This is a genomic window from Mycetocola sp. Y791 (assembly GCF_059445325.1).
Genome location: NZ_JCAIUC010000003.1, coordinates 1 through 229738, shown reverse-complemented (window position 1 = coordinate 229738; position 229738 = coordinate 1). Strand labels below are relative to the sequence as shown.

209 protein-coding genes, 1 tRNA gene, 1 rRNA gene and 1 pseudogene (1 of these 212 cut by a window edge) are annotated in these 229738 nt (G+C 65.2%); 93 read left to right on the top strand and 119 right to left on the bottom strand.

Translation table 11 applies throughout. From position 1 onward, the window contains the following. The 6 genes from AC1C2N_RS10140 to AC1C2N_RS10115 all read right to left on the bottom strand — a co-directional run. Positions 1-792 carry the 5' portion of a UDP-N-acetylmuramoyl-tripeptide--D-alanyl-D-alanine ligase gene (locus AC1C2N_RS10140; protein WP_495433902.1) on the bottom strand. Its footprint begins 624 nt before the window's first position, so the window shows 792 of its 1416 coding nt (coding positions 1-792); its start codon is at positions 790-792; the stop codon falls past the left edge of the window. A gap of 79 nt (positions 793-871) precedes the next feature. Further along, on the bottom strand, positions 872-2656 hold the full coding sequence (locus tag AC1C2N_RS10135) for a peptidoglycan D,D-transpeptidase FtsI family protein (RefSeq protein WP_495433901.1): 1785 nt from the start codon (positions 2654-2656) through the stop codon (positions 872-874). 31 nt (positions 2657-2687) lie between these two features. After that, the gene (ftsL, locus tag AC1C2N_RS10130; RefSeq protein WP_483404008.1) at positions 2688-3275 is read right to left on the bottom strand and encodes a cell division protein FtsL; all 588 of its coding nucleotides are present in this window, start codon (positions 3273-3275) and stop codon (positions 2688-2690) included. After that, on the bottom strand, positions 3272-4228 hold the full coding sequence (rsmH, locus tag AC1C2N_RS10125; RefSeq protein ID WP_495433900.1) for a 16S rRNA (cytosine(1402)-N(4))-methyltransferase RsmH: 957 nt from the start codon (positions 4226-4228) through the stop codon (positions 3272-3274). The genes ftsL and rsmH overlap by 4 nt, the downstream gene beginning before the upstream one ends. Before the next feature lie 103 nt (positions 4229-4331). After that, complete coding sequence (mraZ, locus tag AC1C2N_RS10120) at positions 4332-4763, bottom strand: division/cell wall cluster transcriptional repressor MraZ (RefSeq protein ID WP_108393140.1); 432 nt, start codon at positions 4761-4763, stop codon at positions 4332-4334. 402 nt (positions 4764-5165) lie between these two features. Next, positions 5166-5549: an SCO2097 family morphological protein gene (locus tag AC1C2N_RS10115; protein ID WP_495433899.1), complete on the bottom strand. Its 384-nt coding sequence runs from the start codon at positions 5547-5549 to the stop codon at positions 5166-5168. Positions 5550-5629: 80 nt separating this feature from the next. On the opposite strand from AC1C2N_RS10115, the gene AC1C2N_RS10110 reads away from it, so the two are divergent. After that, entirely contained in the window at positions 5630-6736 is a 1107-nt protein-coding gene (locus AC1C2N_RS10110; protein WP_495433898.1) for a polyprenyl synthetase family protein, read from the top strand. Positions 6737-6761: 25 nt separating this feature from the next. Here AC1C2N_RS10110 and AC1C2N_RS10105 read toward each other — a convergent pair whose 3' ends face one another. Further along, positions 6762-7094: an Rv2175c family DNA-binding protein gene (locus tag AC1C2N_RS10105; RefSeq protein WP_495434220.1), complete on the bottom strand. Its 333-nt coding sequence runs from the start codon at positions 7092-7094 to the stop codon at positions 6762-6764. A 158-nt stretch (positions 7095-7252) separates the two neighbouring features. Here AC1C2N_RS10105 and AC1C2N_RS10100 point away from each other — a divergent pair, with 158 nt between their 5' ends. After that, complete coding sequence (locus AC1C2N_RS10100; RefSeq protein ID WP_495433897.1) at positions 7253-8377, top strand: LysM peptidoglycan-binding domain-containing protein; 1125 nt, start codon at positions 7253-7255, stop codon at positions 8375-8377. Positions 8378-8486: 109 nt separating this feature from the next. Then, positions 8487-10421: a Stk1 family PASTA domain-containing Ser/Thr kinase gene (gene pknB, locus AC1C2N_RS10095; RefSeq protein ID WP_495433896.1), complete on the top strand. Its 1935-nt coding sequence runs from the start codon at positions 8487-8489 to the stop codon at positions 10419-10421. A 100-nt stretch (positions 10422-10521) separates the two neighbouring features. Here pknB and AC1C2N_RS10090 read toward each other — a convergent pair whose 3' ends face one another. The 3 genes from AC1C2N_RS10090 to AC1C2N_RS10080 are packed head-to-tail and all read right to left on the bottom strand — an operon-like array spanning position 10522 to position 13616. Then, positions 10522-11889, bottom strand: a complete 1368-nt coding sequence (locus tag AC1C2N_RS10090; RefSeq protein ID WP_495433895.1) for a class II 3-deoxy-7-phosphoheptulonate synthase — start codon at positions 11887-11889, stop codon at positions 10522-10524. Positions 11890-11949: 60 nt separating this feature from the next. Continuing rightward, entirely contained in the window at positions 11950-12639 is a 690-nt protein-coding gene (locus tag AC1C2N_RS10085) for a lysophospholipid acyltransferase family protein (protein ID WP_108390864.1), read from the bottom strand. 17 nt (positions 12640-12656) lie between these two features. After that, positions 12657-13616, bottom strand: coding sequence for an ROK family glucokinase (locus AC1C2N_RS10080; RefSeq protein ID WP_495433894.1), 960 nt, complete (start codon positions 13614-13616; stop codon positions 12657-12659). A 173-nt stretch (positions 13617-13789) separates the two neighbouring features. Here AC1C2N_RS10080 and AC1C2N_RS10075 point away from each other — a divergent pair, with 173 nt between their 5' ends. Next, positions 13790-15613 carry an AMP-dependent synthetase/ligase gene (locus AC1C2N_RS10075; protein ID WP_495433893.1) on the top strand — a complete coding sequence of 608 codons (1824 nt, stop codon included), beginning with the start codon at positions 13790-13792 and terminating at the stop codon, positions 15611-15613. A 125-nt stretch (positions 15614-15738) separates the two neighbouring features. Here AC1C2N_RS10075 and def read toward each other — a convergent pair whose 3' ends face one another. From def to AC1C2N_RS10060, 3 genes are all read right to left on the bottom strand, one after another. Next, positions 15739-16230 carry a peptide deformylase gene (gene def / locus AC1C2N_RS10070; RefSeq protein ID WP_495433892.1) on the bottom strand — a complete coding sequence of 164 codons (492 nt, stop codon included), beginning with the start codon at positions 16228-16230 and terminating at the stop codon, positions 15739-15741. Beyond that, a complete protein-coding gene (locus AC1C2N_RS10065) occupies positions 16227-17615 on the bottom strand; it encodes a MinD/ParA family ATP-binding protein (RefSeq protein WP_495433891.1) in 1389 nt (462 codons plus the stop codon). The genes def and AC1C2N_RS10065 overlap by 4 nt, the downstream gene beginning before the upstream one ends. A 73-nt stretch (positions 17616-17688) precedes the next feature. After that, complete coding sequence (locus tag AC1C2N_RS10060) at positions 17689-21096, bottom strand: pyruvate carboxylase (protein WP_495433890.1); 3408 nt, start codon at positions 21094-21096, stop codon at positions 17689-17691. A 75-nt stretch (positions 21097-21171) separates the two neighbouring features. On the opposite strand from AC1C2N_RS10060, the gene AC1C2N_RS10055 reads away from it, so the two are divergent. Continuing rightward, the gene (locus tag AC1C2N_RS10055; RefSeq protein WP_108390858.1) at positions 21172-21990 is read left to right on the top strand and encodes a ParA family protein; all 819 of its coding nucleotides are present in this window, start codon (positions 21172-21174) and stop codon (positions 21988-21990) included. A gap of 464 nt (positions 21991-22454) precedes the next feature. Here AC1C2N_RS10055 and AC1C2N_RS10050 read toward each other — a convergent pair whose 3' ends face one another. The 4 genes from AC1C2N_RS10050 to AC1C2N_RS10035 form a co-directional block, all read right to left on the bottom strand. Further along, on the bottom strand, positions 22455-23000 hold the full coding sequence (locus AC1C2N_RS10050; RefSeq protein WP_108390857.1) for a MerR family transcriptional regulator: 546 nt from the start codon (positions 22998-23000) through the stop codon (positions 22455-22457). 148 nt (positions 23001-23148) lie between these two features. Then, on the bottom strand, positions 23149-23889 hold the full coding sequence (ftsR, locus tag AC1C2N_RS10045; protein WP_483403997.1) for a transcriptional regulator FtsR: 741 nt from the start codon (positions 23887-23889) through the stop codon (positions 23149-23151). A 3-nt stretch (positions 23890-23892) separates the two neighbouring features. Continuing rightward, complete coding sequence (locus AC1C2N_RS10040) at positions 23893-24306, bottom strand: FHA domain-containing protein (protein WP_483403996.1); 414 nt, start codon at positions 24304-24306, stop codon at positions 23893-23895. A 106-nt stretch (positions 24307-24412) separates the two neighbouring features. Further along, complete coding sequence (locus AC1C2N_RS10035) at positions 24413-25045, bottom strand: CDP-alcohol phosphatidyltransferase family protein (protein ID WP_483403995.1); 633 nt, start codon at positions 25043-25045, stop codon at positions 24413-24415. A 128-nt stretch (positions 25046-25173) separates the two neighbouring features. On the opposite strand from AC1C2N_RS10035, the gene AC1C2N_RS10030 reads away from it, so the two are divergent. Then, positions 25174-26037 (top strand): SGNH/GDSL hydrolase family protein, encoded by an 864-nt coding sequence (locus AC1C2N_RS10030; protein WP_495433889.1) that lies wholly within the window; start codon positions 25174-25176, stop codon positions 26035-26037. An 11-nt stretch (positions 26038-26048) separates the two neighbouring features. Here AC1C2N_RS10030 and AC1C2N_RS10025 read toward each other — a convergent pair whose 3' ends face one another. Further along, positions 26049-26774 carry a methyltransferase domain-containing protein gene (locus AC1C2N_RS10025; protein ID WP_495433888.1) on the bottom strand — a complete coding sequence of 242 codons (726 nt, stop codon included), beginning with the start codon at positions 26772-26774 and terminating at the stop codon, positions 26049-26051. Beyond that, entirely contained in the window at positions 26771-27964 is a 1194-nt protein-coding gene (locus AC1C2N_RS10020; protein ID WP_495433887.1) for a type III polyketide synthase, read from the bottom strand. Before AC1C2N_RS10020 ends, AC1C2N_RS10025 begins: the two co-directional genes overlap by 4 nt. 200 nt (positions 27965-28164) lie before the next feature. On the opposite strand from AC1C2N_RS10020, the gene AC1C2N_RS10015 reads away from it, so the two are divergent. Then, complete coding sequence (locus tag AC1C2N_RS10015) at positions 28165-28704, top strand: Dps family protein (protein ID WP_483403991.1); 540 nt, start codon at positions 28165-28167, stop codon at positions 28702-28704. Between the two features lie 2 nt (positions 28705-28706). Here AC1C2N_RS10015 and AC1C2N_RS10010 read toward each other — a convergent pair whose 3' ends face one another. Next, positions 28707-28937, bottom strand: a complete 231-nt coding sequence (locus AC1C2N_RS10010; RefSeq protein WP_108390852.1) for a hypothetical protein — start codon at positions 28935-28937, stop codon at positions 28707-28709. Further along, positions 28934-29266, bottom strand: coding sequence for a DUF7882 family protein (locus tag AC1C2N_RS10005; RefSeq protein ID WP_483403990.1), 333 nt, complete (start codon positions 29264-29266; stop codon positions 28934-28936). The genes AC1C2N_RS10010 and AC1C2N_RS10005 overlap by 4 nt, the downstream gene beginning before the upstream one ends. A gap of 231 nt (positions 29267-29497) precedes the next feature. On the opposite strand from AC1C2N_RS10005, the gene AC1C2N_RS10000 reads away from it, so the two are divergent. Genes AC1C2N_RS10000 through AC1C2N_RS09990 form a run of 3 tightly spaced genes read left to right on the top strand, consistent with a single transcriptional unit; the run spans position 29498 to position 31858 of the window. Further along, positions 29498-30334 carry an MBL fold metallo-hydrolase gene (locus AC1C2N_RS10000; RefSeq protein WP_495433886.1) on the top strand — a complete coding sequence of 279 codons (837 nt, stop codon included), beginning with the start codon at positions 29498-29500 and terminating at the stop codon, positions 30332-30334. Then, entirely contained in the window at positions 30331-30711 is a 381-nt protein-coding gene (locus AC1C2N_RS09995; RefSeq protein ID WP_483403988.1) for an RNA-binding S4 domain-containing protein, read from the top strand. Before AC1C2N_RS10000 ends, AC1C2N_RS09995 begins: the two co-directional genes overlap by 4 nt. 28 nt (positions 30712-30739) lie before the next feature. Then, positions 30740-31858, top strand: a complete 1119-nt coding sequence (locus AC1C2N_RS09990) for an acyl-CoA dehydrogenase family protein (protein WP_495434219.1) — start codon at positions 30740-30742, stop codon at positions 31856-31858. A 27-nt stretch (positions 31859-31885) separates the two neighbouring features. Here the strand turns inward: AC1C2N_RS09990 and AC1C2N_RS09985 are convergent, their stop codons facing one another. Both AC1C2N_RS09985 and AC1C2N_RS09980 read right to left on the bottom strand, forming a co-directional pair. Then, on the bottom strand, positions 31886-33388 hold the full coding sequence (locus AC1C2N_RS09985) for an SDR family oxidoreductase (protein WP_495433885.1): 1503 nt from the start codon (positions 33386-33388) through the stop codon (positions 31886-31888). A gap of 51 nt (positions 33389-33439) precedes the next feature. Next, a complete protein-coding gene (locus AC1C2N_RS09980; protein WP_495433884.1) occupies positions 33440-33817 on the bottom strand; it encodes a VOC family protein in 378 nt (125 codons plus the stop codon). Positions 33818-34026: 209 nt separating this feature from the next. Between AC1C2N_RS09980 and AC1C2N_RS09975 the strand changes: the two genes are divergently transcribed. Genes AC1C2N_RS09975 through AC1C2N_RS09965 form a run of 3 tightly spaced genes read left to right on the top strand, consistent with a single transcriptional unit; the run spans position 34027 to position 36310 of the window. Further along, complete coding sequence (locus AC1C2N_RS09975; protein WP_495433883.1) at positions 34027-35001, top strand: TIGR03557 family F420-dependent LLM class oxidoreductase; 975 nt, start codon at positions 34027-34029, stop codon at positions 34999-35001. A 26-nt stretch (positions 35002-35027) separates the two neighbouring features. Beyond that, a complete protein-coding gene (locus tag AC1C2N_RS09970) occupies positions 35028-35804 on the top strand; it encodes an MBL fold metallo-hydrolase (protein ID WP_495433882.1) in 777 nt (258 codons plus the stop codon). Positions 35805-35812: 8 nt separating this feature from the next. Beyond that, a complete protein-coding gene (locus tag AC1C2N_RS09965; RefSeq protein ID WP_495433881.1) occupies positions 35813-36310 on the top strand; it encodes an O-acetyl-ADP-ribose deacetylase in 498 nt (165 codons plus the stop codon). A gap of 9 nt (positions 36311-36319) precedes the next feature. On the opposite strand, the gene treZ is transcribed toward AC1C2N_RS09965, so the two are convergent. The 3 genes from treZ to glgX are packed head-to-tail and all read right to left on the bottom strand — an operon-like array spanning position 36320 to position 42617. Further along, a complete protein-coding gene (gene treZ, locus AC1C2N_RS09960) occupies positions 36320-38083 on the bottom strand; it encodes a malto-oligosyltrehalose trehalohydrolase (RefSeq protein WP_495433880.1) in 1764 nt (587 codons plus the stop codon). Beyond that, complete coding sequence (treY, locus tag AC1C2N_RS09955; RefSeq protein ID WP_495433879.1) at positions 38080-40413, bottom strand: malto-oligosyltrehalose synthase; 2334 nt, start codon at positions 40411-40413, stop codon at positions 38080-38082. The genes treZ and treY overlap by 4 nt, the downstream gene beginning before the upstream one ends. Beyond that, positions 40410-42617: a glycogen debranching protein GlgX gene (gene glgX / locus AC1C2N_RS09950; protein ID WP_483403980.1), complete on the bottom strand. Its 2208-nt coding sequence runs from the start codon at positions 42615-42617 to the stop codon at positions 40410-40412. The genes treY and glgX overlap by 4 nt, the downstream gene beginning before the upstream one ends. A 297-nt stretch (positions 42618-42914) precedes the next feature. Here glgX and AC1C2N_RS09945 point away from each other — a divergent pair, with 297 nt between their 5' ends. From AC1C2N_RS09945 to AC1C2N_RS09925, 5 genes are all read left to right on the top strand, one after another. Further along, entirely contained in the window at positions 42915-44084 is a 1170-nt protein-coding gene (locus tag AC1C2N_RS09945) for a baeRF2 domain-containing protein (protein WP_495433878.1), read from the top strand. Positions 44085-44165: 81 nt separating this feature from the next. After that, positions 44166-44414, top strand: a complete 249-nt coding sequence (locus tag AC1C2N_RS09940) for a hypothetical protein (protein WP_495433877.1) — start codon at positions 44166-44168, stop codon at positions 44412-44414. A gap of 50 nt (positions 44415-44464) precedes the next feature. After that, entirely contained in the window at positions 44465-44869 is a 405-nt protein-coding gene (locus AC1C2N_RS09935) for a DoxX family protein (RefSeq protein WP_495433876.1), read from the top strand. Further along, complete coding sequence (locus AC1C2N_RS09930; RefSeq protein ID WP_495433875.1) at positions 44866-45561, top strand: hypothetical protein; 696 nt, start codon at positions 44866-44868, stop codon at positions 45559-45561. Before AC1C2N_RS09935 ends, AC1C2N_RS09930 begins: the two co-directional genes overlap by 4 nt. A gap of 39 nt (positions 45562-45600) precedes the next feature. Continuing rightward, the gene (locus tag AC1C2N_RS09925; RefSeq protein WP_495433874.1) at positions 45601-46116 is read left to right on the top strand and encodes a mycothiol transferase; all 516 of its coding nucleotides are present in this window, start codon (positions 45601-45603) and stop codon (positions 46114-46116) included. Between the two features lie 12 nt (positions 46117-46128). On the opposite strand, the gene AC1C2N_RS09920 is transcribed toward AC1C2N_RS09925, so the two are convergent. From AC1C2N_RS09920 to AC1C2N_RS09910, 3 genes are all read right to left on the bottom strand, one after another. Further along, entirely contained in the window at positions 46129-47511 is a 1383-nt protein-coding gene (locus tag AC1C2N_RS09920; protein WP_483403974.1) for a maltokinase N-terminal cap-like domain-containing protein, read from the bottom strand. 66 nt (positions 47512-47577) lie between these two features. Beyond that, on the bottom strand, positions 47578-48444 hold the full coding sequence (locus tag AC1C2N_RS09915) for a hypothetical protein (protein ID WP_495433873.1): 867 nt from the start codon (positions 48442-48444) through the stop codon (positions 47578-47580). Next, positions 48441-51080: an ATP-binding protein gene (locus tag AC1C2N_RS09910; RefSeq protein ID WP_495433872.1), complete on the bottom strand. Its 2640-nt coding sequence runs from the start codon at positions 51078-51080 to the stop codon at positions 48441-48443. The genes AC1C2N_RS09915 and AC1C2N_RS09910 overlap by 4 nt, the downstream gene beginning before the upstream one ends. Positions 51081-51209: 129 nt before the next feature. Here AC1C2N_RS09910 and AC1C2N_RS09905 point away from each other — a divergent pair, with 129 nt between their 5' ends. Then, complete coding sequence (locus AC1C2N_RS09905; protein ID WP_495433871.1) at positions 51210-52901, top strand: NAD(P)/FAD-dependent oxidoreductase; 1692 nt, start codon at positions 51210-51212, stop codon at positions 52899-52901. A gap of 46 nt (positions 52902-52947) precedes the next feature. On the opposite strand, the gene AC1C2N_RS09900 is transcribed toward AC1C2N_RS09905, so the two are convergent. Further along, positions 52948-53838: a DUF72 domain-containing protein gene (locus AC1C2N_RS09900; protein WP_495433870.1), complete on the bottom strand. Its 891-nt coding sequence runs from the start codon at positions 53836-53838 to the stop codon at positions 52948-52950. Beyond that, the gene (locus tag AC1C2N_RS09895) at positions 53828-54277 is read right to left on the bottom strand and encodes an MSMEG_6728 family protein (RefSeq protein ID WP_495433869.1); all 450 of its coding nucleotides are present in this window, start codon (positions 54275-54277) and stop codon (positions 53828-53830) included. The genes AC1C2N_RS09900 and AC1C2N_RS09895 overlap by 11 nt, the downstream gene beginning before the upstream one ends. A 129-nt stretch (positions 54278-54406) precedes the next feature. Here AC1C2N_RS09895 and AC1C2N_RS09890 point away from each other — a divergent pair, with 129 nt between their 5' ends. Then, positions 54407-55459, top strand: coding sequence for an ATP-dependent DNA ligase (locus tag AC1C2N_RS09890; protein ID WP_483403968.1), 1053 nt, complete (start codon positions 54407-54409; stop codon positions 55457-55459). Here the strand turns inward: AC1C2N_RS09890 and ligD are convergent. Beyond that, the gene (ligD, locus tag AC1C2N_RS09885; protein ID WP_483403967.1) at positions 55456-56499 is read right to left on the bottom strand and encodes a non-homologous end-joining DNA ligase; all 1044 of its coding nucleotides are present in this window, start codon (positions 56497-56499) and stop codon (positions 55456-55458) included. The genes AC1C2N_RS09890 and ligD overlap by 4 nt on opposite strands. 203 nt (positions 56500-56702) lie before the next feature. Between ligD and AC1C2N_RS09880 the strand changes: the two genes are divergently transcribed. After that, the gene (locus AC1C2N_RS09880) at positions 56703-57497 is read left to right on the top strand and encodes a ribonuclease H family protein (RefSeq protein WP_483403966.1); all 795 of its coding nucleotides are present in this window, start codon (positions 56703-56705) and stop codon (positions 57495-57497) included. Positions 57498-57514: 17 nt separating this feature from the next. Next, entirely contained in the window at positions 57515-58090 is a 576-nt protein-coding gene (locus AC1C2N_RS09875) for a TetR/AcrR family transcriptional regulator (protein WP_483403965.1), read from the top strand. Positions 58091-58294: 204 nt separating this feature from the next. On the opposite strand, the gene AC1C2N_RS09870 is transcribed toward AC1C2N_RS09875, so the two are convergent. Then, positions 58295-60358, bottom strand: a complete 2064-nt coding sequence (locus AC1C2N_RS09870) for a DUF222 domain-containing protein (RefSeq protein WP_495433868.1) — start codon at positions 60356-60358, stop codon at positions 58295-58297. 363 nt (positions 60359-60721) lie between these two features. Between AC1C2N_RS09870 and AC1C2N_RS09865 the strand changes: the two genes are divergently transcribed. From AC1C2N_RS09865 to AC1C2N_RS09855, 3 genes are all read left to right on the top strand, one after another. Further along, positions 60722-61072 (top strand): ArsR/SmtB family transcription factor, encoded by a 351-nt coding sequence (locus AC1C2N_RS09865; protein WP_483403963.1) that lies wholly within the window; start codon positions 60722-60724, stop codon positions 61070-61072. After that, positions 61069-61569 carry an SRPBCC family protein gene (locus tag AC1C2N_RS09860; protein ID WP_495433867.1) on the top strand — a complete coding sequence of 167 codons (501 nt, stop codon included), beginning with the start codon at positions 61069-61071 and terminating at the stop codon, positions 61567-61569. The genes AC1C2N_RS09865 and AC1C2N_RS09860 overlap by 4 nt, the downstream gene beginning before the upstream one ends. A gap of 140 nt (positions 61570-61709) precedes the next feature. Further along, complete coding sequence (locus AC1C2N_RS09855) at positions 61710-62435, top strand: DUF72 domain-containing protein (protein ID WP_495433866.1); 726 nt, start codon at positions 61710-61712, stop codon at positions 62433-62435. Between the two features lie 64 nt (positions 62436-62499). On the opposite strand, the gene msrA is transcribed toward AC1C2N_RS09855, so the two are convergent. Further along, positions 62500-63021 carry a peptide-methionine (S)-S-oxide reductase MsrA gene (gene msrA, locus AC1C2N_RS09850; RefSeq protein WP_495433865.1) on the bottom strand — a complete coding sequence of 174 codons (522 nt, stop codon included), beginning with the start codon at positions 63019-63021 and terminating at the stop codon, positions 62500-62502. A 228-nt stretch (positions 63022-63249) separates the two neighbouring features. Here msrA and AC1C2N_RS09845 point away from each other — a divergent pair, with 228 nt between their 5' ends. Beyond that, positions 63250-63678, top strand: a complete 429-nt coding sequence (locus AC1C2N_RS09845) for a YybH family protein (RefSeq protein ID WP_495433864.1) — start codon at positions 63250-63252, stop codon at positions 63676-63678. Here the strand turns inward: AC1C2N_RS09845 and AC1C2N_RS09840 are convergent. Further along, positions 63675-64238, bottom strand: a complete 564-nt coding sequence (locus AC1C2N_RS09840; protein ID WP_495433863.1) for a nitroreductase/quinone reductase family protein — start codon at positions 64236-64238, stop codon at positions 63675-63677. The two genes, AC1C2N_RS09845 and AC1C2N_RS09840, sit on opposite strands and share 4 nt — an antisense overlap. A gap of 201 nt (positions 64239-64439) precedes the next feature. Between AC1C2N_RS09840 and AC1C2N_RS09835 the strand changes: the two genes are divergently transcribed. From AC1C2N_RS09835 to AC1C2N_RS09810, 6 genes are all read left to right on the top strand, one after another. Beyond that, positions 64440-66239 (top strand): DEAD/DEAH box helicase, encoded by a 1800-nt coding sequence (locus AC1C2N_RS09835; RefSeq protein WP_483403957.1) that lies wholly within the window; start codon positions 64440-64442, stop codon positions 66237-66239. A 144-nt stretch (positions 66240-66383) separates the two neighbouring features. Next, positions 66384-67214 carry a VOC family protein gene (locus AC1C2N_RS09830; protein WP_495433862.1) on the top strand — a complete coding sequence of 277 codons (831 nt, stop codon included), beginning with the start codon at positions 66384-66386 and terminating at the stop codon, positions 67212-67214. Between the two features lie 28 nt (positions 67215-67242). Beyond that, a complete protein-coding gene (locus tag AC1C2N_RS09825; RefSeq protein ID WP_483403955.1) occupies positions 67243-68001 on the top strand; it encodes a GH25 family lysozyme in 759 nt (252 codons plus the stop codon). 125 nt (positions 68002-68126) lie between these two features. Next, on the top strand, positions 68127-69197 hold the full coding sequence (locus tag AC1C2N_RS09820; protein ID WP_483403954.1) for an NYN domain-containing protein: 1071 nt from the start codon (positions 68127-68129) through the stop codon (positions 69195-69197). A 74-nt stretch (positions 69198-69271) separates the two neighbouring features. After that, on the top strand, positions 69272-69826 hold the full coding sequence (locus AC1C2N_RS09815) for a hypothetical protein (protein WP_483403953.1): 555 nt from the start codon (positions 69272-69274) through the stop codon (positions 69824-69826). Positions 69827-69882: 56 nt separating this feature from the next. Continuing rightward, positions 69883-70716 carry a class II glutamine amidotransferase gene (locus tag AC1C2N_RS09810; RefSeq protein WP_483403952.1) on the top strand — a complete coding sequence of 278 codons (834 nt, stop codon included), beginning with the start codon at positions 69883-69885 and terminating at the stop codon, positions 70714-70716. A gap of 2 nt (positions 70717-70718) precedes the next feature. Here the strand turns inward: AC1C2N_RS09810 and AC1C2N_RS09805 are convergent, their stop codons facing one another. Beyond that, positions 70719-71183 (bottom strand): MarR family winged helix-turn-helix transcriptional regulator, encoded by a 465-nt coding sequence (locus tag AC1C2N_RS09805; RefSeq protein ID WP_483403951.1) that lies wholly within the window; start codon positions 71181-71183, stop codon positions 70719-70721. A gap of 165 nt (positions 71184-71348) precedes the next feature. Here AC1C2N_RS09805 and AC1C2N_RS09800 point away from each other — a divergent pair, with 165 nt between their 5' ends. Beyond that, on the top strand, positions 71349-72380 hold the full coding sequence (locus tag AC1C2N_RS09800; protein ID WP_495433861.1) for a S66 family peptidase: 1032 nt from the start codon (positions 71349-71351) through the stop codon (positions 72378-72380). Positions 72381-72390: 10 nt separating this feature from the next. Here the strand turns inward: AC1C2N_RS09800 and AC1C2N_RS09795 are convergent, their stop codons facing one another. Beyond that, entirely contained in the window at positions 72391-73104 is a 714-nt protein-coding gene (locus tag AC1C2N_RS09795; RefSeq protein WP_495433860.1) for a M23 family metallopeptidase, read from the bottom strand. A gap of 315 nt (positions 73105-73419) precedes the next feature. On the opposite strand from AC1C2N_RS09795, the gene AC1C2N_RS09790 reads away from it, so the two are divergent. After that, on the top strand, positions 73420-74184 hold the full coding sequence (locus AC1C2N_RS09790; RefSeq protein WP_495433859.1) for an SDR family oxidoreductase: 765 nt from the start codon (positions 73420-73422) through the stop codon (positions 74182-74184). Between the two features lie 2 nt (positions 74185-74186). On the opposite strand, the gene AC1C2N_RS09785 is transcribed toward AC1C2N_RS09790, so the two are convergent. Beyond that, positions 74187-75122, bottom strand: coding sequence for a pseudouridine synthase (locus AC1C2N_RS09785; protein WP_495433858.1), 936 nt, complete (start codon positions 75120-75122; stop codon positions 74187-74189). Positions 75123-75289: 167 nt separating this feature from the next. On the opposite strand from AC1C2N_RS09785, the gene AC1C2N_RS09780 reads away from it, so the two are divergent. The 4 genes from AC1C2N_RS09780 to AC1C2N_RS09765 all read left to right on the top strand — a co-directional run bounded on the left by AC1C2N_RS09780 (position 75290) and on the right by AC1C2N_RS09765 (position 79543). After that, positions 75290-75889 carry a M23 family metallopeptidase gene (locus AC1C2N_RS09780; RefSeq protein WP_483403946.1) on the top strand — a complete coding sequence of 200 codons (600 nt, stop codon included), beginning with the start codon at positions 75290-75292 and terminating at the stop codon, positions 75887-75889. A 193-nt stretch (positions 75890-76082) separates the two neighbouring features. After that, positions 76083-77078: a helix-turn-helix transcriptional regulator gene (locus AC1C2N_RS09775; RefSeq protein ID WP_495433857.1), complete on the top strand. Its 996-nt coding sequence runs from the start codon at positions 76083-76085 to the stop codon at positions 77076-77078. Between the two features lie 128 nt (positions 77079-77206). Next, entirely contained in the window at positions 77207-78061 is an 855-nt protein-coding gene (locus AC1C2N_RS09770; RefSeq protein WP_483403944.1) for an alpha/beta hydrolase, read from the top strand. Between the two features lie 48 nt (positions 78062-78109). Beyond that, positions 78110-79543, top strand: coding sequence for a serine hydrolase domain-containing protein (locus tag AC1C2N_RS09765; protein WP_495433856.1), 1434 nt, complete (start codon positions 78110-78112; stop codon positions 79541-79543). Between the two features lie 8 nt (positions 79544-79551). Here AC1C2N_RS09765 and AC1C2N_RS09760 read toward each other — a convergent pair whose 3' ends face one another. Next, entirely contained in the window at positions 79552-80823 is a 1272-nt protein-coding gene (locus tag AC1C2N_RS09760) for a glycosyltransferase (protein WP_495433855.1), read from the bottom strand. Positions 80824-81050: 227 nt separating this feature from the next. Between AC1C2N_RS09760 and AC1C2N_RS09755 the strand changes: the two genes are divergently transcribed. The 9 genes from AC1C2N_RS09755 (at position 81051) to AC1C2N_RS09715 (ending at position 89351) form a co-directional block, all read left to right on the top strand. After that, on the top strand, positions 81051-81788 hold the full coding sequence (locus AC1C2N_RS09755; RefSeq protein ID WP_495433854.1) for an SDR family oxidoreductase: 738 nt from the start codon (positions 81051-81053) through the stop codon (positions 81786-81788). Between the two features lie 32 nt (positions 81789-81820). Continuing rightward, on the top strand, positions 81821-82405 hold the full coding sequence (locus AC1C2N_RS09750) for a TetR/AcrR family transcriptional regulator (RefSeq protein ID WP_483403940.1): 585 nt from the start codon (positions 81821-81823) through the stop codon (positions 82403-82405). Next, a complete protein-coding gene (locus AC1C2N_RS09745; RefSeq protein WP_483403939.1) occupies positions 82398-83408 on the top strand; it encodes an NADPH:quinone oxidoreductase family protein in 1011 nt (336 codons plus the stop codon). Before AC1C2N_RS09750 ends, AC1C2N_RS09745 begins: the two co-directional genes overlap by 8 nt. A 41-nt stretch (positions 83409-83449) precedes the next feature. Then, positions 83450-84184, top strand: coding sequence for a glucose 1-dehydrogenase (locus AC1C2N_RS09740; RefSeq protein ID WP_495433853.1), 735 nt, complete (start codon positions 83450-83452; stop codon positions 84182-84184). 121 nt (positions 84185-84305) lie between these two features. Beyond that, positions 84306-85097 carry an ABC transporter ATP-binding protein gene (locus tag AC1C2N_RS09735; RefSeq protein WP_495433852.1) on the top strand — a complete coding sequence of 264 codons (792 nt, stop codon included), beginning with the start codon at positions 84306-84308 and terminating at the stop codon, positions 85095-85097. Continuing rightward, positions 85094-85810: an ABC transporter ATP-binding protein gene (locus AC1C2N_RS09730; RefSeq protein ID WP_495433851.1), complete on the top strand. Its 717-nt coding sequence runs from the start codon at positions 85094-85096 to the stop codon at positions 85808-85810. The genes AC1C2N_RS09735 and AC1C2N_RS09730 overlap by 4 nt, the downstream gene beginning before the upstream one ends. Further along, positions 85810-86688: a branched-chain amino acid ABC transporter permease gene (locus AC1C2N_RS09725; RefSeq protein ID WP_495433850.1), complete on the top strand. Its 879-nt coding sequence runs from the start codon at positions 85810-85812 to the stop codon at positions 86686-86688. Before AC1C2N_RS09730 ends, AC1C2N_RS09725 begins: the two co-directional genes overlap by 1 nt. After that, the gene (locus tag AC1C2N_RS09720) at positions 86685-88049 is read left to right on the top strand and encodes a branched-chain amino acid ABC transporter permease (RefSeq protein ID WP_495433849.1); all 1365 of its coding nucleotides are present in this window, start codon (positions 86685-86687) and stop codon (positions 88047-88049) included. The genes AC1C2N_RS09725 and AC1C2N_RS09720 overlap by 4 nt, the downstream gene beginning before the upstream one ends. A gap of 3 nt (positions 88050-88052) precedes the next feature. Further along, positions 88053-89351 carry an ABC transporter substrate-binding protein gene (locus tag AC1C2N_RS09715; protein WP_495433848.1) on the top strand — a complete coding sequence of 433 codons (1299 nt, stop codon included), beginning with the start codon at positions 88053-88055 and terminating at the stop codon, positions 89349-89351. A gap of 823 nt (positions 89352-90174) precedes the next feature. Here the strand turns inward: AC1C2N_RS09715 and AC1C2N_RS09710 are convergent. The 5 genes from AC1C2N_RS09710 to AC1C2N_RS09690 form a co-directional block, all read right to left on the bottom strand. Further along, positions 90175-91761, bottom strand: coding sequence for an AMP-binding protein (locus AC1C2N_RS09710; RefSeq protein ID WP_495433847.1), 1587 nt, complete (start codon positions 91759-91761; stop codon positions 90175-90177). A 44-nt stretch (positions 91762-91805) separates the two neighbouring features. Continuing rightward, positions 91806-93008, bottom strand: a complete 1203-nt coding sequence (locus AC1C2N_RS09705; protein WP_495433846.1) for an acyl-CoA dehydrogenase family protein — start codon at positions 93006-93008, stop codon at positions 91806-91808. A gap of 5 nt (positions 93009-93013) precedes the next feature. Continuing rightward, positions 93014-94072, bottom strand: a complete 1059-nt coding sequence (locus tag AC1C2N_RS09700) for a phosphotransferase family protein (RefSeq protein WP_483403930.1) — start codon at positions 94070-94072, stop codon at positions 93014-93016. Between the two features lie 105 nt (positions 94073-94177). After that, positions 94178-94585, bottom strand: coding sequence for an acyl-CoA thioesterase (locus AC1C2N_RS09695; RefSeq protein ID WP_483403929.1), 408 nt, complete (start codon positions 94583-94585; stop codon positions 94178-94180). Next, positions 94585-95259: a QsdR family transcriptional regulator gene (locus AC1C2N_RS09690; RefSeq protein WP_495433845.1), complete on the bottom strand. Its 675-nt coding sequence runs from the start codon at positions 95257-95259 to the stop codon at positions 94585-94587. The genes AC1C2N_RS09695 and AC1C2N_RS09690 overlap by 1 nt, the downstream gene beginning before the upstream one ends. Positions 95260-95375: 116 nt before the next feature. Between AC1C2N_RS09690 and AC1C2N_RS09685 the strand changes: the two genes are divergently transcribed. Next, positions 95376-96578: an acyl-CoA dehydrogenase family protein gene (locus tag AC1C2N_RS09685; RefSeq protein WP_495434218.1), complete on the top strand. Its 1203-nt coding sequence runs from the start codon at positions 95376-95378 to the stop codon at positions 96576-96578. Positions 96579-96589: 11 nt separating this feature from the next. Next, positions 96590-97813: an acetyl-CoA C-acetyltransferase gene (locus AC1C2N_RS09680; protein ID WP_495433844.1), complete on the top strand. Its 1224-nt coding sequence runs from the start codon at positions 96590-96592 to the stop codon at positions 97811-97813. Positions 97814-97933: 120 nt separating this feature from the next. On the opposite strand, the gene AC1C2N_RS09675 is transcribed toward AC1C2N_RS09680, so the two are convergent. The 5 genes from AC1C2N_RS09675 to AC1C2N_RS09655 all read right to left on the bottom strand — a co-directional run bounded on the left by AC1C2N_RS09675 (position 97934) and on the right by AC1C2N_RS09655 (position 101897). After that, positions 97934-98392 (bottom strand): MaoC family dehydratase, encoded by a 459-nt coding sequence (locus AC1C2N_RS09675; protein WP_495433843.1) that lies wholly within the window; start codon positions 98390-98392, stop codon positions 97934-97936. Next, positions 98389-99138: a 3-oxoacyl-ACP reductase FabG gene (fabG, locus tag AC1C2N_RS09670; protein ID WP_495433842.1), complete on the bottom strand. Its 750-nt coding sequence runs from the start codon at positions 99136-99138 to the stop codon at positions 98389-98391. Before fabG ends, AC1C2N_RS09675 begins: the two co-directional genes overlap by 4 nt. Further along, entirely contained in the window at positions 99135-100262 is a 1128-nt protein-coding gene (locus AC1C2N_RS09665) for an alcohol dehydrogenase catalytic domain-containing protein (RefSeq protein WP_495433841.1), read from the bottom strand. The genes fabG and AC1C2N_RS09665 overlap by 4 nt, the downstream gene beginning before the upstream one ends. A gap of 131 nt (positions 100263-100393) precedes the next feature. Beyond that, the gene (locus tag AC1C2N_RS09660; RefSeq protein ID WP_495433840.1) at positions 100394-101086 is read right to left on the bottom strand and encodes a glutamine amidotransferase; all 693 of its coding nucleotides are present in this window, start codon (positions 101084-101086) and stop codon (positions 100394-100396) included. A gap of 22 nt (positions 101087-101108) precedes the next feature. Beyond that, a complete protein-coding gene (locus tag AC1C2N_RS09655) occupies positions 101109-101897 on the bottom strand; it encodes an SDR family NAD(P)-dependent oxidoreductase (RefSeq protein WP_495433839.1) in 789 nt (262 codons plus the stop codon). A gap of 147 nt (positions 101898-102044) precedes the next feature. Here AC1C2N_RS09655 and AC1C2N_RS09650 point away from each other — a divergent pair, with 147 nt between their 5' ends. Beyond that, on the top strand, positions 102045-102713 hold the full coding sequence (locus tag AC1C2N_RS09650) for an ion channel (protein WP_495433838.1): 669 nt from the start codon (positions 102045-102047) through the stop codon (positions 102711-102713). 83 nt (positions 102714-102796) lie between these two features. Next, a complete protein-coding gene (locus tag AC1C2N_RS09645; RefSeq protein WP_495433837.1) occupies positions 102797-103687 on the top strand; it encodes an SDR family oxidoreductase in 891 nt (296 codons plus the stop codon). On the opposite strand, the gene AC1C2N_RS09640 is transcribed toward AC1C2N_RS09645, so the two are convergent. Beyond that, complete coding sequence (locus AC1C2N_RS09640; protein WP_495433836.1) at positions 103576-104475, bottom strand: LysR family transcriptional regulator ArgP; 900 nt, start codon at positions 104473-104475, stop codon at positions 103576-103578. The genes AC1C2N_RS09645 and AC1C2N_RS09640 overlap by 112 nt on opposite strands. Positions 104476-104546: 71 nt before the next feature. Here AC1C2N_RS09640 and AC1C2N_RS09635 point away from each other — a divergent pair, with 71 nt between their 5' ends. Both AC1C2N_RS09635 and AC1C2N_RS09630 read left to right on the top strand, forming a co-directional pair. Next, positions 104547-105164, top strand: coding sequence for a LysE/ArgO family amino acid transporter (locus AC1C2N_RS09635; protein WP_495433835.1), 618 nt, complete (start codon positions 104547-104549; stop codon positions 105162-105164). Then, positions 105161-106756 carry an alpha-amylase family glycosyl hydrolase gene (locus tag AC1C2N_RS09630; RefSeq protein WP_495433834.1) on the top strand — a complete coding sequence of 532 codons (1596 nt, stop codon included), beginning with the start codon at positions 105161-105163 and terminating at the stop codon, positions 106754-106756. The genes AC1C2N_RS09635 and AC1C2N_RS09630 overlap by 4 nt, the downstream gene beginning before the upstream one ends. Before the next feature lie 27 nt (positions 106757-106783). On the opposite strand, the gene arfB is transcribed toward AC1C2N_RS09630, so the two are convergent. The 3 genes from arfB to AC1C2N_RS09615 form a co-directional block, all read right to left on the bottom strand. Continuing rightward, positions 106784-107206: an alternative ribosome rescue aminoacyl-tRNA hydrolase ArfB gene (gene arfB / locus AC1C2N_RS09625; protein WP_483403916.1), complete on the bottom strand. Its 423-nt coding sequence runs from the start codon at positions 107204-107206 to the stop codon at positions 106784-106786. A 23-nt stretch (positions 107207-107229) separates the two neighbouring features. Next, positions 107230-107511, bottom strand: a complete 282-nt coding sequence (locus tag AC1C2N_RS09620) for a hypothetical protein (RefSeq protein WP_483403915.1) — start codon at positions 107509-107511, stop codon at positions 107230-107232. A gap of 100 nt (positions 107512-107611) precedes the next feature. After that, positions 107612-108004 carry a hypothetical protein gene (locus AC1C2N_RS09615; RefSeq protein ID WP_495433833.1) on the bottom strand — a complete coding sequence of 131 codons (393 nt, stop codon included), beginning with the start codon at positions 108002-108004 and terminating at the stop codon, positions 107612-107614. Positions 108005-108175: 171 nt separating this feature from the next. Between AC1C2N_RS09615 and AC1C2N_RS09610 the strand changes: the two genes are divergently transcribed. Then, entirely contained in the window at positions 108176-108961 is a 786-nt protein-coding gene (locus AC1C2N_RS09610; RefSeq protein WP_495433832.1) for an alpha/beta fold hydrolase, read from the top strand. A 13-nt stretch (positions 108962-108974) separates the two neighbouring features. On the opposite strand, the gene AC1C2N_RS09605 is transcribed toward AC1C2N_RS09610, so the two are convergent. The 3 genes from AC1C2N_RS09605 to AC1C2N_RS09595 all read right to left on the bottom strand — a co-directional run bounded on the left by AC1C2N_RS09605 (position 108975) and on the right by AC1C2N_RS09595 (position 111138). Further along, positions 108975-110225: an amidohydrolase gene (locus tag AC1C2N_RS09605; protein WP_483403912.1), complete on the bottom strand. Its 1251-nt coding sequence runs from the start codon at positions 110223-110225 to the stop codon at positions 108975-108977. A gap of 116 nt (positions 110226-110341) precedes the next feature. Beyond that, positions 110342-110902 (bottom strand): hypothetical protein, encoded by a 561-nt coding sequence (locus AC1C2N_RS09600; RefSeq protein WP_495433831.1) that lies wholly within the window; start codon positions 110900-110902, stop codon positions 110342-110344. Continuing rightward, entirely contained in the window at positions 110899-111138 is a 240-nt protein-coding gene (locus tag AC1C2N_RS09595; protein ID WP_495433830.1) for a PLD nuclease N-terminal domain-containing protein, read from the bottom strand. The genes AC1C2N_RS09600 and AC1C2N_RS09595 overlap by 4 nt, the downstream gene beginning before the upstream one ends. A gap of 229 nt (positions 111139-111367) precedes the next feature. Between AC1C2N_RS09595 and AC1C2N_RS09590 the strand changes: the two genes are divergently transcribed. After that, a complete protein-coding gene (locus tag AC1C2N_RS09590) occupies positions 111368-111850 on the top strand; it encodes a DUF1269 domain-containing protein (protein ID WP_483403909.1) in 483 nt (160 codons plus the stop codon). 67 nt (positions 111851-111917) lie between these two features. On the opposite strand, the gene AC1C2N_RS09585 is transcribed toward AC1C2N_RS09590, so the two are convergent. Next, positions 111918-112661 carry an SDR family NAD(P)-dependent oxidoreductase gene (locus AC1C2N_RS09585; RefSeq protein WP_495433829.1) on the bottom strand — a complete coding sequence of 248 codons (744 nt, stop codon included), beginning with the start codon at positions 112659-112661 and terminating at the stop codon, positions 111918-111920. 286 nt (positions 112662-112947) lie between these two features. On the opposite strand from AC1C2N_RS09585, the gene AC1C2N_RS09580 reads away from it, so the two are divergent. After that, on the top strand, positions 112948-113457 hold the full coding sequence (locus tag AC1C2N_RS09580; protein WP_483403907.1) for a DUF1269 domain-containing protein: 510 nt from the start codon (positions 112948-112950) through the stop codon (positions 113455-113457). Positions 113458-113572: 115 nt separating this feature from the next. Here the strand turns inward: AC1C2N_RS09580 and AC1C2N_RS09575 are convergent, their stop codons facing one another. From AC1C2N_RS09575 to arsB, 3 genes are read right to left on the bottom strand one after another with little or no spacing between them, the layout of a single operon-like run. Further along, positions 113573-114955 carry an FAD-dependent oxidoreductase gene (locus tag AC1C2N_RS09575; protein ID WP_495433828.1) on the bottom strand — a complete coding sequence of 461 codons (1383 nt, stop codon included), beginning with the start codon at positions 114953-114955 and terminating at the stop codon, positions 113573-113575. Between the two features lie 45 nt (positions 114956-115000). Continuing rightward, the gene (locus AC1C2N_RS09570; protein ID WP_495433827.1) at positions 115001-115411 is read right to left on the bottom strand and encodes an arsenate reductase ArsC; all 411 of its coding nucleotides are present in this window, start codon (positions 115409-115411) and stop codon (positions 115001-115003) included. A gap of 27 nt (positions 115412-115438) precedes the next feature. Further along, positions 115439-116539: an ACR3 family arsenite efflux transporter gene (gene arsB, locus AC1C2N_RS09565; protein ID WP_495433826.1), complete on the bottom strand. Its 1101-nt coding sequence runs from the start codon at positions 116537-116539 to the stop codon at positions 115439-115441. 88 nt (positions 116540-116627) lie between these two features. On the opposite strand from arsB, the gene AC1C2N_RS09560 reads away from it, so the two are divergent. Next, positions 116628-116978, top strand: a complete 351-nt coding sequence (locus tag AC1C2N_RS09560; protein ID WP_495433825.1) for an ArsR/SmtB family transcription factor — start codon at positions 116628-116630, stop codon at positions 116976-116978. Positions 116979-116980: 2 nt separating this feature from the next. Beyond that, on the top strand, positions 116981-117649 hold the full coding sequence (locus AC1C2N_RS09555) for a cation efflux transmembrane domain-containing protein (protein ID WP_495433824.1): 669 nt from the start codon (positions 116981-116983) through the stop codon (positions 117647-117649). Positions 117650-117665: 16 nt separating this feature from the next. Here AC1C2N_RS09555 and AC1C2N_RS09550 read toward each other — a convergent pair whose 3' ends face one another. Then, entirely contained in the window at positions 117666-118187 is a 522-nt protein-coding gene (locus AC1C2N_RS09550) for an SRPBCC family protein (RefSeq protein ID WP_495433823.1), read from the bottom strand. Between the two features lie 74 nt (positions 118188-118261). Here AC1C2N_RS09550 and AC1C2N_RS09545 point away from each other — a divergent pair, with 74 nt between their 5' ends. Continuing rightward, positions 118262-118732: a winged helix-turn-helix transcriptional regulator gene (locus tag AC1C2N_RS09545; RefSeq protein WP_495433822.1), complete on the top strand. Its 471-nt coding sequence runs from the start codon at positions 118262-118264 to the stop codon at positions 118730-118732. Between the two features lie 31 nt (positions 118733-118763). On the opposite strand, the gene AC1C2N_RS09540 is transcribed toward AC1C2N_RS09545, so the two are convergent. After that, positions 118764-119579 (bottom strand): hypothetical protein, encoded by an 816-nt coding sequence (locus AC1C2N_RS09540; protein ID WP_495433821.1) that lies wholly within the window; start codon positions 119577-119579, stop codon positions 118764-118766. Positions 119580-119845: 266 nt separating this feature from the next. Here AC1C2N_RS09540 and AC1C2N_RS09535 point away from each other — a divergent pair, with 266 nt between their 5' ends. Continuing rightward, positions 119846-122533 (top strand): outer membrane protein assembly factor BamB family protein, encoded by a 2688-nt coding sequence (locus AC1C2N_RS09535; RefSeq protein WP_495433820.1) that lies wholly within the window; start codon positions 119846-119848, stop codon positions 122531-122533. 105 nt (positions 122534-122638) lie between these two features. On the opposite strand, the gene AC1C2N_RS09530 is transcribed toward AC1C2N_RS09535, so the two are convergent. From AC1C2N_RS09530 to AC1C2N_RS09520, 3 genes are all read right to left on the bottom strand, one after another. Next, positions 122639-123304 (bottom strand): IclR family transcriptional regulator, encoded by a 666-nt coding sequence (locus AC1C2N_RS09530; RefSeq protein ID WP_495433819.1) that lies wholly within the window; start codon positions 123302-123304, stop codon positions 122639-122641. Between the two features lie 4 nt (positions 123305-123308). Further along, complete coding sequence (locus AC1C2N_RS09525; protein WP_483403896.1) at positions 123309-124040, bottom strand: IclR family transcriptional regulator; 732 nt, start codon at positions 124038-124040, stop codon at positions 123309-123311. 152 nt (positions 124041-124192) lie between these two features. Then, complete coding sequence (locus AC1C2N_RS09520) at positions 124193-125194, bottom strand: ThuA domain-containing protein (RefSeq protein ID WP_495433818.1); 1002 nt, start codon at positions 125192-125194, stop codon at positions 124193-124195. A gap of 359 nt (positions 125195-125553) precedes the next feature. Between AC1C2N_RS09520 and AC1C2N_RS09515 the strand changes: the two genes are divergently transcribed. Then, on the top strand, positions 125554-126954 hold the full coding sequence (locus AC1C2N_RS09515; RefSeq protein ID WP_495433817.1) for a glucose-6-phosphate dehydrogenase: 1401 nt from the start codon (positions 125554-125556) through the stop codon (positions 126952-126954). A gap of 1768 nt (positions 126955-128722) precedes the next feature. On the opposite strand, the gene AC1C2N_RS09510 is transcribed toward AC1C2N_RS09515, so the two are convergent. The 7 genes from AC1C2N_RS09510 to AC1C2N_RS09480 all read right to left on the bottom strand — a co-directional run bounded on the left by AC1C2N_RS09510 (position 128723) and on the right by AC1C2N_RS09480 (position 138631). Next, positions 128723-129901 (bottom strand): ROK family protein, encoded by a 1179-nt coding sequence (locus AC1C2N_RS09510; RefSeq protein WP_495433816.1) that lies wholly within the window; start codon positions 129899-129901, stop codon positions 128723-128725. A 36-nt stretch (positions 129902-129937) separates the two neighbouring features. Beyond that, the gene (locus AC1C2N_RS09505) at positions 129938-131581 is read right to left on the bottom strand and encodes a beta-N-acetylhexosaminidase (protein WP_495433815.1); all 1644 of its coding nucleotides are present in this window, start codon (positions 131579-131581) and stop codon (positions 129938-129940) included. Continuing rightward, entirely contained in the window at positions 131581-132423 is an 843-nt protein-coding gene (locus tag AC1C2N_RS09500; RefSeq protein ID WP_495433814.1) for a carbohydrate ABC transporter permease, read from the bottom strand. The genes AC1C2N_RS09505 and AC1C2N_RS09500 overlap by 1 nt, the downstream gene beginning before the upstream one ends. After that, the gene (locus AC1C2N_RS09495; RefSeq protein ID WP_495433813.1) at positions 132420-133343 is read right to left on the bottom strand and encodes a carbohydrate ABC transporter permease; all 924 of its coding nucleotides are present in this window, start codon (positions 133341-133343) and stop codon (positions 132420-132422) included. The genes AC1C2N_RS09500 and AC1C2N_RS09495 overlap by 4 nt, the downstream gene beginning before the upstream one ends. Positions 133344-133402: 59 nt before the next feature. Continuing rightward, a complete protein-coding gene (locus AC1C2N_RS09490) occupies positions 133403-134719 on the bottom strand; it encodes an extracellular solute-binding protein (RefSeq protein ID WP_495433812.1) in 1317 nt (438 codons plus the stop codon). A 167-nt stretch (positions 134720-134886) separates the two neighbouring features. Beyond that, positions 134887-137556, bottom strand: coding sequence for a family 78 glycoside hydrolase catalytic domain (locus tag AC1C2N_RS09485; RefSeq protein ID WP_495433811.1), 2670 nt, complete (start codon positions 137554-137556; stop codon positions 134887-134889). A 40-nt stretch (positions 137557-137596) separates the two neighbouring features. After that, a complete protein-coding gene (locus AC1C2N_RS09480) occupies positions 137597-138631 on the bottom strand; it encodes a LacI family DNA-binding transcriptional regulator (RefSeq protein WP_483403889.1) in 1035 nt (344 codons plus the stop codon). Between the two features lie 203 nt (positions 138632-138834). On the opposite strand from AC1C2N_RS09480, the gene AC1C2N_RS09475 reads away from it, so the two are divergent. The 4 genes from AC1C2N_RS09475 (at position 138835) to AC1C2N_RS09460 (ending at position 144113) form a co-directional block, all read left to right on the top strand. Continuing rightward, complete coding sequence (locus tag AC1C2N_RS09475; RefSeq protein WP_495433810.1) at positions 138835-140151, top strand: ABC transporter substrate-binding protein; 1317 nt, start codon at positions 138835-138837, stop codon at positions 140149-140151. Between the two features lie 136 nt (positions 140152-140287). Then, entirely contained in the window at positions 140288-141142 is an 855-nt protein-coding gene (locus tag AC1C2N_RS09470; protein ID WP_495433809.1) for a carbohydrate ABC transporter permease, read from the top strand. After that, positions 141139-141969, top strand: a complete 831-nt coding sequence (locus tag AC1C2N_RS09465) for a carbohydrate ABC transporter permease (protein ID WP_483403886.1) — start codon at positions 141139-141141, stop codon at positions 141967-141969. Before AC1C2N_RS09470 ends, AC1C2N_RS09465 begins: the two co-directional genes overlap by 4 nt. Beyond that, on the top strand, positions 141966-144113 hold the full coding sequence (locus tag AC1C2N_RS09460; RefSeq protein WP_495433808.1) for an alpha-L-rhamnosidase-related protein: 2148 nt from the start codon (positions 141966-141968) through the stop codon (positions 144111-144113). The genes AC1C2N_RS09465 and AC1C2N_RS09460 overlap by 4 nt, the downstream gene beginning before the upstream one ends. On the opposite strand, the pseudogene AC1C2N_RS09455 reads toward AC1C2N_RS09460, so the two are convergent. The 4 genes and pseudogenes from AC1C2N_RS09455 to pdxR all read right to left on the bottom strand — a co-directional run bounded on the left by AC1C2N_RS09455 (position 144110) and on the right by pdxR (position 149711). Then, a pseudogene (locus tag AC1C2N_RS09455) lies at positions 144110-145815 on the bottom strand (ABC1 kinase family protein). The gene AC1C2N_RS09460 and the pseudogene AC1C2N_RS09455 overlap by 4 nt on opposite strands. Positions 145816-145820: 5 nt before the next feature. Then, a complete protein-coding gene (locus tag AC1C2N_RS09450) occupies positions 145821-146366 on the bottom strand; it encodes a PadR family transcriptional regulator (protein WP_483403883.1) in 546 nt (181 codons plus the stop codon). Between the two features lie 110 nt (positions 146367-146476). After that, the gene (locus AC1C2N_RS09445; protein WP_495433807.1) at positions 146477-148105 is read right to left on the bottom strand and encodes an FAD-dependent oxidoreductase; all 1629 of its coding nucleotides are present in this window, start codon (positions 148103-148105) and stop codon (positions 146477-146479) included. Positions 148106-148262: 157 nt separating this feature from the next. Next, positions 148263-149711 carry a MocR-like pyridoxine biosynthesis transcription factor PdxR gene (pdxR, locus tag AC1C2N_RS09440; protein WP_495433806.1) on the bottom strand — a complete coding sequence of 483 codons (1449 nt, stop codon included), beginning with the start codon at positions 149709-149711 and terminating at the stop codon, positions 148263-148265. A 77-nt stretch (positions 149712-149788) separates the two neighbouring features. Between pdxR and AC1C2N_RS09435 the strand changes: the two genes are divergently transcribed. Both AC1C2N_RS09435 and AC1C2N_RS09430 read left to right on the top strand, forming a co-directional pair. Then, on the top strand, positions 149789-150628 hold the full coding sequence (locus AC1C2N_RS09435) for an EamA family transporter (protein WP_495433805.1): 840 nt from the start codon (positions 149789-149791) through the stop codon (positions 150626-150628). A 38-nt stretch (positions 150629-150666) separates the two neighbouring features. Further along, the gene (locus tag AC1C2N_RS09430; protein ID WP_495433804.1) at positions 150667-151491 is read left to right on the top strand and encodes an MBL fold metallo-hydrolase; all 825 of its coding nucleotides are present in this window, start codon (positions 150667-150669) and stop codon (positions 151489-151491) included. Here AC1C2N_RS09430 and AC1C2N_RS09425 read toward each other — a convergent pair. Further along, on the bottom strand, positions 151464-153047 hold the full coding sequence (locus tag AC1C2N_RS09425; protein ID WP_495433803.1) for an SLC13 family permease: 1584 nt from the start codon (positions 153045-153047) through the stop codon (positions 151464-151466). The two genes, AC1C2N_RS09430 and AC1C2N_RS09425, sit on opposite strands and share 28 nt — an antisense overlap. A gap of 177 nt (positions 153048-153224) precedes the next feature. On the opposite strand from AC1C2N_RS09425, the gene AC1C2N_RS09420 reads away from it, so the two are divergent. The 3 genes from AC1C2N_RS09420 (at position 153225) to AC1C2N_RS09410 (ending at position 154577) form a co-directional block, all read left to right on the top strand. Beyond that, the gene (locus AC1C2N_RS09420) at positions 153225-153869 is read left to right on the top strand and encodes a hypothetical protein (RefSeq protein ID WP_495433802.1); all 645 of its coding nucleotides are present in this window, start codon (positions 153225-153227) and stop codon (positions 153867-153869) included. Positions 153870-154035: 166 nt separating this feature from the next. Continuing rightward, entirely contained in the window at positions 154036-154332 is a 297-nt protein-coding gene (locus tag AC1C2N_RS09415; RefSeq protein ID WP_495433801.1) for a nucleotidyltransferase domain-containing protein, read from the top strand. After that, complete coding sequence (locus AC1C2N_RS09410; RefSeq protein ID WP_495433800.1) at positions 154329-154577, top strand: nucleotidyltransferase domain-containing protein; 249 nt, start codon at positions 154329-154331, stop codon at positions 154575-154577. The genes AC1C2N_RS09415 and AC1C2N_RS09410 overlap by 4 nt, the downstream gene beginning before the upstream one ends. Positions 154578-154606: 29 nt before the next feature. On the opposite strand, the gene AC1C2N_RS09405 is transcribed toward AC1C2N_RS09410, so the two are convergent. Next, on the bottom strand, positions 154607-154834 hold the full coding sequence (locus tag AC1C2N_RS09405; RefSeq protein WP_495433799.1) for an RNA-binding S4 domain-containing protein: 228 nt from the start codon (positions 154832-154834) through the stop codon (positions 154607-154609). Positions 154835-155177: 343 nt separating this feature from the next. On the opposite strand from AC1C2N_RS09405, the gene AC1C2N_RS09400 reads away from it, so the two are divergent. Next, entirely contained in the window at positions 155178-156461 is a 1284-nt protein-coding gene (locus AC1C2N_RS09400; protein ID WP_495433798.1) for a vanadium-dependent haloperoxidase, read from the top strand. A gap of 105 nt (positions 156462-156566) precedes the next feature. Here the strand turns inward: AC1C2N_RS09400 and AC1C2N_RS09395 are convergent, their stop codons facing one another. Continuing rightward, positions 156567-157559 (bottom strand): aldo/keto reductase, encoded by a 993-nt coding sequence (locus AC1C2N_RS09395; RefSeq protein ID WP_495433797.1) that lies wholly within the window; start codon positions 157557-157559, stop codon positions 156567-156569. Between the two features lie 116 nt (positions 157560-157675). Here AC1C2N_RS09395 and AC1C2N_RS09390 point away from each other — a divergent pair, with 116 nt between their 5' ends. Both AC1C2N_RS09390 and pdxY read left to right on the top strand, forming a co-directional pair. Further along, a complete protein-coding gene (locus AC1C2N_RS09390; RefSeq protein ID WP_495433796.1) occupies positions 157676-158410 on the top strand; it encodes an SDR family NAD(P)-dependent oxidoreductase in 735 nt (244 codons plus the stop codon). Between the two features lie 95 nt (positions 158411-158505). Continuing rightward, a complete protein-coding gene (gene pdxY, locus AC1C2N_RS09385) occupies positions 158506-159357 on the top strand; it encodes a pyridoxal kinase PdxY (RefSeq protein WP_495433795.1) in 852 nt (283 codons plus the stop codon). Positions 159358-159406: 49 nt separating this feature from the next. Here the strand turns inward: pdxY and AC1C2N_RS09380 are convergent, their stop codons facing one another. The 10 genes from AC1C2N_RS09380 to AC1C2N_RS09335 form a co-directional block, all read right to left on the bottom strand. Beyond that, positions 159407-160558, bottom strand: coding sequence for a Gfo/Idh/MocA family protein (locus AC1C2N_RS09380; RefSeq protein ID WP_495433794.1), 1152 nt, complete (start codon positions 160556-160558; stop codon positions 159407-159409). Continuing rightward, positions 160555-161343, bottom strand: coding sequence for a ThuA domain-containing protein (locus AC1C2N_RS09375; RefSeq protein ID WP_495433793.1), 789 nt, complete (start codon positions 161341-161343; stop codon positions 160555-160557). Before AC1C2N_RS09375 ends, AC1C2N_RS09380 begins: the two co-directional genes overlap by 4 nt. A gap of 2 nt (positions 161344-161345) precedes the next feature. After that, the gene (locus AC1C2N_RS09370; protein WP_495433792.1) at positions 161346-163304 is read right to left on the bottom strand and encodes a glycoside hydrolase family 127 protein; all 1959 of its coding nucleotides are present in this window, start codon (positions 163302-163304) and stop codon (positions 161346-161348) included. Positions 163305-163306: 2 nt separating this feature from the next. Next, positions 163307-164137 carry a carbohydrate ABC transporter permease gene (locus tag AC1C2N_RS09365; protein ID WP_495433791.1) on the bottom strand — a complete coding sequence of 277 codons (831 nt, stop codon included), beginning with the start codon at positions 164135-164137 and terminating at the stop codon, positions 163307-163309. Then, the gene (locus AC1C2N_RS09360) at positions 164134-165081 is read right to left on the bottom strand and encodes a carbohydrate ABC transporter permease (RefSeq protein ID WP_495433790.1); all 948 of its coding nucleotides are present in this window, start codon (positions 165079-165081) and stop codon (positions 164134-164136) included. The genes AC1C2N_RS09365 and AC1C2N_RS09360 overlap by 4 nt, the downstream gene beginning before the upstream one ends. Before the next feature lies 1 nt (position 165082). Further along, complete coding sequence (locus tag AC1C2N_RS09355) at positions 165083-166267, bottom strand: sugar ABC transporter substrate-binding protein (RefSeq protein WP_495433789.1); 1185 nt, start codon at positions 166265-166267, stop codon at positions 165083-165085. A gap of 203 nt (positions 166268-166470) precedes the next feature. Next, complete coding sequence (locus tag AC1C2N_RS09350) at positions 166471-167505, bottom strand: LacI family DNA-binding transcriptional regulator (protein ID WP_495433788.1); 1035 nt, start codon at positions 167503-167505, stop codon at positions 166471-166473. A 1208-nt stretch (positions 167506-168713) separates the two neighbouring features. Continuing rightward, positions 168714-169157: a hypothetical protein gene (locus tag AC1C2N_RS09345; RefSeq protein ID WP_495433787.1), complete on the bottom strand. Its 444-nt coding sequence runs from the start codon at positions 169155-169157 to the stop codon at positions 168714-168716. A gap of 3 nt (positions 169158-169160) precedes the next feature. Further along, the gene (locus AC1C2N_RS09340; RefSeq protein ID WP_495433786.1) at positions 169161-169655 is read right to left on the bottom strand and encodes a hypothetical protein; all 495 of its coding nucleotides are present in this window, start codon (positions 169653-169655) and stop codon (positions 169161-169163) included. A 300-nt stretch (positions 169656-169955) separates the two neighbouring features. Next, positions 169956-171401 (bottom strand): LuxR C-terminal-related transcriptional regulator, encoded by a 1446-nt coding sequence (locus AC1C2N_RS09335; protein WP_495433785.1) that lies wholly within the window; start codon positions 171399-171401, stop codon positions 169956-169958. A gap of 922 nt (positions 171402-172323) precedes the next feature. Between AC1C2N_RS09335 and AC1C2N_RS09330 the strand changes: the two genes are divergently transcribed. After that, positions 172324-173031 (top strand): alpha/beta hydrolase, encoded by a 708-nt coding sequence (locus AC1C2N_RS09330; RefSeq protein WP_495433784.1) that lies wholly within the window; start codon positions 172324-172326, stop codon positions 173029-173031. A gap of 716 nt (positions 173032-173747) precedes the next feature. Here the strand turns inward: AC1C2N_RS09330 and AC1C2N_RS09325 are convergent. Continuing rightward, complete coding sequence (locus AC1C2N_RS09325) at positions 173748-176324, bottom strand: CaiB/BaiF CoA transferase family protein (RefSeq protein WP_495433783.1); 2577 nt, start codon at positions 176322-176324, stop codon at positions 173748-173750. Positions 176325-176592: 268 nt separating this feature from the next. Between AC1C2N_RS09325 and AC1C2N_RS09320 the strand changes: the two genes are divergently transcribed. The 6 genes from AC1C2N_RS09320 (at position 176593) to AC1C2N_RS09295 (ending at position 184210) form a co-directional block, all read left to right on the top strand. Continuing rightward, positions 176593-177735: a thiolase family protein gene (locus AC1C2N_RS09320; RefSeq protein WP_495433782.1), complete on the top strand. Its 1143-nt coding sequence runs from the start codon at positions 176593-176595 to the stop codon at positions 177733-177735. Further along, the gene (locus tag AC1C2N_RS09315) at positions 177732-178136 is read left to right on the top strand and encodes a Zn-ribbon domain-containing OB-fold protein (RefSeq protein ID WP_495433781.1); all 405 of its coding nucleotides are present in this window, start codon (positions 177732-177734) and stop codon (positions 178134-178136) included. The genes AC1C2N_RS09320 and AC1C2N_RS09315 overlap by 4 nt, the downstream gene beginning before the upstream one ends. A gap of 31 nt (positions 178137-178167) precedes the next feature. Continuing rightward, on the top strand, positions 178168-179472 hold the full coding sequence (locus tag AC1C2N_RS09310; protein WP_495433780.1) for an MFS transporter: 1305 nt from the start codon (positions 178168-178170) through the stop codon (positions 179470-179472). Positions 179473-179553: 81 nt separating this feature from the next. Further along, positions 179554-181305, top strand: a complete 1752-nt coding sequence (locus AC1C2N_RS09305; protein WP_495433779.1) for a GAF domain-containing protein — start codon at positions 179554-179556, stop codon at positions 181303-181305. A gap of 1097 nt (positions 181306-182402) precedes the next feature. Then, a complete protein-coding gene (locus AC1C2N_RS09300; protein ID WP_495433778.1) occupies positions 182403-183383 on the top strand; it encodes a restriction endonuclease in 981 nt (326 codons plus the stop codon). 149 nt (positions 183384-183532) lie between these two features. Further along, the gene (locus tag AC1C2N_RS09295; RefSeq protein WP_495433777.1) at positions 183533-184210 is read left to right on the top strand and encodes a hypothetical protein; all 678 of its coding nucleotides are present in this window, start codon (positions 183533-183535) and stop codon (positions 184208-184210) included. Positions 184211-184608: 398 nt separating this feature from the next. Here AC1C2N_RS09295 and AC1C2N_RS09290 read toward each other — a convergent pair whose 3' ends face one another. Then, positions 184609-184992, bottom strand: coding sequence for a hypothetical protein (locus AC1C2N_RS09290; RefSeq protein WP_495433776.1), 384 nt, complete (start codon positions 184990-184992; stop codon positions 184609-184611). A 1377-nt stretch (positions 184993-186369) separates the two neighbouring features. Between AC1C2N_RS09290 and AC1C2N_RS09285 the strand changes: the two genes are divergently transcribed. Then, entirely contained in the window at positions 186370-187794 is a 1425-nt protein-coding gene (locus AC1C2N_RS09285) for a hypothetical protein (protein WP_495433775.1), read from the top strand. A 420-nt stretch (positions 187795-188214) separates the two neighbouring features. Further along, entirely contained in the window at positions 188215-188670 is a 456-nt protein-coding gene (locus tag AC1C2N_RS09280; protein ID WP_495433774.1) for a hypothetical protein, read from the top strand. Positions 188671-189326: 656 nt separating this feature from the next. On the opposite strand, the gene AC1C2N_RS09275 is transcribed toward AC1C2N_RS09280, so the two are convergent. The 3 genes from AC1C2N_RS09275 to AC1C2N_RS09265 all read right to left on the bottom strand — a co-directional run bounded on the left by AC1C2N_RS09275 (position 189327) and on the right by AC1C2N_RS09265 (position 191029). Continuing rightward, positions 189327-190178: a tyrosine-type recombinase/integrase gene (locus AC1C2N_RS09275; protein ID WP_495433773.1), complete on the bottom strand. Its 852-nt coding sequence runs from the start codon at positions 190176-190178 to the stop codon at positions 189327-189329. 341 nt (positions 190179-190519) lie between these two features. Continuing rightward, a complete protein-coding gene (locus AC1C2N_RS09270; protein ID WP_495433772.1) occupies positions 190520-190774 on the bottom strand; it encodes a helix-turn-helix transcriptional regulator in 255 nt (84 codons plus the stop codon). A 181-nt stretch (positions 190775-190955) separates the two neighbouring features. Then, a tRNA-Pro gene (locus tag AC1C2N_RS09265) sits at positions 190956-191029 on the bottom strand. Positions 191030-191295: 266 nt separating this feature from the next. Here AC1C2N_RS09265 and AC1C2N_RS09260 point away from each other — a divergent pair. After that, complete coding sequence (locus AC1C2N_RS09260) at positions 191296-191760, top strand: fluoride efflux transporter FluC (protein ID WP_495433771.1); 465 nt, start codon at positions 191296-191298, stop codon at positions 191758-191760. Then, positions 191757-192134, top strand: a complete 378-nt coding sequence (locus tag AC1C2N_RS09255) for a fluoride efflux transporter FluC (protein ID WP_495433770.1) — start codon at positions 191757-191759, stop codon at positions 192132-192134. Before AC1C2N_RS09260 ends, AC1C2N_RS09255 begins: the two co-directional genes overlap by 4 nt. Positions 192135-192181: 47 nt before the next feature. Here AC1C2N_RS09255 and AC1C2N_RS09250 read toward each other — a convergent pair whose 3' ends face one another. Genes AC1C2N_RS09250 through AC1C2N_RS09240 form a run of 3 tightly spaced genes read right to left on the bottom strand, consistent with a single transcriptional unit; the run spans position 192182 to position 198115 of the window. Continuing rightward, on the bottom strand, positions 192182-195679 hold the full coding sequence (locus AC1C2N_RS09250; protein ID WP_495433769.1) for an FUSC family protein: 3498 nt from the start codon (positions 195677-195679) through the stop codon (positions 192182-192184). 46 nt (positions 195680-195725) lie between these two features. Continuing rightward, positions 195726-196424, bottom strand: a complete 699-nt coding sequence (locus AC1C2N_RS09245; RefSeq protein WP_495433768.1) for a response regulator — start codon at positions 196422-196424, stop codon at positions 195726-195728. Beyond that, complete coding sequence (locus AC1C2N_RS09240; RefSeq protein ID WP_495433767.1) at positions 196421-198115, bottom strand: ATP-binding protein; 1695 nt, start codon at positions 198113-198115, stop codon at positions 196421-196423. The genes AC1C2N_RS09245 and AC1C2N_RS09240 overlap by 4 nt, the downstream gene beginning before the upstream one ends. A gap of 185 nt (positions 198116-198300) precedes the next feature. On the opposite strand from AC1C2N_RS09240, the gene AC1C2N_RS09235 reads away from it, so the two are divergent. From AC1C2N_RS09235 to AC1C2N_RS09225, 3 genes are read left to right on the top strand one after another with little or no spacing between them, the layout of a single operon-like run. Next, positions 198301-199311: a Bug family tripartite tricarboxylate transporter substrate binding protein gene (locus AC1C2N_RS09235; protein ID WP_483403825.1), complete on the top strand. Its 1011-nt coding sequence runs from the start codon at positions 198301-198303 to the stop codon at positions 199309-199311. A 2-nt stretch (positions 199312-199313) separates the two neighbouring features. Next, positions 199314-199904, top strand: coding sequence for a tripartite tricarboxylate transporter TctB family protein (locus AC1C2N_RS09230; protein ID WP_495433766.1), 591 nt, complete (start codon positions 199314-199316; stop codon positions 199902-199904). 1 nt (position 199905) lies between these two features. Beyond that, complete coding sequence (locus AC1C2N_RS09225) at positions 199906-201579, top strand: tripartite tricarboxylate transporter permease (RefSeq protein ID WP_495433765.1); 1674 nt, start codon at positions 199906-199908, stop codon at positions 201577-201579. Positions 201580-201626: 47 nt separating this feature from the next. Here the strand turns inward: AC1C2N_RS09225 and AC1C2N_RS09220 are convergent, their stop codons facing one another. Continuing rightward, the gene (locus AC1C2N_RS09220; protein WP_495433764.1) at positions 201627-202886 is read right to left on the bottom strand and encodes an ROK family protein; all 1260 of its coding nucleotides are present in this window, start codon (positions 202884-202886) and stop codon (positions 201627-201629) included. Positions 202887-203024: 138 nt separating this feature from the next. Between AC1C2N_RS09220 and AC1C2N_RS09215 the strand changes: the two genes are divergently transcribed. From AC1C2N_RS09215 to glsA, 5 genes are all read left to right on the top strand, one after another. Next, positions 203025-204290, top strand: a complete 1266-nt coding sequence (locus AC1C2N_RS09215; protein WP_495433763.1) for an ABC transporter substrate-binding protein — start codon at positions 203025-203027, stop codon at positions 204288-204290. Between the two features lie 17 nt (positions 204291-204307). Continuing rightward, the gene (locus AC1C2N_RS09210) at positions 204308-205273 is read left to right on the top strand and encodes a carbohydrate ABC transporter permease (RefSeq protein ID WP_495433762.1); all 966 of its coding nucleotides are present in this window, start codon (positions 204308-204310) and stop codon (positions 205271-205273) included. Beyond that, positions 205270-206178 carry a carbohydrate ABC transporter permease gene (locus AC1C2N_RS09205; RefSeq protein WP_495433761.1) on the top strand — a complete coding sequence of 303 codons (909 nt, stop codon included), beginning with the start codon at positions 205270-205272 and terminating at the stop codon, positions 206176-206178. Before AC1C2N_RS09210 ends, AC1C2N_RS09205 begins: the two co-directional genes overlap by 4 nt. Next, the gene (locus tag AC1C2N_RS09200; RefSeq protein WP_495433760.1) at positions 206162-207817 is read left to right on the top strand and encodes a glycoside hydrolase family 13 protein; all 1656 of its coding nucleotides are present in this window, start codon (positions 206162-206164) and stop codon (positions 207815-207817) included. Before AC1C2N_RS09205 ends, AC1C2N_RS09200 begins: the two co-directional genes overlap by 17 nt. Positions 207818-207904: 87 nt before the next feature. Further along, the gene (glsA, locus tag AC1C2N_RS09195) at positions 207905-208918 is read left to right on the top strand and encodes a glutaminase A (RefSeq protein WP_495433759.1); all 1014 of its coding nucleotides are present in this window, start codon (positions 207905-207907) and stop codon (positions 208916-208918) included. 53 nt (positions 208919-208971) lie between these two features. On the opposite strand, the gene AC1C2N_RS09190 is transcribed toward glsA, so the two are convergent. After that, on the bottom strand, positions 208972-209415 hold the full coding sequence (locus tag AC1C2N_RS09190) for a sigma-70 family RNA polymerase sigma factor family protein (RefSeq protein WP_495433758.1): 444 nt from the start codon (positions 209413-209415) through the stop codon (positions 208972-208974). A 182-nt stretch (positions 209416-209597) separates the two neighbouring features. Between AC1C2N_RS09190 and AC1C2N_RS09185 the strand changes: the two genes are divergently transcribed. Next, a complete protein-coding gene (locus AC1C2N_RS09185; protein ID WP_495433757.1) occupies positions 209598-210194 on the top strand; it encodes a GNAT family N-acetyltransferase in 597 nt (198 codons plus the stop codon). A 5-nt stretch (positions 210195-210199) separates the two neighbouring features. Here AC1C2N_RS09185 and AC1C2N_RS09180 read toward each other — a convergent pair whose 3' ends face one another. From AC1C2N_RS09180 to rrf, 20 genes are all read right to left on the bottom strand, one after another. Next, a complete protein-coding gene (locus tag AC1C2N_RS09180; protein WP_495433756.1) occupies positions 210200-211159 on the bottom strand; it encodes a nucleoside hydrolase in 960 nt (319 codons plus the stop codon). A 629-nt stretch (positions 211160-211788) separates the two neighbouring features. Continuing rightward, positions 211789-212688, bottom strand: coding sequence for an NUDIX domain-containing protein (locus AC1C2N_RS09175; protein ID WP_495433755.1), 900 nt, complete (start codon positions 212686-212688; stop codon positions 211789-211791). Positions 212689-212725: 37 nt separating this feature from the next. Next, positions 212726-214240 carry a ribosome biogenesis GTPase Der gene (gene der, locus AC1C2N_RS09170; RefSeq protein ID WP_483403812.1) on the bottom strand — a complete coding sequence of 505 codons (1515 nt, stop codon included), beginning with the start codon at positions 214238-214240 and terminating at the stop codon, positions 212726-212728. Between the two features lie 45 nt (positions 214241-214285). Then, positions 214286-214954: a (d)CMP kinase gene (gene cmk / locus AC1C2N_RS09165; protein WP_495433754.1), complete on the bottom strand. Its 669-nt coding sequence runs from the start codon at positions 214952-214954 to the stop codon at positions 214286-214288. A 2-nt stretch (positions 214955-214956) separates the two neighbouring features. Further along, the gene (locus tag AC1C2N_RS09160; RefSeq protein ID WP_483403810.1) at positions 214957-216042 is read right to left on the bottom strand and encodes a prephenate dehydrogenase; all 1086 of its coding nucleotides are present in this window, start codon (positions 216040-216042) and stop codon (positions 214957-214959) included. Positions 216043-216056: 14 nt separating this feature from the next. Then, entirely contained in the window at positions 216057-216851 is a 795-nt protein-coding gene (locus AC1C2N_RS09155) for a pseudouridine synthase (protein WP_483404951.1), read from the bottom strand. 88 nt (positions 216852-216939) lie between these two features. Next, complete coding sequence (gene scpB / locus AC1C2N_RS09150; RefSeq protein ID WP_495434217.1) at positions 216940-217581, bottom strand: SMC-Scp complex subunit ScpB; 642 nt, start codon at positions 217579-217581, stop codon at positions 216940-216942. 10 nt (positions 217582-217591) lie between these two features. Further along, positions 217592-218434 carry a segregation and condensation protein A gene (locus AC1C2N_RS09145; protein WP_495433753.1) on the bottom strand — a complete coding sequence of 281 codons (843 nt, stop codon included), beginning with the start codon at positions 218432-218434 and terminating at the stop codon, positions 217592-217594. Beyond that, entirely contained in the window at positions 218418-219302 is an 885-nt protein-coding gene (locus tag AC1C2N_RS09140; protein ID WP_495433752.1) for a ParA family protein, read from the bottom strand. Before AC1C2N_RS09140 ends, AC1C2N_RS09145 begins: the two co-directional genes overlap by 17 nt. 234 nt (positions 219303-219536) lie before the next feature. Beyond that, a complete protein-coding gene (xerD, locus tag AC1C2N_RS09135) occupies positions 219537-220442 on the bottom strand; it encodes a site-specific tyrosine recombinase XerD (RefSeq protein ID WP_483403806.1) in 906 nt (301 codons plus the stop codon). Position 220443: 1 nt separating this feature from the next. Then, positions 220444-221013: an NUDIX domain-containing protein gene (locus AC1C2N_RS09130; RefSeq protein WP_495434216.1), complete on the bottom strand. Its 570-nt coding sequence runs from the start codon at positions 221011-221013 to the stop codon at positions 220444-220446. A gap of 133 nt (positions 221014-221146) precedes the next feature. After that, positions 221147-222832, bottom strand: coding sequence for a CTP synthase (pyrG, locus tag AC1C2N_RS09125; protein ID WP_483404949.1), 1686 nt, complete (start codon positions 222830-222832; stop codon positions 221147-221149). 9 nt (positions 222833-222841) lie between these two features. Next, positions 222842-224560: a DNA repair protein RecN gene (recN, locus tag AC1C2N_RS09120; protein ID WP_495433751.1), complete on the bottom strand. Its 1719-nt coding sequence runs from the start codon at positions 224558-224560 to the stop codon at positions 222842-222844. Next, positions 224553-225470: an NAD kinase gene (locus AC1C2N_RS09115; RefSeq protein WP_483403804.1), complete on the bottom strand. Its 918-nt coding sequence runs from the start codon at positions 225468-225470 to the stop codon at positions 224553-224555. Before AC1C2N_RS09115 ends, recN begins: the two co-directional genes overlap by 8 nt. 5 nt (positions 225471-225475) lie before the next feature. After that, a complete protein-coding gene (locus AC1C2N_RS09110) occupies positions 225476-226324 on the bottom strand; it encodes a TlyA family RNA methyltransferase (RefSeq protein ID WP_495433750.1) in 849 nt (282 codons plus the stop codon). Further along, positions 226321-226485, bottom strand: coding sequence for a hypothetical protein (locus AC1C2N_RS09105; RefSeq protein WP_162924917.1), 165 nt, complete (start codon positions 226483-226485; stop codon positions 226321-226323). The genes AC1C2N_RS09110 and AC1C2N_RS09105 overlap by 4 nt, the downstream gene beginning before the upstream one ends. Before the next feature lie 22 nt (positions 226486-226507). Next, complete coding sequence (locus AC1C2N_RS09100; protein WP_495433749.1) at positions 226508-227536, bottom strand: HAD-IIA family hydrolase; 1029 nt, start codon at positions 227534-227536, stop codon at positions 226508-226510. Next, positions 227508-228557, bottom strand: a complete 1050-nt coding sequence (locus AC1C2N_RS09095) for a hypothetical protein (RefSeq protein ID WP_495433748.1) — start codon at positions 228555-228557, stop codon at positions 227508-227510. The genes AC1C2N_RS09100 and AC1C2N_RS09095 overlap by 29 nt, the downstream gene beginning before the upstream one ends. Next, a complete protein-coding gene (locus tag AC1C2N_RS09090) occupies positions 228554-229207 on the bottom strand; it encodes a hypothetical protein (RefSeq protein ID WP_495433747.1) in 654 nt (217 codons plus the stop codon). The genes AC1C2N_RS09095 and AC1C2N_RS09090 overlap by 4 nt, the downstream gene beginning before the upstream one ends. A 417-nt stretch (positions 229208-229624) precedes the next feature. Beyond that, positions 229625-229738, bottom strand: a 5S ribosomal RNA gene (rrf, locus tag AC1C2N_RS09085); the annotation flags it as partial.

The window sequence follows — 229738 nt, the reverse complement described above, 5'->3', positions numbered from 1 at the left end:
TCCGGCAACGTCGGTGGCCCGGATGGATGCGGTGTCCTCCTGCCCGAACCACACAACGCGAGCCCTGGTCTTTTCCGCCATTGACGCGACGCGGGAATCGTCGGCATTGAGGATCGCTACCGCGTTTTCGTCGAGGTCACTGACCATCTCGGTCTTCGCCCGAAGCGTCGACTCGATTCCGCCGAACCCGCCGGCGTGGGCAAGGCCGACCTTGAGAACCACCCCGATGTCGGGCTTTGCCATGGCGACGAGTTTCGCGATGTGCCCGATCCCGCTCGCCCCCATTTCGACGATGAGGTATCTCGTGGACTCACTGATCCTGAGCATCGTGGTCGGTGCTCCAACGGCGTTGTTGAAGGAGCGGATCGGCGCAACCGTCTCGCCCTCGGCCGAGAGGATGCGTTCGAGCATGTTCTTTGTGGTCGTCTTGCCGTTTGACCCCGTGATCCCGATCACCGTGAGTTCGCCAGCCGCGCGAACGCGCTCAACAACGAACCGAGCGAGTTCACCGAGCGCGACAACCGCATCCGAGACAACGATCTGGGCGATCGCGTCGGACACCGGGTGCTCGACAATGGCCAGGGCAGCACCGCGCTCGACGGCCGCACCCACGAAGAGGTGGCCGTCTGTGTCGTCACCGCGCTTGGCGACGAAGATCCCGCCTGGCACGATCTCGCGGGAGTCGGTTTCGACGGGCCCGTCGACTGTTGTGTCCGGGGCGGCGGGCGTCCCATCGAGGTGAAGGACGCCGGACAGCCGATCGGCGATCTCGGACAGGGTCAATCGAATCATAGGGAATTATCTTTCAGGCACACGAGAGCATTTGCTGGTGCCACAGGCGCGAGACTGGCTGTGGCCTCGCGCACGGGGGTTAGTAGTAGCCCGGGTAGTCGGCGCCGGGTGTTGTGGAGGGTGGGAGTCCGTACTTCTTGATCACCTGGAGGACGGCTTCCTTGAAAACGGGTGCTGCTGCCGCGGAAGAACGCTTGAAGAGCGGGTCTTTCAGGGTCACAGTAACGACGTATTCAGGGTCGTCGGCCGGTACGACGCCGGCCATGGATGAGTAGAACGTATCTTGAAGTATACCGCCGATGATTTGCTCGCCCGTTCCGGACTTCGCCGCAACGCGGTACCCGGGAATCTCAAGCTCCTCAGACCAGAACCCCTCGGTGACGACGGTCTCCATCATTCCGAGGGTTTGCAGGGCGGCCTCCTCGGAGATCACCCGTTCCGGCTTGGCTGGTTCCGGCACGTCGGTAACGGTGCCGTCGGGGTAGCTGCATCCTTCGACGAGCTGCAGCGGGAGCTTTTCGCCGAGGTTGCCGAGCGCCTGGTACGCACCGGCGAGCTCGATACCCGTGACGTCGACGCCCTGGCCGAACATGGTCGTGTAGTACGTCTGGTTGTCCCACTCCTGCCAGGGGTGAAGTGTTCCCTTCTGCTCCCCCGGGAAATCGATGCCGCTCTTGTGGCCGATGCCGAAAGCGTCGAGGTAGTTGTAACGCTTCTCCGGGCTGAGTTTCTCGCCCAACTGGCTCGTTCCCGTGTTCGACGACGTCTGAAGCACTCCGGCGAGAGTGAGCTGCTGCCGCTCGTGAGGAAGCGCGTCCTTGATGCTTGCCCCGTTGGACGGCTTGTACCGGTAGTCGGCGACGACCTGTGATGCCGGCGTTGCCAGGCCCGCGTCGATGAGCGAAGCGGCAGTGAGGGGCTTGAACACAGAACCAGGCTCGAACCGGTTCTGGAAGACCCGGGATCGGCGGTCGTCAGGTGCCGTCGCGGTGACATCGTTCGGGTCGAGAGAAGGCGCCTCGGCGATGGCACGGATCTTGCCGGTTTTTGCCTCTGTGACCGTGATGGTCCCCCACGCCGCCTGCTGCGCCTGGACCTGCGATGCCACGAGCTGCTGGAGATACCAGTTGAGGTCAGCGTCGAGCGTGAGCTTCAATTCGCCGCCCGGTTCCGGCTCCTTGGTGGTCGTCGTGGTGCCGGGCAGCGCAACGCCATCCTTGCTTCTCTGGTAGGCCTGCTGGCCGTTCACGCCCGTCAGGCAACTGTTCTTGGCGAGTTCGAGGCCGCCGAGACCGGCATTGTCACTTCCGACGTAGCCGACGACGCCACCGGCGACCGCGCCGTTCGGATAGGTCCTGCCGGCGGTCTGCTTCGGGTAGATCCACCAGATGCCCGACGATTTGAGCGAAAGCAGCTCCTGGTACGTGTCGTACTCGACACCCTTGATCAGGTAAGCGAAGTTGCTCGAGGCATCGGCGGCCAGCGCGCTGTCGACGATCTCGAGCAGTTCCTCAGCACTCTGGCCCGTGACAGCGCCGATCTCGCCCATCGCCTGTTCAACGGTGACGGTCGACGTCGTGCCGTCTTCCGAGGTTCGCTTGAACTCGTCAACGTCCTTGGGCGAGATGGTGACGTCGAAGAGGGTGACGCTCCCCGCGAGGGTCGTCCCGTTCGTGTCCACGATCGACCCACGAGGGGCGTAGATGGTTCCCTCGCTCGAGGTTTTGGCGAGAGAATCGCCGACGAGCTGGCTGGCGCGAACGACCTGGATGTCGATGAGCCTGACGACGAAGACGCCGACGATGGCGATCACGCAGACTATGGCTGCCGCCACCCTGCGTCGCGTCGAGAGCGAGTGTTTCACTGAGTTCGTCCTTCGCACCTATGCCCGGCGTCTAGTGGGTTTGAGGCGACGGGATCCCGTTATCCAACGATATGGGGGCCGCAGGCGCGTCAGGGTCTGCCACGCCAGCACCCGCTGGATCGACAACCTGGTCGGGAACTGTGACGAGAGGGAGGTCGGTAATGAGCGAGTTGGCGACGAGCGTCGATGCGCCGACCGGGACGCTGCTCTCCGCGGTGCCGGCGGCGGGAACCCCGACGATGCCGCCGTCGGAAAGCCGGAGGTAGGCGGGAGTGCCGCTGATGACCATGCCGAGAGCCTGAGCGTTGGCCGCGATGAACTGCGGGGAAGACACCTCGAGCAGGTCGTCGGTCACGGCCTGCTTCTGCCAGGTCAGCTGGGTCTGCTGCTTGGTGAGGGCGGAAATCTCGTAGGCGCCGTGGCTGAGTCCCACGCTCAGGAGCAACTGGGTGACGACGATTGCGAGCACGCCGGTGACGGCACCGACGGCGTACGCGATTTTCGGCCGAGCGCGGCGGGCGTCACTCGCGGGGACCGCGCGGAGAGGCCGGGTCGTCGGGATGCCGTGCGGAACGCCGGGGAGAGTCGCCGGAAACGTCGTCGCCAGGTTCGCACTCATGAGTTTTCCGCTTTCAGTCGTTCAGCTGCGCGCAAGCGGACGGGCGTCGCTCGCGGGTTCGATTCTTTTTCTGCTTCTGTCGCCATCTCGGTGCCGCGCACGAGCAGCCGAAAACGGGCGCTGTGCTCCGGCAGCTCGACCGGCAGGTCTGCGGGAGAGGTGGACGAGCTCGCTGCGGCGAGGTCGCGCTTCACAATCCGGTCTTCGAGGGACTGGTACGAGAGCACCACGATGCGTCCCCCGACGGCGAGCGTGCCGAGGGCCGCGGGAATCGCGCGCCTCAGGACGCTGAGTTCGGTGTTCACCTCGATGCGAAGTGCCTGGAACACGCGCTTGGCCGGGTGGCCGGCCCGCGAGAGTGCCGCCGGCGTTGCGTCCTGCAGCAACTGGACGAGCTGTCCCGAGCGGGTAATCGGTTCGACCTGCCGTGCTTCAACGATCTTGCGTGCGTACCGCCCCGCGAGCTTCTCTTCGCCGTAGTCTTCGAAAATCCTCCGGAGGTCACCCTCCCGGTATGTGGCAAGGATGGTCTCGGCGGTCAGGTCGCTCGTCGAGTCCATGCGCATGTCGAGCGGCGCGTCCTGGGAGTACGAGAAGCCGCGTTCGGTCCGGTCCAGCTGCAGCGAGGACACCCCGAGGTCGAACAGGATGCCGTTTGCCTCGGCGAAGCCAAGACCGTCGAGGGCTTCGGCGATTCCGTCGTAGACCGTGTGAACCGGGTGGAATCGGTCGCTGAAACGCTTGAGCCGCTCCTCGGCAATCGCGAGGGCTTCGAGGTCCCTGTCAAGCCCGACCAGCTGAAGCTCGGGGAAGCGTTCGAGGAATGCCTCGGCGTGGCCTCCCATACCGAGCGTGGCATCGACGAGGACGGCACCAGGCTGTGACACCGCAGGGCCGAGCAATTCGATGGTCCGCTCCAGCATGACCGGTGTGTGAATGTTGTTGAATTCCATAGCTTCTCCGGACTGCCCCTGAATCCTGATCCCCATCCATTCCGACCTGGCACCGGGGAAGTGTGCCAGGGCGAGCGAACGGCTGGGAGTCAGAGTTCAGGGACTAGAACAATCCAGGAATCACCTCCTCTGCGGTGTCGGCGAATGCAGCTTCCTGCTCTTCGAGGTACTTTTCCCAGGCCTCGGTGTCCCAGATTTCGGCGCGGCTTCCGGCGCCGATGACCGTGAGGTCACGCGAGAGACCCGCGTAGCTCCGGAGGGAGGCGGGAACCGTGATCCGGTTCTGCTTGTCCGGTGTCTCCGCGCTCGCTCCGGAGAGGAACACACGGAGGTAATCGCGGGCCTGCTTGCTCGTTACCGGTGCCTGGCGGATCTTGTCGTGCAGCGCTTCGAACTCACGGGTGCTGAACACGTACACGCAGTGCTCCTGGCCGCGGGTCATTACCACTCCCCCGGCGAGCTCGTCCCGGAACTTCGCAGGAAGGATGATGCGGCCCTTCTCGTCGAGTTTGGGGGCATACGTGCCAAGAAACATCGGCACATCCCCCTTCGTTCCGGCCAAGCATCAGGTTGGCTCCACTTTACTCCACTTTGCACCACATTTGTCGGAAATGGTGCTCTATTCGGGTTTTTTCTCGCAAACCGGCCTGAATTTGCAACGAACGCTGAGGTGGAGGGAAATGGAGTCAAATCCGGCGCTACGCCCGCATGATGAGCGCCACTGGCGAATGTCTTCCGCAGGGAACCGCGAATGACCGCAGGATGAGCGCGGGCGTCGGTGGAGGGTGGAGCGCAGTGGAGGACGCGGTGGAGCAGCGAAAATGGGCACGAAAAAAGGGCCGACCAGATGGTCGGCCCTTAGCGTGGGTGGGACTCTCGTCCGCTCAGGTGCAGGCTCTCAGCGCAGCCTGAGTTTTCGTCTCAGTACTCGTCTCAGTCAGTTTTCGTCCTGGCGCTTGTCCCAGCGATTGTTCATTCGATCCATGAACGATGCGGATGCCGCAGACTGTGAGCGTTTGCCCGATGCGGGGAACGCGGAGTGAGGCTCTGACCCGGCATCGCCCTTGCCTGGGGCGATAGCAAACATCACGCCGGCGAGCATGGCGGCGAATCCGATGATGCCGACGACGGGCTGCTGCAGGATCACGCCGGCGATGAGCGCTCCAGCACCGACGATCGTGATGACACAGCCGATCGCTATGTTGCGATAGCTCGGGCGGCCCTTACGGTTTCCGACGGTCGATACGAAATCAGCGTCGTTCCTGTAGAGGTTGCGCTCCATCTCATCGAGAAGCCGTTGCTCCTGTTCAGACAGTGGCATGATGTTCCCCTCCAACTTCGGGTGCGACGCAGGTTCATCCCTGTCGATTCTAGCCTTGCGCGGATGGCTAGGCTAGCTGTGTGAATGAAACCGCCAACCTGAACGACCTTGTCCAGTCTCGGATCGGTGAGTTCATTTCATCGCGGGAGTCAATTCTCGCCCAGGTCGGGTCAGGACTCGATCCCTTTGCCTCCTTTTCTAGGGAATTTCTCAGCGGTGGGAAGCGGTTCCGGGCCCGCTTTTGCTACTGGGGCTGGCAAAGCGTTGCGGATTCGTCCGACGGCGATGACAACGACGGTCGTGCGTCGGTTGCTGACGTGGTTTCGGCCGCGAGTGCGCTCGAGATTTTCCATGCCGCCGCGCTGATCCACGACGACATCATCGACAACTCCGACACCAGGAGGGGCGCGCCGAGCGCCCACCGTCGCTTCGAGCAACTGCACAGGGACGGTGCGTGGGCAGGGGACGGTGCAGAGTACGGTCGGGCGGCAGCGACGCTCCTCGGCGATTTGCTTCTCGGCTGGAGCGATGAACTCCTCGATGAAGCGCTGGATGGATGCTCGAGGCCCGTTGCCCGGAGTGCCAGGGCGGAGTTCAACAGGATGCGAACCGAGGTCACGGCAGGCCAGTACCTCGACATCCTCGAGGAACGTGCGTGGCGTTCTCACGACGACAGCTCGCAGCTGACCCGCGCACAGCAGGTCCTGATCTATAAGTCCGCGAAGTACAGCATCGAGAGCCCGCTCGCGCTCGGGGGCCTCCTCGCCGGAGCAACGCCAGCGCAGCTTTCATCGCTCAGGGCGTTTGGGTTGCCCCTCGGCGTCGCCTTCCAGCTCAGGGATGACCTGCTCGGCGTCTTTGGCGATGCCGCGGTGACGGGCAAGCCAAGCGGTGATGACCTGCGAGAGGGCAAGCGCACAGTTCTCATCGCGCGAACCCGCGCGTCGATCCCTGCACCAGCCAGGAACATCCTCGACGAATTGCTCGGCGACCCCGACCTCGACGATTCCCAGATCGCCTCGCTTCAGGCAACCATCCGCGAATCAGGAGCGGTCGAAGAGGTCGAAGCCATGATCGACAGTAATGTGGCTCGTGCCATCGCGGCACTCGACGCTGCGCCACTTTCGGCGACGGCGACCGGCCAGCTCCGTGAACTGGCGGATGCCGTTACCAGGCGCACCTACTGAACGAGCCGGCGCGCCGCAGGCAGGCTCAGGCCAGAGCCTGAGCCACTCGACGCACCTCGGCTTTGCGACCGGCGCGCAGTGCATCGATCGGAGCCGCCAGAAGGCTCTCTTCTTCCTCGAGGAGCCACCGCATGGCGTCGTCTTCGCGGAAGCCCGCGTCGGCCAAAACGAAGAGCGTTCCGCGAAGTTCGCTCAGCGGCTCGTTGTCGCGAAGAAAGTCGGCGGGGACGCTCAGCACTCCGTCGCGCTTGACGGCGAGCAACTGGCGTTCCTCGATCAGCTTACGGATGCGGCTCTGGGTCACCCCGAGCGCTTCGGCGAGGTCGGGAAGGGTCAGCCACTGTCGCTCAGGAAACATGTTCGTCACGGTATGAGTCTGCCACGTCGCGTCGATCGATCTCACCCCGGGCCAATGAGTTCACGGTTCACAGCCTTCACATGCGTCACGGTGATTGACTCCCGACACAGATGTATGGGACCGTATGAACCGGATGCCACACGAACGGGGGTCATTCCATGTCGTTGCCACCAGCGCCTCACCTGCTTTCCCAGAATCTGCCCACCATCGATGAGCCCGCTCACCCGGCACCAACCGAGCGCGCTGGTGATTCGCGCGCAGCTGGCCGCCGTCGTGCTCGCAATCTCACCCTGCCGCTCGTCCTGACCGGGTCGCTTGCCGCCAGCATGCAGATCGCCCTTCCCGCTGCCGCTCACTCGCCGATGTCGTCGCCGAAGCCCCGCTCGAGCGTCCCCGCTCCCACTCCCCCGAAAGCCGCACCGGCGCCTCTCGCCGTCCAGGCAGCGCCCGCCACGTACACGGTTGAGTCCGGCGACACCATTTCGGGCATCGCGTCGAAGTTCGGCCTGGCAACGGCATCCGTCCTCGCACTCAACGGCCTCGGCTGGTCGAGCATGATCTTTCCCGGCCAGACACTTCTCCTCACCGGCGCGACAGCGAGCCCGGACGCCGCCCAGCCCGCGCCAGCCCCTCCCGCCCAATCCTCATCGACCTACACCGTCGTCTCGGGCGACACGGTGTCCGGTATCGCTTCGGCACACGGCGTGAGCGTTGCCGCGGTGTTCGCTGCCAACGGTCTGAGCTCGGCCAGCATCATCTATCCCGGCCAGGACCTCGCCATTCCCGGCAGCACCCCAGCGCCGGCGGCACCGACCCCAGCGCCCGCCCCGCCCGCACCGGCTGCACCGGCTGCACCGACCGAAGCCGCCATCACGCCGATGACCGCCGAGATGCGGTCGAACGCCGCGATCATCGTGTCGACCGCCCGCTCGATCGGGGTGAGTGACCACGGAATCGTCATTGCGCTCGTCACTGCGGCGCAGGAATCGAGCCTCCGCAACGTTCAGCACGGCGACCGCGACTCGCTCGGCCTGTTCCAGCAGCGGCCGAGCATGGGCTGGGGCACCGCCGAGCAGGCTCTCGATCCCGTTCGCGCAACCAAGGCGTTCTTCGGGGGGCATGTGAACCCGAACCGCGGGCTCACGACAGGGCTCCTCGACATCGACGGGTGGCAGTCGCTCCCCATCAGCGCCGCCGCCCAGGCCGTGCAGAAGTCTGCCCACCCCGACGCATACGCGAAGTGGGAGACGTCGGCACGCAGCTGGCTCTCCGAGCTCGGTTGATCGCGCCAGCGGGGGCAATACTACGATCGGGTCACGAATTGCCCATGATTAGTGGGCCTTGCGGTGTTTTGTCAGCGCCACGGGCACGACCCTCCATAGACTTTCGTTCGTGACAACCAGCCAGCAAACCGACCCGATTATCGGCCGTCTCATCGACGACCGGTATGACGTGCGTTCGCGCATCGCCAGGGGCGGCATGGCGACTGTCTACCTCGCCACCGACCTGCGGCTGGAGCGCCGCGTTGCCATCAAGGTCATGCACGGTCACCTGGCCGACGACAGCAACTTCCGCAACCGCTTCGTGCAGGAAGCGCGGAGCGCGGCGAGGCTCGCGGACCCCCACGTGGTGAGTGTGTTCGACCAGGGTCAGGACTCGGACCTCGCGTACCTCGTCATGGAGTACCTGCCGGGGATCACCCTGAGGGAGCTGCTCCGCGACCACGGCAAGCTCACTCCGCGCCAGGTCATCGACATCATGGATGCCGTCACAAGCGGCCTTGCTGCTGCGCACCGCGCCGGCATCATCCACCGGGACGTGAAACCGGAGAATGTCCTCCTCGCCGACGACGGTCGCATCAAGATCAGCGACTTCGGGCTTGCCCGCGCAGCGAGTGCCAACACCGCGACCGGCCAGTCGCTGCTCGGGACAATCGCATACCTCTCCCCCGAACTCGTCACGCGAGGCATCGCCGACGCCAGAAGCGACATCTACGCACTCGGAATCATGATGTACGAAATGCTCACCGGCGAGCAGCCGTACAAGGGCGAACAGCCCATGCAGATCGCCTACCAGCACGCCAACGAGTCGGTGCCGAGGCCAAGCGCCGTGAACCCGGACGTGCCCGATGCTCTCGACGACCTCGTCCTGTGGGCAACGGAACGTTCCCCCGATCAGCGCCCGAGCGACGCCAGGGAAATGCTTGAGCGACTCCGCGAGGTAGAAAAGCAGCTCGGATTCGGTACCGCCGCAAGCACCCAGGCGACGATGGTGATGGCGACACCGCCCGCGAGCGACACCGCAGGCTTTACTCAGGTCCTGACATCACCCTCGATGCGCACCGATCCCGTTGATCCGGCCAACCCTGTGTCAACCCTCAGCGCTGTGACCGCGAAGAGGCGGACAAAGGGTTACTGGATCCTCGGACTCGTCCTCCTCCTCGCCGCGCTCTCCGGCGGCACCGGCTGGTACTTCGCCGCGGGCCCCGGCTCGCACGTCTCGGTGCCATCGGTCGTCAACGAAAGCCCGGAAGACGCAACCCGGATCCTCACCGACCTGGGCCTCACGGTCACGCAGGGCGAGGAATACAGTTTCGACGTGCCCGCCGGTCTCGTGTCGAGCACCGACCCCGGTGACGGCGCCCTCGTCGACAAGGGCTCGAGCGTCACGGTCAACGTGTCGCTGGGCCGCGCGCCCGTTACTGTTCCTGCCCTCGCCGGAATGCCCCTGGCCGATGCCGAAGCGTTCCTCACCGACAACCGCCTCACCCTGGGAAGCATCGACCAGCAATTCAACGACGACGTGCCCGATGGCGTCGTTCTCGCTGCGACGGATGCCGCGTCAGGAGCCGATGTGTCCGGCGGCGGCGAGATTCTCCAGGGTGAGACGATCAACCTCGCCGTCTCACTCGGCGGGATCCCTTCGGTTGGCGGCATGAGCCCGGACGAAGCGAGGAGCGCCCTCACCGCACGCGGACTCGTCGTCTCCGACAAGAGCAGGGAAGAATTCAGCGACGACGTCGCCAAGGGCGTCGTCATCAGGGCTGAGCTTCCCGAAGGCATCATCCGTGCCACGGACACGGTTACCCTCGTCGTGTCGAAGGGCGAAGACCTCGTCACCGTTCCCGACGTCGTCGGGAAGGTCCTCGCCGAGGCAAAGGCCGAACTCGAGGACCTTGGATTCACGGTCAAGGTCATCAGCGACGTGGCCGAGACGAACTGGGGATTCCCGCTCGTCACCGTCGACCAGTCGGATCCCGCCGGCGGAACGGCGATCAAGCGCGGGGCGACGGTCACGCTGACCTCGTACCTCTTCGAAGCGCCCTAACCGGCGGCGCGGTGAACGCGCCAGTCGGTATGCACGAAACCCGTACGCACGAAACCCCCTGGCCGCTGGCCGGGGGGTTTCGTGTTGGGGCGTGCTGAAACTACTTCGCGAGCTCTTCGGCGACGAGGAAGGCGAGCTCGAGGGACTGCATGTGGTTGAGCCTCGGGTCGCAGAGCGACTCGTACCGTGTCGCCAGCGCCGCTTCGTCGAGCTGCTCAGAACCGCCGAGGCACTCGGTGACATCGTCGCCCGTGAGTTCGACGTGGATTCCGCCGGGGTGAGTCCCCGCCTGGCGGTGTGCCTCGAAGAATCCCTTCACCTCGTCAACGACGTCGTCGAACCGACGCGTCTTGTACCCGTTCGGCGTGGTGATTCCGTTGCCGTGCATCGGATCGGTGACCCACAGCGGGTTGGCATCCGTCGCCTTGATCGCCTCGAGCAGCGGAGGAAGAGCGTCACGGATCTTGCCAGCGCCCATCCGCGTGATGAACGTCAGGCGACCGGGCTCACGATTCGGGTCGAGCTTGTCGATGAGCTTCTGCATGGTCTCAGGAGTCGTCGTCGGGCCGAGCTTGACCCCGATCGGGTTGCGAACCCGCGAGAGGAAGTCGACGTGCGCCCCGTCGAGGTCACGCGTGCGCTCCCCGATCCAGAGGAAGTGGGATGAGGTGTTGTACGGCGTCCCCGTGCGGGAGTCGATCCGGGTCATGGGGCGCTCGTAGTCCATGAGCAGGCCCTCGTGGCCCGTGTAGAACTCGACGCGCTTGAGCTCGTCGAAGTCGGCGCCGGCGGCTTCCATGAACCTGATGGCCTTGTCGATGTCATGAGCGAGCTGTTCGTAGCGGTGGTTCGCCGGGTTGGACGCGAAGCCCTTGTTCCAGCTGTGCACCTCACGAAGGTCGGCGAACCCGCCCTGCGTGAACGCACGAATGAGGTTGAGGGTCGACGCCGCCGTGTGGTATCCCTCGACGAGCCTGGCCGGGTCTGCACGGCGGGATTCGGGCGTGAAGTCGTAGCCATTGACGATATCGCCACGGTAGGCGGGAAGAGTCACGTCGCCGCGGGTCTCGGTGTCGCTCGAACGCGGCTTCGCGAACTGGCCGGCCATGCGGCCCATCTTGATGACGGGCATTGACGCGCCGTACGTGAGAACGACGGCCATCTGCAGGATCGTCTTCACCCGGTTGCGGATCTGGTCGGCCGTTGCTCCGGCGAAGGTCTCGGCGCAGTCACCACCCTGAAGGAGGAAAGCATCACCGGATGCCGCGCGAGCGAGCCGCTCGCGGAGGATGTCCACTTCACCGGCAAATACGAGCGGGGGGAACGAGGCGATCTGCGCTGACGCGCGCGCAACGGCATCCGCGTCTGGCCACGACGGCTGTTGCTTGATCGGCAGTTCACGCCAATAGTCCAGACCGGAAATCACAGAGTCATCTGCCACTACCACCGGATCGATTGGATCTGCCACGGAACGTCCTGTTCTGAATGAGGAATGCCCGTTTCGAATGCGAACGGGCCAAGTTCCAGACTAGCGCGATTCGATTGCGCCCTTGTCCTTCACGCTCGTTGCATACACGTCGACGTACTCCTGCAGGCTGAGGCGCTGCAGCTCGTACATCAGCTCGTCGGTGATGGAACGAAGGATGAACCTGTCGCCCTCCATGCCCTCGAACCGGCTGAAGTCGAGCGGCTTGCCGATGATGATACCGATGCGACGGATGCGCGGAAGCGTGGTTCCGATGGGCATCATCTTCTCGGTGTCGATCATGGCGACGGGGATGATGGGCACCCCGGCTTCAAGGACCATGCGGGCAACGCCTGTGCGGCCGCGATACATCTTTCCGTTGGGGCTGCGGGTTCCCTCCGGGTAGATGCCCAGGAGGTCGCCTCCCCCGAGAATCCGGAGCCCTGTGTTGAGGGATGCCTCTGAGGCTTTGCCGCCTGACCTGTCGATCGGCAGCATTCCCGTCGCCGTCATGAACATCCGGGTCGCCCAGCCCTTGGGGCCCTTGCCCGTGAAGTATTCACTCTTCGCGAGAAACGAGATCCGGCGATCGAGATAGAGCGGGAGGAAGACGGAATCGATCACCGAGAGGTGATTGGAAGCGAGGATGGCTCCCCCGGTCTTCGGCACGTTCTCCTGCCCGATCACCCACGGGCGAAAGATGGATTTCAGGATGGGGCCAGCCACCATGTGCTTCATGAACCAGTAGAACATCGTCGTCCCAGTATCCTCTACAGCTCGATCGGTGCCGTGCGCCTTGCGGCGACACGCGCAAGATCGGCTGCTCCGACAACACCGGCGTTGTTGACGAGCTCGGCGATCCTGAACTCGGGCTCAGGGTGGTATCCCCTCGCGGGAAGGTGCTCGAGGTACGACGCACGGATGGGCTCGAGAAGCAGGTCTCCGGCCTGGGCCACCCCGCCGCCGATGACGAACAGCTGCGGGTCGAGAACCGCCCCGAGGCTCGCGCACCCCTGCCCGAGCCAGGTGCCGAGCTGTCGGAGCGCCGCGATGGCACCGCCGTCGCCTGCGACGATCAGCTCAGAGATGTCGTGCCCGGTGAGCGTGCCGGCCTCGGCACGCCGGTCGGCGAGGATCTGCCCGATTCCACCGGCGTCGGCGAGTTCGTTGGCGAAGCGGAGAAGCGCCCGACCTGAACCGTATTGCTCCAGGCAACCGTGCTGGCCGCATCCGCACGGATAACCGTCGGGGATGAGCCGCATGTGTCCAAGCTCTGCGCCGGCGCCGAAGCCCCCGCGGAAGAGCCTGTCATCGGTCACGATGGCTCCGCCGACCCCCGTGCCGATAGTCAGCATCACCATGTCGCTGAACAGGCGGCCGGCCCCGTACCGGAATTCGGCCCAGCCCGCGGCGTTCGCATCGTTGTCGATGACGATCGGGAGGTCGAGCCGCGCCGAGAGGCGAGCCTGGAACGGCTCGTTGCGCCAGCTGATGTTTGGCGCGTAGTACACGGTGGACTGAGCAGCGTCGATGAAGCCGGCGGCGGCGACGCCGACTCCGTCGATATTCCTGCCGGCCGCGAGAACGCTCACCATCGCGACAACGGCATCCTCGATCAATTCCGTGGTCGCAGGCGTCGGCACACGCGTTTCGCCCACGATCTCACCGTCTTCATCGACGAGCGCACCGGCGATCTTCGTTCCACCGATATCGATACCGATTGCGTGCACGCGGAAGCCTCCAGTAGGGATGGGGTCGAGACCCGACAAAAGCGACAAGGGCAGACCGCGTCGGTACGTCCATGTTAACGATTCGGCCCAACCGCCGCCATCTGACCGGCGCTGGGGGCCCCACACCCCTAGAGTAGACGTACCCTGCCCCTCTAGGTACCGAAGGAGATACCTTGGAACAGTTCGATGTACCAGCAGTTGTCGCCGCCGACCCGAACGCGAACACAACGGATCTGCTGGTCGAGCGCGTGAAGCTTACGCCGACAGCCCCCCTCTTTGCCCTCCCCGTCAATGGCGGGTGGAAAGACGTCAGCGGAGAAGAATTCCTCCGGCAGGTCGTCGCCCTTGCCAAAGGCCTCGTCGCCGCAGGAATCGAGCCTGGCGACAAGATCGGGCTCATGTGTAAGACGAGTTACGAGTGGACCCTCATCGACTTCGCCACCTGGTTCACCGGCGCCATCCTGGTGCCGATTTACGAGACGAGCTCGCCAAGTCAGGTCCAGTGGAACATGGAGGACTCAGGGGCAATCGCCGTCATCGTGGAGACCGCTGACAACTTCGCGCGCTTCGATGAGGTCCACGCAGACCTTCCCCTGGTGCGGAACGTCTGGCAGATCGCGCTCGGCGACCTCGGCAAACTCGCTGCGTCAGGCACCGACGTCACCGACGCTGAAATCGAGCGACGCCGCTCGCTCGCCGTCGGCTCCGACATCGCGACCTTGATCTACACGTCGGGGTCGACAGGCAAGCCCAAGGGCTGTGTCATTACCCATTCCAACTTCGTCGAACTCTCCCGAAACTCCGCGGTCGCACTGCACGAAGTGGTCGATGGAAAGAACGGGTCGTCGACGCTCCTCTTCATCACGCTCGCTCACATCTTCGCTCGCTTCATTTCGGTGCTGAACGTGCACGCCGGTGTGAAGACCGGCCACCAGCCAGACACCAAGCAGCTGCTCCCCTCGCTTGGATCCTTCAAGCCGACCTATCTGCTCGCGGTTCCGCGGGTCTTCGAGAAGGTGTACAACTCGGCCGAGCAGAAGGCTGAAGCGGGCGGCAAGGGCAAAATCTTCCGTGCCGCGGCCGACGTCGCCGTCGACTACTCGAAAGCGCAGCAGGCCGGAAAGGTCCCGTTCGCCCTCAAGGTGAAGTATCTCGTCTTCGACAAGCTCGTCTTCAACAAACTGCGCACCGCTATGGGCGGCAATGTTGAGTATGCGGTATCAGGCTCAGCACCGCTTGGCTCTCGCCTCGGTCACTTCTTCCACAGCCTCGGAATCGAAATCCTCGAGGGCTACGGGCTGACCGAGACCACCGCGCCCGCGACAGTCGGCAGGCCGGGCAAGACCCCCATCGGTACCGTCGGACCGCCGATGCCCGGCGTGTCCATCCGTACACTCGACGACGGTGAGATCGAGGTCAAGGGCCTCAACGTCTTCAAGGAGTACTGGAAGAACCCCGAGGCGACAGCTGAGGCCTTCAATGACGGCTGGTTCCGCACCGGAGACCTTGGCTCGTTCGACGCGGACGGCAACCTCACCATCACCGGACGCAAGAAAGAGATCATCGTTACCGCCGCGGGCAAGAACGTCGCACCCGCTGCCCTCGAGGACCCGATCAGGTCCAACCCGGTCGTCGGCCAGGTGGTCGTCGTCGGCGACCAGCGGCCGTTCATCTCGGCGCTCATCACTCTTGACTCGGAGATGATCGGGACCTGGCTCGGCAACAACGGTGAGGATGCCGGTCTCTCCCTCGCTCACGCCGCGAAGAACCCCGCGGTGCTGGCTGAGATCCAGCGCGCCATCGACCTCGCGAACACGCGAGTCTCTCGCGCCGAATCGATCAGGAAGTTCGTTGTGCTCGCAAGCGAGTTCACCGAGGCGAGCGGCCACCTGACACCGAAACTGAGCATCAAGCGCCACGTGATCCTCAAGGATTTTGCCGGCGACATCGACGGAATCTACGCGAACGCACCGACGCAGGGCATGTCGCTCAAGTAGCTGCCGGCCGACGGCGCTCCTCGGGAGAACGAGAACACCCGTTCCGGACAATCCGGAACGGGTGTTCTGCGTTCCATGCAACCGGGCTCAGCCGCGAGCAGGCTGAACGACGCTGGGAGAGCGGGTTAGAACCAGCTGCTCTCCCTGACCTCTTTCATGGCGGCCCGCCGGTGTTCCTTGCCGAGCCGGTCAAGGTAGAGCATGCCGTCGAGGTGATCGGTCTCGTGCTGGAGCGCCTGCGCGAGCACCCCGGTCCCTGACACCTCTACCTCGTTGCCATCGAGGTCAATTCCTGTCACCCGTGCGAACGGGTACCTGGGCGTCGGATACCACAGGCCGGGTACCGAAAGGCATCCCTCGTCGACAAGTTCGACCTCTCCCCGCGTCTCGACGAGCACAGGGTTGATGATGTACCCGATGTCACCGTCGACGTTGTAGCTGAATGCCCTCAGGTTGACGCCGATCTGGCTTGCAGCCACACCCGCTCGCCCCGGAGGCCGCACGCTGTCGAGCAGGTCTTCGACGAGGCTCCGTGCCCTGTCATCGATCACGTCGATGGGCTCGGAAGGGGTTTTGAGGACGGGGTCTCCGAAGAGCCGGATCTGTCGTTCTGTCACTGGGGCCTTTCACTCTGGGTTGAACGGGAAATGATGGGTCGCGTGGTGGGCATTCCTTCGACCACGAGTGCTGCGAGCGTGCGTGCAGCATGCCTCGTCACGGGTTTGAGGTCCTTGAAGGAGATCGCCGAACCCGCCGCGAGCTGGGGGTCATACGGAATCCGGACGATCTCGCGCACTCTCGACTTGAAGTGGCTCTCGATCTCGCCGAGGTTGACCATGTGGGAGCCCTGGGTTGCGGTGTTCAGCGCCACTATGGCGTTCGACACGAGACTCTCGAAGCCGTTCTGTTCGAGCCAGCTGAGGGTTTCCGACGCGAGCCGCGCCTCATCGACGCTCGATCCGGAAACGATGACGATGGCATCCGCCCGCCGCAGTGTTGCCGACATGACCGAGTGCACGATGCCTGTACCGCAGTCGGTCAGTACGAGCGAGTAGTACCGCGAGGCAAGGTCGGCGACGGTGTCGTAGTCGTCGGCGTTGAATGCGTCGGACAGGTGCGGATCCGTGTCGGATGCGAGGACGTCGAGGCGGGTCTCGTCGCGGGCGACCATCGTCGAGAACTCGGTGTAGCCCCTGATCGCATCAGCCTCGCGCACCACGTCCCTCACCGTGCGATCGGTGTGCTGGGCGATCCGCTCGGCCAGGGTTCCCCTGTCGGGGTTGGCGTCGATGGCGATGATCCTGTCGTCGCGGGCGTCCGCGAGGGCCATCCCGAGCAGCGCGGTGACCGTCGTTTTACCGACCCCGCCCTTCCTGGTCAGCACGGGGACGAACCTGGCTTCCCCGACAAAGCGTTTGCGGATGCGTTCGTCAAGTTCCTTGCGAGCGGTTGCCTTGGCAGAGTCGCCGAGGTGAACGCGCTTGCCCGTCGCATCGAACAGGAGTTTCTGCCAGAAACCATCCGGTGGGGTCCTCGACCCGCGCGCGCCGTCGAGCAGTCGTTCGCTCGTCAGGAGCGCAGCGGTCTCGGGAGCACCCGGTCCGAAGCGTCTGGCGCGTACCGGCTCCTCGTTGGCGATCGGTGTCGTTACCGGGACCGCGACCGAACTCGTCTCGACGTCACCTGACTCGAGTGAGTCGGGCTGCACCGCAACGTCGTCGATGGCGACGGCCTGTTCGTCTTCCGGGATGTCGTGGATCGGCGCAGCGGGCAGTTGCACGGATACCGTCGCTCGCGGTGATGCATCGATGTCGATCGACGCGGTGTTAATCGAGGCGGTGTCGATCGAAGCCGCGTCGATCGAGCTGTTGCCGGGTGAGGCGGAGTCAAACGACTCCGCCTCACCCTCGGCGGGAGACAACGCTGGTCCGGTGGCAGCATCCGAGACGGACCTGCGACCGGAGTGGCGAGCGTTCCCTCCTGTGGCTTGAGTGGGTGCCATGGGAGCTACCCCCTTCGTTCGGGTTCAGCCTCCCAGTGTAGGCGGCACCCCACTGTCGGCGGTCAACAGTCGCCTACGCCCTGGGCGTGATCACGATGATGAGGTCTCCCGCTTCCACCTGCTGGGTCGTCGAAATGGCCACCCGCTCTACTGTGCCGCTGACCGCCGCGGTGATCGCCGCTTCCATCTTCATGGCCTCGATCGACGCAACAGCCTGGCCGGCCTCAACGGCATCGCCCTCGGCCGCCTTCACCGTGACGACGCCGGAGAACGGCGCTGCGACCTGTCCCGGCTTCGACGTGTCGGCCTTTTCGATGGGCTTCGACTCAACCTTGATGCTCGTGTCCCGCACGAACACGGGGCGGAGCTGACCATTGAGCGTGGTCATGACCGTACGCATGCCCTTGTCGTCTGGCTCACCGATCGCTTCGAGACCGGCGTACAGGCGCACGCCCTTGTCGATCTCGATGACGTGCTCCTGGCCCTGGTCGAGGCCGTAGAGGTAGTCGATGGTGTCGACAACAGAGAGGTCGCCGAACAACTCACGCGTTTGCAGGAACGTCTGGGTCGGGGCGGGGAACAGCAACCGGTTGAGGGCGGCTCGCCGTTCGTCAGACGTGCCGTCAAGCTGGGCCTGGTCATCGGCGCTGAGCGGGGACACCTCGATGTTGATGTTCTTCCCGGCAAGGACCTTGCTGCGGAACGGCTCGGGCCAGCCACCGGGAAGGTCACCGAGTTCACCGGCCATGAAGCCGACGACCGAGTCAGGGACGTCGTACTTGTCGGGGTTCTGGGCGAAGTCGTCTGGGTCAGCCTTCACCGCGGCGAGGTAGAGCGCGAGGTCACCGACGACCTTCGACGACGGCGTGACCTTGGGCACGCGGCCGAGGATCCGGTCGGCGGCGGCGTACATGTCCTCGATCAGCTCGAAGTGATCGGCGAGGCCGAGCGCGATTGCCTGCTGGCGCAGGTTCGACAGCTGGCCGCCGGGGATCTCGTGGGTGTAGACGCGACCGGTCGGGCCGGCGAGGCCTGATTCGAACGGCTTGTAGATGTGCCGAACCGATTCCCAGTACGGCTCGAGGTCGGTGACGGCCTTGAGCGAAATTCCCGTGTCACGTTCCGTGTGCGCGAGAGCGGCGACGAGTGCGGATGCCGACGGCTGGCTGGTGGTCCCCGCCATCGGAGCGCTCGCAACGTCGACGGCATCCGCACCGGCTTCGCTCGCAGCGAGGAGCGTGGCGAGCTGGCCACCGGCGGTGTCGTGGGTGTGGACGTGCACCGGAAGGTCGAACCGCTCACGGAACGCCGACACCAGCTTCGCGGCAGCGGCCGGGCGCAGGAGCCCCGCCATGTCCTTGATCGCGAGCACGTGCGCTCCCGCTGCGACGATGTCGTCGGCGAGGCGCAGGTAGTAGTCGAGGGTGTACAGGTCCTCGGCCGGGTCGAGGAGGTCGCCGGTGTAGCAGACGGCCACCTCAGCGACGGTCGACCCCGTGGCGAGCACGGCGTCGATGGCAGGCCGCATCTGGCTGACGTCGTTGAGGGCATCGAAGATGCGGAAGATGTCGACGCCGCTGTCCGCAGCCTCGCGCACGAAGGCATCCGTCACCGCTGTCGGGTACGGGGTGTAGCCGACGGTGTTGCGCCCGCGCAGGAGCATCTGGATGGCCACGTTCGGCAGCGCCTCGCGGAGGCTCGACAGCCGCTCCCACGGGTCCTCCCCGAGGAACCGGAGTGCGACGTCGTAGGTGGCACCGCCCCAGGCCTCGACCGAGAGGAGTTCGGGGGTGAGCCGTGCGACGTACGGAGCAGCGGCGAGCAGATCGCGGGTGCGCACCCGCGTCGCGAGGAGGGACTGGTGGGCGTCGCGGAACGTCGTCTCGGTGACGGCGAGTGCCTTCTGTTCACGAAGGGCGGTGGCGAAGCCCTGCGGCCCGAGCTCGAGCAGACGCTGGCGCGAACCGGCGGGTGCGGGAACGCTGAGGTCGATGTCGGGAAGCTTCTCGGCCGGGTGCAGGTTGGTGGGGCGCGGACCGTTCGGCTGGTTCACCGTGACGTCGGCGAGCCAGTTCATGATCTTGGTGCCGCGGTCCTTGGAGACCCGGCCACGCACCAGCTCGGGGCGCTCGTCGATGAACGACGTGCTGAGGTCACCGGCGACGAACTGCGGGTCCTCGAGCACGGCCTGCAGGAACGAGATGTTGGTGGACACACCGCGGATGCGGAACTCGGCAAGGCCTCGCTTGGCACGCGCGACGGCGGCGGGGAAATCCCGGCCGCGGCAGGTCATCTTCGCGAGCATCGAATCGAAGTGCGGGCTGATCTGGGCGCCGGGGTTGATGGTTCCACCATCGAGGCGGACGCCGCCACCGCCGGGCGACCGGTAGGTGGTGATCTTTCCGGTGTCGGGACGGAAGCCCTGGGCCGGGTCCTCGGTGGTGATGCGGCACTGCAGGGCGGCTCCGTGCATCTGGATGGAATCCTGGCTCAGGCCGAGGTCAGCGAGGGACTCCCCCGCCGCGATGCGAATCTGTGACTGGACGAGGTCGACGTCGGTGATCTCTTCCGTCACCGTGTGCTCGACCTGGATGCGCGGGTTCATCTCGATGAAGACATGCTTGCCCTTGCGCTCCCCCGCGGTGTCCAGGAGGAACTCGACGGTCCCGGCGTTGACGTAACCGATCGAACGGGCGAAAGCGATGGCGTCACTGTAGAGCGACTGGCGCAGTTCGTCGCTGATGTTCGGTGCCGGCGCGATCTCCACGACCTTCTGATTGCGGCGCTGCACAGAGCAGTCGCGCTCGAAGAGATGAACCGTGTCGCCGGTGGCATCCGCGAGGATCTGAACCTCTATGTGACGGGGACGGATGACGGCCTGCTCGAGGAACATCGTCGGGTCACCGAATGCGCTGTCTGCCTCACGCATGGCCTCGGCGAGGGCAGGGGCAAGTTCTTCCTTGGTTGCGACCTTGCGCATACCGCGCCCACCGCCGCCGGCGACCGCCTTGGCGAAGAGGGGGAATCCGACCTCGTCTGCGCCGGCGAGGAGTACGTCGATGTCGCGTGAGGCGGGAGTCGAGGCGAGGACCGGCACGCCGGCCGCAATCGCGTGCTCCTTCGCGGTGACCTTGTTTCCGGCCATTTCGAGCACGTCTGAGGTAGGCCCGATGAACGTGATGCCGTTGGCGGCAGCCTGCTCGGCGAGGTCAGGGTTCTCCGAGAGGAACCCGTACCCGGGGTAGATGGCGTCGGCGCCGGACTCGAGGGCGACCCGGATGATCTCGGAGACATCGAGGTACGCGCGGACGGGATGACCTGGTTCGCCGATCTGATATGCCTCATCGGCTTTGAGCCTGTGCATGGAGTTCCGGTCCTCGAACGGGAACACGGCAACAGTCTTCGCTCCGAGCTCATAAGCAGCCCGGAAGGCGCGGATCGCGATTTCGCCTCGGTTGGCGACGAGAATTTTTTTGAACATGCAGACCTCTCTGGCAGCACAGCGCACAGGGAACAGTTAGGTTCTGCCAGCTTAGTGAAGGTAACGTATCTACTTGTGCACGTACTCAGCGTCTCGAGCCTCAAGGGAGGCGTCGGGAAAACTACAGTCAGCCTTGGCCTGGCCTCCGCGGCCTTTGCGAAGGGCGTCCGAACGCTCGTTGTGGACCTCGATCCACAATCGGATGTCTCCACCGGCATGGATATCGACCTGACAGGTCGATTGAACGTCGCCGATGTTCTCGCGTCTCCGAAAGAGAAAACAGTCCGCCAGGCCATCTCGCCAAGCGGTTGGACGAAGACCCACCCCGGCACGATCGACGTCCTCATCGGAAGTCCGTCCGCCATCAACTTTGACGGCCCTCACCCGTCGATCCGCGACATCTGGAAGCTCGAAGAGGCGCTCGCGCACGTCGAGGACGACTACGACCTCGTCCTCATCGACTGCGCACCGTCGCTGAACGCTCTGACCCGCACGGCCTGGGCGGCGAGCGACCGTGTCGTCGTCGTCACCGAGCCCGGTCTGTTCTCCGTCGCCGCAGCCGACCGTGCACTCCGCGCGATCGAGGAGATCCGTCGCGGCCTGAGCCCGAGGCTCCAGCCGCTCGGCATCGTGGTGAACCGCGTGCGTTCGCAGTCACTCGAGCACCAGTTCCGGATCAAGGAACTCCGCGATATGTTCGGACCGCTCGTTCTCAGCCCGCAGCTGCCGGAGCGCACCTCGCTTCAGCAGGCGCAGGGCGCGGCGAAGCCCCTCCACATCTGGCCGGGCGACAGCGCGCAGGAGATGGCGAACAACTTCGACCTCCTCCTGGACCGCGTGCTCCGGACCGGTCGCGTCGGCGAATACGCCGACCCCGCGAAGGCCGCGCGCTAACCACACTCTGGCGAGTTCACCCGACGCGGGCGACATCACTCGTTCCGCCGGGTGAGCTCACCCGCAGCGAGTGAACCCGGGCCAGCCGCCCACCGTCGGCGTGTTCGCACGCCCGGTGTGGCGAAAGCGTCAGTTGCGGTCGAGCGCATCCCGCGGAACTGATGCTCTCGACCGGAAGTGATGCTCTCGCCGAGACGGCATGAGCACACCACACCCGCGAGTTCACCCGACGCGGGCGACATCACTCGTTCCGCCGGGTGACCTCGACCGCAGCGAGTGAGCCCGGGCCAGTCGCCCACCGTCGGCGTGTTCGCACGCCCGCGGTGGCGAAAGCATCAGTTGCGGTCGAGCGCATCCCGCGGAACTGATGCTCTCGACCGGAAGTGATGCTCTCCTGCGGGGACACAGCGCGCGACGCCGGTTCAAGCCGTACGCGCGGGGCGCACAGAGCGCGCGGCGGCGGCTCAGGCCGTACGCGCGGCGCGGCGAAGGGCGAGTTCGTCCATCGGGTCAGCAGCCTGGCTGTCGAACTCGATGAGGGTGCTCTCCACCTCGCGCAGTACCTTGCCGACGGCAATGCCGAAGACGCCCTGGCCGCGGCTGACGAGGTCGATTACCTCATCGTTCGACGTGCACAGGTAGACGCTGGCCCCGTCGCTCATGAGGGTCGTCTGGGCAAGATCGTTGATGCCGGACTCGCGGAGCTGGTTGACCGCTGTGCGGATCTGCTGGAGCGAGATCCCGGTGTCGAGAAGTCGCTTGACCAGTTTGAGAACGAGGATGTCGCGGAAGCCGTAGAGGCGCTGCGAGCCGGATCCGGCTGCCCCGCGGACCGTGGGCTCGACGAGGCCGGTACGTGCCCAGTAGTCGAGCTGGCGGTAGCTGATTCCAGCGGCACGGGCGGCAACGGCGCCGCGGTAGCCGGACTGGTCATCGAGGTCGGGCATTCCATCGGTGAAGAGAAGTCCGAGATCGTACCGAGCATTCTCGTTGGCGGTATTCTCGCTCATCCGTGTGTGCTCCTGTCGAAAAAGGCTGCGGTGTGTACCGCGTTGTCCACGCTACAGAGCCGGGCCGTTCTGATCAACGACATCCGCTCACCAGGTCCGGCGTGTCGAGAGGCCGTGATCATTCTGTGACCCTGGACGCCGGCGAAAGTCACGAGGTAAGCCTGCCGAGCGCCGACCGGACGAGGCTCGCCCTGATCACATCGAGCCTGCCGGCGATCTCGCCTGACAACTCTGCGGCACGAGCCCTGCTCGCCGCATCGTCGCGCCTCGAGATGGGCAGGAGCGCGCTCTCGATGAGGCTGACCTCGCGTTCGGCCGTCGCGCGGTAGCCGCGCAGGTGCCTCGGCTCGATCCCGGACCGCTTGAGGGCGACGAGTGAGCGCACAACCTCGAGCGTGTCGTCCGTGTAGCTCTCGGATGGTGTGATCAGCGACGCCGAGATGGCCTCGTTGAAGAGGGCGGCTGTCGCGCCGGTCTCCTTGATGATCTCGTCACGCCGGTAACGCCGGCCGGGAGGAATGATCGTCGATACGGTCCCGGTCGCGCCCGGCAGGGCTGGTGAGCGCCCTGCATCGAGGTCGGCGAGGTAGCCGCGGATGACTTTCAGCGGTAAGTAGTGATCGCGCTGCATCGACAGGATGACGCGCACACGTTCGACATCCGCCGGAGAGAACTTGCGGTACCCGGACTGGGTACGGCTCGGCGACACGAGCCCCTGCTCCTCGAGAAACCTGAGCTTCGAGTTGCTGAGGTCGGGGAAATCGTTGGCCAGTCGAGCGAGAACCTGACCGATGCTGAGAAGCGCAGTCGAGGATTGTTCCTGGCGCCCGCGCCCGGCCTCGGGGTGTCCCTGCTCAGCTCCCTGCCGCCTGGCTGCCTGAGCCGACATGCGCTAGGCGCCCGCGGTGGAGTTCAGGTCTTCACGCGACGCGTAAAAGGTCAGGCGGAATTTTCCGATCTGAACCTCAGCGCCATCGCTCAACAGGGCGCTGTCGATGCGCACACCGTCGAAATAGGTACCGTTGAGCGAGTTGAGGTCGCGAACCTCGAAGGCGACGCCGTGCCGAAGGAATTCGGCGTGCCGCCTCGACACCGTGACGTCGTCGAGGAAAATATCGGCGTTGGGATGCCGGCCAGCGGTCGTGACGTCGGCGTCAAGCAGAAACCGTGCACCGGTGTTCGGACCGCGACGAGCAATGAGCAATGCAGAACCAGACGGAAGTGCCGCGATGGCTTCCCGCTCGTCTGCGCTGACGTCGGCCTCGAGAGCCTGGAGCGCAGCACCAAGATCGCGACTGAAACTCATGGTCGAGTCATCTGCGGCCTGACCTGAACCGCCCTGGGCGGCAGGCTGGCGCAGAAATGCCCCTGTTGCGGGGTTCTGCTCATCGGGTAGTTGCACCGTGAACCTCCTAGGTTTCCAGCGTATCGGATGCGGAGTCGGTCTGTGCCGACCCGCGTGGCTTTCGGTTCACTCTTCTTACCCTGATGGTGTCGACCAGATAGAGAATCCCGGCCCACCAGTAAAGCACGGCACCGACCACCGCGAAGAACATGCCTAACGGCTGAACCCAGTCATGGACGTCCGGAATGGCCGCAGCGAGCATGAGCAACGGAAGGCCAAGGAACAGGGATGCTGTCGCGCACTTCCCTACCCAGTTGACCGGGAACGCTCCGTGTCCGATGCGGGCGAGGAAGATGCCGATCGCCAGGAGCATGATGTCCCTGGAGACGATGACGGCAACGAGCCACCAAGGAATCAGCTCACGCCACGCGAGACCCAGCAGTGCGGCGAGGATGTACAGCCGGTCTGCGGCCGGGTCGAGTAACTGGCCGAGTCGCGTCACCTGGTTGAGCCGGCGGGCGAGGAACCCGTCGAGAAAATCGGTGAACCCGGAGACGGCGAGCACGACGAGCGCCCAGATGTCCTGGCCTTCGACGAGCAAAACGAGGAAAACGGGGACAAGTGCGAGCCGGAGAAAGCTCAGCAAATTGGGGAGCGTCAGGATCCGATCGCTCACCCCGAAGTTGCCCTCTGTGCTCACCCCGCCAGCCTAGACGACACGGGGTGCCCTCCGGCACTGGCATGCCGGGCTGCACCGCAGAGTGCGCGACAGGATGCGACCCCGATATGGGGAGCCCACCGGTGGGCACTCTGCCGTAACCTGTACCCATGAAGCGGGCAGCGGGAGCGGGCGGAGATACACACCGCGCATCCGGGCTGCGCACTCGTCTTCTGAAGGTCGCCGTTCCCGCCGCGCTGGCCGCAGTGCTCGCTGCCACGTTCTTCACCGTGACACCCCGCCCCGTCGCTGCCCCCGCGGCCGGAAGCGAAGCGGGTGGCGGCAACATTGCCGGCGCCGCCACGCTGTCCCTTGCGTCGTTCGCCGATGCCTGGGCCAGGATCGACGAACAGGAGCGGACGTTCGTGGCCCAGGTCATCGGTGACTCCACGGGAAACGCGGAGGGCGAATGGGTCGACGTCGCGTTCCGTGAACTCTCGGTCCAGCTCGACCGGCCGCTTGTGCAGCATCCGTGGGACGTATTGTCGAACTCGTATCTCGCGCCGATCACCTTCAACGCCGAGGCGTCGAATGCTCCCCTCGTTGTGTGGAACGGCTCTGCCAGCGGAAAGACCGCCGCGTACTCCCTCACTCACATCGACACCCTCGTGCCCACCGAACCAGACCTCGTCATCCTCAACCACGGGCTCAATAACGTACTCGAGCCTGCCCAGGTCGGAGAACAGTTCACCTCGTTGATCGCCGGGATCGAGCAACGGTGGCCCGCACGGATCGGCTACGCCGCCCTGCTCGAGAACCCGCGACTGGATCAGTACGCCGCAGCACACGACGAGGTCATCGGACACGTCGCAAGCTGGCTTGCCGAGCACCAGGCGGTCCGCCCGATCGACGTGCACTCGGCGTACCTCGAGTCGGGTGATGTTGCATCGTTGCTGCTTCCCGATCTCCTCCACCCTGCGCCCAGCGGGTCAGTGCTGACCGCCGGAACGGTCATCGCAGCCCTCACCCGCTGACGCTGGCAGACTCACGCCGCCGTGATTGACCCGGGGTCGAACACAGCCAGCACACGCCAGAACGGCTGTGACCGTGCCAGCCACCTGGGCGGGAGTACCGAATCGAGCTCGGTCGCGAGGTAGCTGCGGCGGATGGAGATCAGCCCGTCATCGCGGACGAATGACCGGTGAAAGAAGAGTCCGGTGATGACGGAATACAGCACGTAGCCCAGTCGCGTCCTCCGGATGTCGCTGTGGATGGCGATGACCGATGCCAGCCTCTCGGAGTCAGCGAGCACCGCCCCGAGCTCGCGCGCAGAGAGGTGGTGGATGACGTGGTTCGAGATGACGAAGTCGAATTTCGCTCCCTCATCGACGAGGTCAGCGCTCGAGGCACGTCGGTAACGGATGCCGTCGGTGGCTGGCAGGCTTTCGACGTACGCCGCCGCGCGCGGGTCCGGGTCGATCGCCGTGATGTCGAGGCTCACGCCGTCACGCCGCGCCATGCGAGCGAGGGCCCGCACGACGTCGCCTCCCCCTGTGCCGATGTCGAGGAGTGTGTGGCTCGGTCCGGTGAATCGTGGCTTGAGTTCCGTGAGGTAGGTGAGGTGCCAGCCGGCGACGACAGGGTTGACGATGCGGAAGTGCTCATAGGTCCGGAGCAGGGTCGGCAAGTCGCAGTTCGGGTCGTCCATCCACTCGACGGCCTCGGTGTCCCTGAACCGCAACCAGCTGGATAACCCGGTGAGCACGCTCACTGGGTGACCCGGGTGAACAACCCGGTTTCGACGGTGAGCCCCGGCCCGAATGCCATGGCGCACACTCGTTCGCCGTTTCCGCCGACACCATCGCCAGCGTCGCCAGCATCGCCAGCATCGCCAGCATCGCCAGAGTCGCCGCCTGCGCCTGCGCCGTCGAGGATGTCCCTGAGCACGAAGAGCACCGTACCGCTCGACATGTTGCCGTAGTCACGCAGAACCCGCCTCGACGGCGCGAGTTGCGCGACGCTGAGTCCGAGATTGGACTCGACCTTGTCGAGGATGCTGCGGCCGCCCGGGTGGATCGCCCAGTGGGTGATGGTGCCGGCCGGGTCGTCCGCCAGTTGTGGCTCGTTCGCGAACAGCGGTTCGAGCGCTGGCCGGATGTAAGTGTCGATGATCCGGGGTACCGCGGCGCTCAACACCATGTCAAAGCCTGTATCGCCGATCGTCCAGGCCATGTCGTCCTCGCCGATCGGGGTGAGTTCACTCGCCAGCTTGTCGACGGCCAGGCTGATCGAGCCGGGAGGGCCGGGTCGGCCGGTGACAATCGCCGCTGCCGCGCCGTCGGCGAAGACGCTCGATGCGACGATCTGGTCGGGGTCGTTGGACGATCGCACGTGGATCGTGCACACCTCGCAGCAGACGACGAGGACGACGGCGTCGGGATCGGACTCGCAGAATGCCGCGGCTGCCCTGAGCGCGGCGAAGGCGCCGTAGCAGCCCATGAAACCGATGTGCAGGCGCTGGGTCGTCGACGCAAGGCCGAGTGACCGGACGACACGGTAGTCAGGTCCTGGTGCGAAGAAGCCCGTGCACGACACAGTGACGACGTGCGTCACGTCGCTCGCGTCGATGTCCGCGCACGCATCGAGTGCGCGCTGCGCCGCCTCGACGAACAACCGGCCCGCCGCATCGATGTAGACCTCGTTGCGTGTTCGGGTCGACGGCGACAGCAGAGTGCCACTCACCCGGTCATAGAACACCGGGTCGCCGGCCACCGGGGCCTCGCCCAGGTCCTCGATGACTGTTTGCCTCGTCGAAATACCCGAACCGTCGAAGGATGCCCGCACGAGGCGTTCGCCGAGCCTCGTGAGCCCGTCCTGCCCGGAGAAGATGTCCCGCGCAACCGTCTGGTCCAGGCTCGTCGGGGGGACGGCGGTCTGGATGGTTCGCACATGGGTAGGCATGTTCACACTCTAAACACAGCGCACACCTTTGCCCCGCCGGTTGCATTCGGCCCTCAACAGCACAGAGAATGTGCCACGCTTTCGCGCCGCCTGTCTGATCCGCCGGGAATTCGCAAGGGCTTGAGTCGCCCGGCCGTCCCGCCATAACCTGTTGCAACCAGACCGGCCGAGCCGACGGCCGGGCGAAAGGACAGCAGACTATGGCAACCGCAACGCAGGAACGAACCAGGACAACAGCAACGAACTCCGGCGCGAAAACCACGCGGAGGCAGAAGCCGGAGCGAGGCTTCATCGCCTCTCGCGAGCTCGCCGAGAATATGCAGAAAGTGCTCGTCGACCTCGTCGAGCTGCACGTCCAGGGCAAGCAGGCGCACTGGAACGTCGTCGGCAAGAACTTCAGGGACCTTCACCTTCAGCTCGATGAGATCATCGACGCCGCGAGGGAGTTCTCCGACGAGGTAGCCGAGCGGATGCGTGCACTGCACGCGGTGCCGGACGGCCGGAGCGACACAGTCGCGTCGACCACGACACTCCCGGCTTTCCCGAACGGCGAGGTGGACACGGCCCAGACCGTCGACCTCATCACGGTTCGCCTCGAGGCGACGGTCGGAACGATGCGAGATGTGCACGACGCCATCGACGAGGAAGACCCGACGACGGCCGACATCCTGCACGCGATCATCGCCAAGCTCGAGCAGTACGCGTGGATGGTCAGTGCCGAAAACCGCACGACGTCGTAGGGCTAACCTGCCTCTGAGCGCGACACTGTACGCATGACGTCCAGGAGCGCGATCGGAACGCCGGGCGAAATCAGGAGGTAAGCGGGTTCGAGGATGCCCTCGCCGCTGTTGACTTCGAGCCAGTGCGTTTTTCCCGCACCAAGCGCATCGCCGATCTCCGAGCGGAGGTCGGCGATGTCGCGGTTGGGGACCGAGTACTTCTGGCCGCCGTACGCGATCTCGACCCGCTTCACGACTCGTCGTCCTGTGCGGCACCTGGCGGTCGCTGCTGCGGTTCCGGCACGATCTGAAGACCACTCGCTGAGTTCGACGAGGCGCTCAACGCGAGAATCCAGTCACGATTGAGCGCCGGCAGGCGCGAACCGAAGTATTTGTAGTGCAACGGGATGTTGGGGGCCAGCCAGATTGTGCTCCGGCCGTCGCCGACCGCTGGGTCATCCTTCCAGCTGAAGTAGAACGATTCACCCCGCCGGAGTTTCGCGCCGATGACGATTTGCAGGTGCGCGAGCACCCTGTCGTCGAAATCGACGGTCAGGGTTGAATCGTAAAACAGCTTTCCCATGCCGCATCCTCCCGAAGTTATGCTGGCGACTCGACGTGCCAGGTGCTGCCAACAATGCACCCCGCGGATCAACGCTGGCCCATCACTACTCCGAGAACCATATCGCGAGCGGGCCGGGGAGGTAAGAGGCACGGTGCGGCCTGACAAAGTCACGCGGGCTCGGGTCGCAGGCTCCCGGTCCGTCGTCGCGCGGAGCGGTCAGCCGGGTCCGGGACACGTAGAATCGGCACCATGCCGCTCTGGACTGAAATTGCCGACCGGGTATTTGTCCGGCGTTACCAACCGCTCGATATCTCGGTCACCCTGGTTCTGGGCGATGAGGGTGCGCTGCTCGTCGACACGCGCTGCAACCCGCGCGAGGGCGACGAGATTCTGAGGGACGCCGCCTCGTTCAACCGGACGATCACCCACGTGGTGAACACCCACGCCCACTACGACCACACCTTCGGGAACCAGGTGTTCGCTGGCTCCGCCGTGATCCTCGGGCACCACCTCATTCCGCGGCACTTCGCCGAGTTCGAGTCGCCGCGGCTTGCCGAGTGGCAGTCGAACCCGGCGGCACAGCCGCAGTACGACTGGCGCGACGTTACCCTCACCCCGCCGACGGAACTCATCGAGGCCAGTACCGACCTCGACATCGGCAACCGGCTCGTTCGTCTTCTCCCGCTCGGGCCAGGGCACACCGACACCGACCTGGTGGTCAACATCCCCGATGCCGGCGCCTGGATCGTGGGCGACGTCATCGAGGAGTCCGGGCCGCCGATGTACGGGTCAGGAAGCTTCCCGCTCGACTGGCCGGACCAGGTGAAGACGCTCGCCGGTGTGATGACAGAGGCCGACGTCGTGGTGCCTGGTCATGGCAGCCCGGTCGACCGTACGTTCGTCCGCGCGCAGGCGGACCTGCTCGGCACCGTCGCCGACGGCATCCGTGAAGCGTTCGCGCGGAGAGAACCAGCCGAACTGGTCGCCGACCGGATTTCGGGAGCGACGGCACTGCCGCTGGACTTTGCCGAGGCGGCCGTTCACCGCGGATACTCCCTCCTCGCCTCCGGGGATGTCAGCGGATGACGTCGACGGTTCGGGTGGACAGCTGGCTGTGGGCGGTCCGCGTCTACAAGACCCGGTCGATGGCGACGACGGCGGCGAGAGCCGGGCACGTGCGCGTCGCCGGCGACCGGGTCAAGGCGTCCCATCCGGTGAAGATCGGTGACGAGGTGCGGATCCGGCAGAACGGATTCGACAGGATCGTGGTGGTGAACCGCCTGGTGACCAAGCGCGTCGGAGCGACTGTCGCCGCCGAGTGCCTCATCGACAGAACTCCCCCGCCACCGCCGCGGGAGGAGATCGCGTTGCAGCCGACGCGCGACCGGGGCGCCGGCCGTCCCACCAAGCGTGAGCGACGCGATCTGGAAAAACTCCGGGGTCGGGAACAACCCGAGCTGTGATCGGGCCGTCTAGGCTGAGCGCGTGGACATGCTGACCTCCGACCTGCTCGAGCGGTTCCGCGCCAGGGCGCCCGGCTACGACCAGCTCAACGCCTTCTTCACCGAGGACCTGGACGACCTCCGCCACGCGGGCTACCTCGCACCGCAGTCACTGCTCGATGCCGTCCGGAACCAGCGCATGCTCGCCCGTTTCGCGCCGGCGACGGCGCTCGGCATCAACATGCACCACGTCGTGGTCGGTGTCGCCCGGGTGGTGTCGGCGGGCGGGGACCCGAGCCTCGACTGGATCCTCGACGATGCGCGCGCCGGTGAGCTTTTCGCGTTCGGCAACAGCGAGGCCGGCAACGACCAGGTCATGTTCGACTCGAGAACCCGGGCGGAGCCCCAGGACGACGGGTCGTACCTGTTCACCGGCACCAAGATCTTCACTTCCCTGTCACCCGCGTGGACGCGACTGGGAATCTTCGGCAGGGATGATTCCAATCCTGACGCGCCGGTCCTCGTGCACGGATACCTCACCCGCGAGACCCCCGGTCATCGAACAGCCGGCGAGTGGAACACCCTGGGCATGCGAGCGACCCAGAGCTACACCACGGTGCTCGAGAACGCGCGAGTGGCGCCGGAGCGGATCGCCAGGACGCTGCCGGTCGGGCCGAGCGGCGATCCGTACATCTTCGGCATCTTCAGCAACTTCCTCCTGCTCATCAGCGCGGTCTACGCCGGGATCGGAGATCGGGCTCTCGAGCTCGGTGTCGAGGCCGCGCAGCGCAGGACATCGATGAAGGCGGGCGGGCGCAGTTACGCCGATGATCCCGACATCCGCTGGCAACTGGCCGACGCCGCGATCGCTCTCGATTCGCTCGCACCACAAATTGAGTCGCTCGCGGCCGATGTCGACGCGCGAGTCGATCACGGCACCGCGTGGTTCCGGCTGCTGGCCGGTACCAAGACCAGGTCGGTCGACGTCGCCAGGTCGGTCGTCGAGACGGCGATCCGATGCTCAGGCGGGTCGTCGTACTCCGCAGACAACGAGCTGAGCCGCCTGTATCGGGATGCCCTCGCCGGGCTGTTCCACCCGAGCGATCCCGAGTCTGCACACAGCACAGTCGCATCGCACCTGCTTGGGCCGGTCTCGACGCGCGAGTGACGGGTCCCCCGCTGGGCAGCACCCCGCTCAGGCTGCCGCCACCGGCGCAGGTTTGACAGCGGCGCGCGTGCGCTTTTCGGCCTCGATGGTGATGCGGTTGGCCATCCCGTTGAAGATGATGCCGTGGAACGGCAGGATCGCAAACCAGTAGAGGCGGCCGCCGAGGCCCTGTGGGAAGAAGATCGCGCGCTGGCGATAGTGCGAGCCCGTCGGCGTCGGTGTTGCCTCCAGCTCGAGCCAGGCCCGGCCCGGCACTCGCATTTCCGCGCGGAGCCTGAGCCTCGTTCCCCGGTCGATCAGCTCGACCCGCCAGAAGTCGAGGGCATCACCGGTCTGCAGTCGTGACGGATGCCGCCTGCCGCGCCTCAATCCCACACCACCGACGAGCTTGTCCATCCAGCCGCGTGCCGCCCATGCCAGCGGGAACGAGTACCAGCCGTTGTCTCCCCCGATCCCCTCGATGATCGCCCAGAGGTCTGCCACGCTCGCTGTGGTGTCGCGCTCCTTGACGTCGGTGAAGACCATGTGCCCCGCCCAGAGCGGGTCGCTCGGGAGCGGGTTGCTCGGCGCTCCGAACACCGACGCATCCTGCCAGCTGGTCTCGATGTCGCCCTCGCGCATCCGGGCGAGGGCGAGTCTCACTGCGGCACGATAGCCGGTGAGGCCGCCGGGTGGCGGCGGGATGTACCCGTCGATGTCGTGTTCAAGGGCGACGCAGTCGTACTGCAGGGAGGAGATGATCGCGACGGCGAGGCTCCGAGGGATCGGCGTCACCAGGTTCACCCACTGCGATGCCAGCCAGGGTGTGAGCACGGGCAGAGCCGCGATGGGCCGCTGCTTCAGCCCTGCCTCGAGGGCGTACCCGTTCATCATCTGCCCATACCGGAGGATGTCAGGGCCGCCGATGTCGAACGTACGGTTGACGTCGCCGGGCAGCTTCGCCGCCTCGACGAGGTAGTACAGCACGTCGCGGATCGCGATCGGCTGGATCCGGTTGCGTACCCACCGGGGCGCAGGCATGTAGGGAAGCACGTCGGTGAGGTGCCTGATCATCTCGAACGACGCCGAACCGGAGCCGATCACGACGCCGGCCTGAAAAGCAACGGTTGGCACCGGCGACGAGAGGAAGATCTCGCCGACGGCCACGCGGGAGCGCAGATGTTCCGAGAGTGGGATCCCCGTCGGATGGAGTCCACCGAGGTAGATGATGCGGGACACCCCTGCCTCGGCTGCGGCCGCAGCGACGTTGCGGGCTGAACTGGCTTCGACCTCCTCAAACGTGCCGCCGGCACCCATGGAGTGCACGAGGTAATAGACGGTGTCGACATCGACGCACGCGTCGGCCACGGCATCCGCGTTCGTCAGGTCGCCCTCGACCACCTCGACGTCGTTCCGCCACGGCACGTCAATGAGCTTGCGGGCGTTACGGACGAAGACGCGAACGGTGAATCCGGCGTCGAGTAGTCGTGGAACGAGCCGCCCGCCGACGTAGCCGGTGGCACCTGTGACAAGGACGCGGGAAGAGGACATACGGCCGAGACTACGTCCGATGGCGCCGGTGGTCCCCCATCCCGCTCGAACTCACTCCTTGATCACAGACAACACGTTCCCCGCCGGGTCACGGAACCAGGCGATGTCCGGCCCGTTGCCGCGACTGATGCCTCTCTCGTCGGTCGGCAGTTCGTCATCGTCGTAGATCTTGGTGGCGACGCCCGCTGCATTGAGTTCGTCGACAGCGCGCCCGACGTCGTCGACAACGAAGTTGAGGATCGTGAACGACGCTGGCGAGTGATTCGGTTTCGGATAGATGATGACTCCAGCGCCGCCCGGCAGCGTGAGCTGAAGAACACCCATCTCGCCGGGAGACACCTGGAGGCCGAGCGTTTCACCGTAGAAACGCTCGGCGGCAGCCAGATCGTCAACACTGAATCCGCCGAATGCGTGGCTGGTCGTAAGCATGTGCGCTCCTTTGCCTGGTTGTGTTCCTGTTCTTACCCCACGCCCCCGCGGGCAGCAAGGGATGAAAACGACAGCGCTGCGCACGATCCGGACAGGATGCCCGGTGTCCCACCGTTCGCTCACGACCGATCTCAAACCCAGCCGCGTGAGGCATCCGCGTCACATCGCAAGCCCTTGAATCTCGGGCAACCGGGTGGCACGGTCGCAGTATGACTCGATTCGGATACACACTCATGACCGAGCAGAGCGGGCCGAGGGAACTCGTCCGCTACGCGATCGCCGCACAGAACGCGGGCTTCGACTTCGAAGTCTCGAGCGACCACTATTCGCCGTGGCTCATGGAACAGGGCCACGCGTCCTACGCCTGGTCGGTGCTCGGAGCCGTCGCCCAGGCGACCAACCGGGTGGATCTCGCCACCTTCGTCACCTGCCCGACCATGAGATATCACCCCGCTGTTGTCGCCCAGAAGTCAGCGACCATGCAGTTGCTCTCCGAGGGCCGGTTCATTCTCGGACTTGGGTCGGGTGAGAACCTCAACGAGCACGTCGTCGGCGAGGGCTGGCCCTCGGTCGACGTGCGACAGGACATGCTCCAAGAAGCCGCGACGATCATCCGCGAACTGCACACCGGTGAGCTCGTCACGTGGCAGGGCGAGTACTTCCGGGTCGACTCGGCCCGCGTGTGGGATGCGCCGGATGGGGGCGTTCCGATCGGTATCGCCGTGTCAGGCGAAAAGTCGATTGATCGGTTCGCTCCCCTCTGCGATCACTTCATCTCGACGGTGCCGGACGCCGCGGCGGTCGAGAAGTGGCGTGAGGTCCGCAGTGACAGTGGCGATTCGTCACGTGTGATCGGACAGATTCCGATCTGCTGGGGACCGGACAAGAAAGAGGCGGTTGCGAAGGCACACGAGCAGTTCCGGTGGTTCGGCGGCGGCTGGGCCGTCAACGCTGACCTGCCGACGCCCGCGGGGTTCGCCGGTGCGTCGCAGTTCGTTCGTGAGGATGACATCGCCGGGTCGATCGCGTGCGGTCCCGATCTCGATGAGCTCGCCGAGAGCGCCCGCGCGTTCATCGACGCCGGCTTTACCGATATCGCCCTCATCCAGATCGGCGACGAGCGCCAGGACGAGTTCCTCGCCACGGTCGCCGAGCCCCTGCTCGACAAGCTGCGCGCGCTGTGAGCGGCCGGACACCGACAGGGAGCACAATGGCACACCGACCGCGGCAGGGACGCCGACCGACACTGACCAGGAACGTCGCACCGGGGGTGCACCGCCTCGAGCACGCCTATGTGAACTGCTATCTGATTGAAGAGGGCGACGCCGTCACCCTCGTCGATGCGGCATTCCCATCGACGTGGGCGCCGCTGCTGCTCGCCCTCGACGAGATCGGGCGTTCGAGACGGGATATAGAGGCCATTGTGCTCACGCACGCTCACTTCGACCACCTGGGTTTCGCCGCCCGCGCGCAGGCGGAACTTCGAGTGCCGATCTGGGTGAACCGAGCGGACGAACGTCTCGCTGCCCATCCGTACCACTACCAGCGGGAGCGAACACCGTTCGTTTACCCGTTGAGGTACCCGGCGGCCATCCCTGTCCTCGCCGGCATGACAGCCGCTGGCGCACTCGCCGTCAAGGGCGTCGATAAGGTGGATTACCTTCCAGAGAACGGCGTCCTGGATGTTCCCGGCCGGCCCGAGATCGTCTTCACGCCCGGGCACACCTTCGGACACACCGCCCTGCACCTCCCCGAACGCGGCGCGCTGCTGTCCGGCGACGCCCTCGTGACCCTCGACCCGTACAAGGGAACGCGCGGAGCGCAGATCATCGCGGGCGCAGCAACGGCGGACTCGGCGATGGCACTCGACACGCTGAGTGCGCTCGCCGACACCGGTGCAGAGCTCGTTCTTCCCGGGCACGGCGAGCCGCTCTCGGGAGGCGTCCGCGCCGCTGTCGATGCCGCGCGCGCCTTCGGACCGTCGTAGGAGGACCGATGATCACCTTCGTGCGGGGCGACATCACCACGATGCGGGTGGACGCCATCGTGAACGCGGCGAACAACTCCCTGCTCGGCGGCGGGGGCGTCGACGGGGCCATTCACCGTGCGGGTGGCCCGGCGATCCTCGCCGAGTGCAGGCACCTGCGTGACACGGTGCTCCCCCGGGGGCTGCCGACGGGAGAGGCGGTGGCGACCACCGCAGGACGGCTGCCAGCGAAACACGTGATCCACACCGTCGGGCCGGTCTGGGACCCGAACGAAGACCGCTCGGAGCTTCTGGCATCCGCCTATCGGAACAGCCTGAGGGTCGCAGACGAACTCGGCGCTGCGACTGTCGCGTTCCCGGCGATTTCCGCCGGCGTGTACGGCTGGCCCCTCGCGGATGCCGCCCGGATCGCTGTCCGGACGGTCCGCGAGGTGGACCCGCCAGCCGACGTCACTTTTGTGCTGTTCTCACAGCAGGCGCTCGATGCCTTCCGCGCTGCGGAGTAAGCACCGTCCCTAAGCGAGGGAGTCGGCGATCAGCACGGCGTGCGGCGCGAGGGTGATCGCGCTGTCGTGCCGTCCGCGGAGCGCGTCGCCATCCGAGGCAAACGACAGCAGTTCGCCGCCGACCCGCGCCGGAATCGTGTGCTCCTCGTCGTCGAAGTTGATCACGACAGCCACGCTTCCGCGACGGAGCACGAGCCAGCGCTCGTCCTCGTCGACCTCGACTCCCGTCTCGCCGAAACGTGGATCGACCAGGTCGGGCCGTGCCCGGCGCAGCGCCGTGAGTTCCTTGTACCAGTCGAGCAGTCTCGCCGAGTCGACACTCTCGAGTTCGCTCCAGTCGAGCTTGGAGTTCTCGAACGTCGAGATTTCCTGCGGGTCAGGGACGACGTTCGGGTCCCAGCCCATGCGTTCGAATTCGGCAATCCGGCCCTCGGCGGTTGCCTTACCGAGCTCGGGTTCGGGGTGCGAGGTGAAGAACTGCCACGGGGTCTTTGCGCCCCACTCCTCCCCCATGAACAGCATGGGAGTGAAGCCGGATGCGAGGGTGAGCGCCGCCGCGATGGCCAGCTGTCCCGTGTCGAGGGTGGCCCCCAACCGGTCACCGGTTGCGCGGTTTCCGATCTGGTCGTGGTTCTGGTTGGCGACAACCAGCCGCCATGACGGCATCCGCTGGGTATCGATCGCTCGACCGTGTGTCCGCCCGCGGAAGCTCGAGAAGGTCCCGTCGTGGAAGAACCCACGGGTGAGGACCTTGGCGAGGGCCGAGAGCGGCTCGAAGTCGGCGTAGTAGCCGGTGGTCTCCCGGGTGAGGGCGACGTGCACAGCGTGGTGGAAGTCGTCGCTCCACTGTCCGTCGAGTCCGTACCCGTTGGCCTCACGCGGGGTGATCAGCGTGGGGTCGTTGAGGTCAGACTCGGCGATGAGGCTGAGCGGGCGACGTACCGCCGCGCTCAGGGCGGCAACGCGTGTCGCCATCTCTTCGAGCAGGTGGGTTGCCCGAGAGTCGACGAGGGCGTGAACCGCATCGAGCCTGAGTCCGTCGACGTGGTAGTCGTCGAGCCACATCAGCACGTTCTCGAGGATGTACTCGCGCACGGTGTCTGAGTGCTCACCGTCGAGGTTGATCGATGAACCCCAGGTGTTGCCGGGGCCGTCGGTGAGATACGGACCGAAGTTCGGCAGGTAGTTCCCGCTCGGGCCGAGGTGGTTGTACACGACGTCCTGGATGACGCCGAGGCCGGCGGCGTGGCAGGCGTCAACGAAGCGCTGGTACCCGGCGGGACCGCCGTAACTCTCGGAGACGGCGTACCACAGCACTCCGTCGTATCCCCAGTTGTGCGTTCCGTTGAACGCGTTGACCGGGAGAACCTCGACGAAATCGACGCCGAGGTCGACCAGGTGATCGAGTCTGGCGATCGCCGAGTCGAAGGTCCCCTCCGGTGTGAAGGTGCCGATGTGCATCTCGTAGATGACGCCGCCGGCGAGCTGGCGCCCGCTCCACGCCGAGTCGTTCCACCGGTACTCGGTGGGATCGAACGTGCGCGACAGCTCGTGCACGCCGTTCGGCTGGCGACGCGAGCGGGGGTCGGGGAACGGGCCGGCCCCGTCGATGCGGTAGCCGTAATCGCTCGCGCTGTCGACGATGTCGGATGCCGGAACCCACCAGCCGTCGGTCCCCCGCATCATTTCGGCCGAGCTGTCGCCGAGGACGAGTTCAACGCGCTCGGCGTTTGGCGCCCACACGGTGAACGGTTCGCGGTGTCGTCGGATCATTCGTTCTCTCCAAGAAGTGAGGTGAGGTCGGTGTCATCGGGAACGAGGAGTGCCACCGGGTAGTGCGCGAACAGCTCGGCTGCCTGAAGGGGCCCGCCGGGGTACCGCTCTCCGGTGAAGGCGTCGATGAGAGGCCGGCCGGCAACGACGACCGAGGTGTCGCCCCAGCCTCCGTTCTTCTCGAGTCCGAGCGGAAGCCGCGTCGCCAGAGTGATGGCGTCTCCCCTGTCGAAGGCGACGAGGTGTCCGGCTGCCGTGCCGTACGCGGGCAGCGGCAGGTACCGGGAGAACCACTGGGGCCGGTCACGGCGCAGGCGGAGTGCCCGGGCGGTCACGAGGAGCTTTGCCGCTCCCGTCTCGTCGATCGGCGGAAGCCAGCCCCTGTCCACCCTGGCGAGGTAGTCGCGCCTGAGGTCAAAGTCAACGGGTCGCCGGTTGTCGGGGTCGACGAGCGACGTCTCCCAGAGTTCGCTGCCCTGGTACACGTCGGGCACACCGGGCGCTGTGATCTGGATGAGCTTGGCCGACAGCGAGTTCGACCAGCCGGCGGCGGCAACCCGGTCAACGAAACCTGTGACGATCTCGTTGACTTCGGGGTTATCGAAGACGGCGTCGATCAGGCCGTGCATCGCCGTCTCGAATTCCTCGTCCGGGGCGGTCCACGTCGTCGACGTACCCGCTTCCCTCGAGGCCTTCTCGGCGTAGGCGTGCAGGCGCTCCCGCGAGGCTGGCCACGCTCCGATGACGGCCTCCCAGAGCAACTGCTCGAAGGGTCCGTCACCGATCGGCACCAGAGCGCGAAGCCGTCCGAGCGTCGCTTCCCACTCCCGCGGGATTTCAGCGATGACCGAGATGCGGCTGCGCACATCCTCGCCACGTTTGGTGTCGTGTGTCGAGAGTGTGGTGAGCGACGCCGGCAGGGCGGCCTGCCGTGCCTGCTGCCTGCGGTGGAACTCGGCAACGTCGATGGCGAACTCACCGGGATCTGCCCCGACCTCGTTGAGTGAGGTCAGCCGGCTGAACCGGTAGAAGGCTGTGTCTTCCACGCCCTTCGCCATGACCATGCCCGAGGTCTGCTGGAACCGGATCGCAGCGGGATGCTCCGCATCGGCAAGGACCGGATAGAGGGCATCGATTCGTTCCGCGAGGTCCGGGCGGCGGGCGGCAGCGGAGCGGGCCGCCTCGGCGAGGTGGTCCTCGCCGAACGGAAGGTAGGAGCGATAGACCGGGAAGCACGCGAGGAGCTCCGCGATGGCGTCGTCTGCGCCGGGGATCTCCGGAACGAGCCTGGCCAGTCGCAGTACCTCTGAGCGGAGGATGCCGTCGGCGATCCGCCGCTTGTTCTCGTAGATCAGCTCGGGCCAGACGTCGTCCATCGAGGCTGTCGTCTCTTCGAGGTTTCCCTCGAGCGCGTCGAGGCGTGCCCTGCCAGCGGGGTCGACGAGGACCCGGTCGATGTCGCCGAGTGCGTCGTACCCTGTCGTGCCTGCAGCTGCCCAGTTCGGCGGCAGTCCCTCGTCGCCCTCGAGGATCTTCTCGACCAGGACGTACACGCCGCCCGTGGCCTTCTGCAGCGCGTCAAGGTAGTCGCCCGGGTGCGCGAGTCCGTCCGGGTGGTCGACCCTGATGCCGTGCACGAGGTCTTCGTTCACCCAGCGGAGAATCTCAGCGTGGGACTCGGCGAACACCCACGGCACTTCGACACGGATGCCGGCGAGCGAGTTGACCGCGAAGAACCTGCGGTAGTTGAGCTCAGCGTCTGCCCTGCGCCAGTTGACCAGTTCGTAGTTCTGACGCGAGTGAACCGTGCGCGGGTCTGCCCCATCGTCAGCGGTACCCGCGGCGACCGGATACCGGTTGTCGTAATAGTGCAGTTCGCCGTCAACGAGGGTGAGGGCGTCGAGTGCATCATCGCCGTCGCCGAGGACGGGAATGCGGATCTTGCCGCCGCCCGCCGCCCAGTCGACGTCGAAGGCCTCCGCGTAGCGGGACGCCTCGCCTTTGGCGAGGAGGTCCCACCACCAGCCGTTCGCCACAGGGGTTTCGACACCCATGTGGTTGGGGACGATGTCGACGAGGATGCCCATTCCCCTGGCCTTCGCGGCCTTCGCAAGCCGGTCGAGCGCTTCGGGGCCACCCCGTGCGGGGTCGACGCGTGAGTGGTCGACGACGTCATAACCGTGGTCGCTTCCCGCCTCCGCTTCAAGCAGAGGCGACAGGTAGAGCCAGTCGGCTCCGAGGTCGTGAACGTAGTCGACGACTCCGCGTGCCGCGTCGAGGTCGAACGACTGCCGGATCTGCAGCCGATAGGTGGATGCGGGGATTCTCAACTCACAGCTCCCGGCTTGACGTCGGTGCTCGACGTAGTCTGCGAACCGCTCAGGACGGCGAGGGATGCCGCGACCGAGTGGTCCGGCTCTGCTTCAGGCGCGGTGTATGCGCGCATGACGAGCAGGCTCCTGCCCTTGACCGTCTGGGTCGATCCTGCGGCGCGGGGAACGCTGTCGGCTCCTTCACCCGCCGTGTCAACCACGATCTCCCATTCGGCGGAGTATTCCTCCGGCGGAAGGGTGAACTCGGCGTCTTCGGCGTCGGCGTTGAAATAGAGCAGGAAGTGAACGTCGCTGACGTTCTGCCCTCGTGCGTCGCGTTCACGGATGCCTTCGCCGTTGAAGAAGACACCGACCGTCTTGGCCAGTTCTTCGTCCCAGTCCTCCGGCTGCATTTCCATGCCGGTTTCGTTGAGCCACACGATGTCCGGCAGCGGCTCACCCTCGCCGCGGCGGACGGGCCGCCCGTCGAAGAAGCGGCTCCGTCGGAACACCGGGTGCTCCTTCCTGAGTCGCGCAACGGCGGACGTGAACTCGATCAGCGGCACATCGACGACGTCCCAGTGCAGCCAGGTGAGTTCGTTGTCCTGCGCGTAACCGTTGTTGTTGCCGTGCTGCGTTCGTCCGAGTTCGTCACCGTGGAGGATCATCGGGACACCCTGCGAGAGCAGCAGTGTTGCAATCATGTTGCGCTGCTGGCGGGCGCGGAGGCCAAGCACCTCAGGATCGTCTGTGTCACCCTCAACCCCGGAATTCCACGACCGGTTGTGCGACTCACCGTCGTTGTTGTCCTCGCCGTTGGCCTCGTTGTGCTTCTCGTTGTATGACACGAGGTCGCGCATCGTAAAGCCGTCGTGCGCTGTCACGAAGTTGATGGATGCAACCGGCCGACGTCCCGAGTGCTCGTAGAGGTCGGCAGAACCGGTGATGCGGGCGGCGAACTCGCCGAGCGTCGATGGCTCACCGCGCCAGAAGTCGCGGACCGTGTCGCGGTATTTTCCGTTCCACTCGGTCCACTGCGAGGGGAAGTTACCCACCTGGTAACCGCCGGGACCAACGTCCCACGGCTCGGCGATGAGCTTCACCTGGGAGACGATGGGGTCCTGCTGGACGAGTTCGAAGAATGTCGAGAGTTTGTCGACCTCGTAGAGGTCGCGCGCCAGCGCGGAGGCCAGGTCGAAGCGGAAACCGTCGACGTGCATCTCGGTGACCCAGTAGCGCAGCGAGTCCATGATGAGCTGCAGCGAGTGGGGGTGGCGCACGTTGAGCGTGTTGCCCGTGCCGGTGTAGTCGGTGTAGTACCGCTTGTCGTTGTCTTCGAGGCGGTAGTAGGCCTCGTTGTCGATCCCGCGGAACGAGAGGGTCGGGCCCATGTGGTTGCCCTCGGCCGTGTGGTTGTACACCACGTCGAGGATGACCTCGATGTCGGCCGCGTGCAGCGACTTGACCATGCCCTTGAATTCCTGGACCTGCTGGCCGGCCTCGCCCGTCGACGAGTATTCGTTGTGCGGCGCGAAGAACCCGATCGTGTTGTATCCCCAGTAGTTCCGGAGTCCCTTGTCGAGGAGCGTGGAGTCCTGGACAAACTGGTGGACCGGCATGAGTTCGATCGCCGTGACGCCGAGCCTCTGGAGGTGCTCGATCGTCGCGGGGTGGGCGATACCCGCGTACGTGCCACGCTGGGCTTCCGGGATCTGGTCGTTGAGCTTCGTCAGGCCCTTGACGTGTGCTTCGTAGATGACGCTGCTGTTGTACGGCGTGCGCGGGTGGCGGTCGCCTGACCAGTCGAAGAACGGGTTCACGACGACGCTGAGCATCGAGTGCGAGGCGCTGTCTTCGTCGTTGCGGGAATCCGGGTCGCCGAAGTTGTATGAGAACAGTGACTGGTCCCAGTCGTACGTGCCACAGGTCGCCTTGGCGTACGGGTCGAGCAGCAGTTTGTTGGGATTGAGCCGTTTGCCCTGCTCAGGGGCGTACTCGCCGTGGACACGGTAGCCATACCGCTGGCCCGGCTGCGCCTCAGGCAGATAGCAGTGCCAGACGTAGGCTTCTGAGTCCCGCAGCTCGACCCGGGTCTCCGTGCCGTCCTCATCGAAGAGGCAGAGCTCGATCCGCTCAGCGGCTTCGCTGTAAATCGCGAAGTTTGTCCCACTGCCGTCATAGGTAGCACCTAGCGGGTACGCGGTTCCTGGCCAGCTTTCCATCGATCTCCTCGTAAAGCGTTATCGCGCACAAAATTCGCGCGGGTCCCTCAAATCTAGTTCGTCAGCACGATCGGCCAGTTCGACCGAGGTGGGTCTAGCTTTCGCGGCGATCGGGTGCTAAGGAAAATCGCGAGGATCATCCCGCTGAGTGGCGGACCTGGGGCTGCGATGCGCTCAACAGGGCATATCGGCTCTTGCGTTGCCAGAAGCCCGCGAGTTCCATGGGGATCTGCGGCACCGAACCAGCGCGGCGGGCCCGGTGACCGGGTGGTCGCCTGTCGAAGAGAGGACGAGCGAGTGGATTCACAGACGCACGAACTGGCGGAACTCTGGCGCCGCGATGGAACTTTCTCGTCCGTCTTCATCGACGCGAACGGATCATGGGACGGCCCTGGCCACGACGGAGAGGCGCGCAGGCGGCAGGTGCTTGACCGGCTGGCCAGGGCAGGCGCTCCGGATGCCGACCTCACGACTGTCGAGAGGATTCTCGCCGTTCCGACCGGCACCGGCGGGCCGCATTCACGGTTCCTCGTCGTGCACAACGGAGAGCCGCTCCTGGACGAAGTCCTCGCCGGCCCGCTGGTCTGGCCGGAAACCGTTGCCTACCTCGAGATCCCCGACCTTGTCCCGCTCGTGAAGTACAGGCAGAACGACGTCGTCTATCTGGTGGTCGAAGCCGGACGGGGCGGCGGCGAAATCCATGCCTATCGCGCCTCCCATGTCGCCGCTCTTCGCCACGAGAACATCGAGGGCAGGACCGACAGCCTGACCAAGGTCCAGGCGGGCGGCTGGTCCCACAGCAACTACCAGCACCACTCTGAAGAAATCTGGAAGCAGAACCAGACTCAACTCGCAACGGCGGTCAATGAACTCGTTCGGCAACTCCAACCGGGATTTGTCCTGCTCGCCGGCGATGTGCGCGCTGTCCAGCTGTTGAGCGAGGAGCTGTCAGCAGCGGCCAGGGACATCAGCACCGTGGTACCCGCGAACCTGTTGGCCGCAGGATCGTCCCGGGAATCCCTGCAGGTGCGCATCTCCCGCAAGCTCGAGGAGATCCGACTCAGGGACCAGTCGCTCCTGCTCGACAGGCTCTCCGCCGGTGACTCCGAAAACGGGGCGCTGGGTTTCGGGGCCGTTGTGCACAGCCTGCAACAGAGCCAGGCAGACACCGTGCTCATTGACTCGGAGGGAACCGACGGCAGGACCCTCCTCGCCCTCGCCGATGCACCCTGGGTGGCGACAGCGCCTGAGGAAGCACTCGGCGCGCGAGTCATCGGGCCGGTACCCGCGATTCTCGCGATCGTCAGGGCAGCCACACTGACCGAATCGCGAGTTGTCTTCGTCGACCATGGCGTCCTCCCGAAGTCGGCTGAGGTGGGGGCAGTACTTCGATGGCCGACCGGACCGGCTATCCCGGGAACGCCGAGGTGGGACCAGGAGCAGGCACAGGTCCAGGGCCAGGCCTGAGTCGGTCGCACACGCGATACGCTGGCAGCCGAACCCGGTCGGAACCGATCGGAGTGAGATCGCATCGGAAGGATGACGCCCATGACGCCGGCAGACGAGAAGAACCGGGTGACTCCGGCGGGCGACTCAGGCAGCACGCCCGACGAGGCAGGGCACGAGTCGCCACGCCGAGCTCAGAACTACGCGGAGCGCATCATCGGTGAGAACGACCCCGATGACATGGACGGACTGGTCACGCTCGACGACCTGCCGGACAAAACGGGAGACGCATCCGACCTCGGAGCGCTCAAGCGGAAGGCAACCCAGTACGGCGACGGCTCAGCCGGCTGAGTCGCGCAACCCATTGCCACGGGGAAGCATCGGGTCCTACTGTGTTTCGGATGCGCCACTTCACGAGAGCCACACCAGGACCATCTGACCGGGACGGCGCATCTGCCGTGGCGCTCGCGATGATGTTTGCCGTTACCGGCGCAATCCACTTTCTCCGTCCGTCGGTGTTCGACCCGATTGTTCCGCGCTCCCTGCCCGGGCCGAGCCGCTTCTGGACCGTCGTGTCTGGCGTCGCGGAATGGGCGTTGGCCCTGCTGGCCGTGAACCGGCCCACCAGGAACCTCGCCGGGCTCCTCTCGGCAGCATTCCTGGTTGCGGTGTTCCCCGCCAACGTGCGCACGGTCCGGGTACTCCGCCGAAAGGCGTGGCCTGCCCGGTTCATCGCTCTCGCTCGCCTGCCCTTGCAGCTCCCCCTCGTCGGGCTCGCCCTGCGCGTCGGACGGGGCGAGCGGTGACTCTCACGCCGTCCGGTATCGCCGGCGGCGCACTGGCGGGTGTTTTCGGCCTGGTGCGCTCGCTCCGCCCGCCGCGACCCATCCATCCACACGGGGTCGCCCTCACCGGTTCGCTCCGCTGGCTCACTGACCGCGGCGCGTCCGGCATCGACTTCATCGACCATCCGCACACCAGCGAACTCCCCCTCACCGCGCGGGCGTCGCGGTCGATCGGCGTGCCGGCACCGCTGCCCGACGTCATCGGACTTGCGCTCCGCTTCGAGACGACGATGGGAGCGCCAGCGGACCTGCTGCTGGCCTCAACGGGCTTCGGCGTGCCATCGAGATTCTGGCTCGCCGCGCATCGCTCACCGAGCCGCGCCCGGCTCACAACCCTGATGCCGCTTCGAACATCGAACGGCCCGCTCCTGATCGCCGCTCGCACCCTGGAGCCGGACGACCTGCCCGCCGACGTCGATCAACTCGCCTCGCGGTTGGAGTCGACGAGCTGGCGCCTGAAGCTCTACCACGCGACCCCGTTCGGCCACTGGCATCCGTTTGCCGTTGTCGAACTGTGGCGGGAGCCCGGACCCATCGACACCATCGACAGGTACGACCCGGTGCGGCACCCGCTGCCGGGAACATCCACATACCCGTGGGAACGACGCCTCCGGGAGCCGTCCTACCTGAGGGTGCAGCGACACCCGGAGTAACGACAGGTACATCAACGCCACACAGAGAAAGGGCAGGAAATGAAAACGTCAGAGATTCTTGCGGATGCCTTCGGGCGGGTTTCGGAGAGCGTGCACAGCGCGGTCGATGGTCTCGATGCGCAGAGGCTGCTCGCGAGAGCGGATCCGGAGTCGAACACCATAGCCTGGCTGGTCTGGCACCTCACCCGGGTGCAGGACGACCACGTCGCCGACCTGATGGACACCGACCAGATCTGGATCGCCGCGGGATGGGTCGACCGCTTCCGGCTCCCGTTCCCGCCGGAGGACACCGGATACGGGCACTCGAGCGACGATGTCGCCCAGGTGGTGGTGAGCTCGCCCGAGCTGCTGCTCGGGTACTTCGATGAGGTCAGCGACCGCACAGCCCACTTCGTCAGTGGCCTCGCCGACAAGGACCTGGATCGGATCGTCGACGAAAGCTGGAACCCCCCGGTCACCCTCGGGGTCCGCCTCGTCAGTGTTATCGCCGACGACCTCCAACATGTCGGCCAGGCGGCGTTTCTCCGCGGCATCCTCGACCGGGAGAACCGTTAGGCTCTGGCGGAGCTACCGCTGACGCTCGGCGAGCCGTCCGAGCGCCGTGAGCGGGATCGACAGCCAGTCGGGGCGGTTTCTGGCCTCGTAGACCGCTTCGTACAGTGCTTTGTCCATCTCGAATGCGTCGAGCAGTTCGCGGTGGTCCCTGAGGTCGACCCCTGAGCCGTCGATGTAGCCGCTGAGGAATGCCTTCCGCGACGCGCTGGTCCAGTTTCGGGCCTCAGCGGTGCTGCCGAGTGAACCGGCGACATAGTCGAAGCTTCGCAGCATTCCGGCGACGTCCCTGAGCGTGAAGTCCGGCTGGGAGCGCTCCTCCATCGGCCTGAGCGGTTCACCCTCGAAGTCGAGAAGGACCCAGTGCCCATCCGCCGCGAGCAGCACCTGGCCGAGGTGGTAATCACCGTGGATGCGCTGGAGCGCCGGCCACGCGATCGACGCCGTCGACTCGTAGAGCGCCTCGATGGTTTCGCGGAATTGCTCGACAGCGGGCACCTCCTCGATGGCGAGCAGCAAACGCGAGCGCCAGCTGGCGAGGGTCGCGTCGATCTCGTCCTGGCTGGGGGCCGCAGCGCCGAATGACTCGGCGAGCAATCCGTGAACCTCGGCGGTCACCGTGCCGAGCGAGTACGCCCTGGCCGTGAAGTCCTCACCGTTCTCGGCGGAGCGAAGGGCGAATCTCCACGCGTCCTCCGAGCCTGACAGGAACTCCTGCGCAAAGGCGAGGTGGCCGCGCGCCCGGCCGGTGGCCTGGCCGATGTCATTCCACTCACCGACGACACAGCCAATGGAGTGCGGAACGTTGAGTGACCCGGATGCGGCGAGCGCCGCCTGCAGGACGACGTCGGGGTTCTCACCATTGTGCAGGGCACGGAACACCTTGCAGATGACCCGGTCGATGCCGTTCTCGCTGCGGACGTGGTAGATGATCGAGGTGTTTGACTGCTCGCCACGGAGCACACGGGATGAGACGATGTCGGAAATCTCGATCTGGCCGAAGGCTTCGCCGCTCGCGGTTGCGCCGAGTGCTGTCGCCTCCTGGTTTGACCCGATGAGCGTGAGCAGGGCCCTGGCGTATGCGGGGTCGTGCGGTCCGTCGTAGAGGTAGCCGGACCGGCCGTCGTCGAGCACGATCTCGGCGATGAGTGCCGACTCTGCGTCTGGCAGTGGTTCGGTTCTCTCGGTGACCGGTACCTGGTAGAGCACGGGGTCACGACCCGAGAAGTCCATGATCAGGTGGGTGAAGACCCTGGCATCATCGGATGCCATCTCCCAGCTTCCGATGAGTTCGAGCTCCGGAACGCGTCCCTTGCTGGCAAACCAGCGCTGGGAGACGAGCCAGGGGGCAATGTGTGTGAGCGGACTGTGTTCGAGGGGACGCGCCGGCGAGGACATATACCGAGACTATTGCCTCGAAGCGCTCGCACTCTCCACGCGGCTCGGGGGTTGACAGGTTCCGCGTCAGTCGCCAACGCGTCGCCCGCGGGACTCACACAGCCGGTAAACCCAGGCATAGACCAGAAGCGAGCCGCAGAGGCCCGGGATCAGGAGCCACGCAGCCGGCCGGGCGAAATCCAGGGTCGGCCAGCCGAGCACGATCCCGGCGAGGATGAAACCGAGGCTGACCAGCTGGGCCTGGACGAGGGTACGGAACGCGCTCCAGCGCGTGTCGACCAGCATCCAGACATTGACCATTCCCGGGAGCGTCAGTGTCGCCCCGATCACCCTGGCGGTGAGGGGCGTCAGGCTCCACGCCCAGCTCTCGACGAGGAGAGACGGAACCAGAAAGAGAACGACACCGACACACAGCGACAGGAGGCCGACGCCCGCGAGGGTGACGCGCCAGGCCCGGGGAATCGTCGTGTCGTTGGTGTCGTGAGCGCCGGCATCCGACCGGGATTGGACGAGGATGGCGACGAGTACCAGGAAGGGCGTTGTCAGGTACAGCGCCGTCCACGCGATGAACGAGATGTGACCGGCGTGGAACCGATCCCAGTGCAGCAGCGTTGCAATGCCGAGCAGCGTGGCGAACGTGAGCACGGCGGGAAAGCCGTGCTTTACCCGATGCCATCGGCCCAGGCGGATCACCGCGACGAAGAACCAGACACCACCGAGGTACGCGGACGCGAGATACCTGGCGGTGATGTCTGGCGTGATCGTCCAGGCGAAGTGCTGTTCGGTGCTCCCGGGGGCCAGGTACAGCAGCGCGCTTGCAACGACGAGGAACGGCAGCACGACGACGCTGAGCCAGAGGGTGAACGGGCGGACCGTGTCGTCCGCCGTTCGCCGACGGCTGCCCACATCCTGATCGCTCGATCGGAAGTTCACGACGACGCACCATCCACGCCGGCGAGATTCACTCCCGCCCCGGCAAGGCTGGCACCGGGCAGCGCGAACCTGACCGCCTGCGCTTCGCTGAGTGCTCGGCCCCTGCCTCGCGCGGCTTCGAACTGACCGGCCGCCTCCCCCGCGAGGATCCCATCGATCCAGTACTGCGAGAACTTGAAGGTTTGCGCGTTCTTCAATCCGGTCTCTTCGCGGAGCTTCTCGGCGGCGCCGTCCAGGATTCCGGCTCTCTCGACGTCGCCCCGCGCTGCAGCGATGGCGGTGAGCCCCTCCAGCCCGTACGCGACACCGTCATCGTGGCCGAGCCGCACCGATTTGGCGAGCGCAGACTCCAGGGCGACGCCCGCCTCCTCGAGCTTCCCCTCGACGGCGAGGGCGATCCCGAGATGGTGCAGCGCTATCGTCTCGCTCAAACCGTCCTGGAACTCTTCGGCGAGCGCGAGGCTCTCTCTAAAGCGGTTGAGCGCTGCGTGCACCCTCTGCGAGACCAGCGCGGTCCTGCCGAGCATGACGAGCACCATCGCCTGTCCCCACAGGTCGTTCTTCTCCCTGAACAACCCGAGGCTTGTCTCGAGCACCTCCTCCGCTCCGGCGACATCGGGGGGCGATGCGGCCAGCCGTGCGAGCGCGACCGATACCAGTGCGAGCGCTTCTCCCGAGGCAGCATTTTCTGCCCTGAACAGTGCGGCACTCTCGATCAGGCCGGGGACCACGTCCCGCTCCGGCTCCTTCCAGAACCCGACGGCCCGCGTGTAGTAGAGCGCGACCGCGCGAGTGAAACCGGTGACGGGCGGTTCGGCGTCGAGCACCCGCGCCATCCAGCCGGCCACCTCGCCGAGGAGCCCGCCAACCCACAGGTAAACGTAGAGGGTCCAGGAGAACCGTGCCGCCCCCTCCCAGTCCTCCCTCTCGAGGAGGTACCTGATCACGGCCCTGAGGTTGGAGAGGTCATCCTCGAGGATGTTCATCCACTCCCCCTGTGTCGGGCCCTCCAGAAGGCGCTCGGCGCGTTGGGCGAGGCCCATGAAGTACGCCGCGTGCCGTTCGCTGACGTCCGCCAGGTGCCCGTCACGCTCGAGCTGTTCCCTGGCGAAGTCCCTGACCATCATGAGCAGGGAGAAACGGGAACGCGTTCCCCTGTCCTCCTGACGAACGAGACTGTTGTCGACGAGTGTCTCGAGCAGTGTCAGTGTGTCGGTGCCATCGGAGGGCCGGTACACCGCCTCGACGGCGTCGAGCGAGAAACCGCCGTCGAACACCGCCAGTGCGGCGAGAAGTTGCTTCTCGCCGTCGTTCAGCATTCCGGTGCTCCACTCGATGGCGTTCCTCAGGGTCTGCTGTCTCTCGGGGAGATCGCGGGATCCACCCCCGAGGAAGGAGAGCCGGCTGTGGAGGCGTTCAAGCATCGCCGACGGGGTGAGTACCCTGACCTTCGCTGCTGCGAGCTCGAGGGCGAGGGGCACACCTTCGAGGCGGTTGACGAGTCTGGCGACGTCGCGGGCGTTGGCATCCGTCACCTGGAAATCCGGCTTGACGGCGCGGGCACGCTCGGTGAACAGTGCGACTGCCGCGATGTCGGCGATACCGGCAGCCGTGTGCGGTGTGGAAGCGTCAGGCAGGTCAAGCGGCTCGACGTCGATCGTCCTTTCGACGGAAACCCGCAACCGGGTGCGGCTGGTGACCATCAGCGTGAGGCCGGGCGCCGCAGCGAGGAGCAGCGTCAGCGCGGGCGCAGCATCCACCACCTGCTCGAAGTTGTCGAGAATGAGCAACATGTGCCGGTTCCGCAGAGCGGTGGCGAGCTTCTCCGCGAGCGGGGCCTCCCCCGTGTCACGCACGCCGAGTGTCTTCGCGATGGTTGCGATCACCGCGGTCTCGTCGTGAACAGGAGCAAGGTCCACGAAGTACACGCCCCCGGGAAAGCCGGCGGCCACGCTGGACGCTACGGCGACAGCGAGCCTGCTCTTGCCGATGCCGCCAGGGCCGATGAGGGTCACGAGGCGGACCGCGGGATCGCGCACGAGCCGGCCCACCGTCGTGACCTCGGACTCCCTGCCGATGAGTTCCGTCAGCGGTGCGGGCACGTGAGCTCGGGGACCGATCTGGTCATCGGCCGCCGACACAGTGAGATTCTGCCCCTGGCTGAAGCGTTCGGCCAGCAGTACGGCGAGGTCGGCCTCGAGAAACTCCGCGAGTTCCGCCTCGTCGGAGAAATAGGTGAATGACGCCGTGTCATCCGATTTGATCCGGTCGAGCAGCTCCTTCAGCCTGGGCTCCCTGTTCTCAGCCGGTTCCTTGATGTAGATGAGCTTCGGCATGGAGGCGGGTGCAAGGTAGTACTCATCCGCGAGGCCGGACACTTCTTCACCGGGAGCGACCCAGCCGTAGCGTTCCCAGTACAGGCCGACAAAGACCTCGCTCTGCGCCAGGTAGGCGCGATAGAGGTCCCTCGGCGGATGCGGCCTGGCACCGAGCTCGAACATTACGGGGGCAAGCCGCAACCGTTCGATGGCGGCGCGCGCGGCTTTTCGCTCCGGCGCGAGCTCTTTGAGTGTTGAGCTGACGAAGACGCGGAGCCGCTGGTCGGGTGTGCGGATCGTTGCGGGCTGATGATCCATGCTGAGCATTGTCGAACGCGTTGCGGTCCCTCGTCCAGCCCCGAACCCGTGGAGTCCGCCACGCACGACGAGTACACTCTCGCCTTAAAACCGCGGGTACCGCCCGGTACCCCGAGGTGGAGGTGCCCGATGACTACCGAAAGGTCCAGGCGACCGCGGATTCTGGTGTCGCTGGCCTCAGCGCCAGCGCGCGACCGCGTCGTCGATGAGCTGACCCGCCGATATTCCGCGGATTACGAGGTCGTGTCTCCCGATGATGTCCAGGGGACGTTTGCTCACCTCCGGGAAACCGCGGCGGTCGGATCCCGCGTCGCGCTGGTGCTGTCGGACGACCTTACGGATCACCAGCATGACGGCTCGGTCTTCCGCTTCGCCCGCCGGCTGTTTCCGGAGGTGCGTCGCGGCCTGGTGATCAAGTGGGGCTCGTGGGGGAACCAGGACACCGCGCGGGTGGTTCTCGAGGCCTTCGCCTCCACCCAGGCCGACTCCTACATCGTTCTCCCTCGCCGCTCCCCCGATGAGTATTTCCACCGGGCGATCACCGAGCTCCTTCACGCAGCGACGCGGGCGGCCGACGACCAGGCACCGGATGCCGTCATCATCGGCCCGCTGTCTTCCCCGCGGGTGCACGAGATAACCAGGTACTTGTCGAGGGCTGGCATCAGTAACCGCGTCAGCAGCCCCGGTTCTGCCCACGATTCGACGGTCCTCGCGCGGGGACACGACACTCGCCGTCCCGTCGTGGAGGTGCCGGGCGCCGGCGTCCTCGCCGACCCGAGCAATACCCAGCTCGCGGACGCCTTCGGCCTGACTACGTCGGTGGATTCGGGCACAACCGTGGACGTGGCGATCGTCGGAGCCGGACCGGGAGGCCTCGCCGCTGCCGTGTACGCGGCGTCTGAGGGACTTGACACGCTCGTGCTGGAACGGGAGTCGGTCGGCGGCCAGGCCGGCTCCAGCTCCCTCATCCGCAACTACCTCGGCTTCGCGAGCGGGGTATCGGGGCTGGATCTCTCCGACCGCGCCTACCAGCAGGCCTGGGCATTCGGCGCCCGGTTCGCGCACACGAGGAGTGTGTCGGGGATGTCGCTCGATGACGGCTTCCGGCTTGCCATCGACGGCGAGGACGAGGTCAGGGCCCGTTCGGTGATCCTCGCGACCGGGGTTTCGTATCGCAGGCTCGCCGTGCCGGGTCTCGACACGTTCGTGGGCACCTCGGTGTTCTACGGCGCGACGGCGGTCGAGGCAAAGGCTCAGACCGGACGCAACGTCCTCGTCGTCGGCGGCGGCAACTCAGCGGGCCAGGCCGCGCTGCACCTCGCGAGGTATGCGGCATCCGTTTCCCTCGTCGTCAGGGGCCCGAACCTCGCCGCGAGCATGTCGAGCTACCTCATCGAACAGCTCGCGGCCGCCGGGGTCGCCATCCTCACCGAACAGCGGGTGGTTGGCGGACACGGCACTGACGACGGGCTCGAGGAAATTGTGTTGCGGCACAGGACCACGGGCGACGAGGTGACGGTCCCGGCGAGCGCACTGTTCATCACCATCGGTGCTGCGCCACACACCGACTGGGTCGACGACCGGGTCCTGCGCGATCAGTGGGGCTACGTGTTCACCGGCGGCGACATGGTCGCAGAGGGGGGACGCAGGGCGTGGTCGCGTGACCGCCCGCCGGGGCCCCTCGAGTCGAGCGTGCCCGGTTTCTTCGCGATCGGTGATGTTCGCCGCGGGTCGGCCAAACGGGTCGCATCCGCCGTCGGCGAGGGCTCCGTCGTCGTCGGGTCGGTGCACGCCTTCCTCGCCGAACATGCAACCCGCTGAATGCGCGGCGAGGCGTATCCGCGGGCAGCGGCAAACGCAGTGCCGCTCAGCCCGCCAGCTCGGCGACGATTTCGGCCAGACGGATGGCATCGAACGGTGCGCGCACCTTCGCGTCGTTGTCGCAGTACACGTAGACGTCTCGCGCCCTGCCGTCGGTCGTTGAGCCGGTGCGCCAGCCGTGGATACGCCGAGCCCAGGTCTGCAGCAAGTCCTCGGGGTAGCCGCTGACGTACAACTCCTCAGCGCCGTGCAGTCGTACGTACATGAAGTCACTCGTCACCTCGAACAGCTGGGGAAACCGGCCCGCGCTGTCTGACACCACCACAGCGACGTCCTGGTCCCGCGCGAGATCGACGAAGTCGTCGCAGTCGAACGTGGGGTGACGAATCTCTACGGCGTGGCGGAGAGGACGCTCGGCATCCGTTTTGAGCCAGGACCTGCCCTCCATCCGATCGTCGTGGCCTCGGGCGAACTCGACGGCGGCCGTCGTCGTCCGCGGGAGTGTGGCGAGGAACGCACCAACGGTCTCCCGGTCGTAAGCCAGGTTCGGCGGCAGCTGCCACAGCACGGGCCCGAGCTTGGGCCCAAGCGCGAGGACGCCGGATGCGAAAAAGTTCGGCAGCGCTTTTTCCGCATTCCGCAGCCGGAGGATGTGGCTGATGTACCGTCCGCCCTTGACCGAGAAGACGAAGTCCTCCGGCACTTCCTCCGCCCAGCGGGCGTAGCTCTTCGGCGTCTGCAGCGCGTAGAACGAACCGTTGATCTCGACACTGTTCATTCGGCCGGAGACAAACTCCAGCTCGCGTTTCTGAGTGAGTCCCTTGGGGTAGAAGACAGAACGCCACGGTGCGTAGCGCCAGCCGGAGATGCCGATCCGTGCGTCGCCGATGTCAGCCGAGCCGTCTACCCCGGCGACCCTGGGCTCCTCAACCGTCACGGCGCACCGTCTCTCCCGGCCACACGTACGGCAGGTTGTCCGGCACGCCGGGAAACACCTCACCGTAGAACTCGGGATCCTTGCGGACGAGGTTCGACTGATGGCTCAGGTGGAAGACCTCGTCACCGATCCACGGCGGCAGCTCCAGCTCGTCCTGGCTGAGCCCTTCGACGTCGGGTGCGAACGGCAGCACCTGCGGGCGTACCGTGTCGCTGTGACCGCGTGCGATCCAGGCATCCGTCATATCGAGAGCGTATTTGGTGAGCGCTGGCACATAGCCGCGCCACATTTTGGCAGCGGGATGATGCCGCCAGCCGTAGGTGGGGATGGTCACCGCGCGCAGCAGCTGGAGCGCCTCGATGCGCTGCTTGCCGAGGCGTGAGCGATCGAGCACAGCAGCGCTCTCGGCGAATGACGGGTATGGGAGAAAGGTCTGCACGGTGACGCCGACGCTACCCAGAAGCCGAGCGGCAGGATACGGGTTGACGAATGCCCTCCCACCGCACTCATGTGCCAGGCTGCGGGGCACAGCCTGTCGGAATCGTTCCGACTCGGGCAGGATCGACGCATGGAACTTTCGCCGCTCGACCCCGTTTCCCCGCAGCTCGCCAAGGCCGTCGGCAGCGTGCCGGAACCCGACAGCGTTCCCGGCGGGTTGAGCTTCGAGCCCAAGTGGGACGGGTTCCGCGCGATCGTATACTTCGACGGCGAGAACGTCGAGATCGGCAGTCGCGGCTCGAAAATGCTCACGCGGTACTTCCCGGAACTGACGGATGCCTTCAGCCGGCTTCTGCCAGGACCCTGCGTGCTCGACGGTGAGATCGTGGTGCCACAGGGTGCGGAGGGCTCACAAAAACTCGACTGGGAGGCGTTAACGGCCCGGATCCATCCCGCGGCGAGCAGGATTGCGCTCCTCGCGGAGTCGACGCCGGCAATGTTCGTGGCGTTCGACCTGCTGTCGAGCGGCGGCGACGTGCTGCTCGACACCCCGTTCTCCGAACGACGCGAGCGGCTCGAAGGTCTCATCGGTTCTCTCCCGCACCCGCTCCACCTCACGAGGACGACGACGGACGTGGAGCTTGCCCGCCAGTGGCTCGTCGAATTCGAGGGGGCTGGACTCGACGGAGTTGTCGCGAAGCCACTCCTCCAGCCGTACGCACCTGGAAAGCGGGTGATGCTCAAGGTCAAGCATCATCGCACCGCCGATGTCGTTCTCACCGGTTACCGGGTGCACAAGAGCGGCAACGGGGTGGGTTCACTGCTCCTCGGCCTCTACAACAGTGATGGCGTCCTCGTGAACGTTGGCGGGGCATCCGCTTTCACCAATGCCCGCCGCCTTGAACTGGTGGACGAACTCGCGCCGCTGGTGAAACGGGATGCCGACGGCGAGATCGTTGCGGCCGAAACGGAGCGCAGCAGGTTCTCGGGGTCGAAGGATGTGTCGTTTGTGCCGCTTGAGCCCAGCCGCGTCGTCGAAGTGCAGTACGACCAGATGGAGGGGATGCGATTCCGTCACACCGTGCAGTTCGCGAGGTGGCGCCCTGACCGCGAGGCGACGTCATGCACCTTTGACCAGCTGGACCGGCCCATCGCCTACGATCTCGACGGCGTGCTGGTTTAGTCGGTCTTCTCGTCGTCCCAGTTGGCGGAGTTCTTCCGGCTCGGCTGAACCCGCGGCGGTTCGCCGGGCATTTTCGGGAAGTCCGGGGGGAATGGCAGTTCGCCGAGTCCGTTCTTGACATCCCGCTCCCACCATTCGAGGAGAACGTCGACGGTCCCGGGCTTATTGCCCATGTCTGCCCACGGGTCGCCTACCGTGCGGAGTCGCTCAGGCACCGTCTCGATGGTGAAGGCTTTCGGGTCGGCGTTCTCGAGTTCTTCCCACTCGATCGGGCAGGACACCGGGGCATGCGCGAGTGCCCGCGGACTGTAGGCACCAGCCATCGTTCGGTCGCGATTGGCCTGGTTGAAGTCGACGAAAATGCGTTTGCCGCGTTCTTCCTTCCACCAGTTCGTGGTGACCTGCTCCGGCATCCGGCGTTCGAGTTCGCGGGCAGCGGCGATGACCGCGTGCCGCACCTCGAGGAATTCATGGGTGGGCTCGATGGGCGCGAAGACGTGGATGCCGCGGTTGCCGCTGGTCTTGAGGAACGCCGTCAATCCGGCCTCGGCGAGAAGTGCGCGCAGTTCGATCGCTGCGGGGATCGCATCGTCGAAATCGGTGCCCGGCTGCGGGTCGAGGTCGATGCGCAGCTGGTCGGGGTTGTCCGAATTTCCGGCGAGAGACGGCCAGGGGTGAAAGACGACGGTGTTCATCTGGGCCGCCCACACCGCCGCCGCCGGTTCGTCGAGAACGACCTGAGGATGTGATCGCCCGCTCGGGTAGGTGACGGTCACGGCTCGCACATAATCCGGTGCACCCTTGGGCGGGTTCTTCGAGAAAAACTGTTCGCCGTCGATTCCGCCTGGGAACCGCTGGAGCGACACCGGGCGGTCGCCGTTGGCGGCGATGAACGCCTGTCCAACCTCGACCAGGTACTTCGCGAGGTCGAGTTTGGTGATGCCGGGTTCTGGCCAGAGCACCCGGCCCGGGCTGGAGATGCGAACGTCGCGGGTGCCGTGCGGTCCGTCGACGGGGAGGATGACTGCGTCGGATGCCATGCGACAAACCTACTGGGGGGCCTCTGTCGAGTCACCCCCGACTCCGGGCGCGTCCCCCACGCCTGTCTGCTGTTCGTGCCGGTGACACTGGCGATAACAGCCACCGCCGGCGTCTCGACTCCCCGCTGACCTCCCTGCCGAACGGCTCCTCGTCGGTACGATTGGTCAGTCCCGCGACGACCGGTCGCGGCTGAAAGGGCAGAATGACGATCACCGCCTCCGCTGATGGTTCGGCGCTGGGCAACCCGGGTCCCGCGGGTTGGGCCTGGTATGTCGACGACGACTGCTGGGGGGCTGGTGGCTGGAAACACGCCACGAACAACCAGGCCGAGCTGAAGGCCGTTCTTGAGTTGTTCCGTTCGACCGCACACATCGACGACGATCTGCTCGTCATGTGCGACAGCCAGTACGTCATCAACTCGGTGACGAAATGGATGCGCGGCTGGAAGGCGAAGGGCTGGCGCAAGAGCGACGGCAAGCCTGTTCTGAACATCGAGCTGCTCAAGGAACTCGACGAGGCACTCGCCGGGCGTAAGTACAAATTTGAATGGGTGCGCGGCCACGTCGGTCACGAGCTCAATGAAGCCGCCGACGCCCGGGCCCGGGCCGTCGCCGAGGCGTTCCAGCGGGGCAAGGAGATTCCGTCCGGTCCCGGTTTTCCCGGGGCGGGTTCGGCAGCCGTTGGGGACACCACAGCGTCCGCCGCGGGCGACGCTCTATCCCGGTCCGCCGCGCCGAAGTCCTCAGCTCTGCAGTCGGCAGCTCTCACATCCTCCGCACCAGCGTCGGCCGCTCCGGTCTCACGGAAGTCCCCCGCTGCCGAGCCGTCCACCCCGATTGACCTCGAACCGAGTCTCTTTGACCTCGACGACGAGGCCAGCGGTACCGGATGGCACACGGTCACGTTGTCGCTGAGCGCGGCCGAGAACATCCGTTTGCAGGAACGCGCACGCCAAAAAGGTGTCAGTGTCGAGGACTTTCTTCGCGGCCTGATTTGAGCAGACAGGAGAGCAGGGTGACTGAGCGTCCGTATCACCACGGTGATCTGAGGCAGGCCGTCATCGATGCGGCTGTCGAGGTCATCAGCGAGAACGGCCCTGCTGCCGTCAGCCTGCGCGACCTCGCGCGCCAGATCGGGGTCTCTCATGCGGCGCCGGCTCATCATTTCGGTGACAAGGAAGGCCTCTTCACCGCGGTGGCCACCGAGGGTTACGCCCGGTTGACGGATGCCCTCGGGCGGGTTGAACCGGCGACCGACCTGGTTGAGCTCAGTGTGGCTTATGTACGGTTTGCCGTTGATCACGAGGCCTACTTCGAGGTCATGTTCCGACCCGACCTGTTGCGAAACGATGATCCTGACCTGGTCAAGGCTCGGAACCGAAGCAGATCGGCACTGTTCCGTGGTGTTGCCTCGTTGCCACCGGAACGCCGGGGTGGTGACACCATCCTCACCAACGTGAGTGCGTGGGCCTTTGTCCATGGGTTTGCCACTCTCTGGTTGCAGGGTGCCCTGCCGAAGGAGATGGGTGCCACTGTCGATGACGCTGTCCGCGTTTCGGCGTCGTTCCTCTTTGGCCGCGTCGGTCACTGAACGTTGATCTAAGCGCTGGCCTGCCGTGCCACCTGTGGCCCGAAATCGAACCCGGAGGGTCGGAACCTCAAGGCTGCGGCCGCGCATTCCCCGAAAAGACTGCGGTCTCGCTTCCCCTCGAAGGCTGCGGTCGAGGTCGCTTGAACGATTTAGCGACGAGGATGAACGGCTTCTACCGCGGCGGTTCGAGGGGCGGTGTCTCGTCTATCCGGTGCTGGCGTGTCGTGTGGGTGGGTCGGCGGCAGAGCTCTCCCCCGGGCCCCGCCCGGTGGGTCTGCCCTCCCTATCGCCGGCGGCTGCGGCTCGTGCGGCGGCGTCCGCTGCGTCGGTTGCGGCCTTGATCCCGGCCAGGCGGAGGCGTTCCTTCTCCAACGGTGACTTCGACGGCATCCGGATCGGGATCCGCTCCCCATTTTCCCCCGGTGGTGGGATCAGGTAGTACTCGCCCTCGATCCGAACCACCCGATAGCCAAACGTATGCACCAACGTGTGGTGATACGGACACAACAGGATCCCATCGGCGAGATCGGTGCAGCCTTCGTGGGCGGCCCATTCGTTGATGTGGTGCGCCTCGGTCATCGACGGTGGACACTCACACCCTGCGATCCTGCAGCCACCGTCCCGGACGGCCATCGCCACCCTTTGTTTGCGGGTGTGGAGTCGTTGTTCCCGGCCGACGTCGAGGATCGTGCCACTGGTGTCCATCAGGATCGGGGAGATCCCGGAGATGCAGATCTGCTTCTCGATCACACTGCCCGGAACTGCATCTTTGCTGTCTTCGAGATACCCGGTGCCGACCAGGTGTTCCGCGCCCTCACTGTCGGTGGCACGGTTGTCGAGGTTTTCCTCGGTCATCACGACCCGGATTCCGGGTTGCCGTGACCCGTACGTTGTGGTCGGGTCGGCCTGCACCCCGGTCCGCATCGCGCCCATCAGGATGTCGTACACGATCTGGTCGTTACTGCGCTCATCGACCCGGAGTTTCTCGGCGCGTTCCGCTTCGACCGGGTCCACCATCCGCGGGCCACCCCGCCGCGGTCGCAACGCCGCCCCGACGATGGACTCCACCCACGCCGCGCCTTCCTCATCGAAGGCCACATACGCTGTTTTCGTGCCGTCCTCGTTACGGCCGAACCGCCACTTCCGGTTCGCGTACCGCTCATCCCACCGCAACTGCACCCCGGCCGGATCAATCCGGTCCCGCACATGCCGCGCCCGCACACCCAACTCGTCAGCGTTCACCCCGGCAGCGTCGGCGATGATTTCTACCGCCGCCGCCCGCAACATCTCCACATCCACCCGGTCATTCGGTTGCCCGAGTCCGCGCATGATGATCGTTACCGCCTCGGACCGGATCACACCCTCCCGCGCTGCCCGCGAGATCGGTTCATGCCACGGCACCACCGGCACCGGACGCAACACCGACACCCGCGCATCCGCGTCCGGGTCAGCGTCGGGATCAACCAACAGGTTGCCATCCACATCGACCAGCGGGTCGTCAGCACCATCGTCACCCGGCCCAGCAGAACCATCAGGACCGCCGGCACCGGTTACGAACCCGGTCGGGTGGGTGGCGGCATCCGCCTCACCCATCGCCTCACCGAGCCGCACCTGACGGAACGCCTCCGACTTGGTCGACCCGGTCAACCGTTGCACCAGGTTCACCGCGGTGCGATCCCCGGCCGACTGGGCCCACCCGGAATAACCGAGGTCACGCGCTGACCGTTTTGCCGCGACACCAGCGCCGGCCGCGATCACCGCGTCCAGCTCGGACTTCGCCCGCGCCGCATTACGCAGCAACTCCTCCAGCTCGGCATTCGCCGCCCGCTCCAACACCATCGACAACGGCAGACCCGCGTCGCTGGCTGAATCTGCAACACCCGCACCGGCACCGGCACCGGCACTAAGGCCAGTACCAGCAGCAACACCGCCGCCGCCGCCAGGGCCAACACCGACACCTACACCTACACCTACACCGACACCAGGGCTCGCTGGCTCCGGCTCCGGTTCCACCGGCACGAATCGCGGCCGCCTAAACGACGAACCGGCACCACCGAACTCGGCGATGCCGGTCGAAACCGCTGCAGACGAAGACCCTCCCCTGCCGGAAACCTGTAGAGACCCCGACGCAGGTTCAGGGCCCGACGCTGGCTCCGGCCCCGCGGCATCCGCCACCCGACCAACCGCCTCGATGGCGTCCTCATACCGAGCGATCTGGTCGCACACCCGAAGGGCGACCTCTCGAATCTGCTCGGACACCTTTGCCATACTTCATAATATCGCATCAAGCACAGTTTCGAAAGTAGTTTCGACTATAAGTTCCCAGAATTTTCTTGCTCAATGGCCGAGAATTACTCCCAGCCGAACCCGGTTCCACCACGCGAAATGCAACCCTTGTCACGAACTCCCCCGGAATCACGGGCGAAAAAGCACTAATCTATCCACCGCAAAGATGCCTGTAACTCGGAATCCAGTTGTTGTCTAGATTAGCCATGAGTGTTCCACCGGCGTCAGGTCGCAATCAAGTGATCACCCTGCACGTCGAAGACATTGATCCCCAGCCATCCGCTCCCCAAACTCCCCACACCAACCCCTAGCGCACCCCGAACCGACCTGCTAACCTACAACCAAATGGTTGTACATGAGTTGAGTGACATCGCGGTGGACCGCATCTTCCAAGCACTGGCAGACACGACCCGCCGAGACATCGTTGCGCGCACACTGCGCCGCGAGCAGTCGGTCTCCGACCTCGCGACGCACTACGACATGAGCTTCGCCGCGGTCCAGAAACATGTAGCGGTGCTCGAGCGCGCGATGTTGGTCACCAAGGAGCGTCGAGGTCGGGAGCAGATCGTGCACGGAAACACCGAAGCGCTTCGCCGGGCAGCCCAGCTGCTCGACGCCTACGAAAAGATCTGGCACGACCGTGCCAGTCGCATCGGGGAGATACTCTCCGAGCCTGAGAAAGGAAGCGACAAGTGACTCTTGTCAATTCACACACGGATGTCGAAAACCTCACCCTGACCTTCACCACCGAGTTCGCGGCGCCGGTTGAGCGCGTCTGGCAGGTCTGGGAAGACCCGCGGCAGCTCGAACGCTGGTGGGGGCCGCCCACCGTCCCCGCGACCTTCGAGAGGTTCGAGTTCGTGCCGGGGGGCGAAGTGCGCTACTACATGACCACCCCGGACGGAGCGAAACCCCGCGGCTGGTGGAAGTTCATAACAATGGATGCCCCAAATCGCCTTGAGTTCGTCGACGGGTTCGCCGACGATAACGGCGACCCACTCGACGCTGAAGATGTCGCCGCGGTCGTTGTCACCCTCGAACCCGTCGATGGCGGTACCAGGATGACCCTGCTCAACACTTTCAGAAGCACCGAACAGCTCGAAGCGATGATCGAGATGGGGATGCTGGAGGGCCTGACCGAGGCTCTCGGCCAGATCGACGCGATCCTCGCGGAGTCAGCCGTTTCGCACTAGTGCGCGGCGGCTGAGTCGTGACGCAGGTGGCGGTGGGGACGATCCCGCCGCCACCTTCGCACTCCCGCACCGACCACGACCACGGGCGCCACCCACGCGCGGCAATGGATTAGCGTTGACGCTGACGAGAGCGAGGTCGGATGGGCATTCACATCGGCACCTCCGGCTGGAGCTACGACCACTGGGACGGCGTTCTCTACCCGCCAGGACTCCCCCGCTGGCACCGCCTCGCGCACTACGTGAGCACCTTCGACACCGTGGAGCTCAACGCGAGCTTCTACCGCTGGCCGCGCGACGCCTCGTTCGCGAGCTGGCGCAACCGGCTTCCGCCGGGCTTCCGGCTCTCGGTGAAAGCCCCGCGAGGACTCACCCACGGCAAGAAGCTCTACTCCCCCGAGCCCTGGATCGACAGGATCACCCACGCCTGGCACGAACTCGGCGACAAGCGCGCCGTGCTCCTGGTCCAGTTGCCGCCGTCGCTCGAGCGCGACGACGCGAGGCTCGACTATTTCCTGGGCCGACTCCCCGACTGGATCACCGTCGCCGTCGAGTTTCGGCATCCCAGCTGGCACGACGAGGGCGTGTACCGCCTGCTCGAGTCCCACGGCGCCGCGTACTGCGTGATGAGCGGCGCAGGCCTTCCCTGCGTGCTGCGGGTAACGGCATCCGTCGCCTATGTCCGCATGCACGGCCCCGACCACGATCATCTCTATGGCGGCTCATACTCCGACCGTGACCTCGCCTGGTGGGCCGACCGGCTGCGCGAATGGCGCGACGCCGGAACGGATGTCTACGTCTACTTCAACAACGATGGCGGCGGCAACGCGGTTCGGAACGCGATCACCCTGCGCTCAATGGTCGGCTGAGCCACCCGCTCCCGTTAACGACGAAACGCCGCGGCTCGAGGCCACGGCGTTTCGGGAGGCGACTCTAGGAGACGCGCTCCGCCTCACGGTGCGGGAGCTTCCACCCCGGGCGCACGAAGTGGCAGGTGTAGCCGTTCGGGTACTTCTCCAAGTAGTCCTGGTGCTCCTCCTCGGCCTCCCAGAAGTCGCCTGCTGGGGTGACCTCGGTCACGACCGGTCCCGGCCAGAGTCCTGACGCGTCAACGTCGGCGATCGTGTCGAGCGCCACGCGCTTCTGCTCATCGTCGAGGTAGAAGATCGCCGAGCGGTAGCTCAGGCCCACGTCGTTCCCCTGGCGGTTCTTGGTGGAGGGGTCGTGGATCTGGAAGAAGAACTCCAGCAGGTCACGGTACGAGATCTGCTCGGGGTCGAAGACGATCTCGACCGCCTCGGCGTGGGTGCCGTGGTTGCGGTACGTCGCATTGGGGGTGTCGCCGCCGGAGTATCCAACGCGGGTGGAGATCACTCCAGGACGCTTGCGCAGCAGCTCCTGGGCGCCCCAGAAGCATCCGCCGGCGAGAATCGCGGTCTGTGTTGTGTTCGTCATAAGTGGCTCCCTTGTCTCAAAACAGTCTGCCGGAGAAGGAGAACGCATGCGACTCCCTTCGTGTTCCCTCGTTCCTGAATACCAGCCGTGGGTCTCCGAACGCGGCGGCGGGCGGATGTCGCGGCGCACGTCACACACGGACCCCTGGCCCGGCGTCGGTTGGCCCCGCTAGCATTCGCAGCAACGCGACGATACGGCGACAACAACGCGACGACAAGGGAGTCAGACATGAGCGAGAACACGAACCCGGTGACCGCAGTCCTCGAGGCGTATCGCGCCGCGGTAGCTGCCCGCGATGTCAGTGCGTTCGCCGCCATCTACGCCGACGATGTGCACGTCTTCGACTCCTGGGCGCAATGGCAGTATCTGGGCATAGAGGCATGGCGCGCGATGGCGATGGGGTGGTTCAGCTCGCTGGGCGACGAATCGGTCCAGGTCGAGTTCACCGACCTCAGGGCGTTCGTCGGCGATGACCTCGCGTTTGGCCACGCAGACGCGACCTTTTCCGCGACTTCCGCCGATGGCGAGCGGCTGCGCTCGACGACCAATCGCTTCAGTGTCGGGCTCCAGCGGCAGAACGGCGCGTGGCGGATCGTCCACGAGCACTCATCGCTTCCCATCGATCCCGAGTCGAACTCGGCGATCTTCGCGCTCTAATCCGGCTGACGCTCTGACGCCGCAGCATCCGCCGATGTCCCGCCGTCGCGACCGGCGGCATCCGGAGTCAGCTCGCGCACCGGCTGCAGGACGAACAGCCGAACCCGCCGACCGGAGTCGCGTTCGTAGCTGCGGTAACCCGGCCACTGACGCTCGATCCGGTGCCACGCCTGCTCCCGGTCCGCGTCATTCTCAAGAAGCGTCGCGTGCACAGCGAGTCGCCGGCCCTTCACCGTGATGACCGCATCCGGGTGTGCGAGGAGGTTATAGGTCCACGCGGGATGCCGTTCCCGAGCGAAACTCGTCCCGGCGACGATCGCGCGGCCACGACCGTCGGGCGTGTACATGAGGGGCGTCAGTCGCTCTTCGCCGCTCCTGGCGCCGACGGAGTGCAGCACCAGCGACGGCACGAGCAGTCCGCTGACCTGGACCCGCCCTCCGGTCAGCCGCGCGAGGAGCCGTTCACCGAGCGGCAGCAGCCGCGGTCCGACCGCCCGGAACACGCGAGTGCGGGTCAGTGGGGCAAGAACCGAGCGGACGACCTGGGTCACTGAAGGCATTTCCCTATTGTGGCCCTGTGGGGCGGATGCCGCGACGGCGCTGTCACGCAATCGTCACGAAGCCGATGCTCAGCCGTGCAACGCACCCCGGGCAGCAAAATTCGCGCAAACGTGCGAGTTTGACCCATTTGCGACCCCGACGCTGGCGCACACAATAGCCTCTTGACACCACATCCCCAAAGAGGGGCTACCGTTGAACCTATGACGTCTTCCGACACGACGACGCTGAGCGAGGCAGAAACTGCCCGCGAAGCTCTCACATTTTCCGATCTTGGACTGAGCGACTCAGTCCTTAAAGGCCTCAAGGCAGTCGGGTACGAAACCCCCTCCGCTATTCAGGCAGCAACCATCCCCGTCCTCCTCGAGGGCCGCGACGTCGTTGGCCTCGCGCAGACGGGCACGGGAAAGACCGCAGCGTTCGCCCTGCCGATCCTTTCCCGGCTCGACATGACGCAGAAAACCCCGCAGGCGCTCGTCCTCGCACCGACCCGTGAGCTCGCGCTCCAGGTCTGTGAGGCATTCGAGAGCTACGCCGGTGGCATGCGCGGCGTGCACGTTCTCCCGGTCTACGGCGGACAGGGCTACGGCGTACAGCTGTCAGCACTCCGCCGCGGTGTCCACATCGTCGTCGGTACCCCCGGCCGCATCATGGACCACCTGGAAAAGGGCACCCTCGACCTCTCACAGCTCAAGTACCTCGTGCTCGACGAGGCCGACGAGATGCTCAAGATGGGCTTCGCCGAAGACGTCGAGACGATCCTCGCCGACACCCCCGAAGACAAGCAGGTGGCACTGTTCTCCGCCACCATGCCTGCCCAGATCCGACGGATCTCCAAGAAGTACCTGCACGACCCCGAAGAGATCACCGTCAAGAACAAGACGACGACCTCAGCGAACACCACGCAGCGGTACCTCATGGTGTCTTACCCACAGAAGGTCGATGCGCTCACCCGCATCCTCGAGGTCGAGAACTTCGAGGGCATGATCGTCTTCACCCGCACCAAGAACGAAACCGAGACGCTCGCCGAAAAGCTCCGTGCCCGCGGGTACGCCGCAGCGGCGATCAACGGTGACGTTCAGCAGGCCCAGCGCGAGCGCACCGTCGAACAGCTCAAGTCGGGCAAGCTCGACATTCTCGTTGCAACGGATGTCGCGGCTCGCGGTCTTGACGTCGAGCGCATCAGCCACGTGGTCAACTTCGACATCCCGATCGACACCGAGTCGTACGTGCACCGCATCGGCCGCACCGGCCGCGCGGGCCGTTCCGGCGCGGCAATCAGCTTCGTCACCCCGCGTGAACGCCGCCTGCTCACCGCGATCGAGAAGGCGACCCGTCAGCCGCTGACGCAGATGCAGCTGCCGAGCGTCGAGGACGTCAACGTCACCCGCCTCGCGCGGTTCGATGACGCCATCACCGAGGCGCTGAGCAACAGCGAGCGGATCGAGACCTTCCGCGACATCATCAACCACTACGTCGAGCACCACGACGTTCCCGAGGCCGATGTCGCTGCTGCCCTCGCTGTCGTCGCACAGGGCGAAACGCCCCTCCTGCTGACGGCAGAGGACGAGCGCAACCAGCGCAGGGACCGCGAGCGGATGGAGCGCGACGACCGCGCCGCACGGGGCGACCGTAATGACCGCCCCGCCCGCGGAAACGACAGGAACGACCGCCCGGCCCGCGGCGACCGTCCCGAGCGCCGTCCGCGATCCAGCGACCAGCAGCTTTCCGCGTACCGGATCGAGGTCGGCAAGCGCCAGAAGGTCGAACCGCGCCAGATCGTCGGTGCCCTCGCGAACGAGGGTGGACTGAGCCGCGAGGACTTCGGCGGGATCAAGATTCTCCCCGACTTCTCGATCGTTGAGCTGCCGGCGAACCTCTCCCCCGAGACGCTGGAGAAGCTCAAGGACACGCGGATCAGCGGCAAGCTGATCGAACTCCGGCCCGACCGCTCGGCATCCGCCCGGCGCGAAGACAAGGACACGCGCAAGCCGCGAAGCTGATCGCGAACGATGTGCGTAAACCGCCCTCCACTCGACCCGTCGAGTGGAGGGCGGTTTTTTGTGAACCTGTTCGCGCTCGGGGAAGAGGACTAGCCTGACCCGTGCGACGCGTGCGAAGCGAGTCGCAGCGACGAAGGAGAGCCGATGACGACAGTTCCGCGAACCTATCCGCACGGTGTGCCCTGCTGGGTCGACACAGAACAGCAGGACCCGACGATGGCGAGTGTGTTCTATGGCGAACTTTTCGGGTGGACCTTCACCAACGCGATGCCTCCTGGTGCGCCGGCGCAATACCTGATCGCCCATCTCGACGGCGACGACGTTGCGGCCATCGGCACCGGCTCGGGAACCGCCGTGTGGAACACCTACATCGCGGTAACGGATACTGACGCCACAGCGGACTCGGTGCTCTCGAACGGTGGGACTGTGCTGTCGGCCCCAGCCGACGCAGGACCCGGTGGCCGCGCTGCTATCTGCGCCGACCCGCAGGGCGCCGAGTTCCGCCTCTGGCAGCCGTACCGGCGGCTGGGCGCCCAGGTGGTGAATACTCCCGGCGCCTGGAATTTCAGCGACCTCCGCACAACCGACACGGACGCGGCAGCCGCCTTTTACACGGGCGTATTCGGTTGGACATACGCGGACCTCGGCCCCGAGCTCGACGCGATGATCAGTGTGCCGGGTTATGGCAACCACCTTGCCTCGACAGCAGACCCCGACATCTACGTCAGGCAGGCGGATGTCCCCGACGGCTTCGCCGACGTCATCGGCGCGTTGCAGCCGGCATCCGACTCTGAACTCCCGCACTGGCGGGTGACATTCAGGGTGGACAACCGCGACGAAAGCGTTGAGCTTGCCGAGAAACTCGGTGCAACGGTGTTGAGAACCTGGGAGTCCGAATGGGCCGCGCTCACCACTATCCGTGACCCGCAAGGGGGTGAACTGACCCTGAGCGAGTTCCGCCCGCCGGACGCGTGACGCGCTGACCTTCTGTGAGACTGTGGCCGTGCCCACAAAATCAGCGTCACGCACCACCCGCCGACGACGTGTCCTCCTTGCCGCTGCAACCGTCGGCGTCATCGTCGCAGTGGTCGCAGCCCTGATCGCCACCGGCGTGATCTGGCCCAACCGCGTCGCCGCCGCCGGGTACGAGACGCGTGGGGTCGATGTCTCCGTCTACCAGGGTGACATCGACTGGACGGTGCTCGGCAGCGAAGACATCGACTTCGCGATCATCAAATCAACAGAGGGATCAGGGTCGCAGGATTCCCAGTTCGCCGCGAACTGGGCGGGAGCACGAGACACCGATCTCATCGTCGGCGCCTACCACTTCATGAGCTTCGAGAGCGCGGGTGAAACTCAGGCGGAGAACGTCATCAACACGGTGCCTGTGGAACCCGGAACGCTCCCCGTCACCGTCGATCTCGAATACTATGGCGACTTCTACGACAATCCACCAAGCCGGAGCCACGTCAAGAGCATCCTCGACCCGCTTCTCGCGGCACTCGAGGCGCACTACGGCGCTCCACCGATCATCTACGCAACGCAAAAGGCATACGACAGGTATCTCGTCGACGCCTACCAGGACAACCCGATCTGGATCAGGTCGATCGCAGAAGAGCCGACTCTCCCCGACGACCGGGACTGGACGTTCTGGCAGTACTCCAACCGTGACCGCCTGCCCGGCTACGACGGTGAGGAGGAATTCATCGACATGAACGTCTTCGATGGAACCGTGGACGAGCTGCGTGCTCTGACCCACTGAGAGCGCATATCCGCCCCCTCCTCGAGGTGGTGACCCGGGCGCATCCTGCCCCCTCTTTTGGCGCGCCACCCCCTCAGCGTCCAGACTGGTTACACACCCCGATTTATTGAGAAGAGTTTTTCCCCATGCCTGAACCCGTCGACTCTCGCGTCGCCGTCTATATCGACTTCGACAACATAGTGATCTCGCGGTACGACCAGGTGCACGGCCGCGGCCAGTTCATGCGCGATCGTGCCCGCGGTTTCAGCCCCGCAGACCGGCAGGCCGACCCCGAAGCGGCCGAGAAGCTCGCTCTGGCAACCGTCGACGTCGGCGCCATCATCGACTTCGCCTCATCCTTCGGCACCCTCGTGCTGACGCGCGCGTACGCGGACTGGTCAGCGCCGGTCAACGCCGACTACCGCGGCCAGCTGGTCAACCGTGCTGTCGACCTCGTCCAGCTGTTCCCCGCGGCCGCATACGCGAAAAATGGCGCAGACATCCGCCTCGCCGTGGACACGGTCGAGGACATGTTCCGCCTTCCCGACCTCACGCACGTGATCATCGTCGCCGGTGACTCGGACTACATCCCGCTCGCCCAGCGCTGCAAGCGCCTCGGCCGGTACGTTGTCGGCATCGGCGTCGCCGGGTCGACAAGCCGCTCGCTCGCCGCCGCGTGTGACGAGTTCGCGACCTATGACGCGCTCCCCGGCATCAAGGCACTCCCCGCGACCCCGGTCGTGGAGAAGAAGGCGCCCGAAACAGCTGCGCCAGAGAAACGACCGTCACGGTCGAAAAAGACGCCGACGGATGCCGTGGCGGAAGAACCAGCGAAGGACGCCGCTCCCGCGACGGCTCTGGTCTTCTCCGGCCCCGACATTGCTGCGGCACCGCCTCGGCGCCGCGCATCGAGACGCGCCGCCTCCCCTGACCCGATCGTCGAGGACGAGCCCGAGGACGAGCCGGACCCCCAGGAGGTCGCAACGGGTCTTCTCGAGCGGGCCCTGCGGCTCGGTCACGAGAAGGACGACGCCGACTGGCTGCACAGTTCAAACGTGAAGACCCAGATGAAGCGCATGGACCCGTCGTTCAGCGAGAAGGCCCTCGGGTACCGTTCGTTCTCCGATTTCGTGAAGTCACGGGACTCCATCGCCGAGATCGATGAGTCGAACACGGCGAGGCTCGTCCGACTCCTGCCCGCGCTCGCGGACAACTAGGCAGGGGCGGGCGGGCTCCGGCACGGCCCGCAGCCTCTCTGGCGCGGTTCGCCGACGTCCAGTAGCTTCGGGCCATGACATCCGAAACCATGCGCCACCGGCCGCGCCGGGGCATCGCGGACTGGCTCGACCCACGACGGGCGTTCTGGCTGGGCATCGTCCTGATCCTCAGCGGCGTTTATGGCTCGTGGGCTGTCGCGGTGGCCGCCTCGTCTCTGGGCGGTCAGGAGCTCGCCGTGAGCTGGCCCGTGATGTCGCTCATCGCACTGTTGAACCTTTTCATATCGCTCGGCGCCGGGTTCCTTGTCGCCGCGATCGTCGGGCGAGTCGTCCCAGCGCGCGAGCGAGTGTCGCCCGGCACAGAAGCGGGCACTGGTGTCGAACCGGACGAATTGCGCCTCCCACCCAGGCTGAGTCCGCGTGTCGCGGTGCTCCTCGGCCTCGGGTTGATCCTCATCGGGGTCATCGACCGGAACCTCTACTTCGTCCAGTTCGTGCCGGACAACCCGGGCGTCGAGAGAGATGTTCTCTCGGTTGTGCTGCCGCTGGTGTCGGCGCTCCCCGCGATCGGGTGTGCGCTGGTCCCAGGTGGGTGGCTTCTTGCCCGGTTCACGGCGCTACGCCGGTGAGAGAATGGCCGCCTGCTTGACGGATCCAGTGGTGCCGAAACGAGAGCGAGAACCCCATGTGTCGTTGGCTTGCGTATTCCGGTTCACCGGTGATGCTTGAAGACCTGCTCTACAAGCCGGCCAATTCACTCATCATTCAAAGTAAGCGCTCGACGCTCGGCGTCGAATCCGTCAACGGTGATGGATTCGGCATCGGCTGGTACGGCCGAGGAGCCACACCCGGAATCGTTCACAGCATGGAGCCGGCGTGGAACGACCGCAACCTCCGGGAACTGTCAGCGCAGACATCCACCGGTCGCTTTTTCGCGCACGTTCGCGCATCAACGGGCACACCGATCCAGCAGACGAACTGTCATCCGTTCAGGCATGACAAGTGGTTGTGGATGCACAACGGTTCGATCGCGAACTTCCACTCGGTCAAGCGGGACCTGGTTATGACTGTTGACCCGTCGCTGTATCCGGAGATCGAGGGGTCGACGGACTCCGAGGTGTTCTTCTTCCTCGCTCTCACCTTCGGCCTCGAACAGAATCCGCGGCTGGCCGTTGCCCGAGCGGTCAGCCTCATCGAGGAGACCGGTCGGCGCCACGGGATCCCGTTTCCTCTTCAGATGACCGTGGCCACGACCGACGGCGACACCACCTGGGCGTTTCGTTACTCCAGTGAGAGGTTGTCGCGGTCACTGTTTCACAGCACAGAGATTTCCACTCTCCGCCACCAGTACCCCGACAACCCTGTGCTTCACGAACTCTCCGACGATGCGCGGCTCATCGTGTCAGAGCCCTTCGGGGACCTCCGCGGCGCGTGGCAGGAAATCCCTGAGTCGTCCTGTGTCACCGTGCAGGGTGGCGAGGCAGTAGTGCACGATTTCGCGCCGACACCCGAGCGTTAGTTTTACTTGCTGAGGATCTCGGCGAGGCGCCGAAGAGCGGGAAGGCTCGACTGGACCTGCTCGAGTTCCTGGGCGGAGAGTTGTGATGCGGCGTTGCCAAGGGCATCAGACCACGCCGTCTCGAGGAGGGTCTTGATCCCGAGCGATTCCTCGGTCGGATACAACGCGACGTACCGTTTGTCCGCGGGGTTGTGCTTGCGGATGATCAAGCCCCTGACGACGAGTTCCTTCAGCTGGGTGCTCACGTTGCTGAGCTGCCGACCCAGCCGGGAGGCGAGATCGGCGACGGTGATTCCCGGATTGCTCTCGATGACCCGCACGATGTCGAAAGCGCCATTGGACAGCGCCGGAACGCCGGTGCCCTCGTGCGACTTCCGCCGTACATCGGCGGAGATGTCCATGAGCGCAACGGCGAGCTCACGGGGGTCGAGGGTCGTGGCTTCAGCTGCGGCTGGGGCGTTTTCCATGGCTTCAGCCTAGGGTGCCCGCCGCCACTCTTTGGCGCGCGCCGTCAACGCACCGTGAGGGCGCTCTCTCCGACTCCCCCGCAGCGCCGGACGCAGCACCCGCGAACGGCGAGAGCCGGCCGCCAGCGCAGGCATCCCGCCACCGAACTATGACATTCTGGCCCGATGCATCCTGTCTTCCCCGCCCCTCTCCAGCCCGGCGACCTCATCGGGGTGACGGCACCGTCGAGCGGTGTCGGTGAGAGAGAACGGGGGCGACTGGAGTTCGCGATCCAGTGGCTTCGCGACAGGGGTTTTCGGGTCGAGGTCGGCGAGTGCATGGACGGGACCGGGCATATCAGCGCACCGGCATCCGCTCGCGCCACAGAACTGATGGGGATGCTGCTCAATCCAGCGATTCGCGCGGTCATCCCGCCGTGGGGCGGCGAAACAGCGATCGACCTGCTGCCCCTGCTCGACTTCGACGCGCTGGCCGCCGCGGAGCCGACCTGGTTCGTGGGTTATTCAGACGTGTCGACGCTCCTCACTCCTCTCACCCTTCTCTCGGGCTGGGCGACGATCCACGGCCCCAACCTCATGGACACCCCGTATGAGCTTCCCGAGTCCCTCGCGAGCTGGCTCGACATCGCGATGGCGCCAAGCGGAACGGTGATTCGTCAGTCCCCCGCGAACTTGCACCGTGCGAACGACCACGACGACTGGTTTGCGCAGCCCGACGTGACCAGGCACCGCTGGACGGGCACCGGGACCTGGCGCCGCCTCGACGCCGGCATCGAACCGGTGGATGCCGTCGGCCGGCTGATCGGCGGATGTATCGAAACGCTCGCGAACGTCGTTGGCACGCCGTTCGGCTCGCCAGCATCTCTCCGCGGCGACTCCGGGCAGGAGCCGACCCTCGTATACCTCGAGGCCGCCGGGGACAACGCGTTCGATATCTGCAGGAACCTGCACGGAATGCGTTTTGCAGGATTCTTCGACGGAGCATCCGCAATTCTCATCGGTCGCACGGCGGCACCGGACATGGACTCGCTCAGCCAGGATGAGGCAGTCCTTGACGCCCTGGGTTCGCTCGGCGTACCGATTGTCGCCGACATCGAGTGCGGCCACGTCCCGCCCCAGATGAGTCTGGTGAACGGCGCCCTCGCGGGGGTCGTGCACAGCGAGGCCGAGAGCTACCTGGAGCAGCGCATCGGCTGATGCCTGCCCGTCAGTCCTGCCGTGTCGCGGTGGATTCGACGACCGACTCCTCACCCGGCACCCCGAAGGCGCGCGAACGAAACCCCCGGGTTCGCAGCATCTGCTCGCTGAAGTCGCGAAACACGATGGGGATGCCGCGGGCGACCGACAGGTCGGCGCTGTCCATGGCCTGGACGTGCACGTGGGGCTGGGTCGAGTTACCGGAGTTTCCGCACTCGGCGAGCTGCTGCCCCATGGACACCCGATCGCCGACGTCGACCCGGAACGAGTGCCGCTTCAGGTGCACGAGGCCGACATACGCGTCGCGGTCATCGAGACGGAGGATGACGTGGTTGCCGGCGATCGCTGCGATTCCCTGCTGAAGCCTGTCGCGCTGGCCGAGCAGGTACGGCACGAGAGTGAGTGGCGAACGGCGAGCCTCGTGGTCGGGCTCTCCGTCGTGACGGGCAACCACTGTGCCGTCACACGGCGCGAGGATCGGTCTGCCGAAGGAAAAGAATGCCTCAGGTGGCTCGGTGCCAATCAGAGCATTCCAGCCGGATCGCCCCGCGGTGCGGCGGCGAGCGTCGATCCCGACAAAGTCGATCGCGTATCTCTCTCCGAGCAGGTCGGTCCCGTGACTCGGTACTCGCCTGGCCGGGCTGTTCTGGACCAGCCACGGGCCGGCAAAAGGGAGCGTGAGCGTGATCGGCTCCGCGTCGATGCCCGGCTGCGCTGCCATCATCGCTGCAGTCTAGTTCGGGAGCCGGGGTCGAGCGCCCCTCGGCATCGAGCGCTCCAGTTCCATGCCCGCGCTACAGAAGCTTGTGCAGCGCGAGCATGGATGTGCAGCGCTCGGCGATCCGGCCCAACCGCTCGCCCCACCGCGACTACGGGTCGAGCGGCGACCCCGCTGCGGTGTGCGCTTCGGCACAACAGTGGGGACGGCATCCAGCGCTCCAGTTCCATGCCCGCGCTACAGAAGCTTGTGCAGCGCGAGCATGGATGTGCAGCGCTCGGCGATCCGGCGCAGCCGCTCACCTTCCGATACGTTGGCAGCATGTCAGACCAGACCAACCAGCCCCGCATCGCCTGCATCACCGGGGTCGGGCGCAGAAACGGTATCGCCCGGGCGGTCGCGCTCCGCCTGGCGCACGACGGATTCGATATCGCGTTCAACTACTGGACACCATACGAACAGCGGATGTCGCTGGGCGGCTCGCCGGCCGATCCGACCGATATCGCGGATGAGCTCCGCGCGACGGGCAGGCGAGTGCTTCCGATCGAGGCGGACCTCGCCCATCCCAGCGGTGCCGCCTCCGTGATCGAACGGGCAGCCACCGAGCTCGGTCCTGTTTCCACCCTTGTGCTCGCGCACTCGGAGTCGGTGGATTCGGGCATCCTGGATACGACAATCGAGAGCTTCGACCGCCACTTCGCGGTGAACACCCGCGCGGCCTGGCTCCTCATCCGTGCCCTCGCGGAACAGGTCCCGCCAACTGGCGGGTCGATCATCGCTCTCACCAGCGACCACGTCGTCGAGAACATGCCGTACGGCGCCAGCAAGGGCGCGCTCGACCGGATCGTCATCGCCGCTGCCCGCGAACTGGGCGGCCTCGGCATCTCGTCGAACGTTCTCAACCCAGGGCCCATCGACACCGGCTGGATGAACGACGAGATCCGTGCGTCGGCGATCGCGCGCCAACCGACCGGCCGACTCGGCACACCGGATGACATCGCCGGCGTCGTGAGCTTCCTTGCGTCACCAGAGGGACGCTGGGTATCCGGGCAGCTGATCAAGGCCGACGGCGGCTTCTCGGTCTGAGCTCAGTCCGGCGCGCGCTCCCCCCGCAACGGCAAAGCCCGCACGCTCTCGAATGACCGCGGCCCTCCGTCGATCGGATCGGTGAAACTGAGCTCGCTCGCGAGCAACTGCAGCGGGTTCGCAAAGTCGTCCACCGACACGTCCCGAACAACCGGGTAGAGCGGATCGCCGCTGATCGGGATCCCGAGGCTCAGCATGTGCATCCGCAGCTGGTGGGTGCGGCCGGTTCGGGGCGTGAGGCGATACACGGCCCGGTCGTCGTCGAGTGCTGTCTCGAGCTCGATCAGCGACTCCGAGTTCGCGGGCAGGTCAGCGACCGTCTCCGCCTGCATGTGGCCACGGCGTTTGATCAGGTGGCTGGTCACCACGGCGGGCAGGTGCAGGTCCGACCGCACGGGGGCGAGCGCGCGATAGACCTTGCCGACATCACCGCGCTGGAACATGGTTTGATACGCCGCCCGCCAGCGCTTCTCGGTGGCGAGAATGAGCAGACCGGATGTCACCCGGTCCAGACGGTGCAGCGGTGACAGTTCTGGCAGGCCGAGTTCCGCGCGGAGCCGCACGACAACGCTCTGCTGTACGTGCCTGCCGCGCGGGATCGTCGCGAGGAACGGCGGTTTGTCGATGACGACGATCCGATCATCGCGGTGAACGACGTGGAGATCTCCCGGTACGGATGCTTCCTCCCGGAGATCCCGGTGAAACCACACGAACGTATGCGGGCGATACCCATCGCTCCCGGAAACCGCGGCTCCAGACTCGTAGACAAACCGCCCGTCCGCGAGAAACGCATCGACGTCGATGAACTCGGAGAGTCGCGCGTCAAGCCACGCGCCCATCGTCGGCCACGGGTCAGGCTGCGTCCGATCGAGGTCGGCGGTGCGCATCCACGCCGGGTCAAGCCCGTGGCGCTGCGGGAGTGGTGAGCGTGGGGGCATCCACCGATGGTAACCGTCATCCACTGTGGCTTCCTGACACGATTGACCTCCAGCCACGGGTTTCACGCACTCACAGCGATAACATCAGTGACGAAGCGCGCGCTTCACCGACATCGAGGAGAACTGTGTCAGATTCAGGTCATCACTCGCGACGCCAGCGTCCGCGTATGGTTCGGTCGTTCCTGGCGCTGTGCATCGCTGTTCCCTCGCTCGTGACTGGGCTGTCGGTTCCGGCCAACGCCGTCGACGCCGTCCAGGCGTCTGCGCCCACCGTCGTTGTGACCGCGACCGATGATTCGCAGCTCAATGCCGGTCCGGAGAGTCGCGGTGGCAACTATATGCACGACGCAAACGCAGCCTGGGTCCGTCCTGTCGCCGGAAAAATCACATCGTGGTACGGACCGCGCCCCGTGATCTGCACCCCGGGAGGGTGTTCCAGCACTTTCCACGACGGAATCGACTTCGGCTCTGCGTGCGGCACGTCGATCAAAGCGATTTCGCCGGGCCGAGTGGTCGAGGCGCGGAACGCCGGCGCGTTCGGTGAGCGAGTCACCATCGACCACGGCAGCGGGCTGGAGTCAATCTACGGCCACATGCAGACCGGTTCGTTCACCGTGAAAGCCGGTCAGCTCGTCCAGGCTGGCACGATCATCGGCAAGGTGGGCATGACCGGCGTGGCCACCGGCTGCCATCTGGACCTCAAGATTCGTACAGGGGCATACACCGACCCGACGCCATTCCTCACCTTCCGCGGGATAACGCTGTAGAGCAGAGCGCGGCCGCCGCGACTCACGTCATGCACCGGTGAGAGCTTCGTCCGCCAGCGGACGGCGTTGATGGCACGCGCATCCAGGTCGACTACTCATGGCCAGAATGCGCCACGTGCGTTACTGTCGTCGCAACAACGCCTCACGGGGCAGCGGCGCAACATCCTGACGTGATCGAGGTCGGTGAGACCGGATGGAAGAGTTCAGCGTGCGAGGGCTTGGTCTCTCTGACCGATCGGCGCTGCTCGACGAACTGGCCCGCTCGGCGTCGGTGGCGTTTCACGCTGGCGCGCTCGAGGCGACGAAGCCCGTTCACTTCGATCACCAGACCCGGCGGTTCCGGGGCATCGAACTGACGCAGACCCACTTCAGTAACTACGTCGGCGAGCGGACCGCCGCGCAGGCCCACGATTTTTCGGAGCCGCGGCTGGTTCTCACCGTGTCGACGGGACCGGTAGCCATCGCGCACGGCGATGCGTTTCACCGCAACATGCCCGGTTCCATCATCCCCATCTGGAGCCTGTCACCCTGGACGGTCATGGTCCCATCGGCGAGCCTCTTCCGCGGCTTCTCGCTGCCACTGGATGACCTGGGCCTGCCGCACCTGTTTCTCCGCAACCTCGTATCCCAGGACATCGGGCACAGTCCGATGGCGTCCTTTCTCGCCAGTTACCTCGCTGACCTCTCGGCGCTTCCCCCGCTCGATCCCGACAACGAGTCGGCACTCGCCGCTCCGTCGATCGAGATCGTGCGCGCGCTTCTGACCACCGCGGCGGGCGATGAGTTCCGGAGCCGCGAACCGCTGGGTCGAACGCTCGGGCTCCGGGTCATGGCGTATCTGAAGACGCACGCCACCGATCCGGACCTCACTGTCGACCGCGTAGCCGCGTATTTCGGGGTGTCCCGGCGCTATCTCTTCGCCGTCATGCGGCAGCGCGGAATCTCGATGAAAGAGTGGGTCCGCGAGGAACGCCTCGCTCGCGCGGCTGATTTGCTCGGCGAACAATCCACAGCCCATCTTTCAGTGTCAGCCATCGGACGGTTCTGCGGATTTACCGACCACTCGTCGTTTTCACGAGCCTTCCGCGGCCGATTCGGGTGTGCGCCATCCGAATGGCACCTGCTCAGCGCCCCGGAACGCGACAGCGCCCGCCTGGGACCCGACATGCGCACTGCTCAGGTGTCCTGAGGCCGACGCCGCTCCCGCCGGTGTGCACAACCGGCACAGAAAAGTGCGCGGGAAGTGAAGGCGCTCACCGGGCAACTACCGCTAGCTTCTGGGCATCCCACGCATTCGAATCCAAACGAAGGAGCGTCATGTCTGACGAACACGCCCAGCCGGTGTCACCCGGCAGAAAGCCCCCGGTCGTCCTCGTCCACGGGCTGTGGATGACACCATCGAGCTGGAATACGTGGGCCGGACGTTATCGCGCCAGGGGCCACGAGGTGATCGTCCCGGGGTGGCCAGGAATCGACGACCGGTCTCCCGCCGATGTCCGGCGGGATCCCCGGGCGCTGGAGGGACTTGGCATCCGTAAGGCTGTAGACCACTACGACCGCATCATCCGTGAGCTCGACCAGTCGCCCATCATCATGGGCCACTCCTTCGGCGGAATCTTCATCCAGATGCTTCTCGATCGAGGCCTCGGCATTGCCGGAGTCGGGGTCGAACCGGGCCAGCCGGCCGGCGTGACGACACTTCCATTCAGCACGCTGCGGACGGGGTTCCCGATCCTCTCGAACCCGTTCCGGATCAACAAGACGAAGCCGATCAGCAAGGGACACTTCCACTACACCTTCGGCAACGACCTGAGTCGTGCGGAATCCGATCGTGAGTGGGAAGCCAGTGCTGTCGACTCGCCGAACCGGATCTTCTTCGAGGGAGTGGCGTCGATCCCACGGCCTCGGTCGGGCATCACCCGCGTGGACTTCAGAAAGCCGGGCAGGGCTCCGCTGTTGCTCATCTCCGGTGCCATCGACCACGTCGCCCCACCGGCGATCCAGAAGGCAATGCTCAAGAAGTACGCTGCGGGGCCCTCGCTCGTCGAGCGCGTCGAATACCCCGGACGGTCCCACCGCATCGTGAGCCAGGCGGGATGGGAGGAAGTAGCGGATCACGCGATCGACTGGGCGATGAGCCACGCAACCACAACACAAGCCCAGGCATTCTGAGGCCGGAGGCGGTCATCAGTTCCCGTGAAGGGTCATACGATTGAGCCCATGCACAGCTCACTGCCGAGAAGCACTCCGTCAGCCCATTCCGTCGACGCACGAGGGATAACATCCTTCATCTCGGCGCTCGAGGCGGCCCCCGACATCGAACCGCACAGTCTCATGGTGCTGCGCGACGGCCACGTTCTCGCCGAGGGCTGGTGGGCGCCATACACGGCGGACCGACCGCACCTGCTCTACTCGCTCAGCAAGAGCTTCACGTCGACCGCGGTCGGCTTTGCCGTCGAGGAAGGCCTGCTCAGCCTCGACGACACCGTTCTCAGCCATTTCCCCGAGCTCGACGCAGAGATCACCGATCCCCGCAGCCGTTCGATGCGCATCAGGCACATCCTCTCGATGGCGAGCGGGCACCGCGAAGAAACCCTGGATCGCGCCCTCGCCATCGACCCGGTGAACATCGTGCGCGGATTCCTGCTGCTCCCTCCCGACGAGGAGCCCGGCTCGGTGTTCGCGTACAACCAGCCGTGCACGTACACCGCCGGCCTCATTGTGCAGCGCGCCACAGGCCAGTCGCTCACCGAGTACCTCAGGCCCCGGCTGTTCGATCCGCTCGGAATCGACGACACCGGCTGGATCACGGATGCCGCCGGCCACGAACTTGGCTTCAGCGGCTTCCACGCACCGACCGAAGCGATCGCGTCCCTCGGCCAGCTCTACCTGCAGCGCGGCGAGTGGAACGGAGCACATCTGATCCCCGGTGAATGGGTGGACGAGGCGACCAGGGCGCACGTGTCCAACGGTTCCAACCCGGCATCCGACTGGGAGCAGGGCTACGGCTTCCAGTTCTGGATGGCTCGCCACGGCTACCGGGGAGACGGCGCATACGGACAGTTCTGCGTGATTCTGCCCGAGCACGGGGTCGTTCTCGCAATGACCGGCCAGAGCACTGACATGCAGGGCGTTCTCGATCTGGCGTGGACTCACCTGCTGCCCGCGATCGGCCAGCCCGGCGAGGAACGCGGGAGCGAGAAAGCGGATGCCGCGCTCGACGCACAGCTGGCGTCCCTCGCCATCGCCCCGGTCGAACGAGGTTCGAGCGACCAGCGGATCGACGGCGGCACGTTCACGCCGACGCTCCCCGACACCTCCTACCCCGGCCTCAAACACCTGGTCGTCGAGCCCGGCGCCACCGACACCGAGTTGCGCCTCACGTTCGTCGAGCGTGACGCCCGGCTCGAGGTCCCGGCGGGCTTCGGTGCCTGGATCACGCACGATGCGACCTCCGCAAGCGCCGGCTGGCAGCCGGGTGGCAGCATCCTGGCCGTCGATGTCATGTTCATCGATACACCGCACAGGCTGCACGTCGTACTTGACCTGGCATCCTCGACGTTCACGACCCGGTGGGAGACGGCCCCGCTACACTTCTCGCCGCTCGCGTCGATGCGCAAACCCCAGGTCGCCGTGACGACCGACGGGGGCTGAGGCGCGGCTCACAGCCGCCGCTCCAGTTCCTCGAGCAACGCGCTCCCGGATGCCTCACGCGCGACATCGGCGCCGAGTCTCTTCGCGGCCTCACCGTAGGACGGTGTGCTGAGAACGTCATCGAGAGCCCGGGCTATTCGTGGAGCGGAAGCGCGGCGCGACAGCGAGATCCCGGCACCTCGCGTTGTGACTCGGATGGCGTTGTCTGCCTGGTCCCTGCCGTGCGAGAGAACGATGAGCGGCACTCCCGCAGCGAGGGCTTTGATCACCGTTCCGTGGCCGCCGTGCGTGATGACGACGTCAGCCTGGCGCAGGACCTCCTGGTGGGGTGCTGACTCGACAACCGTGACGTTGGACGCCGCAACGATGTCGTCGGGGCGCACTGCTGGGCCTGTTGTGACGAGCCCGCGCACGGGCCGCATCCCCATCGCATCGACAATTCGCTGCATGCTCCCGACGTGATTCTGGAACGTTGACGACATCGCAACGAGCACGAGCGGGCCGTCACCCGCTGGCGGAACCCACGCGTCACCCACCGCCCAGCCCGGATCATCCAGAATCGGTCCGACATAGCGCGCATTGGCCGGAAGCCGTCCCGGGAAATCGAATGACCGCGACGTCAGAATCAGGTGGCGCTGTGCCCGGCGCATTTGATCCCACGCTGTCGTTACCGGGCTCAACCCGTATTCAGCACGAAGCGCGTTGGTCCCGGCCAGGGCGTACCTGTCGAAGAGTCGAACCCCGGCGGCCGAGAAAACCCTGTCGCGTGTGCGGCCGAGAGGTCCGTGAGAAGGCGTGAGCCCCGCCCCGAACGGCGGCATCCCCTCGGCAGGAAAGGGATAGACGTTGGGAACGAGGAGGTCGAACGGAACGCCGCGGGCCTCCGCAGCAACCATCGCGCCGACCGCGAAGGCGGATGCAACGACGAGGTCGGGGTGGAGTGAATCGATCGCCGCCCCGGTATCGATGGCCTGGGCGGGCGCTGGCCCGATCATCATGTGGTCGGCCATGGCTTTGGCGAGTCCCAGCGGTGACAGGTCCCAGTCCCGGAAGACACCGGACGGGGCCGACGCGCGGGGAAGGAAGTCGGCGCCGGTGCTGTGCACCTGATCCGCGATCGACTCGCCCGCGAGCACCGTGACACTGTGCCCCCAGTCGACGAGCCGGCGAACAACCCCGAGCTCCGGTGGAACCGTGCCGCCGGCGTCGATGAGCGCGAACAGATAACGACGGGGCTGCGCACCCCGTATGGACTCCTGCGGTTCCTCACCACCGGTCATGCCGCCATGCTAGGCACCCCGCACCGAACAGGCAACGGGGTCAGGCGAACAGGGTGCAGGCGAACGGGGCTCCGACGGACTCGCCACAGTGCTCGAACAATTCACGCCGGTCCTACGCCGGCCGAGCCAGTAGTGTAGTCTCGCGAGTGACATACCGGCTGGTCGGTTGGTATTCGATCCGCACCGGTACCCGCGACGCCACAGGCAGAGAACTCGAAGGAGAGCGAATGCAGAGATTCGAGGGCCGGGTTGCCCTGATCACCGGCGGCAGCCGCGGGATCGGACTGGCCATCGCCCACCGACTTGTTGCGGAGGGCGCCTACGTCGTCATCACCGGTCGGAAGCAGGACGCCCTCGACGCGGCCGTCGCCGAACTGGGCGAACGGGCTTCGGCTGTCCAGGGCAAGGCGGATGACGGTGACCACAGGGCCGCAACGCTTGCGCACGTGCTGGATCGCCACGGTCGGCTCGATCACCTGGTCAATAACGCCGGCATCAACCCCGCGTACGGACCGGTTCTCGAAAGCGACCCGTCGATCATCCGCAAAATCCTCGACGTCAACGTAATCGCCGCCCTCGAGTGGACCCGCGACGCTGTCGCCGCCGGACTCAGCCGGTCTGTGGTGAACCTCGCGTCGATCTCGGCGCTGGCAGCGAGTCCGGGTATCGCGTTCTACGGCGTCTCGAAGGCGGCACTCATCAACCTGACAACGCAACTCGCCTTCGAGCTCGCGCCGGGCATCCGGGTCAACGCGGTGGCCCCGGCCGTCATCAAGACGGACTTTGCACGTGCGCTGTACGAGGGCAGGGAAGCAGCCGTCGCCGAGGAGTATCCACTCGGCCGGCTCGGCGAACCGGAGGATGTCGCGGGTCCTGTAGCGTTCCTCCTCTCGGAGGACGCCGCCTGGATCACCGGACAATGCGTTGTGATCGATGGCGGCGGCAGCATCCGCCCGGTTGGCTGACCATGACGAGAGAACTGACGAAGGAAAGACGGATGAGAGAAACCACAGTCGTAGACGACATCACCCGAGCGGCGGTCGAGCTCTTCGCCGCGAACGGGTACGCCAACACGTCGGTGCAGCAGGTCGTCGACAAGGCGGGTGTGACCAAGGGCGCGATGTACCACTACTTCCAGTCCAAGGACGATCTCCTCTTCGCTATCTATGAGCGCATACTCACCGAACAAAAGGCACACCTTGACGCGATCGTCGCACGCGGTGGCCCCGTCGCCGACGTGTTGCGCGCCGCCTGCATCGACGTGATCGAGACCTCGATCGACTTCCTGCCGGAGGGCACCGTCTTCTTCCGCAGCATGCACATGCTTTCCCAGCCCCGCCAGCACGAGGTCACCCGCCGTCGCCGTGCGTACAACGATGTGTTCAGCACGCTCATCGAAACCGGGCAGAAGGAGGGCATTTACCGCACAGACATTCCTCGCCCCGTTCTCATCGCCCATTTCTTCAGCGACGTGCACTACCTGTCGCACTGGTACTCCCCCGAGGGCCCCGAAGACAAAACCCTCCTGGCCCAGCAGCTCACGGATCTCTACCTCGTCAGCATTGCGGCGAACAATGCCTGACACTGAGCTCATGCGGGCGTGGAGGGTCGTCCGCCACGGAGAACCAGCGGAGGTCCTCGAACTCCACGACGTTCCGATTCCTCAACCGGCTCGAGGCGAGGTCCTGATTCGCACGCGCGCGGTCGCCGTCAACTTTCCGGACGTCCTGCTCGCTCGAGGCGAGTACCAGGTGCGCCCCGAGATTCCGTTCAGCCCTGGCATTGAGCTGTGCGGCGAGATCGTCGGCATCGGTGACGCAACGGATGCCGATGGCGACGCGTCGTTCGCGATCGGCGACCGGGTGGTTGGCACCGGCATCGGAGTACTCGCTGAATACGCGGTGCTTCCGGTCAGCGCCGTGCACCTCGCCCCCGCCAGCCTCAGCGATGAGCAGGCCGCCGGCCTCATGATCGCCTACCAGACCGCGTGGTTCGCCCTGCATCGACGTGCGGCGATCCAGCCAGGCGAGACCCTTCTGGTCCACGCCGCAGCCGGCGGCGTCGGAAGCGCTGCGGTCCAGCTCGGTGTGGCTGCAGGTGCACGGGTGATTGGCGTTGTGGGCAGCGCAGCCAAAGCGGAGTCGGCGCGTGCTGCCGGTGCCGAGGCCGTCATCGTCCGCGGCGACGAGGACTTTGTCGCCAGGGTGAACGAGATCACCGGCGGCCGCGGTGCCGACGTCGTGTTCGACCCGGTCGGCGGCGAGAGCTTCGAACGCTCGACCAAGTGCATCGGGTTCGAGGGACGAATCGTCGTCGTTGGCTTTGCGAGTGGCGCGGTACCCGAGGTGAAGGCCAACCACGCCCTCGTCAAGAACTACGGGGTGCTCGGCCTGCACTGGGCCCTGTACTCCGAGCGTCGGCCCGAGCTTGTCCGGCAGGCCCATGCCGCGCTGACGGAACTCGCCGAGACGGGCGCCATCTCCCCGCTCATCGGCGGCGTCGTCGACGTCGACGACGCACCGGCCGCGATTCAGGAGCTGGCCGGCGGGCAGACCGTCGGGCGCCTCATCATCCGTTTCGACTGACATCATCCGTTTCGACTGACCACCGACACAGGGAGCTTTCCGTGACGAACCTCGAAGGGCGGGTCGCCGTCGTCACGGGCGGATCCCGCGGGCTGGGTGCTGCGTACGTGCGCGCACTTCACGCGGCGGGCGCACGCGTGGTTATTGCCGACCTGCTCCACGACGAAGGAGTCGCACTGGCGACCGAACTCGGCGACGGGGCGGTCTTCGAACGCCTCGATGTGACGAACGAGGAGGACTGGTCCAGGGTGGTCGACTCCGCGATCGCGGCGTTCGGGTCACTCGACGTCCTCGTCAACAACGCCGGCATCGCGAACGCGGCACCGATCGAGCACTACACGACGGCCAAGTGGGATGCCGTGATCGCGGTCAACCTCACCGGGGTGTTTCTCGGCTGCCGCGCGGTTGTGCCGGCGATGAAGCGTCAGGCATCCGGATCCATCATCAATATCTCCTCGGTTGAAGGGCTGCGTGGCAGCCCCGGCCTGCACGGGTACACCGCGTCGAAGTTCGGCGTGCGCGGACTCACCAAGTCGCTCGCCGTCGAACTCGGGCCGGCTGGAATCCGCGTCAATTCGGTGCACCCTGGCCTCATCCTCACCGACATGACGACACGCATCGACCCCGAGGCGCTGTCGATTCCGCTCGGCCGCCCCGCGCTGCCCGAGGACGTCGCGGGCACCGTCGTCTTTCTCGCGAGTGACGCATCGGGCTACACAACGGGCGCCGAGTTCGTCGTCGACGGCGGCATGACCACCGCCATCGCCCACCGCTAGCCGACCGACAGAGCCGGCATCATCGTCCGCAGATGTGGGTCGGATGCTCTCGCCAAAGTTTCCATACCGGCTAGTCGGTATCTGTTGTAGAGTGACCTCATCCCGACACAAAGAGGTGCCGATGTCCACGCAACAACCTGTCCGGCCGAGCGACTCCCGCGACGCTGCCCCTCGCCTCGCGATCACCGAGCTCACCGTGCGGTTCGGCGGCCTGACGGCCCTCGATGCCGTGTCGTTCGACGTGGGCGCCGGTGAAACCGTCGCGCTTATCGGGCCGAACGGCGCTGGTAAGACCACGGTCTTCAACTCGGTGTGCGGGCTGGTCAAACCGTCGGCGGGGAGCGTGACGGTCGACGGGGTGCCCGCACCTGCGTCGCCGACCGGCCTCATCCGCCACGGCGTTGCTCGCACCCTCCAGGGACTCGGACTGTTCGACGGCATGAGCGTTCTCGAGAACGTACTCGTTCCGCTGGCCGCGCCGGGCAGGTCGGGCCGGGCGGCCGGACCCGGGCGAGCCGGCGCCGACGCTGTGACGACCGCAACCGAGACCCTGCGTGACCTCGGCCTCGACGCTGAGGCGCATCGGCCGGTCGACTCGCTGCCATACCCCGAGCGGAAGCGCGTTGCACTGGCCCGCGCCCTCGTCACCCAGCCGACCCTCCTGCTCCTCGATGAGCCGGCGGGCGGGCTCGGCGCCGGCGATATCGCCGATCTCTCGGCCATCGTGCGCCGGGTCGCGGCGACGGGGTGCTCGGTTCTGCTCGTCGAACACCACATGGACTTCGTGATGGCTCTCGCCGACCGAGTCGCCGTTCTCGACTTCGGTCGTGTCATCGCCTGCGGCACCCCTGGCGAGGTGCAGGCCGACCCGCGCGTCGAGGAAGCCTACCTGGGCGTTGAGGTCGCATCGTGACCGCACTGCTCGAGATCGACGCACTGTGCGCGGGCTACGGCGAAACACCGGTCCTGCGTGAGGTCAGCTTCAGCGTTCAGACCGGGGGCATCGTCGCCCTGCTCGGAGCGAACGGGGCGGGCAAGACCACGCTGCTGCGGTCGATCGCCGGTCTCATTTCCCCCACGTCAGGCAGCATCCGTTTCGCCGGAGTTGACCTCGCGGCGGTCGGCGTCGAGGACCGGGTGCGGCGAGGACTCGCCCAGGTGCCCGAGGGACGGAGCATCGTGGCCGAGCTCACTGTCGACGAGAACCTCCGCCTCGGTGGGCTGTGGCGGTTTTCTCCACGGGAACTCGGCGGGGCGGTCGACGAGATCTACGCCCTGTTTGAACCGCTCGCCCAGCGCCGCACCAGTTCGGGCCACCAGCTCTCCGGCGGAGAACGCCAGATGCTCGCGCTCGGCAGGGCCATTATCGCGAGGCCGAAGCTGCTCGTGCTCGACGAGCCATCGCTCGGGCTCGCGCCGCGGGTGGTCGCACAGATCATGACCGTGTTGCGGCGACTTCGCGACACGACGGGGCTCACCGTGCTGCTCGCCGAGCAGAACGTCGTGAGCGCACTCTCCATCGCCGACCACGGGGTCGTGCTTGGCCTCGGCACACTCGTCGCCGACCGCCCGTCCGCCGAACTCACCTCCGACGACGCCCTCCGACACGCCTACCTGGGGTTCTGATGGGTCAACTCATCTTCCTGCTCGCCACGGGCCTCGCGCGCGGCGCGATCTTCGCCCTGTTCGCGCTCTCGCTCGTACTCATCTGGCGCGCGGCACGCATCGTCAACTTCGCGCAGGGCGCGATGGCCCTCGTCGCCACCTACATCGCATTCGCCGTGACGGGCCTGACCGGCTCGTACTTCGCGGGGCTGGGTGCGGCGATCCTCGCCGGGCTCCTGGTCGGCTTTGCCATTGAGCGCGGCGTCATGCGGTTCGCTCCAGCGGGCCAGCCGCTCGCGGGTGTCATCATCGCCATCGGACTCGTGATGGTGCTGCAATCAGCCCTCGGCATCCTGTTCGGCCAGCAATACCGCCCGATGGATGCCCCGTTCGACGAAAGTCCCATTCTGATCGGCGGTATTGCCGTTCTGTCGCCGTACGACCTGTTCGTCCTCATCGTCGCCGTGGTTGTGATGTCGCTGCTTGGCCTGCTGTTCACGCGGACCTCGCTTGGCCTGCAACTGCGGGCATCCGCGTTCGCCCCTGAGGTGTCGCGGCTGCTCGGTGTCCGGGTCTCGCGCATGCTCACCCTCGGCTGGATGCTCTCCTCGGCGGTGAGTGCGCTCGCGGCGCTGCTGCTCGTGCCGACCGAACTCGGGCTGAACCCGCACTCCACGGACATGCTGTTCGTGTACGCGTTCACCGTCGCTGTCGTCGGCGGACTCGATTCGCCGGTGGGTGCGCTTCTCGGCGGCCTTGCGGTCGGCATCCTGATCACGCTCGTCACCGGTTTTCTCGGGTCGACTGTCGCGCCGATCGCGGTACTCGCGCTCCTGGTCTGCGTGCTGCTCGTGCGCCCCGGCGGCGTCTTCTCAACGGGCAAGGTGAGGGTCGCATGAAACGGATAATGGTGTCGCTCACCGGCACACCACGCGTGATCGCAGGAGGTGTGGCGCTGACGGTGCTCGCCATCGCCTGCACGTTCCTGCTCGACCCGTACCGCAACTACCAGCTGGCGCTCGTGGCTGCGTACCTCTGTGCCACCGCCGGGCTCACCCTGCTCATCGGCCTGACCGGACAGTTGTCGCTCGGCCACGCCGCGCTGATGGCGGCCGGAGGGTACGGGTACGCGCTCACCGCGAACGCGCTGACGGATGCCGGTATCGAGGGGCTCCCCCGGTTCGTCCTTGGGCTGCTCGCTGGCGTTGTTGCCGCTGGTGTCATCGGCCTGCTGCTCGGACTCGCTGCGGCGCGGCTGCACGGCCCGTACCTCGCCGGTGTCACGCTCGCGCTCGTCATCGCCCTTCCCGCGTTCACCAGTGTCTTCGTTGGGGTGTTCCGCGGCGACCAGGGAGTGCAGATCGCTTACGACGGGGTTCCCGAAGCGCTGTCGACCCTCATCGCCGTCGAGCAGTGGCAGGCCTGGGTGGCGATCCTCGTCGCTGGCGTCACGCTCACACTTCTCACGCTGGTGAGAAACGGCAAAGCAGGGCTACGGATGCGTGCGGTGCGGGACGACGAAGTGGCGGCTCGCCTCAGCGGCATCCCCGCCGGCCGGGTGAAGGTGCACGCCTTCCTCGTGAGCGCACTCGGCGCCGGCGCCGGCGGAGCCGTGTTGTGCTTCGTCACCCAGTCGGTCAGCCCCGGCGCATACACGCTGGCGTTTTCGCTCCTGCTCGTTGTCGCCGTTGTGGTCGGTGGCCTGGGCAGCATCCTTGGCGCAGCCATCGGTTCCGCCCTCATCGTTCTGCTGCCGTGGCTGGTGCAGACGGGTACCGGGGCACTGCCCCTGCCCGGGGAACTCCAGCAGCGACTCTCCGGCAACCTCCCGGTCCTCGTCTTCGGTGCCCTGCTCATCATCGTGACCGCCGTCTGGCCGGGAGGCATCCGGGGGGCTCTCCGTGGGCGGAAGGCACTCCGGGGTCGGCGGCCGGGCACGCCGAGCGCGTCGCAGAAGGGCGCCATCCCCACCCGCGCCAGCGTTGCGGTCTCTCGGGCAGCCATCCGGGGCAGCTCCCCCGCGACGGGGTCGACAGCATCCGGACCCGCAGCATCCGGCGCAATCGCGCCAGACCAGACGTCATCCGGCGCAACCGCATCCGGTCAGACGGCATCCGGCGCAATCGCATCCGGCGCAACGCCATCCGGACCCACAGCATCCGGAACCCCCGACCACAGCCCGACCGACCACAGCCCGAATGAATCCATCACCACCGAACCCCTCACCACCGAGCCCGTCTCCACCGAATCAGAGAGGTGACCCATGTCACATCGAAGCGCACCACCACGCAGTGCACCACGCAGCGCCGTTACCGTCGCAGCGGCATCCGTCATGATCATCGCGCTGAGCGGATGCAGCACCCCGGCACCGGCGGGCGAGGCCGCCAACACACCGGGCATCACCGAAGAGACCGTGACCATCGGCACCCACCACCCGCTCACCGGGCCAGCCGCCGCGGGGTACGCCTCGATTTCCGCGGCGACGACCGCCTACTTCGAGTATCTCAACGAACAGGGTGGAATCCACGGCCGCACCATCGAGTACGTCGTCAAGGACGACGGCTACAACCCATCGAACACCCAGAACGTCGTGCGTGAACTCGTCGAAGAGGACGAGGTCTTCGCCGTAGTGAACGGGCTCGGCACACCGACGCACACCTCGGTGCTCGACTACCTCAACCAGAAGAAAGTGCCGGACCTGTTCGTCGCCTCGGGATCCACGAGCTGGAACCAGCCCGAGAAGTACCCGTACACCTTCGCGTACAACGTCGACTACGTCGCGGAGGGCGAGGCGCTCGCTCAATACGCCGAGGATGAGTTCCCCGGCAAGAGCGTCTGCGTACTGGGCCAGGACGATGACTTCGGCACGGAGTTCACGACGGGGCTGCAGAACGTCCTCGGCGCTGACGGGCTCGCCAGCGTTCAGACGTACTCGGTGTCCAACCAGGACGTCGTCGCCCAGATCAGCGCCATGAAGGCGGCGGGCTGCGAGATCAACATGCTCGCGACCGTCAACGGTTTCACCGCCCTCGCGGTCGGTACAGCGGCGAAGCTCGGCTATGCACCGCAGTGGTTCTCGTCGTCCTCCGGCGGCGATTACCCGACCCTCGTCACCTTCCTCGGCGCAGACCTTGCCCCGAAGCTGCTGCAGGGATTTGTCAGCACCAACTACCTGCCCTTCGGCCAGGACGACGAGTGGCGCGCCCTGTTCGAGGAGATCAACGCCGAGTACAACGATGACGCTCCGTTCGACGGCAACACCGTCTACGGCATGAGCGTCGGCTACCTCTTCGCCGAAGCGCTCGCGGCCGCCGGCGAAGACCCCACGAGGGAGAGCCTGATCGAGGCCATCAGCTCGGGCGATCTCGAGGGGAACGGCGTCGTACCACTGTCGTTCGGCGACGACAGCCACGCGGCCTTCATGGGCGTCGGCATCACCACCGTCGACGGCGGTGTCCAGGATTTCGTCGGTTCCACCTACGTGAGTGACGGCGACGGCAAGGTCTCGAAGGAAGAGGTTGAACCCGTGTCGCTCAGCAACGAGGGCGTGCCTGAGGGTTAAACCGCAACAGAGAGAACGGATGCCGCGGACCTGCCAGGCCCGCGGCATCCGTTTGCCTGTGGCGGGCATCCGCCGCCGCCCCGACACTCGTCTGTCACAAATGGTTGCTAAACGCCCGTGAGCCTGCACCGTTGTTTTCGGGAGGTAATTCGCGGGGTGCGTCGACGTATCGGCGGCGGACCCGCGGTTTCTCCTCCCGAAGAGACGGTGACGGGCGGCGCCGCGCCGACATTCGCGACGGACGAACCGCGCCCGGCACTCGGGTCCTGGGGTGTCGCCATGCGCCTGCACCGGTGTTTCGGGAGGTAATTCGCAGGGTGCGTCGACGTATGGGCGACGGACCCGCCGTTTCTCCTCTCGAAGTGACGGTGACGGGCGGCGCCGGGCCGGCATTCGCGACGGACGAACCCGCCCGGCGCTCGGCCCTGGGGTGGCGCCCATGCGCCTGCACCGGTGTTTCGGGAGGTAATTCGCCGGGTGCATCAACGTATGGGCGGCGGACCCGCGGTTTCTCCTCCCGAAGTGAAGGTGACGGGCGGTGCCGCCCCGCGCCGCCGTTGGTGACGGACGAACCCTCGACACACTCATCTGTCACAAATGGTTGCTAAACCCGCGCCATAAGCGCACTTTGTGACAGATGAAGGGCCGCCACCGCCCACATCCGCGACGGATGAGCCCCGCCCAGCATTCATCTGTCACAAATGGTGGTTAACCCGCGCCATAACCGCAGGTTGTGACAGACGAACGGCCGCCGACCGCGGGACCCGCGCCGCCGACCGCGATGGACAAACCCCGCCCGGCGCTGACGCCTCCGCGGCCGGGCTCAGCCCTGCAGGACGGTGAACTGGTCGACAAGGTGCCGCTTCAGCACCTTTCCGCTGCCGCCGAGGGGCAGGGCGTCGACGAGGTGCACCACCCGGGGGTACTTGTACGCGGCGATACGCTCCTTGCAGAACGCGATGAGCTCATCGGAGTCGAGCTCCCGCCCGTCGAGCGCGACCACAGCGGCGTGCACCTCCTGGCCGTGCGTGTCGTGGGCGAGCCCGAACACGGCGGCCATCGCGATGTCGGGATGCCGGGACAGCACAGCCTCGACCTCGGTCGGGTACACGTTGTAACCGTTGCGCACGATCATGTCTTTCTTGCGGTCGACGATCGTGACGATCCCGTCCTCATATGTGCCGAGGTCGCCCGTGCGGAACCAGCCGTCGACGACCGCCTCCGCCGAGGCATCCGCTCGACCGAGGTACCCCTTGAAGAGGTTGTGGCCCCGAACGATGATCTCGCCGAGAGCCCCGGGCGGCGCAAACTCGATGCGCCCCTCGACCTCAGCCTCGGCGATCGCGATGTCCACGCCCCAGAGCGCACGGCCGACGGTTCCGGGGCGAATGGGCTCGTACACACTGTTGAACGACACGGTCGGCGCCGTCTCGGTGAGGCCGTAGCCCTCGTGCACCTCGGCACCGTATGCCCGCTGGAAGGCCTCGAGCACCGCAACCGGCAGCGCCGCCCCGCCCGACACCGCGTAGCGGAGCGGCGGGCGCTCCCCAGTGCGGGACGCGGCCTGGATCATGCCGACGAACATCGTCGGCACCGCGGTGAACACCGTCGCCTGGTGCGCGACGAGCAGCGCAAGTGCCTCGTCCGGATCGAACCGCGGCAACAGGATGATCGATGCCCCGCGCCGCAAGGCGATGTTCATGACGGCGGTCTGCCCGAAGGTGTGGAACAGCGGCAGCCCGCCGAAGATCACATCATCGGTGCGCATATCGAAGGAGTCGATGAGTGAGCAGTGCACCTGCTCGACGAGGGCGAGGTGAGAACCTACCGCTCCCTTGGGCGTCCCGGTGGTCCCGCTCGTGTAGAGGATCGTTGCCGCTTCGAGCGGATTCATCGAGACAATCCGTTCGATTGGTTCGGATGCCGCGGCTTCGGCCTCGAGACGCGGTACGTCTGGCCCGCCTGCCTCGGGCGGCGGCACGAGCACCGAGACGAGCGGCACCCCGGCGGCCTGAGCAGCCGGGATCGCTTCGGCGAGCAGCGGCGCTGCGGCAACGAGCACGTCGGCCCCGCTGTCCTTCAGCACAAAAGCGATCTCCTCGGCTTTGAAGAGCAGGTGGATCGGAACAACGATGGCACCGAGCGACAGCGCCGCGTAGTACACCCGCGGAAAGTCGGGCACGTTGGGAACGAGCATCGCGACCCGGTCACCGCGTCCGATGCCGCGGTCCCGGAGCGCGCCCGCATATGCGCGCGTCTCGTCCCACAGCTGCCCGTAGCTGATGGTGTTGCCGTAGAAGTGAATGGCGGGGCTGTCGGGCCTCCGGTTCGCGGTTTCAGAGAGGATGCTCGCGACCGAGAGCGTGCCGAAGCCGTCGCCGTCGATGGCGAGGTCTGGGTGGTGTGCCATGGGGATCTCCTTTGATCACAGGGTTGGTTGGGGGTAACGACTTTTCAGCGCCGCAGCTCGGCTTTTCCGAGCGCGGCGAGGTGGACTTCGTCGGGACCGTCAGCGATGCGCAGTGCTCTCGCGCCCGCGAACATCTCGGCGAGCGGGACGTCCCGAGACAGGCCGGCACCACCGAAGAGCTGCATGGCCCGATCGAGGATCGTCTGAACAGCGCGCGGAACGGCGATCTTGATGGCCTGGATCTCGGTCATCGCGGCACGGTTGCCGACGGTGTCCATGAGCCAGGCGGTTTTCAGCACGAGCAGCCGCAGCGACTCGATGCTGATGCGCGACTCGGCGGCCCACTCGCGCACGACGCCCTGGCTCGCGAGCGGCGCGCCGAAGGCGACACGGTCGTTGGCACGCTCGCGCACCAGGGCAACGGCGCGCTCCGCCATGCCGAGCGCCCGCATGCAGTGGTGAATCCTGCCGGGCCCGAGCCGCGCCTGCGCGATAGCGAATCCGTCGCCCTCAGCCCCGATCAGGTTCGACACCGGCACCCGCACATCGTGGAACACGATCTCAGCGTGCCCACCGTGGTCCCGGTCGTCGTAGCCGAAAACGGTGAGCGGCCGCACGACCTCGACGCCGGCGGCATCCCTCGGCACCAGAATCATCGACTGTTGCCTGTGCCGCTCGGCCGCAGGGTCGGTCTTGCCCATCACGATCAGGATCTCGGCGTTCGGGTTCATCGCACCGGTCGACCACCACTTCCGCCCGGAGATCACGTAGTGGTCCCCGTCACGACGGATGCTGGTAGCGACGTTGGCTGCATCGGACGACGCCACGTCCGGCTCGGTCATACAGAATGCCGAACGGATGCGGGCGTCGAGGAGCGGTTCGAGCCAGCGCTTTTTCTGTTCCTCGGAGCCGAAGTCGGCGAGCACCTCCATGTTGCCCGTGTCCGGCGCCGCACAGTTGAGGGCGACAGGCGCGAGTCGCGGGCTCCACCCGGTGAGCTCCGCGAGCGGCGCGTACTGCAGGTTGGTGAGTTTCGCCCCGTGCTCGCCAGGCAGGAACAGGTTCCACAACCCACGCTCGCGTGCCAGCCCCCGCAGCTCATCGACGACGGGCCGGAATCCCCACTCGTCCGGCGTCGCTCGAAGTTGAGCGTCGAGCACCGGCTCGGCCGGAATCACGTGCTCGTCGAGAAAGGCGCGCAGGGTTGTGACCAGTTCGGTCGTGCGGGGGTCTTCGGCGAAGTCCATGGTCGTCAGAGTCCTCTCAGGGCGGAGCGGGCGAGTCCCTCTTCGGCGAGGGGCTCCACGAGCTGGCCGATGCGGTCGAAGCCGTCACCGACGGTCTCGCCCGCCTGGTATCGGCAGTGGATGCCCTCGAGGATGACAGCGAGCTTGTACGCCGCGAACGCGCGGTACCAGCCGAGATCGGGAGTCGCGATCCCCGCGTGTGCGGCATAGGCATCCACCATCTCGTCAAAGCCGGGATAGCCGGCGTCGAGGTCGACGGCGCTCGGTGCGACTCCGCGCCCGCCGGGCAGCTCGGCGATGCTCCAGTAGAGGCCGAGCATGCCGAGGTCGACGAGCGGGTCGCCAAGGGTCGCCATCTCCCAGTCGAGGATCGCCGTGATGCGCGGGGCCGCTGACGCGCCACGACCGCCATCCACGAGCGCGTTATCCAGCCGGTAATCGCCGTGCACGAGCGTGGAACGGCCGGCCGACGGCATCCGTTCACCGAGCCCGGCCTGAAGCTCATCGAGCCGTGGCACCTCGCGCGTGCGCGACGCACCGAGCTGCCTGCGCCATGTCCTCAGCTGCCTGTGCAGGTAACCGTCCGCGCGCCCAAAGGTGTCGAGCCCGACGGATGCCGGCGGGATGGCGTGCAGTTCGGCCAGAATTCCGGCGAGGCTGAGTCCGAGCGCGCGCAGCTCACCCGACGCGAAATCGGCGTTCTGTGCCGGGTCGGACAGTACCCGACCCGCAACGAGGTCCATCACGAAGAACGGGGTCCCGGTGACCTCGCTCGCCGCCGTGTCGTCGACGAGGTCGATGGTCGGCGGCACCGGCACAGCAGTGCCCTGCAGTGCGGTGATCACCCGGTATTCACGCGCCATGTCGTGGGCACTCGACAATACGTGACCCAGCGGCGGACGACGCAGCACCAGGGGCCGACGCCCGCCGTCGATGCGGTAGGTGAGGTTGCTGCGCCCCCCGGTGATGAGCCTGGCCGACAACGGACCGCTCGAGAGCTCGGGATGTTCGCGTGCAAGCCACTCGGTGAGCCCTCTGACATCCAGCCCGGGAGAGTCGGTCATCGTCGACCACCTTTCACGCGCGAGTGCCGCGCAGCGAGCGACCCAGCAGGACCGCGTTCCGCCAGCATACCGCGTGGTCGGTATGTTCGCACTACCCCGGGGGGATCAGGCGAGCAGATCGCGTTCGATCACCGAGCGGATGCCGGTGGGGATCGGCGTCGGGGTACGGTCGGCCGCACCGACGAAGACGTGCACGAAGCGGCCGACGGCGATCGGCTCCTCCTGGCCCGGTCGCAGGATCCCGAGGGCCCAGGTGACGCTCGTCGTCCCGAGCCGTTCGATGCCGATGCCGACCTCGAGTGGTTCGGGAAACGACGCGGAGGCGCGGAACTCGCACGACGATGCGGCGCACAGGGCGATGGCATCGCCCTGCGGATCGAGGCCTCCGTTGCCCATCATCCAGGTGTTGATGGCGGTGTCCATCGCCTCGTAGTAGACGGTGTTGTTGAGGTGTCCGTACTGGTCGTTATCGTTCCAGCGTGTGGCGAATGGCAGCCGTACTCCGTAGCGCATCAGGCAACCCTCAGCAGCACGCGAAACGCCACTCGCGCTCGATCGGTGCTGGGTTCGTCGCCGGCAATGAGGTCGGCATAGGTGAAGGATTCAGAGATCCGGACCAGCAGGTAGGCGAGTTCCGCCGGGTCGATGGCACCGCCGAGGGGGGCGTCGCCGAGCTCCCGCCGGACGAGCCAGTCGGCCGTCGCCACGTACCGGCGCTGGATCTCGCTCTCGGTGGTCGTCAGCAGCCGGAGCGCCCGAGCGGGCTCACGCTGCAGGAACTGCCGGAAGTAGGGCGCGCTGATCAGGTCATCGACGAAATGGGTGAGCACGCCCGCTACCCGCTCTTCGGCGCGCAGGTCTCCCGTGGCATCCTCCGCCTGGAGAAGAGTCGGTACAGCGAGAGACCAGAGGACCTCGGAGAGCAGCGCGTCACGATTGCCCACCCAGCGAAACAGTGAGGTGCGATCGACACCGAGATCGGCCGCCAGTGCGCTCATGTCGATGCGGCGGCCGGCGATGAACTCGTCACGGGCTCGGGCGAATGCACGTGCCGAACCCTCGTGTGCCGCCTCGGCCAGCCGGTTCGACAGCCAGGACGGAGCGAACTCGAGGCCAACGGTTCCGATGGTTGCCGCGGAGATCGCGCTTCCGGCGCGAGCTGCGACAGCGTCTGTCGTGGTGTGCATGCCGGAACTCTATCGCGTGGTCAGCGGATGCGTGCAACATTCTGGAAAATGATGCATACTACGGTACATCGCGGTTCATGAACCGCAAGACGATGTCGTCGACGAACGGAGAAGCAATGACGCTCACCACGCAACAGACCGATCGGCCCGAGGTGCTCGACGCCGATTTCTATGGCTTCCAGGACCAGCTCACCGAGGAGGAGCTGCGCTCGGTCGCTCGCATCCGCGCCTTCCTCGACGCCGAGGTGCGGCCGCACGCCGACCGGCTGTGGGAAGAGGCTCGAAGCCCCCGACACCTCATCCCCGGGTTCGCCGAACTCGGCATGTTCGGGGCGGGCTGGCCCGAAACCCGGCACTTCGACAACAGCGCCGTCTACCGCGCCTGGATCGCGCTCGAGATCGCCAGGGTCGACCCGTCGACGGCGACATTCATTGGTGTGCACAGCGGACTCGCCATGAATGCCATCGGGGTCGGCGGCTCCGGGGAACAGCGCGTGGAGTGGATGGGGCCGATGGGCCGCGGCGAGGTCATCGGTGCGTTCGGGCTCACCGAGCCGACGAGCGGATCCGACACCGCGCGCGGGCTGCAGACCACCGCGACCAGACACGGCGATGAGTGGATCCTCAACGGCAAGAAGCGCTGGATCGGCAACGCCACCTTCGCCGACATCGTGGTCATCTGGGCTCGCGACACCGCGGACGACCAGGTCAAGGGCTTCATCGTGCGCCAGCCGTCCGCCGGCTTCACCGCGACGAAGATCGAGCGCAAGCAGTCGCTCCGCGCCGTGGAGAACGCCGACATCGTCCTTGAGGATGTCCGTGTCCCCGAGAGCGACCGCCTGGCCAACATTCATTCGTTCCGCGACGTGGCCATCGTGTTGAGGCTGACCCGCGCCGAGGTGGCCTGGCAAGCCATCGGGGTGGCGGTCGGCGCCTATGAAGCAGCCCTCGCCTACGCCACAGAGCGCCATCAGTTCGGCAAGCCGATTGCCTCGTTCCAGTTGGTGCAGGAGAAGCTGGCGAACTCACTGTCCAACATCACCGCGAGCATCGCCCTGTGCATGCGGGTATCCGCCATGCAGGACGAGGGCGTACAGAAAGACCACCACTCGGCGATGGCCAAGGCGTTTGCCACCGCCAGGATGCGCGAGACGGTCGCGCTCTGCCGCGAAATCGTCGGAGGAAACGGAATCCAGCTCGACCACGGGGTCGCCCGCTTCTTCGCCGACGCTGAGGCGGTCTACACGTTCGAGGGCACCTTCGATATGAACACGCTCATCGTCGGTCGCGCCATCACCGGCATCCAGGCATTCGTTTAGAGAGGAACCACATGGCTGAAGCATTCATCGTCGCCACCGCCCGCTCACCGATCGGCCGGGCCCGCAAGGGTTCGCTCGCCGGCATCCGTTCTGATGATCTCGCGGCGCGTATGGTGCGCGACGCGCTGGCCAAAGTCCCCGCGCTCGACCCGGGTCGCATCGACGACCTGCTGCTCGGCTGCGGGTTGCCGGGAGGCGAGCAGGGAATGAACATGGCCCGCATCGTGTCGATTCTCCTCGGCCTCGACGAGGTGCCGGGAACCACGGTCAATCGCTACTGCTCGTCGAGCCTGCAGACAACGCGGATGGCCTTCCACGCGATCAAGGCCGGCGAGGGGGATGTGTTCGTCTCCGCCGGGGTGGAATCGGTCAGCCGATCGATGCGCGGGTCGAGCGATTACATCCCCGGTGAGAGGCTCACCAATCCCGTGTTCGATGAGGCAATCGCCCGCACCGAGGCGAGGGCTGGCGGGGGCCAGCCACCGTGGCACGATCCCCGGCAGGACGGACAACTGCCCGACGCGTACATCGCCATGGGGCAAACGGCCGAGAACGTCGCCGAGCTGCGTGGCATCACGCGAGACGAGCAGGATGCGTTTGCGGCCAGGAGCCAGCAGCGCGCGGAGAGAGCGGATGCCAGTGGCTTCTGGGCAACGGACATCGCGCCGGTGACGCTCGATGACGGCACCGTCGTGTCGAAGGATGATGGACCACGCCGGGGCGTCACGGTCGAGGCGCTGAGCCAGCTCGACCCCGTCTTCCGGCCGGACGGCACGGTAACGGCGGGCAACTGCTGCCCGCTCAACGACGGCGCCGCAGCCGTCATCGTGGTGTCCGAGCGCGTGGTCGACGAGCTGGGACTGTCGCCGCTGGCCAGGATCGTCTCGACAGGCGTGAGCGGCCTCTCCCCCGAGATCATGGGCCTCGGCCCGGTCGAGGCGAGCCGTCGCGCGCTCGCGCTCGCCGGTCTCAGCATCGATGACATGGACCTTGTCGAGATCAACGAGGCCTTCGCCGCGCAGGTCATTCCGTCGGCACGGGAACTCGGTATTGACTCGGAGAAACTCAACGTCTTCGGTGGCGCCATCGCGGTCGGCCACCCGTTCGGGATGACCGGGGCCCGGATCACGTCAACGCTGATCAACGGCCTGCGACAGACGGGCGGCCGCTACGGTCTCGAGACGATGTGCGTCGGCGGCGGCCAGGGCATGGCGCTCGTGCTCGAGCGCGTCTGACGATCGCTGACAAGACAGTAGCGCTGAAAGACAGAAGCGCTGAAAGACAGAGCTGAGGCGCTCGCCGAAAGACGAGCGCCTCAGCTCTGCGTCACCGCAGTGGTCACCAGTGTGATGTCGTCAGTCTGAGCCGACGAAGAGCGCGATCGTGTTGGCGACGAGCGCCGGTCGCGACGCACCCTCAATCTCGACGGTCACGGTCACACCCGCGCGGGTCCCCTGCGGCGTGCTTTCAGCGCTCGTGATGGTCGAACTCGCCCGCACGCGCGATCCCGCCGTGACCGGCTGCAGGAAGCGCACCTTGTCGAGTCCGTAATTGACCACCATCGCGGCGCCTCCCACCTCGACGAGACCCTCGGTCAGTCGGGGAATGAGCGAGAGCGTGAGGTAACCGTGCGCGATCGTGGCTCCAAATGGCCCGGATGCCGCGCGCTCGGCATCGAGATGAATCCACTGCCGGTCTTCGGTCGCCTCGGCAAACGCATCGATGCGGTCCTGGTCGATTCTGAACCAGTCCCCCGTCGCCGTCCGGCCGATGGCATCCGTCAGCGTTGCGGGTGACGAAACAGTGATCGTCATGACCTCGGCCCTCCCGCCACATAGAGCACCTGGCCCGAGACGAAACTGGACTCCTCACGGCAGAAGAACGAGACGGCCGCGGCGATGTCCTCGGGCTGGCCGACACGTCCGACGGGAATCTCCTTCGCGGCTCCGGCGAGGAAGTCGTCGAAGGAAATTCCCATGCGCTCGGAGGTCGCTCGAGTCATCTCGGTCTCGATGAAGCCCGGTGCGACGGCGTTGGCCGTCACGCCGTAGCGGCCGAGTTCGAAGGCGAGGGTCTTCGTGAAGCCCTGGATGCCCGCCTTCGCCGCGGAGTAATTGGCCTGCCCGCGGTTGCCGAGGGCCGACGTGCTGGAGAGGTTGACGATGCGGCCCCAGCGCTCGGCGACCTGGTGGGCCTGAACGGCCCGGCTCATCAGGAACGCGCCACGCAGGTGCACGCCGAGAACGGCGTCCCAGTCGTCTTCGGTCATCTTGAACAGCAGGTTGTCGCGAAGGATGCCCGCGTTGTTGACCAGGATGGTGGGAGCGCCGAGCTCATCGGCCACCCGCGCGACGGCCGCTGTCACGGCATCCGAGTCTGCGACGTTGGCACCAACGGCGATGGCGCGGCCCCCGTCCGCCTCGATCGCGGCAACGGTGTCAGCCGCGTGGTCGGCGTGAAGATCGAGAACGGCAACCTGGTAGCCGTCTGCGGCGAGCCTTCTGGCGGTCGCGGCGCCAATGCCGCGTGCTGCTCCTGTGACGATGGCGGTGCGGGTCATACGGTGTCCATTCGTTGGGGTGGGTCGAAGGTGATGAGTTGGCGTAACGCTGCGCCGGAGGCGAGCCGGTCCATGCCCTCAGCGATGTCATGAAGACCGATGCGGGCCGAAACGAGTCGTTCGAGAGGCAGCACCCCGCGTCGCCAGAGGTCGACATAGCGCGGGATGTCGCGGCTCGGAACGGCCGAGCCCAGGTAACTGCCGATGATCGTCTTCGCCTGCGCGGTGACGAGGAGCGGGGCAATACTCGCCATGGCATCCGGGGCGGGGAGGCCGACGGTCACCAGAGTGCCGCCGGGAGCCGTGAGTGAGAACGCCGTTTCGAAAGCGCGGGGCGAACCCGCCGCCTCGATCACGAGTGGAGCAGCAACGTGGGCGTCGATGGCATCGCCGGGGGTGAAACTGCCGGATGCCCCGAGCTCGGTCGCCAGGTCGAGCTTGGCGTCGAGCGCATCGACGCCGATCACCTCGTGCCCGAGGGCGACGGCAACGAGCAGGGCGGCCATGCCCACGCCGCCGAGTCCGACGACGATCACCCGCGATCCAGCCGCTGGTCGCCCGGCGTTGATCACCGCACCTCCGCCGGTCAGTACCGCGCAGCCGAGAAGGGCCGCGATCTCGGCGGGCACGTCGGGATCGACGGGCACGACCGATGTGCGACTCACTACGGCGTGACTGGCGAAGCCGGAGACCCCGAGGTGGTGGCGCACGGGATCTCCCCCACGGTGAAGTCGAAGGCCGCCGCCGACCAGTGTGCCCGCGTTGTTCGCTGCGCTCCCGACGCTGCAGGGCAGCCTGCCATCGGTGAGGCACTCGGCGCAGGTCCCGCAGCGCGGCAGGAATGTCATGACGACGCGGGTTCCGATCGCGACGTCGTCGACGCCGTCACCCAGGGATTCGACGATCCCGGCCGCCTCGTGCCCGAGCAGCATGGGCCTCGGCCGCTGGCGGCTGCCGTCGACGACGCTGAGGTCCGAGTGACAGAGCCCGGCCACCTCGATCCGCACGAGTATCTCTCCGGGGCCAGGCGGGTCAAGCTCGACCGGCCCAACGGTGAACGGGCGGGACTCTACAAACGGCGCCTCGGCACCCGAGCGCTCAAGGACTGCTCCAATGATCTCCACGCGACCTCCTCGTCGGGGGCTTTTCGCAGCATCCGTTCGCCCGTTCTCCGAGCATACCGACTACGCGGTATGTAGTCGATCCTTGAGTGCTGAATGCGCCGAAATGAAGGCTCAGCGAGTTCTCCCCGCCGTCAGCCGAGTCCGTCGAGCCAGTCCCCGATCACGAGCCTCGCGCCCTCTTCCATGTCGGGCCCGTACTCCTGCGCCTCGGCCCGGAGTGTCCGCGGGTCGATACCGGCGCCGGTCAGCGCATCGGCGTGACCGATGAGCCATTGTTCAATGCTGCGCTGCGGCACCTCGAGGTGGAACTGGAGTGCGAGCACAGTCGCGCCCACGGAGAACGCCTGGTTGTCGCACACCGGCGTCGACGCGAGGCGTACGGCGCCGTCGGGGATCTCGAACCGGTCGTCGTGCCAGTGCAGCACCGGTCGCGACGCCAGGTGCCGGAGAACGGATGCCGCACCGTCGGTCGTCAGGGCGAGCGGCCCGTACCCGATTTCGGTACCGGCCCCTGCCGCAACGGAGGCACCCAGGGCACGGGCGATGAGCTGCGCGCCGAGGCATACCCCGAGCGTTGCCCGCCCGGCGCGGATCCGCTCCGCCAGCACCCCGATGACCCGCTCGATTACCGGATAGCGATCCCCGTCATTCGCCCCGATCGGCCCGCCGAGCACCACTACCAGGTCGGCGTCGAGCACCCCGATCAGCTCGTCAACGCCGACGTCGAGGTAACGGATGTCGTAACCGCGCTCCCGCAGGATCGGCTCGAGGGCACCGAGGTCTTCGAAGGCAAGAAAACGGATGGCGATGGCGGTTTGGGTCACGGAAGCTCCAGGATGTCGCGAGTCAGCTGCGGAGATATGAGGCACCGTTGGCGTCGAGGATCGCCCCGGAACACCAGGCCGCGTCCGGTGAGGCGAGCCAGAATGCTGCCGCAGCGACCTCCTCGGGTGTGCCGACACGACCGAAGGGACTTTGCGCGCGAAGAGCGTCGCCCTCAACGCCGTCGAGTTTGCTGAACTGGCGCTCAGTGGCGACGAAGCCGGGCGCGACGCTCGTCACCGAAATAGCGTGTGGAGCCAGGGCCACCGCGAGTGACTGCCCGAGCGCGTGGAGTCCCGCCTTGCTCGCCGCGTATGCCGGGTATTCCGGTTCGCCCCTGAAGGCGCCGCGCGAGCCGATATTGACGATGGCCCCTGGCGCTCCCCTGTCGATGAGATGGTTGGCGAACACCCACGCCAGGTTGGCCGCCCCGAGCAGATTGACGTCGACCATCGACCGGAAGGCTGCGGTCCAGTCGGCAAACGACACCTCGCCGAGCACGTGGCGGTTCGTCGCTGAGGGTGCCACAGCAGCGTTGCACACCAGCACGTCGAGTTCACCGAGCTCCGAAATGGCCTGTTCGACCACGCGTGCCGCGTCATCCGGTTCACCGACATCCCCGGCGACGAGCGAGTGCCCGTCCCCATCGAGCGAGCGCAGGGTTTCCTCGGCTCCGGCGCGATCACTTCGATAGTGCACGGCAACCCGATCGCCCGCCCGGGCGAACCTCTGGGCGACGGCCGCGCCGATCCCGCCCGATGCACCGGTAACGAGGACAGACCGCGACGGCTGAGAGACGGCGGGACTGGGCATGGGTCTCCTTCGATGGGCGGATCTCAACAGTAGAACACGAACGAATCGGGCATGAATGGGCGGCGGAGTCGACCATTGGCCTCATACACCGCCGCCCGCCGCCGATACTCTGTCGCTTCTGGTCGTCGATCTCGAGGGGTGATGGTTATGGACGCGCGCGCGCACGCACAACCGCACCACCCGATTCTGGAGTCGGGTTACTGGCTGGTTCTCGGGCTCCTCGGGGTGTCTTACGTGCTGTGCGCAACGCAAACCTCGCTGAACCCGAACCCCATCGCCCTGCTGTATCAACTGTTTACCGTCGCTGCGACGCTCTGGGTTGCCGAGGTGAAAACGTCCGCGCGGCGAGCGGGCTGGCTCGCGCTTGCCGTCACCGGGCTGGCCACCGTGGTTGTTCACCTCGCCGGTCTTGAAGGACGGCTCCTCGACATTATTCTCTCTGCGACCTCGATGGTGGCCTACCTCGTTGCGCCGATGGCCATCGTCGCGCATGAGTTTCGGAAGGTCACCGTCGATGTCCAGACGCTCCTCGGCGCGATCGCCGCGTACGTCATGGTTGGCATGTTCTTCACCTTCGTGTACAACCTGATCAGCCTGACGACTCCGACGCCCCTGTTCGGCGAGGCGAGTCACGACTCACTCACCAGCCAGCTGTTCTTCTCCTTCACCACACTGACCACGACCGGCTATGGAAACCTCGTCCCGAACGCGCCCCTGGTGCAGACGGTGGCGATAAGCGAGGCGATCACCGGGCAACTCTTCCTCGTCATCGCGGTGGCCAAGTTCGTTTCCGGCTGGCAGCCTCAGCCGCGCTGACAGAGGAGCATCCCTCCGGGCGACGGGTTCATCGAGCGGGCGCACAGATGTATTGTTCCTCCAACGCAGAGCGAGGAGTTCCCATGCAGAACACAGCAGACCGCGTCGCCATTGTCACGGGAGGCTCCGGAGGGATCGGCCGAGCCGTTGCCGAACGCCTCGGGAGAGACGGGTTCGCGGTCGTCGTACATTACTCGGGCAACGAGGCACGCGCCGCCGAGACCGTCGATGCGGTGCGCCGGACGGGCGGCAGGGCCAGCGCCGCCAGTGGCGATGTGGGCGATGAATCGGCGATGACCCGGATGTTCGACCTCGCGGAGCGCGAGTTCGGGGGCGTTGATGTCGTCGTTCACACGGCCGGGATCATGCCACTCGCACCGATCGCCGAGATGGACCTGGAGTCGTTCGATCGGGTCATGCGCACCAACGTTCGCGGAACATTCATCGTCGACCAGCTCGCAGCGCGTCGCGTCCGCAACGGTGGTGCGATCGTCAACTTCTCGACATCGATAACCCGACTGCAGCCACCGAGCTACGGCGCATACGCGGCCTCGAAGGGCGCCGTCGAGTCGCTCACTCTCATCCTCGCCCGGGAATTGCGCGGTCGAGACATCACGGTGAACGCGGTCGCCCCGGGTCCGACGGCAACGCCGCTGTTCCTCAGCGGCAAGAGTGACGAGCTGGTCGCGCAAATCGCCTCAGCCAACCCGATGGGCCGCCTCGGCACACCGGAGGACATCACTGAAGCTGTCTCCTTCCTCGCCAGCCCTGCCCGCTGGGTCAACGGCCAGGTCCTCTACGTGAACGGCGGGCAGCCTGACGGACGGCATCACCGCCGGCGAACCGGGCATCCCGCAAACTCTCACGCCGAGGGAGAACGGCGCGGCCCGCCCAGCTCACGGCGTGTCGCAGCCGCCATCACCTCGGCGACGCGGCTGAGCGACGACATCTGCAACGCCCACTGCTGCCAGTGAAGCGTGACATCGACCGGTCCCCCGGCGTCCAACTCGACCAGCTCGCCCCGGGACTCGAGCTCACGCGACTGCTGGTCCGGCAGCATCCCCCAGCCGAAGCCGAGCCGAACCGCTTCGGCGAAGTTGGCCGAGCCGGGCACAAAGTGTCGCGGCGGTTCCAGCTCAGCACTTGAGAACCTCCGCAGGTAGCGGTGCTGGAGGCCATCCTTTGCGTCGAATATCACGACGGGCGCAACCGCGAGCGAAGCGGCATCCGTCCCGTTCGAAAACCATCGGTCGATGAAGGCCCGGGATGCCATCGGCCGGTAACGCATGACGCCGAGCGGCGTTGAGGTGCAGCCCTGGACCGGTCGCGCCTGGGTCGTGATGGCGGCCATGACCGTGCCGTCACGGAGCAACTGCGCCGAGTGGTCCTCGTCTTCCCGGTGGATGTCGAAGAGAAACTCGTGTGCGAGTTCCGCGAGTGCCGGCATCACCCAGGTTGCCAGCGAATCACCGTTGATCGCGAGGGACACCGTCGGCCAGCTCGCCGCGGCCTCGCGGGATGTCTCGGCCGCAGCCTCCTCGCTCAACGCGGCGAACTGCCGGGCGAGCCGAAGGTACGTCGCACCCATGGCCGTCACGGTGATCGGCTTGGTGCGCCGAACGAGGACTCCGCCGACCGCATTCTCCAGCGCCCGAATGCGCTGGCTGATCGCAGACGGCGTGACCCTGAGCGCGTGGGCAGCAGCGTCGAACGTGCCGCCGTCCACGGCGGCCGCCAGCGCCTGCAACTGGAGAGGGTCCATAGTTAGCGATTCTAATGTACCTACAGAATATGTAGCTGGCCTTACTCTTCGTCGCGCTCTACCGTAGAGGGGTGCACCTCCCCTTTCTCGCCGGCCTCGGCCTCGGCCTCTCTCTCATCATCGCCATTGGCGCCCAGAACGCCTTCGTTCTCCGGCAGGGTCTTCGTCGCGAGCACGTTGGCTGGATCGTTGCCATTTGTGCGCTGTCGGATGCCGTTCTGATCGCTCTGGGCATTTGGGGCCTCGGGACCCTCATCCAGACGGCGGATGTTCTCCTGGTCATCGTGCGCATCGGCGGCGCGGCATTTCTCACCTGGTACGGCGTGCGATCGGCGATGCGAGCGGCGCGGCCGGGAACCCTCGACACCAACCCCGCAGGTGCGCCAACCTCCCTTCGGACGGCGATTGTCACGGCGCTTGCGCTCACGTGGCTCAACCCGCACGTCTATCTCGACACGGTCGCTCTGCTCGGATCGATCGGTGCTACCTACGGCGACGGCCGGTGGTGGTTCGCCCTGGGGGCGGCACTCGGCAGCGTCTTGTGGTTTACCGCCCTTGGGTTCGGATCGCGACTTCTTCGACCGCTCTTTGCGAAGCCGGTCGCGTGGCGTGTCCTCGACGCGGTTATCGCGGTCGTCATGCTGGCGATCGCTGCGAGCCTGCTGCTCGGCCTGGGAGGTGCGGAATGAACCCAGCGCCCACTGGACAGCCGACCGAATGGTGGCGCACGGCCGTCATCTACGAGGTTTATCCCCGCTCATTCGCCGACTCCACCGGAAATGGGATCGGCGACCTTCACGGCATCCGAGAACGGTTACCGTACATCGCCTCGCTGGGTGTGCAGGGCATCTGGATCACCCCGTTCCAGCGCTCCCCGCAGGTCGACCAGGGCTATGACGTCAGCGATTACTGCGATGTCGATCCGCTGTTCGGGACCCTCGCCGACTTTGACGATTTGCTTGCCGAGGCGCACACGTTGGGTCTCCGGCTGTTGGTCGACATCGTCCCGAACCATGCTTCGGTGCAGCATCCGCTGTTCAGGAGCGCGCTAGCGGCGGGTCCGGGTTCACCCGAGCGCGCGATGTTCCACTTCGCCGATGGTGTCGGTGATCGAGCGCCCAACAACTGGACGAGTGTCTTCGGCGGCCCGGCCTGGCATCGGGTCGCTCCCGACTCTGCCACCGACAGGCAGTGGTACCTGCACCTGTTCAGCCCAGCACAGCCCGACTGGAACTGGCGCAACCCGGCCGTGGCCGAGTATTTCGACGGTGTGCTCCGGTTCTGGTTTGATCGCGGCGTCGACGGCATCCGGATCGATGTGGCCCACGGCCTGTTCAAGGCCGAGGGGATGCCTGACGCGCCGGACGTGCCGACCGTTGCGGACGGCCTGCGGTCGAACCCCCTGGTGACCGACCAGGAACCGGTTCACGAGGTCTATCGCCGCTGGCGGCGCATCGCCGACAAGTATGAACCAGCGCGCCTGCTCGTCGGCGAGGTGAATCTGGAGCCCGACCGGGCTGCCCGGTACACCAGGCCGGACGAACTGCACCAGGCCTTCGCCTTTGCCTTTGCGCGGCTCGACTGGAACGGCGACGAGTGGGCGACGGTCGGCGAACGCCTCGAGCGGGCGCGCCAAACCTATGGATCTGCTCCGAGCTGGGCGCTGGAGAACCACGATCTCGTGCGTACGGCCACCCGCTTCGGTGGCGGCGAACGCGGCGCCAGACGGGCAGGTGCTGCTGTCGTGGCTCTGCTCGGATTACCCGGAGCCGTGTACCTGTACCAGGGCCAGGAGCTTGGCTTGCCCGAGGTCGACGTTCCGCCGGCCGCGCGGGTTGACCCGATGTGGCTCTACAGCGGTGCCGGCCGCGACGGAGCGCGGATTCCAATGCCGTGGACCGCTTCGCCGGAGAAGATCAACGGGTTCACGGTGAGCGATGATGTGACGCCGTGGCTGCCGACGCCGACCGGGTGGGGATCCTGGTCGGTCGAGCGGCAGGAGGCCGACCCGGACTCGAACCTCGCCCTGGTGCGGGCAGCTCTGCGGTGCCGGGAGTCTCTCCTGCAGAGCGGCAGGATCCCGGCCGATGAGCGGGTGTCGTGGCGCTCCGAGTCCAACGGGCTGGTCACCTGCGACCGGGAAGGCGGCCTGACCGTTGCCATCGCCATGGGCGATGAGCCAGTACCGCTCCCCGAAGGCACGGTACTCTTCCGCACCGACGGCGAAACGGATGCCGTGCTGCGGCCGGACAGCGCCGCCTGGCTCTGGCGCCAGCACTGAAATCGGGCCGCACCTGAGGCGACCGGGTCAATCCAGAGATGGCCGCTGGCGGTGCTGCTTGGTTGTCGAACGGCGCTCCTTGGCCGCGAGACGGCGCCGGTTCGAACCGCGGGTAGGTTTCGTCGGACGCCGACGCGGACCGTCAGGCGCGAGCCCGGCACCCACGAGGTCGGCAAGCTTACGGAGCGCGATCTCACGGTTACGAAGCTGCGATCGCTGCTCGGACGCTGTGACGGTGACCACGCCAGCGACGAGGCGTCCACGGAGGCGCGTCAGGAGCCTCTCCCGTTGCTCGTCGGTCAGAGTGGTCGAGTCGACCACGCTCCACGAGAGTTCGACCCGGCTGTCCGAGGTGTTGACGTGCTGCCCACCGGGCCCGGACGAACGCGAAAACCGCCAGCCGAGTTCACCGGCCGGAATCGTGAGCGCGGTCGACACCTCTAAATCCATGACAGAAATGTCGCGCGATCTGGCTACTCGTCCTCCGGGTGGACACCGGGCTCGAGAGAGAGCCCCTCGGTTTCCTCAGCCTCTTCGAACGCCTCCTCCGGATCCGGGAGATCGGGTTCGGGATTGTGTCCATCCCGGAGTGGAAGGTCGTCTGCTGAATAGCCTTTTGTGCCTTCGTGCTCTTTGGGACCACCGAAGTTTGCGCCGCCTGCATTGGGACTCATCGTTGTTCTCCTCAACTGCTCGTCGTGACCGGCCCGACCGCGCACCTGCTTCTGCAACGCGATGAAAACGGGCTGGCGCACTGCTTTCTCCTACGCTAGACGCCATTGTGCCTGTCGTCGAAGAATACGTCTCCTCTGGTCTCCGAGCGGAAAAAAGGGTAGACGCGCTGATCGAGGGACCTTAATCCAGCGGCCTCCCCTCCGGAGTCAGTGGTTCGACAGTGCTCGGCAGCACCGCCATGATGACGGAGAGTATCCCCGCGCCGAAGAAAAGGAAGAAGTCGATCAGCGTGAGCCCCAGTGGCATCAGGCCGAAAACCTGATTGTCGAGAAGGCCGGCACCGCCAATGGCGAGCAACACCACACCGACGAGCAAGAGAGAACCCCTGAGCAGGCCGGGTGAACTGTCCGTCAGAGCGACAAAGAAGAGGAGGGCCGCGCTCAACAGATAGACCCAGTCAATGAAAATATCGACGTTGAATACAGCGAGCAGGTGCTCCCCCTCGATGAAGAGCCCGATCAATCCGTGACCGCCCAGAACTATCCCGAGCAGTAATGCGTAGGCCTTTCCCATGACGACTGGCTCCTTCTCTGCCTGCGTGGCGTGCGGATTGCACTGCGTCCACGCTAGAGATACCCAGCCCGACAAGACAAGCGTCACTTCCGGCGGAAGGCACGCTTCAGCGGGCTTGCCGCCGGTATCCCCCGGGGCTACCGTGAGGGCATCCCAGGGATCGAGGTAGCCGTGTCAGATTTCGTGACCACCAGCCTGAACGACCGCGTCGCTTTCGATCTGCGCGGTGAAGGCCCCGCCGTCGTCTTCGTCGCCGGTGCCGGACCGTGGCGTGCGATAGATCCAACGACGACCGAGACGGCCGAGCTGCTGGCGACAAAGGACTGCACCACGATTGTCTACGACCGGCCCGGCCGCGGCGAAAGTGTTGCGGATGGCCCGTTCACCCTCGAACGCGAACTCGCCGCGCTCTCCGCACTGATCGAACACGTGGGCGAAACCGCGGTGCTCTGCGGCCACTCCTCGGGCTGTTCGATCTCGCTTCTCGCCGCGGTACGCCGCCTTCCTGTCGCGGGCCTGGCCCTCTGGGAAGCGCCGCTCGCTCCCCCAGGCAGCGGAGCACGCGAGTGGGCGGACGAGCTTCGCGAACTCATCACCGCTGGCGACAACCAGGCAGCGCTGACCCTCTACATGAAAGACATGCCGCCAGAGATCCTCGAGATGGTGGCGTCGATACCCGCTATGGTTTCGCAGGCGCCGACCCTGCAGCCGGATGCCGACTCGCTGGCCTGGGCCGAGTCAGCCCCGCTGTCGGAGTTGCTCGCGGACATCAGGATTCCGGTTCTCACCATGGTGGGAACAACGAGTTACGACGACGTGATGGTGCCCGCGGCCGACATGATCACCGCGGCAATTCCCGGTGCCACCTGGAAACGGATGCCGGGGGCAGAGCACTCCTGGGAACCGGGCCCCATGGCTGACGAACTCGCCCGGTTCGCGTCGCACTCGACGCGCTGACCGGCATCCGTCGTTACGCCGATGGCAACCAGGTCCTCGTCGCGGTGACGAGTGCCGTTACCCCGATGGTGAGGGTCGGGTCGATGACCGGCGCATACTTCGGGGAGTGGTTGCTCGGAACGGTGCGCAGGGCTGGATCATCCATCCGTCCCGTCGTGAACAGCGACGGGTCAGAACCGCCGAGCAGCCAGTACGACAGCGGCGCGTTCGAACTTGTCGCGAGGATGCCGACATCCTCACTGCCAGCGCCAGCACCCGGGTCGAGGATGTTGTCGTCGCCGAGCCACTGGGCGAACACGTCGAGCGTCTTCTTCAGTGCCGCCGCGTCGTTGACGACGACCGGGAACCGTTCGATCGACTCGACGGTCGGTTCCGTCGGAGCGCCGGCCGCAGCGGCCTCGGCCTTCACGATGCGGTCGACGCTCGAGAGGATGTGTTCCCGGATCGACTCGTCGTAGCTCCTGATGTTCAACTGCAGCTCGGCTTCGCCCGGAATGACGTTGGCGGCATCCCCCGCGTGCACCGATCCAACGGTGACGACCGCGATGTCCGTCGACGGCACCTCACGCGAAACGATGGTCTGCAGGCGAAGAATCGTGGCCGCAGCCATCACGACCGGGTCAATCGAATTCTGCGGCATGGAACCGTGCGCTCCCTGTCCGATGAGACGAACCCGGAGCGAGTCGGATCCGGCATACGACGTGCCCGCGTGCCCGGCGATCTTCCCCGCTGGCAACGGAGCCACGTGCTGGCCGAGAACCACATCGGGCTTGGGGAACCTGTCGAACAGACCATCATCGACCATCGCCTGCGCCCCTGCGCCCAGTTCCTCGGCGGGCTGGAACACCACCATGAGTGTGCCTGACCAGCTCGACGTGTCGCCCGCGAGAGCCTGCGCCGCACCCAGGAGGCACGTCGTGTGCAGGTCATGCCCGCACGCGTGGTCGACCGAGACCGTCTTTCCGCTCTCGTCGGTCGCCGTCGCGGTGCTGGCGTAGTCGAGGCCCGTGTCTTCCTTGACAGGAAGCGCGTCCATATCCGCACGCAGGAGAGCCGTCGGGCCCTCGCCGTTCTTCAGGATGCCGACCACGCCGGTCTTACCGACACCGGTCGTCACCTCAAAACCGAGCGAGGTCAGGCGCTCCGCAACGATGCCCGACGTCCGGTGCTCCTGGAATCCCAGCTCTGGATTCCGGTGCAGGTCCTTGTACAGCTCGACCAGGCTCTGATCAACCGAGACGTTTTCGAACGGGGCGACAGACATGGTGAGCTCCTTTGATAGGCGAGCAGTGTTCCACGGATGCCGGGTCAGGACAGGGGTCTTTCGACCCACCATCGCGAGGCGGGGGGCGCTCGACTGGAGGGTTCGATTCGCTGCCGTCAGTCGGCGATTGGGTACTGGCCGATGATCAGAATCGAACCGTCGTCATCGGTACCCGCAGCGAAGGCTCCCGACCAGCGCACGTCGGTGTACCCGCGCCCGAGCATCCTCCGCGCGTTCCTGTTCTCATCGTCGCCGGATTCCGACACACCGACCCACGGCTGCGGAAAAGCGGGCAAGGCCGACCCAGGCGGCATCCGCACCTCGAAGTAAACAAACTGTTCGTCGAGCCTGGTGAACCGGTTCGATGCGACCACTGTGGTCCCTGTTGGCAGCGCCGTTGCCGCTGGGATCGCGAGGTCGCCAAGCTGCACCTCGACGCAGTCAGGCCCTCGGCACTCCGTGCCGTTGGCAGCGTCATTGGCTGCTGCCTCAACCCACTGCACGACGACGACGAGCAGAACGACGACCACCACCGCTGAGATGACCGAGGCGATTGCAGCCTGAACAGAGCTGCGCCGAAGCGGTACCTCTTCGACCTCGCCCTCGGCAGCGGCGGCGAGGTCATCGATGTCGAGCGGAACGACCGGATCTGGCCGGATTGCGGAATCCGTCCTCACGGATCCACGACCGAACCCGGGGGCGGCGGAAGGCGCCTGCCGATGGCGAACCAGGCAACAGGCCCGATGACCGGGGCGATGATCACGACGAGTACCCAGACGGCGCGGGCCACAGCGTCGAGGTCGCGCCTCCGAGCGATCTGAACGAGCGCGACGACGAGCGCCACAACGACCACGGCGACGACGACGGTCCAGACGATATCGAACCAGACGGGAAGGAGCGGATTCGCGGTCACAGCTGTCCTTTCGCTGCCGGGGATGCGTAGCGCAAGTCTCGGTGACGGTACGTGGGTTGTCAACGAATCCACGTGACTGCTTACTGCGGAGATTCCCCTGACGGGACCATTGACCCTGCCCCGAGCAGGGACCAAAGCCCACCATGCCTACGAACGCCCGTCGCGCTGTACGGCGAGGCTCGAAGCAATGCACTCGGCACCTTTGCCCAACCAAGAAAGGCGGCACCCCATGGCCGATCTCATCGTCATCTCGTTCGACACGAAAACCGACGCGGAAGCGGCGTACAACAAAGTTCTGGAATTGCAGGACGACTTGATCGTCGAGCTTGCCGGCCTCGCCCTCGTGACGGTCGACGACGAAGGCAAGACCCACGTCACCCACCCCGGCCCCGTCGGGAAGGTGGGCATCGGAGCTGCTGGCGGCGCTGTCTTCGGTGGCCTGCTCGGCATCCTCTTCTTCATGCCGTTGATCGGACTCGTCATCGGCGGTGCCTTCGGAGCGCTGTTCGCCGGCCTGGACAAGGCGGGAATCAACAGCGAGTTCCGTGAGCGGGTCCAGGACACGGTGAGCGCAGGAAAATCGGCGATCGTCCTCTACGCGACAAAGCTGACGCAGGACAAGTTCACCGAGGCGCTCGCTCCGTACAACGGCACTGTCGTCCAGACGTCTCTGTCGAAGGAACAGGAAGCCCAGCTGGCCGACAACATCTGATCGGCCTGCGGCGGCTGGAGACGGGGCGATTCGTACCCGGATCCAGCCGCCGCTGTCGCGCCACCGGTTAGTGGAGCTTGATGGTTCCGCCATCGACCATGAGGGTCTGGCCGGTGATGTAGCTGGCGTCGTCCGAGACGAGGAACGCCACGGCGGGGGCGACATCGTTCCCCGGGTGGCCGAAGCGACCGAGCGGAATCTTGCCCAGCGTCGTGTTGTAGAGGTCAGGGAAGGCCTCAGACCATGCCTGCACCCCCTCCGTCATCGCCATTGGGCAGACGACGTTGACCCGGATGCGGTCAGGAGCCCACTCGTTTGCAACAACCCGGCTCAGCCCGCGAATGGCCTCCTTGGCCGAGGCGTACGCTCCCTGGGTCACCTGCCCGTCCAGTCCGGCACCCGAGCCGAAGTTCACGATCGAGCCCGACGTCTTCTTCAGCTCGGGGTGAGCGGCACGCATGAAGTTGATGGTGGCGCGCAGACCTGTATTGAAGGACAGCTCCCACATCTCAGCGGTGAGTTCGAGGAATGGGGCCTGGCGGGACGCGTGCGCGTTGTTGACGAGGGCATGGAGCCCACCGAAGTGCTCAACCGCTGCGCCGACCGCCTTCTCAGCGACGGCGGAGTCGGAAACGTCCCCCTGCAGGAAGTACACCGAGTCACCGAGATCCGCGACGAGCGCCGCCCCCGCATCCTGGTTGATGTCCACCGCGACGACCTTCGCACCGCGTTCAACGAACGTGCGGGTGATGGCTCCGCCGATTCCGGATGCCCCACCGGTCACGATGACTGTCTTGTTCTGCAGTTGCATAGCTGTGTCTTTTCTTTCGTTTTCGCACCCGTCCGGCGCTCGGGTCGTCCCGGCACGAACCATTTACTGTCTTTGGGACAGTATATGTCGCCCGCCTCCACACGAGTTCTGGGGCATGTGGGTGCAAATGTCACCCGACGGACGAAAGGCTCTACTGCGCGCGAACCTGACGCTGTTGTCTGGGCAGGTGCCCGGGAGCTTCCGAGTGCGCGGCTAAATCGCGCGCTTTCACCGCGAGCGGGCGCATAGATGTCTCACACGAGACCAAACACTGAATGGAGACACAATGGCTGAATCCGACGGAACATTCCTGTACATCGGCACTTACCCGAACGAGGCTGACGCGCGCGCTGACTATGGTGTCGTCAAGGACCTGCACAAGGACGGCGCGGTCGGCACATACGACGCCGCGGTCGTCACCAAAGATGACAAGGGCAAGGTGCACGTCAATAAGGACGAGCAGGCATTCCGCCACGGCGGCTGGGGCGGTGCCGTAGCCGGTGCTGTGGTTGGACTGCTGTTTCCCCCGGCGATCATCGGCACCGCAATCGTCGGTGGAGCGATCGGAGCGGTGACAGGCCACCTGTGGCGCGGCGTCTCGCGCTCAGACGTCAAAGAGCTCGGCGAGGCCATCGACTCAGGCGAGGCGGCATTGCTCGTCGTCGGTGAGAGCAAGCTCGAAGACGCGATTGCAAAGGCCGAGCTGAAGGCTGAGAAGAAGGTTGCGAAGCGGCTCGGTGTGAAGAAGTCCGACATCGACGCGGCGGTCAAGGAAGCTGCCTCAGAAATCAGCTGAGCGCAGTCCCACACCGAGAAGGCCGGTCGCCCACAGCGGCCGGCCTTCTCTGCGCTTCGGTTATCGTGCGCGCCGATGATTGTGCGCTCCGGTGGCACCGCCCATCCCGCGGCGTCTAGCTGCAGCAGGATGAAGCGGATGCCTCCGGCGCAGGGCCGCAGGATGAAACGGATGTCTCGGCGTCAGGGCCGCACCCGCCAGCCGGAGCGGGTGACACGCACACCCCGGTCTCGGGCAGCACGAGTTGCACCTGACGGGCGGCACCGTGGTTGCCCGCAAGCTCATCGGCGATGGAGCGCACCTGTTCGTAACCGGTCACAAGAAGGAAGGTCGGTGCGCGACCGTAGCTTTTCATCCCGGCGATGTAGAAGTTCGGTTCCGGATGCGCGAGTTCGATAACGCCGTGCGGGTAGACAGTGCCGCAGCTGTGCATGTTGGGGTCGATCAGCGGGGCGAGGGCGCGAGGGGCTTCAACGATCTCGTCCAGTGACAGCCGGATCTCACGCAGCATCTCAAGGTTGGGGCGGAAGCCCGTCGCGTTGACGACCCGGTCGACCTCCACTCTCGTCTTCTCCCCCTGCCGGCGACCGACCACGGCAACACGGTGGTCACCGGCTGGCTCGAGGTCATCGATTTCGAACTGGTCGATCAGCGTGACCCGCCCCTGGCGCACCAGGTCATGTACCGAGCTGCCGAGCTGGCCGCGCGCTTCGAGCTCGTCGTTCTCCGACCCGTACGCGCGAACCGGGCTTCGTCCGCGGATCGCCCAGCTGATCGTCGTGTCACTCTCCTCCTTCGCGAGGGCGGCCAGTTTCAGCAGGGTATTCGCTGCTGAGTGGCCGGCTCCGACGACGAGCGCGTGTCTGCCCGCGAAGCGATCCCGGTCAACCCCGAGGACGTCAGGCAGGGCGTGGCTGAGGTGTTCGCGGATGCCATCGATGCCAGCAGGCGGAAGTCCACTGGCGGTGAGCCCGTTGGGGGTGCTGTAGGTACCGGAGGTGTCGATAACCGCTCGCGCAAGTTGTTCTGTGGTTGTGTCGCCGGTGCGAATCCGGAGCAGGAACGGGGTGGTGCTGCGTCCGGTGGAGCGGGTTCGATCCATCCCCTGCCGACTGACGTCCGTCACGGTGCTGTGGTAGCGGATCCGTGGGGCGAGCTCCGCGGTCGCAGCCAGAGGCAGCAGGTACTCCTCGACCAGTTCCCGGCCAAGAGGCAGCTTTTTCGCGGCAGGCGCGTGCCACTCGGTTCTGTCGAGGAACCGACCGGCGGCCTCGTCGACGAGGTATTCCCACGGCGAGAACAGCCGGGTGTGACCCCACGCGGTCACAGCGCTGCCGGCGGTCTCCCCCGCCTCGAAAACAACGACGTCGATCCCGCGCTCGAGCAACTGTGCGGCGGCGGCGAGGCCGACCGGTCCCGCACCGATGATGGCTACGGGCAGGCTGTCGAGTTTCCGTGAGGACGGCATGGTCAGGGTGGGGAGTTCTGCGATAGTCATGGTTTTTCGTTTCGTTACTGGCGCGCGGAGCCGGTGGGCCCGTACCTAGGCCTTCGTCGGGAGGATTTCAGAGAGCAGCTGCTCGATCCGGGCTTTGATGTCGTCGCGGATCGGACGGACGGCCTCGATGCCCTGTCCTGCCGGGTCGTCGAGCTCCCAGTCTTCGTAGCGCTTGCCGGGGAAGATCGGGCAGGTGTCGCCGCAGCCCATCGTGATCACCACGTCGGAATCTTTGACGGCATCCGTTGTCAGGACCTTGGGGATGTTGTCGGCGATGTCGATGCCCTCTTCGGCCATCGCCTCGACCGCGACCGGGTTAATCTGGTCTTTCGGCTCCGAGCCGGCAGACAGCACGTCGACCTGCCCGTTGGACAGCGCGCGCATGTAGCCGGCGGCCATCTGTGACCGGCCCGCGTTGTGGACGCAGACGAACAGTACTGACGGTTTCTCGCTCATCAGGGTCTCCTTGTATCGGGTGTGTGTTCAGACCCGGTCTGCGACCGGAAGTTCAGGATGGATCGGGAGGGTGTCTTTCGCAGGGAACATGCGGGGGCGCAGCCACAGCGCGACATAGACGAGGGCCACGAGCACGGGCACTTCGATCAGCGGGCCGACGATGCCGGCGAGTGCCTGGCCGCTCGTGGCGCCGAACGTTCCGATCGCGACGGCGATGGCGAGTTCGAAGTTGTTGCCTGCCGCTGTGAACGCGAGCGTCGTTGTGCGTTCGTATGACAGCCCGATGAGCTTGCCGAGGACAAACCCGATGACGAAAGTGACCGCGAAGTACACCAGCAGTGGCAGGGCAATGCGGACAACGTCGAGTGGCCGGTCGATGACCTGATGGCCCTGCAGCGCAAACAGCATCACGATGGTGAAGAGGAGTCCGTACAGGGCAAACGGTCCCACCTTCGGCAGGAACGTGCTTTCGTACCAGCCGCGACCCCGTGTGGCCTCGCCGAGCCGACGCGACAGGTATCCGGCGACCAGTGGAATACCGAGGAAGACGAGAACGCTCAGTGTGATTGCCCACAGTGAGAACGACGCGCTCGTTGTCGCCAGTCCGAGCCACGACGGCAGGATCTGGAGGTAGAACCAGCCCAGGCCGGAGAAGGCGATGACCTGGAACACCGAGTTCACGGCAACGAGGAACGCGGCGGCCTCCCGATCGCCGCACGCCAGGTCGTTCCAAATCAGGACCATGGCGATACACCGCGCAAGCCCGACGATGATCAGGCCCGTGCGGTACTCCGGCAGATCGGGCAGAAAGGCCCACGCGAGAGCGAACATCAGCGCCGGCCCGACCAGCCAGTTCATCACCAGCGACGAGACCAGCAGCTTTCGATCACCGGCGACCGCACGAGCATCCGAATATCGGACCTTCGCCAAAACCGGGTACATCATCACCAGCAGGCCGATCGCGATCGGCACGCTGACCGAACCAAGGGAGAAGCCGTGCAGGGCTTCTCCGAACGCGGGGACGAAAACCGCGAGCGCCAGTCCCAACGCCATTGCGGCGAGGATCCAGACCGGGAGGAACCGATCAGTTGTGCCGAGAGACGCGGGCTTCACCGGGACTAGAGACATGAAGCTCCGTGACTGATAGATTGATGTACGTCGATGTACTCATCGTGACCCATGCATTGATGCATGTCAATCTAGGGAGTTTGTTCGGATGACGCTTACCGAGTCGCTGCAGATCACCGATCTCAACGCGTGCTGCACTCCGATCACGCGCGAGCCGATGGATGCCGACAGGGCGGAAAAACTCGCCCGCTCGCTGAAGGCTCTGGCTGATCCCGCACGGCTGCGTTTGCTGTCGATCGTGGCGTCACACGAGGATGCCGAAGCGTGCGTCTGCGACCTGACTGAGCCGCTTGGCCTGAGCCAGCCCACCGTCTCCCACCACCTCAAGGTGCTCGTCGACGCCGGCTATCTCCACCGCGAAAAGCGCGGAACCTGGGCCTACTACAGCCTGACACCCAACTCGCTCGCGTCGGTATCCAGCCTCATCAGCGCACTGTGACGATGACAGCTCAGCCCACCGCCGACCGCCGGGCCGTCCTTCACCGACGGGTGCGGTGGATCGTGGGGTTCACGATCGCGTACAACGTCATCGAGGCGATTGTCGCCATCACCGCCGGGGCGATCGCGTCCTCTGCCGCGCTCATCGGGTTCGGACTCGATTCGGTCATCGAGGTCCTCTCGGCGGCAGCCGTCGCGTGGCAGTTCACCCGCCGCGACCCGGAGCGGTGGGAGAAGCCCACGGTCCGGGTGATCGCCATCGCCTTCTTCGCCCTGGCCGCGTACGTGATCACCGACTCGGTGCTCTCGCTCGCGGGCGTGGAAGATGTCGACCACAGCCCCCTCGGAATCGCCATTGCGACAACCAGCCTCGTGGTGATGCCCGCTCTCGCGTGGCTCGAACGCCGGACGGGCAGGGAACTCGGATCCGCCAGCGTGGTCGCTGACTCCAAGCAACTCCTGCTCTGCGTCTACCTGTCAGCGAGCGTCCTGCTCGGCCTGTTGCTCAATACTCTTCTCGGCTGGGAATGGGCGGATGCTGTCGCCGCGTTCGTTATCGCCGGCTTCGCTATCCGCGAGGGAATCGAAGCGTGGAAGGGCGAGGTCGAGTCGCCGTTCGATGTGCTTTCAGATGACGACGCCGAGGACGCTGCCGCAGCACCTCGCCGGTGAGCCGCCCCCTCCCGACTCAGCGGCGGGTATTCGCGGCTGGGCCGTCGACGAGAAGCGTCGCGAGCTTGTCCAGGCACTGATCCAGGCCGGCCTGCGACCCATCGCGCGCCTCCTCGACCGTGTAGCCGTACTCGGTGACGCTCAACCGGCTGCCGCCTTCGCCCACCGACTCAAACGTCACGACATGCGGGACCGTGTCAGGAACCCCCGCGGGGATGCCGACATCGGCCGGGCTGATCGCCTCGCCGTTCGCGTCAGTAAACCGCATCTCGAACTCGAGTCGATTCGGAGGGTCGACGAGCGTGTAGGTCCAGGTGTTGAACATGTCTCCGCCGCCGAACTGCGCCGGCGCGCGCATTGCAACCAGTGAGACCCCGCCGACCCGGACATCCAGATTGGCGACCGGACATGTGAAACCGAGCGGACCCCACCACTGCATCAACAGCTCGGGCGTGGTCCAGGCGGCGTAGGCGGAGTCCACCGACACCGGAAACTCCCGGGTCACCCGCACCTCGAATGTGGATGAAGAGTTGCCCATGATTCGTCCCCTTTAACTATCATGATCGTAGTGAAAAACGGTACCACCACCGTCTCGCAGTGTGAAGGGTTCTGATGAAGCGGACGAAGGGCAAATCTCACTGCCCCATCAATTTCGGCCTTGAGGCGTTCGGAGATCCGTGGTCACTTCTCGTGATCCGCGACATCGTCTATTTCGGCAAACGCACCTTCACGGAGTTCTCGGACTCGGACGAGGGCGTTGCTCCGAGCGTGCTGACCGCGCGTCTCGTCGAACTGGAGGCGAACGGCATCCTGAACCGAACCCCGGATCCGGGCGACGCCAGGCGCGTCGTTTACACGCTCACGGAGAACGGACTCGCCCTGATTCCAATCCTGCTCGAGATCGCGAACTGGAGCGCCGGGGTCGATGCCGACACCGACGCCCCGCCGGAGTGGATTGAGGCCGTCAATCGCGACAAGGCCGCTATGACGGAGCTGATCATCACGACGGTGCGCGCCGGCGGCAGCATCTTCGTCGGCAGCGACAGCGTCGTTGCGGCATTATCCGAGTCAGCCCAGACCTAGCCATTCGTCGCCCGCGCCGGGACGGCCTGGATTAACGGTGAGGCGACGGGACGGCCGGCGCGAAGCCCGCCAGCACCTTGAGAACCTCTTCGGTGAGCGCATCGTGGACAGTGGATGCCCACACGCAGTTCCTGTGTTCGCGAAGCAGCCAGTCCATGGCGTCGTCCTCGCTCATTCCCACGTCATCCCAGTTGATGCCCGGGTTTGCGAACGTCGCGGGCAGACCGGTCTCGGGCGAGATGATGACGGCGCCGAGGTGAATCGGCTCTTCCACGTTCGGCGGTGTCCACAGAAGTTCGGCATCACCGTTCCGCTCTTCGTCGTGCATGTGCCACGCGTCGCCGGAACCGGTCCAGATCTGCGGCTCTGCGTGCCCGGGGACGGTAACCCGGAACACCTTGAAGTCTGCCGGCGTGAATCTCTCCCAGTCCTCGGGTTCGAAACTGGCCGCGGAGAGTTGCGCGGTGGTCGCACCGGCCTCGAAGAGGTCTACGGCGTCAAAAATGTCCTCGTCGACCATTTCGATACAGGCGTGAACCTTGGCGACGAATTCAGACATCCAGTTGAGGAGTTCCTCGGTGGTCTTCTCGTCCCAGGGCGTGCCGTCAAGCGGAGGTCCGTCGTGGCCGCCGACGTGAAGGTGCCACTCGACGTCGTCATCGGTCGACTCGACGTGCATGGCGATGTCGCCGATTTCAATGAACGTGAGGGTGACTTCCTCGTCCTCGAGCCACCGCGCGTGGAGTGTGGGCGCCGGGAGCGAGGCCGGGTAGGCGGAGACCAGTTCCGGAACGTCGGGAAGCAACAGCTCCGCCTCGAGAGTCACTGCATCTTGCTCGCTAGCCATTCATCGACCTTTCCACCATTCATCTTCGCAGCAATGACGGATGCCCGTTGACTCGGCGAGATGGCAGGGCATCCTGTCACGCCAGGCGGTGCAGTGCCTGTGCCACTCGGTGGGTCGCGCCATTGCTGCCGGGCAATACCCGCGGATAGTGTGCGAGGGCGCCGGGGGGCCAGCGGTTTCAGGGGATTCAGCGGGACGCCCGACTCACCTCAACGCGGGCGTGCATCGCGCGCTCGTGATCGATCAAAGACGATCAAGGAGTTTTGATGCGTAAACATCTGTCCAGGAGGCTGGGAGCACTCGGCCTCGGAGCGCTGGTGGTGGTGACAGTCGCCGTCTCACCGGCCTACGGGGCCAACCCGGCGGCACCGGTGCCACCGGCGGGGCTCACGGGCCTCGAGCCCACAGGCGCGGATATGCCGACCGTGGGAGGCAACCTCGGAAATCAGCACTACTCCGGCCTCACCAAGATCAACAAGCGGAACATTGACAAGGTGGGGCCCGCCTGGCGCACCCACGTCTCGGGCGTAGCGCCGGCATCCGACGATGTCGGCCAGCAGACCACGCCCATCGTCGTCGGCGGCATCATCTACCTCGACACACCCAGCGGCGGCGTGATCGCCGTCGACGGCAAATCCGGCGCGTCCGTGTGGAAGTGGGAGCCAACCGCCTACGGAACCGCCGACACCCGACGCGGGGTCTCCTCCGGCGAGGGCAAGATCTTCACCATGGCAGCCGACGACCGCATCGTCGCCCTCGACCAGGCCACCGGCCAGGAAGCCTGGGTTGTGCAGCCTGCCGGTCCGAACGGCGAATCGCTGGGCAACTTCGACCGGGTTGCCACGGTCTATCACAACGGCATCGTCTACGCCCACGCCGCGAACGGCGACCGCGCTGCGGTCGTCGGACTCGACGCGAGCGACGGCAGCTATCTCTGGCACTTCTTCGGCGGGCCGGACCGCGGCACCGTCTACACCGACGTGAACGGAAATTCGGTCGACGCCGGTGCAACCTGGGGACCCGTCACGCCCGAGGGCGTTGACTGCCCGCTCGTTGGCGGGTCAACACCATGGATTCACGGTGCCGTCGACCCCGAACTGAACATGTACTACATGACGTTCGGCAACGCGCGGAGCTGTAACTCCTCGCAGGATGGCTCCCAGCGTCCAGGCGACAACCTGTTCTCCAGCACCATGGTCGCCGTCGACGCGACCTCCGGCGCATACAAGTGGCACTACCAGTCCATCCGGCACGACGTGTGGGACATGGACAACGTGCACCCGCCGACACTCGCGAACGTGAAGTACAACGGCGCCGTGCGCAAGGTCCTGTTCTACGGCAGCAAGTCCGGACACCAGTTCGTGCTCGACCGCACGAACGGCAAGCCTGTCCTCCCCGTGACCGAGAAGCCGATGATCACCGACTCCCGTCAGAACCACGCCGAGACCCAGCCGTTCCCCGAGAGTCGCCTGCTGCCGGACTGCCTGGTCTGGGAGAAGCTCGATCCGAAGAACATCCCGGGTGACCCCTGGCGGGCTGTCCCGAACTACAACGGTTACCAGCCCGACGAGGACGGCAATCTTGTCTTCAACCCGGACAGCTACGTCGCCGCAGACGAGCCCTTCCTGACCTACCCGGAGGGATACCCGTCGGATCACCGCGAGGGCTGCATGTACGACCCGCAGTGGGATCTGCCGATCCTCTCCACCACCAGTCAGAACGGTGGAGGTGACTGGTCGAACAACGCGTACAGCCACAAGACCAACCTCGTGTACTTCCCGTACGGTACCAACCCGGTCGCGCACTGGAACGGCGCCGGCGCAAACGGCCAGCGTGCAATGGGCCAGTACCAGACCGGCGGCATCCTCGCCTACGACGCATCGACCGGAAAGGTTCGCTGGCAGAACCACCTCGGCACCGACATGTCGCACGGCCAGGGGCCGCTGGCAACGGCATCCGACCTGCTCTTTGCCGGACAGATCGACGGTCGACTGCTGGCCATGGATTCCTCGAGCGGGGATGTTCTCTGGGACTTCCAGACCGGTTCGGGCATCGCGTCCGCTCCGATCACCTACGAGGTTGGCGGCGAGCAGTACGTCGCTGTCTTCGCAGCGGGGTCGACCAACCCGTACGGCGCGTCGGTCACACAGGGTGACTCGCTGTGGGCGTTCAAGATCGGCGGCAAGTACACCACCGAGTCCGGCAGCCAGGAAGGCCCGAACACGGCACCGCTGTCGATCCGTCGTCCGGTAAACGGAAACGCGGTCGAGGGTGCGACGGTGGACAACACAGTCCTTCTCGCTCGCACCAGCCGCACCGATGACACCGCGGCGTCGCAGGACAGCGTGTCGCAGAGCGCCATGCAGCCCACCCGGCTGCGGGTGCCCGTCGGCACAACGGTCACCTTCAAGAACCCGGGGGCAGAGACGTTCCCGAACTTCCCGAACCTGAAGCCGCACTGCGCGACGCAGTTCTTCGAGGGAGAGTTCAACGCGAAGCTGGCACCGGGTGAAACCTACCAGCACACGTTCGATCGAGCCGGTGAGTATTACTTCAACGACTGCACCGACCCACGGCCGACCGGAATGATCGAGGTGTATCTCACACCCCAGGACACACCGGGCGCCGCCTCCTTCATACCGAGCACGCTCAACCTCGGTGCGAGGACCGGGATGTTCACGGATGTCGATGGCAAGGTCGGTGCGTACTTCAGGTTGCCTGCAGGCCACAGGTACGAAAGCGGGGCCGTTCTACTCGCTCCGCTCTCGACCACACCGGTGACCGCCGCGAAGGTGACCGACTTCAAGAACCACCTGTTCATACAGTTCAATAAGGCGGATCTTGATAACAACGTGCCGGAAGGCAAGGTCCCACTGACCCTTGTGGTCAATGTTCTCCATAAGGGGGTGCAGAAGCAGATCACGTCGACGGTGACGGTGAGGATCGTCAAGTAACACGACTCCCCCGGCACCACTGACCGCCTCCGACGGTTCGGCCTCACCAGCACGGTGAGGCCGAACCCGAGGAGGCGGTTCGGCGTGCAGGCGGTGTCGGAAGCCTTACGGCATCCGGAATGCCCGAAGTTCAAGACGGCGTTCGACGGCCCGCGCGGCCTCCTGGATGTGGACAGCGGCCCCATCGACGTCGAAGTCGTTCGCTGGCCCGCACAGTGAGATTGCCGCGATCGCACCGCTTCCGGGCACCGAGATCGCGCTGGCCACCCAGGTGAGGCCCGGGACGGACTCGCAGACCGCGGTCGCCACCCCAGCGGCAGGGGCGAGGACGGCCGTTCCCAGTGCGCTGGACTGCAACGGCACACTCGCGCCGATCCGGGAAACATCCGCAGGAGCGCCCCTGCCACGCATAATCGCGATGCAGACCATCCGGTCGCCGTCGGGGATTGCCAGGTGGACGGTCTCGCCCGTCGTGGTCCGCAGGTCGGCCATGACCGTCAGGGCCGCGGACCTCAGCTCGCGCGGGACCTCTGCCAGCTGGCCGAGCTCGAACAACCGAAGGCCGAGGTAGATCAGCTTGCCCTCGCGCTCCAGATAGCGCTGCCGGACAAGCCCGGAAACGAGCCGGGACACCGTGGACTTGGGGAGGCCGGCGCGCGCAGCAAGTTCAGACAGGCCGAGGCCCTGATCGTCGTCGAACGCCTCGAAGATGATCGTCATCCGATCGAGAACGCCGAAGAGTTCATCCCGGCGGCCCGTCTCCCCGGCCATGCCGCTACAAGGCGAGACGTTGGGAGAGGAGGCGAGCGGCGTGCCTGACGAGCGGGGCCATCCGCTGTGGATCCATGTCGGCGACAGGTCCGGCCACCGAGATCGCGGCCACCGGTCGGCGTTGCGGTGAGAGAACCGGACTCGCGACGCCGACGACTCCCGGAAAAGTTGCGCAGCGGTCGATCGCGACGGAACTCGTGCGTACACTGGCGAGCTCCCGCTCGAACGCGTCCCGTGCGCTGCGATCGAGTCCCCTGATGATGTGCCCGAGCTCGGATTCATCCTCCGAGAACGCCAGCACAGCCTTGCCCAGAGCCGTCGTCGCCGACGGCACCCGAACACCGGCGCGCGACGGTGCCGGTCGCAGGCGTCCCTGTACCGAGATCACCGACACCATGTCGCGCCCATCCTGGACAGCGACGTTCAGGTGCTCACCCGTCGCGTTGAACAGTTCGGCCAACACCGGAACGGCGGCCAGGCTGAGCCGGCGAGGTCCACTCGCTCGCGCGCCGAGCTCGAAGAGCCTGAGCCCGATGATCACCCCATCGTCGGTCCTGGCCAGGTACCGCTGCCGCACCAGATCCCGGACCAAACGGGAAACCGTTGACTTCGGAGTGCCAGTGGCGACGGCGATTCGGGTAATCGACGTCGACCCGTCTGACTCTCGGACGGCCTCCAGAATGGCGATGATGCGGTCGAGTACCGATACCGGCTCGTCCCATCGACCGCTGCGCATGTGTCCAGTATGTGACGGCGCCCAGAGCGCGGCAAGGATAGAGAGAACAGAGCCGAACGATGGCCCACTGAGTGGATCATCGCCGTTAAAAAGAGCCCGCACCCGGCGATACCGGGTGCGGGCTCCTGTTGTTCGGATGCTTGTGCGAAAGGTCAGACAGCGCAGAAAGGCTTGATGCCCATGGCACTCTCAAGGCCGGAGAGCACGTGCTCCTTGAACATGTCGTCACCGGCAATCGGCGCATCCGTCCACACCGCCACGTCATGGCCGAGCGTCGTCAGGAAGGACTTGCCGCCGTCGTAGTACTGGCACCAGCTGACGGCGTGCTGCTCACCGTGTCCCGGGTGGCCGGTAGCGCGACCGTTGAGGCTCGTCTTCGGGTCGACCTCGAGCAGCACGTTCACGTAGCTCGGGTACGGAACGAGGTTGTACCACTCGTCGGTGAATGCCCACTTGCGCGGCATGAACTTCGTCGACACGTCCTTCTTGTTGATCGTCTCGATCGTGCCCGGGCGGTTCGGGGCGTGGTCGTAGAAGTTGGCTCCACCCAGCAGGCCCTCGTACCACTCCCAGTGGTACTCGGCACCGAAGGCGTTGTGGATGCCGACGAAGCCGCCGCCGCCACGCACATACTGCATCAGGTTCGTCTGGGCGGGGTCATCGAGGGTGTCGCGGTTCGAGCCAAGGAAGACAACGGCCTGGTAGGAGCTCAGGCGTGAGAAGCTCGCGAGGTCTTCGGTGTAATCGGCCTGAATGCCGCGTTCAGCGGCCCAGGCTTTCAGTCCGGCCTGCGCCACATTGTCTGCGTTCAGCGGCGGGTTCAGGCCTGGGCCGAGTGGCGTGCCCAGGTGCGCGTGACGGGGGCCCGCCGTTCGGCTCCAAATCAGGATGCGTTTTTGCTCACCCTCCTTCCAGCCGTTTCCCCATTCGTTGTAGCAGCTGGCGTCGGTCCCACGGCAGACACCGTAGTCCTTGATCTCATCCAAATAGATCGAATCAGCGGTCGTCGGCTTATTGCCGTTTCCGTTTCCGTGTCCGTGCCCATTTCCCCGTGCGTCGGTGGCGACGGTTCCCGCAAGAACGAGGCCCGCGCTGAGCGCTGCTGCTGCAGCGATGGCGGTTCCAGAACTCAGCAACTCCTTGAACGATTTCATGTGATCTCCCTTGATCGGTCGTGCAATGCCCTCCGGGTCCTCAGCGCGATCGCCGCCGAAGAGCGATGCGTGCCGCAGCCAGTGGAGTCCGGGCCCGGTTGCTGCGAATGTAGGCTCACCCGGCCCATGGGGCAATGCTGGTTCCGCCCAGTAAGCCGCCGCGTCGCATCCGCAGTGCTTCTGAACACCCGCGTGCCGACACGACGTCGGTTCGACGGGCAGATTCGTACCCTGTTGCGCCGACCGCCGTCAAGACGTGTCTCACGGAGAGGCCGCGGCGTATCCTCGACTGTCACGGGAGCCTGACCAGGGTCGACCCGGTGCCGCAACGTGCACGCCTCTCACCGCAAGGAGCAACGATGACCGACCAGCCCGGAATTCCTGACGCCGAGTCGATCTCGCCCGACGCCCGCACGATCGCGATCCTCGGCGCCGGCGGTGACCTCACCGAGCGGCTGCTGCTGCCGGGACTTGCTCGCGTCTCCGAATCAGCTCGCGGGCTGGAACTCACGCTGATCGGAGCCGCCAGGACTGCCCAGAGCGACGACGAGTGGCAGTCCCTCGTGCGTCGCAGCCTCGAGGACGCCGGAATCTCGGCCGGGACTGTCGACGAACTGTCCGCTCGTGCACGATTTGTTCAAACGGATGCGTCTGATCCGGACGAGCTGAAAGCCCTGTTGGACGCCTGCCCAACGGCACCGGTGCTCTACATCGCACTTCCGCCAGCGATGGGTCGCCGGGTCGCGGAGGCGCTCGCCGCAATAGACCTCCCCGATGACCTCGTCGTGGCGATCGAGAAGCCGTTCGGTGAGGACCTCGACGATGCCCGGGCCTTGAATGAGGCGCTGGCGGCCGTGATTCCCGCCGACCGGTTGTGGCGCATCGATCACTTCCTCGGAAACGCGACCGTGCTCGGGATGCTCGGCCTCCGTTTCGGAAACCGCCTGCTCGAAGCGTCCTGGAGTGCCGAACACATCGAGAAGGTCGAGATCGTCTACGACGAAGTGCTTGGGCTCGAGGGTCGGGCTGCTTTCTACGACCAGACCGGTGCGCTGCGCGACATGCTGCAGAGCCACCTGCTGATGGTGCTCGCCCTCGTCGCCATGGAACGGCCCGACGAGATCACCGCGAGTGACGTGCACGAACGGATGGCGGAGGTCCTGGGCGTCACCCGCATCTGGCGTGACGACCCGACCTCGGCTCGCCGGGCACGCTACACCGAGGGACGCGTGGACGGGAAACTGTTCCCGTCGTACGTCGATGAAGCCGACGTCGATGGCGACCGCGGCATTGAGACGCTCGCTCAGGTGCTGCTGCAGATCGACACACCCCGGTGGAAGGGCGTGCCGTTCGTGCTGCGCTCGGGCAAGGCCATCGGCAATCCCCGCGCCGAGGCGGCGGTGCACTTCCGCGCTTCGACGCCTCCCGCCGGGTTCCGCGGCGCGAGTACGGATACCGGCACTGTGTTGCGGATGTCGCTCGAGAACGGTGACGTCGACCTGGATCTGTTCGTCAACGGCGCCGACGACGCCGCGGAGCTACGACGCGTGACCCTTGAGGCGCGCCCCGGCGAGCCTGAGCTTGACGCCTACGCCCAGGTGCTCGCGGGCATCCTGCAGAACGACACACTGCTCTCGGTTCGCGGTGACATCGCCGAGCAGTGCTGGCGCATCGTCACCCCGGTGCTCAACGCCTGGCAGTCGGGCGAGGTTCCCCTGGAGGAATACCCGGCCGGAAGCAGCGGGCCGGACGGCTGGTGACTCTCCACGCGTCGGACCAGCCGAACCCTGGTCGCGCCGGGTAGTTTCGGGCGGAGAATCGCAGGGTCCAGCCGCCTATCGGGCATGGACCCCCGGATCTGCCGCCCGAAACAACGGTGAGTGTCAGGTGTGGGCCGGGTCCGGCCGTCGGCGGTCGCTATCGTGCGGCGGGTGCCAGTCCCCGCACCCGGGCCCTGGTTGGGTAGTTTCGGGCGGAGAATCGCGGCGTCCAGCCGCCTATCGGGCATGGGCCCCAGATCCACCGCCCGAAACAACTGTGAGTGTCGGGGGGTTACCGCGGCGCGCCGGGTCCGGCCGTCGGCGGTCGCTACCGTGCCACGGATGCCGGCGGGAAGCGGCGGGCCGGACGGCTGGTGACTCCCCACGCGTCGAACCAGCCGAGGCCTGGTTGGGTAGTTTCCGGCGGAGAATCGCAGCGTCCAGCCGTCTATCGGGCGTGGTGCCCAGGATTTGCCGCCCGAAACAACTGTGAGTGTCGGGGGGGTTACCGCGGCGCGCCGGGTCCGGCCGTCGGCGGTCGCTACCGTGCCACGGATGCCGGCGGGAAGCGGCGGGCTGGACGGCTGGTGACTCCCCACGCGTCGAACCAGCCGAGGCCTGGTTGGGTAGTTTCCGGCGGAGAATCGCAGCGTCCAGCCGTCTATCGGGCGTGGTGCCCAGGATCTACCGCCCGAAACAACCGTGAGTGTCGGGTGGCTGCTGCGGGGCGCCGGGTCCGGCCGTCGGCGGTCGCTACCGTGCGGCGGGTGCCGATGGCCGGCACCGAGCCCTCGTAGTCGCAGCCGAGGCCTGTGCGCACCGGGCTGTTTCGGGCGGAGAATCGGAGCGTCCACCCGCCTATCGGGGATGGACCCCCGGATCTGCCGCCCGAAACAACGGTAAGTGTCGGGTGACTGCCGCGGTGGGCCGGGTCCGGTCGCCGGCGGTCGCTACGGTGCGGCGGATGCCGGCGGGAAGCAGCGGGCCGGAAGGCTGGTGATTCTCGTCGCGTCGGACCAGCCGAGCCCTGGTCGCGCCGGGTAGTTTCGCGCGGAGAATCGCAGCGTCCAGCCGCCTATCGGGCTTGGAGCCCCAGATCCACCGCCCGAAACAACTGTGAGTGTCAGGTGTGGGCCGGGTCCGGCCGCCGGCAGTCGCTACCGTGCGGCGGGTGCCGCGGGTGCCGGCCGCCGCAGCCGAGGCCTGGTTGGGTAGTCTCGGGCGGAGAATCGCAGCGTCCAGCCGCCTATCGGGCATGGGCCCCCGGATCTGCCGCCCGAAACAACTGTGAGTGTCGGGTGGCTGCTGCGGCGCGCCGGGGCCGGCCGTCGGCGGTCGCTACCGCGCGGCGCGTGCCGGCGGGAAGCCGCGGGCCGGACGGCTGGTGACTCCCCACGCGTCGAACCAGCCGAGGCCTGGTTGGGTAGTTTCAGGCGTGGGCCGGCTCCGGCCGCCGCAGCCGAGGCCCGGTTGGGGCAGTCTCGGGCGGAGAATCGCAGCATCCAGCCGCCTATCGGGCATGGACCCCCGGATCTACCGCCCGAAACAACGGGCGAGGGTCGGGGGGCTGCTGCGGCCCGCCGGGTCCGGCCGTCGGCGGTCGCTACGTGCGGCGGGTGCCGATGGCCGGCACCGAGCCCTCGTAGCCCTAGTTGGGTAGTCTCGGGCGGGGAATCGCAGCGTCCAGCCGCCTATCGGGCATGGACCACCAGATCTACCGCCCGAAACAACGGGCGAGAGTCGGGTCGATGCGCCAGGCCTCGATCCGTCAGCGCATCCCGAGTTGTGACTCGAGGACCTGGGCCGCCGCCCCGCGCAACACGAATTCCGGGTCGTTGCGGCGAACCTCGATCTCCAGGCCCTCGACGATTGCCGGGCGCAGGCGGGAGTGCACGCCGGCAACGACGCCCGCGGCGAAGGGCCCTTCAACGAGCTCGGCGGGACCGACCACAACGACCACGTTGATGTTCAGCATCAGCACGATGGGCGCGAGCGCCTCGCCGAGCATGCGGCCGGCGGGTTCAAGTACTGTCGTGCCGGAAGCCGCGACCCGCCGCACGAGGTGAGGCGCACCGACCACCACGTCGAGGCACCCGCGGCGGCCGCACCGGCAGAGGGCGCCGTCTGCATCGACAGTCAGGTGAGCGATCTCGCCAGCGGCGAACTGCTCACCGAGGACCGGTGCACCCCCGATGAGGACAGCGGCACCGACACCGTTGTCGAGCGCGACCACGATGGCGTCTCGCCCCGCCCACTTCTGCGACCGGTTCAGGCCCAGCGCCAGCAGGTTGACGTCATTGCCGACCACCGCAGCAACGCCGGTCCGGCTGTAGATGGTTTCCGCGAGGGGAACATCGCGCCATCGCAGCCGGTCCGCCACGTGGACCTGCCCGGTGTCATCGACCAGGCCGGGCGAAGCCACTCCGATGCCGACAACCTGAGCGGTGGTCCGCTCGATGAGCACGTTCGCGAGGTCGACGGCGTGCTCGAGCGCGTTCTCACCAGCAGCGTCGCCGATATCCACCTGCACTCGATCGACGATAACCCCGTCGAGATCGACGGTCGCACCGATAAACAGATCGTCCTGAGTCAGATCCAGCACGACCGACACGTTGCCCGCGGCATTGATGGCCACTCGCGAGGCAGGCTTGCCAACCCGGGCCTCGGCGACGACACCCAGATCCTCGACGGTGCCGTCATCCACCAGCTCTGCGACCAGCGCACCGACCGTCGGCGTCGACAGGCCGCTGAGCCGCGCGAGCTCCGGCCGGGACTGCGGCCCCTTCTCGTACAGCAGGCGGCGGATGACCGAGAGGTTGTGCTGCCGCGTCATCTGGATCGCCGCCCCACCGGACGTCGGAGACGGACGCCGCAGCGCGCGCAACTCCGACGGGGTCAGCGACAGGATGCCGGTGGCCGGGTTCGCTTGCTCACCGGGGTTCTGCACGTCTGAACCTGCGTCCTTCTTTTCCCTCGATTGCGGTCACCGTACGATGACGGAGGTCAGCGCATCGATCTCCCGCTGACGTTCCGCCTGCGCCTGTATGCGCCCACCCACACCGGGGCGCTCCTGCCACGGTAGCGGTCCCCCGCGGCGACGATACTCCACGCCACGCTCGTCGAGCCGGCGCAGGTGCGAACCGAGCCGCACCTCGAAGTCATCGAAGGCCCCACCCGGGCCGCTCCACAGCGCCTCGGCGAGAGCGCATGCCCGGGGCCAGAGCATGTAGTCGCGCGAGCGTGCATCCTCCAGGTGTTCGGCCCACAGGTTCGCCTGCGCTCCCCGCACAAGCATCGCCTGCTCGGGCGTTGCCCATTCCGGGACCGGATCGTAGCCATAGACATCGCGAAGCCCGACGACGACGCCAACCGGAATCGGCTCCCTCGCGTCATCCGACTGGCGGTAATCGAAATAGAGCTGGTTGTCGGGGCACGCGACCACCGGAACACCGCGCCGCAGTGCCTCGCCGATTCCGGCATCCCCACGCCATCCGAGTACGGTGACATCTTCACTCACGTCGTGTTCGAGGACCTCGTCCCAGGCCAGCATCCGCCGGCCCTGCTGCTCAATATGAGCGCGCAGCTGGTCCAGGAACCAGAACTGGAGTTCGCGCGGGTGCGACAGGCCCCGATCGCGCGCCAGTTCCTGCGACCGGGCGTCGGCCTCCCATGCGCCCGATGGCACCTCGTCGCCGCCGAGCCCGATGTCGATCGACGGGAAGAGCGCGAGCACCTCGTCGAGCACGATGCGGAAGAAGTCGACGGTGCTGGTCTCGGCGTTGAGCGGATACGGGCTGATCCCCCACCGCGGGTACACCTCGACGGTCGGCGGCTGCCCGTCGGCATCCGGCACACCGAGATCTGGATACGCCGCGATCGCCGCCTGCGAGTGGCCGGGGAGATCGATTTCCGGCACGACGACGATGCCGCGGCTCGCGGCGTACGCCACGATCTCGGTGATGTCGTCCTGGGTGTAGAAACCGCCGTGCGGCCGCTCGATCTCGGGCGCCGTCGCGTCGTCCGCACCCACCTGGGTGCGATTCCGCCACGCGCCGACCTCCGTCAGCCGGGGGAACGCCCGGATCTCGATCCGCCAGCCCTGGTCATCGGTGAGGTGGAAGTGCAGTCGGTTGAGCTTGTGCATCGCCATGAGGTCCACGGTGCGGAGCACCTCTCGCACAGGCAGGAAGTGCCGTGCGACGTCGAGCATGATTCCCCGCCACGCGAAGGCCGGCTCATCCTCGATCTGGCAGGCAGAAACCGTGACGGTCCGGGCTGTGGCGCTCACCGAACGCCAGATCCCGTCGCCCATCAGTTGCAGAACAGTTGCGGTGCCGTGCAGGAATCCGGCCGAATCGGATGCCGTGATCGAGATCCCCTGTTCGGTCACGTCGACGCGGTGCGCTTCCGGTGCCAGCGTGGCATCCGTCACAAATCGGATGCCGGTGGTCACGCGATCGACGACGTCGACACGGATCCGCGCACCGGCCCACAACCGCTCGGCCAGCAGCGCAACGGCATCCGTCGCATCCGGAACCGCGGCCACCGAGACGGAACCGTGCAGGGCGAACTCGCCATCCGTAGCGGTGAAAACGCGCGGACGGGGAATCAACGTGTGCTCGCCCATCAGCCCTTCACCGCCCCTGCCGACATGCCAACGACGAGTTTGCGTTGCAGGATCACGAAGAACACCACGACCGGCAGGGAGAACAGCACGGATGCCGCCATTTGGCCGCTGACGTCGGTGCCGGTGAGCGGGGAGCTGAACGAGGCCAGCCAGATGGGGAGGGTATACATGCTCTGGTCTTTCATGAAGGTGTAGGCGATGAGGTAGTCGTTCCAGGCGTTGATGAACGTGAACACGCTCGTGGCAATCATGCCCGGAAGGACGAGGGGAAACAGGATGCGCGTCAGCACTTGCCAGGTGCTGGCACCGTCGAGCTGCGCTGCCTCTTCTAGCTCTGCGGGCAGCGCCAGGAAGAAGCTACGCATCATCCAGATCGAGAACGGCAGGGTCGACGAGATGTACGCCAGAATCAGTCCGGTGTACGTGCCAAGCAGGCCCGCCTCGTTGAAGACCAGGTATTGCGGGATGAGAGTCGCCGCTCCCGGGATCATCTGGATGAGCAGGATAGCCACGAGGATCGGGCGCCGGCCACGGAACCGGAAGCGTGAGAGCGCGGCGGCGGCGAAGAGCCCAAGCAACACGGCGAAGACCACAGCCCCGGTGACGACGATGAGCGAGCTGCGCAGGTTGTCGAAGAACCCGGCCTGGAAGATCGCGGTTTCGAAGTTCGCCAGCGTCGGATTCAGCGGGAGAAACGAGGGGGTCGAGGTGAGGGCATCCTTCCGCGGAGTGAACGCGGACTTCACCATCCAGTAGGTCGGAAAGGCCCACACCACACAGAAGACGAGAGCGATGCCCGTCGCGATCGGAGATGGTCGATGAAGCCGGCTGCGCTTGGTCACAGGTCTTCCCCCGATCGGATGAGATTACGGATGTAGACGCTCGTGATGGCGCTGAGCAACAGCGCGGTGAGCAGCGCGAGTGCTGCTCCGGCACCGATGTCGAGACCGACAAACGCGGTCGTGTAGGTGAAAACACCGAGTGTCGAGGTGGAGCCGTCGGGGCCGCCCTTGGAGACGAGCCAGATCTGGTTGAACACGTTGAAGTCCCAGATGACCGACAGGATCGTGACGAGGAGGATCGTCGGCTGTAGGAAGGGCAGCGTGACCAGGCGGTAAATGCTGCGCTCACTCGCGCCGTCGAGGCGGGCCGCCTCGATGTATTCGCTGCCAACCTGGGTCTCAGCCGCGTAGATCGTCAGCGCGATGAAGGGAACGGCCTGCCACACGACGAGCAGCCAGATGGCCGTGAACGCGAGCCCGGTGTCGGCGCCCCAGTCGGTGTTGGTCATGTCACCGAACACCCGCAGCTGCGTGAGGATCCAGTTCATGACGCCGTAGCCGGGCTGGAACATCCAGTTCCACACGAGCGAAGCGGCGACATTCGGCATTGCCCAGGCGAAGACGAGCACGACAGTGGTGACGGTGCGCATGGTGTTGCTCAGCCGCGTCATCAGGTGTGACATGCCGACGCCGATCACGACGCTGCCGATCACAAGTGCGGCAGTGAAGACAATGGTGCGGACGAACGATGCCCAGAATTCCGGATCGGTGAGGATGCCGGCGAACTGTGCGAAGCCGACGAAGGAGTACTCCCCGGTGAACAGCGATCGCTGGTCATAGTCGGTGAACGCCATGTAGACCATCACAACGAGCGGGATGATCGTCACAGCACCGAGCACAATTCCGGCGGGTGCCATCAGCAGCAGTGGTGGCAGTCGGCGCTCAGCGAAGGCGCGCGCGGATGTAGATTTTCGGTTCACAGTGGTTCTCCGGGTCGGACGACAGGATGGGCGTCCGGTTCGGGCGCCCATCCGTCAGATCACTTGAGGGCGTCGCCGGCCTTGGCGTCGTAGCTAGCCGCGGCCTCCTCCGGAGTGGCGGCGCCTGAGGCGACGGTGGAGAACAGGTTTTGAAGCAGGTTTGCCGCCTCGATCTCGGTCCAGCCCGGCGATGCCGGGGTGGCGCGCGAGTTGAGCGCCGCCTGGAAGAAGCCGGCCTTCACCTCGCTGAGGTCCTCTTCAACCGCGGCGATGCTCTCTTCGCTGTTCGGCATGAGACCCTGGTCGCCGAAGACGTACTCGGTCTGGATGTCCGGGTTGACGGCGATCTGGGTCCAGATCAGTGCGAGCTCGGGGTTTTCACTCTTCGCGGCGATGCCCCACACCGATCCGCCGAGCATGACCGGCTGGGTCTCTTCGTTCTGGCCGGGCAGCGCGAAGGTGCCGAGGTCGGCCTCCGTGAGTTCAGGGTTCGCGTTGAGCGTCGCGGTGATCGAACCGTTCGAGGCGATGATCGCGCTGGCCTTGCCGTCGGCGAGGAGTTGCTCCTGCTCCGGCTTGTCGGCCGAGACGGTGCGCGATGATTCTGCGGAGTAGGTGTTCTGGAATTCCTTCCAGGCTTCGATGCCCTTGAGCGAGGCATCCGAACCGGCGGTGGACGTCCACTCGCCGTCCTCGAGGGCGGCGATCTCTCCGCCGTGGTCCCACATGAACTGCAGGCCGACATACCAGTGCTGACCCGGGAGGTAGAGCGGCGAGAAGTCGTCGGCCGGGTTAGCCGCGTCGACGGTGTCGAGCGCTGTCGTCAGTTCGTCCCAGGTGGTGGGCGCCTCGGTGACGCCGGCTTCGGCCCACAGAGCCTTGTTGTAGATGACGGCGCGGTTTCCCGCGAATCCGGGGATGCCGTACAGGGTTCCGTCGACAGTAGCGGGCTCTTCGAGGCCGCTGAGCCAGGTCTGGCCCTGTACGAGGTCCTCGCGGTAGTCGGTGACGTCGAGCAGGCCGCCGTTGGCGGCGTAGCCGGCGACCTGGGTGTTGCCGATGTCGATGACATCCGGCGGGGTGGACGTTCCCAGCGCGGTGCTGAGCTTCGTGCCGATGCCGTCCCACGGCTGGATCTGCACGTCGACCTCGGCGCCGGTGCGCTCGGTGAACTGCTCATTGATCGCGTCGAGGGTGGCGTCGCTGTAGTCGTCCTGCATCACCCAGACGGTCAGGGTCTCACCCTTGGCGTCGACGGTCTCGGGGATTCCATCCGGAAGCTCGGCGTTCCCGCCGCCTCCTGTGCTGCATCCCGCCAGGGCCAGGGTGGCCGCACCCGCCAGGGCAAACGCCGTCACGCGATTGATCTTTCGCATCAGTACTCTCCTTTGAGTCTCGGTAGACCATCGCGAGCGAATGCCGATGGCTGGGTTAATAATGGAGGCTTATTAACTAATCCACAAGAGCGAAGTTGCCATCACCGAAAAGAAGCCGCCCGGCAGTCCCTCGCGGGCGGCCGGGCGGCGTCACTTATTGGTTCGCGCTACGGAGTGGACACCACAAGCGCCTCGGGGTCTGCCACGCGCGCGGACGTTACGACGATGTGGTGCTCCCCCGGTCCGACGCTCGTGCCGGTGTATGCCTGCCCGTTCAACTCGATTGTCGAGCCGTCGGAGAGCGGCAAATCGAACACGGCTTCCGCGCCGTACGGCACCACCAGGTCAACGTGCAGGTCGTTCCCCGAGAGACGCCAGTCGATCGACGCATCGCCGAGCCGGGTCTCAACCGACGCCCGGGCCCAGGTGATGGTTGTCGACGGTCGAGGCGCCACGACAATACGGCGATATCCGGGTCGCTCGACGCTGGGCGCGATACCGCCGACGTAGCGGTAGACCCAGTCGATCACAGCGCCATAGGCGTAGTGATTGAACGAGAGCATTCCCGAGCTGTCGTCCGTTGCCATGTCGCCGGAGTGGATACTTCCATCCGGAGCCAGGGCATCCCACCGCTCCCATACTGTCGTCGCGCCCATCTCCACCTGGTAGAGCCAGGATGGTGCTTCGCGGCGGAGCAGCATGAGGAAAGCTTCGTCGGTGTGGCCGCTGTTCACGAGCGCGAAGAGGACCAGGGGGGTTCCGAGGAATCCGGTGGCGATGCGCCCGCGCTCCTGACGGACGTTGCGTGCGAGCCCCTCCCCGATCCGCTCGCGGTCGTCGTCGGGCGAGATGCCGTATTCGAGCGCGATCGCCGCCCCGGTCTGGGTCTGGACTGCATCCTCGCCCCAGCGATCCCAGGTCTCTCGAGCGACGCGGTCCGCGAGCTGGTCGGCAGCCTGCGCGCGGCCAGCGTCGCCAAGGAGTCGTTCGGTCTCAGCGAGCAGCCGGGCACTGTGCGCGAAGAACGCGTTGGCCACGAAGTCCGCTGACACCTTCGCATTCCAGGGCTGATCGCCCGGCGCGTCAGGATCCAGCCAGTCGCCGAACTGGAATTCGGTGGGAAGCAGACCGCCGTCGGCCCGCTTCTCCAGGCTCGCAACCCAGCGTCGCATGCTGGCGAGTTGCCGCTCGAGGACCTCATCGCTTCCATAGGATTCGTACACCGCCCACGGCACGATGGTCGCGGCATCCCCCCACCCGGCGCGTCCCATGGTTTTCCACTTGCTGGAATCCGCCTCGTCAGCGTCGTGAAGGATATTCGGGACGACAGCCGCAACTGCGCCGTCGGCATCCTGGTCCAGCTCAAGATCGCGCAGCCACGACACCCAGAACTGCTCGACATCGAACAGGGTGCTTGCCGTGGGCGCGAAGGCCTGTGCGTCGCCGGTCCAGCCGAGCCGCTCGTCGCGCTGCGGACAATCTGTCGGCAGGGAGACGAAGTTGTCGCGCTGCGACCATGCCACGTTCGAGTGCAGCCGTTCGAGCATCGGTTCCGAGCATGCGAACTCCGACCGTGGTCGATCCGCGCTGGAGATGGCGACCGCTGTGGCCGAGACGACTTCGGCGCCCGTGACTTCGGCGTACTGGAAACCGTGGAACGTGAAGGTTGGCTCGAGTGTCGTCTCGCCGTCCTGCGCGAGCACGTACCCGTCGGTCGCCCGCGCCGTGCGCAGCGACTTGGTGTGGATCGATCCGTCGGGTTCGAGCACTTCAGCGTGGCGGACCTCCACCCGGTCGCCCGCCGAACCGCGGACCACGAGCCGCAACCAGCCGGCGATGTTCTGGGTGGCATCCAGGAAGCTGTGCCCATCGCGATGCTCAACAGCGACGTCCCATTCCCCGATCGTCCTGACCCCACCGGTGATTCGCGGTTCGAGAACCGCCGTGTCGACGTCGACCGCCCGGGCAGCAGCCCATGCGGCGTCGTCGAAGTCCGCGGTGTCCCATCCGTCCGGCTCGGCCCGAAGATCGACCTCGACGCCGTCATACAGGCTTGCCGAACGGATGCCGCCGGTGGCTGCTTTCCACTCCGGGGAGGATGCGACCCGTACGACACTGCCGTCCGCGCACTCGACGTCGATCTGCACAAAGGCTGCGGTTTCGGTGCCGTACTGCTCCGTGCCGTCGACCCAGCCCAGTCGCCCTCGGTACCAGCCGTCCCCGAGCAAAACTCCGAGCGCGTTCTGCCCCACCTGGAGCAATTCGGTCACGTCCCAGGTGCTGAGAAGGACACGGTCCTGATAGGCCGTCCACCCCGGGGTGAGGTGCTCCTCCGTTGCACGCTGCGCGTTGAGACGCAGCTCGCCGACGCCCCAGAACGTGGCGTACATGCGTGCCCTGACCGCGGTGTCAGGCACGGTGAAGGTCGTGCGCAGGAGCGTCACGGGACCTTCCACCGGTTCGGAACCACCGATGGGCTGGGCAGCGAGAGAGGCCGGATCCACCGCAGCCTCAACGGTGAGGGCATCACTCCACGGTGACCATCCGTCCGCCGTTGCGATGCGAACCTCACAGTGCCGCACTTCGCCGGGCTGCAGAACCGGCCATGGAGCGGCGACGCCGATGGACGCGTCTGACAGGGTGGGCTCACCCATGCCACTGTCGACGCCATCCCAGCGCACCTGGAAGCCGATCTGCGGCGACGCTGCCGTAGCGCGCCAGGTGAGGCGCAACCCAGCCGAGGGGATCCCGATGAGATCGTCGGGGTATTGGGTTTCCACCGCCAGGACCCGGGCGCTCTGGTCTGTGGTTGTTGAAGCGGGCAAATGCTGGGACATTGGTCGACCTTCCGTAGGTTCCCGGTTACACCGGTTCGTGTCAGGGAGTGTTACGTGTCGGGGCAGGTTGCGAGGATTGCCGGGTCTTCAGCGTGGGCTTTACCACGACGTTGACTGGTTCGGTCCGTCCTCCGATGCGTTCGAGCAACAGGCGCACAGCGTGTTCGCCCATGGCTTCACCGCATTGGTTGACGCTCGTGAGCGAGATCGCGGGGTGGCTGGCGATGTCGATATCGTCATAGCCGACAACAGAAACGTCGGATGCCGAGAGTCCGCATTCGTCGATCGCCCGGAGCGCCCCGAGCGCAAGCTCATCGTTGCCCGCAAAAATCGCCGTCGGAATCTCGCGATCGAACAACGCGAGAGTGTCGAGTCGCGCGGCATCCTCCGTGATGCCCGTGCGAACAATCTGCGTGTGCTCCTCGAGGCCGGCTGCGCGCATGTGCGAGACGTACTCGTCAAGTCGGATGGAGTGTGGGGTACCTGACCCTGGGAGGGTGACGTCTTCACTGCGTGTCAGGTGTGCGATCCGCCGATGGCCCAGCTGGAACAGGTGTTCCATCACCAGCCGGGCGCCCTCAACGTCGTCACCCGTCACCGTGTCGTAGGAGACGGATTCGTCATGGCGGCCGAGCATCACGACGGGCACCGTCGTCGCCAGTCGTTCGAGCCACTGGGGCGAGACCAGCGGGGAAACTGCCACGATGCCGTCGACCTGGCGGTCTGACAGGGCGCGGAGCGCGCGGATCCCCTCCTCGCCGTCCACTCCATCCGCTGGCGCGATGATGAGTTGGTACTGCGTGTGCCGTAGTTCTGCGGTGGCCCCCGCAATGATGGTGGAGAAGAAGGGGTTACCGATGTGCGGCAGCTCGAATCCCAGGGTGAAGCTCACCCCCCGCATGGCCCTCGCGGCGATGCTCGGACGATAGTCGAGGACCTCGATCGCGGCGTTCACCCGTTCACGCATTCCAGCGCTCACCCCATAGGCGTTACGGATAACTTTTGACACGGCTGCGCGCGAGACACCAGCCTCGCGCGCGACATCCTCAATCGTCGCTCCTCGCGATCCCGGCACTCTCGTCCCCTTTCAATTGGCTGCCACAATACACGTTTATGGCCGAGAACATAGATCGTTCTACGAACTCATAAAATCGTTTCAGAAAAGTTGTGTAGATCGGTTGACAGATTTTCGAAACCGCTTGTAGCGTGGGCCTCGCCATAGCACCGAGAGGATTCGGGGCATACAACAGCGCAGTTGCTTTACATGGAGGTAAAGAAATGGTCACTCGTACTCGGCGACGCTCATTTGTCGCTCTCGGCGCAGGCGGTCTTGCGGTATCGCTTGCTCTCGCCGGCTGCTCTGGCGGGGGCGGCGACGCAGAGTCCGCCGGCACTCTCACCTACCTGGTCGACAACCAGGAGGCAACGGTTGCGACCGCTGAGGCACTTGCCGAGGCGTTCACGAAAGAGAATCCCGACATCAAGATTGATGTTCAGACACGACCTCAGGGCGCGGACGGCGACAACCTCATCAAGACCCGCCTCGCGACCGGAGAGATGAGCGATGTTTTCGCGTACAACTCAGGGTCACTCCTTGAGGCGCTGACTCCGGAGTCGACGCTCGTCGACCTCTCCGAAGAGGCGTGGGTCGACAAGCTCGACGAGAACTTCGTCGACTCGGTCGGCGGTGATAATGGCGTGTACGGCATACCGATGGGTCAGTCCATGGCTGGCGCTGTGATCTACAACAAAGATATTTACGCAGAACTCGGGCTTGAGATTCCCACCACCTGGGACGAGTTCATTTCCAACAGCGAGGCGATCAAGGCTGCGGGCACTGCCGCTCCGATCGTGCAGACGTACGGCGACACCTGGACATCGCAACTCTTCATCCTCGGAGACTTCAACAATGTCCTCGCCGAAGATCCCGACTGGGCTGAGAAGTACACCAACAACGAAGCCAAGTACGCCGACGAGCCGGCGTTTGCAGGGTTTGAACACCTCCAGCAGGCGTTCGAAGCTGACTTGTTCAACGAAGATTTTGCGTCGGCCACCTACGCGGATGGCGTGAGCATGGTCGCCACCGGCGCGGGCGCGCAATACCCCATCCTCACGTTCGCAGCGGGACAGTTGATGACGACAAACCCGGAGGCGAGCGACGTCGTCGGGACGTTCCCGATCCCCGGCCCCGACGCGGAGACGAACGGCCTGACCGTCTGGATGCCAGGCGGTGTCTATATTCCGCAGTCAACGGAAGGCGAAAAACTCGAGGCTGCCAAGAAGTTCGTCGAGTTCCTCGTTACGCCGGAGAGTTGCGACATTCAGGCGGAGACGACTGCCCCACAGGGCCCGTTCGTCATCGAGGGATGCGAACTGCCGGAGGACGTACCGGCGATGGTCTCCGATCTCCAGCCGTACTTCGATGAGGAAAAGACCAACCTCGCGCTCGAGTTCCTCTCCCCCATCAAGGGCCCTGCGCTTGAGCAGATCACCGTCGCGGTCGGTTCGGGCATCACGTCAGCCGCCGATGGCGCAGCACAGTACGACGAAGACGTGAAGAAGCAGGCGCAGCAGCTCGGGATCGAGGGCTGGTAGGCCACACATCCTCCCTGCGGGGCCGGTTGCGCGGCCCCGCAGGCTTATTGGGAGACAGATCATGACCACAGCCACGGCACCAACCTCTCGATCGCGCGGTGATCTCACTCCGCCTCAGCCAGCCAAACGTCGGCGGATGAAGAGTTCATATCCGACCTGGTTCTTTATTCCAGCGGGGGTCTTCTACGTTGTGCTGTTCCTCGTCCCCACCGTTGCGTCGTTTTACTTCTCGCTGACCCGGTGGACGCTCTTCGAGGTGGACTTCATCGGCTTCGACAACTTCGTGAGGTTCTTCCAGGAACCGCAACTGGTGCAGGGCTTCGTCAACACGTTCATTTACGCCTTCCTCACGTCGGGGGCCAAGGTCGTGATCGGTCTCATGCTCGGCGTGTTCCTCAGTTCGCAAATCGTCGGACGCGGCTTCCTGCGAGCGACGATCTTCTTTCCCGTTCTGGTCAGCACCATCGGTGTCGGCATCCTGTTCAAGGTCTTGATGGACCCGTTCGACGGACCCATCAACGAGGCCCTCGCCGTGATCGGGATTCAGGGCCCCGCGTGGCTGACCGATCCCTCGATTGCCCTCCTCTCCGTCGCCCTCGTCGACATCTGGAAAGGCGTTGGACTCGCGACCCTCATCTATATCGCCGGAATGGTTGCCATCCCCCAGGAGTACTTCGAGGCAGCCAAAGTTGATGGTGCTGGCGCATGGAACACGTTCAGAAACATCACTCTCCCGCTGCTTCGTCCCGCGACCGTGACGGTGGTGCTGCTCTCCCTCATCGGAGGACTGCGCTCGTTCGACCTGATCTGGGCGATGACCGGAGGAGGCCCGGGGTTCACGAGTGACGTCCTCGCCTCCGTCGTCTACAAGCAGTACCAGGCCGGGTTCTTCGGCCTCTCAACCGCTGGCAATGTCGTCCTCTTCATCGTCGTGGCGGCGATTGTCTTTCCACTCTCACGGTGGCTGAACAAGAAGGGCGACGAACAATGAAAAATGTCGCATGGAAGTGGGGTGCGGGCACGATTGCCCTCATCCTCGCGTTTATCGTCTTCATCGTGCCGTTCGCGTTCATCGTGTTCACCGCTGGAAAGACCCAGAGCGAGGCAGCGGCGCTTGAGTTCACCCTGCCGACCGAGTGGGTGTTCTTCGACAACATCGTCGCGGTCATCGAGAACCGCGACTTCCTCCTGGTCCGGGCGTTCATCAACAGCACGATCCTGACGGTCGCGGCAGTGTCCATCATGGTGGTGCTGGCCGCCATGGTGGGCTACGTACTGCAGCGCCGGAGGTCACGATGGAACCCGCTGGTGAACGGCCTCGTCCTCGCGGGCCTCATCATCCCACCGGCCGTCGTCCCCACCATCTGGGTCCTCCAGGGCCTCGAACTCTTCAAGACCCTCCCCGGCCTGATCGCGGTGCACGTCGCACTTGGCCTGTCGTTCTGCATCCTGCTGTTCCGCGCGTTCGTCTCCACAATCCCTCGCGAGCTCGACGAGGCGGCGATCATTGACGGCGCAGGGCCGATCAAACTGTTCTTCCGGGTTATCTTTCCGCTGCTCAGGTCGGTGATCGTCACGGTCATCGTCGTGCAGTCGGTGTTCGTCTTCAACGACTTCACGTACGCGCTGTACTTCGCGCCGGGAGACGAGAACGCCACGGTACAACTGACGACCTTCAACTTCATTTCCCAGTCCATGAGTTCGTTCAACCTCCTGTTCGCCGACATCCTCCTCATCACCATTCCGCCGCTGATCATGTACATCTTCTTCCAGCGCCAGATTGTCGCCGGGATGACATCGGGCGCTGTGAAGGGGTGACCGAAGGCCAACCGCCGCGCAGCGCAGCCGCTCTGCGCGCCTGGGTGCGCGAGCGGTCTCCGCAGCCGTTCGATGACGGTGCCGTCACCCCGCCCGCGGGCGGAACAGCGTGGGTCTACGGGCCGGGACAGTTCGAGCTGGCCCTGCTGGCTCATCTCGTCGCCGACGGTTTTGCCGCCAACCGCAACGTGCACTACCCCCGCAACTACGGTCGCGTCTGCCCGACAGCGTCATTCACAGCGATGACGACGGATGCCGCGGATGTCACGGTGCGCTTTTCCGGGACGCTCACCGCGGTCACCGTAGGAGGAACACCTGTTGTGCTCGACCGATCCGGTCGGTCGAACTCGGTGACCTTTCCCGCTCCGGCGGGCACCGGCATCCGCCTCGATCTGACAGCAGCGGAGGGCGAGGTCCCTGCGGTAGCGGTGGACAGGCTCGCGCCCATCCGGGAGTGGAAAGCCCGCACCGCCGGTAGGCCATGGGAGCCCGCAAACCCCCGGGAGGGCGGCGACGTTCCTCCGCACCTGGCACCGACCGGCACGGTCGAACTCGTCGCGCGCAGCATCGGGAATTCACTCTTCGACGTCGGTGCGCCCGTGCTCGGCCGACCCGTCTTTCCACCGGGGCCTCCCCCACGGATCTGCAGCGGCGAGAGCATCGAAGAAGCGCTCAGCGACCCTGACACCCACGAGACCAGGCACGATCTCATCGCCCTCGATGACGGCGGCTGGACCACACAGCACCTGTTGGGCTTCAGAGACCTATTCGTCAGATCGAGCACCGCACTCGACGTCGTCGCCGTGCGCGCCTCCGTGGCCGCGATCGACCGCCCAGGAGCATTCGCCTGTTCCGATGATGAGCTCACCCGCATCTGGGCCTCCGCCCAGTACACGTTGCGGCTGTGCATGCAGGGGCTGATGATCGACGGGATCAAACGAGACCGGATGCCGTGGGCCGGCGACCAGGCGCTAAGCACCCTGGCCAACGCATTCGCGCTCGGCGCCGCGGGGGTCGTCGCCGATGGGCTCGTCGCGCTGGGCCAGCCGAGCCACGGGTATGTGAACGGAATCGCGGACTACTCGCTCTGGTGGGTGGTCACTGCCGAGCTGAGGCTTCGCTATTTCGGCGATCTCCGGTTTGCGGAGACCGAGGCGCGGAGGCTCGACCGGTTCGTGGCCAATCTTGCCCGGTTTGCGGGAGGCGATGGAGTCTTTCGGCCGGCAGAACAGCCCGGAGGGTTCACCGACTCTGGGCCGGGTTCGGTGTTCATCGACTGGGGTCTCGACATCGAAAGCGGTCGGGACCCGGTCGCGCTTCAGATGCTCTGGTACTGGGCTCTTCGAAGTGCCCACCGGGTGCTCAGCGCGGTTCAACACCCGAACGCCCAGCGCTGGGGCGACCTGTCCCTCACACTCGCCGAGACCCTGCATCGACGCGGGTGGCTTGCCTCCGAGGGGCGCTGGGCGGACTACCTCGATGCCCGAGACTCGCAGCGGCCAGCCACATACGCCAACTTTCTCGCCGTGCTCTCCGGCATCCATCACGGGGATGATATCCCGCCCGGTGTCACGGAAGTGATTCAGGCGGGAACCGCCGGAACCCCCTTCATGACGGCGTTCCGTCTCCGAGCGATGATCGCAGCGGGACAAACACAGGCAGCGCTCGACCAGCTGCGGGAGATCTGGGGTGCGATGCTCGAGCGGGGTCCTGGCACGTTTTGGGAGGAAGCCACTCTCGATGACGACCCACTCGCGATGTACGGGCGACCGTTCGGCCGCAGCCTCAGCCACGCGTGGGCGTCGGGTCCGGCGGCAATCCTCCCAGAGGCCGTCCTCGGGGTCCGGCCGCTGGACGACGGATGGGCACGGTTCGAGGTTCGTCCTGAGCTCGGCGACCTCGACTGGGCCGCTGTCGTCGTTCCGGCTCCCGCCGGTGACATCGTTGCCGTTGCCACGCGGGAGCACACGACAGTGGAGATCCCCGAGGGCACAGCGCTGGTGCGCGATGGCGAAGCGGTCTACGGACCTGCCACCGTCAAGTTTGCGTCCGAGCTACCTCACAGCGTGTCGGCGACGGCGAGCACCGCGCCGAGCAGCCCCGGTAGTCAAGGTTCCCGTTCGGTCGGGATGCCGCGTCGCTAGCGGCGGGAGGCAAAGAGCGCGTGGAGCAACGGAACTGCCGACACGGCCATCAGTACCGTGCCGAACACGGCATCCGCGTCCCGGACCACGGCCCCAGCGATGAGGAACCCGGCGAACAGAACCGCTGAGACGACGCGCCGCGCCGTGTGCTCAAGCCGGATCACCCGGCGCTCCAGGGCGGGGCTCTGCACCGAGACGGTGCCATCGTCGAAACGGGCGATGAGGTTGTCAATGCGCCGGGGCAGCCGCAGGGCGATGCCCGCGATCTCGAGAGCCTGCTGAGCAGCATCCTTCACCGCGTTCCCACCCTCATCGCGCAGCAGTTGCGTGGCGTAGGGCTCGATGGAATCCCACAGGTTGAACCGGGGTCGAGGGCGCTGCACACACCGGATGTCAGTGACATGGCTCGGATCACGAGCAGGAAATTCTCGGGCAGCTGGAAGGGCAACGAGCGCACGACATCACCGAACTCGACGGCGAAATCACGGAACTCGCGCGGGTCGACGTCACGCAGCTCGGCGAAGCCCATCCCGCCGAACCGGGCGAACAATTGCACCATCGCCCGTTCGAGCTCGGTTGTTTCCGCGGTCGGCAGCAGCACACCGACGGAACCCATTGCGTCGACGAGTCCCTTCCCGTCGCGAGATGCCGCAGCGAACAGCAGTTTTCGCAGGCCGGCACGGGTACTGCCCGACACCTCCCCCATCATCCCGAAGTCGATGAAGGTCAGCTTCCACGACCGTTGACCGGGTGGGGCGTCGAGCGGCGTGACAAAGATGTTGCCCGGGTGCGGGTCGGCATGGAAGAAGCCGTGGGTGAACAACTGGTCGAACATGACGGTGGCGAAGACGGATGCCACGTCGCTCGGTTCGATTCCGGCCGCACGGAGGGCATCCGTGTCGTTGATTTTGATCGCCGTCACGTCTTCGAGCGTGAGCACCCGTCGGGTGGTCCGCTCCCACACGACGGCGGGGACGGCCACCCGGTCGTCGCCGGCGAAGTCAGCCGCGAACCGCTCGGCGTTCATTGCTTCGTGAAGGTAGTCGATCTCCTCGAGGCTCGTGACCGCAAACTCCTCCACCAGCGCGGGCGCGTCAACGCGGTCAGAAACCAGGCGCACGTGGCTGAGCCATCCGCCCACCTTGCGCAGCGCGGCCAGGTCAACGTCGACGATCTCATCGATGCCGGGGCGCTGCACCTTGATCACGGCGCCGGTCAGCCCCGTGTCGGCGGTGTCGAGCGCACCGAGAGTGGCGCGATGGGCCTGGCCGAGGGATGCCGCTGCCACCGGCGTCTCGTCGATCCACTGGAACGCTCGCTCGAGCCGCACACCGAGCTCCGCTTCGGCGAGGGTCCGGATGGCGGGAAACGGCACAGGGGGCACTTCGTCCTGCAGCCCCTCGAGTTCCGAGGTGATTTCCGGCGGCAGGACGTCGAGCCGGGATGACATGAACTGGCCGACCTTGATCATCAGCCCGCCGAGGTCGACCGCGAGCACGTGGAAGCGCCGTGCGAAGCGTTGCATCCGCCGTGTCCGCGTCCTGTCGGCGACTCTCCGCAGTCCGATGCGCGGGAGCACAAGTTCGTACCACCACGTCACCGCGAGATTCCACCCGGCGAACCGCAGGATGCGGCGATACCGAGCACGCGTATTTCCAGCTCCGGACGGCGAAGAGCCTCGGTCCCGGCGAACCGGCGGCACCGCCGTTAGTCCTGCGCGAGGATCGCGTAGAGCCGGCGACGCGCCTCGTCGAGGACCGTGACCGCTTGCCGAATCTGCTCCGGCGAACCGGTGCGACCCACCTGCGTGGCCGCCTGCGCAAGTTCAACGCCCGCCTTCGGCAGCGCGGTGAAGCCGGACTTATCGTTCGCGCCCGTGGTCTCCCACGGAGCTGTGTTGCCGGAGTCGACAGTCACCGCACGCCCGGCCTCGGTCAGCGAATAAGTCTTGCGGCCATTCGATTCTTCGGACTCGATGAGCCCTTCGTCGGCGAGCAGCTGCAGCGTCGGGTACACCGATCCGGCGCTCGGCTTCCAGCTTCCGTTGCTGCGCTCCTCGATCTCGCGGATGATCTGGTAGCCGTGCATCGGCTTCTCTGCAAGCAGCGCGAGCACAGCGGCCCGGACGTCACCACGGCCCATCCGGCCGCTTGGACGTTTGTCGAATGTCGATCGCAGCTGCTCCATGATCTGCCACATGCTGTCCGTGGGGATGCCTGCGCCGAATCCTCCTGCGGGGAATGAGTTGCCCATGATGAACCTCCTGTGAACTCCGAGCGATGGTCAACGATATATCGTTCGCTGAGCGAGCGATAGAGGCTCCAACCGGGGATATGTCGGTGATTTCCGCGCCTTCCTCCGTGTCACGCGAGCACCCGATGAACCGATGCGATCGCACTCGACCCCTCACCGACAGCGGCGGCGACGCGCTTCATCGACCCGCGGCGGACGTCGCCGGCCGCGAACACGCGTGGGGTTGAGGTCTCGAACGGCAGGGGTTCCCGTCCCAGGTCTTGCCAGCGTTGCAGCGTCTGCTGCGAGATATCGGTTCCGGTCCGGATGAACCCGGCCTCATCACAATCGAGGCCGCCGATCCAGCCGGTCGCCGGGTCAGCACCGATGAAACAGAACAGCCCGCGCGCCTCAACCGTTCCGGCCGTATCGATGTGCACCGTCTCGAGGGTGTGCTCGCCATCGAGCCCGACGATGTTCGACGAGGGGTGAAGATGGATTCGTGGGTCATCCACAATTCGGTCGACCAGGTACGACGACATCCGTGCGCCGAGGTCACCGCCGCGCACCACCAGGTGAACGTCGCAACCGTTGCTCGCGAGATACAGGGCTGCCTGACCGGCCGAGTTGCCGCCGCCGGCGACGACGACCGGCGCCCCGTGCACCTGCCTCAGCTCGAGGGCGGTCGCGGCATAGTAGATACTGGTTCGCTCGAAAAAGTCCCACCGGTCCAGGTGCAATCGCTTGTAGGCGGCACCGGATGTCACGACTGCCGAGCGCGCGCGGATCGTCTTCCCGTCGGCCAGCACGACCTCAAGGCCGTCGTCGGTGGAACGCAAACCGGACGCAGCACACGGTGCGCAGACCCGCACACCGAACTTGATCGCCTGGAGCGTCGCCTGTCCGATCAGCGACGCCCCGCTGACTCCGAAGGGGAAGCCGAGGAAGTTCTCGATTCTCGAGGTTGCGCCGGCCTGGCCGCCCGGCGCAACGGCTTCGAGGAGAAGTGTGCTGAGCCCCTCGGATGCGCCGTAGATGGCCGCGGCCAGTCCCGCGGGACCGCCGCCGACGACGACGAGGTCGACAGCGCTCTCACTCGTGGGCTCGTAGCTGAGCCCGAGTTGCTCAGCGACGATGGCGGGAGTCGCCCGAACGAACGCTTCGCCCTGAATAAAAGCCACCGGCAGGTCCTCCGGCTCCCACTGAAAGCCGGGGTGCGAGACGGTCGCATCCGGTTCGAGTGCCAGTGCTGTGTGAATGAGGTCCAGGCGCTCCGCAAACCGCTGGAGCGCGAGAAATTCTCGCGAGTCGCCCACCCCTACGAATTTCAAGGTCAGCGCCGCCGAGCCCTTCCGAAGCGACTCCCGGCGAGCCCACAGCGTGTGCAGGATGAGGTCACCCAGTTCGTCGTCCTCGGAGAGCGCTTGCCGGAGCGCGGCGGCTTCCAGGCGCCAGATCCGGCTGGGCGCTTTCGCCCGCACGGACAGGAACGCGCGCTGACCGTTGAGGAGACCGAGTTCACCGGCAAAGTGACCTGGCCCGATGAGTGCAAGTACCTCTTCATCGAGCCACCGCAGAGAATCGCGAACGAGTTCGAGTTCGCCGGACTCGACGAGGATCATCGGATAGTTCTCCCGGCCCGTGGCGATGATCTGCTCGCCCGCTGCGACGTCGAAACGCGTAGCGTGCTGCGTCAGTCGCGCCCACTGTGCGTCGCTCAGCATCGGGATGGTTGCGGGATCTGCGTAGTAGTCGACCATGGCAGCGCCTCAGCTTTCGGTAAACGCGGCGGCCGTAGTGAGCCGCCCCAGTCAGCGAAACAAACAAATCTGAGTCTGCTCGCCGACCGCCATGCTGTCTATGGCGAGTTCCGAGTCCTCGGCTTTCGAGGGGGTATCCCTCCTTCGACGAAGGGGCTCATCCGCCCTGTCGCACGCGAGAAACGGCATCCGCGAGGAGACGGATCCCGCGCGTGATCTGTTCCTCGGTGACGTTGCCGAATCCGAGCACCAGCGCGGGCGGGCGCGGGACCGGATCCGTGGCTCCGTCCGGGAACCGATAGTGGCTGAGCGTATTCACGCGAACCCCTCGAGTCGCTGCGGTCGCCGCCACTGCGTGCTCGGACACCCCGCCCGGGAGATGGAGCAGGGCATGGCAGCCGGCTTCCAGGCCGAACAATCGGTCCGCTCCGAAGCTACGCTCCACCTCGACAGTCAGGACATCCCGGCGTGACCGATAGAGCTCCCTGACGCGTCGCAGATGACGGTCAAAGCGACCGGTTTCCATGAGCAGCGCCAACGCTTCCTGATCCAGCCCGGGGGCACCGCGGCTGCTGAGCCTTTTCTCGCGGATGATTGCGGCCAGGAATTGCGGTGGCGCGAGCACCCAGCCCAGCCGGATCGTCGGGGCGAGGGTCTTGCTGACCGACCCAAGAGCGATCACGCGGGCCGCGTTCAGGCCCTGCATCGAGCCGACCGGTTGACGGTCGTAGCGGAACTCGGCGTCGTAGTCATCCTCGAGGATCACGCCGTCGACGTCCTCTGCCCAGGCGATCAGTTCGCGCCGCCGTGACGGGCTCAGCGCCACGCCCGTTGGGCACTGGTGGGCCGGTGTCAGCAACACGGCGCGAGCCCCGGTGTCGAGCAGGCGGCTGACAACGACACCCTGGTCGTCGACAGGCACCGGCACGGCCTCGAGTCCCGCACGTCGGGCGATCAGCGCGTGCTCGCGCGGACCGGGATCCTCGAGCGCAATCCGCTGCACTCCGTGCTGGGCGAGGGCCGCGAGGGCAAACGTCAGTCCCTGCCGAAAGCCCGACACAATCACCGCGTCGTCGGCCGCAGCGCATCCGGCGCGAACCCGGCGATGATACGCGGTGACGACTTCTCGCAGGTGCGCTGAACCCGCCTGGTCTTCGTCGCCGAGTTCCCGTGTCGGAAGAGTACGCGTTGCCTCCGATACGGCCCAGCTCCAGTCGGACAGCGGTACCGTACCTAGATCGGGGACGCCGTACTCAAAATCGATGGTGACCGGCCTGGGTGGCGCGGTACCCGCCGACACCGTTGCCGCAGCCGGTCGCGAGGCCGGGCCCGGCAACGGGAGTGCCGCCACCCGCGTTCCTGACCCGACCGCTGACTCGACGTACCCTTCAGCCAGGAGCTGCTCGTACGCATCGACAACGGTGCCGCGTGACACGTCGAGCAACTCCGCCATCCGTCGCGTTGACGGCAGGCGTTCACCCGCCCCGAGTCGCCCTTCGCGGATCGCCGCCCGCAGCTGGCTCTGGATCTGAGACCCGAGCGATCCCGCGTTGGATTCCAGCTCCACCAGCACGTCGGGGCCACCTCGGCCCCACTTCACTGTCATCTCCCCAGTAAATGGCCTAATTTTCCGGGTGGCAAGCGGACCTTCTGACGGAGCCATATCGGCGACAGACTCGACAAATGAACCTCGGCATCCTGCTGGCACTCGGGTCAGCTCTCGCGTACGGCGCGTCCGACTTTGTCGGCGGCCTCGGCTCGCGCCGCCACTCATCGTGGCAGGTTGTCCTGGTGGGCCAGAGCGCCGGAGCTCTCGTTATGCTGCTGGCCGGGCTGGTCGCCCCCGGTAGCCCTGTGGTGCTGGACTTCATGTGGGCGGCGCTTGCCGGGGTTGGCTCGGCAACCGGCAGTCTCTTCCTGTTTCGCGGGTTCACCCGCGGAACGATGGGGCTCGTCGCCCCCATCTCCGCCGTCGGCGCCGCGATTCTGCCCCTGATGGCGGGCGTCGTTTTCGGTGAGCGGCCGGGCTGGCTGGCCTGGGGCGGCATCCTTGCCGCGCTGCCGGGGATCTGGCTCGTCTCCCGGAGCTCGGTCGCAGACCGCGCGACACACCGGCGTGCAGCGCTCATCGACGGCGCGATCGCCGGCATCGGTTTCGGCGTCCTCTTCATCGCCCTCGCACAGATCTCCGACAACGCCGGCCTGCTCCCCCTCGCCGCCAATCAACTGGTCGGAGCAATTCTGACGGTCATGGCCGCCGCCAGTCTGGGGCAGATCTGGCGTCCGTCAACAGGTGTCCTCGGCTGGGGCAGCGCTTCCGGAGTGCTCGGCGCCGCGGGAACCCTCGCCTTCATGGTTGCCACCGGAGCGACCAGCCTCGGCATCGCCGGCGTCCTCGTCTCGCTCTACCCCGCCGTCACCGTGCTGCTCGCCGCTGCGCTCCTCCGAGAGCGGGTCACCATCGGTCAACGCGCCGGAATCACCCTGTGCACGCTCGCGGTCGCGACCATGGCGCTCGGCTAAACCACCACAAGGAACAGACGATCCAGGAAAGGCTCCTCATGCTGAAAACCATTGCCGACGGCATCCTCGTTCACGAAAGCGAGTTCATCCAGAGCAACTCTGTCGTTGTCGAGGGCAGGGATGGTGTGCTGCTTATCGACCCAGGTATCACCGCTGCAGAGATGGCGGCCATCGCCGATGATCTTCGCGACCGTGGCACGCCCGTGGTGGCCGGATTCTCGACGCACCCCGACTGGGACCACGTGCTGTGGCACGAACGCTTCGGCGACGTGCCCCGCTACGGAACAGCCCGCGGTGCGGCGTATCTCGCGGAGCTGCTGGTGCAACCCGACTGGGAAGCCCAGGTCGCCGAAGGACTCCCGCCGGAATACGCCGACCAGATCCCGATGGACTTGCTCGGCCAGATCAGCGGATTGCCCGCCACTGTTTCGGAGGTCCCGTGGGAGGGTCCCCGCATCCGGGTGATCGAGCACCGTGCCCACGCCGCGGGCCACGCCGCACTCGTCGTCGAGGAGTCTGGCGTTCTTGTCGCCGGAGACATGCTCTCCGACATTCTCATGCCGTTTCTCGACCTCGCTGCCGCGGATCCGATCGGAGACTACCTCGAGGCGCTGCGGTTGTTCGAGGGCATAGCGGATGCCGTGAGCGCTGTCGTTCCCGGTCACGGATCTGTCGGCGGCAATGCGGAGATGCGGACGCGCGTGGAGCAGGATCGCGCGTATGTGCGGGCGTTGCGAGACGGGAAAGAGCCCGACGATGTGAGGATCGGCCCGTCCGCACCGTTGGACTGGTTACCTGAGGTGCACCGGTGGCAGCGTCAGCGACTCGAAGAGATTCAGAACGGCCACACGAGCGGGACGTAGAGCACCGCCACAGCGACGAAGATCAGCGTGAGCGGAAGACCGATCCGCCAGTAATCGCCGAAGCGATACCCGGCGGGCTGCATGACCATCATGTTGGCCGGCGTCGAGATTGGGGTCAGGAACGCTGCGGCACCACTGACGGTGAGCGCCATCATGAAGGGAAGGATGCTGACCCCGAGCACACTCGCAACGGAGACGGCAACCGGCGCGATCACGAGGACGGTTGCAACGTTCGACATGAACATCCCGAGGATCACAGTTACGACACAAATGGCGAGCAGGGCGAGGTGCGGCGAGGCTTGCCCGACGACGTTGAGCAGGGCATCTGCGACCAGGTCGGCCGCGCCCGTCGCGATGAACGCGGAGGACAGCGGGATCATGCAGGCGATGAGAACCACGGGCTCCCACGCAACCGAGCGGAATGCCTGCGTGGGGGTCAGTACCCGGCTGAGGATGAGTGCGCCGACCGCGAGCACCCCGGCAACCACCGCGGGCACAACCCCGGTCGCGAGAAGGAGAATCATCCCGGCGAGCACGACCAACGCGCGGCGTGCGCCGCGTCCGAGCGGAACGCCCCGCTGCAGTGACCGGGGCGAGGTCACAGCGATGACATCCGGGGAGCTGACGTATCGGTGCAGGGCCTCCCATGGCCCCTGAACGAGCACGGAATCACCGGCACGGAGCGTGAGTGCCTCTCCGTTTGCCTCGAGTCCGGTTCCTTCACCGGGCCTGTTGAGCGCGAGGATGACCAGATCTTCGTCGCGGGTCCGCATGCCCGCGCGTACCGAGCGACCGATCAGCGAGGATCGCGGAGCGATGAGAACCTCGAGGACGCCCTCGCGCGGGCCGAAGTGGCGTCGCGCAGTGACGTCGACATCGTAGGTTGCCCGCCACGCTTCAGCGTGCTCCTCGGGGTCGCTCGATTCCTCGGCGAGTCTCTCGGCCTCGCGGTGCGGAAGCAGCAGGCCGCCAAGGCCGGCGGTGACAGCGAGCGTCAGCACGACGAGCGGGATGCCGACCAACGCGAATTCGAAGTAGCCGAACTCACGACCCCCTGAGCGAGCGGCCAGGTCGGAGACGATGATATTCACGGGGGTTCCGGTGAGCGTGAGCAACGATCCAGCGCTGGCAGCGAAGGCAAGCGGCATCAGCATCCGTGAGGGAACAATTCCCGCGCGCACCGAGACGACGACGGCGATCGGAAGCAGGGCAGCAACGGCACCGTTGATGCTGATGAGAGCCGCAAGCGCTGCCGCCATCGCGCCGATGAGAATGGTGAGTCGCGAGCGGCGTTGTCCGGCTCGGCCGATGATCTGCTTGCTGATCCACGCGGTAACGCCGGTGGCCACCAAAGCTTCACCGACGATGAAGAGAGTGGCGATAAAGATGACCAGCTCGTTGCCGAAACCGGCGAGGGAGTCTTCCAGTGTCAGCAGACCCGTGGCCCAGAGGGCCAGGGGAACAGCCGCGGCCACAAGCACCGGTGGCAGGCGGTTCGTAACGAATGCGATCACCACAGCTATGAGGATGACGAAGATTACGGTCACCTGATCCATCGACGGCGCCTCATTTCCTGCGTTTATTCAAGCGCCCGATGTCGCGCTCGAACGCGCAGCCCTCATTGTCTCATTCGGTTCTGAAGGGGGCTCCCGGCGAGTGCTGATAGCCGCTCACTGTGGCGCGTTCGAAGAAAAGCTTGACTGTGTTCCGAGGACACGGTTTCTACTGGGCACATGTTGGTGTCGAAACACACGGTGAAGCCGGGGAACGGCCAGGGCCTCCCCCGCTATCACTGGTGGCAGCTGTTCTCGCGTTCCCTCTTTCACCTCGACCTCACGGGCGAGGGCGGCACGCCAGAGACGTGGTCCGTCGACGTCCGGCAAGCCGGCGATGAGGACGGAAACGTGTACGCGGAGCTCTACCGCAATGGCATCCACCACGCTCGTTCTGAGCTCCCCGCGGCTTTCGCGGTACCGGGTGGCACCATCGAGGTTGAGCTCAGCATCTTCGGGCTGAAGCGCAGCCACTATGTGACCGCTGACGGGTGGGAGCAGCAGCTTGTTCCCGATCCGGCTTCCGCCGAAGGACTGCGCGCCCACCTGGACCGGACCTACCCGGCGCTGAGCCGCGCTATCGGCATGGCATCCGCGCTGATCCTCGTTGTCGCACTCGTGCTGGGCGCTCCGCAGGTCATCGAATTGATCACGCAGGCTCCACCCGTCGCGGAGCGCCTCGGCACGTTCTCCAGCCCCGTCCAGCTACCGGGGTGGGCGAACGTTTCGCTCACGGTGGCAGCGGTTGCGGCGAGCACCGAGCGCGCACTCCGACTGCGCTACAACCGCATCCTCGACGGCGGCTTCTTCGACGGCGACGACTAGCCGACCGCCGACCCAGCGCCACCCGTTGACACACTCCACGCCGCACGACCCATCAGGAGGAACGACATGTACGAACCGCAACCGGCCGACATCGCCCTGCCGCCAACAGTATCCATCGAGCTGACTCATCTCTTCCCGGTTCGCGTTGAGGCCGGAACATCCGCGGGTGACAACACCTCAATTGATCGAAGAGACTGGGGTCGTGGCGAATCCCGAACTGGCAGATGACGGCACTAACGCAGCAGAGGTGCTGGCTATCGTCGACTGGCTGGAGGAACATCGCGTCGTCTATCAAATCAACGGCGGTTGGGTAGTAGATGCGTTGGTCGGCCAGCAAACGCGGTCGCACCGCGATGTGGACCTCTTCCTCGACGAAGCAGCCCTCGATGCTGCGTGCTGGTGGCTCACCGAGCGGGCTTACGTCTGCGAAACGCGGACTGGCTCCCTGCACGGATCGAGATGAGCTGCGGTGCTCAGCGCGCGGACCTTCATCCCCTGACCTTCGACGGCGATGGCAACGGTCTCCAACACGGCAGGGGCGGCGAGGTCGTCTTCTGCCACCCTGCCGCGGAGCGCACGACGGGACTTATCGATGGCCGTGCGGTGGTGGTCGCGACCGCGCACCGCTTGAGGCAGCTGCACACGGGCTACGAGCCGCGTGCCGTCGACGTGCACGACCTGGCGCTGCTCGACCGACTATCGACCTAGCGGTACGGTCTCGGTCCGCGCCGCTATCCTCACGGGCAGACGCGAACGCTGCGTCCGTCGAAACCGACGATGTCGCCCAGCTGCAGCTGCCGGCCGCGCCGGCGATCAACCTCGCCGTTCACAGTCACGAGGCCGTCGATGATGGCCTCTTTCACGTCTCCACCGGAGTCGAGGAGTCCGGCAAATTTCAGGAACTGCCCGAGGCGAATGTTCTCTCCGCCGATCGCGACGTCGTCGATCGGAAGCGGATTTTTCATATTCGAATGTTAGTCGACCGGGTGTCGGCCGCCAGGATCGTGGGTCAGCCACCCGCGGCGGCGGATACCGCTTCGTGCCTTCTCTCAGTGTGGTGAGGTGGTGTTGAAACGTGTGGTGAGGTGGTGTTGAAACCGGACGAGTGAGCCGTCGAACCGCCACTCGTCACGACTGAATCCACCGCACGCCCGCGCGGGATTTTCCGCAGCACACTCCTTGCGGTACCGGACCGAGCGGGCCATACTCGGCTGCAGCAGAGCTTGTTCGTCAAAAGCCTGCACCCGTTCCCGAACCGAGCGCACCCTCTACACGTGCAAGCCCTCCATGAACCATTTGGAGGTTTCCATGTTTTCTACAGCCTCGAGAGCCCTGACTCTCGCAATCGTCGCGATGGCCGGAGTACTCGCTCCGTCGATCGCCGGCACTCCCGTTGAGGCGCATCCCCCGGTCGCGGCCGACCCGGCCGTTATCACGAAGTGGGACGCCATCGCCGAGCGGACGTTCTACGCAGAGAACGCCGTTCCTGTTCCGTTATCCAACCTGTATTTCGGCTTCGTCTCCATCGCCATGTACGACGCTGTCGTCGCGATCGAGGGCACGTACGAACCGTACAATCCCCAGCCTCGCGCACACCGTGGGGCGTCCCCGGAGGTCGCGGCTGCCACGGCGGCGTACGTCGTTCTCAACCATTACTTCCCGAAGTCGGCAGGCGCCCTTCGAACGGACTACCGAAATTCCCTCACCGGGATCACGGACCGCGCCGCGCTCGGCCACGGAATCCGCGTCGGCGTCTCAGCGGCGCTCAGCCTCATCAAATCTCGAGTCGGTGATGGGCGCAATGCGGCGATCACGTTTGATGCCGAACCCGCCCCTGGAATCTGGCGCCCGACCCCGGATGCCTTCCTTCCGTTCGCGGTTCCCTGGTTGGGCTTCGTGCGCCCGCTGGCGCTCGAGTCGCCAACGCAGTTCGATCTCCCCGCCCCGTACCCGCTCGACAGCGAGGCTTACGCTGCGGATTTCGCGGAGGTGAAAGCGTACGGCTCACTGACCGGCTCAGCACGGAATGACGTACAGACCGAGATCGCCCGGTTCTTCAGCGCCAACCCGGTAGCGCAGTATCACGCGGCACTGCGTGACGCTGTGGCACAAAGGGGGCTGAACATCGTCGACACTGCACGAGCGTTCGCACTGCTTGGAACGTCGAACGCTGACGCATTGATCACGTGCTGGCGTGCGAAATTCGACGTTCCTACCTGGCGCCCGATCACCGCGATCCGCGAGGCGGACACCGACGGCAACGATGCAACTGTGGCTGACCCAACGTGGACCCCCATGGTTCAGACTCCGCCCTACTCCGACTATGCAAGTGGGCACGCCTGCGTGACCGGCTCGACATCCAACGTCTTCGGCTACCTGTTCGGCGAGAATTCGCTCGACATCGACATCCCGGCCCTTGTGCCCTCGACGACCACGAGGCATTACGAGAGCACGGAGGTCTGGGACCAGGATGCGATGGACGCACGAGTCTGGCTCGGGCTCCACGTTCGTCAGTCCATGGGATTCGCGAACGAAGTCGCGCACAAGGTGTCGGACTGGGTCCTTTCGACCCGGTTCCGTCCGGTGGGCTGATGACCGAAGACCGCTAGCGCCGAACCGGTCGCTGCGGACACCGACCGGCTCGCTCTGCTGGGGCCTGGGCCTCGAGCGGCTAGCGAGCCGGGCGGATGCCGCGGCTCACGTCCAGCTGGGGAGGTGCTCGTCCACATAACGGGCGCCATAGGCACCGTTCGGAACGATTTCCTGAATGCGGGTGAGGTCGTCGGCATCCAGCGTGACGTCGGCGGCCCCGAGGTTCTCCTCAAGGCGAGTGATGCTGCGGGTGCCGGGGATCGGGACGATGTCATCGCCTTGCGCGAGCAGCCAGGCGAGGGCCAGCTGTGCCGGGGTGATTTTCTTCTCGCCGGCGAGCTCGCTGAGTTGATCGATCGCGCGCTTGTTCTTCTCGAAGTTCTCGCCCTGCCACCGTGGGTCGAAACGACGCATGTCCGACTCGTCGTACTCCGACGCGGGCTTCACCGCCGATGTCAGGAAGCCGCGTCCGAGCGGAGAGTAGGCGACGAACCCGATCCCGAGCTCGCGGAGCGTGGGAAGGACGTCCGCTTCCACCCCGCGCTCGAACAGCGAATACTCGGTCTGGAGCACCGAGACCGGATACACGGCGTGTGCACGCCGAATCGTTTCTGGGCCGGATTCGCTGAGCCCGAAGTACTTCACCTTGCCCTCGGCGATCAGCTCGCCTACGGTGCCCGCGACATCCTCGACCGGGACGGCCGGATCGGGGCGGTGCTGGTACAGGACATCGATCACGTCGGTGCGGAGGTAGCGGAGACTGTTCTCCACCACTCGACGGATGTTCGCTGGACTGCTGTCGTTGCCATTGGGGTTGCCGTCGGCGTCGTAGGCGAAACCGAATTTCGTGGCGATCTGAACGTCGTCACGGATCGGCTCGAGCGCTTCTCCGACAAGCGACTCGCTGAGTCCCTTGCCCTGGTTGTACAGCTCAGCGGTATCGAAGAGTGTCACGCCGAGTTCGTGGGCGCGGCGGATCACCGCGATGCTCTCGTCGCGGCTGCCTCCGCTGCCGTAGAACGCGGTCATCCCCATCGTCCCGAGTCCGAGTTCCGAGACGGTGAGTCCCTGGGTTCCGAGATCGCGTGAGTTCAACATCAGATCTCCTGTTCGTTGTCTCCTGCGACGCTACGACTGACCGGGGTCGCGGGCAATGCCCTATCGGAACACCTCTTCTGTGGCTTCCGTTGACGAGACCGGATGACAATGGGCTCATGGCACGCATTCTCACCACCGGTTCCACCGATGGACTCGGCCGCGCAACGGCCGAAGCGCTCCTCGACGCAGGCCACCAGGTCATCGTGCACGCCCGCAACACAGAGCGGGCCGCCGCAGTCTCTCCGCTGACCGCCCGGGGCGCAGAGCTGATCATTGCCGACCTGTCCGACCGGCACGCCGTGCTCGATGCCGCCGACGAACTTAACGCGGGGCCACCGATCGACGCGGTTATCCATAACGCCGGTGTGATCTCGGGCGCTGCGCTACTGCCCGTGAATGTGGTGGCTCCTTACCTCCTTACCGCCCTGCTGCGCACGCCCATCCGTCACGTCTATCTCAGCAGCGGCATGCACCGAAGCGGGAGGACGAAACTCGACGGACTCGACTGGGATGGACGCCGTTCGACGGCCAACTACTCCGACAGCAAACTGTTCGTGGCAGCACTCTCCGCTGCGATCGCGGACCGCTGGGCTCCCAACGTCCTCGCGAACGCCGTCGACCCGGGGTGGGTGCCGACGAAGATGGGCGGTGCCGGCGCGCCCGACGATTTCGACCTCGGGCACCAGACTCAGGAACGCCTGGCCACCGACCCTCACCTTCAGATCAGCGGCGGCTACTGGTACCACGGCGCCCAGCAGCAGCCAGCGCGATCCGTGAACGACCCAAAATTCCATGAGCAGCTCCTCTCCGCCCTGGCCGACGCCACCGGCGTCACCTTGCCCGTCAGATAGAGCCGGCGTCCCGATCAGCCCCGACCCGCAAAAAACAGAGGGACGCCCCGTACATATGGCTGATGTTGACGCGAAGTAGCGGCAGGATGGGTTCCGTGAAGATTCTCTCGATTCAGTCGGCTGTTGCCTACGGGCACGTCGGCAATTCGGCCGCCGTTTTTCCGCTCCAGCGAATCGGAGTGGAGGTGCTGCCCGTTTTTACGGTGAATTTCTCGAACCACACCGGTTACGGAGCGTGGCGCGGGTCCCTCATCGCGCCCGAGGAAGTGAAGGACGTGATCCTCGGGATCGAGGAGCGCGGCATCCTCCCGCAAATCGACCTCGTGCTCTCGGGGTACCAGGGCGGCACCGGCATCGGTGAGGTCATCATCGACGCGGTAGCGCGGGTGAAGGCGGCCAACCCCTCGGCGATCTACGCTTGTGACCCGGTGATGGGCAATGCGAAGTCCGGATGCTTCGTGGCCCCGGAGATTCCCGACCTGCTGCGCGACCGCGTTGTGCCCGTGGCCGACATCATCACGCCCAACCAGTTCGAGCTGGGTTATCTGACGGGAACAGAGCCGCTGACCCTCGCTGACACTCTCGACTCGGTCGATCTCGCTCGCGCGATGGGACCGTCGACCGTGCTCGTCACGAGCGTGGAGCAGCCCGACCGCCCGGAGGGCACCATCGAAATGCTCGCCGTCGACGGTGAGGGCGCGTGGATCGTCCGCACTCCGCATCTGCCGTTCAAGGCGAACGGATCTGGGGATGTGACGGCGGCGCTGTTCTCAGCGCACTATCGCGAGACCGGTAGCGCCGCCGTTGCTCTCGAACGCACCGCGTCGAGCGTGTTTGACCTGATCGAACTCACCTACAAGTCGGGCCAACGCGAACTCCAGCTCATCGAGGCCCAGGAGTTCTACGCTCACCCGCGACTGCAGTTCGCCGCCACGCGGGTGCGGTAACTCGAAGCGCCAGCAGCCCCCGACGGCCTCCCGTTCGCGAGATCGATCGCTATTCTGGCCCGATGCCGGCTCCTGCGTGCCTGCGAGCGCTGAGTCCAGCTGCCGCTGACCCCCATGCGTCAAGCCGATCACGCACGTCTGGACGTCGTTCCGAAGCCAGTGCAGCAACGTAGGCGTCCTCAATCACATCGGCGATCTTCACTCGAGCGCCGCTCTGCGCTGAGAGCACCGCCCCCTCGACCATGGCGAGACTCAAGATGTTCGCGTGAATCTCGCCCGACGGGACGGCCCCCGTCCGAACTGATTGCACGAACTCCACGAGCGATCCGTGAATCTCTTCCACGGATGGATCGGCGTCCGTGGTGTCAACAACCGAAACTGGTTCGCCGTCACGCTCCTGCATTGTCGCTCGTTGATTGCCATCCCACGTCGCAGTCCCCCTTGACCCATTGACGCGCCAGGACCCATTCCACGTTGTCTCGAGCCCGTCGCTGCACCAGCTCCCGGAATATAGGTATCGCACCCCTCCATCGAACTCGAACTGGGCGGTCGCCGCTGCGTCGCCGCGATACCAGCTCCACCCCGGATTGAACTCTTCACAGAAAACAGAGACGGGGTCCGCTTCGAGAACATATCGCGCCGCATCGAAAGAGTGAATCGCCATGTCGACGAGAAGCACATGGTCCATTTCGTCCCGGAATCCACCAAATCGGGGCGCCTTATAGAACTCCGTCGTCGCAAAACCGAGTTGGCCGAGACATCGAACCTGATCCCGGAACGCCGAAAGCGACCTGTAGTAGCGCCGAGATTGGCTCGTCATCAGCAGTTGCCCGGCGACCTCTGACGCGGCGGCGAGCGAGAGGGCTTGCGCGACTGTGGAGGCGATGGGCTTCTCGCACAATACCGGGAGACCAGCGAACAGCGCCTCAGTGTTCACAGGATGGTGTGCTGCTGGCACCGTCACGTTGACCACGGCATCGGCGCCGACCGTCGCTGCAATCTCGGAGACACTAGTTCCAATCACCACGTCAACGCCCCGTTCAGCTGCTGCACGGGCTGCCATTGTCGTGTCGAGATCCACGATCCCGACGAGTTGGACGTCGTTGTTGTCTTCGAGCGCACTCATCCATGCCTTGCCCATACCGCCCGCACCGACTAGGACGACTCGCAGCGCACAGTCTTCCTTCTCCTCGTGCGTCATCGGACGAGGGCACCCTGGTAGTCGCGCCCATTGTAAAAGTCCTCAGTCTCGTACCGGAGAAGCGTGGGGACCTCGCGTTCAGGTCGCACTGAGTGTGCCCATTCGACACCATTCGAGAGCACGCGCCTCACGTCTTTGTGGTGATATACGGGGTAGTCCTGGTCTCCAGGGCTGAAGAAGAAGATCTTTCCATGGCCGCGTTTGTACGTCATTCCAGAACGGAAGACTTCCCCACCGCTGAAGCTCGAGAGGAAAACGAGCTCATCCGGCGCGGGCACATCGAAGAACTCGCCGTACATCTCCTGCTCTGGGATGATGAACGGATGCGGAACTCCCTGGGCGATTGGATGGGTCGGGTCTACGGTCCAGACGACCTCGCGGTCGTGCTCTGCGCGCCACCGCAGCGTGCACGACGTCCCCATCAGCTTGCCAAAAATTTTCGACCAGTGCCCAGAGTGCAGAACTAACAGACCCATCCCTGCCAGTACGTGCTGGTGCACCCGCTCGGCTACCTCGTCCGCGACCTCGTGGTGAGCGATGTGCCCCCACCAGAGCAACACGTCTGTGGCTGATAGTACTTCCTCAGAGAGACCGTGCTCGGGCTCGTCCAGAGTGGCGGTGGTTACCTCCACCCGACCACCAAGATTCTCCTCCAAGCCATTCTTGATGGTGTTGTGCATCCCGTCCGGGTAGATCGCCAGGACCTTCTCCTCGATCTGCTCGTGGCGGTTTTCACCCCAGACAAGCACGCGGATGCGCTGGGATTTTTTAATCTGTGCAGTCATAGTCAATCCTTAGACTCGGTATCGTGTGCGGTCATCGTGGGCGCGACAGGAAGCCACACCCTCATGGCTCCGGCCCCCCGGTTTGCCCAGAGCGCGTAGGGAATAGCGATGCAGGTCGAACCTGTGGCGGCGTCGGCGAAGCGCAGAGTGGTCGTGCCGCCGAGAAGCTCGGGGTCGCTCTGAACCGAGACGGATGCCGCAACGTTTGCTGAGACGACTGTGTCGTCGACGACAAAACCCGCCTGCTGATCCACTTGCTCGAGACAGTAAACGAGCGGCCCCCGTTCGAGAGCGACAGCGCCCCTCACCGCGTCAACCCGCTGATGGGGTGCTGTCGCCCTCACCTCCAGGGGCAAGGAGAGGTGCACGACGTCCCCGACAGCAAAGAGACGCTGGATGATGAGGTACTCACCAGCAGGCGTTGCTTGCCGTTGAACATCCGCCTCGTCCACACCGGTCGACCTGACGGACCAGGTTGCCCCCGTCGCCCATTCCGGGATGCGGAGCGAAAGCTGCTGTGTTGCCCCCGTCGCAGCGGTCACCTCAAGTTCGATTTCACCAACGTATGGATAGTCCCCAACCACCTCGATTGTTAGCTGTTCAGACCGAATGGTCCCAGCAATGTACTGGTGCACCTGAAGACCACACTCGTCGGTTGTCGCGACATAATGCCCCAGTTGGGCAAGCATGCGCATCACGTTCGGCGGGCAGCAGGCGGTGGAGAACCAGCGCTGGCGTCCGAGCGCCGGGCTGATACTCGACGCGGCCACTTCCCCTGTACGGACCTGAAGAGGGTTGGCGTAGAAGAATTTGTCGCCAGAGAGAGCTACGCCGGCGAGCATCCCGTTGTATAGCGTTCTCTCAATGAGATCCGCATAGCGGGACCTTCCCGTTGCGAGCAACAGTCGCCAACTCCACTGGATGCTTGCAATTGCCGCGCAGGTCTCTGCGTAGGCGCGATCAGCGGGCAACTCAAACGGCGCACCGAACGACTCACCTTCCCAGCGCGAACCCATGCCGCCTGTGATGTAGGTCTTCGACTCGACGACTTTCTCCCACTGCCGTTCGAGCGCTGCAAGCAGATGGACGTCACCAGTCTCCACAGCGACGTCCGTCGCACCCGATGCGAGGTAGAGCGCGCGAACGGCGTGACCCTCGAGGGTCACCGCTTCGCGCACTGGAACGCGGTCGGAGAAGTAGGTGAAATCGAACGCACGTCCGTGGTGGTCTCCCCGACCGCGACGGTCGACCGCCCACGCTGCGAGGTCGAGGTAGCGCCGCTCACCGGTCTGTCGGTATAACTCGACGAGCGCCATCTCGATGATGGGATGTCCATCCACCCTCGTCGTGAGTGCTGGCCCGAACGTAACAGTGAGCAAGTCGGCCGCACGAGCGCTGACGTCGAGCAAAGTTTCGTCGCCAACACCGCGGGACGCAGCAACCGCTGCCTGGGACAAGTGGCCGAGACAGTACAATTCGTGGCTCACAGCGAGATCTGCCCACGGTACCCCCGTGACAACTTGGACGAAAGAGTTAAGGTACCCATCCGTTCTCTGGGCGGCAGCGACCGTGCTCTCGAGTAATATGCGCTGCTCATCGAGAGCAGAATCGCTATCGCGCTGACTTTCCCACGCGGCGGCCTCAATCCACTTGTAAACATCAGAGTCCATGAACACGGGCCCGTGATACCCGAGCGACGCAGCATCCAGCCCGCTCGCAGCGCCATCGATGCGCTCTCCAGGCCTCAAGGGCGCGGAATCCGAAGCAGCGACCTGAAGATTCTCGACGTTCCCTGCCTCGTGGAGCTGTCGAAAACCATCCGGTAAGCCGACATTGCGGTTGGCCTCGAGTCTCGCGCCCCAGAAGCCTCCGCGGATCTCGCTTACCGCTGCGGGAGTCAGCGTTGCGATTGCCGAGACGGTGGGACGAACCGGGCCGCTAGCCAACTTGACGTCAATCATGCTCAATCCTTCACTGCGCCAGCGGTCACGCCAGCTGCCACGTATCGTTGGGCGACGATCAACAAGATGGCCGCCGGAATCGACGCGATGACCGCCGTGGCCATGATGCCGTTCCAGTTAGTGGTGGTCGACCCGATGTATCGATATAGCCCGAGCGTGAATGGCACGATGCTGTTCCCGGAAGTCAGCGAGGTCGCGTTCAGGAAGTCCGCCCACGCGAACAGGAACGAGAACAACGCGGACGTGACAATCGCGTTTCGACTCAGCGGAATCACGATCGCCACGAACGAACGCCAGTTGCTCGCACCGTCGATCTTGGCGGCCTCGAGGAGCTCGTCAGGAATGCCGATCATGAACGCCCGCAAAATGATCACCGCAAACGGCACTGATGCCGTCGCATCCGCCAAGATCAGGCCGGGGTATGTATTGAGCAATCCCACGGCGTTGTAGATAGCGAACAGCGCCGTGACGAGCACAATGCCAGGAATCATCTGCGCGAGGAGGAAGACAAACATTACAAGTCCTGTACCTCGCACCTTGAATTTGGCCATTGCAAATGCGGCGGGCAGCGCGATGAGCAGGGTGAGGATGACGGTGCCAAGCGAAATCACAAGGCTGGTCATTAGGTTCGGCAACTGGGTCGTGATCGCGGTTACATAGCCATCGATGGTCGGGTCGCTCGGAAATAGGCTGGGCGGGCTCTGAATTAGGTTCTGCGGTTTCGTGAACGAGACGTTCACCATCCAGTACAAAGGGAACAGCAGGATCGCGCATAGCACCAGACCCAGGCCGAAGTTGATCCAGCGTCGGGCCGGGGATTCGAGCACATTCACGACAGTGCCTCCTTTCGCTGCGCACGGATATAGATCAAGCCGAAGACCAGTGCGACCACCACCAAGATTTGCCCCGCTGCGGCACCGACCCCAAACTCGAGGTCGGTGAACGACTTTTCGTACGCCCACGTCGCGAGGGTGTGCGAACTGTTTGCCGGGCCGCCTTGCGTGAGGATCCAGATCACGTCGAACACTTTGATCGTGTAGACCAGCCCCAACAGCAGCGTGACTGCGGTGACGGGCTTCAGCAGCGGCCAAGTGATGCTCCGAAAGGTGCGCCACCGAGAGGCACCGTCCAACGCGGCGGCCTCGTACAGACTCTCGGGGATAGCCTGGAGACCCCCATAGAGCAAAACCATGTTGAAGGGAATACCGAGCCAGATGTTTACGAGGATCACCGACCACAGCGAGACTGAGGGGTCAGTGAGCCACCCGACTTCCGCCCCGAGCGCAGCGTTGAGAATTCCAAACTGCTGGTCAAAGATCCACCGCCAGGCAGTCGCCGAGACAATAAGCGGTAACAGCCACGGCAGGAGAATCAGGGAACGGAATGTGGTCGACAGAGGAAATCGGCGAGTGAAGAAAACCGCGAGGGCAAGACCGATGGTGAACTGCCCGGCGAGTGAAACCAACGTGAAAACCACCGTGTGCCATGCGATCGTGCTGAACAGTTGATCGGTGAGAATCGACACGTAGTTATCTATGCCTACGAAGGGAGCTTCCCCTGTCACGAAGGCTCGCGGTCCGTAATCTTGAAAGCTCAAGATGACGCCACGAATAATGGGATATACAAAGAAGATCCCAAGGAATGCGATGACGGGTGCCATGAAAGCGGCGGCCGACAACCCGAGCCGCAGTGTTGCGCGCCTCCGACCTCGGGTGCGGCCCGGCTGCTGAGCACCTGGCGGCGGCACGGGTGCTGCGATAATCACGGGGGCAGACACGTTACTCCTTGATTGACGCGGCGGCGTCGTCGAGTGCCTTCTGCGGATCCTTCGAGCCAGTGAGAGCCTCCTGCATCGCCAACCAGATCGCTTTCGAGGTGTCGGGATATGCAATGCCCAAGTCAGAGGTACGCCCCTCGGCCGCCGTGATCGCCTCAACCCAGGGCACGAGTGCGGGATCCGCTTCCGCCTGAGCAGCGGCAGCATCGGCGTATGGAAGAATGTACGACTGTCCGTCGGCCCATGCCTGCAGATTTGCCGGATCGATCATGCATTGAGCGAACTCCGCGCTAAGCGCTTGGTTCTCCGCGCTGCTCGCCACAATTTCGATGAACTCGCCGCCCAGCGGGCTCGGTGCCGCTCCGCCATCCACGCCCGGGATCGGAACGACGCCATAGTTTATGCCCGCCTCGTCGAGAGCTGAAAGCTGCCACGTCCCGTTTACCATCATTCCGGCCTTCCCGGCCAGGAACTGGTCGCGCACATCCTGCTGGTTCGCATTGACGACGGAGGTAGAAGCGGATCCGCTTTGCACGAGATCAGCCCACAGTGTCAGCGCGCCTACGGCTTCGGGCGAAGAAACGTCGTCAAGTGTCGCTCCCGAGCCCCAATAGAAGGGTAGGAACTGGAATGTGCCTTCCTCACCACCGATCGCGGAGAAGCTGATGCCCTTCACATCCCCAGAAGTCAGGGACGCCGCGCTTGACGTCAGCTCTTCCCAAGTTGTGGGGGGTTCGACACCAGCCGCCGCGAGAAGATCCTTGTTGTAGAACAGCGCCAAAGTGTTCGACCCGATCGATGAACCGTACGTCTTACCATCCAACTGCGCCGACGCGAGAATGTTCGGAAGGACATCGGTTGTGTCAAGACCGGACTCTTCGTTGTCAACCAGCAGCCCGGTGTCGGCGAATTTCGCAACGGACGGGTTGTCGAGGATGATCAGATTTGGAGTGGTCTTCGAGGATGCTGCCTGCAGAAACTTGGTCTCGGTATCGGGATCTGCAGTGCGCTCGATCGTGATTTTTGTCTCTGACTCACAGCCGCTGATGAGCTGGCCATAGGGAGACGCCTTGTCGTACTGGGTGAAGCTGTCCCAGAGAGCGAGCGTCCTGGCGGACTCGCTCGCGCCCCCTCCTCCCGAGCTGCAACCTGTCAGGGCGAGGCCAGCAGCGATGGTAGCGCTCACGATTACGGCTGAGCGAGAACGGCAAATTTTCACGGTATTCCTCTCTGAATACAACTGATCGACGGTGATCGTGTCCGCGAGTACGAGCAGCGTTGCTGCAAGCGAACAATTGGGAGCCTAAACGAAATGGAGAACCGGTTCAATGAATTTAGAGAACCGGTTCTCCGCCGTTACATTTTCGTTACATTGGAGGGCCGAACTTCTTAGGGTCCGACCAGGGAAGGAGCAAAGACCGACCCGCGCGGACTAGCGGTACTTCCCCGCTCATGGAGCACAGCGGGCAGCAGTTCGACCTGTCCAGGCTCAGACCCCGCCAGTTCGTCGAGCACCCGGTTGACGGCACGCTCGACCATTTCGTTGCCCGGCAAATCAATGGACGTGATCTGTCGCTGCAGCGTGGCCACCACGGTGCGCGGCGCGAGCGTAATAACGGAGCAATCGTCAGGCACTGACACACCACGCGCTTGGAGGCAATCGAACAGCGGAACGACAACGCTCGGGGCATGAGCGACTATGCCGGTGAGCCCTGGCAAGCGTAACCTCGCCACCTCTAGCCAGTGATCAACACCCGACGGAGAACTGTGCTCGCACGGCAGGCACACGCCCGTAATTCCACGCCGCCGACTCTCTTCAAGAAATCCGTCGCGGAAGCGAAGATGAAAGTTGATCTCGCGGTCGTACGCGCTTTGAGGAGGACCAAGGATCGCGATGTTCTGGTGTCCCAGTTCAGCGAAGTGCGCAGCACACGCGCGGCCGGCAGCGTCGAAGTCGAGATCGATTGCGCTGAAACCTGTCGTATCTGCGGGGATACCAACCAGCACCGTCGGCAGGCCGATGGAATGAAGTGTCGGCAGCCGCGGGTCGTGTTTTCGCACGTCCATGACGATAAGTGCGTCCGCGAGCACATCCTCGTGCAACTCGCCTTCGCCCTTTCCCATGATCAACACGTCAAATCCACGCGATCTGGCGGCATACATCGCCGCTCGCACGAATTGCATGAATACATCGATGTCCTCCTCGTACGATGAGGTGTCGACAGTCGCTAAGAAGCCGAGGATATTGGTGCGCCTGAGCGCCAACGCTCTCGCCATGGGGTCGGGTCGGTAGCCAAGCTTGGCGACACTCGCCAGCACCCGCTGTCTCGTGGACTCAGGAAGTTTCTTGTTACCCGAAAGAACGTACGACACGGTGCTCCGAGCAACTCCAGCATCCGCAGCGACATCCCGAATGTTTACCATTCGTTAAGATTATGGCTAAACCTGCCACCGCGCGGGTCAGGCCTGCCGCCCGATAACTTTCGAGACGAGCGGTTGACGTGGTCGGAAGGGTCGCGCGCGAAATTGATTAGGTAGTCGAAGCCCGCCCGGCCTTGTGGACCGCGTCGTGCTTTTCAGCCCACGGCCACGCGCTGCCGCAGGCTGCGGAGGCCAAACATGCTTTATTGCCTTATCGCTGGAGGACTCCCACACGTGCGAGTCTGCTTCCGGCGAATCGAATGATCCTGGCACAAGCGCCGAAGAGCAACAAGAAGTCGTAGGCCTCGTTATCCCTCAAACTGAACTCTTGGCGGTCACGAACTCGGGCAACCAATTCTTCCTGAACCCTGTCAGTGCCCCGCGGGACGACTACTCAGGCTCATGGGCCACCCGCTCGGAAACCTGACGCAGCGGAGCGAGGTCGCCAATCCCTAGAAATTTGTCCCGTCTTTCGCAGCGGTCTGAACAGGCCGCACGCTGCATCGAGGACCTAATTCTCGGACCTAGCAAGAACACCAGAAGAGACCGTGGGGCCATCGTAATCCGTGGTCGACGCTCGCCAACTGGTCCATGTGCGTAGCCGCGACCCGGAACAGAGATTCAATGCTGGCGGCAATACCCCAGATGACGCGCTGCCGCCACCGTGGCGGCACCGCCTCCAACCTTCGTCGTTCGCGAACGCCCTGTCCAAGAGCGCGGCCGTGCCGGGCTCACCATCTCGCTGCGTTGGATGTAGTGCCGCACCCTGATCTGGTGTCCGTGTGGCCGAGCAGCTCCGGGGCGAGCTTAATGCCGGCGTTGGTATTGGCCGCAGAGGCAACGGTACGGCGAAACAGGTGGGGGGCGCTCCATTGATGCCCGCTCCCGCGAGCAACCGTCGCAGTTGACGACACATTCGCGATCGTCAGCGGCGTGCCGTCTCTGGGCTGGAACAGCAATGCATCCAAGCCCAGACTCCCGACCTTGGCGAGCCGCTGGCGGACAGGGTTCGCGGTGGCGCTGGGGATGGCAACAACGCGAGTCGACCTGGCGGTTTTAGTGTGGTCCTGTCGGAACTTCTGCTTACCCTTGCGGCTGACGATCGTACCGGGCGGGCGGGCGCATGGAGGGCACGGGCTAGTGACGTCAACGTGGAACGCGAAAGTTCGGTGCTGCGGGCGAAGGCCGCCACGCTACGAGCGCCCGGCTCATTAGGGCTGCTGGACGCCGGGCTCTTCCATCGATCCACCGAATTCTTCCCATTCGACGTTCCCGATAGTACCGCCGAGCAGACAGAAGGACCACGAGTCGCCATCGGGATACATGTGGTCATCGGGGATCGGATTGGGATCGTGTTCATGGATGACGATCCACCACTTCCCGTCCGGACGGTGCTCCACCTGGTCGAGGTCGAGAGTCCGCGACTTTGGCAAGTCACCGAACGGGCTTCTCTCGATGGTCCGTGCCGAGCAGAGAGCGAGCGCGTCGAAGTTCTCGATGGGGTCGGACGGGGCGCGGGGCGCAGCGGATGGCGTGGCCGTTGCGGTCACCGTGAGGCTTGGGCCCGGCACCTCCGCGGCGGCGCAACCCGCCAGAACGAGCGCCGGAGCAAGCGCGGCAGCAAGCGCGGTAGCAATCGATCGAAGTTGCGCCATGTTTCAATTCCCTGTCGGGCAGACGGGAGGCTGCGGGTTTGAGGCGTCGAACGGCTCGATCGCGCTGAGGGCAGAGAGGTCGTCGACAGGTTTCGAGCCCGAGCAGTATCCGCCCGCGATCCAGGTGACATCCATAATCGTTCCCTCGAGTGCGCAGCGCCCCCACGATTCGGTCCCCAGCCCGGGGTAGTCCGCAGCCACCGGCGACGTGTCGGTTCGTTTGAACAAGACATACCAGCCGGAGGAATCGGTGGGCTCGACGGTCGCCTCGGCGAAAGGAGTGAAGCTGGAGGAGTAGCTCCCATCCATCGGGGGGCTATAGATTCGCGCCGCGCAGAGCGCATAAGCGTCGAGCGCGTCGATGCGTGATTCGGGCCCGCGGACTTCAGGCGATGCGGTCGCCGTAACCGTCACGGTCGGTCCGGGAACCGCTGCCACCGCACAGCCGTTGAGGAACAGCACCAAAGCGCCGAGCGCCACTCCCTCGATGAACCGCACTGATCTCCCCTTGCGTTGTTGTGCACATCGTATACAGGGAGGGACCGGGCGGCAGCCTCCCCAAACGGGTGTGGGACAGCCGATGCTGACTCAGCGTCAAGGGTAGACATCGGTCGGTCGACGTAGACTTCGCGGGGCAGGACCATTCGTCGGATCGTCAGATCAACTCGGGCGGCGCTCAGCACCTGCACGCGGGTCGGACCATATAGGTCATGATCCTGCGGCGACCGCGCACTGCCAGACATTGAGTCGTTTGCCCGTCCGAGTGGTTCCGTGACAGGGGCGAGAGTGGTGTTTGCCTCACTCTGAGGGCGAGCGCCCGGCGCCGGCATCCGTGCTCTCCGACAGCGCATCGCGCAGCTGCGCGCGGGTCGTAATCCCGAGCTTGGGAAAGATCTTGTAAAGGTGACCTCCGACGGTGCGTGGCGACAAGTACAAGCGCGCGGCGATCTCTTTATTCGATCGGCCTTCCGCGGCCAGCTCCGCGATCCGTGTCTCCTGTTCGGTCAGGTCAGCAACGCGCACGGCGATCTCTCTCTGGCACGCGCGAAGCTCGCGCTGCACCCGATCCAGCCAGGCGCCAGCCTGCACACTCTCCAGATCGAACTGAACGCGAAGTAGGTGGCGGCGCGCTTCGGCCGTACGGCGTTTGCGCCGCAACTGCTCGGCATAAACGAGCCGCAGGCGGGCGGCTTCGTACACGAAGGGAAGGGATTCCGCGCGCAGCAACAGTTCTTCCGTGGGCGCCAAGGTCGTTCGCGCCGCGATGATCGCGTCGCAGGCAGCCACCACGAAATCCGCGCGTTCCGAATGCAAACGTTGCAACCCTCGACGAAACTGCTCCACTCGCGAGACGGCCTGCACTTCCTCGTGCACCATCAGTGCGTAGTCAACGAAGTCGAATAACTCCATGGGTCCGCACGGTCCGGTCGTGAGGTTGAGAAGGTCGGTCTGCCGGGTGGATAGAAGGGCCATCGCTTGGTCGTAATTGCCCTGCGGCCCTTCGATCATGACAACAGCAGAGTCCACTATCGCCCGCAATCGATGCGAGTGATGCAGGATTGGCTCAGCCAGAATACGGTCCACCCGCTGTCGTGCCGCTATCGCATCCCCCTGAAACGCTTCGGCGAATGCATACGTCGCCTCGGTAGCAATCCGCTGGACCGGCATGGGGACGATATCGGTTGCCTCGCGCGCGACCGTCACGGTCGCCTCGAGTTCCTTCCAGTGCTGAATGTGCGAAAGCATGAGAGACAGGTGAGTCGATTCGGTTGCCCGCACGAGTCGGTTTCCCACACGTCTGGCGAGCCGGCGGCTGGGCGCCACTGAATTCATCAAGCGCATATTTCGCAGTGCGTCCAGGATCATCGCCACGCAAACGGCGACCTGCGACCAGCCCCGCCCATCGCTTGCGGCCGTGTAGTCGAGATGGGCCCGGACCGGGGCGTTGAGGGAGCTGATCGAGGCCGCGACGGCGGCGACGTGCGGGTGCAGGACCGGAACAGAGGTGCACGCCTGGAGGAAGTCCTCCCATGCGGCTCCGTTTGCGCCGACCAGGTTGACCAGCGCGAAGACCGCGAGGGCTTCCCCGGCGTCTTCGGAACCAAGGGAATCGTTTCGCAACCGACCGAGAATCGTCGCAACGGCGGCCACCGGATCGCTCTCGACGAGCGCCTGCCGGAGTGCCCGCGCGGGGGCGCTCTCGCGGAGGAGCACTCGGGTGTCAGTAGCGGTGAAACGCTCCAAAACCCGCTCCGCGACCCGGAAGTCGCCGTCGCAGGCCGCGATATTCGTCGCAGCGGCGGCGAACCCGGCCGCTGCCTCCGGCGTTGAAGCCGAAGAGGCTGCGCTGACGAGACAGTGCACCGCCCATGAGGGACGGTCTGCTCGCGCGAAAAACTCGCTGGCAGCGACGAGGTCGGATTCCTCGACGCGCGCCTCGGCGAAGAGCAGGTGGAGGGCACCACCGTGGGGCGGCGGATGCTCCGAGAAGCACACGCCGCCGGCGATCAGGTGGTCGTCCGAGTCAGCTGCGGCCAGGACCACCAGCCGGTGAAGATCCGAGATCCACGAAATGCGCCCGCGCTCGGCGATCTCAACGAACCGGGTCGCTGCGGCAGCGTCCGGTTGAATAGCCGAGGCTCCACCGCCCTGAAGCGCGAACGCGAGCAAACGCCCTCGTAGGTCAGGCGCCATCGAGCGAAACTCGGGGACGAGCGCCATACCCTCAAAGGTCAGGTCGCTGATCCGCGGGAGAATCCCGAACCAATGGTCCGAACGGCTAACGCGTTCGACCACTCCCGCTGGCATCGACGCGGCCCCGTACAAGTCTTCGAGGTGTCGGAGAACGAGAGCGGACACCCGAGGCGCGTCGCTCTGCGAATACGGCCGGGTAACCATAGTCGATGATATGAGAAACCCTCACCCGAGCGCACGGGGGCTGCCCCCCAACGTGTGGAGTTTGGGCTCCCCCATCTCGCAGTCCGCCGGACCTTCGACGACCTGCCGATGACTCGAGCGAGTCAATTGACTCTTCGGAACAGGAAACACGGCGTCAGATCATCGATTCGTGGGCCTCGTCAACCTCTCCAACCTCCGGGTCAACATCCGCTCACCCAACTCAAGCTCTCGCCGGTCTCATCCGACGAGCAATCGAAAGGAAACCGAAATGAACACCAACCAGGAAGTAAAGAACGTCGTTCTGGTTCACGGCGCATTCGCCGACGGATCAGGGTGGCGTGGCGTGTATGACAACCTGACCAATCGCGGCTATCGCGTCTCAATCGTGCAGAACCCGCTCACCTCTCTGGAAGATGACGTCGCCGCCACCACCAGAGTTCTTGATCTGCAGGAGGGCCCGACCATCCTTGTCGGGCATTCGTGGGGCGGCACCGTCATCACTGCGGCAGGATCGCATCCCAACGTGGCCGGGCTGGTGTACGTGGCCGCGCTGGCGCCCGACTCCGGCGAGAACACAGCGAAGCAATATCAGGGCTTCGCTGAGACGCCCAAGTTTGTGATCGATGTCGGTGATGACGGATTCGGCTTCCTCAACCACGACACGTTCAAGGTTGGTTTTGCTGCGGATGCCAGCGATGACGACGCCGCATTCCTCCGTGACTCGCAGGTACCCATCAATATGTCGGCGTTCGCGACCCCGGTCGAGCATGCTGCCTGGCATGACAAGCCGTCCTGGGCCGTAATCGCCACCGAGGACAATTCCTTCGACCAGGCGATGTTGCTGCACATGGCTACGCGGGCCGGGGCCGAGGTCACTCGTGTGTCGGCCAGCCATGCTGTGTTCATGACGCAGTCCGGGCTTGTCTCAGACGTGATCGACACTGCCGCGCGGAATTCTCTCATCCGCGACCGGTGAGCACGCCGCCCGCATATCGTCCCGGCCGGCTCGCGTCTCTCGCGGGTCGGCCTTTACCTTCCCACAAGGATGACCACATATTTGCCCATCCATTCGAGGTCACCCTTCAGATCCAGCTCCTCGCAGCAGCACTCGGCGAGCTTCAGGCGCCCCTCGTTTGACGGCGCGTGAGAAAGTTTGCGTGCGCACATCCACAAGGTGGGAAGCCCGTCCCCGAGCGATCGGAGACAACCGGAAACAACGTCAGCGCCTCGAAGAACCAAAAGTCCCAGTAACCCATGTGGTTCCGGAACGTTGCGGTCGGGCTGACGGAATTTGAAACTGCGACCTCTTGGAAGATTCGGCCCGTTTCGGGGCCGCTCCAGTCGTGTCGGGAGCTCACGGATTCCCTTGTGTCGACGGGGAACCAGGCAGTTCGGTGCTTCCGATTGCACCGGATCGATTCCAGTCGACTGCGGGTGATTGCGATGAGTAAACGGTGTGATCGAGGGCATCGAGTGGGGTTCACCAACGATCGTGATGAAGAGCCACTGCCGTACTCGCGTGGAGGCCCCGGAGCGACACGCGCGCTCGTCCACTGCAACAAGCGGCCCAGAACTATCGTTCGATTCCCGAGAGGCATTCGTATGAGCTGCCCGCACGCTGGAACACTCCCCGGCTAATCCGCCATCCCAAGGCATTATCGCTTGAGCCGAGCACTTCGGACACACCATGAGCTAGACCACCCGTTGCTCCCTTAGCTCGACGATTTCCGCCTCCGACATTCCAAGCACCCTTGTGAGCACATCGTCGGTGTCTTCGCCATAACACGGCGAATGCCGGTTCTTCGGCCCACCGATATGGGTCGGCGTCTCGCTGAAGGTGACGGGAAAGTCTTTCGCCGGCCAGGAGCCGAACTCCGAGTGCTCGAGCTCGACCAGCCACGCAAGGGCGCTGAGCTGCGGGTCTAACTCGACCTTGTCATGCGCATCTTGTGTCACCCCCGCCGGCACTCCCCGCGCTTGGAGAGCATGCATGAGTTCGTACCGGTCCCAGCGCGCCGTATAGGTCTCGATGAGCCGATCCAGCTCGTCCTGATGTTGCAGGCGTCCCTCCAAAGTGCTGAACCGGTGATCGTCGTTCAGTTCCGTTGCGTCGAGCACCGCCAACAGCGCCAGCCAGTGCACCTCTGTGAATGCGGAGATCGCCACCCAGCGGTCTCGGCCCTCCGCACGGTAGGCACCATGTGGGGCGGCAGCCTTGAAGGGCGAGCGGTTGCCATACCGGCGCCACGGTCGGCCGTTGACGGAATAGTCCAGCAGCGCTGAACCTTGAAGGTAAATACCCATTTCCACCTGCGACGAGTCGATCCAGCATCCCTCCCCCGTCATGTCCCTGCGGTAGAGCGCCGCAACCATGGCTGTCGCCATGTTGTAGGCACCGAACCAATCAAGATACGAGTACCCGATGCCGGCGGGGGGCCACGGGCTCGGCAATCCCGACATCTCCGTGAGGCCCGAGAATGCCTGCGCCGTAGGACCGAATGCCTTTGCGCCGCCGTAGGTTCCATGCTGTCCGAGGCCTGACTGCTGCACATAGATGATCTTGGGATTCACCTCGCGAAGCCGTTCATATCCCAACCCCATCCGGTCCATAGTTCCTGGAGAGTACCCCTCGATTACGAAGTCGGCGGCGCGAATGAGATCCTCGAGCACTTCCTTGCCCCGAGCCGACTTGAGATCAAGCGAAAGGCCGAGCTTGCCGGTATTAATCTCGTTGAAATTCGCCGACTGGTTGACGCTCGTCTGCTGCGGGTAGCGCATCGGTGCGATTGCGGCGTCGCGCTCGGCTCGATCGGGGAAGGGCATGCCGGCGAAGCGCATGCCGTCAAGCCTGGACATGTGCTCCACCTTGATCACCTCCGCACCCATCGCTGAGAGGAATCGCCCAGCGCCCGCCGAGGCCAGCATCCAACTCAGGTCGACAATGCGGACCCCGGCCAGAGGCAGAGGAGCGCCATGCACACTCTTCGGTGAAGCCGCAGGATCGGCTGCCCGGTGCGGCCCGGAGACTGTGAGCGGAGATGCGACCGCTGCCTTCCAACCGTCCTCTACCTCGGCAGTATGCTCCCCGAGCAGCGGCGCTCGGCGCTCAAGGCTCCACTCAACCTGCTCCGAATACCAGCGGGCGCCGACGTAGGTGAACGAACGCCCGAGTTCAGGATGCTCCACCGTCGTGTAAGTGTGGCGCATGAGCCAGTGCTCGTCGGCCACATTCTCCTCTGGGTTGCGCACGGGCGCCCAGGTGAGTCCCTTGGCGAGCATCTCTCGCCAGAGGTCGTCCTCGTAGCGCGTCCGTCCGATGAGCTTGTCCATCCGGTTGGCGATGCGATCAGCGTTCGCCACCCGAAACGCCGGGTCTTCCCACTCCTCAGAATCAAGCTCGCCCTGCATACCGTAAGCACGAAGCGTCGCGATATCGGCTGACCAGCTGTCCGGAAAATTCTGCACATAGGTGGTATATGGCATCACATAGCGACCATCCTTCGTCGGTGCAATCGCGCGGGTCGTGAGGATCGGAGATGCGTGGCGGCCTGTCTGTCGGATGTAGGGGATGCGCAGTGAGATCCACATCGGATGATCGCTCTCAGTGCATGCTGCCGCCGCCTGGTGAATTGACTCCGTAAGGTACTGGCCCCGCCCACTGACTAGACGGTGACAGGCTGCAGCGATGATCGACATCACCATCTGCTCGCCGGCGATGTGATAGGCGTGCCACATCTGCGGGGCGATTGGCGGGGTCTCGTAGTCCCCACTCGGATCAGGGTCGTAGCCAGAGTTCATCATCATGCCGCCGAGCGCAAGGTGCACGAGGTCGCTCCCCTGGTAGTCCGCCCATGGCCCGTCTTCGCCGAAAGGCGTTATCTTCGCGTAGATGAGGCCCGGGTTCGTCTCGCGCATGGCCTCCGCACCCAGCCCCCGCGACTCCAGGTACCCTCTTGGTCTCGTATCCAGCAGGACGTCCGCAAGGGCTGCCAGTCGGCGGAACGTTTCTACCCCTTCGTCCGTGTCGAGGTCGAGCACGATGCCCCGTTTGCCGTGGTTGTAGTGCCAGAAGTAAAGGCTTCGATCGGGATGGGCAACGTCGTCCAGGAACGGACCGTAGGCGCGTGTCTCCTCCCCTGCGGGCTGCTCCACCTTCACGACATCGGCCCCCAGGCCGGCAAGGAGCTTTCCGGCATACTCACCGAGCTCGTTCGCGACTTCGAGAACACGCAGTCCCCGGAGATAAGTGTTGTCCTCAGCTTGAGCCACGTGCCACTCCTTTGTAACGGTTAGCATCCAATACCACCGGGGGGGCGCAGGGGATGTCATTGGGCGCGCACCCCAAGAAGCGCTCCTCCACTTGGGTGCCGACACGAACCTTGTCTGCAACTGTTGTCCGCGATGATGCGCGACAGCTACAAAGAACCGACGGGCAGGGTCGAACCACCGATCCTGCAGACGTCACATCGAGGAAAGTGAGTCGCAAATGCCATCCAGACTGGCTCCTACTCGGGCCCCGGCCATTTCAGGACTCGGGATGACCGAGCTAGGAAAGGTGTACGGCAAGACCGCTGCAGAATTCGCCACCGACGCCGTCGTGCGGGCAGCCGCAGACGCCGGCATCACCCTTGGTGAGATCGACGGGTTGCTGGTGAGCAGTGGCATTCAGGAGAACATCGGCCTCAGGATTGCTTCGGACTTGGGGCTTACCGACGTGCGGATGCTGGCGGAGGTGAACTCCTTCGGGGCGACCGCCGTCGCAATGGTGCAGCAGGCGAGTCTCGCCGTTATGAGCGGCGCCGCAACAACGGTGGCCTGCGTCTTCGCCGACGCTCCACTCGTGGAGAACCGCGGATCTGGCGGCGCCTACAGCGGTTTCAAAGCATCCGGTCTCGGAGGGTATGCACTCGCATCTGGCATCAATTCGGCGGCAGCCATGTACGCGCTCGCCGCCAGGCGACACATGGAGACCTACGGGACTACGAAGCAGCAACTCGGGGCCGTTGCAGTGTCCACGCGAGAGTGGGCGACGATGAATCCCCTCGCTCAGTTCCGAACTGCGCTCACCATCGGCGACTACATGGACGCGCGGATGATCACCGACCCTCTGGGGCTCTACGACTGCTGCCTGGTATCGAATGGCGGCATCGCGGTGATCGTCACCTCAGCCGACCGGGCACAGCACGGACCGCACCCCGCCGTGAACGTGGCGGCATGGGCCCAAAGCCACCTCGCTCAACCAATGGACCGCGAGGGTGGTTTTGGAATCGTCACCGGCGCTGCGGATGCCGCCCCCCGATTGTTCACGATGGCCGGCATCGAACGTTCCGAAGTCGACGTTGCCCAGTTGTATGACTGCTTCACCTACACGACACTGGTGACACTCGAAGACTATGGGTTCTGCAACAAGGGCGAGGGAGGCGCCTTCGTTGAGAGCGGGGCGATTGCCCCGGGAGGATCCCTTCCGGTGAACACCGGCGGGGGCGAGCTGTCGTCCTACTACATGTGGGGCATGACGCCACTGTCCGAAGGCATCATCCAGGCGCGCGGCGAGGGAGGCGAACGTCAAGTCGACAAGCACGACCTTGTACTCGTCACCGGAAACGGCGGCTTCTTCGAGCACCACGGTGCTCTCCTGTTGAGTCCCAATGTCACGATGCGGGGGGATCTGGCCTCATGAATACCATAAAGCGTCTCCCTGTCCGGCGCGACGAGGCGTCCGCGCCGTTCTTCGAAGCAGCACGCGAGGGGCGCCTCCTACTGAAGCAAGGGAGCGACGGCACATACCTTGCACCAGGTTCGCGGCTGGATCCCGCAGATCCGACCACGGAGCTCAAATGGGCCGAGGCCAGCGGCACTGGCCAACTGCTGAGCTGGATCGTAGGTCGGGATCGGCCCGACGCCACCGGCGCACAGCCCATCGTCTCGCTCGGCGGTCTCATTGCACTGAAGGAAGGCCCCTGGATCATGGCCCCGATCGCGTGCGATGACGTCGACGCCCTGCGCGCCGGTCTCCCGGTCTCAGCCACATACCCCGCTCCGCTCGACGGAGAAATCCTCCCCGTCTTCCGAGTTTCATAGATTCCCGTCAACGAACATCAATGGAGATGAAATGACACAAACACTCACGAAAACGCCGAGCGAATGGCGCGCCGGGTGGCAACCAGCGGTCGCCGCAGCAATCGGCTGGGGCACAGCCGGGGTGATGATCACTAACACGTCGTCGCTGTTCATCGAGCCACTCATCGCCGAAACGGGATGGTCGTCGTCGCAGGTCCTGCTGTCCCCGATCATGGGCGTGGTTACCGCCATTTCGACGCCGTTCGTGGGCAAGGCGGTCCAAAGGTTCGGCCCTAAGAAGGTCGTGTTGTTCGGACTACTCGGACTCGTCGCGACAATAGGGATCTTCGTTTCACTCCCGTTGAGCCTCGGCGTCTACTACGGTTTCGGACTCGTTGCTGGCATGTTCGTCGCCTCAGTATCCATGGTCCCGTGGAACCGTACAGTCGTCAGCTGGTTCCGAAAGAGTGCCGGTAAGGCCCTGTCGCTCATGGGCCTCACTGCGGGATTGTCGGTTGCGATCCTCTCTCCGATCCTCGTCTCGGTGATTACATCTTCGGGATGGCGAGCCGGATACCTCGTGATCGCCGGCATCCTGCTTGTGGTCACCGTCCCTGTCTCCCTGTGGGGAATCCGCATCCGTCAGGAAGTCCACGTTGATCCGGTTGACGCGGAAGAGAACGCACCAATCATCGTGGAGGAGGTCGATCAGCAGAAGCCTTTGACCACCCTCGGCGCGGCCGTGCGGAACCGTGACGTGTGGGTGCTCGGCCTGGCGTTCGCCTTCATGGTCATGCCAGTGGGCGGTTTCCTCGCCAACATGTTCCCCGTACTCAGCACGGGCGGACTCGACCCCGCCGAAGCAGGGACGATCCTCTCGATGTTCTTCATCGCGGCGGCGCTGGGTCGCGTCGTCTCCGGCCTGCTCCTCGACGTGCTGCCACGCTATGTCGTCGCTGTCTCCTTCCTTCTGCTTGGCGCCGTCGGCGCTCTGCTGCTGGGCCTTGGGGTTCCACTGACGTTCGGGGTGGCATTCGTCGGAATCATCGCGTTCGCCGCCGTCGCCGGCGGCGAAATCGAAATGATGGGGTATTTTATCCTCCGCGAACTGGGCGAACGGAGTTTCGCCATCGCCTTCTCAGTGATCGTTGTCATCTTCAGCGCCTGTTCCATCGGTGCGCCGTACCTCTTCAGCATCTTCCGCGACACCACGGGGAGCTACTCAGGAGCCCTCGTGGTCGCGGCCGTCATCTTCGTCCTTGGCGCTGTCGTCTTCATCTGGCGCGCGGCCACAATCCGTCACCGTCTGCCGCTCGGACTTGTGAAGGAATCCGACGAGGCGGTCGTGCAGGCCTAGTCCCCCGACACTTCGGGCAATATGCTCAGGAGGGCGAACTTGAGGCGCCCTCCTGAGCTCCTCTCTTGGGGGGTACGAGCTGTGCTGACCGACAAGGTGACCAGCGAGAACGGGCACATAAGCGCCGATGTGGACTGGCTTCGCACGTTCGCCGCGCTTGCGCGGCAACTCAACGAGAGTGAGGATATCGCCGAGTTCTTCCGGCGCGTGGCGTACTCTGCCGCAAGGGTGACTGGGTGCCGCTCCGCGCTGGTGATCTGGGGGGCTGGTTCAGAGACCGTCACCGGGAGTTACGGGTTACCGTCGGACTACCTGGACCACTGGATCGAGGAACCCGAGTTCGGGCAGAACTGGACTCCCGTGACTGAGGCATGGCAGTTCGGCGTCCCTGTCACCGTTGAAGACATTCGGGCCGAACCACGGTTGGGGTTCTGGCAGGATGTGGCACACAAGAGCGGTGTCCGCTCAATAGCAACGTTCCCTCTCGCTACGCGTGGCGAGGTGCTTGGCGTGCTAAGCCTCTACTTCGCAGAGCCGCACGTGTTCGGGCCCGTCGAGATGGACGCGGCGGCTGCGGTTGCCGATTTCGCTGCCGCAGCGATCAACGCGTCCGTGCTGCAGACCGAGCGGGCGACACAGCTCGAAGCACTCGAACGCAACCTCCGTGACCGACTCCGGCTCGAACGGTTCTACAAGGCGCTCACCGAGGCTTCCCTCTCGAGAGCAGGCATCGAGTCACTCGTCGACACGGCAGCCGCGGCGGTAGGGGTTTCAGTCGTCGTACTCGACCCGAACGGTCGCACGATCGCGGTGGGCGCCCCAGACGGTGCGCCCCATCTTCCGGGAACGCGTGCTCCAGATCTGGCAGCCCGTCCCGGCATGACCGTGCTTACTCGCCCACTCACAGTTCAGACCGCACAGTTGGGCACCCTGGTTATCTCCGCTGCGGAGTCGGACGACACCACTTCGGCGGTGCTTGGATACCTCGGCATGGCGCTCGAGCGGGAACTCGCTGTGCTCGCCCAGAACGAACAGGGACGCGAACGCGTTCTTGATGACCTCCTCGAGCGTCTGCTGTCAGCCGAGCACCCTCACGAGCTCGAAGCAGTGAAGCATCTTTTTACGACTCATGACTTCACCCTCGACTTCCCAATCCAAATCGCTGTAGCGTCCACGGACGCAGGGGACGGCGACACCGACGTCACAGCGCGCGTGGCGTTAACGGTTCGGCCTGGCTTGGGCCAGAGCGGCGCCTTCGTCTCGCGTCTGGGGCGACGGCTTGTGGCCTTGCAATCCGGCACTGAGCGGGAGGAGAGCTTAGGCACCGCGCTGTCCCTCGCTCTCCAGACACAGCGCGGATCTTGGACCACAGTGAAGTTTGACCGCGTGGAAGACCTCTCAGACCTGCAGGGTGTCATCCGAATCGCGAGCAAGTTGCTCGATCTCGCCGACCGCCGACCGGGATCGTCGGATCTGATCGACGGCGGCCGTGTGGGCGTCGCCCACGTCCTACTTGAAGCATCCGAGACCCCGAGCCTTACGCGATTCCTCTCGAGTGTGATGGGTCCGCTTCGAGAGCATGACGCCCGCCACGGTTCCGAGCTGGTAAAGACCCTGAGTGTGCTTGCGGCCAGCGAGTATCGTCATCGTGAAGCCGCGAGCGCGCTATTCATTCACCCGAACACGCTGGGATACCGCATTGGAAAGATTAGCCAGCTCATAGACCGCGATCTTCGTCTGACATCATCGATGGCAGAAGTGCATCTGGCGTGGATCCTGGACCAAGCGCTGTCCGAGGGCAGAGACCGATCTATTACGGAGATCGGTCTCTAGGATCGCCGGCGGCTGCGACGACTCAGTCCACCTAAAAAGCAGATGTCCCAGCAGAGGCTTTCTATTGTGTCGGGCTGACGTGATTTGAACTCGCGACTCCTTGGAGGATCAGGCCCTATTTTGGTCGTTGCCGGTTGTCTTCGAAAACTCGCGGATTCCCTTGTGTTTACAGGGAACCGGGCGGTTCACTACCTCCGATTCTACTCGGACACATCCGGTCGGATCGAGATGAAAGTGATGAGCAAATGATGACGTCGGACGACGAAAGTACATTAGCGGAGCGAAATGACCCTGGGTCCCGTCGACAAACTCGTGCGTCCGATTCCACATGATGTCCTGGGTCGGGAGTAGCTCGGTGGGGCCGGAAAAGGTGTGGCACCGGATCTCCCCCTTCGAGGCCCTCGAACCGCAACTGCGATGAGCGGGCGTTTAGACGGCGGTGTACGCGCCGCGGATCAACACGTAAGCGCCAGTCATGAAGCTCGCCTTGCGGAGAGCAGGAAGGTCGTCACGTTAGCCACTTCTTCCGGCTGCCCCAGGCGGCCGAGCGGGTGCGTGCTCTCCAGCCCGTTCAAGATGTACTCAGGTGCAATCTCGACCTGACGACGTTCGCCGGTGACCGGATCTCGGCCAATGCTGATGAAAAAAGTAGCAATTGGGCCCAAGAAACGCGATCGGCTAGGGCGATCTCCCTGCTGCCAAGCGCGGTGATGCCGGTGATACCCGAGCCGAGGCGGAAGCCGCGCGGACCGTCTCCTGCGCGTAGTACCCGTCAACGGAGTGGACGGGGGATCGGTGGCCGCAGGTACTTGTAGCCGTTTCCTACGCTCATAACCCTCACGGAGACCGTCACGTCAGGTAGGTAGTGCGCACAGTCCTGAAGGAAGAGGTGAGAAACTTGTGGAGTGAATCTTGACGAGCTTCTCCAGGTGATGGACCGTGCTGCAGCGAATCTTGCCAAGCTTCAGGCGATCTGGGATCGCGCCCAGCCAATGATCCCGTCAAGCCCACAACGCGGCACAAGCCGGGAGTACGAGGACCTACGCCGGGCGTGGACGCCTTTGCTCTCCGGCTTACCTCCCATCGATGGGTTGACGGTGACCGAAGAGCTTCCGGACATCGACGAGGCTGGCCAATCATTCATTGACTACTTCGAGATCGGCGAGCCTGCCTTCGCACTGATGAACGAGTTGGAGAAGCCCGGCCATCAACTCGATGAGTACCGGTTCAGGCTCGCCCAAGCGCGACGTCGAGCAATCCACGACCGCTTGGACGAACTCACCTCCACGATCAACGGAACACTTGCCCAGCTCACTGAGTCAGTTGATCCCAACTCACCGGGTCGTGTAGATGATCCCAAAACGAAGGTGGTTGAGGACTCGATCAGCGAGATCGAGCGATTGCTCGGCGACACCACCGATAGGAAGGGGCGATGGGGTGATCTTCACAGGCATCTCCACTTCGGTCAGGGCCACGATTGGCACGACATCGCCGAGATGGATTGGCCGTCTGTTCGCGAGGACATCGAGGCCGCAAGTCTCTCTGAGACGGACCTACTCCCGGTGCCAGCAATCGACCTCGGTGTCGCCGCCTCGGCAAGACCCACAGGGGGCGCAACCACCGGCCTCACCTGGACGGCGGTCGATGACGACAAATTTGAACGACTGCTATTCGACCTGCTAAGGGGATTCCCCAGCTATCAAAACGTCGAGTGGCTCATGAAAACGCGTGCGCCTGATCGAGGGCGGGACCTGTCAGCCGAGCGAATTATCAAGGATGACGGTGGAACGACCCGCATTGAGCGAGTGATTGTCCAGGCCAAGCATTGGACGACGAAGTCCGTGGCCCCTGCCGACATCATGAACACACTGGCCGCGCTCCCCCTCTGGGAACCGCCCGTCGTTCGAACCTTGGTAATCGCGACAAGCGGACGCTTCACCTCCGACGCTGTGGCGATCGTAGAAAAGCACAATGCCGACGGCAAGCTCCCGTTTATCGAACTCTGGCCAGACAGCCGACTCGAGACGCAACTGTCTCAGCGACCAGACCTGATCGCGAGCTACAGTCTTCGCTCTTGAGCGCGGCCGTACCCCTCGGGCTCAGGCCAGAATTGAGATCTGCCGCAGCATACGCTGCGACCCGGCGTCAGTCGAGCATTGCGCATGAGCCATCCCGATCTGGCGCGCTTCCGTTCCGAGCGTCTCAGACATGCTGGTAGCGTCCAAGCATGGATGCGGGACAGCCACCAGCTGGGAGCGGCGATGACGCGCAGCGCGTGCGCCGTGAGCTGGTTATCGCGCTGACGGGCGCCTTCGCCCAGTTCGGATCGGTAGCTCGTGAGGTTGCGGTGAACAGAGAAGTCGATGAATCTCACCGCTCGCGCGTCATGGCTTCCGGGCTCGTCGCCAGTATCGGATGCGAACTTCTTCAAGGAATCGTTGTACTCGCCGATACTCGGTGCGCCTACGCATCAGCGGCGTTGGTAAGGCAACTAGTTGAGATTGAGTACCTTGCCTGGGCCGTCTCGGAGGACCCGGAGGACGCGATCGACTGGCTGCGTGCGGATCACTCGCGTCGCCTAGCCTGGTGGCAGCCGGGGAAAATACGGCAGCGTGCGGACGGGCGGTTTCCGAACTCCGACTACCGGAATCATTGCGAGGCCGGTGGACATCCGGTCGCTGAGACAGCGCCCACGATTCTGGACAACCGGTCGATGTGGGTCGAGTTGTCTCTCTACGAGGCGTGCGTTCATGGCACTGCTGCCTGGCATTACCTATTGCATGCATTCAAGGAAATGGGCGACCCAGCCCCTGTTGGGGAGGCGCATGAAGCCGTAGATCGCCTCTGGTCCACCTGGAAGGCGGTTGATCCGCTCGCTCAACTTACGCGCCATTCGAGTACCTGAAGGAGGGCTGACTGCCCTGAATGCATGCCGGGGCGAATGTTGTGCCCCCCAGCGAACCCAACAGCGGGATCGGAGCATCCTGCGACGACAAGGTAATTCGGTATGAGGGGAGGTCATAGTCAGGCTTCTCGTGCGAAAGTGACGGCCTAAAGTCGCGCAACGAAGTCTTGGATAGCCGTTCACCCGCTGCTTCTTCGGTAGTTTCCACGCCTTACAGGATGTCAGGTGCAGCTCATAAAGCCTCGGACCTCGGAGCCGACTTTGGGACTGAGTTTGCCCGAACGTTCGCCCTTGCGGCGCAACCCTTCAACCGATCAGTTCCGGACAGTCAACCACTCGGTCGACACCGACGCCGGCCGTAGGTCCGAGGACACTGTTCGCTGGTGACGTCCGCGCAATCAATCTTTGTGGAAAGTAAACCAGTCCTCTTCAATCTGAGCCTCCACTTCGATGAGTCCCTGGAGGGTCGTTTCATCCTGCGGTTGGTGAGCGACAAATCGGGAGATTGCTTTCCTCGCGGTTTCGAGGGCCTCCCTCTGCGCTGCCTTGCCACCTGCATCGATACTTCCAACCTCGTCCGATATCCAGATGTGGTTAATAACCCTGACTGTGGCTCTCACGATCTCACCCAGTTCCGGATCCGGCAGAGCGTAGGTCTTGCCTGTAATTGAGGCTGAGAGGCCCCTTTCCCAGGAGTAGTGCCCGTGTGTCTGGTCCGGATCGAGACTCCACGTGGATTCCAATTCATTGAGCAACTCAAGCAGCTTCTCTGCGTGCGGCAAGCCTTCGATGTAGAGCGCGTTTGCGAGCTGTTTTCCGAGCAGACTTGTGAGTGTGCGCGCTCATCTGCCAGGCGCTTATCGGCATCGATTCGGTCCTCGTCGCGTAGCTGGTCGCAGGGGTTCCTTAAGAGGATGACGGCTGACCGATAAGAGAACGCTCCGCCCGCCCTCGGAGCGCCTCTAACGTTCGTAGTGGCTGGCGCCGTCCAAGCGACCGCGCCACGCGAATCATCACTAAGGTGGCGTCATGATAGCTTCGGCATCGCTGAGCGATTGGTTGGGCGCCCAGGACTGGGGTAGCGTCCCGGACTGGTTCGCCGCCGTCGGGACTGTTGGTGCGTTGTTGGTGAGCGCTCTGATTCTCGTGCGCGAAGTTAATACTCGAAGGCGGGAGCCTGCGGATCGGTTCATGACTAGCTTCGACGACGATTCGAAAGTCGTCCACGTATTCAACGGCGGCTCGATGCCGGTGCACTCAGTCACGGTCTGGTATGCCTATCAGAATAAGGATGGATCTCCCCCGGCTCATATGCTGCCGGCTCGGGCCAACGGTGCGAACAGAACGCCAGACCTCGCGCCTGGTGAGTCCCTAGCCGTTCCTCTCCACATCACGCCGGGTTTCCCTTTCCGCGTCAACAGGTACGAGATTTTTGTCGAGTTCACCGATGGGACCGGACGAACTTGGGAACGGAATTTGCTCACTAGGAAGTACGTGCGTCCGAGCAGCCGACTCAACGTCCTAAATGGTTGGAAGCACGACATGTGGCACGCCGACCCTGGCGGTGGCGGCGCGAGCTCGGATTGGTGATAGCGCGGCCCGAGTCACTGAGCAGGGGTGACGTCATCCATCGCAGCCCGGATGAGACCTCCTTTTGTCTGCGCGCTCGCGGACCAACGCACCAAGGGCGGCCGGTCTGCTCCTGATCCAGGGCGTACTCATGGAGGGCGGCCGTTCGTCGCGGTCCTCGTTACTCGACCTTCAAATGCCGCTGGCATCCATAGCCCGACACGCAGAAGTCTTCGCGCTGTCCTACTCGCAGGAGAATCTCTATCTCATGGGGGGCATGAGATAGAGATCTTTGCGACGTTGCGCGCCCTCGGCGCTACCGGCCTGCTGCGTAGCCGGTTGTGGGGTCTGGGGCTCTCCCCAGTTAACTGCATTGTGACGCTCAGGGTACGGGTCCCAGCTGAGCGCTGTCGGGGCGTCCTTCTCTTGCAGCCGTTTAAGCAGTCGCAAATGGCTCGGCTCGATGCTGCGGGGTCGTGACGATCCGGCGATGGCATTTGAGCAGGATTCAGGGCTAGCGCCATTGGTCGCAGCAACAGTATCTTGCAGAAAAGCTCAGCATCACCCGAAATGCAAAGGAGCACGCGGGCATGCCCACAAAAGAAGAACTTGAACTGGAGAAATTGAGGCTCGAGAACGAGACGACGCGAGAAACCCTCGAAAAATCGAAACTGGATAGAAAAATCGCTGAAAAGAAGGCGCATGACGACCGCGAAGCCGCGCGCCTCGCGCGCGAGAAATCTCAAGCCGACGCCGAGGTAGCCCAACTCGTTGCCCAGCAAACAGCTGAGACAACCAGAATTGCCCAGGACAAATCCAAACTCGACAACGAGACAACCCGTCTGTCGAACGAACAAAAGATTCGCGAGCGTAAGCAAGCTGACTACGAGTCCTTGGCAGCGAAAGTTGCTGCCGCGGTTCCGAAGTTAAGTCAGATTCCGGTAAATACCGTCTCCGTGCCTGAGGGCTATGCGTTTCGTGAATCAGAGAATGTCGGGCATGTCCTAGATGCCGTTGCTACCGAACTGGTAAACGACCTGATTGCCTCCAAACAACTGAATGTCCCCAATTTTCCGAAGCTGGTGATAACCAGCGACCCAAATCTGGCGCAATCTTCCGTTGCGTTCTATTCAATGAAGGCCGAATTCGCGTCCCTCGTGAATCAGTCTGGGTCTCTCCACGACGCCGCCTTCAAGCTTGTCGGTTTGGAGGCGCCTGGCGGAACGACCCCGTTCACGGTGCCGGGAGTGGGCGATATCATCGCCGCTGGAGTCGCGGCAACCGCAACTGTGGTGACCGAGGTGGCGGGCTTGTTCGCTACCGACTCGTCCCTGTCCAACATGGTGAGCGAACCCTCCGAGTTCGCCGTCCACGCGAGGCTAGTCCGCCGCCTCCTCGGGTCTGTTGCCGGTCTCACGGTCGCGACGGATAAGGTGACGCCAGTCGCCGGAACTTCACCCTTGCTCGAGCTTCTGCAGGGTCTCCTCGCAGCATATGACCGACTCGCTGACGCGACTGTCGCACTGCAGGCGAAGATCAACGTGAGCACAGGGGACGACAACGTTCCACTCCTGGTCCAACTGGAAGCGATGAAAGCAAGAGTCACGGCGGTCCGAACGCGGATTGAAGCGCTCATTGCCAGGATCACAACTGTCCCAGCGGGTGGGGGCGCTCCACCTTTGACGGAAGCAATAATCCTTTCAACTTCTGCTATCGCCGCCGCTCAGACGTCCGTGCTGATTGTTGCTCCTGCGAAAGCGTACACGGACCAAGTGGTGGTGAAAAGGCGGGTGGCAAGCCCTCGAATATCCGTGTCGACGTACATCGATCTGCCCTTCATCCTCCTGCAGGATGGTCAGATTGTCTGGTCAGGATGTCCGACAGCCCGTACCGGGTTCACGTCCTCGTTCAAACGGGGACAAGTGCACGTGGCTGAGCTGAAGGGGTTAGCTTTTCAGACGGCCGCGCCGACGCTGGCCAGCCCTGCGAAGGAAGGCGGCGCTCCCCAGACATAGGTCAATATCTCGAGATCACTCCCACGTTATCGAGTTCACTGACGGATCGACGGCCTATATGCGCTTGCTAAGAACGACGGCCCTGTCGGGGTCTGTATTCCCGACCCCGCGGGTCGACTGCGGATTCCGGCCCCGCGGGCTCAGCTGCGCGTTCCCGCTGAACGTTCCTAAAAGCACGGAGGCGGAGCATCGACGCGCCTCCGTCGAATGCACGGATGTGCTGCGGAGTCCATGCACGTCAGCGTTCGCCGCGGATTGGCGTGTGGGACTTTGACCCAATGTGCGTGACCGTCTACCTGGACAGCCGGAGTGTCGTCACCCCTTGAGTGCAGTTGCATCGAACCCACTCCGTTCAGAGCGGCTTCATTCGAATTCACTTCTTTGTAGAGCTGGCGATACTAGAGCGCATACCCTGACCTCATGAACAAGGACGCACGTTACAGCGACAACCTCGACACTTTGGTCGCCCTAACGACCTACCTCGCTCTGACGTCGTCTGAGAGCCGCACCGCGAGGAATGTCGCAAATGACCTCTCACTCCCTGCAGATGATGTACGAGAGACCCTCCTCGCCTTTCCCGCAATCTTTCGGCGAAGCCGGAGGGTGTCTGACACCAACGAGCATTATTACACGCTTCACGCCCGGTATGCGATGCGGCCGCAGACCAGAAATGGGGAAGCTGGAAACCCAACCGAACTGCGATCGGATTTCGTGTCGACGCTGTTGGATTTCATTTCTCAGCAAGCCGCCCAAGAGCGCACGCTCGATCAATTCCAACACCAGTCCAAGCAAGCCCGTTTCGGCATCGGCGTGGCGGTGCTTGCCGCGCTCGTCGCCGCGGGCGCAAGCGTGGCGTCCGCGATTATCAGTCAGTAGGCACACAGTGGATAGAGTGCTCGCAATCTTAGAAAACACGATTTCCTAACCAGTTCCGCACAACCGGTGCGAGCCGGCGCGCAGGGGCGGACAGATAGGTGTGCAGCCCACACGGGCCGTCACCATTGTCGCGGCGAACGGGATCGCATTGATCATTTCCCGCATCGTGTGGTTCGCACAGATACGCTCCAGCAGGGCCGCCAACTGAGGGGCAGAAGGCGAAGCTCGGGCTCGCTCGCCGAGGGTCCCCGTTGAGGGTTCCGCTTTCGCGCATGGAGCGATTGCGAACTCTCGATCGTCGGCGCAGAATGGGAGGTAGTTCTGAGCAGGCCCAAACGTTGCATCGCGGACCTGATTCTCGGGCTTTCGGTACAACTCCAGAAGAGACGGTGGTGGTGCCACCGTGGCACCACCGTGATGCGTGGTCGACACTCGCCAACTCCTGGTCCACGTGCGTAGAGGCGACCCGTACAGAGATTCGACGCTGGCGGCAAACCCCAGACGATGCGGTGCCGCCACCGTGGCGGCACCGCGATAAGTCGACAGCCATCCATCGCGAACAGCCGGTGAGGAAAGCAGCTGCGGTTGGGTCGCTGATCGACGGAGATCGGCGAAACCCCGGGATGAACGGTGCTGCGACCGTGGCAGCACCGCGTTCACTCTTCATCCTTCGCGAATGCTCGGTCGAGGAGCGCGGAGGTGGCCGGGTTCACCATCTCGCTGCGCTGGATGTAGTGCTGCACCGTGATCTTCGTGTCCGTGTGGCCGAGCAGTTCTGCCGCGAGCTCAATGCTGGCGTTGGTGTTGACCGCGGTGGCAACCGTTCGGCGGAACATGTGCGGGGTCACTCCCTTGATTCCAGCTCCCTCGAGTACCTGTCGCAATTGTCGGCGCACGTTCGCAGTCGTCAGCGGCGTGCCGTCCCGGGACTGGAACAGCAATTCGTCCAGGCCCACACTCCCGACTCCGGCGAGTCGCCGGCGGACCGCGTCGGCAGCGAAGGTGGGGATGGCGACAACGCGGGTGGACCTGGCGGTTTTGGGGTGATCCTGCCGGAAAGTCTGCTCACCCTTGCGGCTGACGATCGTACCGGCCAGGCGGATGGACGGCACGGAGCTCGTGACGTCGACGTCCCGGCGGCGGATCGCCAGCACCTCACCAATCCGCGCTGAGGTACCGAGCATCACCTCGATGATCGCGCCGAGCTGGCCATCGGGCTTCGGTCCGGACATGTGATCCGCGGCGCTCTCCCACTGGGCGATCGCCGCACGGATCGTGTTCACCTCGGGGGCCATGAGCGCATCGGGGACGTGCGGCTCACGGTGCAGGCGGCCAACGTGGTCCATCGGGTTGCGCGGGAGGACCTCGTGCCGCACCGCCAGTTCCAGGGCGAGCCGCAGCACCACCCGGGCCTGCTTGGCGCGACTGTAGGAGATCTTCGACAGCTGCTTGATGAACTTGTCGCACCGGGCGACGCCGATCTCACGCAGGGCGAGGCTGTCGAACACGGGGAGACGAGGGTGCGCATGTTGCGCTCGTAGAGGTTCCGGGTAGTCCTCGAGATCCGGTCCTCCAGGTCGATGTCCTCCAGCCAGTAGGTCACCAGATCACTGAAGAGGCTATCCGGCGTCAGGGTCGTGTCGGCGGGTTGGAACAGGTCCCGGTCGGCGAGCTTGCTCTTCAGCGCCCGTTCTGCGGCCCTGGCGGTGGTGCCGCTGGCCTGCACCAGACGGGCGTGACCGTCCCAGTCGCGGTAGCGCGTTCGGGCCACATATCGGCCGGTCGGCGACGTGTGGGTGCTGATGTCGCCGAAGGTGCCGACGGCCAACAGCTGCCGAGGCATCTCGGCTCACCGCCGATCGGTGCGCCTGGGCCCGCTGGTGGGTTCGCGTTGCTCGGCGATCCAGGCGCGCACGTCGGAGATCGCGAATTTCAGGTGTTTGCCGAACCGGTAGGCGGCGGGGCCTTTGCCGTGCACCCGCCAGTCGTAGACGGTGGAGATCGGGATGCCCAGATAGGCCGCCAGCTCGTGGACGTCCATCAGGGGCTCCAGGCCCCACTCGTCGGTGTGAGGAGAGGTTTGGTGTTCGTCGTGGATGCTCATACCCAGAAGGTGCGCACGACGATCCCGGACGATCGGGAGGGACCGAAAGCGACCTCAGCGCCTCGGACGACTGGGCCGGTTCAGCGGCTGAAAAGTGCTCAAAGTGATGACGTAGTGATGACTCAATCAAATCTCTTAACCTAAAAAGTCCCGGAAACCCTTGAGTTTCCGGGACATTCGGTCGGGCTGACAGGATTTGAACCTGCGACCCCTTGACCCCCAGTCAAGTGCGCTACCAAGCTGCGCCACAGCCCGCGACCAGTCATCCTCTCGGACGACCTCGTCAATGCTACAGGACATTTCAGGCTCCCTTTGTCACCCTCTCACCCCCGCGCATGGATGTGCGAGCCATTGGGACAGAGCCCTGAGTCGTGACGAGCCACTATCGTCGAAGCTATGGGCACTCACACCGAACCCGACACATCACATCCACTCGGTCTCGCGTGCTCTCCCCGCGTACTCGGTGTCATTCGCCCGCATCCACACGGCTGCCAGCGTTCGGCGACCGGCCCGTACCGCACATGATGGCGTCGCGGCACGGGCACTCGTTCGTGTTGTCGATCGGCCTCGTCTTCGTCGGCGGCTCTTTTGGTGCTGCGACCCGGGAGTGGCTCAGAATGGCCGTTCCCGCGTTCGAAACAATCCCTGTCTCGATCGCCATCATCAACCTGATCGGCGCGTTCCTGCTCGGCTATCTGTATGAGGCTTTGACCCGGCTCGACAGCACAAGACAAACGGGCAAAAACCTCAGACTGTTGCTCGGCACCGGATACTGCGGCGGCTTCACAACCTACAGTTCCCTGGCCACCGACACTGCCGTGCTTCTTCAACACGGGTTCACAGCGGGAGCAATCGCGTTCGCCCTCGGCACGGTGGTGGTCGGCGCCGCCGCGACCTGGCTCGGCATCGTGATCGCCAGCATTGGCAACAACGCTCGCGCTGAAAAGACACCTGACGCCGCGACGCAAACGGGTGACGCACCATGACTCCGCTGGTCTTCGTGCTCGTCGTCGTTTGCGGGGGCGTTGGTGCTGCCATCCGGCTTACGGTCGATCAACTCATCCGGTCTCGCCAGAAAACCGGATTTCAGTGGGCCACCACGACCATCAACGCCGCGGGCTCGCTCGCGCTCGGCTTCCTCACCGGTCTGACGATGATTCACCTGCTTCCGACCGACCTCGCGGTGATCATCGGCGCCGCACACCTCGGCGGATTCACGACCTTCAGCACCGCCAGCTACGAAACGGTACAGCTCGTCAGGAAGAAGAAGTACGGTTTCGCGTTTCTCAGCAGTGTCGGCATGCTCGTGATCTGTGTCGGTCTCGCCTGCTTAGGCCTATGGATCGGTGCATCGATTTGAGCGCATCAGTCTCTAACCTCGGTCGCTGCATGAGGCTGGTGCGCGAGTTAGACGGGAGACGCAGGGAGCCGACGCGGGATCTCCGCAACCTGCGGAGCGAGGTCCACGGCCATAATCGCGACCGTCTGATTCGCCCTCGCGAGGGCGCGAAGCGCAATCTCTGCGGCCAAGGGCTCCTCCTCGTCGCCCAGATCGTCGACACCGATATCGGGGGCCACCGGCCCTGAGGCACGACCTTCATAGACCGCAATGAGCGCCTCGAAGTTCTGGGTGGTCGTTTCTTCCAGCTGCTCCCACTGTTCGTCGGTAAGCCGCGCCTTGCCACGGTGCACGCGTTCCGCCGAGGCGATGAAATGCCTCGTGTAATACAAAAGTTCCCAAAACCCGGTGAGGCGGTTCTCGATCCCACCGGGCTCAAACGCCCCGGCTCCGTAGCTCATCGGGCCGGCCGTTGCCTGCAGATCGCGCAACTGGGAGGTCATGGCGACCTCCTGCTTGGAGAGTGCAGCAATCTCCTCGGCGGTCAATTGCCGGTCACGCCGCCACAGTTCGAGGGCAGTCGCTGTAATGGCTTGCACCGTTCGCGTCAGCTTGACGGCTTGCCCGGCAAACTTGTCGCGTGTTCGCGTCGGCAAGATCAACGCGGCAATGATCAGAGCAACACCGGCCCCGATAATCGTCTCGACGATGCGCACACCAATGGTTTCTGAGTTCAGTCGGCCGAGCAGTTCGTACAGCTGGGCGAACATCATGGTCTTCCAGAAGGATGAGAGCGGTGACGAAGCGCCGCGGAAGTACATCATCGCGAAAACGCAGACGGCGAGCACCGGCAGGAGCACGGCGGGGTCCGATGCTGCAGCGATCGCAATACTGAAACCGACGATGGCACCGAACACTGTGCCGATGATCCGCTGCGAACCCTTCACGAAAGTCTCACCGTCGCTGCCACCGATCGCCTGATATGCGGGCATCGCCGCCCAATACTGGTGAGTTGTCGATACGAAGGTCCCAAGGAAAAGCGCTACCCCTGTCGACAGGCTGGCCTGGACAGCCCTGCGCCAGATGGGTGCGGTGTCTGCGGCAGCCGGTGGCCGATCCCCACCGGAGGCGTCGATGATTGCTGATTCGTCGACAGATTCCCGTTGATCGACGGATGCCTGCGCGGCGTCGTTGGCACCGGTCTCGGGTGAGGGCGGGGATGGCTCGTCACCAGAATGAGTCGGCGCGAGCTCCACCGCTCGCGCCGACTGGAGCACATCGACCGCTTCCTGCAGCTCGTATGCGGAACGGAGTACACGGTGTGCCACGCGTGGCCAACGCGCGGCTTCTGAGCTGAGAGACCGGAGGTCGAGCGAGCCCGCTGGAGAAGAGGCTGATCCCGTGCCGTCACCGATCGTCCTTGCGTCGTCACCCTCCGGCGCTACCCACGCCGGAGCATCCGGAATCTCCGCAATGTGGTCACGCACCGACGCCAGGACACCGGCAAGACGCGCACGGACATCGAGCGGCATACCCGCCCCCGTCGCCAGTCTGGCCTCGGAAGACAGGTTAACCAGGGCGAGTTCCGCTTCGTGAACCCGGATGCGCAAGACGCTTGCCTGCTGGGCGTCGAGCCCGAGATCAGGATCATTCTCAGTGAGTTGCCCGGTCAGGAATGAGGCCATCTGGTGCGTCTGTCGCAGTTCCGCGCGGGTGCGACGCATCAGGTCCGGATCCCAGCGCGCAGCGGAAACGGCGTCAACCAGCGGGTCAAGGGAGCGGGCCAGCCGGTGCTCAAACGCGACCACACCGCCCTTCACCACCCGGACGTGTGCGCTCTTGTTGGGGATCATCTGCACGATGACCGAACTGAGGGCACCGACAACCGCTGCACCGACGAATACGGGGAACTGGTTTCCCTGCAAGCCGAGGAGCAACGTGAAGTAGTACGTCATGAACGCGAGCTGGCCGAACCCGCCAAACTTTGGGCCGAACCGGGTAGCGGCGACGGCAACGAACGCCAGGCAGGCGAGTGTCACACTCGACGGCATGGGATCGTGCGGGACGATCGCACTGATTCCCAGCGAAATCAGGACGGGAATGACCGAGAGCGCAGCTGCCAGGCGACGGATACCGTGAGCGGAGCCCGACGCTGAGCCGGTGAACATCGCAATCATTCCACCGAAGATCGCTGCGGGGAATGCGGGAATGCCGAGCATCGGCAGACCAGCCGCGAGGACTATGACGGCGAGCGCCGCAGCCATGAGCCCCCGGAGGGCACCGAGAAGGCGGGAGAAGCCGGGGTCGATCAGCGTGACCCGGCGGGACAGGAACCCCCTGAGCCCGCCGCCGCTCTGCTTCCCGGCGGTCTCGCTGGGTGCCGGTGCCAGCGCACCCTGAGGCCATTCGTCTTTCCGCCTGGAGTAAACCGGTTGATAGTCGAGGTCGCGGCTGACCGCCGAGCCGAACTGCTGGGCACGGTAGGCGAACGGCAACCAGGCAACGTACCGGGAATACGCATCGTTGATGTCGCCCAACGGCTCACTGTCCACGAGCGGCGCCATGTCGCGGTTGACGCCGATGAAGCGGTGCACCCAGCGGTCACCGTCGTGTCGCTGGCTCACCCGTCGCCGCGACCGCGGCCGAGCGGCCAGCTCTGCCGTCACCTGCCCAGCAAATGCCTCGGCGGTCACCAGCTCAGGAACATCGATGCTCATCCACTTGAGCAGCGGATGCATATACGTTTCGAATTCGTCGAACTGCTCGGTCAACAGCAGCAGAGTCGGTTGCCGGGTGGCCGGGTGCGATGCGGGAAGCCCCCAGCGCAACCCTCCGATCGTCCCAGCGAGCATCTCAATCGAGTACGGCAACGAGAACGTGTCACGTCCACTCTGAAAGAAGTACGCGGCGTGGTGCCTCCGCACACCATCGGTATACGAGTTGAACACATCCGAGAGGCTCCTGAGATGCGCGTCAAGATCGACGGCGGTTCCGCGGGGAAAGTACGGCGCGAGGCTCGCAACCGGTTCGCCCACTCCGTCGCCCGGGCTGCCGAATTGAGAGGAGAGGGAGCGCAGGCTGGAGACGGCGTCGAAGAGCGAGACCAGAAACACGAGGATGAGGACGACGAGAACGATACCGGTGAGGGACTCAGTAACGGAGAGGATACGCAGAAAGTCGGTGTCTGGCACCAGTTGTGACGTTCCGACCGTGGACAGTTGAGCCGCGCTGAAATACAACGCGCCGAACAGGTCGCCGTGAACACCGTCGTAGACGAAGTTTTTGCCCTGCATGAACCCCAGATAGACCAGGCCGTACCCCAGGATCGTTCCGCTGAGCCACCACACGACAGTGACCAGAACTTGCAGTCCGGTGACCTGCCGCAGGACGGCGGGTCGCCAACGCCGTGAAACTTGCCGGGTTAATCGTTTCGTCAATTCCCATTGCCACCGCGCCAGTCGCCCGGCGATGAAGCCTGCTTCGTCATAGTTGAGGGCGCTCAGAAACACGTCGAGCCACGTCACTGCGAGGACGACGAATCCGAGTCCTATCCACAGCGCATCCACGCGGTCAGCATAGGACTCCGCGGATCGAGCACAAGATGCGAAGGACTCAGCCGGCCGTTGCCCTCGAGAAGCGCGTCGACGGGCGCCCCGCGGTGGCGTAGTCGAGCGTCTTCTCGGCCCGGTTCACAGCGACGAGGTACTCGAGGTACCGGCGCGCACTCACGCGAGAGATGCCGGAAAGCTCGGCGATCTGCACCGCCGAACTGTTCGGTGCGGACCCGAGCGCGGCCTCAACCGTGTCGAGCGTCTCACTGCTGAGTCCTTTGGGAAGGACAATGCGAGAACGGATGCCCGTGGTCATGAGAGCGTCGATCTCGCGTTGGGCGAGTTCCGCCCGCACCCCGGACTCGACGAGCGCGAGCCGGTCACGGGCCACATCGTCGAGTCGCTCATTGAGGCCTCGTGCGGTGAACGGCTTCACGAGGTAGTGCTGGATCCCGGCACTCCGCGCCTGCCGCACGCTCTCGACATCGCGCGCGGCGGTGACCGCGATCACCTCGGGCTGCACACCGCCCAGTGCCCGCACCCCGCGAAGCACCTCGAGTCCGGCGAGTCCGGGCAGGTCGAAATCGAGCAGCACCAGATCGGGACGGTGTTCGGCAATGAGCCTGAGTGCGTCCGGCCCGTTGTGCGCAGTCGCAGCCACCGCGAACGCGGGATGCGCGCCGACGAATCTGCCGTGCAACGACGCCACCTCGATGTCGTCGTCCACGATGATGGTCCGGAGAACAGCGGCGACGGTCACGACGCACCAGCACTCATGACACCAGCACCGGCGGCACCGGCACCGGTACCGGCCGCACGAGCACCCGCCGCGGATTCCTGCGATGGCCGGCTTCGCCCGGGCAGGTCGCCTACCGGCAGCTCGACGGTAAACAGCGCGCCACCACGCTCGGAACGCCCGACCGTGACGGTACCTCGCGCCCGGAGCACCGTGCGCCGCACCAGGGCAAGGCCGATCCCCCGCCGCCGCAGCGTCGGGCTCGCGTCGGCCGCGATCGCCTTCGAACTGACGCCCTCCTCGAACACCCGCTCGTACTGATCGGGCGGAATACCGTCTCCGTCGTCCTCGACCGTCACCCGGATCCGGGCGCCGTCGATCCCGAAGCCCAGCTCGATGTGGTTACCCGCCGAGCACGCCTCGAGTGCGTTGTCGATCAGGTTGCCCACCACCGTCACGAGGTCACCTCGCAACGTCGACGCGGCATCCGACCTCAGCCACGCCGGCAGCGGATCCGTTGGGAGGATCGAGACCGACATCCCCAGTTCGCGCGCATGGCTGGCCTTGACGAGCAACAGCGCGGCAAGCTCGGGGATCTCGAGAATCACCTCTTCACCGGGAACCCGCAGTGCTCCCCCGGTCCCGGTGCGTTCGACGAAGGCCCTGGCGTCGTCGATGAGGCCGAGCTCGAGCAGCCCCGAGATCACGTGCAGCTTGTTCGCGAACTCGTGGGCCTGCGCCCGCAACCCGTTGGTGAGCGACTGCGCGCCGTCCATCTCGCGCAGCAGCTGGTGGAGCTCGGTGTGATCGCGCACGAGCAGGGTCGCACCCACGGCACGACCGTGCAGCTCGGTGCCCGTGCTTCGCGCCACGAGGATCCGCTCACCGGCGAGCACGAGCTGACCGCCGGGTTCGCCGCGCTGCAGCACGCCGACGAGCGACGGATCGAGGACCTCGGCAGCCAGTCGCCCGGTGAGGGAATCCTCGTCCAGCCCGAGAAGCTCGAGCGCCGCATCGTTGACGAGCACGATCACACCGGCCTCGTCGACGCTGATCATCCCCTCACTCATGCCGTGCAGCATGGTCTCCCGCGACCCAACGAGCGACGCGATCTCCTTCGGCTCGAGGCGGTAGATCCGGCGGCGGATGATCGCGGTCACCCCGGCGGCTCCGAAGATCCCGACGACGGCGGATGCCGCGAGCGGAAAAACGAGCGCGCCGAGCCCGCCGACGAAGTCCTCGCGAAGCGCCGACTCCAGAATCCCGACCGATACCGTGCCGATGACCTCGCCGTCCGCACTGTGAACGGGCACCTTGGCCCGCCAGGATTCGCCCAGGGTGCCGGTCTCGGTACCGACGAACATCTTGCCTGACAGCGGCACAGACGGATCGGTCGAGACGGGTTCGCCGATGCGATCGGTGTCTGGATGCGAATAACGGATGCCGTCGGCATCCGTCACGACAACATAGGTGACGTTCGATGCCTCCCGGATGACCTCGGCGATCGGCTGGATCACCGCGGCCGGGTCCTGGTCGTCGTACGCATCGCGGATCGCGGGAAGCGTGGCCACCGATTGCGCGACGCCGATCATACGGTCGAGGTAGGCGTCGCGCACCTGGCGTTCAAACAGGCTGGCTGCCACAACGCCGGTGACCAGCACGACGGAACACACGATCAGCGCCTGGAGAAGAAGCAGCTGCAGGCGAAGCGACATTGCTTTCACTCCCCCATTGTCGCGCGATCTGCCGTCAGCGGCGAGCGGATGCCCGGTCGAACCGATGAAGAGCCGCGGCCAATACTTACGAAAGCCCCGGCGGAGCATCCGACCGAACTATCGTGCTGATCAGCACGGGGCGCACCGACGCGACCCCACTCGCAATCACTCAATGAGGAGACATCATGCGACGACACAGCCTGGTCATCGTTGCTGCAGCAACAGCTCTCACGCTCGCGGCCTGCAGCTCACCGGCCGCCGATCCCGCCACAGACTCGGACTCGGAAGCGAGCACCGAGGTCACCGACCTCTCGATCATCGTCCCAGCAGAGCCGGGTGGCGGCTGGGACCAGACCGGACGCGCGATGTCCGAGACCCTCACGGCAGAGGGCATCGTCGACAGCGCACCGGTCACCAACATCGGCGGAGCCGGCGGAACCGTCGGCCTTGCATCACTGGCGAACGAGAAAGACCCGCACACGCTCATGGTCACCGGGCTCGTGATGGTCGGCGCCGTTGAGACCAACGCGGCCCAGAACCGGATGGAAGACACCACGCCCATCGCCCGCCTCACCGAGGAAGCACTCGTCGTCGTTGTGCCGGCCGACTCGAAGTACAAGAACCTCGAGGATCTCGTCGAGGACATCGTCGAAAACGGCCAGGACGTGTCGGTGACCGGCGGCTCTGCCGGTGGCGCCGACCACATCCTCGCCGGCCTGCTGCTCGAAGAGGCCGGACTCTCCGGCACCGAGATCGCCGAGAGCCTCAACTACATCCCGAACTCGGGCGGTGGCGAAGCGGTGAACCTCATCCTGGGCAACAACGCGGCGGCGGGCATCTCGGGCATCGGCGAGTTCGTCGAGCACATCGAATCGGGCACGATGAGGGCACTCGCGGTGTCGAGTGCCGAACCGGCCGAGAACCTGCCGGATGTCCCGACCATCACCGACGAGGGCTACGACGTCACGCTCACCAACTGGCGCGGTGTCCTCGCGCCGACGGACATCTCCGACGCTGACCGCGACGCACTCATCGCGACCGTCACCGAACTGCACGACAGCGACGCATGGACCGAACAGCTCGAAACCCGCGGCTGGGCGGATGCGTTCCTCACCGGTGACGAGTTCGAGACGTACCTCGACGAGAACATCACCGAGGTCACCACCACGCTCACGAACATCGGCCTGGTCGGCTGATCATGTCGAGCCCATCGACGGGTGTGCCCGGCAACGGCCAGGCACACCCGGCAACCGGGAACGACCCGGTTGCCGCTCCCCCGGCGCGGTCGAAACTCGGCGAGTACATCTTCGCCGCTCTCGCCCTCGCGCTCGGTATCTTCGTTTTCGCCGGTGCCTTCGCCATTCGGGTGCCGGGGGCCGGCACCCAGGTTGGTCCCCGGGTCTTCCCGTTCCTCGTCGGAACCATCCTCATCGTCTCGGCCGCAATGGTCGTCGTTGACGTCTTCCGCGGCAAGCTCGCCGACCTCGAAGAAGGTGAGGACATCGACAGCGCCGCGAAGACGGACTGGATCACACTCGCGAAGATCACGGCGTTCGTGGTCGCGCACATCGCACTCATCGAGGTGATCGGCTGGCCGTTCGCCGCCGCCGTCCTCTTCGGTGGCGTCGCCTGGTCGCTCGGCGCGAAGCGCTGGTGGATGGCGCTGATCATCGGACTGGTGCTCGGCCTCATCATCTTCATCCTCTTCGGCGGCCTCCTCGGCCTCTCCCTGCCACCCGGGCCGCTGCTGACCTGGCTGAACCCGCTCCTCGCGACCCTGAGAGGCTGACATGGACAACATCCTGAGCCTGATGGAGGGTTTCGCAACGGCCCTCCAGCCGCAGTACCTCATCTTCGGCTTCATCGGCGTGCTCGTCGGCACCGCCGTCGGCGTGCTCCCGGGCATCGGCCCGGCCATGACCGTCGCCCTGCTGTTGCCGCTGACCTATTCGCTCGACCCGACCGCGGCGCTGATCACCTTCGCCGGTATCTACTACGGCGGCATGTACGGCGGCTCGACAACGAGCATCCTGCTGAACACGCCGGGCGAATCGGCCTCGATCGTCACCGCGCTCGAGGGCAACAAGATGGCGAAGCTCGGCCGAGGGGCCGCCGCACTCGCGACAGCGGCCATCGGTTCGTTCGTGGCGGGCACGATCGCGACAGTCGGCCTCACCCTGTTTGCCCCGATCATCGCATCGTGGGCGGTCACCCTCGCTCCGGCCGACTACGTCGCGCTCATGGTCGTGGCCTTCATCACCGTCGGTGCGCTCCTCGGCTCGTCGGTGTGGCGGGGCCTCACCTCCCTCGGCATCGGCCTGTTCCTCGGGCTCGTCGGCACCGAGATCCTCTCCGGCCAGCAGCGGTACACCTTCGGCCTGCTCCCGCTCGCCGATGGAATCGACGTCGTTCTGGTCGCGGTCGGGCTCTTTGCCGTTGGCGAGACGCTCTACGTCGCGAGCAGGATGCGACACGGGGCAATCGCCCTCATCCCTGTGACCCGCGGCTGGCGCAGCTGGATGTCGAAGGACGACTGGCGCAGGTCGTGGAAACCGTGGCTCCGCGGAACGGCGATCGGCTTCCCGATCGGGACGATTCCGGCGGGTGGAGCGGATGTCGCTACCTTCCTGTCCTACGCCAGCGAGAAGAAGCTCTCGAAGCACAAGGAGCAGTTCGGCCGTGGGGCTATCGAGGGCGTCGCCGGGCCGGAGGCGGCAAACAACGCTGCGGCCGCCGGGGTGCTCGTTCCGCTGCTCACCCTCGGACTGCCGACAACGGCGACCGCCGCGATCATCCTCTCGGCATTCCAGTCATACGGCATCCAGCCGGGCCCGCAGTTGTTCACCAACCAGCCCGCGCTCGTCTGGGCGCTCATCGCGAGCCTGTACATCGGCAACGTGCTGCTGCTCGTGCTCAACCTGCCGCTCGTCGGGATCTGGGTGAAGCTCCTGCAAATCCCGCGGCCGTACCTCTACGCGGGGATCCTGACCTTCGCAGCCCTGGGTGCGTACGCGGTGAACTTCTCGATCGCCGACATCGTGATCCTCCTGATCATCGGTATCGTCGGGTACTTCCTGCGCAGGTACGGTTACCCGATCGCTCCCCTCGTCATCGGGCTCATCCTCGGCCCGATGGCTGAAGCGCAGCTTCGGCGAGCGCTTCAGCTCAGCCAGGGTGATCTCGGCGCCCTGTTCACACGCCCGTTCGCGGCGATCTGTTACATCGCCCTGATCCTCATCATCGCCCTCGGGCTCTGGCTGCGCCAGCGTCAAAGCCGGCTCGAGCGCACCCTGGCCGCGGCGGCAGCAGCCGACACCTCGGTCAAGGCTGCGGTGAACCAGATGTGGGATGCCGGCGATCGCCCCACGGATGTGAGAACGTCGGACATCCGTGTGGTGCCGTGGAAGGACGACGAGCCGAAACGGTCAGGAACGGATTCAAACGGGCCGGACGACAAGCAGTAGGCGCACCGGGGAACACGCCGTAGCGCCCCGCCGCGGGGCCGGACCGCTCAGACGGGTTCCGGCCCCGCGACGGTGCGGGCACCGGGTTCGAGCACCAGCGCCCGTTCCCTCACCAGGGACAACGCGTGCTCAACGGCTCCGACACTCACGGCGTCACCGCCCAGCCGCGACGCCACGAGTTCAGGAGCCGTCGGGTCACCGCTGCCCGCGACCCTGAGGGCTGCCCCGGCGATCACGGCAGGCAGCGACTCAGCCAGGTGGCCGCCAACGATGACCCTGTCGACGTCAAGCAGATCACCGAGCACGATGCAGATCCGTGCGAGGCGCTCGGCGAGACGATCGAGGATTCCGCGCGCAACGGCATCCCCCAGCTCGGCCGCCTTCGCCACATCGCTCTCGGTCAGCGCTTTGGGGTTCACGCTGCCAAGGGGGCTGCGGGCGTCAACCTCGCCCGCCGCCATTGCCTCGGACGCCCACTGCCGGGCCAGCAAGGCCAGCCCGTTGGCCGAACCCACGCCGTCGACGTAATCGAGAAAACGCATTTCGCCGGCGCCGCCCCTCCTGCCGCGCACGAGTCTGCCCTCGATCATCAGCCCGGAGCCGATTCCCTCACCGACGAGCATCGAGATGTACGAGCCCACATCGCGGCCCTGCCCCGTCCCTGTCGCGCGTTCGGCGATCGCCGCGAGGTTCGCATCGTTCTCGACGGTGACGATCGGGGCGACATCCTCAAAGGCCCCGCTGAGGTCGGGGTTCATCACGGCCCAGAATCCGTTCTCGCCCTCGGGAGACGTCCCCTGAGCGTCAACGGGTGCCGGTACTCCGATGGTGAGCCCCAGCACCCGCGAGCGGTCGACCCCTGACGTTGCCATCGCCCGATCGAACACCTCGAGGGCAAGACGGCGCCGTTCGCTGGCATCGGCTAGTCGATCAACACTGTTCGGCGAGCGGGCGGGTATCCGGACCTCTGCAGTCCCGAGGCTCGCACCGCGCAGGTCAGCGACCCTGGCAGACATCCGGTCATACCCCGCGTCAATACCGACAACCACGCCTGCTCGCTCCCGAAGCGCGTAGCGGCGGGCCGGTCGGCCCTTCCGCCCCGTCCCCTGCACGTCTTCCAGCTGATCGAGCCAGCCCTTAACGACGAGCTCATCGCAAACCCCGATCACCGTCGCCCGGGTCAGGCCAACGGATGCCATCACATCCGACGCCGTGAACACGCGCGTTTGCCAGGCATGCTCGAGCACCGTGCGTGCATTGAGCGTGCGCAACACTTGCGGTGACGACGCGATAACGCTCTGAACCAAAGCCTTGACCTTTCATTTTGGTAAGCGCAGTATGTACGTCATCAATAGATTTACAGCCTAAATATAATGCTTCCGGGAGCGATTCCGGAGGGATATCCCCACAAAGCACCGCACACATTCGTCAAGGGAGACAATGTCGTGAATTTGAGAACCGGTCCTCGAGCTCGATTCGGCCTCGCTGTCGCCATGATCACCGCCGCGGCGCTGTCGCTCACCGGGTGCGCCGCGGCCGGGAGCGGCCCCACCGAGATCACCTTCCATATGAGCAAGCCGGAGGCGATCCCCTTCTTCCGGGATCTCGTGAAGCAGTTCAACAGCGAGCAGTCCGAGGTGAAGGTCACCCTCGACACGGCATCCAACCTCTCCGCGGGATTCCTCCGAGGCAACCCACCCGACGTCGGGCTGCTCAACTACAACATGGAGATGTCGCGGTTCATGGAGCGCGGTGCCCTCTCCGACCTGTCGGACATGCCCGAGACCGACCGCATTCGTCCTGACGTCCAGGAACTGGCGGACCAGTACGCGACCTATCCGGGACGCACCAGTGTGCTCCCCTACTCGGTGGCCGCGGCATCCGTCATCTATAACGTCAAGATCTTCGAAGACAACGGTCTCGACGTTCCTGAGACATGGGACGAGCTGGTCACGGTCTGCCAGACCCTGCAGGACGCGGGCATCACCCCCATCTACAGCACGTTCTCAGAGCCCTGGACGATTGCACAGGGGCTGTTCGATTACTCCGTCGGCGGATCGGTCGATGTCGCCGACTTCTTTGAGCAGATGAACGAACTCGGCACCGAGGTCGGCCCGGATTCATCGGTCTCGTTCCAGAAGGATTTCACCGAGCCAGTCGAGAAGATGCTGGAGCTTGCCGCCTACTCCAACGACGACTCAGCAAGCCGGACCTACGGCGACGGGAACGTCGCATTCGCCAAGGGCGAAGCCGCCATGCTCATGCAGGGCCCGTGGGCCCTCGGCGAAATCGCCAAGACCGACGACAGCCTCGAACTCGGCACCTTTCCGTTGCCGGTAACCGACGACCCGGATGACCTCAAAGTTCGAGTGAACCTCGACCTCGCGCTCTGGGTTCCCGAGATCGGCGATGCCCAGGAGGCCTCACGTGAATTCGTGTCGTTCCTCATGCAGAAGGAGATCATGGACGAGTACAACGCCCAGTTCCTCGGCTTCGGCACCACCACCGACGCGGCGCCGGCCACGGATGAGCGCATCCTCGGCATGCAGGAGTACTACGAAGACGGTCGCTTCTACCTCGGCGCGTCACAGCGCATCCACCTGAGCATCCCCGCCGCCAACTACGTACAGGCCATCGCGACCGGTGCCGACGTCGACTCAACGCTGAGCCGGCTCGACGACGACTGGGCGCGCCTCGCCCTGCGCGACTGATTACCGGAGGACACGACATGTCTATTCCCCTCACCCCCGCCGCCGCCTCGGCCGGTTCACTCGTCACAGAGGCCGAGCACGGAAAATCGGCCCACCTGGCCGGCTCACACAGCCGAAAGGGCAAGCCGAAGGTCGATCCGATCTACTACCTGTTCCTGTTGCCGACGCTCGTCCTCTTCACCCTCGCCATCACGGTTCCGGCGATCGTCGGAATCTTCTACAGCTTCACGAACTTCATCGGGTTCGGTGACTGGCAACTGGTCGGGTTCACCAACTACATCGCGGTGTTCTCCGATCCCGCGATTCTCGCCAGCTACCTCTTCACCTTCGGCTTCGCTCTCGTCACTGTGCTTGCCGTCAACGTCATCGCGTTTCTCCTGGCGGTGGCGCTGACGTCCCGGATCCGGCTGAAGACTCCGCTTCGGGCAATCTTCGTCATCCCCATGGTCATCTCCGGCATCGTCATCGCGTTCGTGTTCAAGTACCTCTTCGCCAACTCACTGCCCGCGCTGGGCGCCGCGACCGGGATCGGCTGGCTGCAAGAGTCGATCCTGGCCAACGAGAACCTCGCCTGGCTCGCGATCGTCATTGTCACCGCGTGGCAATCGATCCCCAGCGCGCTGCTGATCTACATCGCCGGACTGCTGTCGATTCCGGGTGAGGTCTACGAAGCGGCCGACATCGACGGAGCGAGTGCGTGGGTCCGGCTCCGCTCGGTGACCCTCCCGCTCGTCGCCGGCTACGTCGTCATCAACATCATTCTCGGTTTCAAGGGCTATCTGAACGTGTACGACGTCATCGTCGGTCTCACCGCCGGCGGTCCGGGCACAGCGACCCGAAGCATCGCCATGACCATCTTCACCGGCTTCACCGGTGGTGACTACGCCTACCAGATGGCGAACGCAACGATGTTCTTCATCATCGCGGTGCTGATCTCCATCCTCCAGCTTCGGATCACTCGCGGAAAGGCGGCACTCTCATGACGCAGCAAATCTCGACGCCTGCCCCAGCAGTGGCGGACACCCGCACTGCGGCTTCCCCGGCTCGCCGCCGGGGCAGGGTCGGGCAGGAACGCACCAACTGGCCGCTCATGATCGTCCTGTTCCTGTGCGCCCTGACGGTCCTGCTGCCGCTGTATGTCACCATCTCGATGTCGATGAAGACGTCAGCGCAGTCCGTCGACGGCAATGCGCTCTCGCTCCCGTCTCCCGTCGACTTCTCCGGCTTCGCCCAGGCGTGGGAGCTCACCAACTTTCCCGTCACCTTCACCATCACCACCCTGGTCACGATCGCCACGGTAGTCGGCACTGTGCTCCTCGCTGCCCTCGCCTCCTACGCGATCGTGCGCAACTGGGAACGCCGCCTGTTCCGATATTCGTTCTTCTACCTGCTCGCGGCCATGTTCGTGCCATTCACGGTTATCGCGCTCCCCCAGATCCAGCTCACCGGCCTGGTCGGACTGGCAAACCCCGTCGGGGTGACGATCCTGCACATCATGTTCCAGTTGTCCTTCAGCATCCTGCTGTTTACCGCGTTCCTGCGCTCGATTCCCCTCGAACTCGAGGAGAGCGCGCGCATCGATGGCGCCACGACCTGGCAGACCTTCTGGCAGCTGATTTTCCCGCTGCTCGCGCCGATGAGTGCGACGGTTGCAATCTTCGCCTTCCTGGCCTCCTGGAATGACTTCATGCTGCCCTCGCTGATCATCGCCGACTCCAGCCAGCAGACCATTCCCGTCGTGCAGAACATCTTCCAGACCCAGTTCAGCAGCAACTACAACGTGTCGTTCGCCTCCTACCTCATGGCCATGGCACCCGCGATCATCGTCTACCTGTTCACCCAGAGGTGGGTGATGGAAGGGGTGACCCAGGGTGCTGTCAAGGGATGACGTCGCGTCGGAGACCGACGCCGCATGGTGGCGTCAGGCCGCCGTCTACCAGATCTACCCGCGCAGCTTTGCCGACTCCGATGGCGATGGAATCGGTGACCTCGCCGGCATCCGTTCTCGCATCGGCTACCTCAGCGCACTCCACATCGATGCTGTGTGGTTGAGCCCGTTCTACCCGTCGGCGCTTGCTGACGGCGGGTACGACGTCGATGATTACCGGGATGTCGATCCGCGGCTCGGTACCCTCGCGGATTTCGATGCCCTCGTCGCCGACCTGCATGCTGCCGGCATCCGGATGATTGTCGACATCGTCCCCAATCACACCTCGAACCGGCACGAGTGGTTCCGTGAGGCTCTCGCATCCCCCCGCGGATCTGCGGCGCGCGCACGGTATATCTTCCGCGACGGCCGCGGCCCCAATGGCGCCGAGCCGCCAGCCGACTGGACGAGCGCGTTCGGCGGCCCGGCGTGGGAGCCGGTGGGAGACGGCCAGTGGTACCTGCACTACTTTGCCGTCGAACAGCCCGACCTCAACTGGGACAACAGGGAGGTCCGTGACGACTTCCTGAGAACGCTGCGATTCTGGTCCGACCGTGGTGTCGATGGTTTCCGCATCGATGTTGCTCACGGACTCGCCAAAAAGCTCGACGAGCACCTGCCGACCCAGGCTGAGCTGGACGCCCTGCCGAAGGGCAACGGCGGCCACCCGCTCTGGGACCGCGACGAAGTCCACGACATCTATGCCGAGTGGCGCACCGTCTTCGATAGCTATTCACCGCCCCGCACCGCCGTGGCCGAGGCGTGGGTCCAGTCACATCGGGTGCCCCGGTACGCGAGCCCGGAGGGTCTCGGGCAGGCGTTCAATTTCGACCTTCTTGAGGCCAATTTCGATGCGGATGCCTTCCGTCGCGTCGTCGAAGACAACCTCGCGCTCGCGGCGCAGTCCGGGTCATCGACGACGTGGGTGCTGTCGAACCACGACGTCGTGCGGCACGCCACCCGGTATGGGTTGCCCGAACCGGCCAACCCTGGCGAGAAGCACGGCTACGCCTGGCTGATGTCCGGTGGCGTCTCGCCCGTTCTCGACCGCGCTCGGGGACTGCGGCGGGCACGGGCTGCCACGCTGTTCGAGCTGGCGCTGCCGGGGTCCGCCTACATCTACCAGGGCGAAGAACTCGGACTGCACGAGGTCGCGGACATTCCCGCCGAGAGCCGCCAGGACCCTGCCTTCTTCCGCAACCCCGGGGTGGAGGTCGGCAGAGACGGCTGTCGTGTCCCACTGCCGTGGACCACGGACCGGCCGTCGTTCGGGTTCGGTACGGCGCGCGCACATCTCCCCCAGCCCGACTGGTTCGCCTCGGTCGCGGTCACGGTTCAGGAACACGACCCGGATTCGACGCTCGCGCTGTATCGGAAGGCACTCGAACTGAGGCACCGCCTGCAGACAGCCGAGCACCTCGAGTGGCTCGATTCGGCACCGGATGTCGTGAGGTTCCGGCGCCCGAACGGCTGGGAGATCGCGATGAACTTCGGCGCCGAACGGGCGGAGCTGCCGTCCGGAACCGTGCTGCTCTCGAGCAGCCCGCTCTCCGGTCGGCAGCTTCCCGCGGAGACGACAGTATGGATGCAACCGTCATAGTGCCCGCTCGTCCGGCATCCGGGTGACCTTGCCAGCTCCTGCTCGCGCCCGTACGGAATAATGCGACGGGACGCAGGGAGCGAACAGATGGATCTGGATGTCAGCGCAGTACCGTACACGGTTGCCACGGGCGCACCGCCGAGCAGTGACGACGTCGCCGAGGCGATTAACGTCGCCTATGACCGAAGCCTGGACCGTACCGACGGCACTGTCGCCGACTACATCCCGGAGCTCGCCGACACCTCCCCCGATCTCTTCGGTATCTGTGTGGCAGAGGTAGACGGCACGGTGCAGGGCGTCGGCGACGTCGATCACCCGTTCACCATCCAGTCGATCTCCAAAGCCTTCGTGTGGGCTCTGGTGTGTGAGGAGATCGGCGACGAGAAGCTGATCGAGCTCATCGGTGTCAATAACACCGGCCTGGCATTCGATTCGGTGATGTCACTTGAACTCAACGACGGCCACCCCATGAATCCGATGGGCAACGCCGGTGCGCTGGCCACCACCGCGCTCGTTCCCGGCGACAGCCCGGACGAGCAGTGGGAGTTCATCCGGAAAGGGCTCAGCGGGTTCGCCGGGAAGGACCTCGAACTCGACGAGGCCGTGTACCGCTCGGAGTCAGCGTCCAACCAGCGCAACCAGGGAATTGCCCGGCTGCTGGAGGGTTACGGGCGCATCGGGTCGAACCCGCTCGACGTCGTCGATGTCTACACGAAGCAGTGCTCGCTCCTCGTCACCGCGACCGATATCGCCGTGATGGGTGCGACCCTCGCCGATGGCGGCATCAATCCGATTACCGGCGAGCGTGTGGTGTCTGAAACCGTCTGCCACGACACTCTCGCGGTGCTCGCCGCGAGCGGTCTCTATCAGAACTCGGGTGAGTGGCTGTTCCGAATCGGGCTGCCAGGCAAATCCGGAGTCAGCGGCGGAATCGTCACCATCGCACCAGGGAAGGCAGGAATCGCAACCTTCTCGCCTCGACTCGACGATGCCGGAAACAGCGTTCGTGGGCAACGTGCCACCGCGTATCTCAGCCGGAGGCTCGGGTTCGATCTCTTCGCTTCCCGTCCCCACAACACCTCCGGCGACAGTCCCCGCTGAGTCAGACTCCTGTCGCGGAGCGGGCGTGACGGGCACCAGCAGCGTGCGTTCGATCAGACGGTGTTCCAGTGCCGAAGCATCAGAGGGTGCAACCGAATCCACATGACGCTGACGAGCCGCCCATTAAAGTCGATCGAGATCGTGGCAGCCGTCCCATCGTCTCGGGTCAGGAAGAGTCCGGCCTGGCCGTTCACCGAGCGCTCGAGAAGGCGTCGCCCCGGTTGTGCCCGCATTCCGAGGAGAAGCAGCGCGATCGCGTCGTAGTGTCCACCGATCACTCTCATGGAGCGGCCCTCAACCCGACCATCATCGACAACGACAGCGACGGTCGGTTTGAGAAGGGATTCGAGACGACCGGCGTCCCCGTCCTCGAGCGCGTGGCGCAGATTCCGCACCGCGCGATAGTGCACCGGTCGCGCAAGCCATTCCCACACGGTCGCCAACGGCCCCGGTGCCGGGTGGTCGGGCGATGCTCTTCTCGTTGCGATAACTGACATGGCGTTGCCCAGCTCGTCCTGTATGACGCTGCCGGTCTCCTTTCGGCCTTTCGCGAATCCGCGCGAGCGGAATTGCAAGCTCAGACCCGACAGGAAGCAGTTTTGTGACTCCTGCCGGTTCATTGCCGTGCCGGTCCGCCGAACCATGGACCGGTGTCCTTTATACGCTTTAGCATGCTGGCATGGAAGACAATCCGGACATCAGGGTGATTTCGGCAACGGATGCCCCATGGCACGACGTGCAGGCGGTCTTCGGAACACGCGGAGATCCGTCGAGCTGCTGGTGCCAGTACTTCAAGATGGACAACGCCGAGTGGAAGACCGCGAGCCGGGAGACTCGCGAGCCATTGCTCAAACGGCAGGTGCGGGAACTGGATCCGCCGCCGGGACTCATCGCGTACCAGGGCGACGCCCCGGTCGGTTGGTGCGCCGTCGAGCCGCGTCAGAACTACCCGAGGCTCAGCCGGGGAAAGGTCGTCCAGGTGAGCACGGAGCCTCCCGACGACCCGACCGTCTGGGCCGTGACCTGTTTCGTCGTGCGGGTCGGTTTCCGGAAGAGAGGCATCGCCACCGCTCTTCTTGCCGCAGCGGCCGAGCACGCTCAGGCACGCGGCGCGCGGGTGCTCGAGGGCTACCCGGTCGACCCGGCCGCACGCGACAAGGTGTCGTCAGCCGAGCTCTACTACGGTGTCGTGTCGCAGTTCGCTGCGAACGGTTTCACCGAGGTCGCGAGGCCGACGCCGTCCCGTGCGCTCATGCGGCTCGAGCTGGCGACCTGACGGGGTCAGCCGACGAGACCGAGCGTCTCGAGGAACAGCGCCGCGTATCGCGGTGCGTCGACGTCGAGGGCCACCTCGATGGCCGACCAGTCCCCGGCTCCCCCGTAGATCACGTCTTCACCCGAGTACCGCCGCCGGTCGACCACGGTCTGGCCGCGCCCGTATCCGGCGAGCTCGACGCGCACCGGGCGGCGCTCAATCGACAGCGACTCCGGCTCGACGAGGGCGCACAGCGCTCCCGCGTCTCCGATCAGCCCGGTGTAGACGAGACTGCTGTCCTCGCTCAGGGCAATACGGTTGCCGAGCAGCGCACCGACGACCGCCCCGAGCGGCGAGCCGCCCGTCGCGAGAGCTGCCGCGGCATCCTCGGCTACAGTCACCTGGTTGAACACGTCGAGGCCGTACATGAAGATCGGGATGCCGGAGCCGAGCACGATCGCTGCCGCTTCGGGATCGTGCCACACATTGAACTCAGCGAGGGCGGTCGCATTGCCGACGCTCGCCGAGCCACCCATGAACACGATCCGCTTGATCTTGTCGATAACCTCGGGGTGAGTGCGCAGGAGCAGTGCCAGGTTGGTCTGGGGCGCGAGTGCGACGAGTGTCAGTGGCTCGTCGCTGTCGGCCAGCGTGCGGCGCATGAGCTCGACGGCGCTCACCGATTCGGGCACACGTGACGTTTCGGGAAGCACGAGGCCACCGAGCCCGTCCTCGCCGTGGACGTGGGTTGCCGCACGGCTGGGCGCCAGCAACGGGCGAACCGCACCGGCCGCGACCGGGATCGGCGGGGCGTCAGCGGTGTCGAGGATGCGCAGGGTGTTCTCGACGACCTGCGCGAGCGGCGCGTTGCCTGCCACGCACGTGATGGCACGAACGTCGATCGACGGATGCTTGACGGCAAAGATCAGGGCGAGGGCGTCGTCAACGCCCGTGTCGACGTCGAGGAGAATCGGGAGTGTGCGCATCCGACAAGCTTAGAAGCTGCGTGCGATGCCGCGGATGCCGCCAGCGCCGCTGAGCGAGCCCAACCGCCCACCGCCGTGCAGGCAATCGAACGGTTATCAGGACCAATGTCAAGAAACCGTCCTGATAAACGCCCTCTTTCCTGTTAACCGTGCGACCGCTCTCGTGCCTCAGCCGGTGCCGCCGGTGCCGCTGAGCGAGCGCACCGGCCCCACCGCGGCGCAGGAGACCGCACGGTTATCAGGACCAATCTCGAGAGACCGTCCTGCTAAACGCGCTTTTTCCTGCTAACGGTGCGACCGATCTGGCGCCTCAGCCGGCGAGGCCTCGAGCACCCGTCTGCCTGGAAGCCCCGAGATAAGGAAAAGCGTCCAGACAAGGACAGAAAGCAGCCGCGCGTCCTTATCTCGCGCCTATGTCCTTCTCTGGCGCCGATGTTCTTCTCTGGCACGAGGGCTCAGCCCGCGGGCGCATCGAGCAGGTCGCGCAGCCAGCCGACTCCCGCGTAGCGGTCTCCCCGGACACCCCGACCCCGGACACCCCGGCAGAAGGAAATAACGCCCAGCCAAGGACAGAAACGGCCCGCGCGTCCTTACCTGGCGCCGATGTCCTTATCTGGCGGCGAACCGACTCAGCCGGCCGCCGCGTCGAGCAGATCGCGCAGCCAGCCGGCGCCGCGGGTGGTCGCGCCGAGCGCCTCGACCCGTTCACGCAGGCCCCGATCGCTCGTGACGACGGTGACGGATGCCCCTGGCCCGGCGGCAAGTCGCGCCACCTCGTCGACGATCCGCGAGTCGCCGTCGGCCGATGCCCGCACCACCTCGAGTCTGTCGGTTGCGTCCAGAACAGCGTCGTTCGCCCGGCCTTCAAGCACAGCGACGATCTCCGGCCACCAGTGGGACTGGGGCAGTCCGAGCTCGGCGGCCGGCACACCGGACGAAGCGAGCCCGACGAGCTGCCGTCCCAGCCGTTCCGCGGCGCCGGCGCGGTCGTTCCACCAGCCGTCCGGGCGCGAGCCAACCACGTTCGCCATATCGACGACGATCACAGGCCGGCGCGCGATATCGTCACGCAGCCGGGGCCACGCCGCCGCAAACCCCGGATGGAGCGGGAGCTCATCGACCCCGCCGAGCGCGACCCATCGCAACTCGATACTCTCCGGGTCAGCGATCTGCGGGTCAAACCGGGCAACGGCGTCAGCCACCACTGTGACGTACGACCACACCCCGAGGTCAAGGGTCCTCGAGAAACGTGGCCGAACGGCATCCGTCGGCACCGCAGCCTCTTCGCTCGCCTCACGGATCGCACCGTCGACGGCGTTCTCGCCCTCGTGGCGCGCACCGCCTGGCAGCCCCCAGGTGCCACCGAAGTGACTCCACAGCGCCCGGTGCTGCAGCAATATTCCGCGTTCGGCATCCACAACAAGAAGCCCGGATGCGCCAAAACGGCCCCAGTATTTGGAGCCGTCTTCGGCGTGCACCCAGGCGTCGCCGGGGTTACGCGGGTGCGGCGGCGGGAACTCGTGGGTCACAGTTCAGCTTCTCACGAGTTCCGCCGCGGCAATCGGATTATGTCCTTTTGCGCTTCTCACGAACACGCATGTTGACGTTGATCGGGCTGCCTTCGAATCCGTAGATCTCGCGGAGACGACGCTGGATGTAGCGACGGTAACCCGGGTCGAGGAAGCCCGTGGTGAAGAGCACGAATGTCGGCGGGCGGCTCGAAGCCTGGGTGCCGAACAGGATGCGCGGCTGCTTTCCACCGCGGACCGGGTGCGGGTGCTCGGCGGTGAGTTCGGCGAGGAACGCGTTGAACTTGCCGGTGGGGAGGCGGGTGTCCCACGACTGCAGTGCCAGTTCGAGTGCCGGAACGAGCTTCTCCATGTGGCGGCCGGTGCGAGCGGAGATGTTGACGCGAGGAGCCCAGGCCACGTGGGCCAGGTCCTGCTCGATCTCACGCTCGAGGTAGCGGCGACGTTCGTCGTCGAGGAGATCCCACTTGTTGAACGCGAGCACGAGCGCGCGGCCCGACTCGAGAACGAGGTCGATGATGCGAACGTCCTGCTCGCTGATCGGCTCGGAGACGTCGAGCATGACGACGGCAACTTCGGCCTTCTCCAGCGCGGCGCTCGTGCGGAGCGTGGCGTAGAAGTCGGCACCCTGCTGCAGGTGAACACGACGACGGATGCCTGCGGTGTCGACGAAACGCCACACCTTGCCACCGATTTCGACCTGCTCATCGACCGGGTCGCGGGTGGTTCCGGCGAGTTCGTTGACGACGACGCGCTCTTCGCCGGCGGCCTTGTTGAGCAGGCTCGACTTGCCGACGTTCGGGCGACCGAGGATAGCGACGCGACGGGGTCCGCCGACCTCTTCCTTGGCCACTGCCGAAACCTCGGGCAGCTTGGTCATGATGAGGTCGAGCAGGTCGGCGACTCCGCGACCGTGGAGGGCGGAGACCGGGTACGGCTCGCCGAGGCCGAGCGACCACAGCGATGCAGCGTTCGGCTCCTGGCGCACGTCGTCGACCTTGTTGGCGACGAGGAACACGGGCTTGTTGATCTTCCGCAGCATGCGAACGACCTGCTCGTCGGTGGCTGTTGCCCCGACGTTGGCGTCGACGACGAAGAGAACGGCGTCGGACAGGTCGATAGCAACCTCTGCCTGGGCGGCGACGGACGCGTCGATGCCCTTCGCGTCTGGCTCCCAGCCGCCGGTGTCGACGAGGGTGAACTGGCGTTCGTTCCACTCGGCCTTGTACTTGACGCGGTCGCGCGTGACACCGGGGGTGTCTTCGACGACGGCTTCACGACGGCCGAGGATGCGGTTCACGAGCGCGGACTTGCCGACGTTCGGGCGACCGACGATCGCGAGCACCGGCAACGCCGGGAGGTACCGAATGGCATCCGGGTCATCGGTGGCGGCACCGAGGATGTCGAGGTCGTCGTCGGCGAGGTCGTAGTCGTCGAGACCGGTGCGGAGCGCCTCAGCCCGGCGGGTGGCGAGCTCCTCGTCGATGTCGCTCATTCGTTCGGCGAGTCGGTCGTCTGTCTCTGTGGTGTCTTCGTCAAAGGCGTCAGCCATGGTTGTCTCTCTCTGCGATCGTGCCACGCGGTTGGGCGGATCGATCTACTTTTCTTGCGAGGTGCGAATCACGTCGAGTACAGCATCGACGGTTTCGTCAAAGTTCAGGTTGGTGGAATCGACGGTGACAACGCCATCCGCTGCTGTCATGAAGTCGACGACGCGCGAATCCGCGCGATCACGTTTCTGCAACGCAATTGCAACGTCGGAAGCCGACTCAGTCGCAAGTTCTGCAGTGCGTCTTGACATTCTAGCCTCTTCACTGGCTGTGAGCAGAATGCGCGCGGTGGCATCCGGGGCAACGACCGTCGTAATGTCCCGCCCCTCGACGATAATTCCTGGCTTATCGGTGTCGCGAATGATGCTGCGGAACAGCTCGGTGAGGTGCGACCTCACCTCAGGAACGCGCGCGATCGCGCTGACGGCCGCCGACACGCGCGGTTCACGGATGCTGTCGGTCACGTCGGTGTCGCCGACGCGCACGACGTAACCGTCAGGGTCGGTGCCGATCGAGTAGTCGAAGCTCGCGAGCGAGGCGATCACCGCGGCTCCCTGCTCCGGGTCCGCGTTCGAATCGAGAACGTGCCAGGCCAGGGCACGGTACGCCGCACCGGTATCGAGGAAGGCGAAGCCGAGGCGCTTTGCGGCTGCCTTCGACACACTCGACTTTCCGCTTCCGGCTGGACCGTCGACGGCTACTACTGTTTTCGTCACTCTTACGTGCTCGCAATCCGCCAGCCGCGCGCCTCGAGGTCATCGATGGCGCGCTGCTGAACCTCGGGAAGAACCGCAATCTCGGCGAGGCCGATCTGAGCACCTGGTGAGTGCTCGAGTCGCAGGTCTTCCATGTTCACTCCGATGTCACCGAGTTCGGTGAGGAGCTTTCCCAATTGGCCTGGGGTGTCGTCGACCATGACGACGATGGTTTCGAAGCGCCGGTCCTGGCCGTGCTTTCCGGGGAGCCGCGCAACGCCTGAGTTGCCCTGGGCAATGGCGTCCGCGACGGTTCGCCGCGCGCCCGCCGCATCGGGGTCACGAAGCGCGTCGGTCACCCGGGCAAGATCGGCGGCGAACGCGTCAAGCACCTCGACGACAGGCGCGGCGTTCGAGGCGAGGATCTGCACCCAGAGTTCGGGAGCACTCGACGCGATCCGCACGGTGTCGCGGAGGCCCTGCCCGGTGAGGCGAACGGCGGAGTCCGGTGCGTGCACGAGCTGCTTGGCCAGCACGCTCGCGACGAGCTGCGGCACGTGCGAGACGAGGCCGACCGAGCTGTCGTGCTCCTCCGGCGTCATCTCGATCGGGCTCGCCCCGAGATCCAGCGCGAGGTCTTCAACGAGCGCGAGCGCCTCCGGCGGGGTCTCCTCATCGCGGCAGATCACCCACGGCCTGCCGAGGAAGAGGTCGGCGCGGGCTGAGATCGCTCCCCCGCGCTCACGTCCGGCGAGCGGGTGCGACCCGATGTACCGCGTGAGGTCCACGCCGCGGTTCACCAGCGCGAGGTACGGCTCGAGCTTGACGCTCGCCACATCCGTCACCACTGCGGTTGGGAACCGAGCGAGCTCAGCCTCGATCACGTCCGCCGTGACATCCGGCGGCACGCTCACGACGATGAGCCGGGGCTCGTCATCGGGGCGCTCGGCCCGGCCTGCACCGTAGTCGACGGCGAGCCTCAGCTGCGCCGGCGACGCATCGGCGAGGATCACGTCGACGCCCGTCGCGCGAAGGGCGAGGCCGATGCTCGCGCCGAGCAGGCCAGCGCCGACAATGCGGACCTGGCCGGTCAGCCGGGGCGGGGACATGCTCACAGTGTGCTCTATTCGGACGATTCGGATGCCGCAGCGGCGCGAGCAGCATCACGCTCGGCGTCTCGCTCGGCCTTGTCGAGCTTGGTCACCTCTCGCGAGATGGTCAGGAGCTCACCGAGTTCAACTTTAGTCAGTTCGCGAGTCTCACCGGGCCGGAGGGTGCCGAGCGAAACGGGACCGAACTGGCGGCGCACAAGCTCAAGAACCGGGTGACCGATCGCAGCGAGCATCCGTCGCACAATGCGGTTCTTGCCCGAGTGCAGCGTGAGCTCGACGAGGCTGCTGTCGCCCGTGCTCTGGCCGGCGAGCAGTCGCGCCTTATCCGCGGCGATGACGCCGTCCTCGAGTTCGACACCGCGCATGAGCGTTGCGATGTCCTGGGCGGTAACCCGGCCGGATACCTTGGCGATGTAGGTCTTGAGCACGCCGAAGGACGGGTGGGCGAGCATGTGCGCCAGGTCGCCGTCGTTCGTGAGGATCAGCAAACCACTGGTCTCGGCGTCGAGGCGACCGACGTTGAACAGTCGCTCCTCATAGCCGGTCGTGTACTGGGTGAGGTCAGCGCGGCCACGCTCGTCTGCCATGGTGCTGACAACGCCGACCGGCTTGTTCAGCACGATGTAGCGCTTCGTGGTGTCGAGCTGGACCGGAACGTTGTTGACCTCGACGAGGTCGTTCTCGGGGTCGATCCGTCGCCCGAGTTCACGCACGACGGTGCCGTTGACGCGGACGCGGCCCTCGACGATGTACTGCTCGGAGACGCGGCGGGATGCCACGCCGGCAGCGGCGAGGACCTTCTGCAGGCGAACGCCCTCCGGCTCGAACGGGTCGAAGCGTGGCTTCTCGGCCTGTTCGGCGTCGTCGGACTGGAAGTCCTCGTCTGGGGTGTTGTTATCGGAAGTCACTGTCGAATCCTTCGGTGCCATCGGCGAGCAGGGGTGAAATGGGGGGCAGTTCGTCGATCGAGTTGATGCCGAGCTGTTGCAGCAGAACGTCTGTCGTGCCGTAATTGATGGCGCCGGTCTCACTGTCGGTGAACAGTTCGGTGATGAGTCCACGGCCAGCGAGGGTCCGAACGACCGAGTCAACGTTGACGGCACGGATCGACGCGATCGCGCCGCGGGTGATCGGTTGCTTGTACGCGATCACCGCGAGCGTCTCGAGAGCCGCCTGAGATAGTTTGCTTGGGTTTTCGCTCGCGACGAAATCGGTGACAGCGGTATCGAACTCGCTGCGCACGTAAATCCGCCAGCCGCCGCCGACCTCGCGCAGCTCAAAGCCGCGCCGCACTGAACCGTCGACGCCATCGTAATCCGCGACCAGCCGCTCGATCGCGGCGTGCACGACCTTCACCGGCCTGCGGAGAGCCGTCGCGAGGCTCACGAGGCTCTGCGGCTCGTCCGCGATCATCAGGATGGCTTCGAGCGCCCGTTCAACGTCGGCGATGGGCGGAGCCGCAGCGGTGACGTCAGCGGCATCCGGTGCCTGGCTGTCGCCAGCGGGAGCGTCGGCTTCACGAATACCCACGTCCATGGCGCCTGTCTCAATTGTCATAGTCTGCTCCCAGGTTGGCCAGGGTCTCCTCGGTGAAGTTCTCAGCGGTCCACTTGAGCGTCAGCTCGCCGAGCGGCTCCAGCTGCTCGAAGCTCAGCGCAGCACGCCGATACAGCTCGAGGACGGCGAGGAACCGGGCGATGATGACGCCCTTCGCATCCGCACCGGCGATGATCTGCCGGAACGTCATCGGTTCGCCGTGCTTGAGCATCGCGACGACGTGGGCTGCCTGTTCCCTGATGCTGACGAGCGGCGCGTGCAGGTGGTCGAGGCCGACGACGGGAATCTCCCGCGGGGTGAGAGCGAGGGTTGCCAGCGCGGCAAAGTCGTCGAGGGTGACGGTCCACACCAGCTCCGGTTTGCGCTGCCGGAACTTCTCCTCGAGCCGCACCGAGCGGGCGTGGCGGAGCGTCTCCTTCTCGAATTTTCCCGAGAACCAGGCGGATGCTTCCTTGAAGGCGCGGTACTGCAGAAGCCTGGCGAAGAGGAGGTCGCGGGCCTCGAGCAACGCGACGTCTTCGGCGTCGACCAGTTCGCCCTGCGGGAGAAGGCCGGCGATCTTGAGGTCGAGCAGGGTCGCTGCGACCACGAGGAACTCGCTGGCCTGGTCCATCTCCTCGGCGGAGTCGAGGCCGCGCAGGTAGCTGATGAACTCGTCGGTCACGCGAGACAGCGAGATCTCGGTGATGTCGAGCTCGTGCTTCGTAATCAGCGACAGCAGGAGGTCGAACGGTCCCTCGAAGTTGCCGAGGGCGACCTGGAAGCCGACGGGCCCATCCACCCTTTCGGGCACATCGGTTGCCGCTCGAGCGGTGTCAGGCGACAGCGCCACGCGCAACCAGCTCCCTGGCGAGCTGGCGGTAGGCCTTGGCCGACGCATGCTCAGGAGCGAACTCGGTGATGGGGCTGCCGGCAACGCTGGCGTCGGGGAACTTGACCGTGCGACCGATGACGGTTTCGAGCACGTCGTCACCGAACGCGTCGACGACGCGCTCGAGCACCTCACGTGAGTGCAGGGTCCGCGAGTCGAACATCGTGGCGAGGATGCCGTCAAGCTCGATGGCGGGGTTCAGCCGGTCCTTGACCTTCTCGATCGTTTCGATGAGCAGCGCCACCCCACGGAGCGCGAAGAACTCGCACTCGAGCGGGATCAGCACGCCGTGGCTCGCCGTGAGGGCGTTGACGGTGAGCAGACCGAGCGAGGGCTGGCAGTCGATGAGGATGACGTCGTAGTGCGGCGTCAGCTTGCGCAGCACCCGAGCGAGGATCTGCTCGCGAGCCACCTCGTTGACGAGGTGGACTTCCGCCGCAGACAGGTCGATGTTCGCGGGGATGAGGTCAAGGCCGTCGACCGACGTGTGCTGGATGGCATCCAGTGGATCGTGCTTGTTGCTCAGCAGGAGGTCGTAGATCGTGACGGCGTCGTGCGTGTTGACGCCGAGGCCGGCGGACAGCGCACCCTGCGGGTCGAAGTCGATGCAGAGCACGCGGCGACCGTAGTCGGCGAGGGCGGCACCCAGGCTGATGGTCGTCGTCGTTTTGCCGACGCCGCCCTTCTGGTTGCAGAGCGAGATGATGCGGGCGGGGCCGTGACTCTTGAGCGGTGCTGGTACGGCGAACTCGGAAAGGGTCCGACCCGTCGGGCCCTTCTTTGCGATCGGTGTCTCCACCGAGAAGAGCTCTTCGTTTGTTTTGGCCACCTGGCTTGCCCCGCTCCTCGCGTTTTCGTGTCGTGCTGCGGTATTGATTGTATCCGCCAGCTCCGGATCGGCGGTGCGCCCACGCAGAGAGCCGCGGTTCTCGCCCTGTTGCGGGCCAGCGCCGCGCGCGCGCTGCACGCACCCGCCGCCCGAGACCATCACTTGCGGTCGAGCCCATCAGTTGCGCCGGATGCTCTCGACCGGAAGTGATGCTCTCGCCGGGCCAGCGACCGCTCAGCGCGCCCGCGGATGCGCCGTCGTGTACATGTCGCGGAGCGTGTCCGCCGTCACGAGCGTGTAGATCTGGGTCGTCGCCACCGACGAGTGCCCGAGCAGTTCCTGCACGACCCGCACGTCAGCTCCGCCCTGCAGCAGGTGGGTCGCGAACGAGTGCCTGAGCGTGTGCGGCGACACGTGCGCCGCGAGCCCCGCCCGTTCGGCGGCGGCCCGGATGATCAGCCACGCGTTCTGCCGGGACACCCGCTGCCCGCGCAACCCCAGGAACAGCGCCGGTGTTGCGACGCCCCGCACCGAAAAGACCGGTCGCGCCCGAACGAGGTACGTGTCGAGCGCTGCCCTGGCATATGATCCGACCGGAACGATCCGCTCCTTGTTGCCCTTGCCCGTCAGCCGCACGATGTCCTCGTCGAACACGTCGTCGACGTTGAGCGAGACCACCTCAGACACTCGCGCGCCCGTCGCATAGAGGAACTCGAGCAGGGCGCGGTCCCTGAGCGACTGCGGGTCGTCGCCGGATGCCGCGTCAAGCAACGCGGTGACCTGGTCGACCGTGAGCGCCTTCGGCAACCGGCTCGGGAGCTTCGGCGGCTTGACCTCCCGGGCAACGTCCACCTCCACGGCGCCCTCGTCGAGGAGGAACCGGTGCAGGCCCCTCACCGACGACAGCACGCGTGCCAGCGACGACGCGGTCAACGGCGAGTCCTCGCGCGTGGCCAGGTCACGGAGGAACTCCGTGACGTGTTCGCGCTTCACGTCGGCGATACCGGGAACGGTTCGCGACGCCAGCCACTCGACGTACATCGTCAGGTCGCGGCGGTAGGCGGCGACGGTGTTTGCCGACAGCCCTCGCTCGATCGAAACGTGACGCAGGTACTGGTCGAGGTCACGCGTGAGTGACACGTCAGCTCGCCGACGAAGATCCGAGCTTCGGATGCCGCGTCCACGGCTCATCAGCGTCGCCGAGCGTCTCCCAGTTGCGTTGCTCAGCCGCAGCGGCGGCGAGCACGGCGATCGAGAGCGACGGGTTCTGAATGCGCCGCTCGAGCACCGCTGTGACGAGTTCGTCGAGCGGGGCCCAGCGCAGTTCGATGTCTGCCTCTTCGTCGGTGCGCTCAAACGCCTCCGGAGTCGCCGTGAGACCACGGGCAAGGTACACCCGGATCACTTCGTCGCTGCCACCCGGTGAGGTCGCGAACTCGGCGAGCACACTCCAGTCACGCGCCTCGATGTCGACTTCCTCGGCGAGCTCGCGCTTCGCGGCGACGAGTGGGTCCTCCCCCTCGACATCGAGAAGACCGGCGGGGATCTCCCACTCGCGCAGGCGAACCGGATGCCGGTACTGCTTGATCAGCAGCACCCGATCGTTCTCGTCCATGGCGAAGACGGCAACAGCGCCGGTGTGATCCAGGTATTCCCTGGCGATGTCCTGACCGTTGTAGTCGAAGACGTCGCGGCGAACACCCCACACCATGCCGTCGAAAACGAGTTCGCTGGAGCGAACCTCGACCTCGGTGGGCTCGTCTTCGAGCGGGCCCGGCTCAGCGCTCGAGGCAGCCCCGATTCCGAGCCCGGGGCTGGACGCGGACTCCGCGCCCTGGCCGGACTCAGGCACCGGCGACCTCGAACAGCAGGCTGGCCTGCTGACGCTCGAGAGCGGCGCCGATCAGGCCACGGAACAGCGGGTGCGCGTGGGTCGGGCGTGACCGAAGCTCGGGGTGAGCCTGGGTGCCAACGTAGAACGGGTGCTCCTCGCGATCGAGTTCGACGAACTCGACCAGCTGGCCGTCGGGGCTCGTCCCCGAGAACACGAGGCCGGCATCCGCGATCTGCTGGCGGTAACGGTTGTTGACCTCGTAACGGTGACGGTGACGCTCGGAGATCTCGGTCGAGCCGTACAGCTCGGCGGTGATCGAACCTTCGTCGAGTGTTGCCGGGTACGAACCGAGGCGCATGGTTCCACCGAGGTCTCCCCCGGCGATGATCTCGACCTGCTCCGCCATCGTCGCGATAACCGGGAACTCGGTGTCGGGGTCGAACTCGCTCGAGCTCGCACCGGCGAGACCCGCTTCGTTGCGCGCATACTCGATCACCATGCACTGGAGGCCGAGGCACAGTCCGAGCGTCGGGATCTTGTTGTCGCGGGCGAACTTGAGTGCCCCGAGCTTTCCTTCGATGCCACGGATGCCGAATCCACCGGGAATGCAGATTCCGTCGAGGTCACTGAGCGCCTTGGCAGCACCCTCGGGGGTTTCGCATTCGTCAGACGGGATCCACTGCAGCTTGACCTTGGACTCGTGGGCGAACCCGCCGGCCCGAAGCGCTTCGGTGACCGAGAGGTATGCGTCCGGAAGGTCGATGTACTTGCCGACGAGCCCGATGGTGACCTCGTGCTTGGGTTCGTGGACGGCCTTGAGCACCGGTGACCACGCTGACCAGTCCACCTCGCCCGCCTCGAGTCCGAGGAGGTCGATGATGTAGGCGTCGAGCCCCTGGTCGTTGAGAACCTTCGGGATGTCGTAGATGCTGGGCACGTCGACACAGTTGACGACGGCTGCCTCATCGACGTCGCACATCAGCGCGATCTTGCGCTTGTTCGACTCGGAGACGGGGCGGTCGCTGCGGAGAACGAGCGCGTCGGGCTGGATACCGATGGACCGGAGCGCCGCGACTGAGTGCTGCGTCGGCTTGGTCTTCTGCTCACCAGAGGCGTTCATGTACGGCACGAGCGAGACGTGCACGAAGAAGACGTTCTTGCGGCCGAGCTCGTGGCGCACCTGGCGCGCGGCTTCGATAAAGGGCTGTGACTCGATGTCGCCGACGGTTCCACCGACCTCCGTGATGATCACGTCTGGCTTGGGATCGTTGGACGCCTGCAGGCGCATCCGGCGCTTAATCTCGTCGGTGATGTGCGGGATGACCTGCACCGTGTCACCGAGGTACTCGCCGCGGCGCTCGCGCGCGATGACCGTCGAGTAGATCTGGCCGGTGGTGACGTTCGCCGCCTGGCTCAGGTTGATGTCGAGGAAGCGCTCGTAGTGACCGATGTCGAGGTCGGTCTCTGTGCCGTCGTCAGTGACGAAGACTTCGCCGTGCTGGAACGGGTTCATCGTTCCAGGATCGACGTTCAGGTATGGGTCGAGTTTCTGCATGACGACACGCAGTCCCCGAGCTGTGAGCAGGTTGCCCAGGCTTGCCGCCGTGAGTCCCTTGCCCAACGAAGAAACGACACCACCGGTCACAAAAATGTGTTTGGTCGTGTCGTTCGAAAGGTCCGCGTCTGTAATGTTCACCACGGGCTTCTATCCTACCATGTGAGTTGCTGACCGAGCGAGCGTCAGGAGCTCCTCAGCGTGGGCGAGTCCGGATTCGCTGTCGGCGAGTCCGGAAAGCAGTCGTGCCATCTCCGCGGTCCGTTCATCTCCCGTGAGCTGTCGAACACTGGATGCCGTGACCGTACCGTCGGAATCCTTCACGACGGCGAGGTGGTTGTTGGCGAAGGCGGCAACCTGGGCGAGGTGGGTCACCGCGATGACCTGCGCGGTCTCGGCCAGCCGGGCGAGTCGCCGGCCGATCTCGATCGCCGCCGCTCCCCCGACGCCCGCGTCGACCTCGTCGAAGACGAACGTCGGCACCGGATCCGTACCCGCGATGACGACCTCGATCGCGAGCATGACGCGCGAGAGCTCGCCGCCCGATGCCCCCTTTGCCAGGGCGCGCGGTTCGGCGCCGGCGTGGGGCCTCAGCAGGAACTGCACGTTGTCACGGCCGGAGAACGTCAGTTCGTCGTTCGTGGAGACCTCGATGACGAGCGTCGCGTCGGGCATGGCGAGAGCCGAGAGTTCGTCCGAGACCGCGGATGCCAGTCGTTCGGCGGCATCACCGCGCACCTCGCTCAGGCGCGTCGCCAGGGTGTCGACGAGTGCAGCATCCGCTTCGACGACGGCGTCGAGCTCTTCGATCCTGTCGGTGTCACTGTCGAGTTCGAGCAGCCTGGCGTTGCCGTTCTCGAGAACCGCGAGCACGTCGTCGAAGCCGGGACCGTACTTGCGCATGAGGATGCTCAGTTCGTTCCGCCGGTCCTGCACGATCTCCAGTTCCCTGGCACCGTCGGCGTCGAGGCCGGCGAGGTAGCGCGAGAGCTCGAGTGCCACCTCTGACAACTGGTAGCTCGCACTCGCGACCTGCTCGGCCAGCGTTCCGAGCTCAGCGTCGTACGACGCCACCCGTTCGAGTTGCCTGCGGGCCGAGTCGAGCAGCACGACAACATCGGGGCCATCGGATTCTTCGGCGGAGATGGCTTCGCGCGCACTCGCCGCAGCGATACGGAGATCCTCGAGGTTGGTGAGCTTTTCAGCGCGAACGGCAAGCTCGTCGTCTTCGCCGGGCTGCGGTGCGACCGCCTCGATCTCCGCGATGATCTCGCGAAGCTCAGCGGCTTCGGCGCTCCGCGCGTCGCGCTCACGGACCAGCCTGTCGCGTTCGGTCACGTTCTCGAGGTAGCGCGAGTAGACGGTCCGGTAGTCGTTCAGGGTGGTGGTCAGCTCGGCGCCGGCAAATCGATCGAGGGCGTCGCGCTGCGCCGACTGCGATCGCAGCCTCACCTGGTCCGACTGACCGTGCACGACGACGAGTTGCTCGCCCAGCTCGGCGAGGACGCCGACCGGTGCACTTCGCCCGCCGACCTGCGCGCGGCTGCGGCCCTCGGCGGAGATCGATCGTCCAAGCGTGAGCTCGGCCTGCGACTCGCCGAACGGGTCGACGCCGCCGCCCGCCTCGGCCACTCGATCGGCGACGGCGCCGTCGGCCGGAATCACCCACCGTCCATCGACACTGGCCTGGCCGCTGCCCTGACGGATGACGCCGGAATCTGCACGCCCGCCCAGAAGAAGGCCGAGAGCGGTGACGACCATGGTCTTGCCTGCACCGGTTTCACCGGTGATGGCCGTGAAGCCGCGGCCGAGCGGGAGCGACGCCTCAGCGATGACCCCGAGGTCGCGGATGCCGATTTCCTCAATCATTGCCGTCTGGTCCCCTCCAGCCCGTGACGGGCAGGTGGAATTTCTTCACCAGCCGGTCGGTGAACGGGCTCTGGTGCAGGCGCGCGAGACGCACCGGGACCGGTGACCGGCGAACGATAACGCGGGCGCCCGGTTCAAGATCGTGGGTTCGGCGTCCGTCGCACCACAGGACGCCCGTCGCGCTCGTGCGCTGGAGCACCTCGACGGCGAGCGACGAATCTGGTCCGACGACGAGAGGCCGCGCAAAGAGGGCGTGAGCACTCAACGGAACGAGCATCATCGCTTCCACTGTCGGCCAGACGACGGGACCACCGGCGGAGAAACCGTACGCTGTCGACCCTGTGGGCGTCGACACCACGACGCCATCACAACCGAAGGAGGAAAGCGGCCGGCCATCGACTTCGATGACGACCTCGAGCATCCGCTCTCTGCTGCCCTTCTCGACCGTCGCTTCGTTGAGCGCCCAGCTCTCCCAGACGACGTCGTCGCCCACCTTGACCCGGACGCTCAGCGCCAGTCGCTCTTCGACGAGGTAATCGCCCGCGATAACGCGGTGGACAGCATCCGCGAGGTCGTCTCTCTCGCTCTCGGCGAGGAATCCGACGTGTCCGAGGTTGACACCCAGCAGCGGTGCCGCGAACCCGCGAACCAGTTCGGCCGCGCGCAGGATGGTACCGTCGCCGCCGAGCACGATCACGAGCTCGAGTTCTTCTCCCGAGACGTCCTCACCGAGGATCGCGACGTTCTCGAACACCGCACCCGCTGCCCGGAGCTCGTCGCGTTCGACGCGCGCGAGCACGGGGTGCGCTCCAGACTCCTGCAGCTGCCGAATGACCTGGGTCGCGGCGTCGACGGAGTCTTTTCTGCCCGTGTGGGAGACCACAAGGATGAATCTGTGTTCAGAATTCATCCGGGTCACGCTCCAGCTATCTCGGTTATCGTCGTCAACCATTCTGTCGGATTGCGTGCGGTATCGCTTGGGCCCTTGACATCGGTTCCGACCGGGCGGAACCAGGCCAGGTATTCGCGGTTGCCGTGACCGCCGACGATGGGCGACTCGATGAGGCCGGCTGTTCCGAGTCCCAGATCCCAGGCGTGCCAGAGCACTGTCGCTATGGCGTCCTGTCTGAGCCCGTCGTTGCGGACGATGCCCTCGCGGATGCCGCCGCGCCCCACTTCGAACTGCGGCTTGATCAAGAGGATGAAATCGCTGGCAGGCGCCACCGATCCCTGGAGAGGCCCAAGGACGTGGGTGAGGGAAATGAAGGACAGGTCGCCGACGACGAGGTCGGGGCGCTCTGACTGGCCGGATTCCCATGCGAGGTTTTCCGGCGTGAGCTCGCGGACATTGAACCCCTCGATCACGCTCACCCGCTCGTCGCGGGCGATCTCCGGCGCGAGCTGCCCGTGTCCGACGTCGAGCGCGATCACGTGGCGTGCTCCGCGTTCGAGCAGCACCTGTGTGAATCCGCCCGTTGAGGCGCCAGCATCGAGCGCGAGCCGCCCGGTGGGGTCGACTCCGAAGGCGTCGAGCGCTCCGAGGAGCTTGTGCGCTCCTCGGCTGACGTAGTGGTCGGCCCCGGCGACGCTGAGTTCAGAACTCGCGCGTACCTTGGTTGCGGGCTTGACCACAGCGCGGCCATCGACGGTGACGAGGCCGTCGGCGATGAGCCGAGCGGCAAGGGTGCGCGACCGCGCGAAACCCCGGGCAACCAGGGCTGCATCGAGGCGCTGGGGGCCGTCGGTTGGATCCGGGTCGGTCAACCCGCGGCCCTCGACGGCATCCTGTCGCCGCCCTCGAGCTGCGCGCGCAGCTCCTCGTGCAGCTGGGCATACGCCTCTGCACGGGCCTCGAGCGGTTGATCTTCGATCAGCTTGAGCCGCGGGACGAGTGCATCGTCACTGGACTGGGTGTCATCGCTCACGGGACCTACGTTACCCGCGACCTCAGGAATAGAGGTGCTCCGGCACGTTGAAGCCGTAGATCGCCCGGCCAGATGCCCAGATGGCGGCACATGCGGCGCGAAGGAGATCGATGCGACTGGCGCCCTCACGGACCACGACGACATCGTTTCCGACGATTCGCACCACGGCGTCCCCGACGGTCGCCTCGGAGTTGTCGCGTGACATCCGTGTAGCCGGGTATGCCTCGTGCAGCTGGCGAAGGTCGTCGACGATGTAGGTCGGCCGCGAGTGCTTATCGGCGGCGAGCACGTGCTTCGCCTTGTCGACCCCGGTCAGCACGAGCACGGATGGAATCCCCGCTCGGTTTGCGCCGAGAATGTCGGTGTCCAGGCGATCACCGATGAACAGCGGGCTGGTCGATCCGAACCGGATCTTTGCCTCATCGAAGATGGGTGTCTCCGGCTTGCCCGCGACCGTGGCCAGCCGGCCAACCGCCGTGTGGACGGCCGAGACCAGAGTGCCGTTTCCCGGCGCGATGCCGCGCGCCTGAGGGATCGTCCAGTCGGTGTTCGTCGCGATCCACGGGATCTCGACACCATCTTCACGCGGGTGAAGCGCGAAGGCGGCCTCGGCGAGGTCGGTCCAGCTGACGTGCGGCGCGAATCCCTGCAGGACCGCAGCGGGCGCGTCATCCGCCGACCGCGTGACGGTGTATCCGCCCTTTTCGAGTTCGGAAACGAGACCCTCTCCCCCGACAACGAGGACCGTCGAACCGGCCGGTACGTGCTCGCCAAGCAGACGAACAGCGGCCTGTGGACTCGTGACGACGTCACTCGGTGCGACGTGCAACCCGAGTTCTGTCAGGTGTTCGGCAACCGAGGCGTCGGTGCGCGATGCATTGTTGGTGATGTAGCCAACGCGGATGCTCTCGGCCACCTTGTTGAGGCTTTCGACAGCATGCGGAATCGCGTTCGGCCCCGCGTACACAACACCGTCAAGGTCTGCGAGCACAACATCGACGCCGTCGAGCGGCGTCGACGCCTTACTTTTCCGGCTGAGCAGCGGACTCATCCGGCTCAACTCCCGTGTCGTCGTTGGTGTCGGTTGCGGTGTCGGTGTCGGTGTCGGTTGCCACCGAATCCGCTGCGTCGACGTCGATCTCGTCAGCACTGGACTCGTCGTCGGTCGCATCCGCGTCGACCAGGGTCGTGGACGCATCATCCAACTCGTCAGCGTCAGCGTCTTCCGCGACATCGTCGAACGCCCCAGCGGCAACAGCGCTGGCCAGGTCCGTCGAGTCGTCGACCGCGATCGGGATACCCTCGGGCTCGGACACTTCGGTGTCGTCGTCGTCTGACTCCTCGAGAATCTCAAAGATCTCGATGGTCTCGAGTTCGTTGTCTCCCCGCTGTTCGGCGATCGCCGCTCCGGCAACTTCCGCGCGCTTCCGCCACAGGGCAGCCTCCTCGCCGCGACCGAGCTCTTCGAGCACTTCGGCCTCAGCTGCGAACAGCTCGGGGCTCCACTCGAATGCCCTGTCTGGGTTGAGCTCGGGGATCTGCAGTTCAGCAAGCGCGAGTTCCGGCTGGCCGAGGTCAAGCCGGGCGCCGGACATCGCGATGGCGAGAGCCACACGAACCGGTGAGGCAAGGCTCGCCCTGTCGACGCTCCGGCCGAGTTCGAGCGCACGCTCGGGACGGCCGACGCCGCGTTCGCTGTCGACCATCAGCGGGACCTGGTCGTTCGACCCTGTGATCCGGCGGTGCGTACGGAGCTCGCGAAGCGCCAGGGCGTAGTCGCCCGTCTCGTACGCCGTGATCGCGAGGGTCTCGCGGACGACGCCGATGCGTCCGGCACGACGTGCAGCGGAAAGAGCGTGCTGGTGCGCGAGTTCCGGGTCTTCCTCGATGAGCATCGCAGCCATCGCCAGGTGCCGGGCAACGCGCTCAGCGTTGTCTGCGGTCAGTGTCTTGAGCTCGTTGCGGGCAATCCGATCGAGGTCGTTTGCCGTCACTGAGTCGGGCAGGTCGGGGTCGTAGTGTTCCGAGCGCACCATGCGGTGCTCGCGCTGCATGCGCTGCTCATCGGTCATCTCGTCTTCGACCTGGCTTGCCTCCCTGTCGCCGCGTGCGGGGGCTCCGCCACGGGTCCAGAGCTTCTCGTCGCGGTCGCGACCGCCGCGGGGGCGATCCTCGCGTGGACGATCGGGCCGGGCACCGCGAGGCTTATCACCGTACGACGGACGATCACCACGAGGCTTATCACCGTAGGACGGACGATCACCACGAGGCTTATCACCGTAGGACGGACGATCACCACGAGGCTTATCACCGTACGAGGGACGATCACCACGAGGCTTATCACCGTACGAGGGACGATCACCACGAGGCTTATCACCGTACGAGGGACGATCACCACGAGGCTTATCACCGTACGAGGGACGATCCCCACGAGGCTTATCACCGTACGAGGGACGATCCCCACGAGGCTTATCACCGTATGAGGGACGGTCGGAACGAGCCCGATCCCCCGATGCGGGACGGTCACCGCGCGGCTTGTCACCGTAGGACGGACGATCCCCGCGAGGCTTATCACCGTAGGGACGCTCGGTACGCGGTCGATCACCGGAAGCCGGTCGGTCACCGCGGGGCTTGTCTCCGTAGGAAGGACGCTCTCCGCGAGGACGCTCGTCACGGCCGGCGCTCGAGCGCGGGCGCTCGGTGCGGTCAGAACCCGCACCATATCGTGGACGCTCGCTGCTTCCAGTGCGCGGACGTTCCGTTCGATCCGACCCGGCTCCGTAACGCGGACGCTCGCTGCCCTCGGAACGCGGACGATCCGTCCGATCAGAGCCGGCACCGTAACGCGGACGCTCGCTTCCGCCGGTGCGGGGGCGATCTGAGCCGCCGCCGTACGACGGACGGTCACCGCTGGGGCGACCGGAGCCCGCACGGTCTGTGCGGGGGCGGGAGTCGCCTCGGCCGGAGTCGTTGGACCGACGATTCTCGCCAGATTGGCGGTCGTTCGGTCCGCGATCGGGGCGCCTGGCGCCCGAATTGTCCGCAGAATCCGGCATGAAGTACTCCCTATTATGTTGAAAAAACTGTGTTAAAACGCAAAATGGCCACCCGCACTTGGGTGGCCATTTTACTAAGTTAAGTCCGGCGGTGTCCTACTCTCCCACAGGGTCCCCCCTGCAGTACCATCGGCGCAAAGAGTCTTAGCTTCCGGGTTCGGAATGTGACCGGGCGTTTCCCTCTTGCTATGGCCGCC

Excerpts from the sequence above, each read along its gene's own strand:
- AC1C2N_RS09720 (WP_495433849.1), top strand. The coding sequence starts at position 86,685 with ATGAAACGGATAATGGTGTCGCTCACCGGCACACCACGCGTGATCGCA.
- AC1C2N_RS09735 (WP_495433852.1), top strand. The coding sequence starts at position 84,306 with ATGTCCACGCAACAACCTGTCCGGCCGAGCGACTCCCGCGACGCTGCC.
- AC1C2N_RS09190 (WP_495433758.1), bottom strand. The coding sequence starts at position 209,415 with ATGTCAGTTATCGCAACGAGAAGAGCATCGCCCGACCACCCGGCACCG.
- AC1C2N_RS09230 (WP_495433766.1), top strand. The coding sequence starts at position 199,314 with ATGTCGAGCCCATCGACGGGTGTGCCCGGCAACGGCCAGGCACACCCG.
- AC1C2N_RS09675 (WP_495433843.1), bottom strand. The coding sequence starts at position 98,392 with ATGACGATCACTGTTTCGTCACCCGCAACGCTGACGGATGCCATCGGC.
- AC1C2N_RS09505 (WP_495433815.1), bottom strand. The coding sequence starts at position 131,581 with ATGGGCGAGCACACGTTGATTCCCCGTCCGCGCGTTTTCACCGCTACG.
- AC1C2N_RS09210 (WP_495433762.1), top strand. The coding sequence starts at position 204,308 with ATGTCTATTCCCCTCACCCCCGCCGCCGCCTCGGCCGGTTCACTCGTC.
- AC1C2N_RS09370 (WP_495433792.1), bottom strand. The coding sequence starts at position 163,304 with ATGATTGACGTCAAGTTGGCTAGCGGCCCGGTTCGTCCCACCGTCTCG.
- mraZ (WP_108393140.1), bottom strand. The coding sequence starts at position 4,763 with ATGTTTCTTGGCACGTATGCCCCCAAACTCGACGAGAAGGGCCGCATC.
- glsA (WP_495433759.1), top strand. The coding sequence starts at position 207,905 with ATGGATCTGGATGTCAGCGCAGTACCGTACACGGTTGCCACGGGCGCA.
- AC1C2N_RS09695 (WP_483403929.1), bottom strand. The coding sequence starts at position 94,585 with ATGCGCTACGGAGTACGGCTGCCATTCGCCACACGCTGGAACGATAAC.
- AC1C2N_RS09295 (WP_495433777.1), top strand. The coding sequence starts at position 183,533 with ATGGATGCGGGACAGCCACCAGCTGGGAGCGGCGATGACGCGCAGCGC.
- AC1C2N_RS09255 (WP_495433770.1), top strand. The coding sequence starts at position 191,757 with ATGACTCCGCTGGTCTTCGTGCTCGTCGTCGTTTGCGGGGGCGTTGGT.
- AC1C2N_RS09580 (WP_483403907.1), top strand. The coding sequence starts at position 112,948 with ATGGCTGAATCCGACGGAACATTCCTGTACATCGGCACTTACCCGAAC.
- AC1C2N_RS09650 (WP_495433838.1), top strand. The coding sequence starts at position 102,045 with ATGGACGCGCGCGCGCACGCACAACCGCACCACCCGATTCTGGAGTCG.
- ligD (WP_483403967.1), bottom strand. The coding sequence starts at position 56,499 with ATGGCATCCGACGCAGTCATCCTCCCCGTCGACGGACCGCACGGCACC.
- AC1C2N_RS09655 (WP_495433839.1), bottom strand. The coding sequence starts at position 101,897 with ATGCCCAGTCCCGCCGTCTCTCAGCCGTCGCGGTCTGTCCTCGTTACC.
- AC1C2N_RS10000 (WP_495433886.1), top strand. The coding sequence starts at position 29,498 with ATGCCGCTCTGGACTGAAATTGCCGACCGGGTATTTGTCCGGCGTTAC.
- AC1C2N_RS09845 (WP_495433864.1), top strand. The coding sequence starts at position 63,250 with ATGAGCGAGAACACGAACCCGGTGACCGCAGTCCTCGAGGCGTATCGC.
- AC1C2N_RS09270 (WP_495433772.1), bottom strand. The coding sequence starts at position 190,774 with ATGAGCATCCACGACGAACACCAAACCTCTCCTCACACCGACGAGTGG.
- arfB (WP_483403916.1), bottom strand. The coding sequence starts at position 107,206 with ATGGATTTAGAGGTGTCGACCGCGCTCACGATTCCGGCCGGTGAACTC.
- AC1C2N_RS09375 (WP_495433793.1), bottom strand. The coding sequence starts at position 161,343 with ATGACTGCACAGATTAAAAAATCCCAGCGCATCCGCGTGCTTGTCTGG.
- AC1C2N_RS09310 (WP_495433780.1), top strand. The coding sequence starts at position 178,168 with ATGACACAAACACTCACGAAAACGCCGAGCGAATGGCGCGCCGGGTGG.
- AC1C2N_RS09820 (WP_483403954.1), top strand. The coding sequence starts at position 68,127 with ATGCCTGAACCCGTCGACTCTCGCGTCGCCGTCTATATCGACTTCGAC.
- AC1C2N_RS09925 (WP_495433874.1), top strand. The coding sequence starts at position 45,601 with ATGAAAACGTCAGAGATTCTTGCGGATGCCTTCGGGCGGGTTTCGGAG.
- AC1C2N_RS09995 (WP_483403988.1), top strand. The coding sequence starts at position 30,331 with ATGACGTCGACGGTTCGGGTGGACAGCTGGCTGTGGGCGGTCCGCGTC.
- AC1C2N_RS09285 (WP_495433775.1), top strand. The coding sequence starts at position 186,370 with ATGCCCACAAAAGAAGAACTTGAACTGGAGAAATTGAGGCTCGAGAAC.
- AC1C2N_RS09450 (WP_483403883.1), bottom strand. The coding sequence starts at position 146,366 with ATGGGCAACTCATTCCCCGCAGGAGGATTCGGCGCAGGCATCCCCACG.
- AC1C2N_RS09680 (WP_495433844.1), top strand. The coding sequence starts at position 96,590 with ATGGCTGAAGCATTCATCGTCGCCACCGCCCGCTCACCGATCGGCCGG.
- AC1C2N_RS09435 (WP_495433805.1), top strand. The coding sequence starts at position 149,789 with ATGAACCTCGGCATCCTGCTGGCACTCGGGTCAGCTCTCGCGTACGGC.
- AC1C2N_RS09560 (WP_495433825.1), top strand. The coding sequence starts at position 116,628 with ATGACGCTTACCGAGTCGCTGCAGATCACCGATCTCAACGCGTGCTGC.
- glgX (WP_483403980.1), bottom strand. The coding sequence starts at position 42,617 with ATGGAAAGCTGGCCAGGAACCGCGTACCCGCTAGGTGCTACCTATGAC.
- AC1C2N_RS09320 (WP_495433782.1), top strand. The coding sequence starts at position 176,593 with ATGACCGAGCTAGGAAAGGTGTACGGCAAGACCGCTGCAGAATTCGCC.
- AC1C2N_RS09585 (WP_495433829.1), bottom strand. The coding sequence starts at position 112,661 with ATGCAACTGCAGAACAAGACAGTCATCGTGACCGGTGGGGCATCCGGA.
- AC1C2N_RS09905 (WP_495433871.1), top strand. The coding sequence starts at position 51,210 with ATGACTACCGAAAGGTCCAGGCGACCGCGGATTCTGGTGTCGCTGGCC.
- AC1C2N_RS09350 (WP_495433788.1), bottom strand. The coding sequence starts at position 167,505 with ATGGTAAACATTCGGGATGTCGCTGCGGATGCTGGAGTTGCTCGGAGC.
- AC1C2N_RS09490 (WP_495433812.1), bottom strand. The coding sequence starts at position 134,719 with ATGCGAAAGATCAATCGCGTGACGGCGTTTGCCCTGGCGGGTGCGGCC.
- AC1C2N_RS09535 (WP_495433820.1), top strand. The coding sequence starts at position 119,846 with ATGCGTAAACATCTGTCCAGGAGGCTGGGAGCACTCGGCCTCGGAGCG.
- AC1C2N_RS09420 (WP_495433802.1), top strand. The coding sequence starts at position 153,225 with ATGTTGGTGTCGAAACACACGGTGAAGCCGGGGAACGGCCAGGGCCTC.
- AC1C2N_RS09715 (WP_495433848.1), top strand. The coding sequence starts at position 88,053 with ATGTCACATCGAAGCGCACCACCACGCAGTGCACCACGCAGCGCCGTT.
- AC1C2N_RS09840 (WP_495433863.1), bottom strand. The coding sequence starts at position 64,238 with ATGCCTTCAGTGACCCAGGTCGTCCGCTCGGTTCTTGCCCCACTGACC.
- AC1C2N_RS09935 (WP_495433876.1), top strand. The coding sequence starts at position 44,465 with ATGCGCCACTTCACGAGAGCCACACCAGGACCATCTGACCGGGACGGC.
- AC1C2N_RS09640 (WP_495433836.1), bottom strand. The coding sequence starts at position 104,475 with ATGGACCCTCTCCAGTTGCAGGCGCTGGCGGCCGCCGTGGACGGCGGC.
- ftsL (WP_483404008.1), bottom strand. The coding sequence starts at position 3,275 with ATGAGTGCGAACCTGGCGACGACGTTTCCGGCGACTCTCCCCGGCGTT.
- AC1C2N_RS10050 (WP_108390857.1), bottom strand. The coding sequence starts at position 23,000 with ATGAGCGAGAATACCGCCAACGAGAATGCTCGGTACGATCTCGGACTT.
- AC1C2N_RS09520 (WP_495433818.1), bottom strand. The coding sequence starts at position 125,194 with ATGAAATCGTTCAAGGAGTTGCTGAGTTCTGGAACCGCCATCGCTGCA.
- AC1C2N_RS09805 (WP_483403951.1), bottom strand. The coding sequence starts at position 71,183 with ATGGAAAACGCCCCAGCCGCAGCTGAAGCCACGACCCTCGACCCCCGT.
- AC1C2N_RS09100 (WP_495433749.1), bottom strand. The coding sequence starts at position 227,536 with ATGAGTCCGCTGCTCAGCCGGAAAAGTAAGGCGTCGACGCCGCTCGAC.
- AC1C2N_RS09760 (WP_495433855.1), bottom strand. The coding sequence starts at position 80,823 with ATGACCGGTGGTGAGGAACCGCAGGAGTCCATACGGGGTGCGCAGCCC.
- AC1C2N_RS09425 (WP_495433803.1), bottom strand. The coding sequence starts at position 153,047 with ATGGATCAGGTGACCGTAATCTTCGTCATCCTCATAGCTGTGGTGATC.
- AC1C2N_RS09710 (WP_495433847.1), bottom strand. The coding sequence starts at position 91,761 with ATGGCACACCACCCAGACCTCGCCATCGACGGCGACGGCTTCGGCACG.
- AC1C2N_RS10085 (WP_108390864.1), bottom strand. The coding sequence starts at position 12,639 with ATGTTCTACTGGTTCATGAAGCACATGGTGGCTGGCCCCATCCTGAAA.
- AC1C2N_RS09430 (WP_495433804.1), top strand. The coding sequence starts at position 150,667 with ATGCTGAAAACCATTGCCGACGGCATCCTCGTTCACGAAAGCGAGTTC.
- AC1C2N_RS09550 (WP_495433823.1), bottom strand. The coding sequence starts at position 118,187 with ATGGGCAACTCTTCATCCACATTCGAGGTGCGGGTGACCCGGGAGTTT.
- AC1C2N_RS09540 (WP_495433821.1), bottom strand. The coding sequence starts at position 119,579 with ATGGCTAGCGAGCAAGATGCAGTGACTCTCGAGGCGGAGCTGTTGCTT.
- AC1C2N_RS09775 (WP_495433857.1), top strand. The coding sequence starts at position 76,083 with ATGGAAGAGTTCAGCGTGCGAGGGCTTGGTCTCTCTGACCGATCGGCG.
- AC1C2N_RS09445 (WP_495433807.1), bottom strand. The coding sequence starts at position 148,105 with ATGGTCGACTACTACGCAGATCCCGCAACCATCCCGATGCTGAGCGAC.
- AC1C2N_RS09880 (WP_483403966.1), top strand. The coding sequence starts at position 56,703 with ATGACGATCACCGCCTCCGCTGATGGTTCGGCGCTGGGCAACCCGGGT.
- AC1C2N_RS09700 (WP_483403930.1), bottom strand. The coding sequence starts at position 94,072 with ATGACCGACTCTCCCGGGCTGGATGTCAGAGGGCTCACCGAGTGGCTT.
- AC1C2N_RS09390 (WP_495433796.1), top strand. The coding sequence starts at position 157,676 with ATGGCACGCATTCTCACCACCGGTTCCACCGATGGACTCGGCCGCGCA.
- AC1C2N_RS09465 (WP_483403886.1), top strand. The coding sequence starts at position 141,139 with ATGAAAAATGTCGCATGGAAGTGGGGTGCGGGCACGATTGCCCTCATC.
- AC1C2N_RS09405 (WP_495433799.1), bottom strand. The coding sequence starts at position 154,834 with ATGAAAAATCCGCTTCCGATCGACGACGTCGCGATCGGCGGAGAGAAC.
- AC1C2N_RS09180 (WP_495433756.1), bottom strand. The coding sequence starts at position 211,159 with ATGCGCACACTCCCGATTCTCCTCGACGTCGACACGGGCGTTGACGAC.
- AC1C2N_RS09975 (WP_495433883.1), top strand. The coding sequence starts at position 34,027 with ATGACTCGATTCGGATACACACTCATGACCGAGCAGAGCGGGCCGAGG.
- AC1C2N_RS09985 (WP_495433885.1), bottom strand. The coding sequence starts at position 33,388 with ATGTCCTCTTCCCGCGTCCTTGTCACAGGTGCCACCGGCTACGTCGGC.
- AC1C2N_RS09280 (WP_495433774.1), top strand. The coding sequence starts at position 188,215 with ATGAACAAGGACGCACGTTACAGCGACAACCTCGACACTTTGGTCGCC.
- arsB (WP_495433826.1), bottom strand. The coding sequence starts at position 116,539 with ATGTCTCTAGTCCCGGTGAAGCCCGCGTCTCTCGGCACAACTGATCGG.
- AC1C2N_RS09690 (WP_495433845.1), bottom strand. The coding sequence starts at position 95,259 with ATGCACACCACGACAGACGCTGTCGCAGCTCGCGCCGGAAGCGCGATC.
- AC1C2N_RS09745 (WP_483403939.1), top strand. The coding sequence starts at position 82,398 with ATGCCTGACACTGAGCTCATGCGGGCGTGGAGGGTCGTCCGCCACGGA.
- AC1C2N_RS09965 (WP_495433881.1), top strand. The coding sequence starts at position 35,813 with ATGATCACCTTCGTGCGGGGCGACATCACCACGATGCGGGTGGACGCC.
- AC1C2N_RS09525 (WP_483403896.1), bottom strand. The coding sequence starts at position 124,040 with ATGCGCAGCGGTCGATGGGACGAGCCGGTATCGGTACTCGACCGCATC.
- AC1C2N_RS09095 (WP_495433748.1), bottom strand. The coding sequence starts at position 228,557 with ATGACCGATGAGCAGCGCATGCAGCGCGAGCACCGCATGGTGCGCTCG.
- AC1C2N_RS09800 (WP_495433861.1), top strand. The coding sequence starts at position 71,349 with ATGCATCCTGTCTTCCCCGCCCCTCTCCAGCCCGGCGACCTCATCGGG.
- AC1C2N_RS09380 (WP_495433794.1), bottom strand. The coding sequence starts at position 160,558 with ATGACGCACGAGGAGAAGGAAGACTGTGCGCTGCGAGTCGTCCTAGTC.
- fabG (WP_495433842.1), bottom strand. The coding sequence starts at position 99,138 with ATGACCCGCACCGCCATCGTCACAGGAGCAGCACGCGGCATTGGCGCC.
- AC1C2N_RS09410 (WP_495433800.1), top strand. The coding sequence starts at position 154,329 with ATGAGCTGCGGTGCTCAGCGCGCGGACCTTCATCCCCTGACCTTCGAC.
- AC1C2N_RS09605 (WP_483403912.1), bottom strand. The coding sequence starts at position 110,225 with ATGTCTGTCGCCCCGTTCGAAAACGTCTCGGTTGATCAGAGCCTGGTC.
- AC1C2N_RS09615 (WP_495433833.1), bottom strand. The coding sequence starts at position 108,004 with ATGGGAAAGGCCTACGCATTACTGCTCGGGATAGTTCTGGGCGGTCAC.
- AC1C2N_RS10100 (WP_495433897.1), top strand. The coding sequence starts at position 7,253 with ATGTCGTTGCCACCAGCGCCTCACCTGCTTTCCCAGAATCTGCCCACC.
- AC1C2N_RS09315 (WP_495433781.1), top strand. The coding sequence starts at position 177,732 with ATGAATACCATAAAGCGTCTCCCTGTCCGGCGCGACGAGGCGTCCGCG.
- AC1C2N_RS09780 (WP_483403946.1), top strand. The coding sequence starts at position 75,290 with ATGGTTCGGTCGTTCCTGGCGCTGTGCATCGCTGTTCCCTCGCTCGTG.
- AC1C2N_RS09590 (WP_483403909.1), top strand. The coding sequence starts at position 111,368 with ATGGCCGATCTCATCGTCATCTCGTTCGACACGAAAACCGACGCGGAA.
- ftsR (WP_483403997.1), bottom strand. The coding sequence starts at position 23,889 with ATGTCGGCTCAGGCAGCCAGGCGGCAGGGAGCTGAGCAGGGACACCCC.
- AC1C2N_RS09940 (WP_495433877.1), top strand. The coding sequence starts at position 44,166 with ATGACGCCGGCAGACGAGAAGAACCGGGTGACTCCGGCGGGCGACTCA.
- AC1C2N_RS09185 (WP_495433757.1), top strand. The coding sequence starts at position 209,598 with ATGGAAGACAATCCGGACATCAGGGTGATTTCGGCAACGGATGCCCCA.
- AC1C2N_RS09485 (WP_495433811.1), bottom strand. The coding sequence starts at position 137,556 with ATGTCCCAGCATTTGCCCGCTTCAACAACCACAGACCAGAGCGCCCGG.
- msrA (WP_495433865.1), bottom strand. The coding sequence starts at position 63,021 with ATGACGAACACAACACAGACCGCGATTCTCGCCGGCGGATGCTTCTGG.
- AC1C2N_RS09400 (WP_495433798.1), top strand. The coding sequence starts at position 155,178 with ATGTTTTCTACAGCCTCGAGAGCCCTGACTCTCGCAATCGTCGCGATG.
- rsmH (WP_495433900.1), bottom strand. The coding sequence starts at position 4,228 with ATGGAATTCAACAACATTCACACACCGGTCATGCTGGAGCGGACCATC.
- AC1C2N_RS09830 (WP_495433862.1), top strand. The coding sequence starts at position 66,384 with ATGACGACAGTTCCGCGAACCTATCCGCACGGTGTGCCCTGCTGGGTC.
- AC1C2N_RS09785 (WP_495433858.1), bottom strand. The coding sequence starts at position 75,122 with ATGCCCCCACGCTCACCACTCCCGCAGCGCCACGGGCTTGACCCGGCG.
- AC1C2N_RS10015 (WP_483403991.1), top strand. The coding sequence starts at position 28,165 with ATGGCAACCGCAACGCAGGAACGAACCAGGACAACAGCAACGAACTCC.
- AC1C2N_RS09815 (WP_483403953.1), top strand. The coding sequence starts at position 69,272 with ATGACATCCGAAACCATGCGCCACCGGCCGCGCCGGGGCATCGCGGAC.
- recN (WP_495433751.1), bottom strand. The coding sequence starts at position 224,560 with ATGATTGAGGAAATCGGCATCCGCGACCTCGGGGTCATCGCTGAGGCG.
- AC1C2N_RS09090 (WP_495433747.1), bottom strand. The coding sequence starts at position 229,207 with ATGGTGCGGGTTCTGACCGCACCGAGCGCCCGCGCTCGAGCGCCGGCC.
- AC1C2N_RS09115 (WP_483403804.1), bottom strand. The coding sequence starts at position 225,470 with ATGAATTCTGAACACAGATTCATCCTTGTGGTCTCCCACACGGGCAGA.
- AC1C2N_RS09240 (WP_495433767.1), bottom strand. The coding sequence starts at position 198,115 with ATGTCGCTTCGCCTGCAGCTGCTTCTTCTCCAGGCGCTGATCGTGTGT.
- pdxR (WP_495433806.1), bottom strand. The coding sequence starts at position 149,711 with ATGACAGTGAAGTGGGGCCGAGGTGGCCCCGACGTGCTGGTGGAGCTG.
- AC1C2N_RS10040 (WP_483403996.1), bottom strand. The coding sequence starts at position 24,306 with ATGAGTTTCAGTCGCGATCTTGGTGCTGCGCTCCAGGCTCTCGAGGCC.
- AC1C2N_RS09475 (WP_495433810.1), top strand. The coding sequence starts at position 138,835 with ATGGTCACTCGTACTCGGCGACGCTCATTTGTCGCTCTCGGCGCAGGC.
- AC1C2N_RS09130 (WP_495434216.1), bottom strand. The coding sequence starts at position 221,013 with ATGGTGTGGGGTGTTCGCCGCGACGTCTTCGACTACAACGGTCAGGAC.
- AC1C2N_RS10115 (WP_495433899.1), bottom strand. The coding sequence starts at position 5,549 with ATGCCACTGTCTGAACAGGAGCAACGGCTTCTCGATGAGATGGAGCGC.
- AC1C2N_RS09685 (WP_495434218.1), top strand. The coding sequence starts at position 95,376 with ATGACGCTCACCACGCAACAGACCGATCGGCCCGAGGTGCTCGACGCC.
- der (WP_483403812.1), bottom strand. The coding sequence starts at position 214,240 with ATGGCTGACGCCTTTGACGAAGACACCACAGAGACAGACGACCGACTC.
- AC1C2N_RS09970 (WP_495433882.1), top strand. The coding sequence starts at position 35,028 with ATGGCACACCGACCGCGGCAGGGACGCCGACCGACACTGACCAGGAAC.
- AC1C2N_RS09555 (WP_495433824.1), top strand. The coding sequence starts at position 116,981 with ATGACAGCTCAGCCCACCGCCGACCGCCGGGCCGTCCTTCACCGACGG.
- AC1C2N_RS09750 (WP_483403940.1), top strand. The coding sequence starts at position 81,821 with ATGAGAGAAACCACAGTCGTAGACGACATCACCCGAGCGGCGGTCGAG.
- AC1C2N_RS09225 (WP_495433765.1), top strand. The coding sequence starts at position 199,906 with ATGGACAACATCCTGAGCCTGATGGAGGGTTTCGCAACGGCCCTCCAG.
- scpB (WP_495434217.1), bottom strand. The coding sequence starts at position 217,581 with ATGGACGTGGGTATTCGTGAAGCCGACGCTCCCGCTGGCGACAGCCAG.
- AC1C2N_RS09705 (WP_495433846.1), bottom strand. The coding sequence starts at position 93,008 with ATGGACTTCGCCGAAGACCCCCGCACGACCGAACTGGTCACAACCCTG.
- AC1C2N_RS09855 (WP_495433866.1), top strand. The coding sequence starts at position 61,710 with ATGGGCATTCACATCGGCACCTCCGGCTGGAGCTACGACCACTGGGAC.
- AC1C2N_RS09810 (WP_483403952.1), top strand. The coding sequence starts at position 69,883 with ATGTGTCGTTGGCTTGCGTATTCCGGTTCACCGGTGATGCTTGAAGAC.
- AC1C2N_RS09260 (WP_495433771.1), top strand. The coding sequence starts at position 191,296 with ATGATGGCGTCGCGGCACGGGCACTCGTTCGTGTTGTCGATCGGCCTC.
- AC1C2N_RS09345 (WP_495433787.1), bottom strand. The coding sequence starts at position 169,157 with ATGGCGCAACTTCGATCGATTGCTACCGCGCTTGCTGCCGCGCTTGCT.
- AC1C2N_RS09870 (WP_495433868.1), bottom strand. The coding sequence starts at position 60,358 with ATGGCAAAGGTGTCCGAGCAGATTCGAGAGGTCGCCCTTCGGGTGTGC.
- AC1C2N_RS09160 (WP_483403810.1), bottom strand. The coding sequence starts at position 216,042 with ATGTCCCCGCCCCGGCTGACCGGCCAGGTCCGCATTGTCGGCGCTGGC.
- AC1C2N_RS09235 (WP_483403825.1), top strand. The coding sequence starts at position 198,301 with ATGCGACGACACAGCCTGGTCATCGTTGCTGCAGCAACAGCTCTCACG.
- AC1C2N_RS09890 (WP_483403968.1), top strand. The coding sequence starts at position 54,407 with ATGGAACTTTCGCCGCTCGACCCCGTTTCCCCGCAGCTCGCCAAGGCC.
- AC1C2N_RS09395 (WP_495433797.1), bottom strand. The coding sequence starts at position 157,559 with ATGTTGAACTCACGCGATCTCGGAACCCAGGGACTCACCGTCTCGGAA.
- AC1C2N_RS09765 (WP_495433856.1), top strand. The coding sequence starts at position 78,110 with ATGCACAGCTCACTGCCGAGAAGCACTCCGTCAGCCCATTCCGTCGAC.
- AC1C2N_RS09330 (WP_495433784.1), top strand. The coding sequence starts at position 172,324 with ATGAACACCAACCAGGAAGTAAAGAACGTCGTTCTGGTTCACGGCGCA.
- AC1C2N_RS10020 (WP_495433887.1), bottom strand. The coding sequence starts at position 27,964 with ATGCCTACCCATGTGCGAACCATCCAGACCGCCGTCCCCCCGACGAGC.
- AC1C2N_RS10065 (WP_495433891.1), bottom strand. The coding sequence starts at position 17,615 with ATGGCACCCACTCAAGCCACAGGAGGGAACGCTCGCCACTCCGGTCGC.
- AC1C2N_RS09570 (WP_495433827.1), bottom strand. The coding sequence starts at position 115,411 with ATGAGCGAGAAACCGTCAGTACTGTTCGTCTGCGTCCACAACGCGGGC.
- AC1C2N_RS09980 (WP_495433884.1), bottom strand. The coding sequence starts at position 33,817 with ATGCTTACGACCAGCCACGCATTCGGCGGATTCAGTGTTGACGATCTG.
- AC1C2N_RS09515 (WP_495433817.1), top strand. The coding sequence starts at position 125,554 with ATGACCGACCAGCCCGGAATTCCTGACGCCGAGTCGATCTCGCCCGAC.
- AC1C2N_RS09630 (WP_495433834.1), top strand. The coding sequence starts at position 105,161 with ATGAACCCAGCGCCCACTGGACAGCCGACCGAATGGTGGCGCACGGCC.
- AC1C2N_RS10005 (WP_483403990.1), bottom strand. The coding sequence starts at position 29,266 with ATGGGAAAGCTGTTTTACGATTCAACCCTGACCGTCGATTTCGACGAC.
- AC1C2N_RS09725 (WP_495433850.1), top strand. The coding sequence starts at position 85,810 with ATGGGTCAACTCATCTTCCTGCTCGCCACGGGCCTCGCGCGCGGCGCG.
- AC1C2N_RS09530 (WP_495433819.1), bottom strand. The coding sequence starts at position 123,304 with ATGGCCGGGGAGACGGGCCGCCGGGATGAACTCTTCGGCGTTCTCGAT.
- AC1C2N_RS09575 (WP_495433828.1), bottom strand. The coding sequence starts at position 114,955 with ATGACTATCGCAGAACTCCCCACCCTGACCATGCCGTCCTCACGGAAA.
- AC1C2N_RS09790 (WP_495433859.1), top strand. The coding sequence starts at position 73,420 with ATGTCAGACCAGACCAACCAGCCCCGCATCGCCTGCATCACCGGGGTC.
- AC1C2N_RS09910 (WP_495433872.1), bottom strand. The coding sequence starts at position 51,080 with ATGGATCATCAGCCCGCAACGATCCGCACACCCGACCAGCGGCTCCGC.
- AC1C2N_RS09920 (WP_483403974.1), bottom strand. The coding sequence starts at position 47,511 with ATGTCCTCGCCGGCGCGTCCCCTCGAACACAGTCCGCTCACACACATT.
- AC1C2N_RS09770 (WP_483403944.1), top strand. The coding sequence starts at position 77,207 with ATGTCTGACGAACACGCCCAGCCGGTGTCACCCGGCAGAAAGCCCCCG.
- AC1C2N_RS09545 (WP_495433822.1), top strand. The coding sequence starts at position 118,262 with ATGAAGCGGACGAAGGGCAAATCTCACTGCCCCATCAATTTCGGCCTT.
- AC1C2N_RS09645 (WP_495433837.1), top strand. The coding sequence starts at position 102,797 with ATGCAGAACACAGCAGACCGCGTCGCCATTGTCACGGGAGGCTCCGGA.
- AC1C2N_RS09755 (WP_495433854.1), top strand. The coding sequence starts at position 81,051 with ATGCAGAGATTCGAGGGCCGGGTTGCCCTGATCACCGGCGGCAGCCGC.
- treZ (WP_495433880.1), bottom strand. The coding sequence starts at position 38,083 with ATGATCCGACGACACCGCGAACCGTTCACCGTGTGGGCGCCAAACGCC.
- AC1C2N_RS09835 (WP_483403957.1), top strand. The coding sequence starts at position 64,440 with ATGACGTCTTCCGACACGACGACGCTGAGCGAGGCAGAAACTGCCCGC.
- AC1C2N_RS09865 (WP_483403963.1), top strand. The coding sequence starts at position 60,722 with ATGGTTGTACATGAGTTGAGTGACATCGCGGTGGACCGCATCTTCCAA.
- AC1C2N_RS09795 (WP_495433860.1), bottom strand. The coding sequence starts at position 73,104 with ATGATGGCAGCGCAGCCGGGCATCGACGCGGAGCCGATCACGCTCACG.
- AC1C2N_RS09990 (WP_495434219.1), top strand. The coding sequence starts at position 30,740 with ATGCTGACCTCCGACCTGCTCGAGCGGTTCCGCGCCAGGGCGCCCGGC.
- AC1C2N_RS09470 (WP_495433809.1), top strand. The coding sequence starts at position 140,288 with ATGAAGAGTTCATATCCGACCTGGTTCTTTATTCCAGCGGGGGTCTTC.
- AC1C2N_RS10060 (WP_495433890.1), bottom strand. The coding sequence starts at position 21,096 with ATGTTCAAAAAAATTCTCGTCGCCAACCGAGGCGAAATCGCGATCCGC.
- AC1C2N_RS10105 (WP_495434220.1), bottom strand. The coding sequence starts at position 7,094 with ATGTTTCCTGAGCGACAGTGGCTGACCCTTCCCGACCTCGCCGAAGCG.
- AC1C2N_RS10030 (WP_495433889.1), top strand. The coding sequence starts at position 25,174 with ATGAAGCGGGCAGCGGGAGCGGGCGGAGATACACACCGCGCATCCGGG.
- AC1C2N_RS09205 (WP_495433761.1), top strand. The coding sequence starts at position 205,270 with ATGACGCAGCAAATCTCGACGCCTGCCCCAGCAGTGGCGGACACCCGC.